The 225,455-nt window shown below is 55.8% G+C and carries 243 protein-coding genes, 8 tRNA genes and 3 pseudogenes (2 of these 254 only partly in view); 117 read left to right on the top strand and 137 right to left on the bottom strand.

Annotated features, from left to right (window positions below):
• The 3 genes in view from fdhF to GH975_RS07640 are tightly spaced (each overlapping or abutting the next) and all read left to right on the top strand, a layout consistent with a single transcriptional unit that may run on beyond the window.
• Positions 1-498, top strand: partial view of a formate dehydrogenase subunit alpha gene (gene fdhF, locus GH975_RS07630; RefSeq protein WP_153713954.1) — the final stretch only. 2,373 nt of this gene lie to the left of the window's left edge; 498 of the gene's 2,871 nt are visible here — the last part of the coding sequence; its start codon lies off the left edge, out of view; its stop codon occupies positions 496-498.
• On the top strand, positions 495-1,256 hold the full coding sequence (fdhD, locus tag GH975_RS07635) for a formate dehydrogenase accessory sulfurtransferase FdhD (RefSeq protein ID WP_153713955.1): 762 nt from the start codon (positions 495-497) through the stop codon (positions 1,254-1,256). The genes fdhF and fdhD overlap by 4 nt, the downstream gene beginning before the upstream one ends.
• Positions 1,253-1,465 (top strand): formate dehydrogenase subunit delta, encoded by a 213-nt coding sequence (locus tag GH975_RS07640; protein WP_153713956.1) that lies wholly within the window; start codon positions 1,253-1,255, stop codon positions 1,463-1,465. The genes fdhD and GH975_RS07640 overlap by 4 nt, the downstream gene beginning before the upstream one ends.
• On the opposite strand, the gene GH975_RS07645 is transcribed toward GH975_RS07640, so the two are convergent.
• Entirely contained in the window at positions 1,443-2,384 is a 942-nt protein-coding gene (locus tag GH975_RS07645) for a zinc transporter ZntB (RefSeq protein WP_153713957.1), read from the bottom strand. The genes GH975_RS07640 and GH975_RS07645 overlap by 23 nt on opposite strands.
• A gap of 86 nt (positions 2,385-2,470) precedes the next feature.
• Here GH975_RS07645 and GH975_RS07650 point away from each other — a divergent pair, with 86 nt between their 5' ends.
• Positions 2,471-3,769, top strand: coding sequence for an NAD(P)/FAD-dependent oxidoreductase (locus GH975_RS07650; RefSeq protein ID WP_153714806.1), 1,299 nt, complete (start codon positions 2,471-2,473; stop codon positions 3,767-3,769).
• Here GH975_RS07650 and GH975_RS07655 read toward each other — a convergent pair.
• The 3 genes from GH975_RS07655 to GH975_RS07665 all read right to left on the bottom strand — a co-directional run bounded on the left by GH975_RS07655 (position 3,766) and on the right by GH975_RS07665 (position 6,027).
• A complete protein-coding gene (locus GH975_RS07655; protein ID WP_153713958.1) occupies positions 3,766-3,966 on the bottom strand; it encodes a hypothetical protein in 201 nt (66 codons plus the stop codon). The two genes, GH975_RS07650 and GH975_RS07655, sit on opposite strands and share 4 nt — an antisense overlap.
• A 67-nt stretch (positions 3,967-4,033) precedes the next feature.
• Positions 4,034-4,450 (bottom strand): DUF779 domain-containing protein, encoded by a 417-nt coding sequence (locus GH975_RS07660; protein WP_153713959.1) that lies wholly within the window; start codon positions 4,448-4,450, stop codon positions 4,034-4,036.
• A 62-nt stretch (positions 4,451-4,512) separates the two neighbouring features.
• The gene (locus GH975_RS07665; RefSeq protein ID WP_153713960.1) at positions 4,513-6,027 is read right to left on the bottom strand and encodes an aldehyde dehydrogenase family protein; all 1,515 of its coding nucleotides are present in this window, start codon (positions 6,025-6,027) and stop codon (positions 4,513-4,515) included.
• A gap of 252 nt (positions 6,028-6,279) precedes the next feature.
• Between GH975_RS07665 and GH975_RS07670 the strand changes: the two genes are divergently transcribed.
• Positions 6,280-8,079, top strand: coding sequence for a sigma-54-dependent Fis family transcriptional regulator (locus tag GH975_RS07670; protein ID WP_153713961.1), 1,800 nt, complete (start codon positions 6,280-6,282; stop codon positions 8,077-8,079).
• Here GH975_RS07670 and GH975_RS07675 read toward each other — a convergent pair.
• From GH975_RS07675 to GH975_RS07690, 4 genes are read right to left on the bottom strand one after another with little or no spacing between them, the layout of a single operon-like run.
• Positions 8,033-9,034 carry an AbrB family transcriptional regulator gene (locus tag GH975_RS07675; protein WP_153713962.1) on the bottom strand — a complete coding sequence of 334 codons (1,002 nt, stop codon included), beginning with the start codon at positions 9,032-9,034 and terminating at the stop codon, positions 8,033-8,035. The two genes, GH975_RS07670 and GH975_RS07675, sit on opposite strands and share 47 nt — an antisense overlap.
• 23 nt (positions 9,035-9,057) lie before the next feature.
• Positions 9,058-10,554, bottom strand: a complete 1,497-nt coding sequence (locus GH975_RS07680) for a tripartite tricarboxylate transporter permease (RefSeq protein WP_153713963.1) — start codon at positions 10,552-10,554, stop codon at positions 9,058-9,060.
• A complete protein-coding gene (locus GH975_RS07685; protein ID WP_153713964.1) occupies positions 10,554-11,027 on the bottom strand; it encodes a tripartite tricarboxylate transporter TctB family protein in 474 nt (157 codons plus the stop codon). The genes GH975_RS07680 and GH975_RS07685 overlap by 1 nt, the downstream gene beginning before the upstream one ends.
• Positions 11,028-11,030: 3 nt before the next feature.
• A complete protein-coding gene (locus GH975_RS07690; RefSeq protein WP_153713965.1) occupies positions 11,031-12,002 on the bottom strand; it encodes a tripartite tricarboxylate transporter substrate binding protein in 972 nt (323 codons plus the stop codon).
• 88 nt (positions 12,003-12,090) lie between these two features.
• Here GH975_RS07690 and GH975_RS07695 point away from each other — a divergent pair, with 88 nt between their 5' ends.
• The 3 genes from GH975_RS07695 to GH975_RS07705 are packed head-to-tail and all read left to right on the top strand — an operon-like array spanning position 12,091 to position 15,066.
• Positions 12,091-12,759: a response regulator transcription factor gene (locus tag GH975_RS07695; RefSeq protein ID WP_153713966.1), complete on the top strand. Its 669-nt coding sequence runs from the start codon at positions 12,091-12,093 to the stop codon at positions 12,757-12,759.
• Positions 12,752-14,080: a sensor histidine kinase gene (locus GH975_RS07700; protein ID WP_153713967.1), complete on the top strand. Its 1,329-nt coding sequence runs from the start codon at positions 12,752-12,754 to the stop codon at positions 14,078-14,080. Before GH975_RS07695 ends, GH975_RS07700 begins: the two co-directional genes overlap by 8 nt.
• Complete coding sequence (locus tag GH975_RS07705) at positions 14,059-15,066, top strand: ABC transporter substrate-binding protein (RefSeq protein ID WP_153713968.1); 1,008 nt, start codon at positions 14,059-14,061, stop codon at positions 15,064-15,066. The genes GH975_RS07700 and GH975_RS07705 overlap by 22 nt, the downstream gene beginning before the upstream one ends.
• On the opposite strand, the gene GH975_RS07710 is transcribed toward GH975_RS07705, so the two are convergent.
• Together GH975_RS07710 and GH975_RS07715 are read right to left on the bottom strand one after the other, a co-directional pair.
• Positions 15,063-15,851, bottom strand: coding sequence for a citryl-CoA lyase (locus tag GH975_RS07710; RefSeq protein ID WP_153713969.1), 789 nt, complete (start codon positions 15,849-15,851; stop codon positions 15,063-15,065). The genes GH975_RS07705 and GH975_RS07710 overlap by 4 nt on opposite strands.
• Positions 15,844-16,944 (bottom strand): CaiB/BaiF CoA transferase family protein, encoded by a 1,101-nt coding sequence (locus tag GH975_RS07715; protein ID WP_153713970.1) that lies wholly within the window; start codon positions 16,942-16,944, stop codon positions 15,844-15,846. The genes GH975_RS07710 and GH975_RS07715 overlap by 8 nt, the downstream gene beginning before the upstream one ends.
• Positions 16,945-17,082: 138 nt before the next feature.
• Here GH975_RS07715 and GH975_RS07720 point away from each other — a divergent pair, with 138 nt between their 5' ends.
• Together GH975_RS07720 and GH975_RS07725 are read left to right on the top strand one after the other, a co-directional pair.
• Positions 17,083-17,367: a cytochrome c gene (locus GH975_RS07720; RefSeq protein ID WP_153713971.1), complete on the top strand. Its 285-nt coding sequence runs from the start codon at positions 17,083-17,085 to the stop codon at positions 17,365-17,367.
• Between the two features lie 91 nt (positions 17,368-17,458).
• Complete coding sequence (locus tag GH975_RS07725; protein WP_153713972.1) at positions 17,459-18,079, top strand: LysE family translocator; 621 nt, start codon at positions 17,459-17,461, stop codon at positions 18,077-18,079.
• On the opposite strand, the gene GH975_RS07730 is transcribed toward GH975_RS07725, so the two are convergent.
• Complete coding sequence (locus GH975_RS07730; protein ID WP_153713973.1) at positions 18,076-19,212, bottom strand: MFS transporter; 1,137 nt, start codon at positions 19,210-19,212, stop codon at positions 18,076-18,078. The two genes, GH975_RS07725 and GH975_RS07730, sit on opposite strands and share 4 nt — an antisense overlap.
• A 74-nt stretch (positions 19,213-19,286) precedes the next feature.
• Between GH975_RS07730 and GH975_RS07735 the strand changes: the two genes are divergently transcribed.
• The 4 genes from GH975_RS07735 (at position 19,287) to GH975_RS07750 (ending at position 23,173) form a co-directional block, all read left to right on the top strand.
• Positions 19,287-20,372, top strand: coding sequence for an alcohol dehydrogenase family protein (locus tag GH975_RS07735; RefSeq protein WP_153713974.1), 1,086 nt, complete (start codon positions 19,287-19,289; stop codon positions 20,370-20,372).
• Positions 20,365-21,033 carry a membrane protein YczE gene (yczE, locus tag GH975_RS07740; RefSeq protein WP_153713975.1) on the top strand — a complete coding sequence of 223 codons (669 nt, stop codon included), beginning with the start codon at positions 20,365-20,367 and terminating at the stop codon, positions 21,031-21,033. Before GH975_RS07735 ends, yczE begins: the two co-directional genes overlap by 8 nt.
• Complete coding sequence (locus tag GH975_RS07745; protein WP_153713976.1) at positions 21,030-21,479, top strand: methyltransferase family protein; 450 nt, start codon at positions 21,030-21,032, stop codon at positions 21,477-21,479. Before yczE ends, GH975_RS07745 begins: the two co-directional genes overlap by 4 nt.
• A 65-nt stretch (positions 21,480-21,544) precedes the next feature.
• Positions 21,545-23,173 carry an Hsp70 family protein gene (locus GH975_RS07750; RefSeq protein ID WP_153713977.1) on the top strand — a complete coding sequence of 543 codons (1,629 nt, stop codon included), beginning with the start codon at positions 21,545-21,547 and terminating at the stop codon, positions 23,171-23,173.
• Between the two features lie 13 nt (positions 23,174-23,186).
• On the opposite strand, the gene GH975_RS07755 is transcribed toward GH975_RS07750, so the two are convergent.
• The 5 genes from GH975_RS07755 to GH975_RS07775 all read right to left on the bottom strand — a co-directional run bounded on the left by GH975_RS07755 (position 23,187) and on the right by GH975_RS07775 (position 27,447).
• A complete protein-coding gene (locus tag GH975_RS07755; protein ID WP_153713978.1) occupies positions 23,187-23,948 on the bottom strand; it encodes a hypothetical protein in 762 nt (253 codons plus the stop codon).
• Positions 23,948-24,499, bottom strand: coding sequence for a YceI family protein (locus GH975_RS07760; RefSeq protein ID WP_153713979.1), 552 nt, complete (start codon positions 24,497-24,499; stop codon positions 23,948-23,950). Before GH975_RS07760 ends, GH975_RS07755 begins: the two co-directional genes overlap by 1 nt.
• Before the next feature lie 122 nt (positions 24,500-24,621).
• Positions 24,622-25,758, bottom strand: coding sequence for a mandelate racemase/muconate lactonizing enzyme family protein (locus GH975_RS07765; RefSeq protein WP_153713980.1), 1,137 nt, complete (start codon positions 25,756-25,758; stop codon positions 24,622-24,624).
• The gene (gene kdgD / locus GH975_RS07770) at positions 25,755-26,660 is read right to left on the bottom strand and encodes a 5-dehydro-4-deoxyglucarate dehydratase (protein ID WP_153713981.1); all 906 of its coding nucleotides are present in this window, start codon (positions 26,658-26,660) and stop codon (positions 25,755-25,757) included. Before kdgD ends, GH975_RS07765 begins: the two co-directional genes overlap by 4 nt.
• A gap of 79 nt (positions 26,661-26,739) precedes the next feature.
• Positions 26,740-27,447: a FadR/GntR family transcriptional regulator gene (locus GH975_RS07775; RefSeq protein WP_211365787.1), complete on the bottom strand. Its 708-nt coding sequence runs from the start codon at positions 27,445-27,447 to the stop codon at positions 26,740-26,742.
• A gap of 129 nt (positions 27,448-27,576) precedes the next feature.
• Between GH975_RS07775 and GH975_RS07780 the strand changes: the two genes are divergently transcribed.
• The 3 genes from GH975_RS07780 to GH975_RS07790 are packed head-to-tail and all read left to right on the top strand — an operon-like array spanning position 27,577 to position 30,386.
• On the top strand, positions 27,577-28,371 hold the full coding sequence (locus GH975_RS07780) for an NAD-dependent epimerase/dehydratase family protein (RefSeq protein WP_153713982.1): 795 nt from the start codon (positions 27,577-27,579) through the stop codon (positions 28,369-28,371).
• A 9-nt stretch (positions 28,372-28,380) separates the two neighbouring features.
• Positions 28,381-29,886 (top strand): aldehyde dehydrogenase (NADP(+)), encoded by a 1,506-nt coding sequence (locus tag GH975_RS07785; RefSeq protein WP_153713983.1) that lies wholly within the window; start codon positions 28,381-28,383, stop codon positions 29,884-29,886.
• Positions 29,887-29,891: 5 nt separating this feature from the next.
• Positions 29,892-30,386, top strand: a complete 495-nt coding sequence (locus tag GH975_RS07790; protein WP_153713984.1) for a gluconokinase — start codon at positions 29,892-29,894, stop codon at positions 30,384-30,386.
• Positions 30,387-30,481: 95 nt separating this feature from the next.
• On the opposite strand, the gene rhaI is transcribed toward GH975_RS07790, so the two are convergent.
• Both rhaI and GH975_RS07800 read right to left on the bottom strand, forming a co-directional pair.
• Positions 30,482-31,768 (bottom strand): L-rhamnose catabolism isomerase, encoded by a 1,287-nt coding sequence (gene rhaI, locus GH975_RS07795; RefSeq protein ID WP_246164701.1) that lies wholly within the window; start codon positions 31,766-31,768, stop codon positions 30,482-30,484.
• A 16-nt stretch (positions 31,769-31,784) separates the two neighbouring features.
• A complete protein-coding gene (locus GH975_RS07800; RefSeq protein ID WP_153713985.1) occupies positions 31,785-33,890 on the bottom strand; it encodes a bifunctional rhamnulose-1-phosphate aldolase/short-chain dehydrogenase in 2,106 nt (701 codons plus the stop codon).
• A gap of 192 nt (positions 33,891-34,082) precedes the next feature.
• Here GH975_RS07800 and GH975_RS07805 point away from each other — a divergent pair, with 192 nt between their 5' ends.
• The 9 genes and pseudogenes from GH975_RS07805 to GH975_RS07845 form a co-directional block, all read left to right on the top strand.
• Positions 34,083-34,901: a DeoR/GlpR family DNA-binding transcription regulator gene (locus tag GH975_RS07805; RefSeq protein ID WP_246164702.1), complete on the top strand. Its 819-nt coding sequence runs from the start codon at positions 34,083-34,085 to the stop codon at positions 34,899-34,901.
• 60 nt (positions 34,902-34,961) lie between these two features.
• On the top strand, positions 34,962-35,957 hold the full coding sequence (rhaS, locus tag GH975_RS07810; RefSeq protein WP_153713986.1) for a rhamnose ABC transporter substrate-binding protein: 996 nt from the start codon (positions 34,962-34,964) through the stop codon (positions 35,955-35,957).
• Between the two features lie 87 nt (positions 35,958-36,044).
• Positions 36,045-37,553, top strand: a complete 1,509-nt coding sequence (locus GH975_RS07815; RefSeq protein ID WP_153713987.1) for a sugar ABC transporter ATP-binding protein — start codon at positions 36,045-36,047, stop codon at positions 37,551-37,553.
• Positions 37,550-38,533: an ABC transporter permease gene (locus GH975_RS07820; RefSeq protein ID WP_153713988.1), complete on the top strand. Its 984-nt coding sequence runs from the start codon at positions 37,550-37,552 to the stop codon at positions 38,531-38,533. The genes GH975_RS07815 and GH975_RS07820 overlap by 4 nt, the downstream gene beginning before the upstream one ends.
• An 86-nt stretch (positions 38,534-38,619) precedes the next feature.
• Positions 38,620-39,531: an ABC transporter permease gene (locus tag GH975_RS07825; protein ID WP_246164703.1), complete on the top strand. Its 912-nt coding sequence runs from the start codon at positions 38,620-38,622 to the stop codon at positions 39,529-39,531.
• Complete coding sequence (locus tag GH975_RS07830) at positions 39,528-39,845, top strand: L-rhamnose mutarotase (RefSeq protein ID WP_153713990.1); 318 nt, start codon at positions 39,528-39,530, stop codon at positions 39,843-39,845. The genes GH975_RS07825 and GH975_RS07830 overlap by 4 nt, the downstream gene beginning before the upstream one ends.
• Positions 39,842-41,245: an FGGY-family carbohydrate kinase gene (locus tag GH975_RS07835; RefSeq protein ID WP_153713991.1), complete on the top strand. Its 1,404-nt coding sequence runs from the start codon at positions 39,842-39,844 to the stop codon at positions 41,243-41,245. The genes GH975_RS07830 and GH975_RS07835 overlap by 4 nt, the downstream gene beginning before the upstream one ends.
• Before the next feature lie 150 nt (positions 41,246-41,395).
• Entirely contained in the window at positions 41,396-41,965 is a 570-nt protein-coding gene (locus GH975_RS07840; RefSeq protein ID WP_211365788.1) for a hypothetical protein, read from the top strand.
• A 225-nt stretch (positions 41,966-42,190) separates the two neighbouring features.
• Positions 42,191-42,493: pseudogene (locus GH975_RS07845) on the top strand (transposase); the annotation flags it as partial.
• Between the two features lie 153 nt (positions 42,494-42,646).
• On the opposite strand, the gene GH975_RS07850 reads toward GH975_RS07845, so the two are convergent.
• Entirely contained in the window at positions 42,647-43,282 is a 636-nt protein-coding gene (locus GH975_RS07850) for a GntR family transcriptional regulator (protein ID WP_170272590.1), read from the bottom strand.
• 200 nt (positions 43,283-43,482) lie between these two features.
• Here GH975_RS07850 and GH975_RS07855 point away from each other — a divergent pair, with 200 nt between their 5' ends.
• The 5 genes from GH975_RS07855 to GH975_RS07875 are packed head-to-tail and all read left to right on the top strand — an operon-like array spanning position 43,483 to position 48,463.
• A complete protein-coding gene (locus GH975_RS07855; protein ID WP_170272591.1) occupies positions 43,483-44,481 on the top strand; it encodes a TRAP transporter substrate-binding protein in 999 nt (332 codons plus the stop codon).
• A 50-nt stretch (positions 44,482-44,531) separates the two neighbouring features.
• Positions 44,532-45,011 (top strand): TRAP transporter small permease, encoded by a 480-nt coding sequence (locus tag GH975_RS07860; RefSeq protein WP_153713995.1) that lies wholly within the window; start codon positions 44,532-44,534, stop codon positions 45,009-45,011.
• Positions 45,011-46,312: a TRAP transporter large permease gene (locus GH975_RS07865; RefSeq protein WP_153713996.1), complete on the top strand. Its 1,302-nt coding sequence runs from the start codon at positions 45,011-45,013 to the stop codon at positions 46,310-46,312. The genes GH975_RS07860 and GH975_RS07865 overlap by 1 nt, the downstream gene beginning before the upstream one ends.
• A gap of 9 nt (positions 46,313-46,321) precedes the next feature.
• The gene (locus GH975_RS07870; RefSeq protein ID WP_153713997.1) at positions 46,322-47,521 is read left to right on the top strand and encodes a CaiB/BaiF CoA transferase family protein; all 1,200 of its coding nucleotides are present in this window, start codon (positions 46,322-46,324) and stop codon (positions 47,519-47,521) included.
• A gap of 3 nt (positions 47,522-47,524) precedes the next feature.
• Entirely contained in the window at positions 47,525-48,463 is a 939-nt protein-coding gene (locus GH975_RS07875; protein ID WP_153713998.1) for a hydroxymethylglutaryl-CoA lyase, read from the top strand.
• Here GH975_RS07875 and GH975_RS12040 read toward each other — a convergent pair.
• Positions 48,453-48,845, bottom strand: a complete 393-nt coding sequence (locus GH975_RS12040; protein WP_153713999.1) for a phosphoheptose isomerase family protein — start codon at positions 48,843-48,845, stop codon at positions 48,453-48,455. The two genes, GH975_RS07875 and GH975_RS12040, sit on opposite strands and share 11 nt — an antisense overlap.
• 212 nt (positions 48,846-49,057) lie before the next feature.
• On the opposite strand from GH975_RS12040, the gene GH975_RS07885 reads away from it, so the two are divergent.
• The 3 genes from GH975_RS07885 (at position 49,058) to GH975_RS07895 (ending at position 50,261) form a co-directional block, all read left to right on the top strand.
• On the top strand, positions 49,058-49,258 hold the full coding sequence (locus GH975_RS07885; RefSeq protein ID WP_211365789.1) for a glycoside hydrolase family 38 C-terminal domain-containing protein: 201 nt from the start codon (positions 49,058-49,060) through the stop codon (positions 49,256-49,258).
• Entirely contained in the window at positions 49,255-49,476 is a 222-nt protein-coding gene (locus GH975_RS07890) for a glycosyl hydrolase-related protein (RefSeq protein ID WP_153714001.1), read from the top strand. Before GH975_RS07885 ends, GH975_RS07890 begins: the two co-directional genes overlap by 4 nt.
• A gap of 233 nt (positions 49,477-49,709) precedes the next feature.
• Positions 49,710-50,261 carry an alpha/beta fold hydrolase gene (locus GH975_RS07895; RefSeq protein ID WP_153714002.1) on the top strand — a complete coding sequence of 184 codons (552 nt, stop codon included), beginning with the start codon at positions 49,710-49,712 and terminating at the stop codon, positions 50,259-50,261.
• Between the two features lie 35 nt (positions 50,262-50,296).
• On the opposite strand, the gene GH975_RS07900 is transcribed toward GH975_RS07895, so the two are convergent.
• Positions 50,297-50,935 carry a hypothetical protein gene (locus GH975_RS07900; RefSeq protein WP_153714003.1) on the bottom strand — a complete coding sequence of 213 codons (639 nt, stop codon included), beginning with the start codon at positions 50,933-50,935 and terminating at the stop codon, positions 50,297-50,299.
• Positions 50,936-51,247: 312 nt separating this feature from the next.
• Here GH975_RS07900 and GH975_RS07905 point away from each other — a divergent pair, with 312 nt between their 5' ends.
• Positions 51,248-52,366 (top strand): serine hydrolase domain-containing protein, encoded by a 1,119-nt coding sequence (locus tag GH975_RS07905; protein ID WP_153714004.1) that lies wholly within the window; start codon positions 51,248-51,250, stop codon positions 52,364-52,366.
• A 501-nt stretch (positions 52,367-52,867) separates the two neighbouring features.
• Here GH975_RS07905 and GH975_RS07910 read toward each other — a convergent pair.
• A tRNA-Ser gene (locus tag GH975_RS07910) sits at positions 52,868-52,955 on the bottom strand.
• A gap of 582 nt (positions 52,956-53,537) precedes the next feature.
• A complete protein-coding gene (locus GH975_RS07915; protein ID WP_153714005.1) occupies positions 53,538-54,089 on the bottom strand; it encodes a nitroreductase family protein in 552 nt (183 codons plus the stop codon).
• 139 nt (positions 54,090-54,228) lie between these two features.
• Here GH975_RS07915 and GH975_RS07920 point away from each other — a divergent pair, with 139 nt between their 5' ends.
• On the top strand, positions 54,229-55,425 hold the full coding sequence (locus tag GH975_RS07920; protein ID WP_153714006.1) for an adenylate/guanylate cyclase domain-containing protein: 1,197 nt from the start codon (positions 54,229-54,231) through the stop codon (positions 55,423-55,425).
• Here GH975_RS07920 and GH975_RS07925 read toward each other — a convergent pair.
• From GH975_RS07925 to galU, 9 genes are all read right to left on the bottom strand, one after another.
• Complete coding sequence (locus GH975_RS07925) at positions 55,364-56,176, bottom strand: NADPH-dependent 7-cyano-7-deazaguanine reductase QueF (protein WP_153714007.1); 813 nt, start codon at positions 56,174-56,176, stop codon at positions 55,364-55,366. The genes GH975_RS07920 and GH975_RS07925 overlap by 62 nt on opposite strands.
• The gene (locus GH975_RS07930) at positions 56,173-56,943 is read right to left on the bottom strand and encodes an ABC transporter permease (protein ID WP_153714008.1); all 771 of its coding nucleotides are present in this window, start codon (positions 56,941-56,943) and stop codon (positions 56,173-56,175) included. Before GH975_RS07930 ends, GH975_RS07925 begins: the two co-directional genes overlap by 4 nt.
• A complete protein-coding gene (locus tag GH975_RS07935; RefSeq protein ID WP_153714009.1) occupies positions 56,940-57,887 on the bottom strand; it encodes an ABC transporter ATP-binding protein in 948 nt (315 codons plus the stop codon). Before GH975_RS07935 ends, GH975_RS07930 begins: the two co-directional genes overlap by 4 nt.
• Before the next feature lie 72 nt (positions 57,888-57,959).
• Positions 57,960-58,035, bottom strand: a tRNA-Gly gene (locus GH975_RS07940).
• An 18-nt stretch (positions 58,036-58,053) separates the two neighbouring features.
• Positions 58,054-58,129: transfer RNA gene (locus tag GH975_RS07945), tRNA-Glu, on the bottom strand.
• Between the two features lie 28 nt (positions 58,130-58,157).
• Positions 58,158-58,233, bottom strand: a tRNA-Gly gene (locus GH975_RS07950).
• Positions 58,234-58,246: 13 nt separating this feature from the next.
• Positions 58,247-58,322 (bottom strand) — tRNA-Glu (locus tag GH975_RS07955).
• A 24-nt stretch (positions 58,323-58,346) separates the two neighbouring features.
• Positions 58,347-59,282, bottom strand: a complete 936-nt coding sequence (locus tag GH975_RS07960; RefSeq protein ID WP_153714010.1) for a histone deacetylase family protein — start codon at positions 59,280-59,282, stop codon at positions 58,347-58,349.
• Between the two features lie 34 nt (positions 59,283-59,316).
• A complete protein-coding gene (gene galU, locus GH975_RS07965) occupies positions 59,317-60,147 on the bottom strand; it encodes a UTP--glucose-1-phosphate uridylyltransferase GalU (RefSeq protein WP_153714011.1) in 831 nt (276 codons plus the stop codon).
• Between the two features lie 281 nt (positions 60,148-60,428).
• Between galU and GH975_RS07970 the strand changes: the two genes are divergently transcribed.
• Positions 60,429-60,908: an MlaC/ttg2D family ABC transporter substrate-binding protein gene (locus GH975_RS07970; protein ID WP_170272592.1), complete on the top strand. Its 480-nt coding sequence runs from the start codon at positions 60,429-60,431 to the stop codon at positions 60,906-60,908.
• Here the strand turns inward: GH975_RS07970 and GH975_RS07975 are convergent.
• The 12 genes from GH975_RS07975 to GH975_RS08030 are packed head-to-tail and all read right to left on the bottom strand — an operon-like array spanning position 60,905 to position 67,794.
• Positions 60,905-61,147, bottom strand: coding sequence for a hypothetical protein (locus tag GH975_RS07975; RefSeq protein ID WP_153714013.1), 243 nt, complete (start codon positions 61,145-61,147; stop codon positions 60,905-60,907). The two genes, GH975_RS07970 and GH975_RS07975, sit on opposite strands and share 4 nt — an antisense overlap.
• Before the next feature lie 10 nt (positions 61,148-61,157).
• Entirely contained in the window at positions 61,158-61,616 is a 459-nt protein-coding gene (locus tag GH975_RS07980) for a tetratricopeptide repeat protein (RefSeq protein ID WP_153714014.1), read from the bottom strand.
• A complete protein-coding gene (locus GH975_RS07985; RefSeq protein WP_153714015.1) occupies positions 61,613-61,801 on the bottom strand; it encodes a hypothetical protein in 189 nt (62 codons plus the stop codon). The genes GH975_RS07980 and GH975_RS07985 overlap by 4 nt, the downstream gene beginning before the upstream one ends.
• Positions 61,798-62,409 (bottom strand): hypothetical protein, encoded by a 612-nt coding sequence (locus GH975_RS07990; protein WP_153714016.1) that lies wholly within the window; start codon positions 62,407-62,409, stop codon positions 61,798-61,800. The genes GH975_RS07985 and GH975_RS07990 overlap by 4 nt, the downstream gene beginning before the upstream one ends.
• On the bottom strand, positions 62,409-62,999 hold the full coding sequence (locus GH975_RS07995; protein WP_153714017.1) for a type II secretion system F family protein: 591 nt from the start codon (positions 62,997-62,999) through the stop codon (positions 62,409-62,411). Before GH975_RS07995 ends, GH975_RS07990 begins: the two co-directional genes overlap by 1 nt.
• Positions 62,992-64,452: an ATPase, T2SS/T4P/T4SS family gene (locus GH975_RS08000; protein WP_153714018.1), complete on the bottom strand. Its 1,461-nt coding sequence runs from the start codon at positions 64,450-64,452 to the stop codon at positions 62,992-62,994. The genes GH975_RS07995 and GH975_RS08000 overlap by 8 nt, the downstream gene beginning before the upstream one ends.
• Entirely contained in the window at positions 64,453-65,295 is an 843-nt protein-coding gene (locus tag GH975_RS08005) for a pilus assembly protein N-terminal domain-containing protein (protein WP_153714019.1), read from the bottom strand.
• Positions 65,292-65,993: an SAF domain-containing protein gene (locus tag GH975_RS08010; protein WP_153714020.1), complete on the bottom strand. Its 702-nt coding sequence runs from the start codon at positions 65,991-65,993 to the stop codon at positions 65,292-65,294. The genes GH975_RS08005 and GH975_RS08010 overlap by 4 nt, the downstream gene beginning before the upstream one ends.
• Positions 65,990-66,223, bottom strand: a complete 234-nt coding sequence (locus GH975_RS08015) for a hypothetical protein (RefSeq protein ID WP_153714021.1) — start codon at positions 66,221-66,223, stop codon at positions 65,990-65,992. Before GH975_RS08015 ends, GH975_RS08010 begins: the two co-directional genes overlap by 4 nt.
• The gene (locus GH975_RS08020) at positions 66,213-66,596 is read right to left on the bottom strand and encodes a hypothetical protein (protein WP_170272593.1); all 384 of its coding nucleotides are present in this window, start codon (positions 66,594-66,596) and stop codon (positions 66,213-66,215) included. Before GH975_RS08020 ends, GH975_RS08015 begins: the two co-directional genes overlap by 11 nt.
• Positions 66,566-67,537: a hypothetical protein gene (locus tag GH975_RS08025; RefSeq protein WP_153714023.1), complete on the bottom strand. Its 972-nt coding sequence runs from the start codon at positions 67,535-67,537 to the stop codon at positions 66,566-66,568. Before GH975_RS08025 ends, GH975_RS08020 begins: the two co-directional genes overlap by 31 nt.
• On the bottom strand, positions 67,537-67,794 hold the full coding sequence (locus tag GH975_RS08030; protein ID WP_153714024.1) for a Flp family type IVb pilin: 258 nt from the start codon (positions 67,792-67,794) through the stop codon (positions 67,537-67,539). Before GH975_RS08030 ends, GH975_RS08025 begins: the two co-directional genes overlap by 1 nt.
• Positions 67,795-67,902: 108 nt before the next feature.
• Here GH975_RS08030 and tpx point away from each other — a divergent pair, with 108 nt between their 5' ends.
• The 3 genes from tpx to GH975_RS08045 all read left to right on the top strand — a co-directional run bounded on the left by tpx (position 67,903) and on the right by GH975_RS08045 (position 69,727).
• Entirely contained in the window at positions 67,903-68,400 is a 498-nt protein-coding gene (gene tpx / locus GH975_RS08035; RefSeq protein ID WP_153714025.1) for a thiol peroxidase, read from the top strand.
• Positions 68,401-68,469: 69 nt separating this feature from the next.
• Positions 68,470-68,543: transfer RNA gene (locus GH975_RS08040), tRNA-Cys, on the top strand.
• Between the two features lie 182 nt (positions 68,544-68,725).
• Positions 68,726-69,727 (top strand): RimK family protein, encoded by a 1,002-nt coding sequence (locus tag GH975_RS08045; protein WP_153714026.1) that lies wholly within the window; start codon positions 68,726-68,728, stop codon positions 69,725-69,727.
• Here GH975_RS08045 and GH975_RS08050 read toward each other — a convergent pair.
• Positions 69,675-70,160 carry a GNAT family N-acetyltransferase gene (locus GH975_RS08050; RefSeq protein ID WP_153714027.1) on the bottom strand — a complete coding sequence of 162 codons (486 nt, stop codon included), beginning with the start codon at positions 70,158-70,160 and terminating at the stop codon, positions 69,675-69,677. The two genes, GH975_RS08045 and GH975_RS08050, sit on opposite strands and share 53 nt — an antisense overlap.
• 108 nt (positions 70,161-70,268) lie before the next feature.
• Between GH975_RS08050 and GH975_RS08055 the strand changes: the two genes are divergently transcribed.
• Complete coding sequence (locus GH975_RS08055) at positions 70,269-70,661, top strand: response regulator (RefSeq protein WP_153714028.1); 393 nt, start codon at positions 70,269-70,271, stop codon at positions 70,659-70,661.
• Between the two features lie 7 nt (positions 70,662-70,668).
• Positions 70,669-71,253, top strand: a complete 585-nt coding sequence (locus GH975_RS08060; RefSeq protein WP_153714029.1) for an FMN-binding negative transcriptional regulator — start codon at positions 70,669-70,671, stop codon at positions 71,251-71,253.
• A 56-nt stretch (positions 71,254-71,309) separates the two neighbouring features.
• On the opposite strand, the gene GH975_RS08065 is transcribed toward GH975_RS08060, so the two are convergent.
• The 6 genes from GH975_RS08065 to GH975_RS08090 all read right to left on the bottom strand — a co-directional run bounded on the left by GH975_RS08065 (position 71,310) and on the right by GH975_RS08090 (position 77,593).
• A complete protein-coding gene (locus GH975_RS08065) occupies positions 71,310-71,612 on the bottom strand; it encodes a hypothetical protein (protein ID WP_153714030.1) in 303 nt (100 codons plus the stop codon).
• 186 nt (positions 71,613-71,798) lie between these two features.
• Positions 71,799-72,818 carry an NAD(P)H-dependent glycerol-3-phosphate dehydrogenase gene (locus GH975_RS08070; RefSeq protein ID WP_153714031.1) on the bottom strand — a complete coding sequence of 340 codons (1,020 nt, stop codon included), beginning with the start codon at positions 72,816-72,818 and terminating at the stop codon, positions 71,799-71,801.
• Between the two features lie 2 nt (positions 72,819-72,820).
• Positions 72,821-74,215: a protein adenylyltransferase SelO gene (locus GH975_RS08075; protein WP_153714032.1), complete on the bottom strand. Its 1,395-nt coding sequence runs from the start codon at positions 74,213-74,215 to the stop codon at positions 72,821-72,823.
• Complete coding sequence (locus GH975_RS08080) at positions 74,215-75,420, bottom strand: DEAD/DEAH box helicase (protein ID WP_153714033.1); 1,206 nt, start codon at positions 75,418-75,420, stop codon at positions 74,215-74,217. Before GH975_RS08080 ends, GH975_RS08075 begins: the two co-directional genes overlap by 1 nt.
• A 138-nt stretch (positions 75,421-75,558) precedes the next feature.
• The gene (locus GH975_RS08085) at positions 75,559-76,740 is read right to left on the bottom strand and encodes an acetyl-CoA C-acetyltransferase (protein WP_153714034.1); all 1,182 of its coding nucleotides are present in this window, start codon (positions 76,738-76,740) and stop codon (positions 75,559-75,561) included.
• A 127-nt stretch (positions 76,741-76,867) separates the two neighbouring features.
• Entirely contained in the window at positions 76,868-77,593 is a 726-nt protein-coding gene (locus GH975_RS08090; protein WP_170272594.1) for an inositol monophosphatase family protein, read from the bottom strand.
• Positions 77,594-77,713: 120 nt separating this feature from the next.
• On the opposite strand from GH975_RS08090, the gene dinG reads away from it, so the two are divergent.
• Positions 77,714-79,822, top strand: coding sequence for an ATP-dependent DNA helicase DinG (dinG, locus tag GH975_RS08095; RefSeq protein WP_170272595.1), 2,109 nt, complete (start codon positions 77,714-77,716; stop codon positions 79,820-79,822).
• On the opposite strand, the gene GH975_RS08100 is transcribed toward dinG, so the two are convergent.
• The 11 genes from GH975_RS08100 to sdhC all read right to left on the bottom strand — a co-directional run bounded on the left by GH975_RS08100 (position 79,819) and on the right by sdhC (position 93,755).
• Entirely contained in the window at positions 79,819-81,153 is a 1,335-nt protein-coding gene (locus tag GH975_RS08100) for an HD-GYP domain-containing protein (RefSeq protein WP_153714037.1), read from the bottom strand. The two genes, dinG and GH975_RS08100, sit on opposite strands and share 4 nt — an antisense overlap.
• A 71-nt stretch (positions 81,154-81,224) precedes the next feature.
• Positions 81,225-82,520, bottom strand: a complete 1,296-nt coding sequence (locus GH975_RS08105) for an HD-GYP domain-containing protein (protein ID WP_170272596.1) — start codon at positions 82,518-82,520, stop codon at positions 81,225-81,227.
• 91 nt (positions 82,521-82,611) lie between these two features.
• Positions 82,612-83,481, bottom strand: coding sequence for a succinate--CoA ligase subunit alpha (gene sucD / locus GH975_RS08110; protein WP_153714039.1), 870 nt, complete (start codon positions 83,479-83,481; stop codon positions 82,612-82,614).
• Entirely contained in the window at positions 83,482-84,651 is a 1,170-nt protein-coding gene (gene sucC, locus GH975_RS08115) for an ADP-forming succinate--CoA ligase subunit beta (protein WP_153714040.1), read from the bottom strand.
• Between the two features lie 158 nt (positions 84,652-84,809).
• Positions 84,810-86,249: a dihydrolipoyl dehydrogenase gene (lpdA, locus tag GH975_RS08120; RefSeq protein WP_153714041.1), complete on the bottom strand. Its 1,440-nt coding sequence runs from the start codon at positions 86,247-86,249 to the stop codon at positions 84,810-84,812.
• 31 nt (positions 86,250-86,280) lie between these two features.
• Entirely contained in the window at positions 86,281-87,477 is a 1,197-nt protein-coding gene (odhB, locus tag GH975_RS08125; protein WP_153714042.1) for a 2-oxoglutarate dehydrogenase complex dihydrolipoyllysine-residue succinyltransferase, read from the bottom strand.
• Positions 87,478-87,505: 28 nt separating this feature from the next.
• Positions 87,506-90,337, bottom strand: coding sequence for a 2-oxoglutarate dehydrogenase E1 component (locus GH975_RS08130; protein WP_153714043.1), 2,832 nt, complete (start codon positions 90,335-90,337; stop codon positions 87,506-87,508).
• A gap of 198 nt (positions 90,338-90,535) precedes the next feature.
• Entirely contained in the window at positions 90,536-91,243 is a 708-nt protein-coding gene (locus GH975_RS08135; RefSeq protein WP_153714044.1) for a succinate dehydrogenase iron-sulfur subunit, read from the bottom strand.
• Positions 91,244-91,257: 14 nt separating this feature from the next.
• Positions 91,258-93,033: a succinate dehydrogenase flavoprotein subunit gene (gene sdhA, locus GH975_RS08140; RefSeq protein ID WP_153714045.1), complete on the bottom strand. Its 1,776-nt coding sequence runs from the start codon at positions 93,031-93,033 to the stop codon at positions 91,258-91,260.
• A gap of 3 nt (positions 93,034-93,036) precedes the next feature.
• The gene (gene sdhD, locus GH975_RS08145; RefSeq protein ID WP_153714046.1) at positions 93,037-93,381 is read right to left on the bottom strand and encodes a succinate dehydrogenase, hydrophobic membrane anchor protein; all 345 of its coding nucleotides are present in this window, start codon (positions 93,379-93,381) and stop codon (positions 93,037-93,039) included.
• Positions 93,375-93,755 carry a succinate dehydrogenase, cytochrome b556 subunit gene (sdhC, locus tag GH975_RS08150; RefSeq protein ID WP_153714047.1) on the bottom strand — a complete coding sequence of 127 codons (381 nt, stop codon included), beginning with the start codon at positions 93,753-93,755 and terminating at the stop codon, positions 93,375-93,377. The genes sdhD and sdhC overlap by 7 nt, the downstream gene beginning before the upstream one ends.
• Positions 93,756-94,150: 395 nt before the next feature.
• Here sdhC and gltA point away from each other — a divergent pair, with 395 nt between their 5' ends.
• Together gltA and GH975_RS08160 are read left to right on the top strand one after the other, a co-directional pair.
• Positions 94,151-95,437, top strand: coding sequence for a citrate synthase (gltA, locus tag GH975_RS08155; RefSeq protein WP_153714048.1), 1,287 nt, complete (start codon positions 94,151-94,153; stop codon positions 95,435-95,437).
• A gap of 78 nt (positions 95,438-95,515) precedes the next feature.
• Positions 95,516-96,694 carry an MFS transporter gene (locus tag GH975_RS08160; protein WP_153714049.1) on the top strand — a complete coding sequence of 393 codons (1,179 nt, stop codon included), beginning with the start codon at positions 95,516-95,518 and terminating at the stop codon, positions 96,692-96,694.
• Here GH975_RS08160 and GH975_RS08165 read toward each other — a convergent pair.
• The 4 genes from GH975_RS08165 to GH975_RS08180 form a co-directional block, all read right to left on the bottom strand.
• Entirely contained in the window at positions 96,691-97,104 is a 414-nt protein-coding gene (locus GH975_RS08165; protein WP_153714050.1) for an HIT family protein, read from the bottom strand. The genes GH975_RS08160 and GH975_RS08165 overlap by 4 nt on opposite strands.
• 70 nt (positions 97,105-97,174) lie before the next feature.
• Positions 97,175-97,250: transfer RNA gene (locus tag GH975_RS08170), tRNA-Ala, on the bottom strand.
• A 17-nt stretch (positions 97,251-97,267) separates the two neighbouring features.
• The gene (gene gltX, locus GH975_RS08175) at positions 97,268-98,764 is read right to left on the bottom strand and encodes a glutamate--tRNA ligase (RefSeq protein WP_153714051.1); all 1,497 of its coding nucleotides are present in this window, start codon (positions 98,762-98,764) and stop codon (positions 97,268-97,270) included.
• A 32-nt stretch (positions 98,765-98,796) separates the two neighbouring features.
• Positions 98,797-99,117 carry an H-NS histone family protein gene (locus GH975_RS08180; RefSeq protein WP_153714052.1) on the bottom strand — a complete coding sequence of 107 codons (321 nt, stop codon included), beginning with the start codon at positions 99,115-99,117 and terminating at the stop codon, positions 98,797-98,799.
• 69 nt (positions 99,118-99,186) lie between these two features.
• Between GH975_RS08180 and dusA the strand changes: the two genes are divergently transcribed.
• A complete protein-coding gene (dusA, locus tag GH975_RS08185; RefSeq protein ID WP_153714053.1) occupies positions 99,187-100,179 on the top strand; it encodes a tRNA dihydrouridine(20/20a) synthase DusA in 993 nt (330 codons plus the stop codon).
• Positions 100,176-101,123, top strand: coding sequence for a transaldolase (tal, locus tag GH975_RS08190; protein ID WP_153714054.1), 948 nt, complete (start codon positions 100,176-100,178; stop codon positions 101,121-101,123). The genes dusA and tal overlap by 4 nt, the downstream gene beginning before the upstream one ends.
• Here the strand turns inward: tal and GH975_RS08195 are convergent.
• Together GH975_RS08195 and GH975_RS08200 are read right to left on the bottom strand one after the other, a co-directional pair.
• Positions 101,120-101,602 carry an STAS domain-containing protein gene (locus GH975_RS08195; protein WP_153714055.1) on the bottom strand — a complete coding sequence of 161 codons (483 nt, stop codon included), beginning with the start codon at positions 101,600-101,602 and terminating at the stop codon, positions 101,120-101,122. The two genes, tal and GH975_RS08195, sit on opposite strands and share 4 nt — an antisense overlap.
• Positions 101,599-102,684: a PP2C family protein-serine/threonine phosphatase gene (locus tag GH975_RS08200; protein ID WP_153714056.1), complete on the bottom strand. Its 1,086-nt coding sequence runs from the start codon at positions 102,682-102,684 to the stop codon at positions 101,599-101,601. Before GH975_RS08200 ends, GH975_RS08195 begins: the two co-directional genes overlap by 4 nt.
• A gap of 41 nt (positions 102,685-102,725) precedes the next feature.
• Between GH975_RS08200 and GH975_RS08205 the strand changes: the two genes are divergently transcribed.
• Positions 102,726-103,013 carry a PilZ domain-containing protein gene (locus GH975_RS08205; RefSeq protein ID WP_170272597.1) on the top strand — a complete coding sequence of 96 codons (288 nt, stop codon included), beginning with the start codon at positions 102,726-102,728 and terminating at the stop codon, positions 103,011-103,013.
• Here GH975_RS08205 and GH975_RS08210 read toward each other — a convergent pair.
• From GH975_RS08210 to GH975_RS08230, 5 genes are all read right to left on the bottom strand, one after another.
• On the bottom strand, positions 103,010-103,684 hold the full coding sequence (locus GH975_RS08210) for an MlaA family lipoprotein (protein ID WP_170272598.1): 675 nt from the start codon (positions 103,682-103,684) through the stop codon (positions 103,010-103,012). The genes GH975_RS08205 and GH975_RS08210 overlap by 4 nt on opposite strands.
• A gap of 48 nt (positions 103,685-103,732) precedes the next feature.
• Positions 103,733-107,434: an ATP-dependent RNA helicase HrpA gene (gene hrpA / locus GH975_RS08215; protein WP_153714059.1), complete on the bottom strand. Its 3,702-nt coding sequence runs from the start codon at positions 107,432-107,434 to the stop codon at positions 103,733-103,735.
• A gap of 21 nt (positions 107,435-107,455) precedes the next feature.
• A complete protein-coding gene (locus GH975_RS08220; RefSeq protein ID WP_246164704.1) occupies positions 107,456-109,084 on the bottom strand; it encodes an AMP-binding protein in 1,629 nt (542 codons plus the stop codon).
• 68 nt (positions 109,085-109,152) lie between these two features.
• Positions 109,153-109,911 carry a class II glutamine amidotransferase gene (locus tag GH975_RS08225; RefSeq protein ID WP_153714061.1) on the bottom strand — a complete coding sequence of 253 codons (759 nt, stop codon included), beginning with the start codon at positions 109,909-109,911 and terminating at the stop codon, positions 109,153-109,155.
• 37 nt (positions 109,912-109,948) lie between these two features.
• On the bottom strand, positions 109,949-111,031 hold the full coding sequence (locus GH975_RS08230; protein ID WP_153714062.1) for a hypothetical protein: 1,083 nt from the start codon (positions 111,029-111,031) through the stop codon (positions 109,949-109,951).
• A gap of 147 nt (positions 111,032-111,178) precedes the next feature.
• Here GH975_RS08230 and GH975_RS08235 point away from each other — a divergent pair, with 147 nt between their 5' ends.
• Complete coding sequence (locus GH975_RS08235) at positions 111,179-112,138, top strand: tetratricopeptide repeat protein (RefSeq protein ID WP_153714063.1); 960 nt, start codon at positions 111,179-111,181, stop codon at positions 112,136-112,138.
• 4 nt (positions 112,139-112,142) lie between these two features.
• Positions 112,143-112,931, top strand: a complete 789-nt coding sequence (locus tag GH975_RS08240) for a protein kinase domain-containing protein (protein ID WP_153714064.1) — start codon at positions 112,143-112,145, stop codon at positions 112,929-112,931.
• On the opposite strand, the gene GH975_RS08245 is transcribed toward GH975_RS08240, so the two are convergent.
• Positions 112,858-113,097 carry a hypothetical protein gene (locus GH975_RS08245; protein WP_153714065.1) on the bottom strand — a complete coding sequence of 80 codons (240 nt, stop codon included), beginning with the start codon at positions 113,095-113,097 and terminating at the stop codon, positions 112,858-112,860. The two genes, GH975_RS08240 and GH975_RS08245, sit on opposite strands and share 74 nt — an antisense overlap.
• A gap of 61 nt (positions 113,098-113,158) precedes the next feature.
• Here GH975_RS08245 and ppnN point away from each other — a divergent pair, with 61 nt between their 5' ends.
• Both ppnN and ybaK read left to right on the top strand, forming a co-directional pair.
• Positions 113,159-114,514, top strand: coding sequence for a nucleotide 5'-monophosphate nucleosidase PpnN (gene ppnN, locus GH975_RS08250; RefSeq protein ID WP_153714066.1), 1,356 nt, complete (start codon positions 113,159-113,161; stop codon positions 114,512-114,514).
• Entirely contained in the window at positions 114,511-114,972 is a 462-nt protein-coding gene (ybaK, locus tag GH975_RS08255) for a Cys-tRNA(Pro) deacylase (protein ID WP_153714067.1), read from the top strand. The genes ppnN and ybaK overlap by 4 nt, the downstream gene beginning before the upstream one ends.
• On the opposite strand, the gene GH975_RS08260 is transcribed toward ybaK, so the two are convergent.
• Genes GH975_RS08260 through hisD form a run of 5 tightly spaced genes read right to left on the bottom strand, consistent with a single transcriptional unit; the run spans position 114,955 to position 119,848 of the window.
• Positions 114,955-115,731, bottom strand: coding sequence for an HpcH/HpaI aldolase family protein (locus tag GH975_RS08260; RefSeq protein ID WP_211365790.1), 777 nt, complete (start codon positions 115,729-115,731; stop codon positions 114,955-114,957). The genes ybaK and GH975_RS08260 overlap by 18 nt on opposite strands.
• Positions 115,728-116,882, bottom strand: coding sequence for a cobalamin-independent methionine synthase II family protein (locus GH975_RS08265; protein WP_153714068.1), 1,155 nt, complete (start codon positions 116,880-116,882; stop codon positions 115,728-115,730). The genes GH975_RS08260 and GH975_RS08265 overlap by 4 nt, the downstream gene beginning before the upstream one ends.
• Positions 116,883-116,903: 21 nt before the next feature.
• Positions 116,904-117,590 carry an alpha/beta fold hydrolase gene (locus tag GH975_RS08270; RefSeq protein WP_153714069.1) on the bottom strand — a complete coding sequence of 229 codons (687 nt, stop codon included), beginning with the start codon at positions 117,588-117,590 and terminating at the stop codon, positions 116,904-116,906.
• Positions 117,590-118,561, bottom strand: coding sequence for a LacI family DNA-binding transcriptional regulator (locus tag GH975_RS08275; protein ID WP_153714070.1), 972 nt, complete (start codon positions 118,559-118,561; stop codon positions 117,590-117,592). Before GH975_RS08275 ends, GH975_RS08270 begins: the two co-directional genes overlap by 1 nt.
• 3 nt (positions 118,562-118,564) lie before the next feature.
• Positions 118,565-119,848, bottom strand: coding sequence for a histidinol dehydrogenase (gene hisD, locus GH975_RS08280; protein WP_153714071.1), 1,284 nt, complete (start codon positions 119,846-119,848; stop codon positions 118,565-118,567).
• 85 nt (positions 119,849-119,933) lie between these two features.
• Between hisD and GH975_RS08285 the strand changes: the two genes are divergently transcribed.
• Positions 119,934-120,662 (top strand): SDR family NAD(P)-dependent oxidoreductase, encoded by a 729-nt coding sequence (locus GH975_RS08285; RefSeq protein ID WP_153714072.1) that lies wholly within the window; start codon positions 119,934-119,936, stop codon positions 120,660-120,662.
• Here the strand turns inward: GH975_RS08285 and fur are convergent.
• A complete protein-coding gene (gene fur, locus GH975_RS08290) occupies positions 120,659-121,072 on the bottom strand; it encodes a ferric iron uptake transcriptional regulator (RefSeq protein ID WP_153714073.1) in 414 nt (137 codons plus the stop codon). The two genes, GH975_RS08285 and fur, sit on opposite strands and share 4 nt — an antisense overlap.
• Before the next feature lie 51 nt (positions 121,073-121,123).
• On the opposite strand from fur, the gene GH975_RS08295 reads away from it, so the two are divergent.
• Complete coding sequence (locus GH975_RS08295) at positions 121,124-121,435, top strand: outer membrane protein assembly factor BamE (RefSeq protein ID WP_153714074.1); 312 nt, start codon at positions 121,124-121,126, stop codon at positions 121,433-121,435.
• Between the two features lies 1 nt (position 121,436).
• The gene (locus GH975_RS08300) at positions 121,437-123,173 is read left to right on the top strand and encodes an ABC transporter transmembrane domain-containing protein (RefSeq protein ID WP_246164705.1); all 1,737 of its coding nucleotides are present in this window, start codon (positions 121,437-121,439) and stop codon (positions 123,171-123,173) included.
• Positions 123,174-123,175: 2 nt separating this feature from the next.
• Here the strand turns inward: GH975_RS08300 and purU are convergent, their stop codons facing one another.
• The 4 genes from purU to GH975_RS08320 form a co-directional block, all read right to left on the bottom strand.
• A complete protein-coding gene (gene purU / locus GH975_RS08305) occupies positions 123,176-124,066 on the bottom strand; it encodes a formyltetrahydrofolate deformylase (protein ID WP_153714076.1) in 891 nt (296 codons plus the stop codon).
• A 66-nt stretch (positions 124,067-124,132) separates the two neighbouring features.
• A complete protein-coding gene (locus GH975_RS08310; RefSeq protein ID WP_153714077.1) occupies positions 124,133-125,167 on the bottom strand; it encodes a quaternary amine ABC transporter ATP-binding protein in 1,035 nt (344 codons plus the stop codon).
• Positions 125,167-126,027 carry an ABC transporter permease gene (locus tag GH975_RS08315; protein WP_407657221.1) on the bottom strand — a complete coding sequence of 287 codons (861 nt, stop codon included), beginning with the start codon at positions 126,025-126,027 and terminating at the stop codon, positions 125,167-125,169. The genes GH975_RS08310 and GH975_RS08315 overlap by 1 nt, the downstream gene beginning before the upstream one ends.
• Positions 126,028-126,156: 129 nt before the next feature.
• A complete protein-coding gene (locus tag GH975_RS08320) occupies positions 126,157-127,152 on the bottom strand; it encodes a glycine betaine ABC transporter substrate-binding protein (RefSeq protein WP_211365792.1) in 996 nt (331 codons plus the stop codon).
• Positions 127,153-127,317: 165 nt separating this feature from the next.
• Between GH975_RS08320 and GH975_RS08325 the strand changes: the two genes are divergently transcribed.
• Positions 127,318-127,782 (top strand): gamma-glutamylcyclotransferase family protein, encoded by a 465-nt coding sequence (locus tag GH975_RS08325; RefSeq protein ID WP_170272599.1) that lies wholly within the window; start codon positions 127,318-127,320, stop codon positions 127,780-127,782.
• On the opposite strand, the gene pdxA is transcribed toward GH975_RS08325, so the two are convergent.
• The 7 genes from pdxA to GH975_RS08360 form a co-directional block, all read right to left on the bottom strand.
• Positions 127,748-128,740: a 4-hydroxythreonine-4-phosphate dehydrogenase PdxA gene (pdxA, locus tag GH975_RS08330; RefSeq protein WP_153714079.1), complete on the bottom strand. Its 993-nt coding sequence runs from the start codon at positions 128,738-128,740 to the stop codon at positions 127,748-127,750. The two genes, GH975_RS08325 and pdxA, sit on opposite strands and share 35 nt — an antisense overlap.
• Complete coding sequence (locus GH975_RS08335) at positions 128,741-130,570, bottom strand: ABC transporter ATP-binding protein (protein WP_153714080.1); 1,830 nt, start codon at positions 130,568-130,570, stop codon at positions 128,741-128,743.
• A 224-nt stretch (positions 130,571-130,794) separates the two neighbouring features.
• Complete coding sequence (locus GH975_RS08340; protein WP_153714081.1) at positions 130,795-131,415, bottom strand: LysE family translocator; 621 nt, start codon at positions 131,413-131,415, stop codon at positions 130,795-130,797.
• On the bottom strand, positions 131,412-132,620 hold the full coding sequence (locus GH975_RS08345; protein WP_153714082.1) for an MFS transporter: 1,209 nt from the start codon (positions 132,618-132,620) through the stop codon (positions 131,412-131,414). The genes GH975_RS08340 and GH975_RS08345 overlap by 4 nt, the downstream gene beginning before the upstream one ends.
• On the bottom strand, positions 132,617-133,066 hold the full coding sequence (locus GH975_RS08350; RefSeq protein ID WP_153714083.1) for a YaiI/YqxD family protein: 450 nt from the start codon (positions 133,064-133,066) through the stop codon (positions 132,617-132,619). Before GH975_RS08350 ends, GH975_RS08345 begins: the two co-directional genes overlap by 4 nt.
• A 65-nt stretch (positions 133,067-133,131) precedes the next feature.
• Positions 133,132-133,350, bottom strand: a complete 219-nt coding sequence (locus GH975_RS08355; protein WP_153714084.1) for a DUF423 domain-containing protein — start codon at positions 133,348-133,350, stop codon at positions 133,132-133,134.
• 310 nt (positions 133,351-133,660) lie between these two features.
• Complete coding sequence (locus tag GH975_RS08360) at positions 133,661-135,097, bottom strand: recombinase family protein (protein WP_153714085.1); 1,437 nt, start codon at positions 135,095-135,097, stop codon at positions 133,661-133,663.
• Between the two features lie 188 nt (positions 135,098-135,285).
• Here GH975_RS08360 and GH975_RS08365 point away from each other — a divergent pair, with 188 nt between their 5' ends.
• Both GH975_RS08365 and GH975_RS08370 read left to right on the top strand, forming a co-directional pair.
• Positions 135,286-135,534, top strand: a complete 249-nt coding sequence (locus GH975_RS08365) for a type II toxin-antitoxin system ParD family antitoxin (RefSeq protein WP_153714086.1) — start codon at positions 135,286-135,288, stop codon at positions 135,532-135,534.
• A complete protein-coding gene (locus GH975_RS08370) occupies positions 135,534-135,848 on the top strand; it encodes a type II toxin-antitoxin system RelE/ParE family toxin (RefSeq protein ID WP_153714087.1) in 315 nt (104 codons plus the stop codon). The genes GH975_RS08365 and GH975_RS08370 overlap by 1 nt, the downstream gene beginning before the upstream one ends.
• 751 nt (positions 135,849-136,599) lie before the next feature.
• Here the strand turns inward: GH975_RS08370 and GH975_RS08375 are convergent.
• From GH975_RS08375 to GH975_RS08405, 7 genes are all read right to left on the bottom strand, one after another.
• Positions 136,600-137,286: a S1 family peptidase gene (locus tag GH975_RS08375; protein WP_153714088.1), complete on the bottom strand. Its 687-nt coding sequence runs from the start codon at positions 137,284-137,286 to the stop codon at positions 136,600-136,602.
• Between the two features lie 42 nt (positions 137,287-137,328).
• Positions 137,329-138,306, bottom strand: coding sequence for a PIN domain-containing protein (locus GH975_RS08380; protein WP_153714089.1), 978 nt, complete (start codon positions 138,304-138,306; stop codon positions 137,329-137,331).
• Between the two features lie 95 nt (positions 138,307-138,401).
• Positions 138,402-138,830 carry a LacI family transcriptional regulator gene (locus tag GH975_RS08385; protein WP_153714090.1) on the bottom strand — a complete coding sequence of 143 codons (429 nt, stop codon included), beginning with the start codon at positions 138,828-138,830 and terminating at the stop codon, positions 138,402-138,404.
• Complete coding sequence (locus tag GH975_RS08390) at positions 138,827-140,182, bottom strand: recombinase family protein (RefSeq protein ID WP_153714091.1); 1,356 nt, start codon at positions 140,180-140,182, stop codon at positions 138,827-138,829. Before GH975_RS08390 ends, GH975_RS08385 begins: the two co-directional genes overlap by 4 nt.
• Entirely contained in the window at positions 140,179-140,670 is a 492-nt protein-coding gene (locus tag GH975_RS08395) for a DUF2924 domain-containing protein (RefSeq protein ID WP_153714092.1), read from the bottom strand. Before GH975_RS08395 ends, GH975_RS08390 begins: the two co-directional genes overlap by 4 nt.
• A gap of 373 nt (positions 140,671-141,043) precedes the next feature.
• Positions 141,044-141,925, bottom strand: a complete 882-nt coding sequence (locus GH975_RS08400) for an ImmA/IrrE family metallo-endopeptidase (protein WP_153714093.1) — start codon at positions 141,923-141,925, stop codon at positions 141,044-141,046.
• Positions 141,925-142,239: a helix-turn-helix domain-containing protein gene (locus GH975_RS08405; RefSeq protein ID WP_153714094.1), complete on the bottom strand. Its 315-nt coding sequence runs from the start codon at positions 142,237-142,239 to the stop codon at positions 141,925-141,927. The genes GH975_RS08400 and GH975_RS08405 overlap by 1 nt, the downstream gene beginning before the upstream one ends.
• Before the next feature lie 198 nt (positions 142,240-142,437).
• Here GH975_RS08405 and GH975_RS08410 point away from each other — a divergent pair, with 198 nt between their 5' ends.
• Positions 142,438-143,667 (top strand): hypothetical protein, encoded by a 1,230-nt coding sequence (locus tag GH975_RS08410; RefSeq protein ID WP_153714095.1) that lies wholly within the window; start codon positions 142,438-142,440, stop codon positions 143,665-143,667.
• Positions 143,636-144,631, top strand: a complete 996-nt coding sequence (locus tag GH975_RS08415; RefSeq protein WP_153714096.1) for a hypothetical protein — start codon at positions 143,636-143,638, stop codon at positions 144,629-144,631. Before GH975_RS08410 ends, GH975_RS08415 begins: the two co-directional genes overlap by 32 nt.
• A 44-nt stretch (positions 144,632-144,675) precedes the next feature.
• Here the strand turns inward: GH975_RS08415 and GH975_RS08420 are convergent, their stop codons facing one another.
• Positions 144,676-144,879 (bottom strand): antitoxin, encoded by a 204-nt coding sequence (locus tag GH975_RS08420; protein WP_211365793.1) that lies wholly within the window; start codon positions 144,877-144,879, stop codon positions 144,676-144,678.
• A gap of 311 nt (positions 144,880-145,190) precedes the next feature.
• On the opposite strand from GH975_RS08420, the gene GH975_RS08425 reads away from it, so the two are divergent.
• The 13 genes from GH975_RS08425 to GH975_RS08480 all read left to right on the top strand — a co-directional run bounded on the left by GH975_RS08425 (position 145,191) and on the right by GH975_RS08480 (position 155,761).
• Positions 145,191-145,403, top strand: coding sequence for a helix-turn-helix transcriptional regulator (locus GH975_RS08425; RefSeq protein WP_153714097.1), 213 nt, complete (start codon positions 145,191-145,193; stop codon positions 145,401-145,403).
• A complete protein-coding gene (locus GH975_RS08430) occupies positions 145,400-145,879 on the top strand; it encodes a hypothetical protein (protein WP_153714098.1) in 480 nt (159 codons plus the stop codon). The genes GH975_RS08425 and GH975_RS08430 overlap by 4 nt, the downstream gene beginning before the upstream one ends.
• Positions 145,876-146,754: an ATP-binding protein gene (locus GH975_RS08435; protein ID WP_153714099.1), complete on the top strand. Its 879-nt coding sequence runs from the start codon at positions 145,876-145,878 to the stop codon at positions 146,752-146,754. The genes GH975_RS08430 and GH975_RS08435 overlap by 4 nt, the downstream gene beginning before the upstream one ends.
• Entirely contained in the window at positions 146,751-147,362 is a 612-nt protein-coding gene (locus tag GH975_RS08440; protein ID WP_153714100.1) for a hypothetical protein, read from the top strand. The genes GH975_RS08435 and GH975_RS08440 overlap by 4 nt, the downstream gene beginning before the upstream one ends.
• Before the next feature lie 12 nt (positions 147,363-147,374).
• Positions 147,375-149,048 (top strand): DEAD/DEAH box helicase, encoded by a 1,674-nt coding sequence (locus tag GH975_RS08445; protein WP_153714101.1) that lies wholly within the window; start codon positions 147,375-147,377, stop codon positions 149,046-149,048.
• A 140-nt stretch (positions 149,049-149,188) separates the two neighbouring features.
• Positions 149,189-149,386 (top strand): DUF6511 domain-containing protein, encoded by a 198-nt coding sequence (locus tag GH975_RS08450; RefSeq protein WP_153714102.1) that lies wholly within the window; start codon positions 149,189-149,191, stop codon positions 149,384-149,386.
• 9 nt (positions 149,387-149,395) lie between these two features.
• Positions 149,396-150,154 (top strand): hypothetical protein, encoded by a 759-nt coding sequence (locus GH975_RS08455; protein ID WP_153714103.1) that lies wholly within the window; start codon positions 149,396-149,398, stop codon positions 150,152-150,154.
• Complete coding sequence (locus GH975_RS08460) at positions 150,151-152,322, top strand: AAA family ATPase (RefSeq protein ID WP_153714104.1); 2,172 nt, start codon at positions 150,151-150,153, stop codon at positions 152,320-152,322. The genes GH975_RS08455 and GH975_RS08460 overlap by 4 nt, the downstream gene beginning before the upstream one ends.
• The gene (locus tag GH975_RS12160) at positions 152,319-153,089 is read left to right on the top strand and encodes a crossover junction endodeoxyribonuclease RuvC (RefSeq protein ID WP_246164706.1); all 771 of its coding nucleotides are present in this window, start codon (positions 152,319-152,321) and stop codon (positions 153,087-153,089) included. The genes GH975_RS08460 and GH975_RS12160 overlap by 4 nt, the downstream gene beginning before the upstream one ends.
• Entirely contained in the window at positions 153,086-153,298 is a 213-nt protein-coding gene (locus GH975_RS08470; RefSeq protein WP_153714105.1) for a hypothetical protein, read from the top strand. The genes GH975_RS12160 and GH975_RS08470 overlap by 4 nt, the downstream gene beginning before the upstream one ends.
• Positions 153,231-153,692, top strand: coding sequence for a DUF6362 family protein (locus GH975_RS12245; RefSeq protein ID WP_272482780.1), 462 nt, complete (start codon positions 153,231-153,233; stop codon positions 153,690-153,692). The genes GH975_RS08470 and GH975_RS12245 overlap by 68 nt, the downstream gene beginning before the upstream one ends.
• Positions 153,693-154,029: 337 nt before the next feature.
• The gene (locus GH975_RS08475) at positions 154,030-154,479 is read left to right on the top strand and encodes a D-Ala-D-Ala carboxypeptidase family metallohydrolase (protein ID WP_153714106.1); all 450 of its coding nucleotides are present in this window, start codon (positions 154,030-154,032) and stop codon (positions 154,477-154,479) included.
• Positions 154,472-155,761 carry a site-specific DNA-methyltransferase gene (locus GH975_RS08480; protein WP_153714107.1) on the top strand — a complete coding sequence of 430 codons (1,290 nt, stop codon included), beginning with the start codon at positions 154,472-154,474 and terminating at the stop codon, positions 155,759-155,761. Before GH975_RS08475 ends, GH975_RS08480 begins: the two co-directional genes overlap by 8 nt.
• On the opposite strand, the gene GH975_RS08485 is transcribed toward GH975_RS08480, so the two are convergent.
• Genes GH975_RS08485 through GH975_RS12170 form a run of 3 tightly spaced genes read right to left on the bottom strand, consistent with a single transcriptional unit; the run spans position 155,758 to position 156,811 of the window.
• On the bottom strand, positions 155,758-156,018 hold the full coding sequence (locus GH975_RS08485; RefSeq protein ID WP_153714108.1) for a hypothetical protein: 261 nt from the start codon (positions 156,016-156,018) through the stop codon (positions 155,758-155,760). The genes GH975_RS08480 and GH975_RS08485 overlap by 4 nt on opposite strands.
• Positions 156,015-156,524, bottom strand: a complete 510-nt coding sequence (locus GH975_RS08490; protein ID WP_153714109.1) for a DUF3489 domain-containing protein — start codon at positions 156,522-156,524, stop codon at positions 156,015-156,017. The genes GH975_RS08485 and GH975_RS08490 overlap by 4 nt, the downstream gene beginning before the upstream one ends.
• Positions 156,525-156,532: 8 nt before the next feature.
• Positions 156,533-156,811, bottom strand: a complete 279-nt coding sequence (locus tag GH975_RS12170) for a DUF6900 domain-containing protein (RefSeq protein ID WP_153714110.1) — start codon at positions 156,809-156,811, stop codon at positions 156,533-156,535.
• 139 nt (positions 156,812-156,950) lie between these two features.
• Between GH975_RS12170 and GH975_RS08500 the strand changes: the two genes are divergently transcribed.
• The 24 genes and pseudogenes from GH975_RS08500 to GH975_RS08610 all read left to right on the top strand — a co-directional run bounded on the left by GH975_RS08500 (position 156,951) and on the right by GH975_RS08610 (position 178,879).
• Complete coding sequence (locus GH975_RS08500; RefSeq protein WP_153714111.1) at positions 156,951-157,487, top strand: elements of external origin; 537 nt, start codon at positions 156,951-156,953, stop codon at positions 157,485-157,487.
• Between the two features lie 169 nt (positions 157,488-157,656).
• A pseudogene (locus GH975_RS12295) lies at positions 157,657-158,277 on the top strand (phage terminase large subunit family protein); the annotation flags it as partial.
• A 65-nt stretch (positions 158,278-158,342) separates the two neighbouring features.
• The gene (locus GH975_RS12300) at positions 158,343-159,464 is read left to right on the top strand and encodes a terminase gpA endonuclease subunit (RefSeq protein WP_322788877.1); all 1,122 of its coding nucleotides are present in this window, start codon (positions 158,343-158,345) and stop codon (positions 159,462-159,464) included.
• A gap of 14 nt (positions 159,465-159,478) precedes the next feature.
• Entirely contained in the window at positions 159,479-159,706 is a 228-nt protein-coding gene (gene gpW / locus GH975_RS08510; protein WP_153714112.1) for a gpW family head-tail joining protein, read from the top strand.
• A 2-nt stretch (positions 159,707-159,708) separates the two neighbouring features.
• Complete coding sequence (locus GH975_RS08515) at positions 159,709-161,256, top strand: phage portal protein (RefSeq protein WP_153714113.1); 1,548 nt, start codon at positions 159,709-159,711, stop codon at positions 161,254-161,256.
• An 18-nt stretch (positions 161,257-161,274) separates the two neighbouring features.
• Positions 161,275-162,615, top strand: a complete 1,341-nt coding sequence (locus tag GH975_RS08520; RefSeq protein WP_153714114.1) for a S49 family peptidase — start codon at positions 161,275-161,277, stop codon at positions 162,613-162,615.
• The gene (locus GH975_RS08525; RefSeq protein WP_153714115.1) at positions 162,612-162,992 is read left to right on the top strand and encodes a head decoration protein; all 381 of its coding nucleotides are present in this window, start codon (positions 162,612-162,614) and stop codon (positions 162,990-162,992) included. The genes GH975_RS08520 and GH975_RS08525 overlap by 4 nt, the downstream gene beginning before the upstream one ends.
• 15 nt (positions 162,993-163,007) lie before the next feature.
• A complete protein-coding gene (locus GH975_RS08530) occupies positions 163,008-164,039 on the top strand; it encodes a major capsid protein (RefSeq protein WP_153714116.1) in 1,032 nt (343 codons plus the stop codon).
• 11 nt (positions 164,040-164,050) lie between these two features.
• Complete coding sequence (locus GH975_RS08535) at positions 164,051-164,362, top strand: hypothetical protein (RefSeq protein WP_153714117.1); 312 nt, start codon at positions 164,051-164,053, stop codon at positions 164,360-164,362.
• The gene (locus GH975_RS08540) at positions 164,335-164,670 is read left to right on the top strand and encodes a head-tail joining protein (RefSeq protein ID WP_153714118.1); all 336 of its coding nucleotides are present in this window, start codon (positions 164,335-164,337) and stop codon (positions 164,668-164,670) included. The genes GH975_RS08535 and GH975_RS08540 overlap by 28 nt, the downstream gene beginning before the upstream one ends.
• Entirely contained in the window at positions 164,661-165,314 is a 654-nt protein-coding gene (locus GH975_RS08545) for a DUF6441 family protein (RefSeq protein ID WP_153714119.1), read from the top strand. Before GH975_RS08540 ends, GH975_RS08545 begins: the two co-directional genes overlap by 10 nt.
• Before the next feature lies 1 nt (position 165,315).
• Positions 165,316-165,750: an acyl-CoA transferase gene (locus GH975_RS08550; protein WP_153714120.1), complete on the top strand. Its 435-nt coding sequence runs from the start codon at positions 165,316-165,318 to the stop codon at positions 165,748-165,750.
• Between the two features lie 21 nt (positions 165,751-165,771).
• Complete coding sequence (locus GH975_RS08555; protein WP_153714121.1) at positions 165,772-166,716, top strand: phage tail tube protein; 945 nt, start codon at positions 165,772-165,774, stop codon at positions 166,714-166,716.
• Positions 166,716-167,273, top strand: coding sequence for a hypothetical protein (locus GH975_RS08560; RefSeq protein ID WP_211365795.1), 558 nt, complete (start codon positions 166,716-166,718; stop codon positions 167,271-167,273). The genes GH975_RS08555 and GH975_RS08560 overlap by 1 nt, the downstream gene beginning before the upstream one ends.
• A 203-nt stretch (positions 167,274-167,476) precedes the next feature.
• A complete protein-coding gene (locus GH975_RS08565; protein ID WP_153714122.1) occupies positions 167,477-170,374 on the top strand; it encodes a phage tail tape measure C-terminal domain-containing protein in 2,898 nt (965 codons plus the stop codon).
• The gene (locus tag GH975_RS08570) at positions 170,371-170,856 is read left to right on the top strand and encodes a hypothetical protein (protein ID WP_153714123.1); all 486 of its coding nucleotides are present in this window, start codon (positions 170,371-170,373) and stop codon (positions 170,854-170,856) included. Before GH975_RS08565 ends, GH975_RS08570 begins: the two co-directional genes overlap by 4 nt.
• 15 nt (positions 170,857-170,871) lie before the next feature.
• Entirely contained in the window at positions 170,872-171,507 is a 636-nt protein-coding gene (locus GH975_RS08575) for a hypothetical protein (protein WP_153714124.1), read from the top strand.
• Entirely contained in the window at positions 171,504-173,165 is a 1,662-nt protein-coding gene (locus tag GH975_RS08580; RefSeq protein WP_153714125.1) for an RCC1 domain-containing protein, read from the top strand. The genes GH975_RS08575 and GH975_RS08580 overlap by 4 nt, the downstream gene beginning before the upstream one ends.
• A 41-nt stretch (positions 173,166-173,206) precedes the next feature.
• A complete protein-coding gene (locus GH975_RS08585) occupies positions 173,207-174,871 on the top strand; it encodes an RCC1 domain-containing protein (protein ID WP_153714126.1) in 1,665 nt (554 codons plus the stop codon).
• Complete coding sequence (locus tag GH975_RS08590; protein ID WP_153714127.1) at positions 174,871-175,413, top strand: DUF1833 family protein; 543 nt, start codon at positions 174,871-174,873, stop codon at positions 175,411-175,413. The genes GH975_RS08585 and GH975_RS08590 overlap by 1 nt, the downstream gene beginning before the upstream one ends.
• 2 nt (positions 175,414-175,415) lie before the next feature.
• Positions 175,416-175,832 (top strand): NlpC/P60 family protein, encoded by a 417-nt coding sequence (locus tag GH975_RS08595; RefSeq protein ID WP_153714128.1) that lies wholly within the window; start codon positions 175,416-175,418, stop codon positions 175,830-175,832.
• The gene (locus tag GH975_RS08600) at positions 175,814-178,066 is read left to right on the top strand and encodes a host specificity factor TipJ family phage tail protein (RefSeq protein ID WP_153714129.1); all 2,253 of its coding nucleotides are present in this window, start codon (positions 175,814-175,816) and stop codon (positions 178,064-178,066) included. Before GH975_RS08595 ends, GH975_RS08600 begins: the two co-directional genes overlap by 19 nt.
• Positions 178,067-178,112: 46 nt before the next feature.
• Positions 178,113-178,409 carry a DUF6127 family protein gene (locus tag GH975_RS08605; protein ID WP_153714130.1) on the top strand — a complete coding sequence of 99 codons (297 nt, stop codon included), beginning with the start codon at positions 178,113-178,115 and terminating at the stop codon, positions 178,407-178,409.
• Complete coding sequence (locus GH975_RS08610) at positions 178,406-178,879, top strand: hypothetical protein (protein ID WP_153714131.1); 474 nt, start codon at positions 178,406-178,408, stop codon at positions 178,877-178,879. The genes GH975_RS08605 and GH975_RS08610 overlap by 4 nt, the downstream gene beginning before the upstream one ends.
• Position 178,880: 1 nt before the next feature.
• Here the strand turns inward: GH975_RS08610 and GH975_RS08615 are convergent, their stop codons facing one another.
• Both GH975_RS08615 and GH975_RS08620 read right to left on the bottom strand, forming a co-directional pair.
• On the bottom strand, positions 178,881-179,432 hold the full coding sequence (locus tag GH975_RS08615) for a sugar transferase (RefSeq protein WP_153714132.1): 552 nt from the start codon (positions 179,430-179,432) through the stop codon (positions 178,881-178,883).
• A gap of 13 nt (positions 179,433-179,445) precedes the next feature.
• Positions 179,446-180,381: a UDP-glucose 4-epimerase family protein gene (locus tag GH975_RS08620; protein WP_153714133.1), complete on the bottom strand. Its 936-nt coding sequence runs from the start codon at positions 180,379-180,381 to the stop codon at positions 179,446-179,448.
• A 100-nt stretch (positions 180,382-180,481) separates the two neighbouring features.
• On the opposite strand from GH975_RS08620, the gene GH975_RS08625 reads away from it, so the two are divergent.
• Positions 180,482-181,567, top strand: coding sequence for a DUF1972 domain-containing protein (locus tag GH975_RS08625; RefSeq protein ID WP_153714134.1), 1,086 nt, complete (start codon positions 180,482-180,484; stop codon positions 181,565-181,567).
• A 15-nt stretch (positions 181,568-181,582) separates the two neighbouring features.
• Positions 181,583-182,200, top strand: a complete 618-nt coding sequence (locus GH975_RS08630) for a DapH/DapD/GlmU-related protein (RefSeq protein ID WP_153714135.1) — start codon at positions 181,583-181,585, stop codon at positions 182,198-182,200.
• 182 nt (positions 182,201-182,382) lie between these two features.
• On the opposite strand, the gene GH975_RS08635 is transcribed toward GH975_RS08630, so the two are convergent.
• The 15 genes from GH975_RS08635 to rfaH form a co-directional block, all read right to left on the bottom strand.
• On the bottom strand, positions 182,383-183,411 hold the full coding sequence (locus GH975_RS08635; RefSeq protein WP_153714136.1) for a hypothetical protein: 1,029 nt from the start codon (positions 183,409-183,411) through the stop codon (positions 182,383-182,385).
• Positions 183,412-184,899 carry a glycosyltransferase gene (locus tag GH975_RS08640; RefSeq protein ID WP_153714137.1) on the bottom strand — a complete coding sequence of 496 codons (1,488 nt, stop codon included), beginning with the start codon at positions 184,897-184,899 and terminating at the stop codon, positions 183,412-183,414. It abuts the gene before it with no gap.
• 20 nt (positions 184,900-184,919) lie between these two features.
• Entirely contained in the window at positions 184,920-186,179 is a 1,260-nt protein-coding gene (locus GH975_RS08645) for an O-antigen translocase (RefSeq protein WP_153714138.1), read from the bottom strand.
• 2 nt (positions 186,180-186,181) lie between these two features.
• Positions 186,182-187,306, bottom strand: coding sequence for a DegT/DnrJ/EryC1/StrS family aminotransferase (locus GH975_RS08650; protein ID WP_153714139.1), 1,125 nt, complete (start codon positions 187,304-187,306; stop codon positions 186,182-186,184).
• Positions 187,303-188,508: a formyltransferase family protein gene (locus tag GH975_RS08655; protein WP_153714140.1), complete on the bottom strand. Its 1,206-nt coding sequence runs from the start codon at positions 188,506-188,508 to the stop codon at positions 187,303-187,305. Before GH975_RS08655 ends, GH975_RS08650 begins: the two co-directional genes overlap by 4 nt.
• Positions 188,505-188,930: a sugar 3,4-ketoisomerase gene (locus GH975_RS08660; protein ID WP_211365796.1), complete on the bottom strand. Its 426-nt coding sequence runs from the start codon at positions 188,928-188,930 to the stop codon at positions 188,505-188,507. The genes GH975_RS08655 and GH975_RS08660 overlap by 4 nt, the downstream gene beginning before the upstream one ends.
• Positions 188,931-189,402: 472 nt before the next feature.
• Positions 189,403-190,290, bottom strand: coding sequence for a dTDP-4-dehydrorhamnose reductase (gene rfbD, locus GH975_RS08665; RefSeq protein WP_153714141.1), 888 nt, complete (start codon positions 190,288-190,290; stop codon positions 189,403-189,405).
• A gap of 1 nt (position 190,291) precedes the next feature.
• Positions 190,292-190,834, bottom strand: a complete 543-nt coding sequence (gene rfbC, locus GH975_RS08670; RefSeq protein WP_153714142.1) for a dTDP-4-dehydrorhamnose 3,5-epimerase — start codon at positions 190,832-190,834, stop codon at positions 190,292-190,294.
• Entirely contained in the window at positions 190,831-191,709 is an 879-nt protein-coding gene (gene rfbA / locus GH975_RS08675; protein ID WP_153714143.1) for a glucose-1-phosphate thymidylyltransferase RfbA, read from the bottom strand. Before rfbA ends, rfbC begins: the two co-directional genes overlap by 4 nt.
• 14 nt (positions 191,710-191,723) lie before the next feature.
• The gene (gene rfbB / locus GH975_RS08680; protein WP_322788848.1) at positions 191,724-192,782 is read right to left on the bottom strand and encodes a dTDP-glucose 4,6-dehydratase; all 1,059 of its coding nucleotides are present in this window, start codon (positions 192,780-192,782) and stop codon (positions 191,724-191,726) included.
• On the bottom strand, positions 192,782-193,174 hold the full coding sequence (locus tag GH975_RS08685; protein WP_246164709.1) for a MarR family EPS-associated transcriptional regulator: 393 nt from the start codon (positions 193,172-193,174) through the stop codon (positions 192,782-192,784). The genes rfbB and GH975_RS08685 overlap by 1 nt, the downstream gene beginning before the upstream one ends.
• 171 nt (positions 193,175-193,345) lie before the next feature.
• Entirely contained in the window at positions 193,346-194,377 is a 1,032-nt protein-coding gene (locus tag GH975_RS08690) for a plasmid partitioning protein RepB C-terminal domain-containing protein (RefSeq protein WP_211365797.1), read from the bottom strand.
• Positions 194,374-195,339 (bottom strand): plasmid partitioning protein RepB C-terminal domain-containing protein, encoded by a 966-nt coding sequence (locus tag GH975_RS08695; RefSeq protein ID WP_153714145.1) that lies wholly within the window; start codon positions 195,337-195,339, stop codon positions 194,374-194,376. The genes GH975_RS08690 and GH975_RS08695 overlap by 4 nt, the downstream gene beginning before the upstream one ends.
• 92 nt (positions 195,340-195,431) lie before the next feature.
• A complete protein-coding gene (locus GH975_RS08700; protein ID WP_211365798.1) occupies positions 195,432-196,994 on the bottom strand; it encodes a recombinase family protein in 1,563 nt (520 codons plus the stop codon).
• A gap of 75 nt (positions 196,995-197,069) precedes the next feature.
• Entirely contained in the window at positions 197,070-197,987 is a 918-nt protein-coding gene (gene rfaH / locus GH975_RS08705; RefSeq protein WP_153714146.1) for a transcription/translation regulatory transformer protein RfaH, read from the bottom strand.
• A 169-nt stretch (positions 197,988-198,156) separates the two neighbouring features.
• Here rfaH and GH975_RS08710 point away from each other — a divergent pair, with 169 nt between their 5' ends.
• Entirely contained in the window at positions 198,157-199,440 is a 1,284-nt protein-coding gene (locus GH975_RS08710; protein ID WP_153714147.1) for an O-antigen ligase family protein, read from the top strand.
• 26 nt (positions 199,441-199,466) lie between these two features.
• Here the strand turns inward: GH975_RS08710 and GH975_RS08715 are convergent, their stop codons facing one another.
• From GH975_RS08715 to GH975_RS08745, 7 genes are all read right to left on the bottom strand, one after another.
• The gene (locus tag GH975_RS08715) at positions 199,467-200,099 is read right to left on the bottom strand and encodes a Wzz/FepE/Etk N-terminal domain-containing protein (RefSeq protein WP_153714148.1); all 633 of its coding nucleotides are present in this window, start codon (positions 200,097-200,099) and stop codon (positions 199,467-199,469) included.
• 55 nt (positions 200,100-200,154) lie between these two features.
• Positions 200,155-202,089 carry a polysaccharide biosynthesis protein gene (locus tag GH975_RS08720; RefSeq protein WP_211365799.1) on the bottom strand — a complete coding sequence of 645 codons (1,935 nt, stop codon included), beginning with the start codon at positions 202,087-202,089 and terminating at the stop codon, positions 200,155-200,157.
• 141 nt (positions 202,090-202,230) lie between these two features.
• Positions 202,231-202,455, bottom strand: coding sequence for a DNA-binding protein (locus GH975_RS08725; protein ID WP_153714149.1), 225 nt, complete (start codon positions 202,453-202,455; stop codon positions 202,231-202,233).
• Between the two features lie 252 nt (positions 202,456-202,707).
• A complete protein-coding gene (locus GH975_RS08730) occupies positions 202,708-203,379 on the bottom strand; it encodes a hypothetical protein (RefSeq protein ID WP_153714150.1) in 672 nt (223 codons plus the stop codon).
• Positions 203,380-203,511: 132 nt separating this feature from the next.
• Positions 203,512-203,799, bottom strand: a complete 288-nt coding sequence (locus GH975_RS08735) for a type II toxin-antitoxin system Phd/YefM family antitoxin (RefSeq protein ID WP_153714151.1) — start codon at positions 203,797-203,799, stop codon at positions 203,512-203,514.
• 193 nt (positions 203,800-203,992) lie between these two features.
• Complete coding sequence (locus GH975_RS08740) at positions 203,993-204,145, bottom strand: DUF423 domain-containing protein (protein WP_153714152.1); 153 nt, start codon at positions 204,143-204,145, stop codon at positions 203,993-203,995.
• A gap of 8 nt (positions 204,146-204,153) precedes the next feature.
• Positions 204,154-205,176, bottom strand: coding sequence for a zinc ABC transporter substrate-binding protein (locus GH975_RS08745; protein WP_170272600.1), 1,023 nt, complete (start codon positions 205,174-205,176; stop codon positions 204,154-204,156).
• Positions 205,177-205,266: 90 nt separating this feature from the next.
• Here GH975_RS08745 and GH975_RS08750 point away from each other — a divergent pair, with 90 nt between their 5' ends.
• From GH975_RS08750 to GH975_RS08790, 9 genes are all read left to right on the top strand, one after another.
• A complete protein-coding gene (locus GH975_RS08750) occupies positions 205,267-205,758 on the top strand; it encodes a transcriptional repressor (protein ID WP_211365800.1) in 492 nt (163 codons plus the stop codon).
• Complete coding sequence (locus GH975_RS08755; protein ID WP_153714154.1) at positions 205,755-206,489, top strand: ATP-binding cassette domain-containing protein; 735 nt, start codon at positions 205,755-205,757, stop codon at positions 206,487-206,489. Before GH975_RS08750 ends, GH975_RS08755 begins: the two co-directional genes overlap by 4 nt.
• On the top strand, positions 206,482-207,279 hold the full coding sequence (locus GH975_RS08760) for a metal ABC transporter permease (protein ID WP_153714155.1): 798 nt from the start codon (positions 206,482-206,484) through the stop codon (positions 207,277-207,279). The genes GH975_RS08755 and GH975_RS08760 overlap by 8 nt, the downstream gene beginning before the upstream one ends.
• 44 nt (positions 207,280-207,323) lie before the next feature.
• The gene (locus tag GH975_RS08765; protein ID WP_170272601.1) at positions 207,324-208,004 is read left to right on the top strand and encodes a phosphatase PAP2 family protein; all 681 of its coding nucleotides are present in this window, start codon (positions 207,324-207,326) and stop codon (positions 208,002-208,004) included.
• Positions 208,001-208,378, top strand: a complete 378-nt coding sequence (locus GH975_RS08770) for a diacylglycerol kinase (RefSeq protein WP_153714157.1) — start codon at positions 208,001-208,003, stop codon at positions 208,376-208,378. Before GH975_RS08765 ends, GH975_RS08770 begins: the two co-directional genes overlap by 4 nt.
• Complete coding sequence (locus GH975_RS08775; protein WP_153714158.1) at positions 208,375-209,955, top strand: phosphoethanolamine transferase; 1,581 nt, start codon at positions 208,375-208,377, stop codon at positions 209,953-209,955. Before GH975_RS08770 ends, GH975_RS08775 begins: the two co-directional genes overlap by 4 nt.
• A 61-nt stretch (positions 209,956-210,016) precedes the next feature.
• A complete protein-coding gene (locus GH975_RS08780) occupies positions 210,017-210,172 on the top strand; it encodes a hypothetical protein (RefSeq protein ID WP_153714159.1) in 156 nt (51 codons plus the stop codon).
• Positions 210,173-210,195: 23 nt separating this feature from the next.
• Complete coding sequence (locus tag GH975_RS08785; RefSeq protein ID WP_153714160.1) at positions 210,196-210,792, top strand: class I SAM-dependent methyltransferase; 597 nt, start codon at positions 210,196-210,198, stop codon at positions 210,790-210,792.
• 103 nt (positions 210,793-210,895) lie between these two features.
• Positions 210,896-211,579: a pirin family protein gene (locus tag GH975_RS08790; protein WP_153714161.1), complete on the top strand. Its 684-nt coding sequence runs from the start codon at positions 210,896-210,898 to the stop codon at positions 211,577-211,579.
• Here GH975_RS08790 and GH975_RS08795 read toward each other — a convergent pair.
• From GH975_RS08795 to GH975_RS08820, 6 genes are all read right to left on the bottom strand, one after another.
• On the bottom strand, positions 211,576-211,884 hold the full coding sequence (locus GH975_RS08795) for a hypothetical protein (RefSeq protein WP_153714162.1): 309 nt from the start codon (positions 211,882-211,884) through the stop codon (positions 211,576-211,578). The genes GH975_RS08790 and GH975_RS08795 overlap by 4 nt on opposite strands.
• 208 nt (positions 211,885-212,092) lie before the next feature.
• Positions 212,093-213,139 carry an MBL fold metallo-hydrolase gene (locus GH975_RS08800; protein ID WP_153714163.1) on the bottom strand — a complete coding sequence of 349 codons (1,047 nt, stop codon included), beginning with the start codon at positions 213,137-213,139 and terminating at the stop codon, positions 212,093-212,095.
• A complete protein-coding gene (locus GH975_RS08805) occupies positions 213,139-213,756 on the bottom strand; it encodes a YitT family protein (RefSeq protein ID WP_153714164.1) in 618 nt (205 codons plus the stop codon). Before GH975_RS08805 ends, GH975_RS08800 begins: the two co-directional genes overlap by 1 nt.
• A 32-nt stretch (positions 213,757-213,788) precedes the next feature.
• Positions 213,789-213,917, bottom strand: a complete 129-nt coding sequence (locus GH975_RS12250; protein WP_170272602.1) for a hypothetical protein — start codon at positions 213,915-213,917, stop codon at positions 213,789-213,791.
• A 96-nt stretch (positions 213,918-214,013) separates the two neighbouring features.
• The gene (locus GH975_RS08815) at positions 214,014-214,940 is read right to left on the bottom strand and encodes a 5-oxoprolinase subunit C family protein (protein ID WP_153714166.1); all 927 of its coding nucleotides are present in this window, start codon (positions 214,938-214,940) and stop codon (positions 214,014-214,016) included.
• Positions 214,924-215,607 carry a 5-oxoprolinase subunit B family protein gene (locus GH975_RS08820; protein ID WP_246164790.1) on the bottom strand — a complete coding sequence of 228 codons (684 nt, stop codon included), beginning with the start codon at positions 215,605-215,607 and terminating at the stop codon, positions 214,924-214,926. The genes GH975_RS08815 and GH975_RS08820 overlap by 17 nt, the downstream gene beginning before the upstream one ends.
• Before the next feature lie 266 nt (positions 215,608-215,873).
• On the opposite strand from GH975_RS08820, the gene GH975_RS08825 reads away from it, so the two are divergent.
• Together GH975_RS08825 and GH975_RS08830 are read left to right on the top strand one after the other, a co-directional pair.
• Positions 215,874-216,689 carry a metallophosphoesterase gene (locus GH975_RS08825; RefSeq protein ID WP_153714168.1) on the top strand — a complete coding sequence of 272 codons (816 nt, stop codon included), beginning with the start codon at positions 215,874-215,876 and terminating at the stop codon, positions 216,687-216,689.
• Positions 216,690-216,767: 78 nt separating this feature from the next.
• Positions 216,768-216,929: a hypothetical protein gene (locus GH975_RS08830; RefSeq protein WP_153714169.1), complete on the top strand. Its 162-nt coding sequence runs from the start codon at positions 216,768-216,770 to the stop codon at positions 216,927-216,929.
• 70 nt (positions 216,930-216,999) lie between these two features.
• Here GH975_RS08830 and GH975_RS08835 read toward each other — a convergent pair whose 3' ends face one another.
• Positions 217,000-217,158, bottom strand: coding sequence for a hypothetical protein (locus tag GH975_RS08835; protein WP_153714170.1), 159 nt, complete (start codon positions 217,156-217,158; stop codon positions 217,000-217,002).
• Positions 217,159-217,378: 220 nt separating this feature from the next.
• Between GH975_RS08835 and rbsD the strand changes: the two genes are divergently transcribed.
• From rbsD to GH975_RS08855, 5 genes and pseudogenes are all read left to right on the top strand, one after another.
• The gene (gene rbsD / locus GH975_RS08840) at positions 217,379-217,792 is read left to right on the top strand and encodes a D-ribose pyranase (protein ID WP_153714171.1); all 414 of its coding nucleotides are present in this window, start codon (positions 217,379-217,381) and stop codon (positions 217,790-217,792) included.
• Positions 217,793-218,362 carry a substrate-binding domain-containing protein gene (locus GH975_RS08845; protein ID WP_153714172.1) on the top strand — a complete coding sequence of 190 codons (570 nt, stop codon included), beginning with the start codon at positions 217,793-217,795 and terminating at the stop codon, positions 218,360-218,362.
• 65 nt (positions 218,363-218,427) lie between these two features.
• Positions 218,428-218,511: pseudogene (locus GH975_RS12340) on the top strand (LacI family DNA-binding transcriptional regulator); the annotation flags it as partial.
• 83 nt (positions 218,512-218,594) lie between these two features.
• Positions 218,595-218,717, top strand: coding sequence for a hypothetical protein (locus tag GH975_RS12255; RefSeq protein WP_272482781.1), 123 nt, complete (start codon positions 218,595-218,597; stop codon positions 218,715-218,717).
• A gap of 12 nt (positions 218,718-218,729) precedes the next feature.
• Positions 218,730-219,572 carry a ribokinase gene (locus tag GH975_RS08855; RefSeq protein WP_153714174.1) on the top strand — a complete coding sequence of 281 codons (843 nt, stop codon included), beginning with the start codon at positions 218,730-218,732 and terminating at the stop codon, positions 219,570-219,572.
• Positions 219,573-219,579: 7 nt separating this feature from the next.
• On the opposite strand, the gene GH975_RS08860 is transcribed toward GH975_RS08855, so the two are convergent.
• Positions 219,580-221,157 carry a hypothetical protein gene (locus GH975_RS08860; protein WP_153714175.1) on the bottom strand — a complete coding sequence of 526 codons (1,578 nt, stop codon included), beginning with the start codon at positions 221,155-221,157 and terminating at the stop codon, positions 219,580-219,582.
• A gap of 160 nt (positions 221,158-221,317) precedes the next feature.
• On the opposite strand from GH975_RS08860, the gene GH975_RS08865 reads away from it, so the two are divergent.
• Positions 221,318-222,064, top strand: a complete 747-nt coding sequence (locus GH975_RS08865) for a sulfite exporter TauE/SafE family protein (protein WP_153714176.1) — start codon at positions 221,318-221,320, stop codon at positions 222,062-222,064.
• Between the two features lie 278 nt (positions 222,065-222,342).
• Here the strand turns inward: GH975_RS08865 and GH975_RS08870 are convergent.
• The 3 genes from GH975_RS08870 to alaS form a co-directional block, all read right to left on the bottom strand.
• Positions 222,343-222,432 (bottom strand) — tRNA-Ser (locus GH975_RS08870).
• A 122-nt stretch (positions 222,433-222,554) separates the two neighbouring features.
• Positions 222,555-223,775 carry an aspartate kinase gene (locus GH975_RS08875; protein ID WP_153714177.1) on the bottom strand — a complete coding sequence of 407 codons (1,221 nt, stop codon included), beginning with the start codon at positions 223,773-223,775 and terminating at the stop codon, positions 222,555-222,557.
• Positions 223,776-223,796: 21 nt separating this feature from the next.
• A protein-coding gene (alaS, locus tag GH975_RS08880) for an alanine--tRNA ligase (RefSeq protein ID WP_153714178.1) crosses the window boundary here: on the bottom strand, positions 223,797-225,455 show its 3' portion. 933 nt of this gene lie beyond the right edge of the window; only the last 1,659 of its 2,592 coding nucleotides appear in the window; its start codon lies beyond the right edge, outside the window — the gene reads right to left on this strand; its stop codon occupies positions 223,797-223,799.

Raw genomic sequence — 225,455 nt, forward strand, 5'->3', positions numbered from 1 at the left:
CCGATTGGCAAGGGTCAGTTTGCGATCACCGAATACGTGCCAACGGACGAGCGCGCCACCGCGCGTTTCCCGCTGCTGTTAACGACCGGGCGGATTTTGAGCCAGTACAACGTCGGCGCCCAAACCCGGCGCACCGACAACCAGTCCTGGCACAGCGAGGACCTGCTGGAGCTGCACCCGGAGGACGCCCAATTGCGCGGCATCAAGGATAATGATTGGCTGGGCATCAGCAGCCGCGCGGGCACCACCGTGTTGCGCGCCCGCGTCAGCGATCGGATGTTGCCTGGCGTGGTCTACACCACCTTCCACCACCCTTTCAGCGGCGCCAACGTGATCACCACGGATGCCAGCGATTGGGCTACCAACTGCCCCGAGTACAAGGTCACCGCGGTCCAGGTCGAAAAGGTCAGCCAGCCCAGCGAGTGGCAGCAAAGCTTTGAAGCCAATGATCGCCGCCAACGCGAGCTGCGTGCGATGGCCAGCGCCGCCGGCAAATGACGACCCACGCCTGGGTCACCCAGGGTGATCAGACGCGCCCGGATGCCGTGGTTGACGAGTGCGCGGTGGCACTGGAATACAACGGCATCAGCCACGCGGTGATGATGGCGACCCCGCGCGACCTGGCGGACTTTGCGACCGGTTTTAGCCTGTCCGAGGGCATCGTTGATAACCGCGAGCAAATCTATCAGATCGATATCGACCGCTGCGACCGTGGCGTCACGGTTGCGATCGAGGTGGCCGGTGCGGCGTTTGACCGAATCAAGCGCCGGCGCCGGCAAATGACGGGGCGTTCGGGCTGTGGGTTGTGCGGCACCGAGTCCCTAGCCGAGGCCATTCGACCGATCCAAAAGGTGAGTCCGGTGTCCGTCAGCGCGGACGCCATTGAGGTGGCGATTAGCCACTTGCGCGAGCACCAAGTTGACGGCCAAGCCACCGGAGCCAGTCATGTCGCGGCCTGGGCTGAGGCCGACGGCCGGATTGTGCTGGCACGCGAGGATGTGGGTCGCCATAACGCGCTGGACAAACTGATTGGCGCAGGCGCCGGCGCCGGCGCCGGTTTTGCCCTCATCAGCAGCCGTGCCAGCTATGAAATGGTCCACAAAGCCTGTGCCGCGGGCATCGGTGCTCTGGTGGCGGTATCCGCTCCAACCTCACTGGCGATCGATATCGCCGCCGATGCCGGTTTAACCCTGATTGGCTTTGCGCGGCCGGGCCGCTACCAAACTTACGGCACACTGCTACGGAGTGCACAATGAAATCGCAACTTGAAAACCTGGTCCACATGGCCAACCAAATCGCCTCGAACAATGCCACCTGGGGCACGCCTGACGACGTCACCCTGCGCGTCGGCACGCACTTGAAAAAGTTTTGGGCACCGTCGATGTTGACGATGCTGGCGGCCTATGCGGGCGATGATTTGAACCCGATCGCCCGGGACGCGCTCAAAACCATTTCCAACGCTTAAACAGCCACACCTGCAGCGCCACCAAGGCCACCGAGAAGGCGCAAAATATCTCGAAGGCATAGGGGTTTTCGACGCCCGGCACACCGCCCACGTTGATGCCCAACAAGCCGGTTAAAAAACCCAGAGGCAAGAACACCGCCGCCACCACCGACAACACATACATGTTGCGGTTGAGTTTGTCCGCCAGCACGTTTTGCAGCTCGTCCTTGACGATTTGGGCGCGCTCACGCAGCGCATCCAGGTCCTCCACAAAGCGCATCATTTGCTGATAGCACTCCATCAACTGGCGACGGTTGTGCTCGTCCAGCCAGCTCACCTCCGCGGTCCGCAACGAAGCAATCGCGTCGCGTTGCGGTGCCAAATAGCGACGGAAAACGATGGCTTGTTTGCGCACCCCCACGATGGCTTCGCGCAGCGCGCCATCCGCGCCCTCCAGCAGCGCTTCCTCGAGGGTGTCAGTGGTTTCATCCAGCAGCGACAAGGTCGGCTCCATGCGGTCGAATAAACTGCCCAACAATTTCGCCACGAAGTCGCCAACGCTGACCGGCCCACGTCCATCTAGCAAACGCGCCTGCACATCCAGAACCCCTTTGAGCTGACGCTTGCGCAGGCTAATAATCCGGTTCGGGCTCAAAAACAGCCGAACCGACACCATGTCCTCCGGCGCGCTGTCGGCATTCAAATTGACGCCGCGCAAAAACAACAACGCGCTGTCGCGATGCTCGACTAGGCGGGGCCGGGTTTCATCCGCCAACAGCGCGTCAACGGTCAATTCATCCAAATCCGGCGCCTGCTCCCGAAACCAGTCGCGCACGCCAGGGTGGTCAACATTCAAATGGACCCATTCGATCAGGCCGTCCGGGCTAACACCGCCGCGGCCATCGAGGCGATGGTGGATCAATACTGGACTGTCTGTCATGCACACACTCATCAAGGGTTATCCGCCCACAGTTTAGCGCGAACATAGGGATTGAGCAGCAGCCGTTGGATGGTTACTCTCTGGCCATGCAAATACCCATCCAAGACCACACGTGCGGCTGGACCCAGCACGCGGAACCTGCGCCACCACGTGCGCACTTGAATGGCCACCTTAAAGCCGACTGGCTGATTATCGGCGGCGGCTACACGGGTCTAAGCGCGGCCCGCCAACTGGAACGCCACGACCCCAACGCCCGCATTGTGCTGATCGAAGGCGCCCGCATCGGTCAGGGCGCGAGCGCTCGCAACAGCGGCTACCTGGTCGACTCGACCTTGAATGACGGCCACCTCAGCGACAGCGGCTTAACAGCGTACCGCAGCAAGCTGGCCCTCAATCAGGCCGGCATCGCGGCGGTTGAACGCTTTGCCGACGACTGTGCCGAGCCCCTGACGCTGAATCGTTGCGGCAAGTACCACGGCGCTGCCAACGCACTGAACCACCGCAAACTGTTGCAGTTTGGCGCGACGCTGAACGAATGTGGGCTGGACTTTGAGCACCTCGGCGCGGCCGAATTGGCGGCCCGTTTGGGCACCGAGTACTACCATGAGGCCATCTACACCCCCGGGGCCATCATGGTCCAGCCGGCGCAGTTGGCCTTTGCCATGGCGCGCGCCTTGACCACGACCCAGTGCTACGAGCACACCCCCGCGCTGAAACTGGACGGGCACCGCGATTACGTCGAGTGCACCACCGCCGAGGGCAGCATCCGCGCGCAACGGGTACTGCTCTGTACCAACGGTTATTTGCGCAGCGCAGGCCACCGTCGCAGCTTCCCGCTGTGGCTGACGGCGAGTTTGACGCGGCCATTACGTGCGGACGAGTTGGCGGCGATCGGACACCCCAAACCCTGGGGGCTGTTGTCGGCCCAAGCCATGGGCGCCACTGTGCGGCTGACCGAAGACTACCGACTGATGATCCGTAACACCGTCGCGGTCAACGGCCAGTTAGCCGCCGACAACGACGCCATGGCACGCGCCCGGGCGCACCACCTAACGGGCTTGCAACGCCGTTTTGGTGGGTTGGGCCTGGACGATATCGAGCACACCTGGGGCGGTGTCACCGGCATCAGCGGCAACAGTGCCAACGTATTTGAGCAGGCGGACACGCGGATCTGGCGCGCCGGATGCTACAACGGCGGCGGCATTGGATTAGCCACGCTGTTTGGCGAGGCCGTGGTCGATTTGGCCCGTGACCAACTGACGCCCGCGGTGATGATGATTCGCCAGCGCCCGACCCCGTCGTGGCTGCCACCGGAACCGGCACTCAGTGTCGGCGTGCGTGCGCGCCTATGGCGAGATGCACGGCGCGCAAAATTCGAGCGTTAGCCGGCGTCGGGGTTCAAGGTGTCGCTGGGAAAATCGTAGTACAGCGGAGTCCCGGTAAATTCAGACGCCGCGCGGGCATAGCGAACGGCCTCGTGGAGCTGTTCGAAAACCGCCAAATCGTGCGGGTTTACCGCCACGTCTAGTGTGTGTGCGGTGACCCGCCATTGGTCTCGGTAGTGCACTCGGATTTCAGTCATACCTAACTGTCGGCCGCACTTGCCATTGTCGCCATACGTAGTTTCCTCAGTTAATACAGGTTCCGGGCTAATCTGTGGTACAGCTCACACCTTGAATGCCTGCGCTGCCCTGTAGCAGCGTGTCAGACAGCATGCTTTGTGACTCGGTGTCGGTAAACAATCGCGAGCGCGTCAGGAACCGTTGCCCCGTTGGTCCCTCGACCGAAAACATGCCGCCACGGCCCGCCACCACGTCAATAATCAGATGCGTGTGCGACCAATACTCCCACTGACTTTCACTGATATAAAATGGCTGGCCGGCCACATCCCCTAGGTAGACGTCGCGAGACCCCACCTTAAACTCGCCCCGCGGGTAACACATTGGGGCTGAGCCATCACAACAGCCGCCGCTTTGGTGGAACAGTAACGGTCCATGAATTGGCAGCAAGGATGCCACCAGTGTTTCGGTCGCATCAGTGCACGACACACGGGCTACTTGGTACATAGCGCAAACCTCCTGAACGCAAAAACGCTAGCGAGTGCTAGCGTTTCGGCTAGATGATGTGACTAGAAAAATCCGAGTGGGTTTTCGTCGTAGGATACCAACAGGTTCTTGGTTTGCTGGTAGTGCTCCAACATCATCTTGTGGTTCTCGCGGCCGATGCCTGACTGTTTGTACCCACCGAATGCGGCGTGCGCTGGGTATTGGTGATAACAGTTGGTCCACACTCGACCGGCCTGAATCGCGCGGCCAAATTTGTAGGCGGCGTTGGCCTCGGCAGTCCAGACGCCGGCCCCCAATCCATACAGGGTGTCATTGGCAATCTCGATGGCTTCCTCATCCGTCTTGAACGTCGTGACTGACACCACTGGGCCAAAAATTTCTTCTTGGAAGATGCGCATCTTGTTATGGCCTTTAAAGGCCGTCGGCTGGACGTAGTAACCGTCTTCGTGGCCGTCAGCCACATCACCACCGAAGATCACCTCGGCGCCCTCTTCTTTACCAATTTGCAGGTACGACTGAATTTTTTCGTACTGCTCAGCGCTGGCTTGGGCGCCGACCATTGTGGCCTCGTCAAAGGGATTGCCTTGGACGATCTGAGCGGCACGTTGTTGGACCAGCGCCATGAATTCGTCGTAGATATCTTCGTGAATCAGTGCGCGAGAAGGACAGGTGCAAACTTCCCCTTGGTTGAAATACGCCAACAAGAAGCCTTCGACACACTTGGAAATAAACTCAGGCGACTGGTCCATAATGTCCTTGCGGAAGACATTCGGGCTCTTACCCCCCAGTTCCAGGGTCACCGGAATCAGGTTTTCGGATGCGTACTGCATGATCAGGCGACCGGTCGTGGTTTCACCGGTAAAGCCAACTTTGGCAATCCGGTTGGACGAGGCTAGGGGCTTACCCGCCTCTAGGCCAAAACCATTGACCACGTTGATCACGCCCGGCGGCAGCAAATCACCAATCAGTTCCATCAAAACCATGATGCTAAACGGTGTTTGCTCCGCAGGCTTCAGGACCACCGCGTTACCCGCTGCCAATGCCGGCGCCAGCTTCCACGCCGCCATTAGAATTGGAAAGTTCCACGGAATAATTTGCGCCACCACGCCCAGCGGCTCGTGATGGTGATAGGCCAATGTGTCGGTGTCCATTTCGCCAATGGTGCCCTCTTGGGCCCGGATAACCCCGGCAAAATAGCGGAAGTGATCCGCCGTCAACGGGATGTCCGCGTTAACGGTTTCACGGATCGGTTTGCCGTTATCCAGCGTCTCAGCCAGCGCCAGCAACTCTATGTTCTCTTCGATCCGGGCGGCGATGTTGTTCAATACCCGTGAGCGCTCGGTCGTACTGGTTTTGCCCCAGGCCGGTGCGGCGGCGTGAGCGGCATCCAAGGCTGCATTGACATCATCTGCGTTGGAGCGGGCGATCTCGCAGACTTTCTTGCCCGTCGTCGGCGACAGATTGTCAAAGTACAGGCCGCTTTTGGGGGCCACGAAGGCACCGTTAATAAAGTTGCCATAACGCGCTTTCGGCTGCAGCGGCGAATCGGGCGTACCGGGATAAGCATGAACGGTCATAACTGAGAATCCTTTTGTTGTTATTTAGGACGAGTCACCTCGTAAGACGTTAATAGCCATATCCATGCCAACCGCTAGGTCATTGATTTTATTGGAATCGGACTGTCTCAAGCGACCCGGACGGCATGGGCAGTGTCGCAAGGATGAGACACTCGGCGCGTGGCGGGGATCGAAATGCGACCTAAGGGGTACTGCTATGGTGCGCCGCGTTACGTATTTTTAGGACACTAAAAACTCATAACAACGACCTTTATGTCCGCACCGATAGACCTGACCAGCAGCGCTGTCGTACCCAAATCATGGAGCCGCTGTGCGAACCAATACGGCATCAGCCCGACCCACCGCCGGCCGTTAGACGCGCGCCGCGATGACGCGGGCCACATGGCGCTGCGTGAACAACTGCTGCCGGTGTCCCGGCCCGAACTGGAACGGCTGGAGACTGTGGTCGGAAAAACCGGACACAGCATTATCCTGAGCGACAATCGCGGCACTATTTTGAGCGCCGCCAGCCACCGCCACTACCGCTCTGACTTCCAATCCGCGCGGTTGTCGACCGGCCAATGTTGGAACGAAGCCCTGCGCGGCACCAACGGCATTGGCACCTGCATTGCCGAGCACGCGCCGGTCTTGATTCACGGCGACCAACATTACGTCCGCGCCCATCACAACCTGTCCTGCGCTGCGGCCCCAATATTCGACGAAAACCACCAACTGCTAGCGGTCTTGGATACCTCGACCGTCAACCCGGACCGCGATCCGACCCGCGCGCTGCATACCCTGGCGATGGTCTCGGAGTCGGCCCGGCGAATTGAGCAGGATTGGTTTCGCCACCGGCATGCCGGCGACTGGTTGCTCGAATTGCAAACCACCGGCGCGGCGATCGCCTTGTATGCCCTGAGTGACGCGCTCAGCGTGATTGGATTGGATGCGAGCGCCCATCAAAACCTTAGCCTGGACGCTAGCTGGCTGGGGTTCGACTTGTCCGAGCATTTGGACAAACCCAGCTTTGAAAGCTTGTTGGACACCCTGGACAGCGGGCTTCAATACCACGTGCCGATCTTGGCCCAGGGCCAGTTCTTGGGGTTTGGTCATCTGCGAGCGCCCACCCAAACGGTCAGCCTGGAGGCCTACACGCCGCCACGCGCGCGCCCCAGTCAGCTTGATCAATTGCACGCCGGTGATGCCACCGTCCGCGAGTGCGCACGCAAAGCCAAGCGCTTGATTGAACACGATGTGGCGCTGCTGATTTGCGGTGAAACGGGCGTTGGTAAGGACCGCTTCGTCACGGCCTTGCATGCCGACAGCAGTCGCCGCGACGGCCCCTTGGTAACGGTCAACTGTGCGTCGATACCGACCGAGTTGATTGAATCGGAATTGTTTGGCCACGCCCCCGGGGCCTTCACCGGTGCCCGCCAGCAGGGCCACCGCGGCAAATTCGCCGAGGCCGATGGCGGCATTCTATTTTTAGACGAGATCGGTGACATGCCACTGGCGTTACAGTCGCGGCTGCTGCGCGCCGTCGAAACCGGGCGGGTGACACCGGTCGGCGGCAGCGGTGAGATACAGGTCGATGTGCGCATTATTAGCGCAACCCACCGCGACTTGGACGCACGCGTTCGTGACGGCCTGTTTCGGCAAGATTTACTCTACCGCCTGCGCGGCCTGGCGATTGAATTACCCAGCGTTCGTGCCCGATCGGACTTGCGCGCGCTGTTGCCGCGACTGCTGAGCCAACTCAGCCCCAACCATCACCTTAGCGCGGCGGCACTGGATGCCCTGTGCGCACCACCCTGGGTCGGTAATTTTCGCGAAATCAACCAATGCCTGAAAGCATCGGTTGCCCTTGCGGACCGCCTGACCTTGGAGGTAGCAGACCTAATCGGCATGCCAGACGGCGGCCATCACGACCTGTTGTCGCAGGTCCAATCAACCCATCACAGTGCCATCGATGACGCCATCGCAGCCTGCGACGGCAATGTCACCCACGCCGCCAAACGCCTAGGGATCAGCCGCGCGACGCTGTACCGAAAGCGTGCAGCGCCAACCGAATAAACAGCCCCGCGCCCACCACCACCAGAACCACCCGCAGCAGGTGCAAGATAACCACGTAGGAGGCATCGGCCCCAATCAACCAGGCCAGCAACGCCATCTCGGCTTGGCCACCGGGTGCCAGGCTTAACATCAAGGTCTTCCCATCCAGCGCCGTCAACCACAGCCCCAGCGCCACCGACGCCACCCAGACCGGTAAAATCAGCATCAACTGCCCGACCACGTGGCGCATGCTGATCCAGGTTTGGCGCGCGGTTGAGCCGGCGAAGCGGCGCGCCAAACTCCAACCAATCAGCGCCTGGGCCACCGTCAGGGCCCAAATCGGCGGTGTCATATGCCAGCCAAAACCGATCCCGGCGACCGCGGCCACGATCATGGGACCCAGCACCGACGGCGCCGGAATACGCGCGGCCCGGCCAAGCCACACCCCAGCCGGCACCAACAGCAAAAGCAAGCCAATGTCGCGCGGGCCCGCCGTGCCGAAGCTGGCCTGGTCAAGGTTGACGAACTGAGTGAGCACGATCAACAGCGAGACACCGCTGACTAACAAGAACACGCGCAAGGTGTGGGCCAGAGCCACCGGCCGCACATCAACGCCCTGCTGGCGCGCCGATTCAACCATCTCGCTGAGGCCGCCCGGCAACGCCGCGTAGATCGCCGCACGCGGCGACCAACCGCAGCCGCGGATAAACCAGACCGCACCGACACCACCGGCGACCGTCACATAGGCCACCACCAGCACAATCAGCTCCCATTCGCGCGCCAACACCACGAATTGTTGCACCTGCAAGGAGCCGCCGATGCCGGCGCCCAAAATGCCGCGGCCAATGTCACCTAAGCGGCCGTCACTGGGGACCGTTAAACCGCCAAAGGCCAGCAACAAGCCGACCAGCGCCGGGCCCAACATCCAAGCCAAGGGGTAATGGATCGCATGCGCCAGCCAACCGGCCAGCGCCATGCACGCCAAACACAGGGCGCCGCTTACGCGCGGCGTGATTGCAGACGATCCTTAATGATCGGGTAGATGAACAACAACACGGCGACCAGCAAAATAGTCAGGGTCATCGGCCGTTCCCACATAAATTCCATGCCACCGGACTTGCGAATGGCGCGGCCTAGGTTGTCCTCCAGCATGCCACCCAAAATGAAGCCAATGATCAAGGGTGGCAATGGATAGCCCCCAAAGCGCAGCAGCGCAGCAAACAGCCCGGTGCCAATCATAATCAGCAGCTCAGTCGGGTTGTTCTGGCCAATGTAGGCGCCGATCAAGGAAAAGAACACCACAAACGGAATCAGGTATTGGCGCGGCACGGTCAACAGTTTCGCGATGTAAGGAATCAACGGCAGGTTTAATACCAACAACACCAGATTGCCGATGTACATGGAAATGATCACCGCCCAGAACACCTCTGGCTGATCCTCGATTAAACGCGGGCCGGGGGTCACCGACAGTGCAACCAGTGCACCCAGCAAAATCGCGGTGGTACCGGACCCGGGAATACCCAGCGTCAGCATGGGCACGAACGAGCCGGTACAGGCGGCATTGTTGGCCGTTTCTGGGGCGGCCAGACCGCGCTGCGCACCTTTGCCGAACTGATCGCGCTGGTCCTTGGGCGCCAAGTTGCGTTCGACCGCGTAGCCCAAGAACGAGGCCATGGTCGCACCCGCCCCCGGCAACACCCCAACCAGGAACCCAAGCACGGACTGGCGCCCGACCACCGGCGCCAGGTTCTTGGCCTCGGCCATACTGATTCGCAGGTCTTTGATTTCGTTTTGGTTAGCCTGTTGCGCACCGCGCTTACGATCGAGTACCAAGAACAGTGCTTCGGGCAACGCAAACAGCCCCATCACCAAGGTCACAAAGTAAAACCCGGACTGCAGATCCATAATGCCCAAGGTGAAACGCGCGGCGTTGTGCAGCGCCGACTCGCCCACGGTCGCCAACATGATGCCAAACACCGACATCAGCAGCGCCTTGAGCTTTTTACCCGGTCCGGCAAAGGCCGCAATCGCGGTCAGGCCCAACACCATCAACGCGAAGTACTCGGCCGACCAAAACAGCTTGGCGACGCTGGACAGGATTGGGGCAAAGATCATCAACAGGATCGCGCTGATGGTACCGCCCAAAAACGACGCCAACGCGGCAATCGTCAAGGCCTTTCCGGCTTGTCCGGCGCGCGCCATTGGGTAGCCGTCAAATGACGACGCCACCGTGCCGGCGACACCCGGCGCATTGATCAGGATTGACGAGGTCGAGCCGCCGAAAATGGCACCGTAGTAGACGCCGGCCAACAAAATCAGCGCCGACGCCGGATCGCCCAGTTGGATCGCAACCGGGATCATAATGGCAATGATCGACATCGGGCCCAAGCCCGGCAACATGCCAATAAAGGTGCCCAGGAAACACCCCAGGAACACCATCAAAATATTAAACGGAGAAATCGCGGCATTTAAGCCGAGCATGAGACCTTCAAGCATCACGCACCTCCGAGGAATGCAGGTAGCGGCACCAGGTAAATACCCAAGCCGCGCTGAACAATTAACCAGGTCAACACCGACGTAATCAACGCAATCGTGATCAGCACGCCGTATTTGCGTTCACCCAGCAAAATCGCACCACCCACCAAGAAAGCGGTGGTCGCAAAAATATAACCCGCCGGTCGCAACAAGATGGTGTACCCAATCATCAGGGCGACTAAGAGCCCTGCGGTACGCCATTCGAAATTGCGCCAGCCGGTGGCGTCCTCGGGTAAATCGTCAGACGATTCGTAGACCAAGGTCGCCAGAGAAAGTGCCGCCGCAAGGACAGCAAGTCCCATTGGCAGCGTGTTTGGCTTGAACGGCTGTCGCGCCTCAAAGGGCAACAGCGGATGCGTCCAGGCCAGGTACCCGTAGCCGACCGAAAAGGCCAACATCAAAAGGGCTATCAATCGATCGGCATTCAGGTTCATGGCTTACAGGAATCCTAGTTCTTTCATCAGGCCGCCAATTTCAGCTTCCTGCTTTTCCAAGAATTTGGTGAAGTCAGCACCGGGGTTGTAAATGTTGACCCAACCGTTACGTGCGCGAACGTCTTCCCATTCCGGTGTGTCGTACATCGCACCCAAGGCTTTGACGTATTCAGCTTGCTTGGCTTCGCTCAAACCCGGCGCGCCAAAGAAACCACGCCAGTTGATGAACACAGCGTCGTAGCCCTGCTCGCTCAAGGTCGGAACGTCGGCCGCTGCGCTAACGCGCTTGTCGCCGGTTTGAACCAGGATGCGAATCTCGCCCTGCTCCGCCAGTGCAACCGCTTCACTCAAACCGGTCGACAGTGCGTCCGCTTCGCCAGACAGCAATGACGCCATCGCTTCCCCGCCCGCATCGAAGGGCAGGTAATTAACGCTCAACGGATCAGCGCCCGCCGCTTTCATCGCCATGGCCGCGACCAAATGGTCCATACCACCGGCCACCGAACCGCCGGCAATCGCCAGGTCGCTGGGGTTACTGTTGTAGATGTCGACCAGGTCTTTGAACGACTTGACCGGGCTGTCGGCTTTAACGACCAGCGCTGCGTAGTCACCGATGGTGCCGGCAATCGGGGTCAAATCACGGAAGCTTTGCGGGAACACTTTGGTCAGTGAACGAATAACGATGGGGGTCGAATTGACCATCAAGGTGCCTTCGCTGCTGGCTGCGTTTTCGATCAGGTAACCAATCGCTTTACCGCCGCCGCCGCCGGACATGTTTTCGTAGCTGGCGTTGCCCACCAGACCTGATTTGGTCAAGGCTTCACCGGTACCGCGTGCAGTGCCGTCCCAACCACCACCGGCGCCGCCGGGGATGACGAAGTGAATGCTGTCGACCTGGGCATATGCACCGGCCGAAAACGCGACTGCGCTGGCAACACCGAGTGCCGCCAATGACTTAGTAATCGTGGTTTTCATGGAAATCTCCGTTATTGTTATCGGGCCCGAGCTGGTGCTGGGCGCCCGCGCATCTAAACAAACCAACCTGACAACAAGCTGACAGCGGATGAATTTACTGATCGTCGAAGACACCCCTAGCCTGCTGATGAGCCTGGATCGGCACCTGCGCAGCCAAGGCCACACAGTCGATTTGGCCGCCGACTTGGGCACCGCACTGTCGCTGTGGCGCAGTGAGCCCGACCGTTTCGACGTTATTTTGCTGGACGAGAACTTGCCCGATGGACTGGGCAGCACGCTGTTGGCCGAAGTCCGCGCGGCCGGCAATGACACCGGCGTGTTGGTGTTGACGGCGCGTTCCCAGGTCCACGACAAAGTTCATTTGCTCGACGTCGGCGCCGACGATTACATGACCAAACCCTTCGAGTTCCCCGAACTGGACGCCCGCATTCGATCAATCCATCGGCGCAGGCAACAAAAGCCCAGCGGCCTGGAGACCTTCGGCCCGCTGGAATTTGATCGCAGCCAGTCGATTTTTTGGGCAGCCGGCGAACAGGTCCAGCTGCGCCACAAAGAAGCCCAATTACTCGAGGCCTTTGTCGATGCTAAGGGCGCCATCTGTACCAAAGCGCGGTTGATTCAAAAGCTCTACCGACTGGACGACGACGTCAGCGAAAACGCGGTCGAGGTGCACATCGGACGGCTGCGGCGGCGGCTGGCCGATCACAACATCCGCATCGAGACCATTCGCGGCGTCGGCTATCAGTGCCATGTCTAAGCCCAATCGCTCGATCAGTCGTGTGCTATTTATTCAGCTGGCCTGCCTAATTGGCTTGCTGGCGGCCGCGGCCTATTTAATCACCGGATTTGTCGCCTTTCAGAGTCTCCAAAACAACCAAGACAACCGCTTATCATCGGTCGCCCGTGTGATCGCCGACAGCGTGGTGCTGCGCGGATCGACCATTGATTTTGACCTGCCGTATGCCGCCTTTGATGTGTTGACCTACCAGGCACCGGAATCGATTTTCTACCGAGTTACCGACCCATCCGGCGCCACCCTCGCCGGTTACCCCAGCCTGCAAGCTCCGACCGCCGGTAGCCACACCGGCGAACACCTGGGGTTGGCGCTGCGCACCTTTACCATTTCCAAGGTACTCCAAGACGACATCGGTGCCGTTACTATTACCCTGGGCCAAACCCAAGACAGCTTGCGTGACGCGGTCGCGCGCTTGGCCCAGCGCTCGGCACTGGGTGCGATGACCGCGTTTGTGCTGGTGTCGATCGCTGTATTTGCGGCACTGCGTGCTGGACTAAGGCCGCTGCGCGCCATTGAGCGTGCGCTGTCGCGGCGCGTGGCCGACGACTTTTCGCCGTTGGCGGATGAGGTGCCGCGCGAAATTCATGCCCTGGTCGTGGCACTGAACGACTCCATGCGCCAGCACGGTGAACTGCTGGACCAGACGCGGCGATTTATTGCCGAATCTACCCACCAGATAAAGACCCCGATTGCGTCATTGAGTGCCGAGGCGGATTTGCTGGTGGCCCAAGCGCCGGCTGACCTGAAACCTGAAATCGGCGCGTTGGCGGTGCATGCGCGCCAAACCAGCCACCTGATCAACCAACTACTGACCCAAGCCTCAATCACCTACGGCTTGGGCGCACGCACCCCCATCGAAACTCAAATAACGCGCTTGATTGACAGCGTGATCGAGTCGTTTGGGGTCCAGGCCGAAGCCCGCGACATCGAGATCGTCAACGCCGCCGGTGGCCCCATTGCGCATGCGGTTGACCCGGTTGGGCTGCGCGAGGCGCTGGTCTGCTTGATCGACAATGCCCTAAAATTCGCGCCTCCCCTGTCCGACATTCGGGTCAGCGCATGGCTGGATCAAGGCCTGTGGATTCGGGTTCAAGATCAGGGCACCGGCTTTGCCGGCAACCCAGAACGCCTGAAACAGCCATTTGCCCGCGGTGACAACAACCTTGCCGGATCCGGGCTAGGTTTGAGCATCGCCGAGCGGGTCGCCCAAGCCGGCGGCGGCCATCTGACCTTACAAAACCACCCCCGCGGAGGCGCCCAATGCGAACTCTATTTGCCCTAGGCACCTGGCTATTGATGGGCGCCGTGCACGCCGCGCCATGGATTGAATCCAGCTACACCCTGCCCGGCCAGGGTAAAGCGCAACTGACGATATACGGCACCCATGACCTGGATGCGATCCAATCCGTACTGGACGCCTTTGTCGCTGCCAGCGGCATTGGCTTGACCTACCACACCGCCAATTCCCGGGCGCTGCATGAACAGGTGGCGCTACCGCGGCGCCCCGGCACTGATTTGGTGTTCTCGTCCGCCACCGGTTTACAGGTCAAAGCCGTCAATGACGGCTGGGCGACTGCGCTGGACGGCATCGCGCCCAGTCCAACCCAGTGGCGCAACCGACTGTTCCAGGTCAGCATCGAGCCAATCGTGGCGGTCTATGACCGCGCACGTTCGCCATGGATGGGGCGTACCAAAAGCCGCGCCCAGTTAACCGAGCAACTGAAATACGAGGCGGCCACCGGGCGCACCTCGGTGGCCGTCTATAACCCCGCGGTCAGTGGGCTGGGCTACTTACTGGCGACCCAAGACAGCGAACAAACTCCGACCTTTTGGCCGCTGATTGACCAGTTCCGGGCGCTGGGCATGCGCGAATTTTGTTGCTCCGCCGACATGCTCGATGCGGTCGAACAAGGCAGCAGCCTGTTAGCTTATAACGTGTTGGAGTCCTACGCCGCCAAACGCATGCTGGCCAATCCAAACTTGGCGGTGGTGACCTTTGAGGATTATCAGTTGGTCGTGCCGCGCACGCTGTGGGTGCCGAGTTGGAGCACACAGCCGCAGTTGGCCCGGCAATTCATTGAATTCATGCGCGCCGATGACGGCCAGGCCTTACTGCCAGCGCGCAACCGCCTGGAGCAGCTGAACAACACCCAAGCCGCGCCGCTTAAACCCATTCGGCTATCGCCCGCCTTGATCCTGTACCTGGACGACTTCAAGCGCCAACGCTTTATGCGCCGCTGGACCCCGGGCGCGGTCGACGAGGGTTAGTCCGGGCCGGTGTAGGTCCACAGGTATTCAGGTGGCAAGGGTCCTTTGTTGCGACCGCCCTGCTGCATTTGCTCCCAGGCATGGGCCAAAATGCCGACGCTACGGCTTAAGCAAAACATGCCGCGGGCCAATTCAGGCGCCAACCCCAATGCCCCGTACAGTGCCGCCGTAGCGCCATCGATGTTGATCGCAATGGGCGTGGCTTTATCGCGGGATACGAAGGCTTGAATGGCCAAGACAACCGGCCCGTAGCGGCGATCGATTGCGCCATCCGTGGTCGCCGCCAACACCGCCAACAGCGGCTGCGCGCGCGGGTCCAGTGGGCGGTGAAAGCGATGGCCAAAACCGGGTACGAACGCGTCGACCTGGTGTTGGTAGGCGCCAACTACCTCTGCCACGGCTTGTTCAATCGACGCACCCTGATCAACACAGCCCAGCACACTGCGCATCAACCCAACGCACTGTTGGCCGGCGCCGCCGTGGACGTCACCGAGCATATTGACCCCGGTCGCCAGCGCGTTATTCAGCCCAACCCCACAGGTCGCCGCCATACGTGCCGCCGATACCGACGGTGCCTGTGGCCCATGGTCAACCGCCGCCACCAACGCCGCCTCCAAGACCTGCGACTGCTCGGCGCTGGGCGTGCCGCCGACGACCATGCGCCAGATCATGTCGACAAACCCGATCTGGCCGATTAGCTGCTGGATCGGCTCGCCGCGAATATCGATTTCACCGGGCTGCATCCGGATTATCGCGGTCTGCCACCATTGGCTCGGGTCACTCATTGTGTTCTCCCAGTGTCGGCGCCGGGCCCTGCGGCGTCAGGCGCTGGCCGTTGTACAAAAATCCGTTGGTCGCGATTGGCTGGGCGCCCGCGTGGACAAAGCCACGTGCCTGCAATTGCGGCTGGGCCAGCGCCTCGGGTAATTCAAGCACTGGACCTGCCGGCACGTCGGCGGCGGCCAAGCGCGACAACCAGTGCGCCCGCGGCGCCGTCATCAACACCGACTCAATCAGTACGCCCAGGTGATCGCGATTGGCCTTGCGCGCCTCGCGATCGACAAAACGCGGGTCCGATGCCCACTCGGGTTGCTCCAGTGCATCACACAAGCGCTGCCAATGGACGTCTTGATTGGCGGCCACGTTGATCAGCCCGTCGCTCGTTCGAAAGGCACCGGAGGGCGCAGAGGTCATGTTCTCGTTGCCCAGCCGGGTCGCCGCGACGCCCGCCTGAAGCCAGTTCGATACCGCCCAACCCATCGTACTCATCAGGCTTTCGAGCATGGAAACATCAATCATTTGCGGCTGCTCGCGGCGATTCAAGGCGGCGCTAATCGCCATTGCCGCGACCAGACCACCGACGCTATCGGCGACCGGAAACCCGGCCCGGGTCGGCTCACCGTCGGGCTGTCCGGTGATCGCCATGACCCCGGACATGCCTTGAATGATTTGATCATACGCGGGGGTTTTCGCCAGTGGCCCGGTTTGGCCAAAGCCCGAAATTGCACAATAGATAAGGCGCGGATTGATCATCGACAGCGTCGCAAATCCAAGCCCCAAGCGATCCATCACGCCGGGACGAAAATTTTCTAAAACAACGTCAGTGTCGGCCACCAATGCCTTAAAGTCTGCGACCCCGACGCTGGACTTCAAATCCAGCACAATCGAGTGTTTACCGGCGTTTTGGGCTTGGAAACTGACGCCCATGCGGGCCTGGTTGGCGCGCGGGTCGGCGCCCAATTGGCGCGCCAAATCCCCGGACGGACTCTCGACCTTGGTCACTTCAGCACCCAACAGGTGCAGCTGATAACTGGCAAAGGGGCCGGCCAGCACGGCAGATAAATCGAGCACTCGCACGCCCGCTAACGGCAGCGTCATCACCAACCTCGGATTCACAAATAGGGCATCATAGTTAGCACTGCCGCCTGCGCGACGCAAACAGTTGCTAGGCGATAGTCGGATAGCACGCGCACCGTAACGCGCTACAGTAGGCGTACAACAGCCAAGGAGCTCAGGATGCGATCAGTTATGTTACTTGGATTGGCACTGTCACTCAGTGCCGCGGCCGAAGAGCCGGATTTAGACAACGGTGCGTTTTTACACGGCGACCACTGCATCGAGTGTCACATGATGGACGACCATGAAGCGCTGTACAGCCGCGAAAACCGACTGCCGTCGCGTTTTCGAATCAACGGCCAAGTCAGCGCCTGTGTTCAGGCGCTGGATTTGGGCTGGTTCCCCGAAGAAGAGTCGGACGTCGCGGCGTACTTGAACGCCACCTACTACCGCTACGAGGACTGACCCCGGCGGGACCGGCAACTCGCCACGGACTGCAAGACACCCATGCCCAAAGCACGCTAATGTCCGCACAATTTTTAGCCGAGGCGCCCCTGTGACTCTAGAACTCACGACCTTTTTGATCACCATCACCGCACTGACCGTGGTCCCTGGCGCCGACACTTTGGTCGTCATTCGCAACACCCTGCGCGGCGGGTTGATTGACGGCAATGTCACCAGCTTCGGCATCTGTTGCGGATTATTCGTGCATGCGGCGGTGTCCGCGGTGGGGCTGTCGGTGATAGTGATGGCCAGCCCGCTGCTATACGAGGCCCTGCAATGGGCCGGCGCGGGCTACTTGATTTGGCTGGGCATCAGTAACCTACGTCAAGCCGCGCGCGGTTATCAGTCGCACCAGCTAACCGCCAGCCAACCGGCCAGTCTGGGTCGAGCTTGGCGCCAGGGCTTTTTGTCCAACGTGTTGAACCCCAAAACCATCGCCTTTTACATGGCCTTGTTACCGCAGTTCGTTGACCCCGAGCACGCGCTGTCGCAATCCTTGGTGTTGGCCGGCATCCACTTTGTGATTGCCATGGCGTGGCAAGGACTGGTCGCCGGTGGCGTCAATCGCGCCCGGGTCTGGTTAACCCACCCGCGCGTTCGCCGCATCCTGGATGCCAGTGTCGGATCGATGCTGGTGGCCTTGGGTGGCGTGCTCGGTTTCAGCCGGGTTTAAGGCTTCACTGCGGGGCGCAGGCTGGTTGCGCCCAACCCAATCAGCGCGCAGCCCACCAGGACCACACCAAAGCCCGCCACCAAACTGAATTCGTGGGCCACAAAACCAATAATCGGCGGCCCCAATAACAAACCACCGTACCCCAGTGTCGCCACCCCGGCCAAGCCCTGGCCCGGCGTCAGCCGATCGTCATTAGCGGCGCGAATACACCCGAGTGGAAAAATTGGTGCCAAACCGACGCCGACCAGGGCAAAGCCGAGCATAACCCCGTAAAACCCAAGCGGCAGCACCACCAACAGCGTGCCGGTGGTGGCGATGGCACTGCATACGCGGGCCACGGCGACTGCACCCCAGCGTGCGACCCAGCCATCCGCCAGCATGCGCGCGCCGAACATGGTCAGTGAAAACAACGCAAAGCCCATCGCCGAGCGAGCCTCGTCGGTGCCGACCACATCACGCAGGTAAATCGCGCCCCAATCGGCAATCGCGCCCTCGCCCATGGCCGCGCACAGCATCAAGCCACCGACTAACCAAAGCGCCCCACTGGGCAGCGCAAAAACAGGACCGTCATCACCGGCGCGCCGGTGTTCGAAGGGCACGCGCGCCACCGCGATCCAACCCAGCGCCATCAGTCCACAAACCGAGGCAAAGTGGGTCAACACGTCCCAGCCTAACTTAATTGCCATAAATCCAACCAGCGCCCCGAATCCGGCGCCCAAGCTGAATACGCCGTGAAAGGCCGACATGACCGGTTTCGAGCGCCGGGCCTCGACCGCCGCGCCCCAGCCGTTCATGGCCACATCCAATGAACCAAAGAACGCGCCACAGATCGCCAGTATCAGCGCCAATGCCCAGGGGTTGGACGCCAGCGCCACACAGGGCAACAGCACCAAACACCCCAGTGCGGTGACCTTTGAGACCCGTGCCGAACCGACCTGATCCATCAAACGACCGGCCAGTGGAAACGCCACAATTGATCCCAAGGCGAAACACAACAAGACGCCGCCTAACTCCGCTTCGTTAAGCCCGTAACGGGTCTGAATCGCAGGGATCCGAGAGGCCCATCCACCAAACACGAAACCGGTCATGGCAAACAGGTAAGCAACCGCCATGAGCGGCGAAAAACGTGGCATTATTTGGGCCCTTTTTTAGCGTCACGCGATCACACCAGATGGGGGCCGCGGATGCAATCACAGCGAGACATTCAATGTCACTGCCCACGCACATGCATGCGGTTGAACTGATCGGTCACGGTGACCTGGATCAGTTGGTTTACCGCACCGATCGCCCGCTGCCAGCGCCGGCCACGGACCAGGTGCTGATCCAGGTCAGTGCCTGCGGCATCAACAACACCGACATCAATACCCGAATCGGCTGGTACTCCAAAAGCGTCAGCGCGGCCACCGATGCCGCGGTCGATGCGCTCGGCGATGACACCGATGCGACCTGGTCCGGCCAAGCCCTCAGCTTGCCACGTATTCAAGGGGCGGACGTGTGCGGTCGGATCGTTGCCACCGGCGCCCAGGTTAGCGACGATCGCATCGGCCAGCGCGTCATCGCACGCACCATGATGGCGGATCCGGACGGCGTCCCGAACGTTTGCTGGACGATGGGCAGCGAGTGCGACGGCGGTTTCGCCCAATTCGTGGTGGTTCGTGCCAGCGAAGTCTACGCCGTCGACAGCGCCTGGAGCGACGCCGAACTGGCCTCGATTCCGTGCGCCTATTCGACCGCTGAAAACATGCTTGAACGGGCCAATCTGGGCGCCGAACGCGTCTTAATTACCGGCGCATCCGGCGGCGTTGGCAGTGCCGCCGTACAATTGGCAAAACGCCGCGGCGCTAACGTCACAGCGATCGCGGGGCTTCCCAAACATGCGGACTTGCGGGCGCTCGGTGCCGACGCGGTGCACGACCGCCAGGCCGGATACACGGCGTTGCCCGAGTCTTCATTTGACCTGGTGGTTGACGTCGTCGGCGGCGATGACTTGTCTAATCTGTTACCGCTGATCAGGGTCGCCGGGCGCTATATTTGTGCCGGCGCCATTGCCGGACCGGTGGTCGATTTGGACCTGCGCACGCTGTACCTGAAAGACCTGACACTGATGGGATCGACCTTCCAACCATCCAAGGTATTTGAAAACCTGGTCGGTTACATCGAACGCGATGAAATCAAACCGCTGGTGGCGCGGACCTATCCGCTGGCCGACATTCACCAAGCCCAACGCGACTTCATGGCCAAAGGCTTTACCGGCAAGCTGGTATTGATCCCGCCGGGACTGGCCAATGTTTAGCTTCTTAAAAGTCAAAGCCGTGCCCACCTTGTTTTGGAGCTCGCCCACCGTATTCACCGTGCGCCCGCCGCTACTATCACTGGTGTTTTTAGTGATCGGCCTAACCCTGTTTGGGTTAGGTGAGGCGATGTTGGTCGCAGCCGGCATCGGCGTCAGCCCGTGGACCGTTTTTGCCCAGGGCGTCATGCTGCAAACCGGGTGGAGCCTTGGACTGGCCACGCTGGTGATTAGTTTCAGCGTGATTGCCTGCTGGTGGCCGCTGAAACAAGTACCCGGCATCGGCACCATCGCCAACGCGCTGATCATCGCAGCGGTATTGGAATTTGTGTTGCCCTGGTTGCCCCACGCGGACAGTTTCGCCAGTCAACTTGGCTACAGCATCGCCGGAATTTTGGTGACCGGTTTTGGTGGCGCGGTGTACTTGATTGCGAACCTGGGTCCGGGGCCGCGCGACGGTCTGATGACCGGGCTGCAACGGATTACGGCACGCCCCATCGCCCAGGTCCGTGGCGCACTCGAAATCGCCGTCGTCGTGATCGGCTTTGCCCTAGGCGGCACTGCCGGTTTGGGAACACTGTTGTTTGCCTTTGGCATCGGCCCGGCGGTTGCGCTGGGGTTATACGGGTGCGCACGTTTAACCGGATACCGAGGTGTTTTATGAAGTATGTCCCACCGCCGCTGCAAGCTTTGATCTGGGCCGGCATCGCCTGGTTATTGGTCGGCGCCTTTCCCGGCCAACGCCTGGAGTTGGCGTTCGGCCCCGCCTTGGTCGGCGTTTTATTGATCTTGGGTGTGGCGCTGGATGTGGTCGCCTTGAGCGCATTTTTCAAACGCAAAACCAGCATCAATCCAATTAACTTGGCCGGCACCGAGCAGCTAGTGACCGACGGCCCCTACCGCTACTCACGCAACCCCATGTACCTGGGGATGCTGTGCTATTTGTTGGCGCTGACGTACTGGCTGGACAATCCGCTGGCTGCGATCGCGCCGCTGGGGTTCATCATGGTCATGAACCGAACCCAAATCGCACGCGAGGAAGCCCTGTTGGCTGAAAAGTTCGGCGCCGCCTACCAGCGCTACTGCGAACAGGTTAGGCGGTGGATATAAACGCTTGAAACGCCGTACACCATCACTACACTACGCGGCCCCATTTTCAGCGGAACACCCTCGGCATGCACTGCGGCATTGACTACGGCACCAGCAACTCCTCCATTGGCCATGCCGATAACGACGACGGCATCACCCTTTACACCGTCGACGGCGACAGCACCCAACTGCCGTCCGTGATCTGGGCGCCGCGCCAATCCGCGCAGTTGGACCCTGCACAGCTAGAAGTCCAGATCGCGCGCGAAACAGCACGCGCCATCGAGGCACACCGGCGCCAGCAACCGAGCGCGCTGGACGCCGCCACCCGGGTCGAAATTGAGCAGCGCGCCCAGGCACTGAGCGAACAGCGACAACAGCTACGAACCCAAATCGCCGAGCAGGCGATTGACGACGTCGCAATCCGCGACGCCCAACGCGCCTGTGATCAAGAGGCAACCGCCATCGCCCAGCTTCGCGGGAGCCACGCGGAGGTATCGCCGGCCCAACGCCTGGACATCGAACAGCAGGTGCGCCGCCGCGTGATCCGGCGCATGGACAGCGCAGCACAGTCCGAGCAATCCTTCGCCGGCCTGCCCAACCTGGATCACGCCATCTACGGCGCCCAAGCCTTGGCCCAGCACCTCAACGATCCGTCGAACGGGCTGGTGCTGAAATCGCCAAAATCCTTGCTCGCCAGTGCCGGCCACTACCGGACCTTTTTCGTCGACCTGATCGGCGCCAGCTTGGAACGCCTAAAAAGCGTGGCCGAAACCCAAGCCGCCTCGACCCTCGACTCGGTCGTGCTGGGGCGACCGGTGCATTGGTCAACCACGCATGACCGCCAAAAGGATGCCGTCGCCAAATCGATCATGGCCGAAGCTGCCGAAACCGCCGGCTTCACCGCGGTCGAGTTTGAATTGGAGCCGATTGCCGCGGCGCGTAATTTCGAGCGCTCGTTGCGCCGCGAGGCGATCACGCTGGTGGTCGACATTGGCGGCGGCACGACCGACATTTCGATGCTACGTTTGGGCGGCACACAGCGGCGCCAGATCGGGCGCACGGATGACGTCCTGGGGTTCTCCGGAGTCCGCAAAGGCGGCAATGACCTGGATGCGATGATCGCGTTTTTCGGCGTTTGCCGGCGTTTTGGCAAGCAAACCCTGGGCGCTGGCGGCGTCATCGACAACCGCAACTCGCCGTTGTCTGCCAAGGTATTTGGCGATCTGTGCAACCTGTACGACGTTGCCATCGATCAGGACCTGGAACGACAGGCGGCCAAGCTCGACGAGCGGCTGAAAGGCTTGCCGGTCGAGTTGGTCAAACGCCTCGGACGCTTCCAAACGCTGATTCAACGGCAACTTAGGCCGCGTTTGCTGCTCGAATCCGAAGCGGTTAAAAAGGCTCTGACGGGCGCCGACTGCGTCGACTTTGATATGAGTTACATCGAACCGAGCCTGGCCCAAACGATCGACAGTGGCATGCTGCCCAGTGCTTGGCGGACCACCGTCGCATCCATTCGCACCGCTATTGACCGTTGCCAATCGGATGCCGGCGTCGACGCCGAACACATACTGATTACCGGCGGTTCGGCCCGCTCGACCCACCTGATCCAGTTGCTATTTGATCCCGCGACGCGCGCCCGCGTGGTCCATCAAGACCTCGCCGGTGACGTCGCCAAAGGCCTGTGTTTGAGCGCCCGCGAGACCTTTGGCTGAGCCTAGGCAGGGCCTAATAGCCGCCCGTTGACGCTGGGAATACCAGCCAGATGCTTAGGCCAAGGGCGATAACGCCCGTGGCCGCGCCGACCGCAAACACCCTCAAGCTGCGCGCGTTTGACCACAACAGCGCCACCAACGGCGTCAGCGACAACACAACCACTCGCCAGTCTAACTGGACCCAGTGCAAGGCCGACCACAGCACCGCCCACATCACAACCGCCACCGCCAACGGCTGAAAGCGCGCCGTGTTGAGCTGGACCAGCACGACACCGGCCACGCCAAAGCCGGCCGCCGAGGCCAACTGGAACAGCCGGATACTGCTGTCGGTCAACATCGCCAGTGCGACGATGAAAATCGGCGCCAACCACAGCAAACGATGCCATGCAACACCGTCCACAGACGGTCGCCGTGCCGCCACAATCGGCAGTGCCAACGTCAGCGCGGTAACGGCCCAGCCGGCGACGTCGATCTGGCTAATGAATTTGCCCGCGATCAACGCCAACAACGCCGCCGCCGAAACCGTTGCCACCGCGCGTGCCGCCCGCGCATGGGTGACCAGGCTCAACCCAGCAAACACCAACAATGCCACGGGCAAGGCATCGATAATCCCAAGTCCGCCGACCAGGGGCACACGGCCCTCGATTGAATACCACGCCGCCGCAAACGCGACCGGCGCCGCCACCGGCCAGGCCGGCGTATTGCGACCGGCATAGCCCAGCGCCACCGCGATTGCCAACGGCAACAGCAAGGACTGCCACACCAGCTCAATCATTACTGACGCACGCCTTCGATGTAGACGACCACGTCAAACTCGGCCGGGATACCCGGGACGCCGTAGTTCATGCCGTATTCAGTCCGATCCAGCGTTGTGCTGGCGGTCAATCCTTGGCGGTAGTTACCCCAGGGATCGTCGCCCTCGCCTTCGACCACCACGTCAAACGCCACGGTCTTGGTTACGCCCATCATCGTTAAATCGCCACTTAGCACGCCACCCGCCGCATCACCGGCATAGTTGGTCGACACAAAGGTGATCTCGGGGTACTGGCGTGAATCGAAAAAGTCGGGGCCGGCCAGGTGCTCGTCGCGTTTGCCATGATTGGTATCAACCGACGCGGCGTTGACCGTGACGGACAGCTCCACCGTCGAAAAGTCATCCGCATGACGGTAGGTGCCGGCCATTTCGTTGAAGCGACCCGGCAACTTGGCGAACCCCAAGTGGCTAATCAAAAAAGTCGCCACCGAGTGGGTCTCGTCAATTTTATAGTCGCCCGCAAAGGCAGTCGACGAGGCCAACAAGGCCGCGCTAATCAAAGTCATTTTCATGGTTCAGTCCCTAACAGTGAATGAGGGAACTAGTGTCTGCTCTATTTTTAGTGGCGAATACGTCCGATCAGTGCAGTGGATTCGTTCCAATAATTCACCAATCGAACGCAATATCAGCAGGATTAGGGCCGGCACACCGAAAATTCCGCCACGGCATCCCGGTTAATCTCGATGCCGAGGCCAGGACCGGATGGGATCGCGACCACACCCTTGACGTGCTCGATTGGCGTCGTCACCACGGCCTGACGAAAGGGATTTTCGGTCCGGTCGAATTCCAATATTGGCTCGATCGGGTTACGCCGCGGCGGACTGGGCACCATCGCCGCAATGAATTGCAAACTGGCAGCAATCTGAACCGCGGTCCCCCACACGTGTGGTACCAACCGAATACCATGTAGGCCGGCAAAATCCGCGATCCGACGGCACTCGCTAAAGCCACCCGCCCCACACAAATCCGGTTGCAAGATATCGATACAGCGCTGTTCGACCGGGGCTTGCATGCCCCAGCGCCCGTGCCAGGTTTCACCACCGGCGACGGGGATGGGCTGTCCAGCTTTGACTTCAGCATAGGCCGCCAATAATTCAGGCAGGACGGGCTCTTCAAACCAGTCAATCCGATGGGGCGCGGCGCGACGGCCGACCTCAATCGCCTCGATCACATCGTAGCCATGATTGCCGTCAATCATCAGCCGCATGTCCGGCCCGATGACGTCACGCACGGTGCGGATAATTTCTAGGTCCTGCTCGACGTCAAAGCCAATTTTAATTTTGACCGCATGGAAGCCTTGGTCGCGATAGCCGGCCACTTCCGCTGCGATGTCCGCGACCGGATCGACGCCGTCTTTGCGGAACGAGCCGGTTGCATAGGCCTTGACGGACTCACGAAACCGCCCGCCCAGCAAGGTCGATACCGGCACGTCGAAAAACTTGCCCTTGATGTCCCACAACGCGACGTCGATACCGGACAGTGCGGTCACGCTGATGCCGCGCTGGCCCTGGTCACGAAAGGTGTGGTAGAGCTGAGTCCACAGCTTTTCGGTCTCCAGCGGATCGCGCCCCAGCAGCAACGGCGCATAGGCCGCCACCATCGCCGCATTCGGCCCGGTCGGGCCCAAACATTCACCCCAGCCAATCAGGCCATTGTCGCATTCGATTTCGACCAGCATATGCTGGCGACGATCAAAACGCGCCGAGGCGCTTTCAAAGGCTTGCTCCAACCGATGGTCCAGCACATAGGTATCGACGCGAGTAATCTTCATGCGCGGTGCTGCTCAATCAGTTCCTTCAGCATCCCCGCCTCGTAGTCGGTCAAATCGGTCAAGGGCGCGCGCACCGGGCCGGCGTCAAACCCGACTGCGCGAACTCCGGACTTGATCGCCGACACCGCGTAGCCTTTTTTGCGGTTGCGAATTTGCATAAAAGGATAGAAAAACGATTGCAGGATCTGCTCGGTCCGGGGCCGGTTACCCGCGCGCAGTTCGCGGTAAAACTCGCACGCCAAGCCCGGTACGAAATTGAACACCGCCGACGAATAGGTGGTGAAACCGGCGCCTAAATAGGCCTCGGCAAACAGCTCCGCCGTCGGCATGCCACCGAGGTAAGTCAGCCGATCCCCCATTTCAACCGTGATCTGGCGGACCAAGCCAATATCGCCCGTGCCGTCCTTGAACCCGATCAGGTTCGGGCACACATCGCACAGGCGCTTTAAGGTGTCGGGCAACAACACGCTGTTGCCGCGGTTATAGACCATGACACCGACCGAGACCGCGTCACACACCGCCTTGATATGGGCATACAGGCCCTCTTGCGGGGCATCAATCAAGTAATGCGGCAGCAACAAAATGCCGTCGGCACCGGCCGCTTCGGCTTGCTGGGCAATACGCACCGCCATCGCGGTGCCGTAGCCACAGCCGGCGATGATTGGGGTGTCACCCGCGGCGGCTTTGGCGCTGCGGACAATCGTTGGAATTTCACTCGGATCCAGCGAGAAAAGCTCGCCAGTGCCGCCGGCGGCAAACAAAGCAGTCGCTTCAAATCCGGACAGCCAATTGACGTGGCGCTCGTAGACGTTGGCATTAAAGCGATCTTGGTCATCAAAGGGTGTGACCGGGAAAGACAACAGGCCTGCGCCTAATGCCGACTTTAATTGGGTGGGATCCATGTGCGTTACCCTTGGTTATTGTTTGTGAATTCGAGTCTAGCCGGGCGCGGCGAGCTGTCAACAACTTGTATTACAAGTTTCACTCAATCATGGCGCGGTAGCGCACACTGCTGCCCTCAAGGTGGGCGCGCATCGCTGCCCGCGCAGCGCCTGGATCGCTCTGGCTAATGGCCGATGCAATGGCCTCGTGCTCGCCCTGAATTTTACGCAAATAATCGGCCGAGACCTGGTCCTCGCCCTCGCCTGAAATTCGGCGGCGCGGGATGATGCTGCTGCCGATCATGTTCAAAAATTCGGCAAAGCGCGGATTGTTGGTCGCCAAGGCAATGCTCTGGTGAAAGGCAAAGTCGGCGTCCGCGGTGGGTTCGGCCCGGTCCAACGCGCTCTGAAAGGTAGCGCAGGCTTCCAGTACCCGCCCCTCTTGAGCCGGTGAGCGACGTTCGGCCGCCAGCCCCGCCGCCTCTATCTCGACCGCCGCACGCAACTCCAACAATTCGATCGCCGACGACACCCGGCTGGGATCCACTGGCTTCAACAACTCGTTGCCAAACCGGGTCTGGCGGATGACATACACACCCGCACCTTGACGCGATTGGACCAGCCCGCACGCACGCAAGACCGCGATCGCCTCGCGCACCACCGTTCGGCTGACGCCGTGGGTGGCAGCCAAACTGGATTCGCTCGGCAGTCGGTCGCCGACGGCGAGGGCGCCGCTGGCCAGCAGTTGCTCCAATCCGGCCGCGATGGCACGGGCTTTGGTTTGCGCGGGACTGGCGGCTGGCTTCACGGGGGTACCTCGGGTGTGGTGGGTGAACTGAACGCGCAGTCTCGAATATTCCAACGGCGACGACAAGTCGCTAAAATCTGTGATACAAATTAAAGGCTTTTTATTGAACCGATCCACTGCGAGATAACTTTGAAAAAACTGTTGATTACGGGCGCCGCCGGCGGGCTGGGACAGCTACTGCTGGAGCCACTTGGCCAGCTTGCCGACTCCCTTCGCCTGACCGATATTGTTGACGCCAGCGACCGCGCCCAGGGCCACGAATTCATCCGTGGGGATCTGGCGGACGCGGCGTTTGTCGATGCCGCAGTCGCCGGCTGCGATGGCATTTTGCACTTGGGCGGCATTTCGGTTGAAGACCAGTTTGAGAAAATTCTGAGCGCTAACATTGCCGGCCTGAACAACCTGTATGTTGCGGCACAGCGCCACGGCCAACCGCGCATTATTTTCGCCAGTTCCAACCACACCATCGGATTCCATCCCAGTGGCGCGCGCCTTGATGTGCACTCGCCGACCCGTCCCGACAGCTTTTATGGCGTATCCAAGTGCTTTGGTGAGTCGCTGGCGTCGATGTATTATGAGAAAACCGGCCAGCAAACGGCGCTGGTTCGGATCGGATCCTGCGTCCCCAAGCCGCTGGATATCCGGATGCTGTCGACTTGGCTGAGCCCGCGTGATTTTATAGATTTGATTGCGCGGATTTTTGCGGTCGACACGCTAGGGTGCCCGATTATTTACGGCGCCTCGGCGAACGGCCAAGGCTGGTGGGATAACCGCCATGTTGACTGGCTGGGATGGCACCCCCAAGACGACGGCGAAACCTTTCGCAGCGAAATTGAAGCGCGCACCAGCGCAGCCGATCGTGCCGAACTACTCATTCACCAGGGCGGCCGTTTCGTCACGGCGCCACTGCCCCACTTATCATAGGACTGAACAATGCTGACCGGAAAACACCTGATCGCGGGCCAATGGATGGACGCCGCCGACACCTTTGACTCATCACCCGCCAGCGGCCCCGCACACCGTTTTTATAGCGGTACGCCGGCGCTGGTCGATCAGGCTGTCAAGGCCGCCGAAGCTGCCTACGAAAGCTATGCGTTTTTGCCCGACGCGACCCGCGCTGCGTTTTTGAACCGCATTGCCGATGAAATCGAAGCCCGTGGCGATGAAATCACCGAAATTGGCGTCCAAGAAACCGGCCTGCCCGCGGCCCGACTGCAGGGCGAGCGCGGCCGCACCACGGGCCAATTACGGTTATTTGCCAGCCATATCTTAGCCGGCGACTACTTGGATGTGCGCCATGACGAAGCGCTGCCCGAGCGCGCGCCACTGCCGCGGCCGGATCTGTGGTTGATGCAGCGCCCGGTCGGCCCCGTGGCCGTGTTCGGCGCGTCAAACTTTCCCTTGGCATTTTCCACCGCCGGCGGCGACACCGCCTCGGCACTGGCCGCCGGTTGCCCGGTCGTGGTTAAGGGTCACTCGGCCCACCCCGGCACCGGCGAATTGGTGGCCCAGGCCATTGACGCCGCGATCAAGGCACTGGATCTGGATCCCGGTGTGTTCTCGTTGGTCCAGGGCGGCAACCGCAGCGTCGGCGAGGCACTGGTCCAGCATCCGCTGATTCAGGCCGTTGGGTTCACCGGCTCGCTGGGCGGCGGACGCGCCCTGTTCGATTTGTGTGCACAACGCCCGACCCCCATACCGTTCTTTGGCGAACTGGGATCGGTCAACCCAATGTTTGTGCTGGCGGATGCGCTCGATGCCCGCGGCGCCCAGATCGGGGCCGGCTGGGCCGCGTCATTGGCCATGGGTGCGGGCCAGTTCTGTACCAACCCCGGCGTTGCCGTGGTGGTCGCAGGCGACGGATTCGACGCCTTCCAGCAAGCGGTGTTGGACGGCTTACAGGCGACCCCCGATCAGACCATGCTGACCGACGGCATCGCCCAAGCCTACCGTGACGGCAGTGCCCACATTCAATCCATTGAAGGTGTGGAGCAATTGATCGGCGCCGAATGCGGCATCCGTGCGGCCGCGCCCTACCTGTTCAGCGTCGACGCCGCCACCTGGTTGGCGGCCGAGGCGTTATCGGAAGAGGTCTTCGGTCCGCTGGGCATCATTGTTCGCGCCGAATCAGCCGAGCAAATGCAGCAGATCGCCCGCGGGCTAAAAGGCCAGCTGACCTGTACCTTGCACCTGGACGATGGCGACCATGCGGTGGCGGCGGCGCTGTTGCCGGTGCTGGAACGCAAGGCCGGGCGACTGCTGGCGAATGGTTTCCCAACCGGCGTCGAAGTCAGCGACACCATGGTTCACGGCGGGCCCTACCCGGCCTCGACCAACTTCGGTGCGACCTCGGTCGGAACCATGGCGATCCGCCGCTTTATGCGCCCAGTGTGCTACCAAAACATGCCGGCTGACTTGCGTCACAGCCAGTTGCGGTAGGTCATATGTCCCGCTGCATTTTGGTCATGGGCGTTTCCGGCACCGGTAAATCGACGCTGGGAGGCGCCCTCGCCACACGGTTAGGTGGGCGCTTTGTTGACGCCGACGATCATCACTCGGCGGCTAATGTGGCCAAGATGAGTGCGGGTCAGGGACTGACGGATGATGATCGCTGGCCTTGGTTGGCGCAGGTCGCGGCGGTCTCCCAGCCGCGCGCGAATGAAACCGTGGTACTCGCATGTTCCGCGCTAAAAGCCAGCTACCGTGATCGTTTACGCGACACCATTCCCGGGTTAGCGGTGGTCTTTATTGACGGCGATGCCGACACCCTGCACGCGCGTTTATCGGCGCGCAGCGACCATTTCATGCCGCCCAGTCAAGTCGCCCTGCAATTGCAAACGTTGGAGGTTCCCACTCCGAACGAGCTGCTGTGCGCGGTGGGGCTGGATGACCCGACCTCACAGCAAGTTCGGACCATCGAGCGCGCACTGTCCCGATAGCGGCCGCAACCAATGCCGCCAGCTCTGAATCCGGCGGCATTAGCTGCGCGCATCCTCAGTGGCTAACGGTAAACCTCGGGGTCAGCGCCGCTCATTTAAACGATCCCGGACGACAAGGTCTTGGCAGCTGGGCGGTCGATTCCACACTGCGCACGGTAACCACTGGCGCGATAGGCGATAACCGGATCAATTGCACCACCACTTTGATAGCGCGCCATTTGTAAAATTGGCTCCACATCAAGGTTGTAGGCGGCCTTAAGGGTCGCCTGGGCCATCATCGGGTCATTGTCATCTTGAAAGGCTGCCAATGCCTCGCGGTCGATAAGTGAGGCCTTAACAAAAGCGCGCTGCACTTCGGCTGCGCTATAGATCAAGCTTTCTATCGGGTCCGTCACGTTGTGGGACTGATCGAGCATGTAAAACGGCGAAAATGGTCGCCCGCTCATTTCAAGGTTCACCAGCTCATTGAAAACCAGGAACAACTGATAAGGATTAATTGAACCACTGTCTAGGTCATCATCGCCGTACTTGCTGTCATTAAAGTGGAACCCCCCAAGCTTTCCAAACTGAGCTAAACGCGCCACGATCATTTCGATATTAACATTGGGCGCATGATGACCAAGATCCACCAAACACGCACAGCGTTGACCAATTTCGGTCGCCGCCAAGTACGAACTGCCCCAATCCTGAATCACCGTCGAGTAAAACGCCGGCTCAAAGATTTTGTGTTCAAGTAACATTTTCCAATCGTCCGGAAGTGCTTGATACACCGACTTAGTTGACTCCAGGTAGCGCTCAAATGTTCGCGTAAAATCTTGCTGCCCTGGAAAATTAGAGCCGTCGCCGACCCACACCGTCAACGCGCTCGATCCAAGTTTTTGACCGAGTTCAATGACCTCGATGTTATGCGCAATCGCTTGCTCTCGTGCGCCCTTGTCAGCACTGCTCAAACTGCCGTACTTATAGGAGTGCGGCTGATCTAGCTGATCCTGAAAGGTATTTGAGTTCATGGCATCGAATGCCATGTCGCGCTCGGTGGCAAAACCCAACAACTCGCTGGGGTCGGACGGCGTATCCCATGGGATATGTAAGGAGATAGTCGGCGTGGCTGCGCCTAACTGATGAACGACCGCGCAATCGCTAACCTTTTCAAAAATATTGCGTGGTTCACCTGGGCCGGGGAATCGGGCAAATCGCGTGCCCCCGGTCCCCAACCCCCATGACGGCAGCGCCACGGCAAAGCCCTTGGCACGTGCCACCATGGCATCGGCGTCAACGCCAACACGCGCTAGCTTCACGCTCAACGCAGCAAAGTCGTCCTCTACGCCAGTCACCAGGCGCTCGTTGTGCTCTTGCACCAACTGTTGGTCAATCATTTTCATAGCGTTGTGTCCTGGGTTAGCGAGTAAACGAAGGCGCATGGCCCGCGTCGACATTTAGAATGTTGCCGGTTGATTTAGCCGACTGATCAGAAACGAAGAAGTAAACGCCATTGGCGATGTCCTCAGGGAATACATTGCGTTTAAGCATGCTTCGGGCGCGGTAGTGCTCCTCAAGACTATCGGCGTCAAGGTTGTATGCACTCGCGCGTTCCTCTTTCCATTTACCGGACCAAATTTTGGATCCGCGTAACACCGCATCCGGGTTAACCACGTTTGAGCGAATACCGTGCACGGCACCTTCCAATGCGACGCATCGAGACAGCTGAATTTCAGCCGCTTTGGCGACACAATAAGCTGACGCATTGGCTGATGCGACCAAGCCATTTTTGCTAGCCACAAAAACGAACTCACCACCGATGCCCTGGCTCGTCATCGACCTAAATCCCTCTCGCGCGACTAAAAAATAGCCGGTCGATAAAATCGATTGATTGAACTCCCAGCTCTCTAAGGTGGTTTCTTCCAAGGGCGCCGACGAGGCGATACCGGCATTGGACACAACCACGTCAACACCACCGAATCGTTGCGCGCAGTATCCAAATGCGCCGATCACGTCATCCTCATCAGTTACGTTCATCGCAAAACCGTCTACTTGATCCGCGCCATACACATCCGACAACTCAGCCACAGTGGCCTCTAAGCTTGCTTGGTCGATATCCGTCAATAGCACACACGCGCCCTCACTCAACAACCGCACGGCGGACGCTTTACCGATACCACCCGCACCGCCCGTGATCACGGCGATACGACCGGCCAAGCTCTTGGGCTTGGGCATTCGCTGTAACTTCGCCTCTTCCAGCAACCAATACTCGATGTCAAAGGCTTCCTGTTCCGGCAGCCCCATGTACTCGTCAACACTGCTTGCGCCACGCATGACGTTGATGGCGTTAACATAAAACTCACCGGCAATTCGAGCCGTCGCTTTATCCTTGGCAAAGGTGAACATACCAACACCAGGCACTAGGTAGACAACTGGGTTGGCATCACGTATCGGCGGACTGTCAGCCCGCTTGCAGCGCGAATAGTAGGCGCTGTAGTCCGCTCGATAGTGCTCCAACGCCGCGTCTAGTTGTTCGATAACATCGTCGACATTCGGTTGATCAGGCTGAAACCCGAGCACCAGCGGCTTGATCTTAGTTCGCAAAAAATGGTCAGGGCATGAGGTGCCCAGTTCTGCCAGCTCTTTTAGTTGTGCGCTGTTAACAAACTCAAGCACCTCTGAGCTGTCATTAAAATGGCCGACCTGACGCTGGTCAGCACTGCTCTTGCCTCGAATTACCGGCATCAAACGCTCAGCAACCCGCAAACGCTGATCCGGCAGCAACGCGTGAGTCCGTGCGCCGCCAAAAACTAGTGCCGGATCGATTTTTCGATCCAACCAGGCCTGCGCTTTGTTAATCATGGCAAGCGACAGGGCATAGCAATCCTTGGACGAATCGGCCCAGGTGAACAGCCCATGAGCTTCAAGTACAACACCTTTAAGTGATGGATTTTCACGAGCAATCTGCTCCAGGTCCAACCCCAACTGGAACCCTGGACGGCGCCACGGCAACCAACCAATATCGTCACCAAAAACCTCAGCTGTAATCGCTTTGCTGTTACGGCTCGCAGCAATCGCAATCACCGAATCAGGGTGCAAGTGATCCACATGCTTAAATGGCACATACGAGTGCAAGGGCGTATCGATACTGGCGGCACGAGTGTTCAGGTTAAATGTGCAGTGAGGCAAGTAGCCGACCATCTCGTCTTCGTGTTCGACCCCGCGATATAACCCTTTTAGATGATTTAGCTTGTCAAGGTAAAGCGTCGCGAAACCGCCCAAATCCATACTGCCGATATCGCCACCAGAGCCCTTGACCCACAAAACAGCCGCCGTTTCACCCGTCACCGGATCGACACTGTCCACCTTCGCAGACGTGTTTCCGCCCCCGTAGTTGGTTACACGCTTATCGGATCCAAGTAGATTCGAGCGGTATTGAAGTAACTCAGGCTCGCTCATCGACTCGGCTACGTTGTCGTCCCACATGTTAGGGACCAGATTTACTGCGTGCTCATGACCGCTCATGTAGGTTGCTCCTGATTATAATCGTTGTATGAAAGCGAAGGCTGCGCGCTTGACTCCGGCATTTCGGCCCAGACCAGCACACGACATGCAATGAATGCTAATGACTGAGATTGATCGTTTCAACCATTATATTGATTAAGTTCAGTCAAAGGCGGTTATTTACGATCAAAAGTGCTTGTATTTTGAAATAACATGAAAGATATTGATTGGAGAGAGGCCCTGATGCACGAAATTGAACGACACAGAATCATAAAAGCCGAGACTACATCTCGACCTGTTGTCACCGTCGGCTACTTGGTCGAATTGCTCGGAGCCTCGGAGGCCACCATTCGGCGCGACATCGCCTACTTACATAAAGAAGGCTTGTTAAGGCGAGTACGCGGCGGGGCCGAAGCACTGCGGCCACCGACGACAACGAATCTTGCGGGCCGACCATTTTCGGTGACACAGGCCATAAACGCCAAGATTAAGCGCGGCATCGCCAAACAGGCCGCGACACTGTGTACCGAGGGCGATTCGATCATCATCGGCGGCGGCAGTACCGCTTTTATGATGGCGGAGCATATACGAGACAGGCGATTGCAAGTCATGACCAACTCCTTTGTCATCGCGGAGTACTTGGTCAAAAACAGCAATTGCACGGTGACCCTTCCGGCTGGAAAGGTATATCGAGATCAAAACCTGATCTTGAGTCCTTTTGACCAGGATGGCTCCTTCGGGTTTTACGCGTCGAAAATCTTCTTTGGCGCACAAGGTATTGGGCCTTTGGGCGTGGTCGAAACCGACCCCCAAATTGCCCAGGGAACGACTCGTTTGCTTCGTCAAGCTGAGCGAAGAGTCCTTCTGATAGACAGCTCCAAATTTAGCCAGCGAAGTAGTCTTATCGTGAGCCAGCTGGCGGACTTGGATGTTGTGATCACAGACGCCGGCGCAGATAAAAGCGCGCGCGCCTTGATCCAAGAGCACGGTTGCCAACTGATCATCACCGATGATCAGGCAACCGAAAACTAGAGACTCGGCTTCGCCAGAGGGTCTCGGACAACAAAAATAAGGTTGATGGAGATCACTACCATGGCATTAAAAAAAATACTGGCATCTGCAATTGTTGCTACCGGCCTAGCGACCGCTGGCGTTGCACAAGCTGATGACGTTCGCATTGGCCTCGTCGTCAAAGCATTGGGAATCGGCTTTTTCGAAGCCGCTGCAGAGGGTGCCGAAGAAGCCGCAAAGGAACTGGGCGGCGTCGAAGTCATCTACACAGGGCCAACCACCACGACAGCGGAAGGTCAAATTGAGGTAATCAATTCATTAATAGCACAGCGTGTAGACGCCATTGCAGTATCCGCTAACGACACGGACGCTCTGGTGCCGACGCTGAAAAAAGCACAGCAACGGGGCATCAAAGTTATCTCGTGGGATTCTGGAGTCGCTGTTGAAGGACGCAGTGTGCACTTGAACCCGTCTAGCAATGCTTTAATCGGCGAAATGAACATCAAACTTGCTGATGAAGCTGTGAAAGCAACGGGTTCATCGAATGGCCAGATCGCCATTTTGAGTGCAACCCCAACGTCTACAAACCAGAATATCTGGATTGAAGAGATGAAAAAAGTTCTGCCGAACTACAGCAATCTAGAACTGGTCACTACTGTCTACGGTGATGACTTAGCAGATAAGAGCTATCGCGAAACTCAAGGTCTACTCAAGTCCTACCCCAATCTGAAAGCCATTGTGGCACCGACCTCGGTGGGTATTGTTGCCGCCGCCCAAGCGGTCCAAGACGCGGGCAAGATTGGACAGGTCTTTGTAACTGGATTAGGACTACCCTCAGAACTTGCGGGCCACGTTGATTCTGGGGCGGTGAAAAGCTTCGCGATCTGGAATCCGATTGATCTCGGCTACGCCGCAACGATGATTTCTTACAACCTAGTCAAAGGCAATGCGACCGCAACCGAGGTCAGCATGGGGCGCATGGGTAGCGCCATGCTAGACAGCGACGGCAGCGCCGCGATGGCAGAACCCTTTATCTATAACGCGTCAAACGTCAAAGAGTTCGCCGAAATATTTTAAGCGTTTCTGCGCACTCGCGTTTAGCTGGAAGCAATCCTTGCTTTCAGCTAAATCTCATTTATTGAAGCGACAACAAAAGAATAATTTATGTCTGTGACTAAACCTTTGGTGTCCCTGCGCGGGATTTCAAAATTTTTCCCCGGTGTTAAAGCGTTGGATCGCGTTGAACTGGACCTTTACCCCGGTGAAGTGGTGGCACTGGTCGGCGAGAACGGGGCTGGAAAGTCCACGCTGGTCAAGATTCTTACGGGCATCTATCAACCCGATGCCGGCCATATTGAATATGACGGGGCGGCCGTCCGTTTGAGTACGCCCGACAAAGCTCGGGCACTCGGTATCACCGCGATCCATCAAGAAACCGTGTTGTTCGATGAACTTTCAGTCACCGAGAACATATTCGTCGGGCAATACATTAAGCACGGCGTATTCGGCAACCTCGATTGGCGATCCATGCACAGCAAAGCGGCCAAAATCTTAGCCGACATCGAAGCACCAATCAGCCCCGACACCTTGCTACGCGATTTAAGCATTGGGCAGCGCCACATGGTGGCTATTGCACGCGCACTCTCTTTTGACGCCCGAATAGTCGTATTGGACGAGCCTACAGCCGCACTTTCCCAACATGAGATTCAAGAGCTTTACGCGATCGTCGAACGACTGAAGAATCAGGGTTGCGCGATTATGTTTATTTCACACAAGTTTGATGAAATCTTCCGAATTTCCGATCGCTACACCGTATTCCGGGACGGCACGTTCGTTGAGCAGGGCTTAATACGAGACATCAACGAAAGCCGGCTCATCAAATTAATGGTCGGCCGCAATGTTGATCAGCTATTTCCAAAGAAAACCATCGATTTGGGCCCGCCTGTTTTATCAGTCGAGAACTACTCGCATCCGACCGAATTCGACTCAATTAGCTTCACCCTCCGCAAAGGGGAAATTCTGGGCTTTTACGGGTTGGTCGGTGCCGGTCGCACTGAACTGATGCAATCCATTTTTGGGGTAACCCAATTGGCATCCGGCACCATCCGCATTCATGGACAGGTGATCGACGTGACATCACCGCAGTCAGCCATTGCGCAAGGTATTGTGTATGTTCCTGAGGAGCGTCAAGCGCAAGGCGCTGTCATCGATTTACCGATCGTAGAAAACATCTCATTGCCGCAGCTGAAAACCGTCAGCCGCGCAGGATTCATCGACAACACCGCGGAGTACGAGTTGGCAGAGGTGTATGCCACGCGGTTGAGGGTCAAAGCGCCCAACTGGTATGAGACCGTCGAAAATTTATCGGGCGGAAACCAGCAAAAAGTCGTCATCGCAAAATGGCTAGCCACTAAACCCTCGGTCGTGATTCTAGACGAACCGACTAAAGGCATTGACATCGGTTCCAAGGCTGCCGTCCACGAGTTCATGAGCGAGCTGGTCGAGCAAGGGCTCTCGGTGATTATGGTGTCCTCGGAGCTACCAGAAGTTATGGGCATGTCGGACCGAATCGTGGTGATGCACGAGGGACTATGTGCATTGGAGCTGGAACGCGCTGATTTTTCAGCCGAACGTATTGTTGCCGCAGCGAGCGGTGGGAGTCACTCACTATGAATGCGCTGTTTAAACGCCGCGAAACGCTTCTAGCCATTGTTATCATCGCAATGGTCGCAGCAATCGCCACCGTCACCCCGGAATTTATCGCCCCCTCGAACTTGTTGGCGGCGTATACCGACACCTCGATTCTGATTATTTTGGCGATGGGCCAAATGTTGGTCATCGTGACGCGGGCCATCGACCTCTCCGTTGCCGCCACGGTCGCGCTGACCGGCATGGTGATGGCCATGGTCAACACGCAAATGCCAGAGCTTCCTCTGATTGCACTGTTACCGCTCGGAATCGCTCTCGGCCTTGTGCTGGGTCTCGTTAATGGCTTGCTGGTCTGGAAACTCGGTATCCCTGCCATCGTCGTGACCCTCGGCACCATGAGTATTTACCGCGGGCTTGTATTCTTGATAAGCGATGGAGCGTGGGTCAATGCACACGAAATGACCGCCAGCTTTATCGACCTGCCGCGATCGAGCTTTTTGGGCATCCAGGGCTTTGCTTGGGTATCTATACTGGTTATCGCCTTGACCTATGTATTCGTCAACAAGCGCCAGGTCGGACGTGAGCTGTTTGCAGCGGGCAACAACCCCACCGCTGCGTTTTACACAGGCATTGATGTTGGCCGCAGCCAATTTATAGCGTTTGCCGTGTCAGGCATGCTCGCCGGTGTCTGCGGCTACCTCTGGGTCGCGCGCTATGCCGTTGCCTACGTCGATGTTGCACTGGGTTTCGAACTTCAAGTAATCGCAGCCTGCGTGATTGGTGGCGTCAGCATTGCCGGCGGCATAGCGTCTGTGACGGGCTGTTTATTGGGCGCGCTCTTTTTGGGCGTGATCAACAACGCCCTTCCCGTCATTGACGTGTCCCCGTTTTGGCAAATGGCCATTTCCGGCGCGGTCATCGTAATCGCCGTTGTCGCTAACACTCATGCAGAACGGAAGTCGGGCCGAATTATTCTCCGATCGGCTGTAGTAGGTAACCACTAATGCACACGTCCAGCGACACACGAAAAAAGCTATCGCAGCACCCTATCTTCGCCAAGCTGAAGAGCTGGGAATCTTTTTTGATATTCATGACCGCGGGGGTTTTTATCGCGAACTCGCTCGCATCTCCCTACTTTTTAGACCCCTGGAACCTGTCAGACGCGACCTTCAATTTCACTGAAAAGGCCATCGTTGCCTTGCCCCTAGCGCTGCTAATTATTTGTCGAGAAATTGATCTTTCGATTGCATCAATTATTGCACTGGCGTCGGTAACGATGGGGTTTTGTGCCGAAGCTGGACTGGGCACACCATGGATTGTGCTGGCCGGACTAACCACGGGCGCGTTGTGTGGCGCATTTAATGGCTGGCTGGTTACACGCTTTGACATTCCGTCGATCGTCGTGACTATTGGCACCATGAGCCTATTTCGCGGCCTTACCTATGTTTTGCTGGGCGACACGGCGCTCAAAAACTACCCGGCCGAGTTTGATTTCTTTGGTCAGGGGTACGTCTATTCGGTACTCAGCTTTGAGTTTTCGTTGTTCATGCTGTTGGCGGTGGTTTTTTACCTGCTGCTGCATCGTTCAACCTTTGGTCGTCGAACTTATGCCATTGGCAATAACCCCACGGCCGCTTTTTATTCCGGCGTCAATGTCGCCAGGCACAAGATGACCCTCTTTATCTTGGTAGGTCTGTTCTGCGGTATTGCGTCCGTGATGCTGACATCGCGGCTGGGCAGTACCCGGCCGACCATCGCACTGGGCTGGGAGCTCAGCATTATTACCATGGTGGTACTGGGCGGGGTCAATATTCTTGGCGGTTCCGGCTCCATTAGTGGCGTCATTATTGCCGTATTCCTGATGGGGCTGGTGACCTTTGGCTTGGGTTTATTAAACGTACCCGGCATCGTGATGTCGATCATTATTGGGGCCATGCTGATTGGTGTAATCGCGGCGCCAATTCTTCTAAAACGAATGAGACTTGGGGCTGGACGAGCATGAAACGTGACGCATTCGTTATGTACCTGAACCCGGGCATGAGTGAAGAATACCAAGCCCGGCACGATGACATCTGGCCGGCGCTGGTGTCTGCACTGCATAAACACGGCGTTTCTGATTATTTCATTTTTATAGAACCGCAAACCCATCAACTATTCGCGACCTATTGCATCACCGACAATTTCGACGCTGATGCCCTGCGCGCAGAGCCAATCATGCAGACGTGGTGGCAAAGCATGGCGCCATTGATGGCAACCAAACCTAATTCCAATGAACCCAGCTCTGTCGCGCTGCTGCCTGTATTTCACATGCTATGAAGAACACTGACGCGATTATTGTGTTCGACATCGGAAAGACCAACGCCAAGCTCAGCGCCTTGAGCCTTGACGGTGGCGCATCCCTCTATTCACAGCGGACTCCCAACAAACCGACGCTAGGCGGTCTTTACCCGCATGCCAACGTTGATAGTCTGTGGGACTGGTTTTGTGAACAATGCTGTATCTGTGCGAAGCATTTCCATGTCCGTGCCATCAGCATTACTACCCATGGTGCGACGATCGCATGCGTCAACAACGATGGACTGACTCTGCCAATCATGGATTATGAGTGGGCCGGATGCGAATCAGTCAGCGAATCTTACAACCGGGTCCGGCCGAGCTACGACGAGACGCTGTCACCATCCCTGCCGGGAGGGTTGAATGTCGGAAAACAGCTGTTTTGGCTCCACCGACATCACCCCGACGCGTTCGCCGCGACCGAGATGGTCCTGACATACCCACAATATTGGGCATGGCGAATAACGGGCGTCGGCGTCAGTGAACGCACGTCACTGGGGTGTCACACGGACCTGTGGCGGCCCGTTGATGGACAGTTTTCTAGCTTGGTCAGCACAATGAACTGGGCCCCAAAATTCCCACCGATTCAACCGACCGGTCAGGTCTTGGGTCCCATCACCTCGGAATTCGCAAATACCACCGGACTTCCAGCTGACTGTGAAGTCGTCAACGGCATTCACGACAGTAATGCGTCGTTGGTTCCCTACCTTATGGACACAGACCCGCCATTTACCGTCGTTTCAACTGGAACATGGGTCGTCATGGCAAGCGTCGGCGCCAAACATTCGGACTTGGATGAAGATTTCGATATGTTGGCAAACGTTAACTACCAGGGACTGGCAACGCCAAGCGCGCGATTCATGGGAGGGCGTGAATGGGAGTTACTCAGTGGAACTGAGCCGGAGACCGCTGCGGACCTGGTAAAACTAATGCAGAACCGGGTCATGGCACTCCCCTGTTTTTCCGGCCAAGGCGGTCCATTTCGGCACCAGGCAGGAACAGTCGATACCGCCGAGCATGGCGAACTCACCGAATCGGAGAAAACAACGCTGGCCTCAATTTATGTTGCGCTAATGACTGACTATTGCCTGACACTGCTGGGTAGCGAGGGACCCATCACAATCGAGGGCAGCTTCGCTAAAAATTCGATATTTCTAACTGCGATCGCTACATTCCGTCCCACCCAACAAGTCTTTGCCAGTATCGATAGCGCGGGAACAACACCCGGTGCTGCAAGTCTTTACCCAGAGTTTATCCCTGCCACACCCGTCAATCATCCGCCAATTACCGCTCCAGACGACCCGGACTTCAAAGCAGCACTGACTGATTACAGGTCCCGTTGGTTAAAGCGCATCCTTAGTTTTGTGGCGGGCAGTTCGTAACTGGTGCACGTGCTGTTCGGCAACCAAAACCTTGCAAGGCTCGATACAGCCGCGGCCATCAAATTCGAGCGCGCACTGTCCCGATAGCCCGCACGCACCATTGCCCCGCGCTATACTGCGTTACACACTGAAATCTAAACAGGCTAGGTCATGCGCAAAACTCACCCGAAATTATTCGTCGGTTTATTCGCGTCGCTCGGCGTAATCGCGCTCGGTGCGATCGCACTTTGGTGGCTGGGACCGCATCACGGGGCTGCTAGGCTGCATCATTCAGGTGCCCACGACGAAGCCAACATGCCGGGGCTGAACGGTGTCGACATCAGCACCACCGAAATCGCCGACTTAAAAGCGCTGTTCCAACAGCACACCGCGCTTCGCCGCGAGGTCAAATTACTCCCCAACGGCGTCACCACGATCACTGAAACGGACGATGTACCCCTGCGGGCTGCGCTGGTCACGCATGTGATACAGATGGTGGAGCGCTTACAGCAGCAACGAAATCCCCAGGTGATCATCCAGTCACCGACCTTGGATCAACTGTTCAGTCAGGCCGACCAGATCACCACCCAGGTCACCCCGACCGCGACGGGTATTGCCGTAACCCAGACCTCGGACAACCCGTCCGTGGTCGCATTGCTGCACCAGCACGCCGGCGAGGTCAGTGATATGGCCGAGCGCGGCATGCAGGCGGTGCATGAACGCATGATGTCAACGAATTAGCCGACCTTGAAGGTCGAATAGCCGCGCGTTGTGCGGTACGAATACGAAAGCTCGATACAGATACAAAAAAGCCCCTGAAAATCAGAGGCTTAATCGTTATGTTTGGCGGAGAGAAAGTCCGCCTTATTTATATCTATGACTTTCCATAAACGTCCACAAAATTCCTCAAAGCCCAGTTAAATCGATACTCTTGAGGTACCACTAGTCTATCGCTGTCCACTACACGGCGACATCACTTACATTTGGGCGGGGCATTGCTGGAGCTATTTAGCCGTGGTCATGGACTTGCATACCCGCCGGGTGGTCGGGGCGGCACTATCGGACAAGCCAAGTGGCGCGCTGGTTGTTAGCGCGTTTGAGCATGCAGTGGCTGAGCGAAAACCAGGCCCTGGACTGATGTTTCATTCGGACCAAGGTAGCCAATATGCCTCGCGCCAGTTTCGGCGAATGTTATGGCGATACCGAACGGTTCAAAGCACGAGCCGGCGCGGCAACTGCTGGGATAACGCACCGATGGAGCGGCTGTTTTTCGCCGCGGTCGAAATTGGGCTGACGTTGGTGTCGTGCAAACTGATCTACGGTGCGTTGATCTAGGGCGTGGCGACGGGCTCTCATGCCCGGCAACGCAGCAACTCGCGGCACTGTGGCGGAGCAGGTATCACCCGCACAGGCCGCTGGCGCCTAGGTTAAACGAAGACGAGCAAGCCCGCCGCGAATATGACGATCCATAAGCAGGCCAGCCAGGTCAGGATCTTGATGGTTAAGTGCTCGCAAAATCATCGCGTGCTCGGCGCTGGACTCGCCTAAGTTGGCGGCGTCGACCAGACCTCGGCTTCGAAATAGCAGCGACTCCTTCATCACCGTTTCTATCATGGACACCAAGCGGGGCGATGCAGACGCGCGGTGAATCGCGCGGTGAAACTGAATATTTAACTGATAATACTCGCTGAACATCTGACGATCCGATGCAGCACACATTTGCTCATGCAATTCGGTCAAGCCCTGGAGCCCGTCAGCGGACAGTCTAGTGGCGGCCAAGTAAGCGGCGCGGCCTTCCAACATTGAACGTATTTCGTAAATTTCACCCACCTCGCTGAGCTGTAAGTCGCGCACCACAATACTGCGCGCGCTCAATCGTTGAAGCAGGCCATCGGCTAACAAGTCTTTAATCGCATCGCGAATAGGCGCCCGCGACATGCCCAAACGTTCAGCAAGGTCCCGCTCAGTGACTTTTTCACCTGTGGTAATCGCACCATCAATAATCAAGGCTTCAATCATATTTCGCGCTCGCAAGCCGAGCGACGCTAACCCACCCATTAACCCTCCTATGGAATACCAAAACAAAGCTTCAAAACACGCCGCTCTGCCGATCGCTAAAATATTTACGTATAAATTGCTAAATTTATTGCAAATAATCTGAATTTCGATTGATGGACCGCAACTCTCCATGCAACTATCGATTCGCTTGGTATACCAAGAATAAATCTAACAATCGAGCACACGACGGAGCATACCTAATGATTAAGCCCTTAAAATTTAGCGCCCTCGCTGGCGTTTTAGCCATAACGATGGCCGGTGGCGTTCATGCAGCACCCGACCACAAGCTAACATTTTCAACCTACTGGCCAACCTCGTACAACTATTTGATTGACCCGATTTTCACCTTCGCAGAAGTCGTCAAAGAGCGGACCGGCGGCCGTGTTGAAATCGAGATATTCCATTCCCAGCAATTATTTGGCGGCAAGGAAGAGTTCGCCGCGCTTGAACGCGGCGATATTGACATGTCCGCGCCGATGGACACCTACAACACTGGCGCAATACCGGAATTAGGTATCGCCAGCATGCCCTTCTTATGGCCAAGCCCCCGTGCCATGCAAACCAGTCTGGATGCTGGGTTATGGGATCTGGGTGTTTCACAAGCGATGGAAAAGCGTGGCGTCAAAGTACTCAATGTCGCCGCCGGCGGCCCATACCAAATCTACGGCAATGGGTTTGAAATCAAGCAGCCGTCTGACTTACAGGGCAAAAAAATTGCCGTCAGCGGGACTGCCGCAAGCCGTGCGATGGAACTGATCGGCGCAGCGCCAACGTCGATGAGCTCAGGGGACCTATACGTTGCCCTTCAACGTGGCACGATCGATGCAACTTCGCGCCCGCTGATCACCGGTATCGGTCGCAAACTCTACGAAGTGCTCGACAACATCACCGTCGTCAACATGTCGTATTTCGCCACCGCGCTGGCCATTAACATCGACAGCTGGAACAAGCTGCCGGCGGATATTCAAGCCATCATGGAAGAGGCCGCAAATGAGCGAGGACAGCAGCAACTAATGCTGTTGGAAGAATACATGGCCGACGCGAAAAGCCTGTTTGAGGAAAACAACGTCAACTATCACGTCGCAACGCCGGCAGAGCTAGCCTCGTTTAAGCAAGCTGTTGACCCTGTCTATGACTGGTGGCGCGCGCAGGTCCCAGAAGCCAACGCCTACATCGACTTCGCTCAAAACAACCAATAAGCCAACGCCACGCGGCCGGCACAGCTGTGCCGGCCGCTCGAGGTACCCACATGACCACTTTGTTTAACTTCGTCAACGTCGTCACATTGAGATTGGCCCAGGCTGCGATCATTGGCACGCTTGGCATCGTCAGTTTTGAAGTGATCGCCCGCTACGTATTCAACAGCCCAACCCAATCATCATTGGAAATCACTGAATACTTTTTGGTCGCCATGGGGTTCTTACCATTGGCCGCCATTGCCCAAACCAAAGGGCACGTCGCGGTCGACTTATTCACAACACGCTTGTCCCCCATTGGACAGCGGTTTTGCCACCTCAGCACTCTCGCCTTAACTGCCCTGTTCGCGGCCATCGTGTGCTGGTTTGGTGCCGAAATGGTGTGGCACGCGTATGCGTCAGAAACCGCCTCATCTTCGTTATTGGCCTTCCCGATGTGGTTGGCCTATTTAGCCATTCCGCTTGGATTTCTGGCCCTGATGTTTGATTGCTTGCGACAGATCGTCGCCACACTTCGTGACGAGGACACCTAATGGACTCCACCACAATCTCGATACTGGTTATCGCAACCCTGTTCAGCTTGATGGCGATTGGCGCGCCCGTGTTTGTATCGCTGGGCTTGGCTAGTGTTGTCGGTATCGTACTGCTCCAAGGGGTCGAGGCCCTGTCAGCGATACCCGGTGTCATGTACGACCGTATGGCCACTTTTACACTGGTCGCGGTTCCGCTGTTTATTTTGATGGGCGAAATTATCTTTGCTTCCGGACTGGGCTCTGATATCTACCGCGCCATTCGGATTAGTTTGTATCGGATACGCGGATCTCTAGCCGTGGCCAGTGTCTTCGCCTGTGCTGTTTTCGGCGCCATGTGCGGCGTCTCTATGGCCGGCGCGGCCACCATCGGAAAGTTCGCGATTCCTGAAATGTTAAAAGCCGGCTACAGCAAGTCCATTGCGACCGGAGTGGTCGCCTCGGCTGGCAGCTTGGCGCTATTGATACCACCGAGCGTCGGATTGATTCTGTATGGTTTGGTGGCTGGCGAGTCGGTTGGCTACCTGTTTATTGCCGGTGTGATCCCCGGCATCATCATTTCGGTGATGATGATGGCTTACCTGCTGATCCTGGGGTACGTGAAACCTGAGTTGATGCCCGCGGTGACGCGTGAAGAGCTGGAAACTGAGGAAGGTGACAATCCTTGGATTGTCACCATACCGGCACTGTTGCTGGTATTTGCCGTGCTCGGTTCAATCTACTTTGGCATCGCCACACCCAGTGAATCCGCGGCGGTGGGTTGCTTTGGCGCCATGCTGATTGCCATCTACAAAGGCAACTTGAACTGGGATACCTTGCAAACCATTGTCCGGGACACCACCCGAACAACCGGTATGATCCTCGCCATCCTGGCCAGTGCACTCGTGTTTGGCTACCTGCTGACGCGGCTGCGCCTTCCGCAAGACCTGGTGGCTTGGATTGTTGAGCAGGGCTTCAGCCAGTACAGCGTGTTGATCGCGATTTTTTGTCTGCTGATCATCATGGGCATGTTTATGGATGTGGTCTCGGTCATCCTGATTGCTACCCCACTGCTGTTACCGATCATCAAGGAATTCAGCTACGACCCAATCTGGTTCGGCATTGTCATGGCCATTGTCACTGAAATGGCGGTCATTACGCCGCCCGTCGGCCTCAACTTATTCGTCATCCAAGGCATATCACCCGGCAACACCTCCATCATGACCGTGGCCCGAGGCTCGTTTCCGTTCTTTTTGATACTGGTGGCCGCGGTCGTTCTTTTCACTGCATTCCCAGGCCTTGTGCTTTGGTTGCCCTTTGGATAGGAGCGCACCATGACCGACACTCATGCCCAGGGCCCACTGAATGGCGTCCGCGTGCTGGAGCTAGGCTCTCTCATTGCAGGCCCCTATGCCGGGGGACTGCTAGCGCAGTTCGGTGCGGAGGTCATCAAGATTGAGCCGCCAGGGATCGGCGATCCGCTGCGAAAGTGGCGCAAAATGGACGGTGACACATCGCTTTGGTGGTACGCGCAAAGCCGAAACAAAAAGTCCATTACCCTGAACCTAAAGGACCCCGACGCCCAAGCTACGGTGCGCGAACTGGCGAAAAGCGCCGATATTGTCGTTGAAAACTTTCGCCCCGGAACCTTAGAGCGCTGGTCAATCGGTTGGGAAGACCTATCCCAGGTCAATCGCAAACTGGTGATGCTACGAGTCTCAGGCTATGGACAGACTGGCCCGGCCGCACAAAAGCCTGGATTTGCAGCGATTGCCGAGGCCATTGGCGGACTCCGCTATCTGATTGGCTATCCCGACCGCGCGCCCGTCCGCACCGGTGTCAGCATTGGCGATACGCTGGCCTCACTTTATGGCGTGGTCGGCGTGCTGATCGCGCTGCGCCACGCCGAACAAAGTGGCGAAGGCCAGGTGGTAGACGTTTCCTTGGTAGAGTCGGTGCTGGCAGTGACCGAAAGCTTAGTGCCGGAATACGGTGCCGACCAAACCGTCCGCGAACGCACGGGTTCGCGGCTCCCTGGCATCGCCCCATCAAACACCTACCCAACCCGCGATCAGCGTTACCTCGTTATTGCGGCCAACGGTGACAGTATTTTCCAACGTCTGATGACCGCCATCGGTCGCAGCGACGTGGCCGCCGACCCGCGCTTTCAGCACAACGACGGTCGTGCTGCCGGCGCTGATGAACTGGATCAAGTGCTGGGCGCTTGGTCGGCATCGATCGATCTGGTGGATGCACTCTCGGTACTCGAATCGGCCTCGGTACCGGCCTCAGGTATTAACTCAGTGGCCGAGGTGTTCACCGACCCCCAGCTCAAAGCACGCGGCGCAATCGAACACCATCAACTGGCCTCCGGGCTGGATCTGTATGTTCCAGCGGTGGTCCCGCGCCTGACTAAAACGCCTGGATCGACACGCTGGCTTGGACCCAACTTGGGTGCGCACAACGCCGAGATCATGTCGGAAATGGGCATCGATGAACCGACCCGTCGCAAGATCAGCGGCCAAGGTGAATAACCCATGAGTTTCGTTCAACCGCCGCCCCACCCCATTCAGCTCCAGGAAGTCGGCATGCGCGATGGCCTGCAAAGTGCCGGCCAGTTTGTCAACACGGACGATAAAGTTCGCATCATTAACCAGCTTTCGGGTCTTGGTTTTGCGAAAATTGAGGTCACCTCATTTGTGTCGCCAACTGCCGTGCCGCTGTTAGCCGATGCCGAAGCTGTGCTGGCGCAAATAGACCGCGCCCACAACGTTGACTACGTGGCGCTGGTGCCAAACCGTCGCGGGCTCGAGCGGGCACTGGCGACCGACCTGGATGAAATCAATGTCGTGATGTCCGTTAGCGAGGCCCACAATCTCGCCAATCTGAGAATGACGCGGAAACAATCGTTTGAACAGTTCGGCTCAATCATGGCTGACGCCGGGCACCTGCGGGTTAACGCGACCCTCGCCACTGCATTTGGTTGCCCGTTCAACGGCGCAACCGAGGTCAAAGAGGTGATGGACTGGGTCCAGCGCTATCTGGATCGCGGAGTCAGCTCGATCACGATCGCGGACACGATTGGCGTGGCCACCCCCAATCAAGTCTACGAGTTATGTGCGCGGCTACGTGCGCTGGCCCCAGCACTTGAAATCACCCTGCACTTGCACAACACCCGAGGGCTGGGTGTGGCCAATGCTTATGCCGCAATTGCCGCCGGAATCCATCGCTTTGACGCCTCACTTGGGGGTATCGGTGGCTGCCCATATGCGCCGGGCGCAACAGGAAACATTTGCAGCGAGGACCTCGCACACGCTCTTCTGCGTGATGGCTTTTCCTGTCCGATCGACTTGGCGGGACTCATCAACACGACCAAAGCGCTCGAAGCCATCTTGGGGCAACGTTTTCCCGGGCTGGTCAAGGAATCGGGGCCGCGCGAAACCACACACCCGCTGGCCGACGCGCCTAATCAATAATGCCGGCCAGTCGCCCCTGCGCTAACCGCAGACGGCTATCCACCTCGCTCAGAGACAGCCCCGTGTTTAAGCAGGCGGCGACTTTGACTGACCCGCCGGACTGGGCCAACAGTGCGCGCGCACGATCAACCGCCAAGGTCGGCCACAGCTCGACACCGTCCTGAACCGCGATGCGCCCGGATGCGCCAGCACCGACATACACCAATCGACCATGGGTCCCGCGCAAGCGTGTGACTGCGGCGTCGATCACCGTCGCCAAGCCCTGTGTTTGCTTAGCAAGCCGAGATAGTGCGTCCGCTTGGGCGCGAATAATAATCGCCAGCCCCGCCTCCGTGCTCTGATCCTCCAGGGCCGGGAACGCTCCAAACTGTTCGGTTTTCATGGTTACTCCGTGGCTTGTTCATCGTGCGCGTCGACGCCAGCCATCGCTACGAATTTGAACAGACGGTGGTGTTAAGCGTCGCGCCGGAGCACTTACATGCCTTTCAAGCAGACGGCGCCCGAGCCTAAATCGTTGGCCGAGTGCGCCATGCGGATTTGATTGACGTAGACACTCGGTGTTGTGCCCAGATGCCGCTTCATGGAGCTATACACGTGTTCGTGTCCACGCCCACACAGCGCGACACTGCGGACGCCGCCGCCATGTTCGAGGTTCCGGCCCAGCGCTGGGTGAACCTGTCCGACGGCACCACTGGTTTTGCGCTGCTGAATGACTGCAAATATGGCTACGACGCCCGCGATAGGGTGCTGCGGCTAACGCTGATTAACATACCGGCGATCATCGCGGCGAGGTGATCGATCATGGCCACCGGTTGAGTGACTCGGCGGTTAGCCTGGATCGCGCGTTGCCGGACCTTGGCGAGCGGCCAAGCTGGACGACTAGCGCCGGCGTCACCGTGGCGACGGTGAAATGGGCGGAGGACGGTAACGGCCTAATAGTTCGGGCATTCGAGGCCTATGGACAGGCCGGCACCCTGACGCTGCGCCACTCAGCCGTTGCCTGTGACCTGTGACCTGTGACCTGTGACCTGTGACCTGTGACCTGTGACCTGTGACCTGTGACCTGTGACCTGTGACCTGTTAGAAAGAGACTTGGATGAATCCGGCACAACCTTTTCTTTGGCGCCGTTTCAAGTCTTGACGTTGCGGGTGCTACAGCTGACCTGAGGCATTCGAGCCGGGCTTCGATAGAACGGTGCAGAGATCCATTGATGGGCGGTGCCAGGATTCTTTAAAATGAGACTGAATGTTGAAACCTCTCTATTTTTTACCCGGCCGTGGCGCACGCCTAAACGGTCGACTTGGCGCCGAACTGACCGCTCGGGGATATCAGGTCGCAGGCCGCTCACTGCACGACGGTTTTGAAAGCTTAGACTTTCAAGCGCAGCTGAGCATGATCCGAGATGACCTCATCGCAGGGCACTTCGAGCCCAGTTCGATCGTCGTCGCACACTCTTATGGCTCCCACCTTTGCCTATCTAGTTTGATGGGACTGCCACCGTTTCCCGGAACCTTGGCGCTGGTCAGTCCAGCCTATCGACAAATCCAGGTCGGGTTCTCGACCTACCGCGTGCCCGGAGCACGTCAATTAGCCAAAGCAATCGATCAAAACAGCTTTCCCAAGCCGCTCGGTCGAGTTGGTGTGGTCAGTGGCAACGATGATTGGCAAGTGCCGGTTCAGGGTGTAATCGCTTTAGAGAGCGCACTAGGGGCTCAGATAACCTTCGTGAAAAGCCAACATGAGCTACCGGCTGCAGATGTTCAGCAACTTCTAAACGCACTAAACATAAAGGCGTAACGAGCGAGTTCCTTTTCTATGCTTTAAATGCCAATTTAAATACGGACCGACAATAATTCTGAAATTAGAAATGCCACGTAGCAGACCAGCGCAAGTTCGCCGCCTACATTCAATACCTGCCCAATCAGGCTCGAAATCTGAAACCGTGCCAACGACCAATGCACAAATGTAACCGAGCCTCCAGCCAACATAAGCGTTAGCTCAGGAACCCAATTCTGACCTCGGTAAATGACACTGGCAAGAAGAGCGACTGATGCGACACCGTACCCTGTCAGCATAACGAGCAACGTCATTCTCAGTGGAGACCGATTTGAGCTTCGGTAGGCCCAAGTCGAAACACGCGAAAAACAATTTGTTACCTGGGAATAAAGCCTGCCAACCTTGGTTTGCTCACTATAGTGAACATACGTGAACGACAAGGTGCTATTGAGGGTTGGAGGGCCCTGTCGAGTCAAGCGATCCTCACCAATCAAAAAGCTGAGCCTAGTAAACTCGGGGTCATCGAGCTCCAAGCGATACAGGCTGGTCTCCGCATCAAACCCCTCAAGGGCAAGTTTGAGCAACCCGATTTCCTTAATCACTTCCCGTCGGGATTCAAGATTACTGGCGACGTAAGAAGCGATGGCCTCGACGTCGGCGAATGCTATTGATACTGGCCGTACATAGGTCGTCAAAACGTTACCCCATTTTCCTTACTATTTTTGCTAAAACATCCTGACACCCATTTCTCTGTGTTTCTATCTGCTTTTACCTTGGTGCACACATAGTATAGTCTCTGAGCGTATTGACGGATGCCTAGTGGTTTTTTTTAGCATGCTGATATTCCTTAAGATCAGTAGTGACTGGTACTTTGGGGGATGCAACTACCACACGCTGGCAGCACCATTCTCCTTAAAAACATTAAATCACCCTATTGATCTTCAAGGATTATTTTGAACTGAGCGTGGGTGGAAGAGTTGCCCACACTATGATTGAGGTGAAACACATTGAGAAAAATTTTATTAGTGGTTATTGCTGTTACTTTTTATTCAAATCAAGTATTAGCTGACCACCCTCCTAAAAAGATGATGCGAAATATCAAGGCATTTTCTCAATTGAGTGTCACAGGAAAACTTGATTCTTTTGATGTGAATTATTTTGCATATGGAGAAACTCCTAACGGTGAAACGACCAGCATAGCCGATAAAAAATTTGATAAAATTCTCGCTGATAAGATGAATCTTGCTGCAATTATAATACGTGATGGCGACATTATTTATGAGCGTTACGCATCCAAACGAGAGATTGATAGCAATACCCCCCTGACGGGCATGTCAATGAGTAAGACTGCTATTTCAGCATCCATTGGTGCCTTGTTATGTGGCGGTAAAATCAGGACGCTAGACGACCCTGCTAGAGATTACTCACCTTTCTTGGCAAACACACCCTATTCAGATGTATCTATACGTAACATCCTTCAAATGAACAGTGGAGTTAGTATGTTAGGGCGTTCCGATGAGAAAAAATTCAACCAAAAAGCACGCGGCGTTCAAAAATTTTCAGGCAAAGCAGATGTAAGAGATGCGATTAAATTTTATACCTCTGCCGCAAGAGAAGCAGGAACAAAGATGAATTATCATTCATCGGACTCCTTGGCATTATCGGTCTTAGTAGAAGATATAGTAAAAAAACCACTAGCCCAGTATTTTCAGAAAACTCTCTACAGTCAATTTAGTGAAAGCGGCTTCATGCAATGGACTGCCGATAAATCTGGCACAACAGTCTCATATTCTGACCTTACAATGACAGCTAGAGACTGGGCAAATTTTGGACAATTTTTGCTGAAACAAAAGAAATCAGACACCTGCCTGGGAAAATTCTTTAATGAAGGCGTAAGCAAATCATTGAATACGGGCAAGAAAAATGGTTCAAGATATGGTTATCAATCTTGGGTTTTCGATGTACATAGCCAACCCACTATGGTTTTACAAGGACATGGGGGGCAATTCTTGGTTTTAGACGAAAAGACCAATACAGTTTTATTGACCATCTCTGTTAATGAAAATTACAAAGCTGGTAATTTATTCTCTAATATTGGGAAAATAGCAGAACTCTTGCCTCAGTGAAGCTAAAGCTGCCTCCGCCACATTCTATTTTCTCAATTAAAAACAACGGATTGCCGAAAGCGCTTGCTGCCCGTTGTGTCCAGTTTGTGTCTACAAATCACTCCTTATTGACCGCGTCTAACGAGTGTGCCGGGCGAACGGCCTTGTTCGTAAGAACTGTACTCATCATAAAACGCTCTAGTCAAAAGTCCCGTTAATTTCCGGGGGTATTACACTCAGCAAGTCCGCCCCGAAAGCTCATTTTCTTAAATTCGGCTTCTAATATGTATGCGCAGGTACTAACAGTACCAAAAGCCGGAAAAGCCCATCCCCGCCCCCTGTTTAGGTTGCTGTGGAAGAAGCCTGGCCGAACAAAGGTTTAGTGTCGTGCTCCGGGATCGAGTACCAAATTTGTTGAAGGGCCTATCGGCAAGTAGCGGTACAATTACTGGTACAAAAATTCAAAACACGACAGTCTAAAACTAAAAAAGCCTGCAGTAGCAGACTCCTCAGAGTATTGTTTGGCGGAGAGACAGGGATTTGAACCCTGGTGGCGTTTCCACCGCGTCGCTTTCCAGGCGAGCCCAATAGACCACTCTGGCACCTCTCCGTGTTGGGTCCCACCGTTTGCACGCTGGTCGGATATCTGCTCGACTCGCCTTCTCAGGCGATTCTTACAGAACGTGCCATAGACCACTCTGGCACCTCTCCGTGTTGGGTCCCACCGTTTGCACGCTGGTCGGATATCTGCTCGACTCGCCTTCTCAGGCGATTCTTACAGAACGTGCCATAGACCACTCTGGCACCTCTCCGTGTTGGGTCCCACCGTTTGCACGCTGGTCGGATATCTGCTCGACTCGCCTTCTCAGGCGATTCTTACAGAACGTGCCATAGACCACTCTGGCACCTCTCCGTGTTGGGTCCCACCGTTTGCACGCTGGTCGGATATCTGCTCGACTCGCCTTCTCAGGCGATTCTTACAGAACGTGCCATAGACCACTCTGGCACCTCTCCGTGTTTGAGGCCGCAAATTCGCACAAACTAGTGCATCTTTACGTCGCCGCTCTCGCGCATCGTGCGCTTCGCGGCACTCGGCCATCCTGGCCAACGCCTCTCAGTGTTGGGTCCCACCGTTTGCACGCTGGTCACTCAACGGCGCTGATGATAGGCACTTCGCGCCTACGGCGCAACGCTATCCGGTATAATAGGACACATAATTCGCGCTATCCAAGGGTTGCGGGCGCGGCGACTTGCCGGCGGCCGTGCCCAAATAAACCAGCCCTACCAACGACTCGGCGTCATTCAGGCCCAGTCCGCGCGCCATGGTTTCGGTGAACATCAAGCTACCGCTGCGCCACATAGCGCCCAACCCGATGGCGTGCGCTGCCGTGACCATTAACTGCGCGGCCGCCCCAGCACTGATGATTTGCTCGATCTCGGGCACCTTAGGGTGCTCCTTTGGCGAGCACACCACCGCTACAATCATCGGCGCGCGGTGGGGCTTCTTGGCTAATTTGGCCGCGAACTCATCATCGACCTCGTTGTTTTCGCGTTGGGAATCGACCATCAGCTGACCAAAACTGTCCAGCCCCAGCCCCTCAATGACGATGAACCGCCACGGCCGAAGGCGACCATGGTCGGCGGCACGCGCGGCGGCTTGAATAATCTGCTCTAACTGTTCAGGCGAGGGTGCAGGCGCCATCAGCTTGGGCACCGAAGTTCGACTTAGTAAGGTTTCAATCATTGGTAAGTACTCATTATCCCTGTGGCCTAGTTCTCATAGACGACGCGAAGTGCGTGGTTTCTTCGCACACTACTTATATAGCTTGCATGAGCAAAGAGGAAATCTGCTGGTGAACAAACACTATCGGCATGCCCCACTAATGGCACTGCTGACGACGATCGCGATTGCGGCCACTTGGCTGACGCCGGCTTTGCCCGCTATTTTGTGCCTTGTCGGGCTGGGTCTGGGCCACATCATTGCACGATTGGTAGCTCACACCGCGCTGCCCGTCGCCACGACAGCCCTCGCATTGGTCATCGCTGTGCTAACCGTCAGCGCCACACCGGCACTGTCATTGGCAAGCTACGCCGCAGCCGCTTTGTTGCTCAGCACCCTCACTCAACGCCCTTGGGCCTGGGCCTTATTGGGCGCCAGTCTATCCGCCATGCTGGCGGTGCTGATAGTGCGGCCGCCGCCCAGCGTCACCCTGGAATGGCACACCTGGATAGCACTGGGCATAACCGCCCTACTCACACTGGTTGGCCTTGCCCAACGCTACGATTCACGTGCCCGGTTGGCCCAAGCCATTGATCGAGAGCGCAGCAGCGGCGCCAAATCCAGCGCCATGATCCGCGAGTTTTCCGCTTACCTGCCCCTGCAGGCCACCCGCGCACTGAAATCCGGCAAAACCCGCACCCAAATCCTGCACCGCCGGCGCAACCTGGTGGTGTTTTTTTCTGACATCCATGAATTCACCGATCGCATCGAAGAAATGGAACCGGAAGACGCCGCTGACTTTTTAAACGAGTACCTCACGGACATGTGTCGCATCGCCCAGGAGCACGGCGGGCTGGTCGACAAATTCATTGGTGACGCACTGATGATTACCTTTGGCGACGACGCCGACAGCACGCCGCTGGACAACGCGCATAACTGCGTCCAAATGGCGCTGGCAATGCAGCGTCACATCCGAGTGCTATCCGAACACTGGTCCGATCGTTCGCGTCAATCTGTGCTGAAAGTGCGCATGGGCATCAGCGCCGGCTATTGCACCACCGGAAACTTCGGATCACCCGAGCGCATGGAATACACCGCGATTGGCAAACAGGTCAACCTGGCCGCCCGCCTGGAAGCGATGGCCGAGCCGGGCCAAATTCTGTGCAGCTACCCCGTCTGGAAGTTACTCCACGACCGGGTGTTTTTTGAGCCGGCTGGCGAAATTGACGTCAAGGGCTTCGCCCGCCCAGTTAGTGTCTATGCTGCCCAAGGCGCGGCTAGCGCACCGGCGGTCGGGATTACTGGCGCGACAAACGCCGCGCCGGGGCCTCGCAAAACGCCGTCGACCGGTACGGATTGATATCGATACCGCCGCGGCGCAGAAAGCACGCCTGGACACTCAATTTATCGGCACCGGTGACCGCTAACAACTCGCCAAGAATGCGCTCGCAACAGGCCTCGTGAAAGCCTTGGTGGTTACGAAACGACCCCAGATACGACGCCAGCTTGGCACGGTCCAGGCGCGGGCCTTGGTAATCGATAATGACCGTGGCCCAGTCCGGTTGCGCCGTCACCGGGCACAGACTGCGAAAGGCATCCGAATACAGCGTGACCGCCTCCGGCTCGACCTGGGCAATGTCCGGGCCCAAGCGATAGCCGTCAATCCACCCCGCCGGGTCAATGCATTCGCCGGCAATCGACGTTACACCGCCCAACACGCCCTGATCGACCGCCGTCAGCTCAACCCGCACGGGTGCACCCGCTTTTGCCGACAAGTCCGCCGCGATGCGAGCCTCGACCACCGACCAATCGCCGCCCAGACGGTGGTTGTTCATGCTATTGAAATATAGCTTGATCGACTTTGATTCGACCAAGTTTGGTGAACTGTGCGGGACGAAAAACTGCCCAGTTGCCTGGATCGGTTTGCCATCTAGGTCCAGCCACGACAGCTCCCACAGGTTCCAGACATCGACACCGTCCATCACCGCAGCATCGACACCCTCTTTTTGGCGCGCCCAATCGCGTGGCACCGGTGCCAGATGATCCGCGCTGTAGTCGTCCGGCTGAGCGACAATTTGGCCCAGCGGCAGCCCAAGTTCTTCAAGGTTCATTTACGCACCCCAGCACCACGCTTTAATAGGTAGTTGGCGTAAAAATACGCCGCCACGGTAAACACGGTCATCAATGACAGCGCCACGCCCAAGCCAATGTCCGACTGGCCCAGCATCCCGTAGCGAAACGCGTTAACCATGTACAAAATCGGGTTTGCCAGCGCCACGTGTTGCCAAAAACCCGGTAATAGGCTGACACTAAAAAACACGCCCCCCAGGTAGGTCAGCGGCGTCAGCACAAAAGTCGGCACGATACTGATGTCATCGAAACTGTTGGCAAACACCCCATTAATAAAGCCCATGATACTGAACAAAATCGCGGTCATCAGCCCGACCAGGATTACCACCGGGTAGCTGTGGATATTTAAATCGGTAAAGAACAGCGACACCACCACGACCACGCTGCCGACCAACAAGCCGCGCACCACGCCGGCGCAGATGTAGCCCCACAAGATGATCTGTTCAGGCACCGCCGCGACCAACATTTCTTCGATAAAGTTCTGAAACTTGGCGCTGAAAAAGCTCGATGACACGTTCGCGTAGCTGTTGGTGATCACACTCATCATGATCAGCCCCGGCACGATAAAGGTCATGTAATCCATCCCGCCCATATCGCCGATTCGACGGCCGATCAGGCTGCCAAAAATCACAAAGTACAGCGTCATCGTGATCGCAGGCGGCACCAAGGTTTGCACCCAAATGCGCGTAAATCGAACAATTTCCCGACGCAAAATCGTACGGAACGCGGTCAACCACATGGCATTCATGACGACACCTCCGTGGGCTGCCCGGTCAAACCGATGAACAGCTCTTCGAGGCGGTTCGACTTGTTGCGCATGGACTGGATGCCGATTCCCGCCGCGCTCAGTTCGGCAAACAACTGATTCAACTCTTGCCCTTTCTCCAGAACCACTTCCAAGGTCATTTCATCGACTAAATTAGTTTTAAATTCAGCTAGTTGAGGGGCTTTGTTAAGTCGGGATGTAAGATCCAAAACAAAGGTCACCGTGTTTAACTGAGACAGCAACGACTTGGTGTCAGTATCCTCGACGATCTCGCCTCGGTTAATGATCGCAACCTTACGGCACAGCGCTTCCGCCTCTTCGAGGTAGTGCGTCGTCAAGATAATCGTAGTTCCTTGGGTTTCGTTCAATTCAGCCAAGAAATCCATCATGCCGCGACGCAACTGAATGTCGACGCCAGCGGTTGGCTCGTCCAAAATCAATAGCTTTGGGTCGTGAACCAACGCCCGGGCGATCATCAGCCGACGCTTCATGCCGCCGGACAACCCGCGACTTTGTGTGTTGCGCTTGCTGTAAAGCCCCAATCGGTCCAGGAAATAATCAGCACGATCCGCAGCTTCACTGCGCGGGATGCCCTGGTAGCCTGCGCTGTTCAAAACGATGTCACGCACCTTTTCAAACAAACTAAAGTTAAATTCCTGGGGCACCACGCCGACGCTGCGCTTGGCCGCGGCAAAATCGATATCCACATCAATGCCGTTGATCCAAACCTTTCCGGCAGTCTTGCGGACCAACGAGCAGACAATGCCAATCATGGTCGACTTGCCTGCACCATTGGGCCCCAGCACCGCGTAAAACTCGCCCTGCGGCACCGTCAGGTCGATGCCCTTGAGGGCCTCAAAACCGTCGTCATAGACCTTGCGCAGTCCTTCGATCCGAAGGGCCGGCGTATTTAACACTTGTGTCATGGAGTCTCCTTGGCGGTCGCTAGGATATTAGTTCTGGACATAAAAAAACCACCTTTCGGTGGTTTTTGAATTTGGAGCGGGATATCGGGTTCGAACCGACGACCTGTACCTTGGCAAGGTACCGCTCTACCAACTGAGCTAATCCCGCCTTTTTCCGTTAGGAAATTGGCATCCCGTAGGGGACTCGAACCCCTGTTGCCGCCGTGAAAGGGCGGAGTCCTAGGCCACTAGACGAACGGGACATAGTACATAACAAAACGCGTTGAAAAATGGAGCGGGATATCGGGTTCGAACCGACGACCTGTACCTTGGCAAGGTACCGCTCTACCAACTGAGCTAATCCCGCATTTTTCAACGATTGGCATCCCGTAGGGGACTCGAACCCCTGTTGCCGCCGTGAAAGGGCGGAGTCCTAGGCCACTAGACGAACGGGACGTTGCGCTTCGTTGTGGGCGCGAATTATGCCACCGTTTTTTCAAGACGCAAGCCCAATTTTGAAGCGATTTCGAAAGCGACCTCAAAAGGGATTGCATGACGCTCCACCAAGGCCTCTCGATCCAAGTCATAGCCACCGCCTATAACACTCGCCACCGCCGCCCCGGCGTCATGACATCGCTCAAACACCAACCGGTCACGCTCTCGCATTCCGGCACTGCTCAACGAAAGCTTACCCAGTGCGTCGTCGGTGTGGACGTCGGCACCGGCGTCGTAGATCACTAAATCCGGCGCAAAGGTCAGCAACAAGCGATCCAGCGTACTGGACAGCACGTCAAGGTAACCGTCGTCGTCAGTGCCCGCTTGGATGGGCACATCCAAGTCCGATTGCGCTTTCGGGTGCGGGTAGTTTTGAGCGCAATGCAGGCTGCAGGTGAAGGTACCCGGTTGGTCCGCCAACATACGCGCCGTGCCGTCGCCTTGGTGCACGTCGGTGTCTAAAATCAATACCCGCTCGACCTCGCCCGAATCCAGCAAGGTGCAGGCGGTATAGGCCATGTCATTGAACACGCAAAAACCGGCGCCGCCGGCGGCGTGCGCGTGGTGCGTACCGCCGGCCATATGACAGGCCAGTCCGTATTGCAGGGCATTGCGTGCGGTTAACAGCGTGCCGTTCGCCGCAATGAATGAGCGATGGGCCAAGTGCGCGGACCACGGCAGTCGCAACGCTCGCAGCGCGCGCTTGTCCAGCGAGCCCTCGGCGATGGCGGTCACATAATCACGCGAATGGACCCGGCACAAATCGTCGATGGAGGCCTTTTCAGGCGCCACCAGCCGCACTCGGTCCAAAATACCCTTGCCGGCTAGATTGTCGTGCAAGCGGCGAAACTTGCTCATCGGAAAGCGGTGGTCGTCCGGGAAGTCGTAACTGTAATCAGGGTGGTAGGTAAAGGTCAGCATGGGTAGAGGCTAACCAGGCTGCGGGGACAAAGCACTAGGGCGTTTTTTTCTGGTAACGACCGTACACGTGGTTAGTGGCCGCAACGAAGCCATCCAGGCTGCCGCAGTCAAAGCGATTGCCCTTAAATTTCAGCGCCATCACACAGCCATCTTTTGCCTGTTGCAGCAACGCATCAGTGATCTGAACTTCGCCATTTTTTCCCGCGGGCGTGGTGCGCAGGATATCGAAAATGTCCGGAGTTAGTATGTAGCGCCCAATGATCGCCAGGTTACTGGGTGCGTCCTCAGGCTCGGGCTTTTCGACCATGTCCGTCACGCGGTACACACCAGCTTTGATTTCTTCGCCGCAAATAATGCCGTATTTGTTGGTGTCTTCGGCGGGGACTTCTTCGATCGCAACGATGCTGCAACGGAACTGCTTGTATAGCTTGGCCATTTGCGCCAACACGCCCTCGCCATCATTGACGCATAGGTCGTCCGCCAACACCACGCCGAACGCCTCGTCACCGATCAAGGTTTCACCGGTCAAAATCGCGTTACCCAACCCGGCCATTTCTTTTTGGCGGGTGTATGAAAACTCGCACTTATCAATGAGCTCGCGGATCGGCGCCAGCGCCTGTTCTTTGGCGGTGCCCTGAATTTGGTCTTCGAGTTCATAGTTTTTGTCAAAGTGATCTTCAATCGCGCGCTTGCCGCGACCGGTCACAAACGCCATACGGTCCATTCCAGCCGCCAGCGCTTCTTCGACGCCAAATTCAATCAGCGGCTTATTCACGATCGGCAGCATTTCTTTGGGCATTGATTTGGTAGCGGGCAAAAAACGCGTGCCGTAACCGGCAACAGGAAACAAACACTTCTTAATCAAAACGAACCTCGATACAGCGGGATGGCAAATATTGCCTTGATCCTAGTCAAGGGTGTGTGACGCGTCTACCAGTTGGGACTAATTACGCATGCGCTACCCAAATACGGCCGCTACCATGAGCAACGGTTGGGCATGGACTGGGCCCTGCGCTATGCTTGCGACACTGTTTATAGGGAATCCTTATGTTCCGCGCCCTCGCTTTTTTAAGCCTACTAGTCACCTTGACCGCGCACGGGTCCGACAGTCCTTCGACCTGGGTTGCCGACAATACTGCTGTCATATTGACAGAAATTCAGCGTGCGGACCTGGCTGTGGATGACGCCGCCGGCCAGCGCGCGCTGGCCGAGCGTGTAATCATTCCGCTGGTCGACGTCGACGGAATCGCCATGCGCGCGGTTGGGCGGCCGTGGCGCGACATTAGCCAACCCGATCAACGCCGCTTTATCGACGGCATGCAGATCCGGCTACTGGATCTGTACGGCGCCGCGTTCAGCCAATTCAAAGCGGCCGAACTCGAGGTGCTGCGCGAACGGCTGTCGACCCGCGGCGACCGTGCCATTGTGACCACGCGCCTGCGCCGCCCTGGCGAAGATTGGCTGGCCACGGAATTCCGGCTGATTGAGTCGGACACCGGTTGGCGCGTTCTGGACGTCGCCGTCGAAGGCGTCAGCCTGCTGTCCAGCTACAAAGCCCAGATTGACGACAAAATCGCTAAAATCGGCCTTCAAGCGACGGTCGAAGAGGTCGCCGCTGGTCGTTAATCCACGCCCGGTTTAGCGTACGACGCGGCCTCCGCCGAGAGCACTGGCGAGCCTCCCACTCGCGCCAACGAGCGAGCCAATAACCATGGCGTAATCGGGTAGCGCGCGGTTGCCGTAAACTGACTGCCCGTCTGGGCAGTCGACACCATCACCAGCCACGGACTCAATCCGAGCGCGTGAGCGCGCAGACGGCCTTGAACCTGGGCCTGTGAACCCTGAGCGGCGGCTCGTGCGGACACCAAAGCGACATCATTCAAGGCGCCATACTGGATCCACAACCGTGATCCCGCGATGACCCCGTACAACAGGCTCGCGACGATCGGCAGCAGCAACAGGCTCTCGGTCAGGGCGATACCCCGGCATTGTTTCATTTAAATAGTCCTCCAGTTGAAATACCGCGGCCCCCAGTGGCTCCAGGTCAACCTGGGTCGGGTCCAACGCCGCTTGCGTGGCCATCGCCTCGATACCCGCATGCCAATACGCCCGCCCCAGCACACGCCAGGCCAGCGCATCGTCTGGGTTTCGACGCACGGCCCCTTGCAAGACCTCGATGGCATGGCCGAAGTGACCCTGCGCCAGCCACACCTGCCCCTGGGCAACGCTTTTGTGACTGATGTCCGAATGGCTATCAACCGGCACCGGGGCCCAGGCCTGACAGCCCGACAACACCAGTGCTAGCGTCGACCACGCGGGCCCGAACCGGCTCATTTTTCACTCCGTACAGCAGCCGTTCGGTGCAGCACCTTGACGCCCTTGAGGATCAACCGCCGAGCAGCTTGAGCCGCCGGCTTTTGCGCCGGCTTATCAGCGCCACGCCAGTCGCTCCAGGCACTGCCCGGTTGCGCGATCACCGACGTGGCGACCCACAGCAAAACAACCCCGATCCACTTCATATGCCCTCCCCTTGGAGCGTTACAAAACCGATGATCAAAAAGGCCTGCGGCAACGCACCCAGCACCAGCGGCACCAGCAGCTTCGAACCGAGCGCCGCAGCCCGGGCTTGGATCTGTTCGGCCTGGGCCATGTCATGCTGGTCCTGAAGTTGTGCTAACCAGGCCTGGGTATCGACACCTTGATCGCGCATTCGATCAAGGCCGGCCGCAACCTGAGCCACCAAGGGCCCGTAAGTTTGAGCATCGTTTAGGGCGCGGCACCGATGATCCAGGTCCACCAACCCTGGGTGCCCTAGGGCCGACGCAAGATGCGGATAACGCTGTTGCCAGCGGGCCGAGGCCAACGTGGCTGCGGCCGCCAAGTTGCCCGCGATCGGTGCATACAGCGCCAACAGCGCAACCCAAACGGGTGCGGCCAATCGAACTTCGCGGGCGGCCCGGGCGCGCTGCAAAGCGCCAACCCAACGTCGAGCCATGAGGGTAACTGCCGCAAGCAATGGCCACACCGCGACAGGGCTGGCCGCCGCGATCATGAAGCCTGGCAAGCTCAACCAGTGCCAAGGGGCTGGCAGCAACCACCAGGCGATAGCCAACATCATCAAGGCCATCACCGGACCCTACCCAGGCGCTGAAATGCAACCCAGATCAGCGCATTAAGTGCGATGCAGACCGCCAATACGGCAATCCCAGCGTGGGTCGTAAATAGCGTCGCTGTTGCACGCGGCTCAAGTGCGAACACCATCAGCACCATGATCGGCATGACAAATAACACCAACCGCGCCTGCCCCTTGACCGGCGCCATGGCCACGACCGCCATGCTGCGGGCGCGCGTGCGCACTTGGATGCGCTGGGTTAGGGCATCGATGTGCGCCAATGGCGATCCGCCCTCCGACGCCAGCACATCGACTAGGGTCGCCAAGTCGTCCAAATCCGCGCTGGGCAGATCCCGTGCCAATGCCGTCAGCCATTGACTTGGGCTTAGACTGGGTGGCGTCGCCCCACCCATACTGGTAACCAAACCCGCTACCGCCTGGTTAAGACTTCCACCGGCTACGATTTGAGCGGATAAACGCCGAAGCAGGTCCGGCAAGTGTGCCAATTGGACCCGTTGTTGCTGGCGAAGCCGCGCGCCTGCGCGCCACACCAGGCCCGCACTGACCAAGTAATAACCGCCCAGCCCGATCAGCAACTCAAACATCGTGTCCGGCCCGATAGTGGTGCATCCACTGGTAATCGTCGCCGTCGAACCCCACCAATTCAGCGACCTCGACCACGCGGCGCTGGCCACTGGGGGCCTTCTCGATTGCCACGACCAAATCCAAGGCCTGGGCAATTTGCTCCCGCACGGCGACCAATGGCCAGTCGATGCCGGCCGACAACAGGAGCACCTCTAAGCGTCGCGCACAGGCCGTGGCTGAGTTGGCGTGCAGTGTGCTCATGCAGCCGCGGTGTCCGGTGTTCAGCGCTTGGATCAGTTCCAAGGCTTCGGCGCCTCGGACCTCGCCCAACAGCAACCGGTCCGGACGCATACGCAGCGCATTGATTAGCAAATCACGGGCGGCTAATCCCTGACGCCCATCCAGTCCGCCTGAGCGTGTCTCGAGGCGCGCCCAATGACGATGTTTGATGTCCAGTTCGGCGGCGTCTTCAATGCTGATCACGCGGGCCTGTTCGGGAATGAATCCGGCGAGTGCGTTCAATAGCGTCGTTTTACCCGCGCCGGTACCGCCGACAATCAGGATGTCCCGGCCCTGCTCGACACCTTGAGCCAGGGCCTGGGCGACGTCGCCGGGAATCGAGTCGGCAGCGATCCATTCAGACAGTTCATTAACCTGACGCTGAAAACGGCGGATCGTTAACGCCGGTCCCGACAGGGCCACCGGCGGCAACACCACGTTGACGCGCGACCCGTCGGCCAAACGACCGTCGGCTAAGGGCGACGAACGATCCGCACGTCGCCCCAACGGCGCCAGCATGCGATCAATCACACGCTGCAATAATTCAACCGACGGAAATACATGGAGGGTTTGTTCAAGGCAGCCGGCGCGTTCAACCCAGATCGGCTGAGTGCCCAACACCATGATTTCGGTGATGCTGGGGTCATCCATCAATGCTTGAATAGGCCCATATCCGTTTAGCCATGCGTCCAGTTCAGGCAGATCAGCGTCGAGCAGCCCAGGCGCATCCGGGTGGTCAAGCGCACGCCACCACGGCAAGTCACTGACCGACGACGGCACCTGAATCATGCGCGTGAACGCAGCCTCAACGAGTCCGAGCACATCGAGTGTGATGCGCGGCTGTATGGCCGGTTCGCGCGGCGCTGACTCGAGCACGCGCAATCGCAGGGTCACATTGGCGACACTAAAACCCGCCCCAAGGCTTAGTTTGACCCACTGATCCGGCTGCAAACGACGCCCCGCCACGCGCGTACCGTTGGTGCTGCCCAGGTCCCGCACCTGACAGCCTTGGTCGGTCAGCCGAATTTCCGCATGCCGTTCAGACACAAAGGTCGAACCCGGGTCCAGGGCCTGGCCGCGGCCGATAACGACGGTGCGATTAAGTACAAGCGCCACACTGGCCGTCCCACCGTGAACTTCAATGCAACCATCCAGGTCGGACCACTGGGTGTCGACGACGTCTAAGGATTCCATTCAATAGCCCTCAACCGGTTCAAGCCAGCCCAACACACGCCAGCGCACGCGCGACTGATCGTGGCGCTTACCGCCCAACGGGATACCTTGGTGCACGGTACCTCGGCTTGATTCAGCGCCCTCGAAACGTGCCAGCTCCGCGACTTGGGATACGCCGAGGGTCAGCGTCTGCTCCAGAGTTTGGCGACGAAACTCACCGTCGCCGGCCGGCGAACGCAAGGCTATTGAATGGGACAGGCGCACGGTCATCGCATCGATCCACAAAAATTCAGCGGTTAACTCCAGACCATAGGCTTTGTCTTCGGTGGCGCCCTCCGCGCCCGCCCGCTCGATCTCGCCGCCAACATTGAGGCTGGCAGGATGTCCAGGCTCGATTTGAATACGCGGTTTCGCCACCACACGAAGCCCGGTTGCCTCGGCGCTGGGCAACCAACTCAGCAAGCCGTTGATCGAGCTTTGCGTGCCCGCGCTACCAAATTCGGTGCGGGCATTGAGGCTGCCTGAAAATGCGCCCTGGGACGCTTCGCTGGTGGATTCTTCGATCACAATTAGGCGCAATTGCAGCGGCCCCAGTAGCGTGCCGACGCCGACCACAGTTAGGGTCGCGTTTTTGACGCCGCCGAGACGATCAATAAAATACATTTCAGTCACTCCTGGTGTGATGCCGACGACCAATGCTGTCGATTCGTTGACCGGACGAACAGTCGCTACCGTCCCATTTCCCAGTAGGATTTCGCTGACACCGACACGATCGACCAACCGCGTTTGGCCCGCCTCAATGCGCAACTCCGCCGCCCACACCGGCCACGCCATCAGCCACACCATCAGCCAGCGCGCCCTCATGGTTGCTCCGATGGGAACAGGCCGTAGCTGACACGCAACGGTGGTGGCAACGGCGCCGAACGGATGACTGGCGGCGCAACCTCGGGTGCCGGAGTGGGTGAGGGACGGCAACTAGGTGCCGCACATTCGACCGCCAACGAGCCTTGACGGGCAATTTGCGCAAGTGTCGGGGCGTGCTCAGCGGCCACGCTGATTCGATAGTCCCCGTCCAGCGCCTCGATCCAGGCGCCGTATAGGGTAATGCCTGGACCGTACAGGTCACGCTGGACCGGGACCTGGATTCGTTCGATCCCCTGAACCTGTGTGCTTGGGACACGGACATGCGCGCCCAACCGTTGGCGCGGCGTCGGTTTAGGCGCGATTACCGCGTCGCCCAACGTCAGCACCTGGCCTGCGCGCAGCGCAGTCCGAGCCACGCGCCCAGCCAGACCTGTAAAGTCCGCTGGGGTGACGCTATCCGCCGGCAGCACCTCGGCTACCAAGGCCCGGACACGGAATTTGTCGGCACTCAGTGGCGCGTGCCGAGGAAGATCCTGGGCCAGCACGACCACCTCAACCGTCGCCTGCGTTGGGGCCGGGATCGCCGCCCCCTCAAGCCCCTGAATGTAGACCCCCAGGGCAACAAACACCCCAGCACCGAGCACCCTCAGGGTCTGGGCCCGAAGCGCCGAGAGCGGTAGTCGCCAACGCACGGTCATAGCCCCTCCAAGGTCGAGATCAACCAAAACCAGCCACCATCGACTGCCTGCTGAGTTAGCCAGCAATGGGCATGCGCCCACCCGTTGTCGACACTGAGCCAAGCCGGCGGCGGCAAGCTATGCTGAGTGGCCGCCCAGGCCGCGGCAACGCCAGCGTCAGGTTGGGTCCACGTCAGGCCATTCAGGCCGTTCGGCAATGCGGCGACGCACCGGGCTAATTCAGCGCGCATGCGAACTCCCCACCGGCAAACCCAAACCTGAGCGGTCAAAGGTGCCAAGCTCCTTAAACCCGGTCGGACTGAGTCCATACGGCAGCGGCTGAAGCGCACCCCAGCCGACGCCGGAATTGGGCAGACCGCGCATGGCCCGTGATTCGGCCTCGTTGTCGCTAAGCGCCCCTTCGGCTACCCAGATAGCGCGGTCCGGTTGACGACGATCGCCGGCGTGTCCGCCTTGCCATAATTGTTGGTGATGGAGCGAGGCACGCTGACGCCAGTCGTCGCCGGCCTCGGCAAGACTACGAGCGCCCGAGATCAAGGCCACCATGACCCCCATCATCAGCAGCAATTCGATCAGCGCGCCACCTGCCGCGTCGCGTCCCACACCGGCCACAGCAACACCGCGTCCAAGGCATGGGGCTGTGACGGCCGCGTCCAGGCTACCGACACATCGGGTTGCGCGTAGGTCGACAGCCACAGCGACTGTGGCTGAAAGGCGATCAAATCGGCCGCCCCAAGGTATCCGTGCTGGGCCGAGCTTTCGTCGCCACCGGCCAGTCGTATCCGCTTGGTGCGAAACCAGCGTTTGACCGTCATCGACAGTTCGTCCCGTGCGCGCCACTGACCGTTCTCGGCTTCGGTCACGCCGTGTTTTTCCAGCCCGGCAATCCAGATCACGGAGCTGCGCCATGAGCGCGTCTGGATCCAGCGCCGATCGTCTATCGCCGCGTCCAAAACCGGACCTTGCATAGCTACCGCTCGAAAGCCAGCCAGCGCCTGTGGATCCACCAGCCAACGGCTGACGAGGCCGGCGCCCGTGTCCTCGATGGTCGCCGGTAACTGGGACGCTAGCGAGGCGATACGCCCCCACGCCAACCACTGATGAGTTTGACCGGCCGCCCCTAATAATTGAGTCCATACCGGCATCTGTTGGCGCTGCACCGACAACGCATGTGACGCCGTTCGCATGATCGCCGCCCCGATGCCCGGCAACGCCAGCGCCATCACGGCGCCTCCACGGCGCGCCAGTTGCGCGGCATATTCGGTCCACGCCATCTGAGTGACTAGATGACCCTGCAATAAGTGGGCGCCGACGGCGCCCTGATTGTGAAGCGCGATCGCATTTAAGGTATCGGCTATTTTCGCCGCACCGGAGTATGCCGCCCGGTCCAGACCGCGTTGGCGTTCGTGGGAGCCCTGAACGGCTCGGGTGACCTGCCACCCGCCGTAAACCGAAAACCACAGCACCGGCATGGCCACCAACAGCGTGACCAAAACAAAACCGGCACCCTGGGACGACCGGGCGGACCACGAGCGCCGCCACACTAGTTGCCCTCGCCCGCGCGCAGACGATCCAAGCCGAGCTGTTCGGTGGCATCGATCAGCGCCTTACCGGCATGGGCGTTGGCCAAACCCGTCGCCGCCGCCGAGTCCTGACCGGCCAGCTCCTGAGTCATTGCCGCGACCTGGGCGCGAATAGTTGAACCGAGTGTTCCGACCACGGCGATTGAAGTTACGGCGATCAGCCCCAGAATGAGTAGGTACTCACTGAGTGACTGGCCTTTTTGCTGTCGTATCTGCATTGCATCGCTCCTTTTGTGAATGCACGAACGACACTAGGTAATCGCTTGAATGGGCGAATCCCCTTGGGGCGTTGAGCCCTGAACTTCAGACCAATAAGGATTTTTTTAATGGCGACCATTTCACTGCGCGGCACGCCCGCAACCACATCCGGCGAGCTACCCACGGTCGGGACCCCTGCGCCGGACTTTTCGGTGACCAAGGCGGACCTAAGCGAGGCCACGCTGGCCACCTACGCGGGCAAAAACTTGATTTTGAATATTTACCCCAGCATCGACACCCCGACCTGTGCCCAAAGCACACGTCGTTTCAACGAAGACGTCGCGGCGATGGACAATACCGTGGTGCTTTGCGTCAGCGCCGACCTGCCCTTTGCCCAGTCCCGCTTTTGTGGTGCTGAAGGACTTGACCAGGTTGAAACCGGCAGCACATTCCGCAGTGGATTTGCGCTGGATTACGGCGTCCAGATGGTCGACGGCCCGCTACAAGGACTGACGGCCCGCGCCGTGGTCGTGGTCAGCCCCGAGGGCATCGTCACCCACGCTGAGTTGGTGCCGGAAATCGCCCAGGAACCGGACTACGCAGCCGCCAAGGCAGCGATTCAATAATCGTTAATTGAATGCCGCAGGGTGTGGACTTTTGAGACGGAGTCCTTATACTGCGGCGCTCTCTCTATCGGCGCTATGGCAGAGTGGTGATGTAACGGACTGCAACTCCGTGTACCCCGGTTCGATTCCGGGTGGCGCCTCCAATAGACCTCCCCAAGAAAAACTTTACACAACATTCCCGATGCGGCGGCACCCGCTGTGGGCCCAAACTCCAGCCCTAGTGTGGGGTGATTGGCCGCAAGTACCACCCGCGCTCGGACTCCCCACACAAATTGCTCGACAGGCAGGCTCAAAACTTCAATTATCCAATTTTTGAAGCGTCCGCATGTACAAGACCCTGATCGTTGTCGACCACGCCGTCTCCGGCGCCCCGAACACGCTAACGTTTGAGCAATACTTGGCCGAATACCCCAAAAAGGGCGAGCCCAAGACACGCGTCATTAACCTGTGTGACACCGAGCACTATCTAAGTCGCGGCTATTACTGCTCACTACTGGCCGAAGCACGCCAGCACCGGGTGCTGCCCACGGTTGAAGTGATCAATGATTTACGCGCCCGCGAATGCCCCGCCGACATTGACGTCATCGCCACCACGCATGTGTTTTTTGGCCGCGCCCATGACCCGCGTTGGAGCAGCATCGGGCGCAAGGCCTTTGATGCCTTCCCCGCCCCCATTCTTAAGCTGACGCTTTATAAACGCGATCAAGGGTCGGATTACTGGGCGGAACGGGTCGGTTTCAACGATTTGACAGCGCCGCTGCAGCGCCAATGCGCCGATGCGTTAACGGACTTCACCACCCGAGTCTGGCGAACACCCCGAAAACCCATGGCCTACCGCTGGGACATGGCGATTTTGATCGACCCAAACGAGCCGCACCCACCGAGCGACAAATTAGCCTTGGCGCGCTGTGTAAAAGCCGCCGCAAAGCTCGGCATACATGCGGAGCTGCTGACTGCAGATCAGCTCGGATCGATATCCCAGTACGACGCGCTATTTATCCGCCAGACCACCGCAATCGACCACCTAACCTATCGTCTGGCCCGCCAAGCCGAGCAGGACGGCCTAGTTGTGATTGATGACGCCACCTCGATCTTACGCTGCTGCAACAAGGTGTACCTGCACGATGCCTTCAGCTACAACGGCATCCCTGCACCTAAGACTCTGATGGCGCTGACCGACTCGGCGGTGCAAATCGCCCAGCTCGAACAGACCTTCGATTACCCGATGGTGATGAAACTACCGGAAGGCTCGTTCAGCACCGGCGTGTTCAAGGTTAATAACCAATCTGAACTGCAGGCGCGGGGGCGCCGAGGGAACAACACATAAGGCAGGCGTCGTCGCCGTTTTCGTAATAGCCCGCACGGTGTCCAATTAGCCGATATCCACAGCGCTGATACAGCGCCTGCGCCGGCGCGTTTGATTGCGCCACTTCCAACCGCACATCCTTGCAGCCGCGCCGCTTGGCGCATTGCTGCAGCACCTGTAAAAGCCCTCGACCCAAGCCCTGCCCACGCCCCGCCGGCGCCAGCGCGATCGAATACAGGCGTCCGGAGCGGGATCCGCGGCGAAAAATAATCAGCCCATAGCCGACCACCTGCCCCGCCAGCACGGCGACATAAAAGTCCCCGGTCGGGGCGTCGATCCAACGCCGAAGGCTTCGTGGCGACAAGCGATCGCCATTAAAACTGGCGAGCTCAATGGCCTGTAACTGGGCCCAATCTGGGCGCGAGGCACGCCGAAAAACCACTCCTGGCCCCATGCTTCATACCCTCAATCAAAACGATAATTTTAGTGCACACCGATGCCGACAAATTCACAAACGCGCCTTCGAATAACGCTACTATACTGAGGTATATTTGCGGGCCCGATGATGTACCAAATTCTGCTGATCGACGACAACCATGACGACTTGGTACAAAGCGAACGTGCGTTAACACGCGAGCTGAATTGTCGCGTGCATACCGCCAGCACAGTGCTCGACGCCATTACCGCGTGCGAGGCCCAAAGTTACGACATTATTTTAATCGATGTGCACATGCCTGAACTCAGCGGGCCACGCCTAAAAGCGCTACTGGATCACCTGCAAACGATGGCCAGCGCCTGTGTTATGTACCTGACCGGCATTCCACCGGATCATCGGCTGCATCAACTGGTCGCCAACAACATCGGCGCCGTACTGGTCAAACCGTTGGATCACGCGCGCATCCAAGAAATGCTGTTTCACCACGAATTATGGGCCGACGGCCTACAGGACTGCTAACACACCCATGCTGATTCCAAGCGCGTTCGAACAACACGACCCGACTCTGCAACGTGCATTGATTGCCGCATATCCGGTAGCGACACTGGTGGTCGCATTGCCCGAGCTGGACATCCACCACATTCCGATGGTGCTGGATGGGGACCGCTTAATTGGCCATGTGGCGCGCGCCAACGCGATCGCCAGCATCCAGGGCCCGATCGACACGACCTCCGTGTTTGCCGCGCCCCCGGCGTACGTAACGCCCAGCTGGTATGCGCAAAAGCCCATCGACGGCAAAGTCGTGCCCACGACCAACTACGCCAGCGTGCATGTACGCGGCCAGCTGACCTTGGTCGATGACGAACGAACCCACCAAATTTTGACCCGTCTGACCGAGCATTTTGAGGCCGGTCGCGACCAGCCTTGGGCGATTACCGATGCGCCGGCGGACTACATCACCCGAATGCTGAACGGGGTTCGCGGCTTTCACATCGACATCAGCGACATTCAGGCCAAATGGAAACTCAGCCAAAACCGCCCGCCCCAAGACCAACGCCAGGTCAAAGCCGGCCTCGGCGAGCACCCCTTGGCGCAGTGGATGCTTACGTAACCGCCAGCCACAAAAAAGCCGGCGACTGCCGGCTTTTTTATCCGCGCTGAAGCGCCTTAGGCGTTCGCGAACAAGTACTTAACGCGGCGATCAACCGTGTCGGTTTCCTGGTAAATGTGGTCGCCGTTTTTCAGCTGCTTCAAGGCCCGAAAGATCGACGCACGCGACACTTCTTTAAAAATTGGCTGGTCTTCCAACTCCGAAGAAACCACTTTTTGTTCGTTCTTTTGACAAAACGCAATGTACTCCAAAATCGAGCGTTCCAGCTCCGACAAGTCAGAGAGGCCCATGGCCGTTTCCATTTCATGAAGCGTCGCACGCAGCGAATACAAAAGTGTGAGTTCAGATTTTTGTGTCATTTTTTCCATCACTAGTTACCCTCGGGCCTCCGCCGAGACAAAAGCACCCTAACATTGGTCCGACCACTTGACCAGTGCATGCGTACCCACTCGGCGGCAATGATTAACCTATAGTCACCGTAGCTCTCAACAAGACACAAAGATATGTCCCATTGTTCTAAGTAACGACTGGTTATCAAATCTAGCTTACGGACCTGGTTTACGCGGCAATACGAACTCGACGTCCGATGTATGGGCCGCTTGCATCAACTTTACCGCCACCTGACGCGCTGGGCGCTGGCCAAAAATCACCTCATGCAGACCTTCAACGATTGGCATAACGACATCTAAGGCTTGTGCTTTGGCGTGCACCAGCTCCAACGTGTTGATGCCCTCTGCCACTTGACCAATTTCGGCTTCGGCCTCGACCAGGGTCTTGCCCTGGCCCAGTAACCAGCCCACTCGGTAGTTGCGACTGAGCGGACTAGTGCAGGTCACCATCAAATCGCCGACACCCGCCAAACCCAAAAAGGTCATCGGATTTCCACCTAAATAGGATGCCAACCGGCTCATTTCGGCCAGTGCGCGGGTAATTAATGCGGCTTGGGTATTGGACCCCACCTGCAACGCAGCAGCCAGACCGCTGGCGATTGCGTAGATGTTTTTCAACGAACCGCCGAGCTCGACACTGATCCGATCCGTCGCACTGTATAGGCGCAGGTACTTATTCGACAGAGCCGCCCGCGCCAGATCACGCAGGCTACCGTCGGGGCTGGCAATGACCGAGGCCGTCAGGTGACGCTGGGCAATTTCGGCGGCCAAGTTCGGGCCACTCAAGACCCCCACCGGGTAGCCTGGGCAGGCCGCCTCAATGACCTCACTCATCAACAAAAATCCATCCGCCTGGATGCCCTTGGTGGTACTGATTAAACCAACACCGGCTGGCAAATACGGTGCGACCTGGCGGCAGACCGCGGCCATGGCTTTGCTCGGCACACTCAAAATCACCAAGTCCGCTTCAGCCACACACGCGGCCAGGTCATGCGTCGCCAGTATCCCGGCGCCGAGGGTCAGCTCGGGGTGATAACGCGGATTGCAGCCTTGTGTGTTAATGGTCCGGGCTTGCTCCGCCGTGTGACACCACAGGCTAACGCGGTGCTGATTGGCCGCCGCCACGCTAGCCAAAACCGTTCCAAAACTACCGGCGCCAATAACAGATACGTGCATAGTCAACTCGAGCAACTAACGGCAAGGTGCCGCATGGATTCAGGGGGCGGCGAATCCCAACGCGGGTCCGCCTCATCAAAGGGATTAAACAGTGCATCGCAAGCACGTTGGGCGGCGGCCCAATCGCCGCCCTCGCCGAACTCGATGATCTGCTGACAGATCCAGTTGCGCGGTACCCGGCGTGGGTTGGTCAGGCACAGGGCACGGGCGCGCGCGTCAAAGTCATCAACGCAGTCATGCAGCGTCGCCAACCATGCGTCCAGCGCCGGTCGCTGGGCGTCACTGAACAGCCCCGCCAAACGCGCATAGTGGCCGTCGCTGCGCCCTCGATACTCGGCCTGATATCGATACGCGAGCGTGTGATCGACGCCTAGCTCCAACAGGCCAAGCCACTGAAACAAAGCCTCCTCCGAAACCGGGCCCAAGCGCGCATGCAAACAATCGCGGAACGCGCTGCGGTAACAGTCGTCAAACGCACCAATCGCGGCGCGTAGCGGCTCGACCCCGGCCAACGGAATCAGTGCTTCGGCCAGACACGCCAGATTCCACTTCATCACCCCCGGTTGATTCTCGAAGCGGTAACGCCCCTGATGGTCACTGTGATTGCACACATGCGTCGGGTCGTGCTGGTCGAGGAACCCAAATGGGCCGTAATCCAGAGTATCGCCGATGATCGAGGTATTGTCGGTGTTCATGACACCGTGACAAAAACCGAGCGTCTGCCACTGCGCCACCAAACCTGCATTGCGGCTCAGCGACTCGTTGAACAAGGCCAATGCGGGATTAGCCCCACCTTCGATGCCGAAACGGGTCAGCACGTGATCGACTAGTTGCGCCAGCGGATCGAGCTGGCCCTGGGTCTGAAAATACTCGAAGTGGCCCAATCGCACGTGGGTACGCGCCAACCGCAACAAACTGGCGGCACGCTCGATGCGTTCTCGCTGAACCGGGGTGTCGGACACGGCCAACAGCGCCGCCCGCGACGTTGGCACCGACACAGCGGCCATGAACTCAGACCCGATAAACTCTCGTACGCTGGAGCGAACCACCGCGCGCCCGTCACCAAAACGACTGTAGGGGGTTTGGCCGGCGCCCTTGAGGTGCAAATCCCAGCCATTGACCTCGCCAATCAGCAGGCCGCGACCATCGCCCAGGCGTGGGCTAAAGCCACCAAACTGATGCCCGGCGTAGACTTGGGCAACCGGATCAGCGCCTTGGGGTAAGGCGTGTGCGCCCATCAGGGCGAGGGTTTCGTCGGATCCCGAGTCGAGTCCGATCAGCGCGCACGCACGGGCGCTGGTTAGGCCAAACGAAGGGTTTAACAGTGGGGTCGGTGTGACCCGGGTAAAGAAGCCCTCGCCCAGACGGGCGAAGGCGTTGTCGAATGCCAGCGGCATTAGCCGAGTAGGTCTTCGCTCGGGCGTTCCGACGGCAGCTTGCGATTGATATAGCCTTCGATCGCAGGGATCAGGTGACCGTCATCTTCGTCGGCAAAGCTGATGCTAGTGCCCTCACTACCGGCACGACCAGTACGACCGATGCGGTGCACGTAGTCCTCGGCTTCCTCGGGCAGCGTGAAATTGACTACATGGCCGACCCCGTCAATGTGAATGCCTCGGCCGGCAACGTCGGTCGCTACGAGTACGCGAACCCGCCCTTCTTTGAAGTTTTCCAGCGTCGAGATACGTTTTTTCTGGGGCACGTCGCCGGACAGCTCAGCCGCCTCGATACCGTCTTTTTGCAGCCGCGTCGCCAACCGATTAACGATCGTGCGGCGGTTCGCAAACACCATCACTTTATGCAGGTCGCCCTTCAAAATCAGGTTTTTGAGCAGGTTGTACTTATCGTCCGCGGTGGTGATATAGACAATCTGTTCGACGGTGTCGGTGGCGACACTGTCCGGCTCGATGATCACGCTCTTGGGGTCGACCGTCCAACGCTCCACCAAGTCCATGATGGCCTGGCTGAAGGTCGCGCTGTACAAAATGGTTTGACGTTTTTCGCGATGCGGGCACGCACGCACGATACGGCGCACGTCCGGGATAAAGCCCATGTCCAGCATGCGGTCAGCTTCGTCCAACACCAATATTTCAACATTGCGCAGGTTGACTTCATTTTGGCGCAGAAAATCAATCAACCGCCCCGGTGTCGCCACCATGATGTCGCAGGGTGCCGCTCGCAGGTCTTCGCGCTGTTTCTGGTAATCAATGCCGCCGACGATTTCTTGGACGTTAAGGTCGGTGTACTTGCAAAGCCCCTCCGCGTCTTTCGCAATTTGCATGACCAACTCGCGGGTCGGCGCCAACACCAGCGCGCGCGGTGATCCGGGCTTGCGGTTAGGGCGCGGGTCACGCAAGAAGGTGTCAATCAGGTTGACCAAAAAGGCGGCGGTTTTACCGGTACCGGTCTGGGCTTTGCCGATCATGTCGTAACCGTCCAAACACAACGGCAATGATTCAGCCTGAATCGGTGAGCAATACTCGAAACCCAGATCCTGAATGGCGCGCAACAGTGCGTGTGGCAAATCCAAGTCATGGAAACGCGTTTTATCGTCAGCCACGGCGACTTCGAATTGTTCAGGGGTCCAGGCGGTGTCGCTCACAGATGCTTCCTTAAATTAATAGGCCGATAGGTTACCAAAAATGCGGCCGTGGCGCGCGTTTAGACGCGACAAAACCGAGGGCGAAAAAAAGGCGCCCCTAAGGACGCCCATTCAAGCCGTTAACTGGGGCGGCGAGCGCTAGCGCTCAACGCATAGCGCGACGCCTTGGCCACCACCGATACACAGCGTCGCCAAACCTTTTTTGGCGTCCTGCCGCTGCATCTCGTGCAACAGCGAGACCAAAATACGCGCCCCCGATGCACCGATCGGGTGACCCAGCGCGATCGCGCCACCGTTAACGTTGACCTTGCTGGTGTCCCAGCCCATGCCGATATTGACACCCATGGCCTGCGCGGCAAAGGCTTCGTTGGCTTCGATGACGTCCAGCTGCTGATGTGTCCAGCCGGCTTTCTCGAGCGCGCGCGTCGACGCCGGAATCGGGCCGGTGCCCATGATGCTGGGATCAACACCGCTGGACGCGTGGCTGGCGATTTTTGCCAGCACCGGTAACCCAAGCTCGGCCGCTTTGGCCGCACTGCACACCAACAATACGGCGGCGCCGTCATTCAGACCCGACGCATTGCCGGCGGTCACGCTGCCGTCTTTCTTAAAGGCCGGGCGCAGTCCACCGAGTTTCTCGGCGGTGGTACCTTCTTTGATGTATTCGTCCTGATCAAACACGATCGGGTCTTTTTTGCGCTGCGGAATCAGCACCGGGACGATTTCGTCGGCAAATTTGCCAGCCGCACGAGCGGCCGTAGCCTTGGCCTGTGATGCCGCTGCAAACGCGTCTTGATCGACGCGGCTGATGCCGTACTTTTCGGCCACGTTTTCCGCAGTGATGCCCATGTGGTACCCGTTAAAGGCGTCCCACAAACCGTCAGCAATCATGGTATCGACGGCTTTCCAGTCACCCATCCGAACGCCGTCACGGCTGCCGGGCAGCACGTGCGCCGAGTTACTCATGGACTCTTGGCCGCCGGCGATAATAACGTCGGCGTCGCCATTGGCGATCGCCTGGGCCGCCAGGTGCACCGCTTTCAGGCCGCTGCCACAGACTTTGTTAATCGTCATCGCCGGCACCGACGCGGGCAAGCCGGCGTGGATGCTGGTTTGACGGGCGGGGTTTTGACCCACACCGGCGGTCAGGACCTGACCCAAAATGACTTCGTCGACTTGGCTGGGGTCAATGCCAGTTTTTTCCAGCAAACCTTTAACGACTTGCGTGCCGATTTGAACTGCGCTCAACGGCGCCAAACTACCTGCAAAACTACCAATGCCGCTGCGAACTGCACCGGCGATGACGACTTCAACTGACATACCTAAAACTCCCAAGGCGATCCATGCTACCACCGCAACGCACTTCGATTGTGCGCTGCATCATAGGGAAACTATACAAGGTTCAGGCCCACTCGAGCAAACGCTAGAAGTACACAATCGACCAAAGTTAAAGCGGTACCGCCTGCTCCAAGTCCGGCCAGATTGCCATTAGGGGGTCAATCAAATGACGTTGGGCGACCAGGCATGGCATCGGGTTATTCCACGGCAGGCGCAGGTGCGCATTACTGGCGGTAGCCCCTGCGGCCTGCGCAATCGCCTGACCGGCCAGAAAATCGGCGACCTTCAGACCCGGATCAAAGTAGCCATCTGATTGACCGGCGGCGACATCACACAAACTCAAGTTGCAGCAGCCGCGCTGGCGAAATTGCACGCCTTGGTTGGTGGCGATACGTAACCGGTACCAGTCCGCTTCTTGGGCACCAGGGCGAACGCAATCAATGTCCAGGCAAGCACCATTTAACGCATGCCGGGTCGAAGCCGTCATCGGCAACCCATTCATCGAGACCTGACCGTCATCCATTTCGAACAAGCGATGGTGAAGCGGGTCAAACACCCACGCCGATGTCACGTGCTGGGACGAGGTGTAAGCGATTGAGATGCAAAAATAAGGGTTTTGTTGGTAAAAATTGTCGCGGCCATCGATCGCGCGCACGACCCAACGCTCGGTGTCGCCCATGTAAAAGAAGCAATCACCCTGGATGCTCGCCGCGGGCGTCATTTCACGCAGCGCGTCAAACAGCAGCTGTTCGATACTGAAATCCAAGTCCGACACGTGCTGACCGCGAATGGTTTGGTCACGCCGGTGCGCTTTGCCACGCATAAAACCCAGCACCAACTGATCCCCCGCCAACTTTAAAACGGACCTAACACCCTGCGCACGTTCACTTCGACTTTGCATACGGGCAAACTAACCTGCATTCACCCTCAGCACCACGGACGATGGAAACCAAGTTTGATCACTGACACCCTAAAGAACGACATTCGGACCGCGTACTCGGCGTTTAATGACGCCGCTGGCGGCGAATCCCGGCCCGGCCAACGCCACATGCTGGCCTGGGTCACACAGGGGCTGATGCGCGACGGTGGCGGCAAGGTCGTCATCGAGGCCGGTACCGGTACCGGCAAGACCGTGGGTTACCTGATTCCATCGTTACTGTGTGCACGTGAACTGGGCAAACAGGTGGTCATCAGCACCGCCACGGTGGCGCTGCAAAACCAACTACTGCAAAAAGACATCCCGCAGCTGATCAGCAGCGGCGCCCTAAAAACCGACGCCAAACTGGCTAAGGGGCGCCGCCGTTACCTGTGCCCGATTCGCCTCGAACAAGCCATTGCCGACACCCAGGGTCAGCACGAGGACGAAATCCTCTTTCGCCCTACCACGCACCAACTCGGCAGCCTAAAGGGCTTTTACGAGCAATTCGCCGACGGCAGCTGGGACGGTGACCTGGACGGATGGGACGAATCCATCGATGGCGACCTGATCCCCATGGTCACCACCGACCACGCCGGCTGCCGCGGACGCCAATGCGAAGCGATCAATGACTGTCCATTTTTTGCCGCGCGCGATGCGCTAGATGACGCTGAGGTTATTATTACCAATCATGACCTGGTGTTGTCCGACCTGTCGTTGGGCGGCGGTGTGGTACTGCCGGCACCGGAGGACGCGATTTATGTGTTCGACGAAGGCCACCAACTGGCCGAAAAAGCGATCAACCATCAAACCGGCAGCCTGCAACTGCAAAGCAGTATTAATTGGGCCGCCGGCCTGCCAAAACGGCTTGACGCCTTGGTTGGTGTGATCGGCAAAACCAGTGAACTGGCGTCGACCATTCGTCGCATCCAAAAAACGCTAACCGATTGTGTCGCCGCGCTCGGCGCCGTGGATGACTCGGTGCGCGCGCTGATCGATCGCGAAATCGATACCAACCGATGGAGCGAAAGTGGCGCCGGTGCGCCCTTGCTAAGGCTGTCGCTGGACCCGATCGAGGCGGCATTGCAACGCCAGCTGGCCGACGCCGGCTCCCCATTCCGGGCCGTCGCCAGTGATCTGGGCAGCGTGGTTGACTGGCTAAAGCACGAAGCAGAGAAACCCAATGGCGAATTGGATCGCGAGGTCGCCCGATCCAACCAAGGCTTTTTCAACAAGGCCAAAATACGCGCCGAAGACGCGGTGTCGCTGCTAACCAAATGGGGCGCCGGCAACTCGAGCGGGCCCGAGGCCCGTTGGATCCTGCTAAACGGGATTGAACGAAAATCTCAGTGGCAAGACGCCGATCCCGAGCTTTGGTTCAGCCCGGCCAGCGCCGGCCCGGGTCTAAGCAGCAGCCTCTGGGACGCCTGCGCCGGTGCCGTGGTGTGCAGCGCAACCCTGGCCGTCGGGCGCTCATTCGACCGACTCTACCAAGCCATCGGCCTCAGCCCAGACGTGCCCTGTCACATGGTCGGCGGCGCCTTTGACTACCCCAACCAGGGCCAAATCGTGGTCCCGGACATCGCCGTTGACCCGACCCAAGCCGACGCTCACGACCAAGCCATTTTGGCCCATGCCCAAACCTTAATCGGCCAAAACAAAGGCACGCTGATACTATTTTCTAGCCGCGCCCAGCTGCGCCGCGTGACCGAATTGCTGTCGACCGGGCTGTCGGCCCAGGTCCTATCCCAGCTCGAACTCGGTCGCTACGAGTTGCTTAAGCATCACCGACTGCGCCGCGAGCGTGGTCAGCCCTCGATCATTTTCGGCATGCAGAGCTACGGTGAGGGCATCGACTTACCCGGTGATTTGCTGGAGGAAGTGGTCATTACGCGGCTGCCGTTCTCGCAGCCGGACGACCCAATCCACGCGACCTATGCTGAATGGGTCGAGCGCCAAGGGCTGCGTTCGTTCAGCGCGATCACACTACCAATGGCATCGATTCGACTGCGCCAAGCGGTCGGTCGCCTGATTCGCAGTGCCAGTGACACCGGCACCGTGACGTTTTTGGACAACCGGGTCAAAACCAAAGGGTATGGCCGTCAGCTGCTGGATGACCTGCCACCCTTTCGCAGGGTTGGCGTTTAGTCGATGAGAGCGGTTTTAGCCGCCGCTTTGGTCTGTCCGAATCCCTGGCTGACGATCATGCCGGCTTGCAATATTTCCTCCTCAACCGACGCGGTCAAAAAGTAACTGGTCTGCGAACTTAAGACCAGGTAACCGGTGATTGCTTTGGGCAGCTCGTCGAGCAAGAACGAACGGGCAATGGTTAGCTCGTGATGCTCGTTCAAATCGATCGGCACCGCTTGGGTGCGCTCAACGGTTGGGTCATAGACCACTACCGAGGGTCGTAATGGCGCGTTCGGATTGGCCTCGACGACTAAGGCCGTGCGGTCATCGGACAAGGCCACCAACGACCCCGGCGGGTAAACACCCAGCGCGCGAATAAACCGATCCAGCAAGTTCGGTGCAAACCACGCGCGTTCCTTGCCAAACATTTGTTTGACCGCCGCGCTCGGTGACAATGGAGTACCGCCATTGCGTGGATTACACAGGTTGTCATAACGATTCGCAATCGCCACTACTTTGGCTTCTACCGGGATGTCCGCGGCCATTAACTTATGGGGGTAGCCGGTGCCGTCACAGCGCTCGTGGTGATAGCGAATGATATTGATCGCGATCAACGACGCGTTTTCAGTGCCTTCAACCATCTGTGCGCCCTTGCGCACGTGTTCGTGATACAGCGCCTGTTCGGGCCCGGACAGCTCGTTGGGCTTAAGCGACAGTTGTTTGGGTAGCCGCATAATGCCCAGGTCATGCAAAAAGGCCCCGACCCCGATATCGCGCACCCATTCGTCATCCATATCAGTGGCCCGCGCCAACATGACCGACAAGGCCGTCACGTTTATCGCGTGCCCCGAGAAAAAATAGTCATTGCCGGTCGGCACATTGATCAGCTGCATGACGGCGTTCGGGTCGCGCGTCAGCTCTTCCGTAACCTCGTTAGCAATGGTGCTGGCTGCGGACAATGCGACCTCGTTGGCACTGATCAAATTCGGCATCAGGTCACGCACGCGTTGGCTCAGCTCCGAGACCTTTTTTTCAGCCAAGTTGAGGCGCGAGCGCGAGGCTTTCAGTTGGTTACGGGCGGCCACCTTGGCCACTTCAACCGCTTCCATTGCGTCAATGTCCTCGCGGCTTAACTCGACCACGTCCTCAGCCATGGTCTCGCGCACGTCGCTGCGTTCGGGGTCCCATTCAGCATTGCGTAGTTTGCGTAACGCCTTGACCTTAGCGAGCATACCGGCGTCGGTAATTTTAAACTTGGCCGACGCAAACGGATGCTCGAACCAGGACAGGTTCAAGTGCACATACATGCCCTCTTTCAGGTCCGCCTTATCAATAAACTGGAGCGCCATAGTTACCTCGGTCGTTAGGCAGTCAGCCTAGGCGGGATAAGGGAATTCGGCGAGGACGATGGTACTAGCCCTTAGGGTTTGGCGGTCTGATCGCGCAGTCGTTCACCGGCCGCTAGGATCTCGCTGTCGACCGCACTGACCAAGTAATAATGGGTCCGCGCACTCAGCGCCAGGTAGCTTGAAATCACGTCCGGCAATTGATCGACTACATACGAGCGCTCAACCGACAGCGCGCCGTGCGCTGACAGGTCCAGTGGCACCGCGTCCGTGCGTTTAACCACCGGGTCATACACGACCACCAGGGGCTTCAGCGGCGCCGCTGGATTGGACTGTACGACGATGCCAATCTGGTCATTATTAAGCCCAACCAAGGTGCCGGGCGGGTATACGCCCAGACACTTCACAAACAAGTCCAGCAAGCGCTTATCAAAGTGGGCACGTTCTTTTGCGAACAGGTACTTAATCGCATCCGACGGCGCCAAGGGTGCACGCCCGTGGCTAGGGTTGCAAAGGTGATCATAGCGATTGGCCAGCGCGACGATTTTGGCAGCGACTGGGATCTTGTCGGCGCCAAGGCCACGTGGACTGCCTTTGCCATCACAGCGTTCATGGTGGCAGGCGATGATTTGGCGGACGATGGCGGCGGCGTTGTCGCCCATGATTTCCAAACCGATTCGACAGTGCTCTTGGTATAGCCGCGACTCGGGTGCGTTCAACTCAGATTTTTTCAGGGTCAATGATTTGGGCAACCGTGTGGTGCCGATGTCATGTAAAAACGCACCCAGCCCTATGCTGTGGACCTGTGCATCGTCCAGCTCTGCGGCGCGTGCCAGCATTACTGACATCGCAGTCACGTTGATGGCATGGCGACCAAAACTCGAATCATCACCCGCGGACAGGTTAATCAGCTGCATCACCGCGTTGGGGTCCGACACCAGGTCATCGGTGACTTCGCCGGCGATGTCACCGGCCGCCGCAATCGCGATCTCGCTGCCACTGGTTAGGTTACCCATCAAATTACGTACACGCTGGTTTAACAGGCGCACTTTTGACTCGGTTTTGTTGAGCGCGCTGCGCTGGGACTTAAGGGCGTCGCGGGCGTCGGCGTCGGCGTCGGCGTTGCTGATGACCGCTGCGGCTTCCTGGACGTCGTCCGCAGGCCCGGACTCCGCGGCCTTATCAAGGTCGCTCTTGTCCGGATCCCAGGTCACAGTGGACAGCTTTCGCAGGGCCTGTATTTGGGCCAGAGTGGCGGCGTCAGTGATCTTAAAGCGCGCCGACGCAAAGGGGTGATCAAACCACGACAGCCCCAAGTCGACATACATGCCGACCTTGAGTTCACCCTTTGCAATCTTCGGTAGCGACATGCCGACTCCCATCCACAGGAGCAGTATAAAACACCGGCCAAAAAAAACGGGGCCAAGGCCCCGTTTCTATTCATCCATTGCATGCAATGAACTAGCCCAAGGCTTTAACCATGGTTTCGCCAATGGCCGCCAAGTTCTTGGTGGTGTGCACACCTGCCGCTTCCAGCGCTGCAAACTTTTCAGCTGCAGTGCCTTTACCGCCGGCGATGATGGCGCCTGCGTGGCCCATGCGCTTACCTGCCGGTGCCGTGACACCTGCGATGTACGACACGACCGGCTTAGTCACGTGGGCTTTGATGTACTCGGCTGCTTCTTCTTCAGCCGTGCCACCGATTTCGCCGATCATGACGATGCCTTCGGTCTGCGGATCTTCCTGGAACCACTTCAATACGTCGATGAAGTTGGTACCGGGAATCGGGTCACCGCCAATGCCGACACAGGTCGACTGGCCAAGACCCAGGTCCGTGGTTTGCTTAACCGCTTCGTAGGTCAGGGTGCCTGAACGCGAAACGATACCGATCTTGCCCGGCAAGTGAATGTGACCGGGCATGATGCCGATCTTGCACTCGCCCGGTGTGATTACACCCGGGCAGTTCGGTCCGATCAAGGTCACGCTTTCCTGGTCTGCTTTGACTTTAATGTCCAGCATATCCAGCGTCGGCACGCCTTCGGTGATAACAACAATGATCTTCAAACCTGCGTTGATCGCTTCGAACACAGAGTCCTTAACGAAAGGTGCAGGCACGTAAATCACAGTCGCGTCGGCATCGGTTGCCGCAACGGCCTCGGACACGGTGTTGAACACGGGCAAACCCAAGTGTTCAGTGCCGCCCTTACCCGGCGTCACGCCACCGACCATTTTAGTGCCGTAGGCAATCGCTTGCTCGGAGTGGAAGGTCCCGTTCTTACCGGTAAAACCCTGGCAGATGACCTTGGTGTCTTTGTTGATCAAAACACTCATTTATAGCGCTCCTGCTGCAGCTTTTACGGCTTTTTGCGCGGCGTCAGTCAGACTTTCACCGGCAATGATGTTGACGTCTGATGCTTTCAAGACCGCCTTGCCCTGTTCGGCATTGGTGCCTTCCAAACGGACGATCACAGGCACTTCAACGCCGACTTCTTTGACCGCGGCAATGATGCCCTCGGCAATCATGTCGCAACGAACGATGCCGCCGAAGATGTTGACCAACACGGCTTTAACCTTGGTGTCGGACAAAATGATCTTGAAGGCTTCGGCCACACGCTCTTTCGTCGCGCCGCCGCCCACGTCCAAGAAGTTAGCTGGGCTGCCGCCGTGCAACTGAACCGTGTCCATGGTGCCCATGGCCAATCCAGCGCCGTTGACCATGCAACCGATGCTGCCGTCCAGCGCTACGTAGTTCAGTTCGAACTGAGCCGCGTGCGCTTCACGTGCATCTTCCTGTGACGGATCGTGCATTTCCTGAAGTGCTTTCTGGCGATACATGGCGTTCGAATCGATCACGCACTTAGCATCCAAGCAATGCAAGTTGCCTTCGTCGGTGATAACCAAGGGGTTAACTTCCAACAACGCCAAGTCTTTGTCGTGAACCAGCTTCGACAGGCCCATGAAGATGTGCACGAACTGCTTTTGCTGAGTCGGGTTCAAACCCAACTTGAACGCGATTTCGCGCGCTTGGTAGGGCTGTGCGCCAACCAAGGGATCGATCTCAGCTTTCAAGATCTTTTCAGGTGTTTCTTCGGCCACCTTCTCGATCTCAACGCCACCTTCGGTCGACGCCATGAAGACAACGCGGCGCGTGCCACGGTCCACGACTGCGCCCAAATACAGCTCATTGGCAATATCCGTGCATGACTCGATCAGGATTTTTGAAACCGGCTGACCGTTTGCATCGGTCTGGTAGGTCACCAGGTTAGTGCCAATCATCGCCTCGCAGAACTCGCGGATTTCCGCTTCGCTCTTGACCAGCTTTACGCCGCCCGCTTTACCGCGGCCACCGGCGTGGACCTGGGCTTTGACAACAAACATGTCGCCGCCGATTTTTTTGGCGCCTTCCAGCACTTCTTCGACTGTGTCACAGGCGTAGCCTGTAGAAACGGGCAGTCCGTACTCTCGAAAGAGTTGCTTACCTTGATATTCGTGAAGGTTCATTTTCCTAATCTCTTTGATCGGATCAATTTCGCTCGACGGATCGAGCCCCAGACACCTCGGGATCACCTTGGCGTCGGTTCACAGCGGGGAGTTACGCCCGTCCATGGGTGCCTAAACAAAAGCCCCCGAGGGGGCCAATGCTGCATTAGGCGCGTTCGTTATTTCTTTTTGCGGTTGGCGATGTGCAGTGCGTGCCCGTCCACTGCCAAGGCAGCTTCGTGCAACGCTTCGGACACCGTCGGGTGCGCAAACATAATGGTGCCCAGGTCTTCGGCGGATGAGCCGAATTCCATCGCGATCACCGCCTGCGCGATCATGTCACCTGAATTGGGTCCGACAATGTGAACACCCAACACGCGGTCCGTGTCGGCATGTGCGATGACCTTAACCGAGCCGGCCGAGTCGTTGCTGGCCAAGGCGCGTCCGTTGGCTGCGAACGGGAAGCTGCCGGTTTTGTAAGGCACGCCGTCCTGTTTGCATTCCTCTTCGGTCTTACCCACCCAGCTGACTTCGGGGTGTGTGTAGATCACCGAAGGCACGGTGTCGTAGTTGACCTGGGCTGGCTTGCCGGCGATACGCTCGGCGACCATAACGCCTTCTTCGCTGCCTTTGTGGGCCAGCATCGGGCCGCGAACCAAGTCACCGACCGCGTATACGCCCGGCACCGAGGTTTGGCAGAAGTCGTCGACGTGAACAAAACCACGATCCGCCATGGTCACGCCCGAGTCACTGGCGATACAGCCATCCGTGTAAGGGCGGCGACCGACCGCGACGATCAGCTTGTCAAAGATTTCCGACTTTTCGCCGTCGCCGTCTTTAAAGGTCACGTGAATATCATCACCCTTAATTTCGGTGCCCGACACCAGCGTACTGGTGCGAATGTCCAAGCCCTGTTTCTTAAAGATCTTGGCGCTTTCTTTGGCGATCTGTTGATCGGCCACCGCCAGGAACTTGTCCATCGCTTCAAAGACCACTACGTCGGCGCCCAAACGGCTCCAAACGCTGCCCAACTCCAAGCCAATCACGCCACCGCCGATGACACCCAAACGCTTGGGGACTTCGGTAAATTCGAGAGCGCCGGTCGAGTCAACAATCTTGCCGGGTGTCAGCGGTGCAGGCGGAATTTCGACCGGCACTGAACCGGTCGCCAAAATCACATTGCCCGCATCCAAAATCTGAACCGCGCCGCCGTCTTGGGGGGCGAATTCGACTTTCTTGCCGGCCAACAGCTTGCCTTTACCAAACAGGTGCTTGACGCCGTTATGCTTAAACAAGCCTGCGATGCCGCCGGTCAGCTGTTCGACCACTTGGTCTTTGCGCGTCATCATTTTAGACACGTCAAAGCTAACGTCGCCCAATGCGATGCCGTGTTCAGCCATTTCGTGCTGGGTCGACTCGTATTTGTGCGAGCTTTCCAACAGCGCCTTGGAGGGAATGCAGCCCACGTTCAAGCAGGTGCCACCCAATGACGGACGACCGTCTTTTTTGGTCCACTTTTCGATACACGCCACGCTGAAACCCAGCTGCGCCGCTTTGATGGCAGCCACGTAGCCCGCAGGGCCCGCGCCGATCACAATCACATCGTACTTATCGCTCATAGTCGTCTCTTTAATCTGGTTACAGGCAGGCTTATACGTTCAACAGCATACGGGCAGGGTCTTCGATCAGTTCCTTGATCGTGACCAAGAACTGAACCGCGTCCTTACCGTCAATCATCCGGTGATCATACGACAAAGCGAGGTACATCATCGGCAAAATTACGACCTCACCGTTGACCGCCATCGGGCGCTCGTAGGTTTTGTGCATGCCCAAAATCGCCGTTTGCGGCGGGTTCAGAATCGGTGTCGACATCATCGAACCGAACACACCACCGTTGGTGATGGTAAAGGTGCCGCCGGTCATGTCTTCGATGCCGAGTTTGCCGCCCTGGGCCGAAACGGCGTAATCCTTGATGCCCTGTTCGACTTCGGCGATGGTCATGCGATCGGTATCACGCAGCACCGGCACCACCAACCCTTTAGGGGTCGAAACCGCCACACCGACGTCGTAGAAACCGTGGTACACCATGTCGTTGCCGTCGATCGACGCATTCACCGCCGGGAAGCGTTTCAGCGCTTCGGTGGCCGCTTTGACAAAGAAGCCCATAAAGCCCAAACGCGTGCCGTTATGGGTCTTTTCGAACTGGTCCTTGTACTGCTTACGCAGCTCCATCAACGGCTTCATGTTGACTTCGTTGAAGGTCGTCAGCATGGCGGTTTCGTGCTGGGCTGCCAGCAAACGCTTGGCGATGGTCGCGCGCAGACGGGTCATCGGGACGCGTTTTTCTTCGCGCGCACCCAAGGCCACCGGTGCCGGCGCTGCGACCGGCGCTGACGCAGCAACGGGTGCCGCTGCCGGCTTGTTTTTCAGGAAGTTGACGACGTCTTCTTTGGTGATTCGGCCGCCCTTGCCTGTGCCCGGCACGGACTGCGGGTTCAAGCCGTTTTCCTCAGCCATTTTACGCGCGGCCGGGTTCACAAAGGCTTCGTCGTCGCTATTGCTGTCCGCCGCAGCCGGTGCTGCGGCCGCCGCTGCCTTGGGTGCGGCGGTGGCGCCGGCGTCCATGCGGCCAATCAGCTCGCCAGACAACACGATGTCGCCTTCATTCTTGACGATATCGCCCATCACGCCGTCGGCGGTGGCCAATACTTCCAACACAGTTTTGTCGGTTTCAATGTCAACGATCAGCTCGTCGCGGGCGATCGCGTCACCGGGCTGCTTGTGCCAGGTGGCAACTGAACCTTCCTCAACCGATTCGGGGAACTGAGGCGAATTAATATCTGTCATGTGATTTCCTTAAATTCCTAAGCGGCGATTAGCCTTCAATTGCATCTTTGACCAAGCGGGTTTGCTGCTCGGCGTGCGCTGACATGTAACCTGCTGCGGGTGACGCCGACGCATCGCGACCGGCATAACGCAAAAACAGGTTGGGCTTGTGTTCCCACAAGGCTTTCAGCATATGGTGCTGGCTTGAATACCAAGCGCCTTGGTTCATGGGCTCTTCCTGGCACCAAATCACCTCTTCCACTTCGGTGTAGGGCGCCAACACATCACGCAAATCGTCATGCGGGAAGGGATAGAGCTGTTCAATACGAATGATCGCACGATCTTTCAGCCCCAACTCGTTGCGCCGTGCCAACAGGTCGTAATAAACCTTGCCCGAACACATCACCACTTTGGTGACCTCTTTGGGGTTCAGCGTATCGACTTCCTTCAACACCGGATGGAACTGGCCGCTGGCCAATTCTTCGAGGGTGCTGACGGCTTCTTTTTTACGCAGCAGTGACTTCGGCGACATTACAATCAGCGGCTTGCGCAGCGGACGGATGGCCTGGCGACGCAGCATATGGAAGACCTGAGCCGGTGTTGATGGCACGCAGACCTGAATGTTGTGCTCGGCACTCAATTGCAGGAAGCGTTCCAAACGAGCACTGGAGTGCTCCGGGCCCTGGCCTTCGTAGCCGTGCGGCAACAGCATCGTCAAACCACACAAGCGGCCCCACTTCACTTCGCCCGAGGTGATGAACTGGTCAATCACGACCTGAGCGCCGTTGGCGAAATCACCAAACTGCGCTTCCCAGATCACCAACGACTTGGGATCGGTGGTGGCGTAGCCGTACTCGAATGCCAACACGGCTTCTTCGGACAAGAACGAGTCGTACAGCTGAAATGACGGCTGGTCGTCGCGAATGTGCTGGAGCGACGTATAGGCTTCGCCAGTTTTTTGGTCATGCACGGTCGCGTGGCGGTGGCTAAAGGTGCCCCGCCCGACGTCCTGACCGGTAAAGCGGATGCTGTGGTCGCTGTCCAACAAGGTCGCGTAGGCCAGGGTTTCGGCGAAGCCCCAGTTACACGGCATGGCGCCGGCGGCCATCTTTTTGCGGTCCTCGTACAGCTTGCCAACTTGACGCTGCAGAGCGAAGCCCTCGGGTACCTGTGCAATCTGGGTGCCCAAACGGCGCAAGCTGTCGATGTCACAGCTGGTGTCGTGGTGCGCGGTCCACTCGTGGCCCAGGTACGGCGTCCAATCAACAAACAACCCTTCGTTGGGCTCCAACACCAAGGCGTTAGCGACGTGCCCGCCTTTGTCCAAGGCATCACGATAGTCCATCGCCATTTTGTCAGTCTGAGCTTGGGACAGCACGCCTTCGGCAACCAGCGCGTCAGCGTATTGCTTGCGCGTGGTCGGATGCTTGCGAATGACTTCGTACATCAACGGCTGGGTGGCGGCCGGTTCGTCCGCTTCGTTGTGACCGCGGCGGCGGTAGCACACCAAATCGATGACCACGTCGCGCTTGAAGCGATAACGGTAATCGGTCGCCAGCTGCGAGACGAACAACACCGCTTCCGAATCATCACCGTTGACGTGGAAAATCGGCGCATCGATCATTTTAGCAACGTCGGTGCAGTACTCGGTCGAGCGGGTATCGGCCGGATTGGACGTGGTAAATCCAACCTGGTTGTTGACCACGATGTGGACCGTGCCACCGGTGCGGTAGGCGCGGGTCTGGCTGGCTTGGAAGGTTTCCAACACCACGCCCTGGCCGCTGAATGCGCTGTCACCGTGCAGTGAAATCGGCAACACCATGTCGCCGCTGCTGTCACCACGGCGGTCTTGGCGAGCGCGCACGCTGCCTTCCACCACCGGTGATACGATTTCCAGGTGCGACGGGTTAAACGCCATCGCCAGGTGGCATTCGCCGCCCGGGGTCATCACGTTCGAGCTGAAGCCCTGATGGTATTTAACGTCGCCTTGGCCGGTGTACTGGGCCTTGCCGTCAAACTCGTCGAACAGGTCACTGGGGTTTTTGCCCAGAATGTTGACCAGCATGTTCAAACGACCACGGTGGGGCATGCCAATGACGACTTCTTTGGCGCCTTTGCTGCCCGAGCGCTGGATGATTTCATCCATCATCGGAATCATGCCTTCACCGCCTTCAAGGCCAAAGCGTTTGACCCCGGGGTAACGCGATGCCAAGTAGTTTTCCATACCCTCGGCTGCGGTCAGGCGCTCGAGCACGTGTTTTTTGGTCTCGCCACTGAACTCAGGACGACCACGCACGCTTTCCATACGCTCTTGAATCCACAAGCGTTCTTCGGTGTTGACGATGTGCATGAACTCGGCGCCGACGGTGTTGCAATAGGTCGCCTCTAAGGTGGTGATCAAATCACCCAGCTTGATCTCGTTCACACCCATGGTGTTCGAAGACACGCTGAATACCGTGTCCAGGTCCGACTTGGTCAGCTCAAAAAATCCGAGCTCTAAGTCCGGAACGTTCTGACGCGCCATCAGCCCAAGCGGATCGAGTTTGGCTTTTTGATGGCCGCGGGTACGGTAGGCCTGCATCAAACGTTGGACGCGGACCTGTTTGCGGTCGAATTCGGAAGAAACAGACCCCTGCGATTGGGCAACCGCACGGTGTGAGTTTTTGGCCGCCAATTCGAACTGTTCGCGCACCGTACGGTGCGAGTAATCGGCGCCAATATGGCCGTCAACACTGGGCAGGCCATCAAAAAACTGGCGCCAGGTCTCAGACACTGAAGAAGGATTAGATAGGTAGCTCTCGTATAGGTCATCTACGAAGGCCAAATTGCCACCAGCCAAATGGCCGGTCGCCCAGAGTTGCTCTAACGAGCTGTTAGACATGAGGGTTTCTCCCGCTTGCCCGGGAAAAGCGCTCCATATCGCGGTCCTGATTTGACACGCTGGTTCGTCCCCGAACAAGGCCGGCATTGCCGACTTCCTTTATAAAAAAACTGCACCGAAATGCTTGCCCATTGCTGACCTGTTTGGCTGCGGGTCGCGCAGCAAAGCCCCGTTACCGGGGCTTTGATCACAAGCCGCTTACGAGGCCTGTGTTAACAACATGTCACGAATGTGGCCAATTGCACGGGTCGGGTTCAGTCCCTTCGGGCAAACGGTCACACAGTTCATGATACCGCGGCAGCGAAATACGCTGAACGGATCGTCCAAGTTGGCCAGACGCTCTTCGGTTGCGGTATCACGACTATCGGCCAAAAAGCGGTAGGCCTGAAGCAGACCGGCTGGGCCGATAAACTTGTCGGGGTTCCACCAGAACGACGGACAGGACGTCGAGCAACACGCGCACAAAATGCACTCGTACAAGCCGTCCAGCTTGGCACGTTCTTCTGGCGACTGCAGGCGCTCTTGGCTACCGGTCGGCGTCGCGTTTTGCAAAAACGGCTTGATCTTCTGGTACTGGCTGTAGAACAAGCTCATATCGACCACCAGATCACGCACCACCGGCAGACCCGGCAGCGGACGGATGATCAGAGTGTCGCCGCCATTGACCGCTTCACTAACCGGTGTGATACACGCCAGTCCGTTTTTACCGTTCATGTTCATGCCGTCAGAACCACACACACCTTCACGGCATGAACGGCGATACACCACTGACGGGTCTTGATCCTTAATCAGGTTGAGCACGTCCAACACCATCAAGTCCTTGCCTTCGGGCAACTGGACGTCGATGTCTTGCATGAACGGCTCACGGTCCGTTTCGGGGTTGTAACGATAAACGCTAACTAACATCTTTAATTCCCCTCTTAGTAAGTACGAACGGCAGGTTGGAATGCATCCATGCCCTTGGGCTGGAAGTTGACCTGTCGCTTACGCAGTTCTTTGGTGGCCGGATCGTAGATCGAGTGAACCAACCAGTTTTCATCGTCACGCTCGGGGAAGTCGCGGCGGCTGTGTGCGCCACGGCTTTCCGTGCGCAGATCCGCCGCAACGGCAGTGGCTTCGGCCACTTCCAGCAGGTTCTGCAATTCCAGCGATTCAATACGCGCCGTGTTGAACGCGTTTGATTTGTCCGACAAAAAGACGTTCTCGATCCGAGGGCGCAATGCTTCGAGTTCAGCGCGACCTTTTTTCATGAACTCGCCGTCACGGAACACGCCGAAGTAGTTCTGCATGATGCTTTGCAGTTCTTTGCGCAAGACCGAGGCGTCGTCACCAGACGTCGACGCGTTGAGCTTGTTCAAGCGGCCCATGGCGCGCTCGATATCAGCATCAACCACCGGCTGCTCTTCGAGGCCCTGGCTCAGCTGCTCTTCGATGTAAATACCCGCGGCGCGACCAAACACGACCAAGTCCAGCAGGCTGTTGCCGCCCAAACGGTTGGCACCGTGCACGGACACACAGGCGACTTCGCCACAAGCAAACAAGCCGGGGACCAGTGAATCGTCGCCGTTGGCGTCGTGAATCATGGCCTGGCCGTGAATATTCGTCGGCACACCGCCCATCATGTAGTGGCAGGTCGGCACGACGGGGATCGGCGCGACGGCTGGGTCAACGTGGGCGAAAGTCTTTGACAGCTCCGAGATGCCGGGCAGGCGCTCGTCCAGCAGGTCTTTGCCTAAGTGATCCAGCTTCAGGAACACGTGATCACCGTCCGGTCCAGCACCACGGCCTTCAAGGATTTCAGTCATCATCGAACGCGCCACTACGTCACGTCCCGCCAAGTCTTTGGCGTTCGGCGCGTAACGCTCCATGAAGCGTTCGCCGTCTTTGTTGATTAAGTAGCCGCCTTCGCCCCGGCACCCTTCGGTGACCAAGGTGCCCGCGCCGTGAATACCGGTCGGGTGGAACTGCCACATTTCAATATCTTGGACAGGAACGCCCGCACGCAGCGCCATGCCGATACCGTCGCCGGTATTGATGTGGGCGTTGGTGGTCGAGGCATAGATACGCCCTGCACCGCCGGTCGCCAACACCGTTGCTTTGGTCTTAACAAACACGGTCTCGCCGGTTTCAATTTCCATGGCAATCAAGCCAACCACGGCGCCCGCTTCGTTCTTAACCAGATCAACCGCAAACCATTCGTTCAAGAAGGTGGTGTTGTTCTTGACGTTGTTTTGATAAAGCGTATGCAGCAAGGCGTGACCGGTACGGTCGGCCGCAGCACAGGTACGAGCGGCCTGACCACCCTTACCGAAATCTTTTGACTGGCCGCCGAACGGACGCTGATAGATACGTCCATTTTCGGTGCGGCTAAACGGCAGCCCCATGTGCTCAAGCTCGAACACCGCTTCCGGGCCGACCGAACACATGTACTCGATCGCGTCCTGGTCGCCGATGTAGTCCGACCCCTTGACGGTGTCGTACATATGCCAGCGCCAATCGTCGTTCGGATCCGAACTGGCGATCGCACAGGTAATACCGCCCTGGGCCGACACGGTGTGTGAACGGGTCGGAAATACCTTGGTAATACAAGCGGTCTTGTAACCGGACTGAGCCAACTGCAACGAAGCCCGCAGTCCCGCACCGCCGCCACCAACAATGACGGCGTCAAATTTCATTTCGCGTAGTTTTGAAGTCATGGATCAGTTCCCAAACACAACAGCCACACCCCAAACGAGGTAGGCAAACAAAATCAATGCGATCGCCATAATAGCGGCATAACGCACACGGATGGGTTTGACGTAATCCGTTACCACCGTCCACATGCCAATCCATGCATGGGCTACAAAAGCCAGCACCGCTAGCATACTGAAAATCTGCATCGGCAGGCTCGAGAACAAGCCCTGCCACATCGCAGCATCGACATCGTTTAGCAGCAAGTAGCCGACCACGAAAACCGTGTAGGCGGCCAAAATAACCGCAGATGCGCGCTGCATGATCCAGTCCGACACACCATTGCGCCCTAAGTTAGTTGCTTTGGTTACCATACCCAAACCCCCGACAATACGACAACGACCGCGCCTGCGATCAAGGTAAAGCGAGCCGCTACGGGCGCGCTTTCGAGCGTTTCAAAGTGCCCAAGGTCCATCGCCAAGTGCTTGATACCGGCAATAAAGTGATACCCCAACACGCTAACAAAACCCCATAAGCAAAACGCCACCAACGGGTTCGACTTGGCATCCAATGCCGCTTGAAATCCTTGCTCGCCCTGTAGCGACATCCCCAATAGCGCCATAACAACGAAAGCGCCGAGAAACATGATGACGCCCGTCACCCGGTGAATGATTGAAGAAATTGCCATGATCGGAAATCGAATCGTTTTCAGATCCAGATTGACCTGCCGGTCTTGCGTCATCGCCATGGATGCACTCCTGCGGAATTTGTGATGAACAAACAAAAGAATTTGCCGGCGCAGTATAGGTACCGCTTATTCCATATTCAAACCTTTAGGCCCGGTTCTTATACCCAAATAGTCGAATATCTTCATATTTGGGTAGTACCGTAACAAACTGCGTGAATGCTACTGGGTACAGCGCCGGGCCTTTGGCGACAACGCTTTGCGCGCCCCACCGACACGACTAAAGGAGCGGACTGCTTCCGTTGGTAACAATAGGGAGAATTGACAAGCGCGCGCACCCCCCTATTCTTGCACAGCTTGAATTCGCTTCACGAAGCGGGTCTGTGAGCGCTCGACACGAGCACAATTGCCCGCCAGAAACCTGCAACATCAATAGTTAAGGATAGGAGCCGCACCACATGGCCGAAAAATTCGGAACACTGTCATTGCCCGACGGAACGACCGTTGAGCTGCCCATTTATTCGGGAACCGTAGGCCCAGACGTACTTGACGTCGCGCCCTTAGCTAAGGCTGGCATGTTTACCTTCGATCCGGGCTTCGTCGCCACGGCATCAACAGAGTCTAAAATCACCTACATCGACGGCACCGCCGGTGTGCTGCTGCACCGCGGATACACCATCCAAGACCTCGCCAGCAAAAGCGACTATCTGGAAGTGTGTTTCTTGCTGTATTACGGCTACTTGCCCAACGCACAGCAAAAAGCCGAGTTCACCAACACCATTAAGCACCACACTATGGTTCACGAGTCGCTGACCAGCTTCTTTGATGGTTTCCACCACAACGCACACCCCATGGCCATGCTGTGTGGTGCGGTTGGGGCTTTGTCAGCGTTCTACCACGACGTCATGGACATTCGTGACGAGCGCGACCGTGAAATTGCAGCCCACCGCCTGGTCGCGAAAATGCCGACCCTAGCGGCCATGTGCTACAAGCATTCGCTGGGCCAGCCCTTCATGTACCCGCGTAACGACTTGAATTACGCCTCAAACTTTCTGTACATGATGTTCGGCACGCCGTGCGAACAGTACGAGCCGAACCCCGCCGTTGCGCGCGCGATGGACCGTATCTTCACCTTGCACGCGGACCACGAGCAAAACGCATCAACCTCGACCGTGCGCTTGGCTGGTTCATCAGGCGCCAACCCCTTTGCCTGCATTTCAGCCGGTATTGCTACGCTGTGGGGGCCCGCACACGGCGGCGCCAACGAAGCGGTGCTCGAAATGCTGAATGAAATTGGTGACGAAAGCCGCATCGACGAGTTTGTCGCGCGCGCCAAAGATCCGAACGACCCCTTCCGCCTGATGGGCTTTGGCCACCGCGTCTATCGCAACATGGATCCGCGCGCTGCGGTCTTGAAAGAGTCGTGCGACGAAGTGCTGAAAGAGCTGGGCGTCGAAGACGAACCGCTGTTGCGCATTGCCCGCCGTCTCGAAGAAATCGCCCTGAGCGACGAATACTTTGTGTCACGCAAACTGTTCCCGAACGTCGATTTCTACAGCGGCATTATCTTGAAGGCGATTGGCATCCCGACCAGCATGTTCACGGTTATCTTTGCCCTCGCACGCACCGTCGGCTGGATCAGCCATTGGCATGAAATGATCTCGAGCCCGCACAAGATCGGCCGTCCTCGCCAGCTCTACACCGGCGAAGACCAGCGCGATTTCCAACCGGTTGAAAAGCGCTAAGCGCGGATCAACAATGCAGGGACGGCCAAGGCCGTCCCTTTTTTTGCCCGCCATCCGGGCATTGCACTTGGAACCTGAATGACACGCCAAATCTGGGGCATCGTTGCTCTGATCACCGCGGTGCAGTTTTTCAACATCATCGACTTTATGATCGTGATGCCGCTGGGGCCTGATTTTGCACTGGCCTTTGGCGCCCCAGTCGACCAGGTACCCTGGGTCGCAACTGCGTACATTTTATCCGCCTCGATCACGGCGTTCGCCAGCGCCCGCTACCTTGATCGGTTTCGGCGCCGCCCACTGATGGTCTCAATTCTATTGGGTTTGGCAATGGCCGAAGGCCTGGCCGCACAGGCTCCAAGCTTTCACGCGCTGCTCGGCTTTCGGGCCTTGGCCGGCGTTTTTGGTGGCCTCGCCACCAGCATCAGCATGGCCATCATCAGCGAATCCGTGCCGCCCGCCTTTCGCGGCCGCGCCATGGGCTTCAGCGGCAGCGCATTCGCCCTGTCGTCGATCATTGGCGTACCGCTGGGACTGGAGTTGTCCCTGATTGGCGGCTGGCAACTGCCGTTCTACGCCCTGAGCGCGGTCATGCTATTGATGGCTCTGGCGACACGCTTTGCGCTGCCGGATAACCCGGCTCCGCCGCGCCGCCCGTGGCCGGGCACCTGGCGCTTTATACGGCGCAAAAAAACGTTATACGCCTATGCCTTACTGGCGACCGTGTCCGGCGGGTCATTCTTGCTGATTCCCAGTTTCGCCACCTACATGCAATTCAACCTTGGCTTTCCGCGCGAACGCATGAGCGAGATCTACTTTGTCGCCGGCGTCGCCACGCTGATCGCGCAACAAATCACCGGCTGGGCGTTGGATCGGTACCGCATGACCTACGTTGCCTGGGTTGGTTTTGGGTGCATTGCAATGTCCCTGATCGGTGGCTTTATGAGCGACCCGCCGTGGCTATCAATCTGGGTATTTTTCCCGCTGTTCATGGTCAGCGGCGCCGCCCGCATCGTCGCCGCCAATACCGCAAGCTCGCTGGTTCCCGAGGCCCACGAACGGGCTGCGCACATGGCCCTACAGGGCAGCATTCGTCACGGCTGCAGTGGCCTCGCGGCGTTTGCCAGCTCGATCATCTTGACCGTCAATATCGACGGCAGCCTGAACAACGTCGCCGCATTGGCCACCGTGACGCTAGTGGTCGCACTGGCGCAGCCGCTAATTATGGCGCGCCTTGAACCGATGCTGGATCGGCGCTAGAACTGCGCCCGCAGCAGTGCCAGGCGCGCTTCATATTCGACCTCGGTGTAGGGCTGCGCAGGGGTCTGACCCCAAATTGGCTTAGGCCACAGCGCATCGTCGGCAAACCGGCATACATGATGGATGTGCAGCTGCGAAACGACATTGCCGATCTGCGCGACATTGATTTGATCCGGGCTGAATGCCCCCTGCAGGATTGTAACCACCCGGTCCGATTCCTGGCGCACCTCGGCGCGCATGTCCGGGGCCAAGTCGACCAGCAACTTTGCGCCAGAACTGCGCGGCACCTGGGCCAACCAGACAAAGCGTGCATCGTTCATCAGCAACCAATCCGAGGTGCCCAGCGACACCAGCAATCGGCTGTCCGCTGCCAGCTGAGGGTGCAGACTAAAGATAGGATCTTGCATCATCGTGACTCCAGGCCTTGGGGCCGAAATTCGGGACGAAAAAAAACCGCCACACGTGACGGTTTTTTAAATTTGGTGGAGCTAGGCGGGATCGAACCGCCGACCTCTACAATGCCATTGTAGCGCTCTCCCAGCTGAGCTATAGCCCCTTAAGGTGGCGCGCATATTATTGCGCATCGCCCCCCTCGTCAAGGGTTTCGAGTGCCTTATATTGTTTTTCTAAGCGCTTGGCTGCTTTCTTGCTGACACCGCCTAACACGTCGATCGCATGACGCAGACGATTTCGGGTCAAGTCCGGTCCAATCACGGCCATGGTATCCATCACACTGACCGCATTTTTGCTGCCACAGACCGCAATAAACAGTGGCGGCATAAAGGCGCGCATCTTAATGCCCATCTGCCCGGCCAAGGTCTTAATCTCGACCTCGACACGCGCTTTGTCCCAGCCACCAGGCTGTTCCAAGCGCCATAGCAAGAACTGCAGTTGCGCCAAGGTCTGCTCGTCGACCTCGCCAAAGTCCCCTGCCTCGACGTCCGGGTAGCCACTAAACAGCGGCAACGCGGTCTTGAACAGATCACTGAAGGCGCGCATGCGCGGCAGCACCAAGGGTGCGACCTGGGCAAAAAAGTCTGCGTTCAAAGCCCAGGTGCGCATCGCATCAGCCAGCTCGGCTTGGGACGACGAACGCATCCATTCACCGTTCAGCCACAGCAACTTGTCCACATCAAACACCGGCCCGCCCAACGACACCCGGTCGATATTGAACTCGGCAATCATCTGATCCAGCGAGAACTGCTCACGCTCGTCCTCAAAGCTGTACCCCATACGCCCCAAATAATTCAGCAGCGCCGGCGCCATCACACCAAAGCGCTGATAAAACAGCACCGATGTCGGGTTCTTACGCTTGGATAGCTTCGACTTGTCGGGGTTGCGTAGCAGCGGCATGTGCACAAGCTCGGGCATATCCCAACCGAAATACCGGTAAAGCAGCTGGTGCTTGGGTGCCGAAGAGATCCACTCTTCGCCACGAATGACGTGGCTAATTTGCATCAGGTGATCGTCGACGACATTGGCCAGGTGATAGGTCGGCATGCCGTCGGACTTGAGCAAGATTTGCATGTCGACCTGATCCCACGGGATCTCGACGTCACCACGCAAACGGTCATTAAAAACACACACGCCGTCACTGGGAATCTTCATCCGGATAACATGCGATTCACCGTCCGCCAACCGTGCAGCAATCTCGTCAGCCGATAACGCAAGGCCAGCACCGGCATAACGCGGGGCCTCGCCCGCCGCCAACTGCGCTTCGCGTTCTGCGTTGAGCTGGTCGGCGCTCATGAAGCAATAAAAGGCGTCGCCTTGGGCGACCAGTTGCTCGGCATAGCCTTTGTAGATGTCCATGCGCTCGCTTTGGCGGTACGGACCGTGCGGGCCGCCGACGTCAGGACCTTCGTCCCAGTCCAAGCCGACCCAACGCAGGGCATCCAAAATGGCTTGTTCGGATTCAGGTGTGGAGCGAGATTGGTCGGTGTCTTCGATGCGCAGTACGAACTGACCGCCTTGCTGTTTGGCAAATGCGTAGTTAAATAGCGCGATGTAGGCAGTACCTACATGGGGATCACCCGTTGGAGAGGGTGCAATTCGAACTCTGACGGTCATGCCGGCTCCTTTAATGAGCCGGCATTATGCCGTTAGACTGCGAGGGATTCCATGCTGTGGCCCTGATCTAAATACGCCACAACCCATAGCGGCTTACGGCCACGGCCACTCCATGTGTTGTCCGCATTGGCAGGATCGCGGAATTTAATCGGTGCTTTGCGGCCGGTTGCGCCTTTACTGCGACCGGTTAAAGCCTTGATAATGTCTTCGCGTGAAATATCAGCGTCGTTGGCGGCGGCCAAGATAGAATCGATGGCCAGTTTGCGCTTTTGTTCAACACGGCCTTCTAATTCAGACTCAATTTGATGCTTTAATTGCGCGAGTTGGTCTTCGCTGTATTGACTGAGATCCATGGTTTTACTTCCAGTTAATTAATTTTCATTGCTGATAGTAATGCCGATTAGTAATTTATCAAGGAATCAATGACTAAAATTGCCCCCCATATAATCAGTCAAGCACCGATGATGGACTGGAGTACACGTCACCAACGTGTATTTCTACGTGCGATAACTCGTCATGCCTTGTTATATACCGAAATGGTGACGGCGCCAGCTTTAGTATTCGGCGACGCCGATCGGTTATTACAGCACCACCCAATTGAATACCCCCTGGCATTACAGTTAGGCGGCAGTGATCCGGAACAATTAGCCAAGGCCACGGCCATCGCCGCCCAGCACCCCTATTATGAAATAAATCTGAATTTAGGCTGTCCGTCCGACCGCGTTCAGTCCGGTCAATTCGGCGCCAGCCTAATGGCCGATCCAGGCCGCGTGCATGAATGCCTACAGGCGATGAAGTCTGCTAGCGGCGATATTCCTATTTCCGCTAAAATACGTATCGGCATTGACGATCAAGACCCCGACATAACCCTATTACCCTTTGTCGAAAAAATATCAAATTTAGATTTAAATACCCTGACGGTGCACGCACGAAAAGCCATATTAAAAGGCCTATCACCCAAACAGAACCGTGAAATACCCCCACTTCAGCCGCACCGCGCCGTCGACATCAAACGCGCGTTTCCGCATTTACGCGTGGTCTTGAATGGCGAGTTGAAGGACCCGGCGGCGGATGCTCACTGGCTGCAGGAGCTCGACGGCCTAATGTACGGCCGCGCGGCGTACCACACACCTTGGTGCCTAGCCGGCGTCGACACTGACTTTTTTAATACCGCTGCGCGCACCACAACCAGCGCCGAAGCACTGCGCAGTTGTTATGCCTATATTAACCACGAGTTAACCCAAGGAATGCCCCTTTCTCACTTTACTCGTCACATTCTGGGACTATTTAAAGATCAACCGGGCGCCCGATTATATCGTCGGACATTGACCGAAGACGCCCATAAACCGGGCGCTGGAATTGAAGTTATTGAACGCGCACTGAACCATTTAAATCTAGGAGATAATGTCGAATGAACAAATTAGACCAGTTACGTCAATTCACGACCGTAGTCGCCGACACTGGCGACTTAGCGGCGATCGAGCGCTGGAAACCCGAAGACGCGACCACTAATCCCTCGTTGATTTTGAACGCCGCACAACAAGCCGATGGCGCCGCTCGCATCGATGCCGCTATTGCCAAGGCTAAAATAAGCCAGCCGAATAACTGGGTCGCCGAAGCCAGCGATGACTTAGCGGTCAGCATCGGTCACGACATTCAAAACATCGTGCCGGGTTACGTCAGTACCGAAGTCGACGCGCGACTGTCATTTGACACCCAAGCTACCCTAAAACAAGCCTATTCACTGATTGAACGTTATGCCGCGGCAGGCGCTGACATTAGTCGCGTATTGATTAAGGTCGCATCGACCTGGGAAGGAATTCAGGCCGCTCGAGAATTAGAAAAGAATAATATTAAATGCAACCTGACATTATTGTTCGGCTTTGAACAGGCCCAAGCCTGTGCCGACGCCGGCGCCTTTTTAATCAGCCCCTTTGTTGGCCGCATTTTGGATTGGCACAAAGCCAACGCCCCCGAACAAAACTTCGACGGCGCAGCCGACCCAGGCGTCGAATCGGTCCGAGCGATCTGGACCCACTACAAACGACACGGCTATGACACCGTGGTCATGGGCGCCAGCTTTCGCAACACCGGCGAGATTGAACACCTGGCCGGCTGTGACCGCCTGACTATTGGACCTGGGCTTTTGGAAGCGCTAGCAGCCGACCAGGGCGACTTGGCGTTGGCGCTGGATCAAAATGGGATCGAAGCTGGCTCGGCCGTCGCTGCGGTCAACCAAAGCGAATTCCGCTGGGGCCACAACGAGAACGCCATGGCGACCGAAAAACTGTCCGAAGGTATCCGCAAGTTCGCGATCGACCAGGTCAAACTGGAACAGCTCATCGCCAGCCGCGGCTAGTCGCGATCCAAGGCCCGCACTAGGTCTTGGAATCTGCCCTGGTTGCTAGGCTGTAAGTCCATCAGAATCCGGTGGGCTTCCAGCACCACCGGCTGCGCGTCCACAGGCGCGCAGGGCGACAACGACACTGGAACATCGATCGCATCAGGCGCGGCCGCACAGGGCTCGAACAGCGGCATCAGCCCAAGGCTGTCGAGCTGGGACTGAACGTCAGCGTTAGTGCAATACAGTCGAGGTTGGCGATTCAATCGCCGCTCCGACTCGATTCCCAGCTTTGCAATCAGGCCCAAACAGGTCGAATCAACATTGGTCGCCGGACCTAGGTCAAGCACAAGATGGGTCGGTTGGCTGTCGGCAAACAAGCGCTCGATCAAATCGTCCAAGGTCGTACACAGCGACAACCGCACGTCCCCCTGAAATCGAATCATGACCTCGCCGTTTTCGCCCGCCAGGCCGATGCTGCCTGCCGGAGGCGTCATATCGCCGCCCCCCGCACCATCACCAAGGTCACATCGTCCGGTGTCGCTTGACCCCGATCCAGCCCAAGCGTCTCGGCCAGCGACTGGACACTGCCCCCACAGGACGCAATGGCGGCGGTCAGGCCGTCGGTCTGGGCAGCCAAGCCGGTCGCATCGACCAAATCCAAGGCACCGTCAGACGCCAGCACCAGGTAAAACTCGCTGTCGGGCAGGTCAATACTGAGTTCACGATAGTCCACGTCTGCGAACAGTCCGACTGGGCGACCTTGGCCGGGCAAAACCTGCGCTTGGCCATCAACGACTAGGACCGGCATCGGTGTGTGGCCGGCGACAGCGTAGTTTAGGCGACGCTGTTCGGCATCAAACAGGCCGACAAAAACGGTCGCGTGCTTACCCAGCCCAGTCGACATCAGCTCACTGTTGATGCGTTCAAGCATGCGCGCGGGGCTCAATAAATCAAAGCTACTGGCGCGTTCGAGGTTGCGCCGCAACCGATTGATCAGGCTTTTGATAATGACCGTGACCATGGCGCTACTGACCCCGTGCCCGGCCACATCGGCCAACAAGGTGACCACCCGTGACGGCCGATCGGCTTGGAAATAGTCGGCAAAATCACCACTCAGCAGCAACGACGGGAAGAACCCAAGCTCGCAGCGCAGCCCAGCACTGTCCAGCGGCTCGTTCGGCAACAACCGTGCTTGGATCGCGCGGCCGGCACGCTGGTCGGCATGCAGAACCCGCAACACTTCGGTTTCCAGCGACCAGGCTTGCTGATCGCTGCAGGCACTGAGCGCTAGGCAGCTGGCGACAAATGCCGTCGATTCAAGCAGCGGCCAGTGCCACTGAATCGGCGCACCGTCATGCGCGGTCGATACCACCAGCGCGCGCTGCCCATCATCCAACGGGTTCAGGCGCAACGTCAGGTCAGCGTCATCCAGCGAGTCAGAATCGGGCCATTGGTCGCTTTGAACCCATTCGAGCTGGGCGCGCCCGGCGAATAGTTGTGACAGACTTTGCAAAACGTCTCCATCGGTCGTGATCACGCGCACCCGCGGACCACCAAAGGCGCGCACATCATTCATTTGCTGGCTACGCTTGGGCTAACACAACCGACGAGATGCTTATGCCAATCAGTGATCAACGCGCCCACAACCGACTGAACGTCGACGTTCCCGTGACCATCGTCACGGCCAACCAAGACCGTGTGATCGGCCGCTGCCATGATTTGTCCAGTCATGGCATTCATTTGGTGTCCCCACGTCCGGCACAGATTGGCGAACAATGGGTGGTCAGCCTGGAGGCGACCAAACGCGGCATTGTCGACTTTGTCGTCACCGCCGAAGTGTCACGCTGCGACAACGCGGCGGATGGCGGGTACGTCATTGGTGCACAGGTGTTGGACATCGCTTAAAAATCTTCCAAAAACGCGTCGGCCGAGGCATCGGCGCCGTCATTGACTTGGTAACGACGGTTTTGCAGCCACAAATTACGCAGCGCCACGTAGCGGTCGCCATTGACCAGCGCATCAGCGCCTAGCAGCTGCGCGCGGCGATTGATCAAACTCAGTGCCGTCACCCCAAGCCGGTGCTCGCTGGGCGATAGGTAATTGACCGGATTGGTGGTGGCGTCGACGCTAAATCGGCCAAGTCCATCGCGGACCGTCGACGGACCGAAAAAGGGCAACACCACATAGGCGCCCTCGCCGACCCCCCAAACGCCCAGCGTCTGGCCGAAGTCTTCCGAGGTTTTGGGCGCACCGAACTCGGTCATGACATCCAAAATGCCGCCCAACCCCAGGGTGCTATTGAACACAAACCGACCCAAGGCATTGGCCGCTTCGTCCGGTTTGCCCTGCAGCGCGGCATTTAAAAACGTTGAAACCTCGCCGAGGTTGGAAAAGAAGTTACCGATGCCGCTGCGTATCGGACGCGGCAGCAACGACTGGTAAGCCGACGCCGCCGGGCGCAAAGCCACGCGATCAACCGCATCGTTAAAAGCAAACACGGCACGGTTAACCGGTTCCAATGGGTCCACGGGGGTCGCCATCGCGCCCAGGCTGGCAGTCAGCAAGACTACGGTCATCAAAGGTTTCATTCGCCGCACTATAACGCCACCACCAAAAAATTAAAGCTAACCCGCACGGGTTCGACGTGTCCTGATGTCGGACAGCAAACCGTCCAAGCGCTTGCCCGATACTTTGCCCTGGGTGCCAAGCTGCTGCGCGAACAGGCTGACCCGGTATTCCTCTAGCAACCAGCGGAAGCTGGCAACGCTGGGCTCAACCGGATTCAACGGGTATTCGCTCCAATAGGGTTTGATGGCGTCGAGCCAGGCATCCAATTCCCGGCGCGCGCCGCGGTCAAACTCAAAACGCCCGCCCAATCGCTCAAGGCGCATCTCGATGGCGTTCAGGTACACCTCGTAGCGCGCCAAATTGTCCGCCGGGGTATCCCAAATGAAGCTTGCATTGAGCAAACCCGCCAGCTGCTGGTTGACGTCTTTGCCAACGTCCAGCCATGCCAGCGGCAAACCCTTTAATTGCTTACCCACTCGCTGGGCACATTCCAGCACCCGGATCATGATCGCCGCCTGGCCCTCGGCGACCGCGACCAGGTCGCCACGACCGCGCTTAACGCCGCGCTCAAACCCCGCCTCATCGCGCGGAATGCCGTCGCCAAAACAGGCCATTTCGACCGACCGCTCGATCCACTGCAATGACGCCTTGGGGTCCAGCCCGCGCGGAGTCGCCAACAGGTCCAAGCGTTTGGCCAATTTCGATTCACGCAGCAACTTAGTCTGGGTCGCCATACGCGCCTGGGCCAAACGAATAACACCGCGGCGATGAACATGCGCGGCCGCATCCGGGTCGTCCATATGCTGCAGCTGAACACCGCCATCGACCGCGCTGATGACGGGGATCAATGACAGGCTGAGGCCATCCTGTTCAAGCGTCTGACGTGCTGGCAGGTCGCCCATGTTCCACTGCGTCAGGACCGGGGATTTTGGCGCCGGCGTCGAGACCTGAGCCGGCGTGCGCAGATCTTTTTGCAGGGATGCCAAATCCCGTGACTGCGCAATGATCTGGCCGTGCGGGTCCATCACGCGAATGTTCATGCGGTAATAGTGATCCAGTGCCGCCAGCTCGAACTGACGCACATCGAAAGGTTTGCCCAGACGCCGGGTGACCGCTTTGCCCAGCTGTTCGACCAAATCACCCTGGCGCCAGCGCAGCGTCGGCAAGGTTTGACGAGCAAAGTCGGGCAGCGGCACCAACTGACGCCGGATTGCCTTGGGCAGGGTCCGCACCAGCGCCTCGACTTTTTCTTCGAGCATACCCGGCACCAGCCAGTCGGTGACCGCTGCGGTGACGCTGTGCAGCGCAGCCTGTGGCACCTCCAGGGTGACCCCATCATGGTCGGTGCCGGGGTTGAATTCGTAGGACAGCGTGAAACGGTTACCCGACACTTCCAGGTGGTCGGGGTAGGCCTGCTGGTCCAGCGCCGCCGAGGCGCTCAGCAAGTCATCCTGGGCCATGTACAACACCCGTGGTTGGTCGCGCTCGACTCGGCGGCGCCAGCGCTCAAACGAGCGCGCATCAATAATGTCGCTGGGCAATTTGCTTTCATAGAATTCAAACAAACGCTGGTCATCCAGCAGATCACGCCGCCGCTCGCGCGCTTCCAAATCGAGAATGCGCGCCACCTGATCCAGGTTATTTTGCATGAACGTGCCTTGGGTCTTAATTTCACCCTGGGCCAGTCCATCGCGAATCAACAGTTCGCGGGCCTTGATCGGTGAGCGCTTGGCAAACGAGACGGCGCGTTTGGCCACCGCCGGCAACCCAAACAGCGTGCCGCGCTCGTGGGCCATGATCTGGCCGTGGCGCTTGCTCCAATAGGGGTCGCCGTGGGTCAGCTTGATCAGCTGAGGGGCCACCGTTTCGAGCCATTCGGGCTCGATTTTGGCCACCGTGCGCGCAAATAGGCGCGTGGTTTCGACCAATTCCGCCGCCACCACCCATTTCGGTCGTCCTTTGGCTTGGCGCCCGGGGTGCAAGTTAAACCGCGTGTCACGGCCCCCGCGGTATTCGTTCTCGTCCTTCATGCCGATATTGCCGACCAAGCCGGTCAGCACGGCCAAGTGAACCGAGCGGTAATCCGCCGGCTCATCGTTCAGGCGCGTCGTCGGTTTGATCGCAAGCCACAGCTGACGGTGGATTTCGCGCCATTCGCGCACACGCATGTAGTGCAGAAACTGTTTTTGACAGTACTTGCGAAAGGCGCTCGACGTCAGGGCCTGGCGCTGGCCTTCGATGCGATTCCACAGCGCAACGATACTCAAAAAGTCAGACTGCTCGTGGGCATCGGTGCCGTGGGCAAAATCAGCAGCGTCCTGCGCCGCGCGCGGTCGTTCGCGAGGGTCTTGCACGGTCAGGAAGCTGGCGATGGCCAGGGCCTCGTGGACACAGCCATAGTCGCGTGCCGCCAATACCATGCGCCCCAGCTTTGGATCGATCGGCAAGCGCGCCAACTCACGCCCCAGCGGCGTAATGATCCGCCGGTCATCAATCGCACCGATTTCTTCGAGCAACTTGTAGCCATCGGTGACGTAGCGCCGATCCGGGGCATCAATAAACGGGAAACGTTCAATGTCGCCCAGCTTCAAGTCCAGCATCTGAAGAATGACGCTGGCCAAATTGGTGCGCTGCAGTTCCGGTTCGGTAAATTCGCGGCGGCCTTCGAAGTCCTCTTGTTCGTATAGACGGATGCAAACACCCGGCTCCAAACGACCACAACGGCCCTTGCGTTGGTTGGCACTGGCTTGGGAGACCGCCTCGATCGGCAAGCGCTGTACCTTGGAGCGATACGAATAGCGCGACATACGCGCGACACCCGAGTCGATCACATAGCGAATACCCGGCACCGTCAGCGAGGTTTCAGCGACGTTGGTCGCCAACACAATGCGCTGGTCACCGCCGGTCGGGTGGAAAATACGCTGTTGCTCGGACGCCGACAGCCGCGCGTACAAGGGCAAAACATCGAGCTGGCTAAGGTGACTGCGGCGCAGCGCCTCCGCCGCTCCACGGATCTCACGCTCGCCGGGTAAAAACACCAGCACGTCACCGCGCCGTTTCTTGTTGTCCTGATCAAGCCCGCGTAACTCGTCGACGGCGCTGACAATGCCGCGGTACAGCGGTGCATCATCGCTGTCACTGGACAGCGGGCGATAGCGCACCTCGACTGGAAAAGTCCGGCCCTCGACCATCACCACGGGGGCATCCATGAAATGGGCACTGAAGCGCTGGTAGTTAATGGTGGCCGACGTGATGATGACTTTTAGGTCGCGCCGCTTGGGCAGCAGGCGTTTCAGGTAACCCAGCAAAAAATCGATGTTCAGGCCACGCTCGTGGGCCTCGTCGATAATCAGCGTGTCGTAACCTTTGAGCAGCTTGTCGCCGCGGGTTTCGGCCAGCAACATACCGTCCGTTAGCAGTTTGACCCGCGTGTCCTGGCTGACGGAATCTTGAAAGCGAACTTTGTAGCCGATCAACTGGCCCAATTCGGTCTGGGTTTCCTCGGCAATCCGTGCCGCCACCGAGCGCGCCGCCAAACGCCGCGGCTGGGTGTGCCCAATTTTACCTTGGGTGCCGCGACCCAGCGCCAAACACAATTTCGGCAACTGGGTGGTCTTGCCCGACCCGGTGTCGCCAACCACAATCACGACCTGATGGTTGCGCACCGCCTCGGCAATTTCTTCGATCCGCTGGGAGACCGGAAGGTCCGGCGGGAAAGTCAGATTCGCCGCCGGCGCAGCAGTATCGTCCGGGGTCATACGCGCCCCCGGGCATCAACATTAACGCAGGGCGCGTCGCAGCACTTTGCCGACGTTGGTTTTGGGCAGTTCATCACGGAATTCAAAGGCTCGGGGCACCTTGTAGGCTGTCAGTCGCTCGCGGCACCAGTCGTTCAAGGCTTCGACATCGACGTCTTTCTCGGAGACCAAGAAGGCTTTGACGGATTCGCCTTGGGCATCATCGGGGACACCGACCACGGCCGCTTCAATAATATCGGGGTGCGAGGCTAGCACATCTTCGACTTCGTTCGGGTAAACGTTAAAGCCGCTGACCAAGATCATGTCTTTCTTGCGGTCAACGATTTTGAAGTAGCCGTCGTCCATCAACATGCCCATGTCGCCGCTCTTAAAATGACCGCTCGGGCTCATCACGTCCGCGGTCGCCTCGGGGCGTTTCCAGTAGCCGCGCATGACCTGGGGTCCCTTGACCGCCAATTCACCGACCGCGCCTGCGGGCAGCAACTGGCCGTCCTCGTCCAAAATCACACATTCGGTATCCGCCAGCGGTAGTCCAATCGTGCCAATCTGGATGCCTTCCAGCGGGTTCACGGTGACCACCGGGCTGGTTTCGGTCAGGCCGTAGCCCTCGCAGATATCGCAGTCCGTGACCGCCTTCCATTCGGCCGCCGCGGCCGAGGTCAGTGCCATGCCACCGGACACCGTCAACATCAGGCGCGAAAAATCGAGCTGACGAAAGCGCGGCTGTTTCAGCAAACCGACAAACAGGGTGTTCAAACCGATAAAGATGTCGAATGGGGTGCGTTCCAACACTTTTAAAAAGGTCGGCATGTCGCGCGGGTTGGTCACTAAAACCGAGGTGCAACCACACTTGAACAGCCACATCATGTGACCGACAAACGAGAACACGTGATACAGCGGCAAGGGTGCAATCGCAGTCATGCCAGCGCGCACGTAGCCATCGAACAGCAAGTCGATCTGCATCATGTTGGCCAAGATATTGCGGTTAGTCAGCACCGCACCCTTGCTGACCCCGGTGGTGCCGCCGGTGTATTGCAGGGCCAAGACGTCGTCGTGATGGCCCTGGTGGCGGATCGCGGGTGCCAGATCCTGTCGCTTCAGGATGTCAATCAAGCGGTGGTGCCCACTCAAGGTGTAAGCCGGCACCATCTTTTTGATGTGCTTGACCGCAAAGTTCATGAACAGCCGTTTCGGAGTCGGCATGATATCCGCCAGCTCAGTCACGACGACCGTGCGCACCGCGGTTTCAGCGACACAGGCTTCGACGGTATTGGCCATATTAGCCAGCACCAGAATACCGACCGCTTCGCTGTCGTTGAGCTGGTGGGTTAATTCACGCGGGGTGTATAGGGGGTTGACGTTGACCAAGACCGCACCGAGGCGCATCAGTGCCACCGCGAATACGGGGTACTGCAGGCAATTGGGCAACATCAAGGCAAACTTATCACCGGCCTTGATGCCGGCTTCATGCTGCAGCCACGCCGCGACACGATCCGCTTTATCGCTAAGGGCGCGATACGTCAGGTCGACGCCAAAATTGGAAAACGCGACTTGGTCTGAAAAGCGGTCGATGGATTCTTCGAACAGATCAGCGACGCTGGCGTAACGGTCAAGGTCGATGGCATTGGCGGGAGCGTTGGAAAATTCCACGTGATTCGGCCCTTTTGTTATCGTTATGTTGTACTGGCGACTTTAGTCTAAGCGCGGTTTTGGCACAACTAGTGCCACTCTCCTGCGCGCAGTACACAGGCGCGTTTGAGCGGCAGTTCCGTCCAGCATTCGTTGTCCGTCAGTGGCGCGGTCGCCACCACAGTGACCACATCCTTGGGCGTGGTGACCTGAGCAAAATCAACGGTCATATCCGCGTCTTCCAGGCGGGCCGCGCCAAAGGGCGCACGCCGAGTGATGCTGACCAACTTGCTGGTACGCCAGCAATACAGTGCCCTGCCGTCACTGAGCAGTAGATTACAGACGCCGTAACCGGATAGGACCTTGGCCGCGCGACCAAAGGCCGCTTTGACCTGGGCCACGGTGGGCAATCGGTCGAATCGTTCCAACTCGGCCATTAAATAGCAAAACGCGTGTTCCGAGTCGGTCGTGCCGATCGGTCGGAAACGACCCAGCCTAAGTTTCTTAACCCCTGGCAACTGGCCGTTGTGGGCAAAGGTGAAGTGACGGCCCATGAATTCGCGGTGAAAAGGATGGGTGTTTTCTAGGTTAACGGCACCGGCATTGGCTTGGCGCACGTGGGCGATGACCGCGGTCGAGCGGATCGGCAAGGCCTGGACCAAATCCGCTACCGGGGACTGGCAGCTGGCGGCATCGTCGCGAAACTCTTGGATGCCCTTGCCACGATAAAAGACCACCCCGAAGCCGTCACGATGCGGCCCGGACTGGCCTCCGCGCACGGCCAAACCGCTGAAACTAAATCGAATGTCCGTTGGGACGTTGGCACTCATGCCCAGCAGTTCACACACGCAAATTCCTTTTTAATAGGCTTTGAGCATAGCAAAGCTACCAACCCAGCGTGAGTCCGAGTGAGGCCCGATCACCCTCCAGTTGCAGGGCGGCGCTGAGTTGATTGCGGGGACCTTGGGCCCGAAATGACACCTGCACAAACCCATCCTGACTGCGCTGACTTATGTTGAGCGCTTGACTGGCGCCGGCATACACTGTTCCGGCCACGCGCCAATCGTTACTGACGACGCCGGCGCCCAGCTCAACCACACCGGCGCCCCACCAGGTAGCGACGCCCCACTGGGTTCGATACCCCAGGCGCGCCTGTAGCGCGCTGGATTGCCAGTCGGACAAGGCGACCGCGCCCCAAGGCCCGGCATCCTCAGCACCTTGATGGTGCTGCAGCCCGACAAAGGGACCGCTAAAACCGCCCCCGCGCAACCAAGCCTCGCTCGCCACCGCCACCCACCTCGATGCGACACCGGCGCGCTGACCGCCGCCAACCGACGCCAACCCGGTCACTACCCAAGGCCCGTTGACCGCGCTGAACCCGGACAACAGATCAAACCGCTCGCGCCCGCCGGTCTCCTGGGTGTAGGTCAAGGACACCGGTAACGCAGGCAATTTCACACCAACCGAGTTGGCATCGGTCTGGGAGATCAAACTCCACCCCAAACGCTGTTGACGTATCGCAGCCATGGCATACCCGACCCGCTCGCTTTGGGCAGTTAACTCATCGCGGCGAGCGGCAATCACCTCGTCCATAATGTCGGGCGCCACGGCGCCGGCACTGGACGGCCCCGCCAGACCGCCGGTATTGGAATCAATCCCCTGGCTGTCGGCGTAGTTTTCAACAAAGGTGAATTGCTCTGGGTTGTCGACGCTGAGTACATCGCCCACCGACGCCGGATGCCAGCAGGCATTGGTGCGCGTGCAATCAATGGTCACGGACCCGGCGGCGACGCCGGAGATCTGGACCTGGTAATCACTCAGTACCGGGCCGGTATCGGCCACCAGATTAAAGTAATAGAAATACTCGTTGCCGTCATAGACCGCCGGCGACACCACCAAGGTATCGGCCGCGGCGGCCTGGGCCTGGGCCAAGCCCACTGCCAGCACGGCAAAGGGGTAATATTTCATCGCGTCCTCCGGGTTATGTTGCGCGGAGGGTCACTCTCAAGCTGATTTGAATCGTCAGATTCGTACCCCGGTGCGTTGGACCGGTTACGACCCCGTACCGGACCCCCGTCCATGGTATGGCCGCCAGCCCGCCCATAGCCTTGGCGTATGAATTTAACGCCGTACCTATGGGTAGTTTTTGCGCTGTCTGGCTGCCAAAACCACACCGAAACACCACCTGGCCCCTGCCAGCTGCCGCCAACCACGCATTTCATTGGGCCTCAGCAGTTTCAGTCCCCCGGCGCCCGAACCTATGACCGCCAGGACCAATGTTTGGCTAAGGGTGGCACTTATCATGCCAGCGGGCGCGGCATCCTAGCCGACCAAATGCGACTGGCTGCACAGCACGGTGATACCGATGCCTGGTTGCAACTGGGACGCTGGGCCGAGCACGACCAGCCGCCGCGATTTGACGACGCACGCGACGCTTACCGGACCGCTTATCGGCTGGGTCATGCCAGCGGCGCGTGGTACCTAGGGCGCATGGCCGAGCATGGCATGGGCCAGACCATCGACCCGGTCGCGGCGCTGGGGTGGTACCAAAAAGCCGCCGGTGGCGTGCGCTTGGTCGAGGCCAGCGAGTTAGCCCAAGCGCGGCGACAGCAGACCCAACTGCAACAGCAACTGAACGACCAACAACTGGCCCTACTGCAGGGTCAAGCGCAACTGGATGCCCACAAGACACTGTTGGATGCCAGCACCAGCCCACTCTATCGCTTTGACATCGGTGCGCCGCCGACACGCTGTGGGCAGGCCATGAACTGGCGCGACCTGGGTGACTCACTGTCCGGCTTCGCGCTGGCCTTAAAGCAATTCGACCAGCACTACGCCGACCAAGGCTGGCTGTGGTTGCGCGGTGACCAGGCGCCGGATTGGGCCCGCGATCCGCTACTGCCCAGTGTGCTCGCCGATTTTATACAAACGCGCCGCACGGCAGTTGCGCTGGGCGGTTACTGGGCCGACCTCATGCCCGACGACATGGGCGTGCAGCCCTGGCTACTGATGGACGACCCCGGCGGTGTTCACCGCGCCGGCCATCTGCGGGTGCGGTTTGACTGCGCGCTATGAGCCCATGCGTCTGCTGGGGCGCGGCAATCACGGCGAGGTCTGGTTGGCGCATGACCGTGCTCTAAAGCGTTGGGTGGCGATCAAGTCAGGCCTGGCGCTGGAGCACGAAGCCCGTGACTACCCCCGTTGCAGCGCCGTGGTCGTGCTGCACGATCGGTTGGACGATGGCCGTTTGGTGTTCGAATACTGTGCCTGGCCAACCCTGGCCGCGGCGCTGACGCGGCATTGGTCGGCGACCCAGTGCGAACAGGCCTGCTTGTCGGCGTGGCGCGGTTTGGCCAGTCTGTTAGCCAGTGGCTGGGCGCATGGGGATCTGGCACCGGACAACCTGCTGGTGTCGCCGCGCGGTGCGATACGATTCATTGACCTAGGGTCGCGAGTTCGACTGGGTCAGCCGGCCCGCCACACACGGCGCGACTACAGCGCCCCGGAAGTTCAGGCCGGCGGCGCGGTCACCGAGGCGGCCGAAGTCTATGCCATGGCGGCGGTGTTAATGCGCCTGGTCCGGCGTACCGCAGGCACCACTCGCCTGCGCCGGCAACTCAACCGATGCCTTGATCCGAGCCCGCGCGCGCGGCCCTCACTGGTGCAACTGACCCGCCCATTGGCGCGCCCATCACCCGGGGCCCGTGCGGCTCGACTTTCTCTATTAATAGTTGGGCTGGTCACGGCGGCGACGCTGAGCCATGTGCCTGCCCCGGCCGACGAGTTCGAACGCCTTAGCCAGGACGCCGCGGCAACGCGGTTACCCGGCGCACCCGTGCGTCTAGTGCCCGTGCCGACGACGCGCTGAGCCAGCTGCGAATCCAGTCATTCAACGCCGCCGGGTCGACATCACCGTCAATCCGCGGCAGTGCCAACAGCTGATCCGCCGCTTGTACCGCGCACGCGCGATGCTCCGGCGCCAGCCAGTCACGCAGCGGATCGGCCGATAACAACAGTGCAAAACGCGTATTCATAGGCCTCCCGATTGGCGCCCACCCGCCAAGCGGGTAGTCTCTAGCAATCTAAGGAGACTGCATGACACACACCGTTAACGCCACCATTAGTCCACGCTCCCACCTCAGCCTGCTCAGCCAAGACGAAGTTGCCCAATTAACCGATGCCGGCGTCCGCGGCTTGCACCAACTGATGCGCAACTGTGCGCTGGCCGTGTTGAACGTCGGCAGCAAAGACGATTCCGGCTATGGCCTGATGGATCAGTTCCCGGACTTCACCATCGAAGTGGTCGGCTACGAGCGCGGCATCCGCCTGGAAATCGCCAACGCCCCGTCCAACGCCTTTGTCGATGACACCATCATCACCGGTATACGCGAGCACCTGTTTGCCGTGGTCCGCGACATTTTGTACACCGGCACGACGCTGGATCGCTTCAACCTGGACGACCCCCAAGAAACCACCAACGCGGTGTTTCATTTGCTGCGCCACGCGGATGTATTGGTCGCCGGTCGCAACCCCTCGATGGTGGTGTGCTGGGGCGGCCACAGCATCGGCCGCGCCGAATACGACTACACCAAAGAGGTCGGCCACCAATTAGGCCTGCGCGGACTGGATATCTGTACCGGGTGCGGCCCGGGGGCGATGAAAGGCCCGATGAAAGGTGCCGCCATTGCCCACGCCAAACAGCGCATCCAAGACGGCCGCTATTTGGGCATCACCGAACCCGGCATTATCGCCGCCGAGGCGCCCAATCCAATCGTCAATGAGTTGGTGATTTTGCCGGACATCGAAAAGCGCTTAGAGGCTTTTGTGCGTGTCGGCCATGGGATCGTCATTTTCCCCGGCGGCCCCGGCACCGCCGAGGAGCTGCTGTATTTGCTGGGCATTTTGATGCACCCGGACAACGCCGACCAACCCATGCCACTGGTTATTTCCGGGCCGTCGGAGTCCGAGGCGTTCCTGCGCCAGGTCGATCAATTTGTCCGCAACACCCTCGGCCCGGCCGCCGCCGACCGATACCAATTGATCATCAATGACCCCGAAGCGGTCGCCCGCGCCATGTTTGCCGGCATGAAAAGCGTGCGCGAATTCCGCTACGACACCCAGGACGCCTTTACCTTCAACTGGCGGTTGATGATTGATCGCGAGTTCCAAACCCCGTTCCCGCCAACCCACGAAAACATGGCCGGGCTGAACCTGTCACTGGATCAGCCGGTGCACCTGTTAGCGGCGGACTTGCGCCGCGCCTTCAGCGGCATCGTCGCCGGCAACGTCAAGGCACCGGGCGTTGCCGCCGTGCGCGCCCATGGCCCGTACCAGCTGCGCGGTGAACCGGCATTGATGGCGGAAATGGACGCTTTGCTGACGTCCTTCGTCGAACAGGGGCGGATGAAAATCGACGGCAATTACACCCCCTGCTACGAGATCAGCGGTTGACCCCAGCCATTGTCGAATTGGAGCGGGCGCGGCTTGAATTTCGCGTTCACCGCTTCAAGGGCGATCCTAATCAGGGCTACGCCGTGGCCGCGGCAGAGGCCCTGGGCGTCAGCCCACGGCAGGTGTTTAAAACATTGATGGTGACCAATGGCCGTGATCACGCGGTCGGCATCGTGCCGGCCTCGGGCAGCTTGAACTTGAAGCACATGGCCAAGTCCTGCGGCTGGAAAAAAGCCCAGATGGCCGCGCCCGCCGACGCCGAACGCCTGACCGGATACCTGGTCGGTGGGATCAGCCCGCTGGGGCAAAAGAAACGCTTAGCGCGCTGGCTGGACACCAGCGCCGGCGACTGGCCGACGGTGTTTATCAGCGGCGGTCAGCGCGGGTTGGATATCGAACTGGCACCACAGGCGCTGCTGGCCTGTGGCGTCAAACTGGCGTCAATCGCCGACGCGTGAGCGCAGCCCACGCGCGCCATCCATCATCAACGCATGGTCACTGGCCAACAAAAACAAACTGGCGCCGCGTTCCCGCCAGTGAGGGATCTCATCCAAGTCCGCCACGAACATGCCGACGGCCCGCTTCGCACGCAAACAGGCATCAATGATCCGCTCCACCGCTTCGATCACGACCGGGTCTTTAGGGGTTGCCGCGCCCAAGGCCACGGTCAAGTCCGCGCGCCCAATGAACAAACAGTCAATGCCGGGCACCGCCGCGATGGCGTCAATCTCTAGCAGCGCCTCGGGGTCCTCGATTTGTGCGATCACGCTGACCTCATTGGGCGTGCCGGCCAAGTGACCCGGCATGCCTCGGCTACCGTAGCCTGCGGCGCGGGTGGACCCCGCGAATCCGCGCCCGCCTTCGCCATAGGCACAGGCTTTCGCCACTGACTGTGCTTCGGCGGCGCTGCGTACGTGCGGCACCACCACGCCCAGTGCACCCCGATCCAAACAGTCCAGAATCGCAGCCGGGGTGTTGCTGACGATACGTTCAACCGCCGGCAGGTCATTGGCGCGCGCAATCGCGCAGCACTGATCCAAGGTTTCGCGGTTAAACGGCGCATGTTCCGCATCCAGACAGATCAGGTCCAATGGCGCCATCGACAGCACTTCGGTGACGTGAAAATGTGGCGTTTTCTGAAAGGTACCGAGCAAAAAGTCGCCGCGGGCTAAACGCGCTTTAAAGCTTTGCGCGCGCTCGCCCAGGCGCAGGCTCACGCACCACCCCACAGGGTTTCACTGGCGATTGCGGCGCCATCCGCGAGCGTCTTTAACTTGGCCCAGACGACATCGGTTTGGACGCTGCCGAACCCGGCAAAGGTGCTGAAACCGCAGTCTGTGCCGGCGATCACACGCTCACGGCCAACGATGTCAGCAAAGCGCAAGATGCGTTCGGCGACCAAGGACGGGTGTTCAACAAAGTTAGAGGTCGAATCAATCACGCCGGGGACTAAAATTTTGTCTTCGGGGATGAAGTCGCTGTGGTCGCGAATCACTTGCCATTCATGGCCGTGGCGGGGATTCGCCGTTTCGAACAACAGCGCTGCCGGTCGCGCTTTTAGGACGGTCGGCAAAATCACTTCTAGGCCAACGTCACAAATATGCGGCCCCTCGTAGTTACCCCAGCAAATGTGCATGCGCATCTGTTGCGGGTCGATGTTGCGAGTGGCGTGATTGAGCACCTCAACGTGACGCTCAATGCTCGCCAGGTATTCCTCGTCCGACGCCTCTTTAAACATCATGTGACGACCCAAGCCCAGGTCGGGCGAATCGAGCTGGAGTTGGAATCCAGCATTAACAATGCCTTCGTACTCGACCCGCATGGCCTCGGCCAGGGCTTCCAAGTAGGCATCCTGGGTCGGGTAAAACTCGTTCGGCTGAAACAGTGCGATGACGCCCGGACTGGCCGCATTCATAAAGCCGCCGGCGACTTCGGCGCCACTCAAGGCCGCGCCCAGGTTGGCCAAGTCTTCATTCAACGGGTCCATCGACTTCACGCCAATCGGTCCGACGCACTTGGGGCGCTTGTAGTCCGGAACCCCGCCCGAGCGGGAGGCCCATTTAGAGTAGTTCGGGAAGGCTTCCAGATCTTTGGGGGTGCGCCGCGGGCTGTCGCCTTCAAAGCCGGTAATCCGGTCTTTGATATAGGTTGCGTACGAGATCTTGCTTTGCTCGCCATCACTGACCAAATCAACGCCGCTTTCGATCTGTTTGCGAACGACATCAGCGACCGAATCGGCGATGGTTTTGTCCAGCGCGGCACCATCAAACGGCTGACCGTTTTCACGTGCAAACACGCCCTCGGTGACGGCTTCCGAGCGCGGCAGGCTGCCAACATGGGTGGTCAAAATTCGATCGCTGCTGTACATCACATCTCCAAATGTCTGTGTTTAGTGTGCCAATAATTCGGTCAGGGCGTGATTGACCTGTGTGGGTGCTTCCAGTGTAGCCAAATGCCCGCACCCCGGCACCAAGCAAAGCGTAGACTGGGGAATTAAGGCGGCCATTTCATGCTGCACGGCCGGTGGGCACAGGGCGTCTTCGGCCCCCGCCAAAATTAAGGTCGGGCAGGTAATACTGGGTAAAAACGGCCGCTGGTCGGGGCGGTCACGAACGGCTTTGACTTGACGGGCCAGCACCGCCGGCCCTTGCTCAACGGCCATGTCGCGCACCGTCGCCAAAATGCCCTCGTCATCGCGGCATCGACTGCCCAGATACAGCGGTTTCAGTTGCTCTAACACCAGCGCTTCGAAATTGCCCCCCATCACCCGCGTGATCAGCTGGTTGCGCTGGCGTTGGCGCTCGCCACTGTCATGCCCCGCATTGCAATCCAGCAGCGCTAAGTGACTGACGCGCTCGGGGTATTGACGAATCATCTCGATCGCTAAAATACCGCCGTAGCTGAGGCCGACCAGGGCGACCCGCGCCGCCTGGGTGTGCTGCCAAATCGAATGAGCTTGGGCGGTGACGGAGTCAAAGCGCGTGATATTCGGCGTTCGATGCGAACCAAACTGGGCCTGCTGGGGCGCAAACAGACGCCCGTCGCACAGCGTGCCAGGCAGCCACAAGATGTCCATTACAGCGGCGCACTGCGACCGATGTGCATCGACCCCTGCAACACTTGACTGTGGCCCTCGTTGCCGGCCATCAAAGCGTCCAGCAAGGCACAGGTCTGGGCGACCATTTGGTCAAGTGGCTGGACCCAGGTGGTCAGGTCATAGCGTTTTAGGCGACCCGCCGCGGTGCCATCGAAACCGGTGACCCATACATCCGCTGGCACGCCGACACCTAAGTCAGCCAAGCCGTCCATCACGCCCATCGCCATCGAATCGTTCATGCACATGATCGCGTCAGGTTTCAGGGCCCAAAGGGCCGAGGCTTGGGTGATGCCGCACTCGTACGAAAAGTCGCCGTCGACGGTGCCGACGTGGGCACTGCCCAGGGCATCGATCGTGCCGAACAGCCGGTGGCGGGCGACGTAGTTGTCGGCCGAGCCGGCCAAAATCGCTATCCGCCGACGCCCGCCCGCCAACAGCGCACTGGCGATGCACGCGGCGCCTTGATTTTGGTCACAAATGACCGAGCGAAATTCGTCCAACGGATCTTGGCGGTTAAACAGCACCATCGGCGTATTCAAGCCACGGATGAGCTCGCGCCGGTCCGGCGCAAATTGTGTCGACGTGATGATGCCGTCGACTTGGAAGCAACTGACTTCGTTAAGCACGTCTTCGACCCGTTCAATGCGGCCATCGGTGTAGAACAGCAGCATTTTCTTGCCGGCCTCGCCCAGGGCATCCGCCAGGTACTGGACCACCTCGGGGTAGTAACGTCCCGTGGTTTGGCTGGCTAACACCGCGACCATGTTCGTGCGCCCGGTGATCAGGCTGCGCGCTAGCAGGTTCGGTTTGTAGCCCAATTCACGGGCCGCATCCAAGACCCGCTGACGGGTTGCTGAGCTAACCTTGCCATTGGCCGAGAAGGCGCGCGACACCGCGGACTGGGATACGCCAGCCCGGGTGGCAACGTCATACGACGTTACTTGCGCCATGGATTAGGCGTTCTTTTTGTAACGACGAACACGGATGTCCGCCTGTTCTTTGTGGCCCATAAAACCTTCGATGGCGCACAAGCGCGAACAGTATTCGCCGACATGGACACTGGCTTCCTCAGTCAAGACGCGCTGGTAGGTGCACGTCTTAATGAACTTACCAACCCACAGGCCGCCTGTATAGCGAGCGGCCTTGCGTGTCGGCAAGGTGTGGTTGGTGCCGATGACCTTGTCGCCGTAGCTGACATTGGTTTTTTCACCCAAGAACAGTGCGCCGTAATTGGTCATGTTATGCAAAAAGTAATCCGGGTCCTGGGTCATGACCTGGACGTGCTCCGAGGCAATCTCGTCGGCCACTTCGACCATTTCTTGATAGCTGTCACAGACGATGACCTGGCCGTATTCAGCCCAGGCCGCCCCGGCAATGTCCGCGGTCGGCAAGATCGTCAGTTGACGCTCGACTTCGGCCAGGGTGTCGTGCGCCAGCTTTTCTGAATTGGTCAACAAAATGGCCGGGCTGTTGGTGCCGTGTTCGGCTTGGCCCAACAAATCCGCAGCACACAACTCGCCGTCAACAGTGTCATCGGCGATCACCAAGGTTTCAGTCGGCCCGGCAAACAGGTCGATACCGACGCGGCCGAACAACTGACGCTTAGCCTCGGCAACGAAGGCGTTGCCCGGCCCCACGATCATGTCGACACCGGCGATGGTTTCGGTACCGACCGCCATCGCCGCAATCGCCTGGATTCCGCCCATGCAATAGATCTCATCGGCGCCGGCCATGTCCATGGCAACCACCACGGCTGGGCTGGGACGGCCATTGAACGGCGGCGAACAAGCAATCACGCGCTTGACCCCGGCGACCTTGGCGGTGACCACCGACATATGGGCCGATGCCACCAGCGGATACTTGCCACCGGGTACATAGCAACCGACGGCATTCATCGGCAGGTGTTTGTGGCCTAGGATTACGCCGGGCAGGGTTTCTTGTTCAACATCCAACATCGAATCGCGTTGGATTTGCGCAAAGTTACGAACCTGGGCCTGGGCAAACGCGATGTCGTCCAGGTTTTCTTGGGTCAGCTCTTGATAGCAGGCATCGATGTCGGCCTGGGTTAGGCGCAGCGTGTTGCCCTCGTACTTATCAAACTTGGCCGTGTATTCACGCACGGCAGCGTCACCCCGATCTTCAATATCACGAATAATATCAGCGACGATGGTTTGAACTTTGGCGTCATCCTCGCGACGCAATGACTCTTCTCGTCCGTGTTTTAGAACCTTGACCATGGGGGTGCTCCGTGGATTATGTTGTTATTGCGATCGCTGATATCCTAAAACCGAGTGCATTCGAATGCAACCAAGGAGACCCCGAATGAATTTACAGGCCGATCTAAGCGCCAAAACCGCCCTTGTCACCGGCGCCGGCAAAGGCCTGGGGCGGGCCATTGCCAAAACCTTGGCGGCCAACGGCGCGCGTGTTTACGCGGTCGCCCGAACCGAAGCTGACCTGCTGGCTCTGGCCGATGAACAGCCCGGTATTGTGCCCCTGGTCGGCGACGTGTTGACGGACGATTTTATCGCCGCAGTGGCAGCTTTGGGCCCGATCGACCTGCTGGTCAATAACGCCGGCTCAAACCAGCCCGAACCCATGTCTGTGGTGTCTGACGAAACACTGGATCGGCTGATTGACCTGAACATTCGCAGCGTTTATCGGCTGTCGCGAACCGTCAGTCGCACGATGCCCGACGGCGGTTCGATCATTCACATGTCCAGCCAAATGGCCCAGGTCGGTGCCGCCAACCGCACGGTCTACTGCATGACCAAAGCGGCCTTGGAAGGCTTGTGCAAAGCGATGGCGGTGGAGCTGGGAGCGCGCGGTATTCGCGTCAACACGCTGTGCCCGACCTTTGTGCTGACGGAATTAACCCGTGGCTTCTTTGATAATCCGGAATTCGCAGCGACTGTGGATCGGATGATCGCGGTGCCGGGTCTGCCGACGCCCGAGCATGTTGCCGCCGGGGCCTTGTATTTGTGCAGTGATGCCGCCGCCTACGTCACCGGTACCGCGCTAAAAATTGACGGCGGCTGGACCGCAGCCTAATGACACTGGCGGCATAGGCCGTAGATCACATGCACGTGGTCGCTGACTTCAAAACCATGGGCGTCGGCGATCTCGTGTTGTCGGCGCTCGATGATTTCGTCGACGTATTCGGTCACCGACCCGCATTTGGTGCAGACCATGTGGTCATGGTGCTCCTCGTCGGCCAGCTCAAACACCGAGGTGTTGCCCTCAAAGGTGTGGCGCTGGACCAAGCCGGCGGCCTCGAACTGGGTCAACACGCGATAGACCGTCGCCAGCGAGGCTTCGTCGCCGTGCTCTTTTAACGCCGACCAAATGTCCTCGGCGCTCAGATGGCGATCCCGCGTGGTCTCCAAGTGCTCCAGCACCCGCACTCGCGGTCCGGTGACCTTGAGGCCGGCATTCTTTAGTTCGCTGTGGGCACCTGACAAGGCCTTGCTCTCCGTGGTAAAACGGCCCCCACCATAGCAGAGGACCACCCCGTGCCAAAAATTTTTGCCGCCCTAGCCGCCACCCTCATTTTAAGCGGTTGCTCTCAATTTCCTGGGGTCTATCAAATCCCTGTCGAGCAAGGCAATCAGGTCGAGGCCTCGCAGCTCGAACAGCTCCAAATCGGTATGACCCGCGCCCAGGTGCGTTTTTTATTGGGCACGCCGGCCTTCATTAACCGCCTCCAGAACGATCGTTGGATTTACCTACGCACGGTCAAGGTTGGCGAAAAAACCACCGAATCAAGCAAGCTGAGCATCCGTTTTGATGGCGATGTCGTCAGTGCCATCGAGACTGACCGCTAGGGTGAGCGCACACCCGATGCCGGTGATGCGGACCCTGTGGGGCCTGCTCGGGCGTCACAAAAAAGTGCTGGCGATTGCCGCCGCCGCCCTGCTCACCACCTCGGGCTTAACGCTGCTGCTGGGCCAAGGCATCCGCTGGATGGTCGACGAAGGCCTGGTCGCCGCTGACGTCGGTCAACTCAAACTGGCTCTGTCTGGGCTGATGACCCTGGCGGTGCTGATGGCCGTCGGCACCTACCTGCGCTTTTACGCCGTCTCGTGGCTGGGCGAACGCGTCAGCGCTGACCTTCGCCGCCAAGCCTTTGACAACCTGATCGGCCTGCATCCGCACTATTTCGAGCGCAACCTGTCCGGCGAAATTATGAGCCGCATCACCGCCGACACTACGGTGCTGCAAAGCCTGATCGGATCGTCCGTGTCGATGGCGCTGCGCAACAGTCTGATGATGACCGGCGGACTGGTCATGATGTTGGCGACCAGCCCGCGCCTGACCCTGATCATATTGATTACCGTGCCGGCGGTGCTGGCGCCAATTATGATCCTGGGCCGGCGCGTTCGTAGCCTGTCACGTCAAAGCCAAGATCGACTGGCAGACGTCGGCCAAAACGCAATCGAATCGATCCAGGAAATCAAAACGGTACAGGCATTCAACCAGGTCGCGCGCACCAAAGTTCGATTTGCCAACGAAGTCGAGTCGGCGTTTGACGTCGCCCGTCGGCGCATTGCCCAGCGCAGTTTCTTAATCGCCACGGTCATTATTTTGGTGTTCGGGGGCCTCAGCTTGATGCTCTGGGTCGGCGGCCAAGACGTCATCAGTGGCGTCTTGAGCGCCGGTGAAATGTCGGCCTTTGTGTTCTACGCCCTGCTGGTGGCGATGGGCGCCGGCACCCTGGCCGAGGTCATCAGTGAGGTGCAGCGCGCCGGCGGCGCGCTTGAGCGCTTAATTGAATTGATCAACCTGGACAGTTTGATCGACGACCCGGCCGGCCCCGCGCACTTCAGCGCCGCCGGGCAGCTGACATTTGACGGCGTGTCATTCGCCTACCCCTCCCGCCCCGACGAGCCGGTGCTAACCGACTTGAGTTTTCACGTGCAACCGGGACAAACGCTGGCGCTGGTCGGTCCCTCGGGCGCCGGCAAATCAACGGTATTTGAGCTGATTCAGCGCTTTCACGAGCCCAGCCACGGCCACATACAACTCGACGGCGTTGCCATCAACAGCCTGTCGCTGTCGCAACTGCGTGCTGCGATCGCCGTGGTGCCCCAGCAACCCTCGCTGTTCAGCGCCAGTATCGCCGACAACATTCGATTTGGCCGTCCCGATGCATCCGATCGCGAGGTCTACGATGCGGCCGAACAAGCCGGTGCGGATGCCTTCATTCGCGCCATTCCCGAGGGCTACGACGCCTTTGTGGGTGAGCGCGGCGTGCGCCTATCCGGCGGTCAGCGCCAGCGCATTGCGATCGCCCGTGCCTTGTTAACCCAGCCCAAGTTATTGCTGCTGGACGAGGCCACCAGCGCGTTGGACAGCAACAGCGAGCGCCACATTCAGCGAGCGCTGCGCCGCCTGAAAGGACAGATGAGTTGTTTGATCATTGCGCACCGGCTGTCGACCATCGAACACGCGGATCAGATTTTGGTCATCCAGCATGGCCGCGTCCAAGCCGCCGGCACCCACACCGCGCTATTGACCAGCAGCGAGCTTTACCGCCAGCTGCACGCCCAGTCAGCGGGCTGAGGTTACTGGCGACCGCCTTTGAACACGACGGTGCGCTGGCCGTCCAAAAAGACCCGGTGTTCAATGTGGTATTTAACCGCACGACTTAGGGCCTTGGATTCATTATCCCGGCCGACACGCGTCAGATTTTGTGGCGTGTAGTTGTGATCCACGCGCTCGACCACCTGTTCAATGATCGGGCCCTCATCCAGATCCCGGGTCACGTAGTGCGCGGTCGCACCAATTTGTTTGACGCCACGTTCGTAGGCTTGGTAATACGGACGCGCGCCTTTAAAGCCAGGCAGAAAACTGTGATGGATGTTGATGCAACGCCCGCTTAATTCCTGGGTCAGCTCGTCCGATAGAATTTGCATATAGCGCGCCAGCACCACCAAATCAGCCTGGGTTTCATCCACCAACTCAATCAATCGACGTTCTTGGTGGCTCTTGTTATCGCCATCGATCGGGAGGTGCACGAAACGAATGCCGTCACGTTCCACCATCGGGCGCAAGTCTTTGTGGTTCGAGACCACCGCCACGATGTCCATGTGCAGGTCTTGGTTATTGACCCGGTAAAGCAGGTCGGCCAAGCAGTGGTCGGTTTTTGACACCATCACCAACACGCGGGCGCGCTTGGACGGATCGTGAATGGCGTAATCCATCGCGTGGCGTTGCGCGACCGTACTAAAGCCGTCACGCAGCGCCACAATGGAATCAACGCTTTCGTCCGGCCGGAACACCGCACGCATGAAAAAGTTGCCCGTGCTTTCGTTATCGTATTGCTCGAGCGAGGCGATAAACGCGCCCTGCTCGGCCAAGAACCCAGTAACGTCCGCCACAATGCCTTTGCCGCACGGGCAGGCGGCGGTCAAAATGTATTCGTCGTTATCGGCGTGGGTCTGGTTCGGGCTCATCGTGCTCTGTCGCTCCAAGGCTGTATCAATTGAGGCGACAGAGTATGCGCGAATCAGGCGGCACTGTTAAATGTCAAATGACGCCACGTTTGGGCGCGCTTGCGCCCGAATCAGGTCATGTAACTCAACATAGCCTTTGAAGTTGCCGCCCTCATCGATGACTCGAGCCTGGCCGGTCGGTTCATCACACAAGGCCAAACAGGCGTCTTCCAAGGTCGTCGCCACCGGCAGTTCCAGTACCGCATCCCCGTCCGGACGCACCATCGAAGCCAGCGTCAAAACCCGGGCCCGGTTGATGTCCTTCATGAAATCGGCGACGTAGTCATCGGCCGGTTTCAGCACGATGTCCTCCGGTGCGCCCGTCTGGACGATCGCTCCGTCGCGCAAAATCGCAATGTTGTCGCCCAATTTTAAGGCTTCGTCCAGATCGTGGGTAATGAAGACAATGGTTTTGTGCAGCTCGCGCTGCAGCTCCAGCAAGATGTTCTGCATTTCCGTGCGAATCAAGGGGTCCAAGGCGCTGAAGGCCTCGTCCATCAGCAGAATATCGGCATCCGTCGCCAGCGCCCGCGCCAGTCCAACGCGTTGCTGCATACCGCCGGACAACTGGCCGGGGTACTGATCTTCTTGCCCGGCCAAGCCGACCCGTTCGATCCAGTGAATCGCACGAGCTTTGGCGTCGTCGTCCGACACCCCCTGAATATCGAGGCCGTAACGCACGTTTTCGATAATCGTGCGGTGCGGCAACAGGGCAAAGCGCTGAAACACCATCGACATTTTTTCGCGTCGAAACTGCATCAACTCGGGTTTGTTAAGTGCCAATACGTTCTGACCATCGACCCACACTTCACCGGCGGTCGGCTCGATCAGGCGGTTAAAGTGGCGAATAAGAGTCGACTTACCCGACCCCGACAACCCCATGATGACTTGGATTTTTTTGCGCGGAATTTCCAGGTTAATGTCCTGCAGACCCAACACATGACCGTGATCATTTAACAGAGCATCTTTTTCAACGCCCGCGTGGACCTTGGTCAAAGCACTGGCCGGCCGCTTTCCGAAAATTTTATACAGCCCTCGGATGCTGATGTGTGAATCGCTCATCAATGACTCCGACTGCTGTTGTGTTTCTGAAGACGCTGACCGAAGGACTGCGACACGCGATCAAAAATAATCGCTAAGGCGACAATTGCCAGCCCGTTCATCACGCCCAGCGCCAAGTATTGGTTGCTAATGGCTTTGAGTACCGGTTGGCCCAAGCCGCCAACACCGATCATGCTGGCTACCACGACCATCGCCAGCGACATCATAATGGTCTGGTTAACACCGGCAAAAATATTCGGCAGCGCCAACGGTATTTGAACCTGGGTCAAGCGTTGCCAGTAGTTCGAACCAAAGGCATCGGCGGCTTCTAGGACCTCACGGTCAACCAAACGAATGCCCAAGTTGGTCAATCGCACGATCGGCGGTAGCGCATAGATCACCACGGCCAGCAAACCCGGCACGCGGCCAATACCCAACAGCATCACCACCGGAATCAGATAAACAAAGCTGGGAATGGTCTGCATGATGTCTAAAACTGGCGTAATGATGCGTTGCGCACGGTCCGAGCGCGCCATGATCACCCCCATGGGCAGTCCCACGACCAAACACAGCAGTGTCGACACGGCGATCATGCTGACGGTCGCCATGGTGTCTTCCCACATGCCCATGAAACCAATCGCCAAAAACGCCAACACGGTGCCAATGACAATTTTCAAACTGCGCGCCCCCCAGTAGGCCAGGGCGGCGGCTAAAGCAATAAACAACGGCCAGGGCGTCGCAATCAGGACGTCTTCCAACCAAATCAAAAAACGCAGCAGCGGATCAAACAATGTTTCTAAATCGTCACCGTAAGCGCGCGAAAATTCTCGAAACGAATCATCAATACTACGGCGGAAAGCGGACAGGTCACGACGACCCATGGAGGGAAATTCTTTAAAGAATTCCAGCATATAACTATTAAACCTGTGTGGCGGGCAACACGCCCAAAATGTGCAGTTTGGTAAAGCAAAAAGGGAGCACAAGGGCTCCCTCACATCGAACGTAACGGATTAAAGCGCTTTTTCGACTTTCGCGGCGACGTCCGCCGGGACCCATGATTTCCATGCGTCACTGGTGGCCAAGAATTCCATCGCGGTGTCTTCACCGGTGGCTTGGTTATCGGCTTTCCATGACAGGATCTGACCGATTTCAGCGTCCTTCAACACGCGCTTTTTCAAGTAGGTCGCAAGTTCCGGATGCTCAGTTGAAAAGTCAGTGGTGGCCAGTGAAACCACACGCGACTCGGTCCAACGGGTCGGCTTGGGGTCGGTACATTCGGCATTCACGATGCACGCATCCCAATGTTCGCCGTCAAAGCCGGTTTCCCAGTCCAACAACACCATGTCGTACTGACCGATCAAGGTGGTGGGCGTCCAGTAGTAACCAAACCAAGGCTCGTCGCGCTGGCCTGCTTTGGCGATCGTGCCGTCCAAGCCTGCGCCCGAACCGGTCATGACCAAGTCCCAACCTTTGGATTCCATGTCAAACGCGCGGAACAGGTTGCCGGTGTTGATTTCACAACCCCAACCCGCCGGGCAAGTGTGAATGCCGCCACGGGCGTCGTCTTCGGGATGCGGAAACAAGTCAGGGCGCGACAGAACCGCTTCGACTGTGGTCAGCTCAGGGTTGGCTTCTTGTAACCAACGCGGGATGAAATAGCCTTCACCTGCGGTCGCGAAAGGTGCTTCGTTCAGCACTTCCATACGGCCTTCGCTGACACCCTGGTCGATTAACAGCGCAGCGGCATTAGCCCACATTTCAGGCAATACCTGAGGACGGCCTTTTTCGTTTAAAGAAGTGAACGACGGCAAGGTCGCTCCGGGGATCAGCTCGACGTTACAACCGTAACCTTCGGTCATAATGAAACTGTCGATATTTGCGATAACTTCGGCTGATGCCCAGTTCATTTCTGCAACGCTAACGTCGCCGCATTCGGCCATGGCAACAGGGGCCGCGAACGCGCTTACAAGCGCAAGTGATGAAAAGCGTTTGCACAATTCATGCATGGTTTACTCCGGTAGTTTAAGAATTTCAGTGAGGTCGTCTTGACCTTTTTTAACCCTAACCAATCCAGCGACGACTATCAAACCCGTCGCCTAACACGGCGTTTGCGCCATTTTTTGCCTAAATCCGGTATGCTATGTGCCGACTTACGACACCCGAGACCTTCTTTGATTCATTATTTCGCATTCGGCTCGAACATGAACGTCGAGCGATTGCTGACCGATCGGCTGGCGCCCAAAGGCGTCGCGCTTGAGGCCATATTACCCGCCCGACTTGAAGGTTACCGGCTGACCTTTGATAAGCGCGCCGACCAGTTTGGCGGTGCCGGCGTGGCGAACATCGTGCGCTCGCCCGGTGACGTCGTCCACGGCACCCTCAACGCCATGAGTGACGCCGGCCTGGACGTCCTCGATCACTACGAGGGTGTCGCCAGCAACATGTACCAGCGCATCCGCATTGGCGTGATCACGCCGGACGGCACGGCGATTGACGCCATTGCCTATCAGGCCCAGCCACCGTTCAGCCAAGATGCCAAACCGGCCCAGCGCTATCTGGCGCATTTGTTGGCCGGACAGGTTCATCTGCCCGTCGACTATTTTAACCAGCTGCGGTGCTGGCCGACCCACGACTGAGCACGCGACGCGCATGCCGATAGGCGTAGATAAACGCCGATTCGTCCGCGACGCCCTGCCAGGCTTTGTCAAACGCGGTGCCATGATCCGGACTGGTGCGCACGAAGGGCAACCCGACGGTCATGTTGACGCCGGCATCAACGCCTAAATATTTGACCGGTATTAGGCCCTGATCGTGGTACATCGCGACCACCAGATCGAATTCACCTTGGCGCGCGCGCATGAACACGGTATCGCCGGCCAAGGGCCCCGTTACGTCCATGCCGCCGGCGCGGGCCTGGGCGATCGCCGGCTCAATGAAGCGCTGTTCTTCGTCCCCAAATAACCCACCCTCACCGGCGTGCGGATTAACGCCCGCCACCGCAATGCGGGGTTGATCGAAACCGAGGTCACGACCGGCAATCGCCGCCAGCCGCAGAGTATGCCCGACCGCGCCCTGCGCAATGCGATCAAGGGCCTCGCGCATCGAGCAGTGCGTGGTCGCTAAAATCACTGCCAACTCATCGTTCGCCAGCACCATGCCGACTTCGGGCACGCCGGTCAGATCCTGTAACATTTCCGTGTGGCCGGGGTAGTCAACGCCGGCCAAATGCAACGCTTGCTTGTGAATCGGCGCGGTAACCATGCCGTCGATCAAGCCATCACGCGCATCAGAAATGGCATTGGTGATGGCGGCATATGCGGCCTCCCCGCAGGCCGCGGTGACTTTGCCCGGCTCCGGCGTGGCGGCAAAGGCGGATGACTCAATCAGCGCTAGCGTGGCGTCTTGATGGCCAAGCGTTGCCAATTCGGTATGGCGAACACGGCGCAGTGTCAAATGCGGGGCAAACTGCTCGATCGCCTGCATCATCACGCAGGCATCGCCGTATACCACTCGCGGTCCATCCAGCGATGACCAGGCCTTGCATATAATTTCCGGTCCGATCCCCGCGGGATCGCCCATCGTAAGTCCTAGCATTTAATCGAGTCCTAAAAAGCCGCCCGTTTGATGTTCCCACAGCTTGGCATAGATACCGCCCATGGCAATCAACTCAGCGTGGGTGCCCTGTTCAACGATGGTTCCTTTGTCCAACACCACCAACCGGTCCAGCGCTGCGATCGTCGACAGGCGGTGGGCAATCGCAATCACGGTTTTGCCGCCCATCAAGGTGGTCAACGAACGCTGAATCGCCGCTTCCACTTCCGAGTCCAACGCGCTGGTGGCTTCGTCCAAGACCAAGATCGGTGCGTTCTTTAACATCACCCGGGCAATCGCGATGCGTTGACGTTGGCCACCGGACAGCTTAACCCCGCGCTCACCGACCTGGGCGTCGTAACCCGTGTTACCGAAGGGGTCTGAGAGCTCGAGGATGAACTCGTGCGCCTCGGCCATTTTGGCCGCCGCAATCATGTCCTCGTCGCTGGCGTCCGGGCTGCCGTACAGCAAGTTCTCACGAATCGAGCGGTGCAACAGCGAGGTGTCCTGGGTGACCATTCCGATATTGGCGCGCAGGCTGTCTTGAGTGACCCGGTCGATGGCTTGGCCGTCAATACGCAGCGCACCGCCTTCGATGTCATAAAACCGCAACAACAGATTCACCAGGGTCGACTTACCGGCGCCGGAGCGCCCCACCAAGCCAACTTTTTCACCCGGCTTAATCGACAATTTAAAGCCGTCGAGCACGCCCTCGGTTTTGCCATAATGAAAGCGCACGTCATCGAATTCGATCGCGCCATTGGGCACATGCAAGGTCTTAGCGTTCGGGGCGTCTTCGATGCCCTGAGGCCGGGCCAGGGTGTTCATGCCATCGGCGACCATGCCGATGTTCTCGAACAGCATGCTGACCTCCCACATGATCCACTGGGCCAAGCCGTTCATGCGCAGCGCCATGCTGATTGCCACGGCTATCGCGCCGACCGTGATCAGGCTTTGGCTCCACAGCGAAATACTGAGCACCGCGACCATGAAGATCAGCACATAGATCAACGCGTTGACGCTGACGTTGATGCCGGTGGCGTAGCGCATTTGACGATGTACGGTGACCAGGAACTGGTTCATAGCATCGCGCGCATAGGTTGATTCACGCTTGGAGTGGCTAAACAGCTTGACCGTGGCAATGTTGGTGTAGCTGTCGACCACACGTCCGGTCATCAAGGAACGCGCGTCCGCTTGGTCCATCGCCGATTGTTTCAGGCGCGGCAGAAAATAGCGCAGGACCAGTAAATAACCGGCCAGCCACAACAGCATAGGCACCATCAAAATTGGATCGCTTTGACCGACCAAAACGACCATTGAGATGAAGTAAACGACCACATACACCATCACGTCCAGCAGCTTCATCACGGTTTCGCGCACGCTGAGCGCGGTCTGCATCATTTTGGTGGCGACCCGCCCGGCAAACTCATCCTGGTAGAAGGTCATCGATTGCCCCAATAAATAGCGGTGGGCATTCCAGCGGATCGACATCGGGTAATTGCCCAACAAGGTTTGGTGCATCACCATGCTGCGCAGGGCGATCAACCCGGGCAGCACCAGCACCACCAGCACACCAAAACCGATTAACTCGCGACGTTTGTTGTCCCATAGCGTCGCCGGGTCTTGCTCGACCAGCCAATCGACTAGCTGGCCCATCATGTAAAACAAGCCGGCTTCGAGCATCGCCACCATCGACGTCAGGACCGACAACGTCAGCAAATAGCCTTCCATGCCGTAGGTGTAGTGTCGACAAAAAGCGACCAAACCGCGCGGAGGTTGGCTGGGTTCGGACGGCGGGAAGGGGCGAGTTAAGGACTCAAAAAAGCGAAACATGGGTTCTCCAGACAGGCTCGCATTGTAGCGCCTTGGAATAAAAAAAAGGCCCGACAAGTCGGACCTTTTTCAACACCTTGTTTCCCCTTCCCGGGGTCTCGCACGTCAAGGTACGCGCGTTCTGTTCTAAGTCCGCGTAGCGGCCTTGTTAAAACCCACACTAGGGGTTTGAATGCCCTGCCTCAAGCCCGGAATGGTCGAACACCTTTTCGCACTCGCAGCACTCAACCGAGCCACAGCCAGACACCGACGCCCATCATCAGGGTTCCGGCGATACGGTTCATTAAACGAACATTACCGGCCTGGCGCAAAAAACCTGAGAGCATGCGCCCGCCGCTGGCGTACAGCACCAAACTGGCGAATTCCAAGGTCAGAATAATTGCCAGCAACACCACCATTTGCGGTGCCAGGGGTTGGCTGGCGTTCAAGAATGGCGGCAGCAAGGCCATAAAGAAGGCCCAGCCCTTAGGATTGGCCACCGCTGTGACGAAGCCCTGAATAGCCAGCGCCTTGGCTGGCGCAGGCGGCCCCTGAGTGGCTTCAGTCGGCACCGACAGCTTGCCTTTGGATTGCCACATCTGGATACCGAGCCACAGCAGATAGGCGCCGCCAAGGCCTTTGAATACCCAGAAAAATTCCGGGGTTGCCAGCATGATCGCCGCCACGCCCATGACCGATAGACTGGCGACCAGACCGACCCCCACCAGCTCGCCCGCCATCATAAATAGCGTGCGGCGAACCCCAATGGTCATCCCCAGTGTCAACGACAACATCATGCACATACCTGGCGTGACCGAGACAAACGCAAAGGTCGAAATAAACACCACCAGCGTCGCCGTGTTCATGCGCCCGACTCGATATCTTTAGGCCGATCCAGGGTGAACAGAGTCGGAAATTTCCACAGCCCCCACAGCGTAATGGCGATACCCGCCACCGCACCGAATCCGGCCGTGGCGACCGGGCCGGCGGCCGCCGCCAGGGTGCCGCCGCGCACATCGCCGGCTTCGTTGGACGATGCGATGAATAGGCTGTTGACGGCACTGACGCGCCCACGCAGTGCATCCGGCGTTGCGATCTGGACCAAAGTCATACGGATGTTGACGCTGATCATGTCCGAGGCGCCGTATACAAACAGCGCCATCAAACTGAGCCACAGCAATTCCGACACCGCGAACACACCGACCGCAGCGCTGAACACCAACAACGCCCACTTCAATTTACGTCCGGCATCGCGCAGGTCGGCTTTTTTACGCGCCATGTATAGCCCCATCAGGACCGCGCCAAAGGCTGGCATTGCCCGAAGCAAACCTAATCCCTCGGGCCCAACCTGCAAGATGTCGGTAGCGAAAATGGGTAACAACACGATCACCGACCCCAAGCCGACGATCAGCAAGTCCAGGCTAAGGCTGCCCAAAATAACCGGGTTCGCAAACACGTATTTCAAGCCGGCCATGACCTGATCAACACCGCGGCCGGAGGTCTTTTCTAACCGCATGCTGGGGAAGGCTTGGTAGGCCATCACCGCAATCAGCATGGCGACCACCAACGCCCAATAAACGTCGCGATCCAACCACCCGATCAACAGCCCAGCAATCACCGGTCCGGCAGTCATCGCCAAGTTCCAGGTGGTCGAGGCCATGGCGACCGCGCGATCCAAAAATGCCTTGGGCACCAAGTTCGGCAGCACGGCCTGCAGCGCTGGCGATGAAAACGCGCGCACGCTGCCTTGCGCAAACACCAACGCAAACAGGGTGTGGGTGTTTAATTCCGGTCGCGTCATGACCCAGGCAATACCCGAATAAATGACCATATCGGCGACCGCACACCAGCGCACCAATCGATCGCGCGGCACGCGGTCGACGACCCAGCCGGAGGCAAAAAAGAACAGGTAGATTGGCAGGATCTGCATTAAGCCGACAAAGGCCAAGTCCAATGCATCACCGGTGGCTTGGTAGAGATGCCACCCCAGCGCAACCGTCAACATGGTGCTGGCCAAGCTGACCAACCCACGGGCGACTAAGTAAGGCACAAAGGCCGGTGCATCCGTCATCCGTGTTGCGCCAAAAAGCGATCCAGTGCGTTGGCGAATGCCTGCACGTCTTTTTTATCAAAGGGCTTGGCGCGATTGGTGTGTTCGCCTTGATCGCGCATCGCCTCGGCGCCGTCGCGGCGGGCCAAATAGTCTTTGACGTTTTCGCGGGTGTACAGCGTGCCGCGCGGATTCAATGCAAAACCACCGGCCTCGACAACCTCGGCCGCCAAGGGCACATCTTGGGTAATTACCAAGTCGCCGGTGACCATGCGCTTGAGAATTTCGTTGTCGGCGACATCGAACCCAGCGGGCACCTGAATGGCCTTAATCACCGCCGATGGCGGCGGTTTAATGTATTGATTGGCGACCAGCGTAGTGGCCAGTTGACGCCGCTCGGCGGCTTTGAAAATCACTGTTTTAATAGCGTTAGGACAGGCGTCGGCGTCCACCCAGAGGCTGGTCATTGGTCGTTCCAAATCAAATTCGATACGCTAGCCTAGGCCATGGCGGGCCACTTGCCTACGCCAAATTAGCGTCGCGCCAGAAGGCCAGGCGTATTCGCCAATGTCCAGGCTGACCATAACCAGGCCGCGATCATTATGATGCCGCCCACGGGCGCAAAAAAGGTGACCGCCACTACGCCGGATGCAAGGTAGATCAATAGTGAACCACTGAACAACACCAGCCCGGCCAACAACAGCGTTGACTGACGCCGAAGGCCCCATTGCAGCGCTACCAACCCCGCCACCACTTCATTATCCAACAGAGTTATCTGCTGGAAACACAGAAAACGCCGGATCCCAGTAACTGCGGGCTTCCGGCGTTTTTCTTTGTGGACTTCTGCCCTACAAAAACCAGATCAAAAGCTTAAACCTTATACCGGCCAGTTCTCCCCATATACCGATTTCTCTCCCTCTAACTTTTACGTCCTGAAGCCGACAATAAAATACCTTTTATAAACAAACAGTTATTTCCGGACTAATATACAAGTTTTATTCGACTATCGACTGGCAAAGGGGAATGAGAGTTGTAGCGAAAATAAAATAATATGAAAAAAGTTATCCCGGTCCGCTGGCAGCGCGAAATAATCTACGATATTTCAACTTAAGCTCAGGTAAACCGCTCATCATTTCACATATCAATTCCAACAGCCCCTCGGGTCTGATGATCAGCTCAATCCGATCGGTGCCAACTATCACTCGCTCAACAACCTGTAACATCATGTCTCTTCTGAGAAGTGGAGAGTAAAGCTCAGTTGATCGCGAAATATTCTTGAGCAAACCAGCAACCAAAGTTTTGTCGAATGAGATATCTTCGGTGAGTGTTTTGGGCAGCCGTGCCAACAAAGAATCAGAGCTCTCTATCTGTTCCACCAGCGCTAACCACACTTGATGATCAAGATCATGGGCCGACAGCCTCGGCAAGCCGGATGCGCCAGCCCCTTCTGCAATATCTCTTTGAGGCACATAGTATGTGTAGTACCTACCCTTATAGGCAGATGAGCGCCAAGGAGACATTGCACGACCATCAGTACCGAAAACCCGTCCCTTCAACATGAAGCTACTACTGAGCGGATCGTAAGCTTTACTTGGCCCACGCCGGCTTCGCTTTTCCAACAGTGACTGTGTTCGATCCCAAAGATCGGTATCTATGATGGGCTGATGCCCAGCCACCTGCCACTCATTATCAAAGAAGGCTTCTCCAATATAGGCGCGGTTATTCAATACCACGTAAACGGCATTTCGGTCGTATGGACGCGCGCCTCTGGGCTTGCCGGTTCTTGTGTACCATTGCTTGGTACGGATGCCCCGATCATTTAAATTTTTGTAAAGCTCGGAAACAGACTCGTGATTCGCATAGCGAGTAAAGATCTCTCGAACGATTTGAGACTCTTTAGGATACTCAACCAACTGGCCGTCACGGATAACATAACCCAAAGGACACGAAGAACCCTGCCAGCGACCCTGGCGCAAAGTTTCAGCACGCTTATCTTTAACCCGGGAGCCAACTAATTGCCGTTCAAATTCAGAAAAGGAGGTAAGCATGTTTTCCGCGAGACGACCGAACTCACTGGTAACATCAACCTTGTGGGTAACAGAAATAAGTTCTACATCATGCGCTTTAAAGAGGGCCATAATTTCTTGCAGGTCGCGAATACTGCGGGTCAACCTATCAAGTCGATGCACGACTACTACATCCACCAAACCATGTTTGATATCACGAAGTAGCGCGGAAACACCCGGTCGATCCAAGGAACTACCTGAATAGCCACGGTCCTCATATAGCGCATCCACCATTATCCAGTTATGCATAAACTGGGAGCCGATATATTCAGCACACGCCATAAACTGAGCATTCACTGAATCAAAGTCATCGCCCTGACCCGCATCAACAGAGATTCGCGTGTAAATCGCGCAATTTTTGGGTTTTGATTGTTCCTGCATGAGCGTGCAATATTTGGCTTTAGTTATCGCCAAGCCTAACGCTTTTGCCATCAATGTCTATCTTTGGAGCCTGTAATGCAGAAATCACTGACGCCAGAACTGGATTCCCGAGTTAGCCCAAATACCGTCTGTGACGCAGAAGAGGCTATCCACACAAATCTCAATTTAGTCTCGGCTTGATTTACACCCGCCTTCGAAATATATTCAAAATTATTAAATATGAATATTCGAGGTGATTTATGGCTACTACTAGTCTCAGCCTAGGTGAACATTGGGAGGTGTTCATCAAAAACGAAATATCCAGTGGCCGTTACGGGTCAGCAAGTGAGGTAGTGCGTGATGCCTTACGCGCAATGGAAGAACGCAAGAGCAAGTTAGAGGCTCTTCGCGCCCATCTCTCTGAGGGGGCTTCACAGGCTAAAAATGGAAATTTCGTCGATGACTTTTCCATGGATTCGTTGATAGCCGACCTGGATGCCGAGTCCTGATGTCGAAAAAAACGGTTCGACGAGTTCGCGTCACGCCCCGAGCACAGGACGACCTCAAAAATATTGGTCGTTACACGGAGCGTACTTGGGGTAAGGCTCAACGCAATCTTTACCTGAAGAGTTTAGAGACCCGCTTCAAATGGCTGGCCGATAATCCGTTACTGGGTAGGCACAGGACCGACATCTGTGAGGGTTACTACAGCTTCCCTGAAGGTCAGCATGTTGTTTTCTATCTAATCGGTAGTGAAACACTCGATATCATCGGTATACCGCACAAAGACATGGATACGATCAGCTATTTTTCAGAGAGTTGAAGGCGATCAATTTACCTTCAGACACCCTCAAAAACACTCTATTACCGGCAGAAACTTGCTGGTTCGCGGACGACTTCTCATATTCGGAATTCCCACCAATACACTAAGGTCAACCGATATCGGTTGGCCTTTTTTATTGCGTATCTCTTTGTATTCTTTGGGGTTATTGAGGGTTCCTGATGAACTCGCTAGTGACCAATTTCCCAGAAAATCTCGCTACTTTCTCTCTCTGGGCGGTATATTCTCCGTCGCTCTCCCAACAGCCATAAGTCGAAGTCCGGCAACACGAAATTTTTTAATCTATATTTTTCAATATGTTAATTCCGGACTGATCAATGTGTTTTGTTGTAGTATTAGGTGGCGGAGGCGAATAGTTACAAACTCGACGACTAAGAGGGAAATCGAGACTGATGCAAATGTATTGCGATCAATGAGTATCAATACTAGGTGATACCTTCGTGTGTGCTAGCTCAAAATTGAACTGACATATTATATCGTCAGATTCGTATCTGGGTGTACAAATACTAATTCCGCTAATGGTGTCACCGGCCCGGCTCTTCGCTGTTAGAACCAAATTTACCCGAGATCCCAACAGCAGTCGTTCGCTATGAAGCAATTCCCACAGCTGGAGAACTTTACTGATTTAAACGCTTGAGTTTACCAGCATTTGAGGCGATGCCTATTTTTGCAGCAGCAAAAACGAGTAGCGGGTCAAGTGTCCGGTGCGACGATTTGTTAGGCCCCAAACCCCTCATGGTATGGACGCACCTAACGCAGCGTGTAATTGCTTGATGGATGCGCTAGGAACCGCATAACCAATTCCCAGATTCAAATTCTTTTGCATCTCAGCAATGAGGGCCTGGATGGTGTGGACAGGGTCGATACCATCCACGACTACTTGTGCTCCAGGCCTTGCGTTCATTACCTGCGTCAGGAAGGCAGACAATGAACCGTGCTTTGCGTTAACAACACCAATTTGCTCACCTGCCAGGTTAAATAATGGACCACCGCTATTGCCATGATTTACTGAAGCGTCGATGCGTAGATGAGTTGGCGTGACGCTGGCTATGTGGGCAGACAACAGAACCTGTTCATTGATGCCCATTGGGTAGCCCACCACAAACGCACCGTTTCCCGTGGCGCATGTAGTGCTGTCGCCAAATGCAACCGCAGGCCCGACAGGGTTTGGAAACTCTATAAGCGCGATATCCAGATTATGATCGGAGAATACTGGGGCACCATATAAAGCTCGACCTGCTTGGTTCGGGTCTGCAATAGACATCCGGGCGCCTGCAACAATGCAATGTGCACATGTAAGGACATGGCGGCCATCTCCGATTATCGTGCCTGAGCCAAAGCTAACGGGATTTGCGCCGTTCAGTGCCAAGACCTGCACAACGGAATTTTTTACTTTTTGATACGACTGGGTGAGTGGCACTGATGGTCTCCCTTGGGGTCAAACGTCCGCTGCAACGATTTGTTATGCATCACCGCGCTCACGCTTCTCTTCGATGACTATTTCAAGCGTTTCTCGATGCTCTTCCGAGGTGACATTGCCAATGTGCGGTACAGCAATGCGGTTCAAAAAGTCAGAGACGTCGTAATCTCTAATGATTCCACCGAATTGGTTGTTTGCATCCACCGCATCAAGAATTCTGCCCACCTCTTTGAAAGAGAAGTAGCGGTAGTTTTCAAGCTTTGCGACGATACTATGCGTCTGGGCGAACGACCCTGAGTCAAACAGCTCCTCAATCAGAGCCTCTTTATCTTTGTCGAAGGAAAAGGCAACCCCGTCAAAATGTTCAGACATGAAGCCGGAGAGCGTTCGGTAGACGAACAATCGTGCACCTTTAACTCGTTCCCATTCCTCCACCAGAAACGGGTGCGCCTTTTGATCATCCAAGGTCGAATAGAAGTCGCCGTCCTCGCTAATGACATGTACGTCATCGTTACCTGGCACCGATTCCAGGAGGAGGGTCCAATTGACGGCATCACCTATCGAGTCGTTCTTGCCGGGAGGATTCCCAAGCGCTGAGCGCATTGATGCCTTCTCGTAGATCTGACTTGTAACGGGAACGATTTCAGATGATTCGAAGATTTGCTCGATGAGACGATCTGCCACCAAATCCTTAGCTGATATATCAGCCTCAACTTTCTCCAGAATTGATTTCTGCAATTCACGCAAGTTGTTGCTGAGTTTCCTAATTTGCCCGTACTCGTCGTAGCCTTTCATGAATGATGGGAACTGGGGTGCAGACTTCGTTTCTTTGAACTTTTTCAGCGCATCCTTAATCCGAGCCTCCCGATTTCGACGAAACTCATTACAGACTTGTTCTGTGAGATGCACTGTCGCCGATCCGTACTCGTGCGAAGCGAACACATCATTCAGTGAATCGAGCTCATCCTTCGTGAAGTGGAAGAAGTTGAGCAAGATATTGGTATCGATGAAAACGTGCATTGTGATGCCTAACCTTTGTATATCGCGCATGCGCGTTTGACGAATCAAGCTCTCAAGCAAGAGCCTGTGGCAGATCATTATTTATTAATGGTCGATCAAACCTCGAAAAAGACGGTCTGATCTTGCCACAAATTTGGTGGATCTACAGCCAGATCGAACAGCGTTATATGATCCGGCACATTATCATCCAAAATCGCCTCAACTATTTCAGGTGCAAGCGTTGTGAGGTTAATCATGCGGCTGACGTAGCTCGCATCGATGCCTTCCAGCTTAGCAATTCCCTTCAGACTGCCAACCCTCCCTGACTCGAACATTCTTAGCCATCGGTGGCCTCTGGCTAATGCTAATTGTAGAACAGTAGACTTCTGATCCCAAGGGCGGCCGATCAGCTCACCCGAAGGGCGCTTAACCAGCTTGCGCCCTCCCCGTCGGGTTATCTTGATAGGAACACGAATACTCATAACTCCATCGGATGACTCGTAGCTTTCTCGCTGCCCGTTGGACTTGATTTCAATCTCATTCATGCCGGAGCTCCCACCCTTTGTTGCTGTGTTGCTGTCAGTAATTCCCTGGCTACTGATTCCAAGCCGTTTAGCCTGAGGCGCACTTCAATATCCTCAGGTGATACCACCACTTTCTCGATCAGTAGCTTGGTGATCCTCTCCTGCTCCGCGGGGAACAGAAATTCCCAAATATCATCGAGTTTGCGCAGCGCGATGGTAATTTTTGCTTCATCAAGCTCCTGATCAATCGCTACGGCTGAGGGAAGGATCTTTTCGATCATCTGTTGTGAACGCAGTATTTCACGCAGTTGCGTCTGTACAGTTGCTTCTAGCTGCACAGCTGGATATCGCGCCAGCCCAGACGCGCCAGCGTATTCTTTAGCGTCGCGTTGCGGGATGTAGTAGCGATAGCGTTTGCCATTCTTCTTTTTGGTCGTCCAGGGCGTTAACGTTCTGCCATCGTTTCCAAACACGATCCCTTTCAGCAGGAATGGAACTTTGGCTCGAGTACGATTTGCTCGAACTTTCCCGTTTGTCACCAAAATTGAGTGGACTGCATCCCACTCTTCTTGAGTGATGATTGGCGTATGGCGTCCGTCATACCACTTATCTTTGTGATGGATCTTGCCGATGTAGGTCTGGTTATGGAGGTACTTGTAGATCATCCCCTTGTCGATCGGTTTTCCAGCTCGGTAGTTTCCATCCTGTGTCGTCCAGGACTTGCTCGTTGCGCCTTCAAGCTGAAGTTCTCGTACCAACAGCGTCGCCGATCCCAGCTCTAGGAAGCGAGTAAATATTTGCTGTATCAATTTCGCCTCTTTTGGGTTTGGAACTAGGTGACGGTCTTTAACGTCATATCCCAGCGGTGGGATACCTCCCATCCACATCCCTTTCTTCTTACTAGCAGCGATCTTGTCACGGATGCGCTCACCGGTAACCTCTCGCTCGAACTGCGCAAAGGAGAGCAAGATATTCAGCGTCAGCCGTCCCATAGAAGAGGTGGTATTGAACTGTTGAGTTACGGATACAAAGGAGACCTTGTGGCGATCGAATATCTCAACCATCTGCGAGAAGTCCGCCAGACTACGAGTCAAACGGTCTATCTTGTAGACCACGACAATATCGATTTTTCCGGCCTCAATGTCTCTCAGTAGCCGCTGCAATGCCGGACGTTCCATTGAACCGCCGGAGTAGGCAGGGTCGTCATAATCGTCTGCTACAGGTATCCAACCTTCGTGACGCTGACTATTAATGTAATTATGCCCCGCATCAGTCTGTGCATGGATCGAGTTGTACTCCTGATCAAGCCCTTCTTCCGTAGACTTTCGCGTATACACAGCGCAGCGTTTTCTCTGCCTAGTCGACTCGCTCATTTAGCGCCTCCTTTTTTACTTGGCTTAGATGCTGAACGCAGGCCAAAGAAGACAGGGCCAGACCAACGCGTGCCAGTAATCAACCGGGCTATTTCAGAAAGGCTGCTGTACAGCGTACCCTTGTAATCGAACGCACCTTCTAAGGTGACGGTGACCTCATGACGCTCCTCCTGGTACTCACGAATAAGGACCGTACCGGGCTCCGGCACAATCTTTCCGGCCGCTCGAGGGTTGCCGGTATCCTTTAGTAACTGCTCGATTCGTTTTTGGTTTCTCTCTAAAAGTGCGGGGTTCTGTTGTCTGTAAACATTCTCCTGCAACTTGTAGGCGAGACGACGTTCAAGATAAGGCCTGCGGTTGGTAGGCGGTTCAGTTTGATAGACTTCAAGCCAGAACGATTTGAGATCTTCGAATGGCATCTCCTTTAGACCAACAATCTGTTCTATCACTGATGAAGGTATCGCGACGGGATTATGTTTTCTGTTCATACCGACTCCTTAGGGTTGTGTAGGGTGTCGTTTGCATGAACGCTCTTCTCCTGGCAGAAGCCAAGCTCAACTTCGCTATACTCCGAAGGTTTCTGCGGACTAGCGCATCCACTTTCACGTAGACGCACCAAGCCATTCACCAGCAGTTGCGCGACTTCGTGGAGTCGCTGGCTTGCATCCATCTTGTCGGGTGGAATCTGTTTGATTTGATACATTGGTAGGTACTCCTGAATAACTAACGACTGTTGACGATAATTTTCAGGGTGGATGGTCTATCTGGCCATCACGTAGTTTCGAGCCGATATGTGCTCGTGAGGGTTAATGCAAAAAGTGATCGAAATATTTTTGATTAGAGATAGGCAGTTAAGCCGTTTTAGATGAAATGGCTAACGGTATCTTCGAGCAACTCATCCTCTCGATCTTCATCGTATCCATCATCAATATCCGGCAGAAGCAGAAGGGTGAGGGTGTAATCGTATTGTTCAGTCGCTACCATGGTTTCGACCAGCTCAAGCTCAGGATGCTCATTCTCAAACCAGTGGTGTGCAGGAACCCTTTGCTTTGCGCCATAGGCTGGAGAGTCCTCACGCACGGCCAACGCAGACTCAGGTAACTCGATTGTATTTTTGCGCGTTGCAAAGACAGCACCGGAGTTATATGCCGCCTCATTAGAGGAAGCCCACAACATAAAGCCATCTCGGCTAGCAACAAGAACTGCACGTTTAGGTGCGACTTTAATCCAACGAAGAGCCGCAGCGGTTAGTGATACGCCATAACGTTCTGCAAGGTGGCTGAACAGCTCAAAGCCCGGCTCTTCGTTGTAAATCTGTTGGCGAAAATCATCGACCGGCATCAGGAGCGCCGCAGCAAACTCATCAGCTTCTTTCTCGATCTTGGGATCTAAGTCGCCCTTCACCGAAGCGCGGGAGTTAACGCATTCGAACAGCTGCTTGTCCTTCCGATGCAGGATGTAATGACCAAACTCGTGAGCGATGGTGAATCGCTGTCGCCCCTCCGTCCAGTTAGTGTTGTAGATAATCATCCATTTCGATTGATCAGGTGAAGCCGTGAGCATTCCATCAAATTCATCAAACGACTCTCCAACGACCTTTGTGATGGGGTCGGCGCTCGTAGCCTGCGAATAATCTTGCGCCAGTCGCACCACATCAACCGGAAAACGATCAGGACCTAACACCTGATTGAGCATTAATGAGATCTGGTTAGCCGCACGCACGGGGCGTTTGATCTGGCTCATCAATCAAAGGCGTCCAAGATCTTCTGGAGTTTGACCTTGTCGGTATCTGACAGCGACTGGTATTTCCGGAAAAATGCCATGTCCTTTACCTCTTGGTCTGGCGTCATATCCGTTGCGGTCATTAAGAATTCGCTGGTCACTTCCAAAGCCTTCGCTAATTTTGCCAGTTTGTCGGCAGAGGGGTTGGGATCATCCTTATTCTCCAGCTCCCATAGGTAGCCTTTACTCGAATCGGTCATCTCAGCCAGCTTATCTAGGCTTAACTTCTTCTCTTTTCTCAGGGCTTTAATTTTATTTCCCAGTGGCGAAGGCACTTTTTTCTCCGAGTATTAATGACTTGTAGACTTACTCACAGGATACCACCAGAAAGAACACTTTTGTATTGGCTTGACAAACTTACTATCGGTTATCAGAATCAGTTTTGTTCGGTATAACGAACTTTTTAAAAACAGCGTCGCTCCTTACTCGGGTGGTAGCTGATAACAACTCACCGCCCGATGAAGGAGCAATACATGACCGATTATGAATATATTTCGAAGTTAATTAGACACCTACCACCGGTTGCTTTCCGCACTTTTCTTGCAGAACAAACAGCTGTAGCAATCCCTGAACTCAATAGCAAAGACACACTAACCGCCCAACGTGCTGTACTCACCACCCACATGTCAGAGCTGAGTATTCACACACTTCAAAAGCTGGAGGAGATTTGCGAGAGCATCGCGCTGCTTTCTGATGGGCCAGGGCAAGACGTGATCGAAGGAATCAAGCAAGAGATCAAGACAGATAAAGGGCTAGAGGATTTTTCTGCTTTACGAAACCCTTATCAGAAATCGCTCTGGTTCTTCGAGCATGAGCCCCGTTTATTTGATGAGGCTCTCAACTCGCGTCAAGCCGATCTCTTTCGTCAGAGCCAATCTTGCTACTCAGGTTTCCTAGCCGACATGGATCTGATCCTCCATGAAGACGCGCAATCACAGGAGCGGTTTCATGAAGCGGCCGCGGCATATTTCGGTTGCCCGAAGGATGAGATAGCTATTCAGGTGTTTCGTCGTTTACGGACTGACACAACAGCAGAGCCAACCATCGCATTGTATCAGGTCAGCATCCACTACAATCGCCCACCCGAAATCGTAGAATGTGTTCAGCATAGCGAACTTGTAGCTAACGAAGTGGTGCGGGCTATTTCGTCTCACATCACCTACGAACCCGATAAAGGTTACGTTGAAGTACTATCGAAGGATACGCAGGGGCGTGACACACTGGCAGCCATCGTTGCCGAAACACTGCTTGCTTCTCCCATCACAGGCGAGTCGGTCCCTATCAAGCAATACGATTACCAAAGTCTGGCCGCACCGAGGAACTTTGATATTTCAAACGAACCTGTCACCGGCGTTAAAGTCCTTGAGCTTGGGTATGCCGGACCGGTTTGCGGATCCTCGATTGCCAAGGTATCCATCCGAGACCCTCAAGATATCCACAGCGCAGCAAAGACTCTGTACAACAATCCCGCATTCGAATTCCGCGACTACACACTGAACTATGCCAAGATCTCTATCAAGCTTCGCAAAGAGGGTCGCGGTCGCGCCAGAACGATCACCATTGAACTGCGCGGCGATAACCGCTGTAACATCAAAACCAAACGCGAGAAGGATCGAGCCTTATGTGATCATCTGCTTCACAAATGGAATCTGGTCAAGGAGGTCTCAAAGGATGCGCGCCCTATCGATCCACTCGCTGCTTGATCTCATAAAGCTCTTCGAACAGTCCGTTCAAAGGGTGGTTTGTGATGACGGGCAAATACTGACCGGCATACCTGGATGGAAGCTTCACCAATATGAAGCACTGGATTCAGAGCGCATCTCTGAATGGTGCGATTGTATCGGATATGCCGGCTACTACCCGGCGTCCTATGGTAATGATCACTCTGATGTTGATGTTTTTCCGGATGATGAATCAGACCGCTATCTATACCGGTGCCCAGAATCCTTTGAGTTCAGATCGATAGAGGCGGCAGAGATTGCCATATACCACCCTCGGGAAGAGCAGTTTTTAAACGCTATGGCTGACCTCTTAGATATCCCACTGGCTCTTCGAAGTGGAATATCACAAGCCGACATTCAGGGAACACTCTGGCGAATCGGAAAAGTGCGGTTGGGTCATACACTCACCGATGTCTGGGTAGCACGAGGCTTGGCATTGTCAGTTGATGCTGTTTTTCATCGCCTACAGCAAACCGACTTGTCCGATCTCGGGATAATTCTCACGACGGGTAATTCTCTACCCGCCATTATTACAGTGCCACGTCACTATCGAGTCATACCTATTAAAGAGGTAATCGATTCGACGCAGAACGTAGCGAGAATCGATATGGAGAGGCTCAGGCTGTTGATGACTGGAGCGAACTTCACAGACGAAAGCTCAATGTCTCCGGTCCATTTCGATGAGTACACCAACACGCTGACCATTAGCACAAATCCGACTCCGTGGATGATCAGAGGGCCGAAGCAAGCGGCCGCCATCAAATATATGGCCGAGCAAGCTTATAAAGGAAGATGGGAGCTATCTGCTGCTGAAATTCTAAAAGCGGTAAACGGCAATAAAACCCATGGAATATGCCGACGAATACCGAGTCTTTTCAATGGCAATGATGATTGGCATGGTTACATAATGAACATACGAAGAGGGGTGTGGGGGTTTATCACTTAATGTGAGTTATCAGTGACGCCTAATGCCCCGCGTCCGGAGAAGAATTATTCCGGCTCTCGAGAGTCAGGAAAGTCATCAGGCATCTCTGCGAGTAACTCGAACGCGTCTGATAGATTTTCTGGCTTAGGCCTCAAAATAACTTCATTCATCCGTTTCAAGATAATCAGCTCATCAACTTGAAACCGGAAGTCATTGGGAAATACAACAATCTGACCCTCGTCAGTATCAACTACTTTTGCCTTCATCATGGCGCTTCAATCATCCTCCAAAAATAACAAAGGCCCCAACTAGGGAGCCTCCGCCAAGATAAAATCTTGGATTCAGAACATCATCACCGGACGCAGCCTCGACCTCATAGGGTTATGTGGTGTCATGCTTTGATCAGCATGTCTGGTGCACCAATAACAACTATAAACGACTTCAATACCAAAGCAACGCTTCGACTGCTCGCTAAATCCGCTTGCCCGTACATCAGCCCGTACATGACGTCGGGTGACCCCCGTACATCCTCCCCACCAAACTGACCTCACGTTTTCGCAATAACCAACAGGAGTGCAACGTGAGTATCAAACACATCAACCAGACACTACTAGCCGAGCGCTGGTGTGTCAGCGAGACCACCCTCGAACGGTGGCGTTCGCAGGGCATTGGCCCGGTCTTTCTCAAACTACATGGCCGCATCGTTTATCGCGAAGAGGATATCCAGGCTTATGAGGAGGAGTGTCTTCGCAAAAGCACCTCGCAAAGCGTACATGCAGGAGGTGTGGCATGAACCTTCAACAGATCAACGAGATTATCTGCACGCCAGTCAGTACCCTCGCTGAGCTCTCCAGCGACTCGCTGTTTCGTCTGAAAAATGATGCAGCCGATCAACTCGCTATGGCTAAAGCGCTGTGCGAGCAAGTGGATCGTGTGCTTGAGCAGCGTTACAACACCCAGGCTCAACAGCAGCGTCTTTCTGCCGGCAAAGACACGGGCGTCGTGCATTTCGACGATGGCGAAGTGCATATCTCGGCTGACCTACCCAAGCGTGTCACTTGGGATCAGAAGAAGCTTGATGAGATCGCAAAGCGTATCGCTGCCAGCGGTGAAGATCCGGGTCAGTACATCGACATCAGCTACAAAGTATCCGAACGCAAATACGAAGCTTGGCCAGACAATCTAAAGTCTTCTTTTTCTGGCGCTCGCACCCTTAAGACCGGTAAGCCAAGCTTCCGCCTGTCTCTACTCGAGGAGACACAGTCATGAGCCTTCCAATCATTTCGGCGGATCAACGCCTTGCTGAAAAGCGTGGCATCAAAGGCTGCATCTTCGGCAAAAGCGGTATCGGTAAAACCTCACTGCTCTGGACGCTGGATGCACCCAGCACTCTCTTCTTTGATCTCGAGGCCGGTGATCTGGCTATAGAAGGCTGGAGTGGTGACAGCATTCGCCCGAAGACCTGGCCAGAGTGTCGCGACTTTGCCGTTTTTATTGGCGGTCCTAACCCTGCTCTGCGTGATGATCAGGTCTACAGCCAGAGTCACTATGACGCAGTCTGTGAACGCTTCGGTGATCCCGCAGAGCTAGAGCGCTACGAGACCATATTCATCGACTCAATCACCGTTGCAGGTCGTCTCTGTTTTCAGTGGTGTAAAGGACAGCCTCAGGCTTTCAGCGAGCGCAGCGGTAAGCCCGATATGCGCGGTGCCTATGGTCTGCACGGCCAGGAGATGATTGCCTGGCTCACGCACCTTCAACACACTCGAAATAAAAACATTTGGTTCGTTGGCATCCTCGATGAGCGCATCGACGACTACAACCGCAAGCTGTTCACCCCACAGATCGACGGCTCCAAAACAGGTCTAGAGCTCCCCGGCATAGTCGATCAAGTCATCGCTATGGCTGAACTCAAAGACGAAGACGGCAACCCATTCCGTGCCTTCATCAATCACACGCTGAACCAGTGGGGCTACCCCGCCAAAGATCGCAGCGGCCGCCTGGATACCATCGAGGAGCCACACCTAGGCCGACTGATGGACAAGATCAAAAGCCCCGCTGCGCCAGCGCCGGAGCGACTTCGCTTCGAAAGCCCGAAACCACTTCAAGAGCCGATCAACCCAGAAACAGGAGATGCCTTATGAGCCTCTGGAACGACTTTAACAACGCTGATGATCAGCAATCCTACGACGTCATCCCCAAAGGAACGGTCGCACGTGTTCGCATGACGATTAAACCCGGCGGGCTTGATGACCCAAGCCAAGGCTGGACAGGAGGCTTTGCCACGCAAAGCACGATGACCGGGTCGGTCTATCTCAACTGTGAGTTTGTGGTCACAGAAGGTCCTTTTGCTAAGCGCAAAATCTGGAGTCTTATCGGACTGGAAAGTCCTAAAGGGCCTGAGTGGGCCAACATGGGTCGCAGCTTTATCAAAGGGATCCTGAATTCATCGCGTGGTCTGCACCCTGGCGATCAATCCCCCAAGGCTCAGCAAATGCGTCGCATCTCTGGCTTTGCCGATCTTGAAGGCGTCGAGTTTGTTGCAAAGATCGATGTCGACAAAGACCAGAACGGTGAGCTGAAAAACATCATCAAATCAGCTGTCACGCCCGATCAGAAGGGATATGCCGAAGCGATGAGCGCTGCTCCTGTCGCCCCTGTACCTGCTTCATACACAGCGCCAGCAACGCAAGCCACTCCAACTCAAGAGCAACCGGCTGTACCCAGCGCTCGTCCGGCCTGGGCTCAGTAAGGGGGTGCTCTGATGATTCTTCGTCCCCGTCAAAAAATGTTTGTTAAGCGCTGTCTCTCGGCGCTCGAGAAACATGACAACACTCTGGGAGTGGCACCAACCGGTGCTGGCAAAACCATCATGCTCTCGGGTGTTGCGGGACGATGGATCCAGGGTACTCAGGCCAAAGTGTGTGTCCTAGCTCACCGTGACGAACTCACCGAGCAGAATGCCTCCAAGTTCAAGCGAGTAAACCCGAATATCGAGACATCTGTCTTTGATGCGAAAGGGAAGTCCTGGAAGGGGCAAACCACCTTTGCAATGGTGCAAACACTCTCTCGCGAGTCCAATCTGGCGCAGATGCCAACCTTGGATCTGCTCGTCATCGATGAAGCTCACCACGTGGCAGCACCCAGTTACCGCGCCATCATTGAACAGGCCCAAAAACTCAATCCAAGCCTGAAGCTCTTCGGGGTAACCGCAACACCCAATCGAGGAGACGGCAAAGGACTACGTCCTGTATTCAGCAACGTTGCTGATCAAATTAGTCTTGCTGAGCTTATTCAATCCGGTCACTTGGTACCTCCTCGTACCTTTGTGGTGGATGTTGGCACTCAACTCGCACTCTCAGAGGTGAAGTGCTCAGCTGACGATTTCGACATGCATGAGGTCGACGCCATTATGAATCGCAAGGTCATTACCGAAGCGGTCGTAAAGCATTGGCAGACACATGCTGGCAAACGCAAAACGGTGGTGTTCTGCTCTACGGTTGATCACGCCAATAACGTTGCGAACGCCTTTCGACAAGTCGATGTAAACAGCGTGGTTGTTCACGGCGCCCTGACCAAGGCTGAGCGAGAGTCTGCGCTTGCGCAGTTTGCCACGGGCCAAGCACAGGTCATTGTTAACGTCGCAGTACTCACCGAGGGCTGGGATCACCCACCGGTAGATTGCGTGGTATTGCTACGCCCGAGTTCATACAAGTCGACTCTGATTCAGATGATTGGCCGAGGGCTTCGCACTATCGATCCTGAAGAGTATCCCGGAGTCAGTAAGACCGACTGCATTGTGTTGGACTTCGGCACCAGCACCCTCATGCACGGATCGCTAGAACAAGAGGCCCTGCTCGACGGTCATCAGGGCTCTGGCAAAGCTCCAACCAAAACCTGTCCAGACTGCGATGCTGAGGTGCCGCTCTCTTCTATGGAGTGCGCACTGTGCGGCCATGTTTGGGAGCGCACAACCGATAGTGAGAAAACCGAACTCACCGAGTTTGTCATGTCTGAAGTCGATCTACTCAAGCGTTCCTCATTCCGCTGGAGTGATCTCTTTGGCGATGACACAGCCCTTATGGCGACAGGCTTTTCGGCATGGGCAGGTGTGTTTTATCTAAACGGTCAATGGTTCGCTGTCGGTGGCGGAAAAGGGCTGGGAACGCACTTGCTCTCGATCGGCGAACGCTCACTTGGCATCGCTGCAGCCGACGATTGGCTCAACGAGCATGAAAACGAGGCGGCGGCTCGCAAGTCCCGCACCTGGCTGAGCCAAAGTGTCACTCAACAACAACTCAAATACCTGCCTGCAGGATACCAACAGGACTTCGGACTGACACGGTATCAGGCATCGTGCCTGATCACTTTCCGCTTTAACAAACGAGCCATTCAAACACGCATTTTCGCGGCAGTCAAAACACAGGAGGCTGCCTGATGTTGTGCGCAGTTTGCGGGCGTGAAGGACGCGGGTTCTGTTGGGTTTCACCCAGACGCTCTGACATACAAAGGACATTCAAACGCTTCTGCTCAATGGCCTGCCAAGAGATTCATCAACAACGATTTAAAGGAGGTCATGTGATTGACCCTACTCATAACGAAAACGCGGCCGTGGTCGCTGTTCTGCAGGTGCTAGGTGACTACGTCGCCAAGATTGGTATGGACAAACCTCTCACTGACTACAGTCGCGAACAGATACTGCAACTGATTGAAACCGTCCTCGATGGTTACTTTGCGCATCTGCGTGCCACTACACCTGACGATGTGCCGTTTTAGGAGGTTGCGATGTTGGACTTTAATTCATCTAACAACCTGAGCGAGCGCATCACCGCCTTCATCGATGAGGGGTTGGCGAAGGATCGCAATGCTCAAACCCCGCGAGACTACCTTGGTGCTTCGCGCTTGGGCGTCGCGTGCGATCGAGCGCTGCAGTACGAATACCTAAATGCACCCGTCGATACCGGACGTGAGTTCTCAGGTAAAACCCTGCGCATCTTCGAGGCCGGTCACGTCTTTGAGGAACTGGCGATTAAATGGCTGCGTGATGCGGGCTTTACGCTTCTCACAGAGACTGCGACGAGAGGCCAATTCGGATTCACAGCAGCCGGCGGTCAGCTGAAAGGCCATATCGACGGCGTAATTACAGCCGCGCCAGCAGAGCTGAGTCTGACTTTTCCGATGCTATGGGAGTGCAAAAGCCTCAACAACAAATCCTGGAACGATACCGTCAAGAAAGGAGTCACGATTTCCAAGCCTGTCTACGCCACCCAAATGGCGATCTATCAGGCATACATGGAGACCGATATCCCGGGCATCTCAGAACACCCTGCACTCTTCACAGCCATCAACAAAGACACCGCCGAACTCTACTTTGAGTTGGTGCCGTTCAACGCGGAGCTGGCCCAGAAAGCATCAGATCGCGCAGTGCGCATCTTGAATGCCTGCGGGGCTCATGAGCTGTTGCCCAGAGCCGCCGCCGATCCCTGTCACTTCACCTGCAAATTCTGCGCATGGCAGGAGCGTTGCTGGGGAGGCCGGGCATGAGCAATATCGTTTGGCTCGATTTCAACGATGCGGCCGATCAGCCATCTGAGCACCAGCCAGCCAAGCCAACCACACAGGAGATCAAACAGCGTCTGCTTGAACGACTACCTGATGTGCTCGGCTCTCTGCTCCCGCGAGGCGTGACGCGCGGCAGCCAGTTCCTCGTGGGCGATTTGGACGGCAACAGAGGCAAGAGTCTTGTAGTCGAATTAACCGGCACAAAGGCCGGCATGTGGATCGACTTTGCGACAAACGATCACGGTGATGTTCTGGATCTATGGGGACAGGTGCGCGGTTTCAATCGCCACTCCCAATTTCCAGAGTTGATCGCTGATATCACTCAGTGGTTAGGAGACCCTGCGATTGCTTCTTATACAGCACCCACACAGCCCACGGTGCCAACCGACGAGTTGGGTCAGTACAGCCATAAGTGGGACTACACAGATGCCAACGGCAAACTGATCGCCTGCGTCTACCGCTATGACACACCTGAGGGTAAGGAGTTTCGGCCCTGGGATGTCCAGGCTCGGAAGATGGCAGCGCCCAATCCTCGTCCGCTCTACAACCAGCTAGGTCTGAAAACCTCGCACTCGGTTGTATTAGTGGAAGGCGAGAAAGCGGCCGATGCTCTGAACTCAGCCGGAATTACCGCCACCACTGCGATGAATGGCGCCAGCGCTCCGACCGACAAAACCGACTGGTCCCCACTCACAGGAAAAGATGTGCTGATTTGGCCGGACAATGATCCTTCGGGAATTGAGTATGCGAATGCCGCAGCTCAAGCCTGTGTCGCAGCTAAAGCCAGCAGTGTGGCCATTCTTCAAATTCCAGCGGGACACCCTGCGAAGTGGGATGCAGCTGATGCTGTGGCGCTAGGCCTGGACTGCGGTGAGTTTATTGCTCAAGCCGATAAACAGATCATTAAGGCCGAAGCGGGAACCATCCCAACCTTTAAGTTGGGCGAGCTTCTGGATGATGACTCACCCATCCCTGCAGATTTAATCGCACCGCGCGTCCTGACGCCCTCTGGCATGTTGGTATTTGGTGGAGCGCCAAAGGTAGGAAAAAGTGATTTTCTGCTCTCGTGGCTAACCCACATGGCCGCTGGCGCTGAGTTTTTGGGCATGGCACCGCCACGCCCTTTGCGAGTCTTCTATCTTCAGGCCGAGGTGCAGTACCACTACCTGCGAGAACGTGTGAAGGAGATCCAGCTCCCCGCCTCCCGACTTTTGCTTGCCCGTGAGAACTTTGTCGCAACGCCACAGCTTCGTCTGATCCTGGATGAGGACGGCATCAACCAAGTCATTCCAGCAATTAACCAAGCGTTTAGTGATGGTCTACCCGACATCATTGCGATCGATCCGATTCGCAACGTCTTTGATGGCGGAGACGGTGGCGGTGAGAACGATAACGGTGCCATGCTGTTCTTCTTGTCCCAGCGGGTCGAACGGTTGCGTCATGCGATCAACCCAGAGGCCGGCATCATTCTCGCCCACCACACTCGCAAGCTGGGCAAGAAACAGTTTGAGGAGGACCCGTTTCAAGCGCTCGCCGGTGCGGGTAGTCTGCGAGGTTACTACACCACTGGCATGTTGCTGTTTCGTCCCGACGAGACACGCAGCACGCGCCAGCTCATCTTTGAACTACGTAACGGTCCTGGCCTGCCTCAGTTCAATCTGGATAAAGTCGATGGCGAGTGGCGCCCGGTCGAAACCAGCGATCGGCTAGTAAACCAGAGCCATGGTGAAAAGCTCGATGCCGAACGTCGTCGTAAGCAAGACATCATCCTGCAACTGATCTTTGAAGAGGCGGCCCAAGGTCGTGTCTACACCGCGAACCAGTTCGCAGAAGCGTTCGAGGGTAAAGCCGGTCTTGGTGCGAACCGCACCATCAATGAACGTCTCGCTGTCTTGGCAACCAAGGGCTATCTCAAATTCTTTCGCGATACCGACCACTACAACCTGCCACCACTGGTGCGCAGCAAGTACGGCTATCTATGTGTGGAACAGATGACCATTCCTGGTAGTAACGCGCTCAATCACGAAACCGGTGAGTTTATCCCATCTCAAATTCCCGTGCTTCCCACTCACTACAAATGCCCCCAAACCGGCGCGGCCCTGCCCGTCGAAAACCCGAACATATGGATCTATCAAGAGGATAATATATGATGAATTGCCTACCAATTTACCCCGAAAAACCTATCGCTGGAGTTCTGCAATCTGGAGCAGTTTGCTGCAATCTGCAATCTGCCTGCAAACTTAACCTCAATAAAATCAGCAACTTATTCCAGTTTGCAGATTGCAGAGACCAGATTGCGGAGAGCGTCTGCAATCTGCTTAATATTCCATATAAATCAATAGGTTACGGACCAATTCCAGATTGCACGCAGACCCCCTCTCCCTACGGGAGAGGAGAGCCCCAGAGGGGAGCTCTCCATCCCAACGGTAGGGATCTGCACTCGGTCAAGCGGTTCACACTTCTGGCACTCGACCTTGGCACTCAAACCGGTTGGGCGCTTTCATCTGGCGATAGAGACATCATCAGCGGCAGTGAATCGTTCAAGCCCTCACGCTTTGAGGGCGGTGGTATGCGTTACCTAAGATTCAAACGCTGGCTCACTGAACTGAAGAGCCATACCGACGGAATTGATGCCGTCTATTTCGAAGAGGTTCGCCGTCACGCCGGTGTGGATGCAGCACATGCCTACGGTGGCTTCATGGCCCACCTCACCGCTTGGTGTGAGCACCACAGTATTCCGTATCAAGGAGTCCCCGTCGGTACCATCAAGAAACACGCCACGGGCAAAGGCAACGCTAGCAAGGAACTCATGATCCAAGCAGTTCAACAGCGAGGCCATCAGCCTGTCGACGACAACGAAGCGGATGCAATCGCCCTGCTCTACTGGGCGCTGGATACACAGGAGGTATCAGCATGAAAACACCACAACCTCGCTACCGCTGCCCACTGGGACGGTTACAAGCCAACCAGAAACCTGATCCTGAGGCCGTCAAAAAACAGGGCTGGAAAGAACAACACATCTTGGTGATATCACCCGAGGATGAGCGGCTCGATTGGTATGAGCAGCAACTGCTTCGCAATATCGGTGATCGCCTCTACGGCGAGGAAGGAGGTCAACGTGGCTAGGCTGACTGAAGAGCAAATTGCAGAGCGACTGCATGAGGCAGCACGTACCGCACACCGGCTTCCACCGGTGAAAGTACAGGGATACTTCAACGCCTGGCCTGCCATCAAACGCATGCCCTGGGAGAACCTTGGCGCGGAGCCTGAGCCCATTCGTATCCCACCCTCACCAGAAGCGGTTGAACGTATGCTAGAGGTGATGTCCTGGATGGTGTGGCTGGAAGAAGAGCAACGTCATCTCCTCTGGATGCGAGCCGAGCGCTATCCGTGGCGGGAGATATGCGCGCGAATGGGGTGCGACCGAACAACGGCTTGGCGTCGATGGAAGATGGCAATCGCCTCATTGGCAGAGACAATCTCATCAAATCAAAAAGAATGTAGGGGTATTTGCAAGTAAGTGGTTTGGGTTGCAGATTACTGCGGGTTAATTCCAAAACCACCACCCCTCTGACCCTGCAACACTTTCGCCAATCTGGTGTATGATTTGCTCTAACCTCGAGAAAAATCTATTTGAAGGCTGCGCTAACACCGCGGCCTTTGTTGTTTTGGGCTCCTGCGGGTTCGCGCCAAAAGCGCCTGCGGGCTAATGCGAAAACTTAATGGGTCCTTCCTGGGCCTGTGTGCTATGCGGGGGGCAAGACCCCGGCATTTCGCTAGCGACAGCCTAAAAAATTAGGTTACCACCCCAGCAAGTTACCAGCGGTGGTTACCACTTCAACCCACTGAGATTATTCATGCTGCTTTCCAAACATTTTGAGCTGGCAGAGTTTGTCGTGTCTGAAACGGCGGCTCGTCAGGGAATTGATAACCAACCGAGCGATCAGGTTATTGCGAACCTCAGTGGTCTTTGCGAAAAGATCCTTGAACCGCTGCGTGTTCATCTGGCTCGCCCTGTGATTATCACCTCTGGCTATCGCTCTGTTGAACTTAACCAAGCAATCGGCGGTAGTAACACCAGTCAGCATATGACTGGCAAGGCAGCAGACATCATCGTGCCGGGGATCACTCCCTTTGATCTTTGCACACTCATCGAATCGATGAATTTGCCCTACGGCCAGTTGATCAATGAGTTTGGTCGCTGGACACACATCAGCCTTAAAACAAGCGGCAAGCCACAGCAAACCCTCACGGCCTACCGTGACAACAACCAAACGATTTACGAAGCGGGATTGATCAATGTCTGAACCTTGGATCTCCACACAAATCGAGTCCTGGTCGACAGAAACATTACTGCCCTACGTGCGTAACGCTCGCACCCATTCACCTGAGCAGATCAGTCAAATTGCCGCTTCGATTGTTGAGTTTGGCTTTACCAATCCGATCCTAGCAGGCTCTGACAAGATCATCGTTGCTGGCCATGGTCGGTTGCTCGCCGCACAGAAACTCGGGCTCACTGAAGTACCCGTGGTTGTGCTTGATCATCTCACAGCCGCTCAGCGCAAAGCGCTCATCATCGCTGACAACAAAATCGCTGAGAATGCAGGATGGGATGAGGAGCTACTGCGCACCGAACTTCAGGCACTGATCGATGAAGGCTTTAACCTAGATCTGACCGGTTTTGATCCGGATGAACTGGATGAAATCTTTGTGGCTGAAGAGTCCACCGTTGAGGGAATCACCGATGAAGATGAAACACCGGACCTGGGTGATGAGCTTATCTCTCGCTCTGGCGATTTGTGGATTATGGGTAATCACCGACTGCTCTGTGGTGACTCAACCGAGGCTGACAGTTTTGCGACCGTCATGGCTGGCGACACCGCAGATATGGTCTTCACCGATCCGCCCTACAACGTCGACTACGCCAACACCGCCAAAGATAAACAGCGCGGTACGCACCGTCCAATTCTGAACGACAATCTTGGCGAAGGTTTCTATGCCTTCTTGCTAGCCGCCTTTCAGCCGATGCTTCACCACTGCAAAGGCGCTGTATACATCGCTATGTCATCAAGCGAGTTGGATACCCTCCAAGGCGCATTCAGAGAAGCCGGTGGCAAGTGGTCAACATTCATCATCTGGGCGAAGAATACCTTTACCCTGGGCCGAGCAGATTACCAGCGCCAGTACGAGCCGATCTTGTATGGCTGGCCAGAAGGCCAGAATCGCCATTGGTGTGGCGCACGAGATCAAGGCGATGTTTGGAACATCAAAAAGCCTGCGAAGAACGACCTCCATCCCACCATGAAACCGGTGGAGTTGGTTGAGCGAGCACTGCGCAATTCAAGCCGCCCAGGCGATATCGTTCTAGACCCATTCGGTGGTTCAGGAACAACGCTGATCGCAGCCGAGAAAACAGGCCGCAGAGCGCGACTGATCGAGCTCGATCCCAAATATGTCGATGTCATCGTTCGTCGCTGGCAGAGCTACACAGGGGATCAGGCAATTCGCGAAGGCGATGGGTTACGGTTCAATGATCTCGAACCCGCTTCAGTAGACGCTGAGACTGAAATAAACGAGACAGTGGATTAATTCAACAACTCTCGCATCCCGGCCAATGCCAACCTAAGAACCGCATTGTGCCAACCGGCCAGATAGACACATTCACCTATCCGGCGATCTTGATCCAACGAACATTGAACAGAATCCAACTCGGCTTGCATCGCATTGCAGACTCGCTGTTTTAACTTGAGATCTGCACGAGCATAGCTGGGGACGAGATCAGTCAACGCAGCGAGTGCTGCGCATAACAATGGATCTGCAACGACAGGCTTGCTTAACGCATTCATGAAGATTCATCCGAGGTTTTAAGTATCCGATAGGTACGGTCAGATCCAGACGTCTTAATCGACTCGATCTCAAGTCCCAATCGCTTTTTCAGAGTACCCGACAAGGCGCCACGAACCGTATGTTGCTGCCAACCGGTGGCGTCCATCAGTTCAGGGATGCTTGCACCTTCGTCTCGCGAGAGAAGATCGATCATGATTTGCTGTTTAGTTTGTCGTGCAGGCTTGTTACCAGACTCTGACTTAGTGGGTTTCACAAAAACGGGAATATCCGCAATCTCGGCATCGAATAAAGTCGGAGCAGGTAGTCTTAGCACTTGGTAACAGAGATCAGTTAAGCGCCAATTATCACCCATCTGAGCAATCAACTTCCTTGACGCGAGGCTTTGCAAAATCTTCTGCTGCGCCCCGCCGTGGATATGCTCTGGAAACCAACGGATCTCACCGTTGGTTTCATTAACCGCGTGCAGAACGATTCGTTTTTGGTTATCGGTAAGAAGATCAGACATCTAACACCTCACATCATGACCGAAGGCACAAACACCGCTCGCGCTGCTGGCGTTACAGGACCAAAGTTGGTTCGGCGTCGGGTTACTTGACGGCGGTCGGCGCGGCGGCCCGCATCAAACGCGGCTAGCAATGCAGATTTGAGACTGGCGACACCGACTTCATGAAAGTCGAGTCCATCACGATGACGTACTTCAAGCGTATCAATCATCAAGTGGTCGCGAGCGATAAATTCCAGTAGCAGGTCGATTTCATCAGGTGACAGGGTAGGTACTTTTTGGATTGGCATGGCTCATTCTCCTTAGGTTTCGAGCATTTATATTGTCTTGGCGACGGTGTCATTCATTGCTCTGTTCCAACGAGAAGCCAAGTCAATTCTGCTCTCAATTGATCTCGGGGAGGTCAACCAACGCACGAGTTAAACATCCATGGGGCTATCTATTCGCGCGTATGCGCGCCACCGAGGCGTATCCCACGTCGCCGTTAAAAAAGCGATTGATACAGGGCGCATCACACCCTTGGCCGATGGCACTTTGGATCCGGAGAAAGCCGACCTTGAGTGGGCCCAAAACACCCTGATCAGTCGCAAGAAAACACCCGAATCACCGAAAGCGAATACCCCTAAACCTTCGCAGGAACCCGCAGAGACCTTCAGTGCCCCGCCTCCGAGCAGCAATACATCGCTGCTACAGGCTAGAACCGCCAACGAAGTGGTCAAAGCGCAAACCAATAAAGTACGCCTCGCCCAACTCAAGGGGGAGTTGGTCGATCGCTCACAGGCGATCGCTCATGTGTTCAAACTAGCGCGCGCTGAACGCGATGCCTGGATGAGCTGGCCATCACGCATATCGAGTCAGATGGCCGCCGATCTAGACATCGATGCGCATGCGCTTCACGTGGCGCTTGAGGAACAAGTGCGCCAACACCTTAAAGAACTTGCCGAGATCCAACCCCGTGTCGACTGAATACTACGAAGGTGCGTTGGATATCGAGAAAGCTTGGCGCGATGGGCTAATGCCGGACCCGTTTCTAGGTGTCGCCGAGTGGTCTGATCGTTATCGTGTGCTTTCTGCCAAATCTGCAGCCGAACCCGGTCGTTGGCGTACCGAGCGCACACCCTATTTGCGCGAGATTATGGATTGCTTATCCGTCGCCTCGCCGGTGCAGCGTGTGGTCTTTATGAAGGGCGCACAGGTTGGCGGCACAGAGGCCGGCAATAACTTCATTGGTTATGTGATTCATGTGGCACCTGGCCCCATGATGGCGGTTTCACCCACGGTTGAGATGGCCAAACGTAACTCACGACAGCGTATCGATCCACAGATACAGGAAGTCGCAGAGCTGCGCGAACGAGTGGCTCCAGCGCGCAGTCGTGATTCAGGTAACACAGTTCTTTCTAAAGAGTTTCCCGGAGGGGTGTTGGTCATGACCGGTGCGAACAGCGCCGTTGGTCTTCGCTCCATGCCTGCACGTTACCTCTTTATGGATGAAATTGATGGCTATCCCGGTGATGTTGAGGGTGAAGGCGATCCTATCCTGTTGGCTGAACGACGCAGCGCCACCTTTCAGCGCCGTCGCAAGATACTGCTCGTGAGCACACCCACAATTAAAGGACTCTCACGTATTCAACGCGAGTTTGATGCCTCTGACAGGCGCTACTATCAAGTGCCCTGCCCAGAATGCGGCCATAAACAGGCACTCAAATTCACCCAATTGCGCTGGCCCGAAGGCCAACCACGTGCCGCCAAATACTGCTGTGAATATTGTGAGCACCTCATAGAGGAGCACCATAAAACCCAGATGCTGGCGCAGGGGAATGGATCGCCACCAATGAGGGAGATGGCCGAACTCAAGGCTATCACCTCTCATCACTTTACAGCCCAGTCGGCTGGTTTGCTTGGGCAGACGCCGCTGAAATGTTTGAAGCAGCTCAGAATAGTCCTGACTTGATGAAGGGCTTTGTGAATACCGTACTGGGCGAGCCCTTTGAAGAGGAGTTCGAAGCACCCGAGTGGGAACGCCTATACGAACGGCGCGAATCCTATCCGATTGGACGAGTACCCGCCGAAGGTCTGTTCCTTACGGCCGGTGCCGATGTGCAGCGCGATCGTATTGAAATTGAGATTGTCGCCTGGGGTGAGGATAAACGCTCTTGGTCAGTGGATTACCGCGTATTGGATGGCGATACCGCTCAACCGGAGGTGTGGCTAAAGCTCGACCGACTTTTAGCCGAGGATTGGCCACATCAACGGGGAGGCTCTCTTCCCATTAGAGTGCTCTGTATCGACTCAGGCTACGCCACCCAAGAGGTGTACAGCTGGGTCAGGAATCATCCACAAGCGGTATGGGGTGGAGCCGGAGCGCGTGCATCGCAACCGTGCACTGTGGTGGCCATTAAAGGCCGTGATACCGACACATCCCTGATTTTGAGCGTTTCAAAAGCCGATACCGGTGGCAAACGCCGCGGATTGCGGGTGTGGAATGTCAGTGGCCCTGTCGCTAAAACCGAACTCTATCGCTGGCTAAAATTACCCAGACTGACCGATGAAGAGCGCGAACGAGGCGAGACAGAAGCGCCGGGCAGTTGCCACTTCCCCGAGTATGGCGAGCAGTATTTTAAACAGCTAACTGCCGAGCGACGCGTTATTCGCATCCACAAGGGTTTTCCGCGCGCAACCTGGGAAAAGGACCCAACACGAAACAACGAAGCGTTGGACTGCCGAGTTTATGCCCGTGCTGCAGCCAGCATTTATGGCCTCGATCGTTTTACCGATCGCCAGTGGCAAAAGATGCGAGAAACAATTGAGTCTCTCCCTGTCGAACAGCATGAGCAGATTGCAGTGACTACCACGCACCCAGCCGTTGAAGCGCCGCAACCCAGCAAAACAAAACCAATTTTTAAACAACGCGCTACCGCGGTGGCCGATGATCCTTATCTATAAACCCCGAGGAGCGCATGACCGACCTGACTGTTTTAAAACAACGCCTGAGCGAAGCCGAAGAGGCTCTACATCAGTTGCTGACAGGCCAGAAAGAGGCCAGCGTTAACGTCGGTGGATTTGGCAGTATTACCTACTCAGCAGCCAATCAGTCTGAGTTAGTGCGCTATATCGCGCAGTTAAAACTCGATATTCGTCGCCAAGAGCGAGGCATTGGCCGACGTGCACTGTTTGTGGAGTTTTAACCGTGGCACATCGTGATACAAGAGACACGGCCCACAGAGCCGCCTCATTAACGGCCCGCGAATTAGCCAGTTGGCAGCCTCAAACGGGCTCCGCTGATAGTGATCTGGTCGACGAACTTGGAACACTCGTTTCACGATCAAGGGATCTGGCGCGTAACCATGGCGTGGCCTCCGGTGCTATTCAAACCATCACCGATAACGTTGTCGGTACCGGTCTTCGATTAGCCGCTACGCCCGATTATCGAGCACTTGGCTTTGATAAAAGCTGGGCCGACGAGTGGACCCGAAAAACAGAAGCCTTATGGCGCAGTTGGGCGGAAACAACGGACTGCGACGCAACCAAAAGTCTCAACTTTCATGGGCTCACCACACAGGTATTTCGGGCAGGCCTATTAAATGGTGAAGCCCTGGCATTGCCACTTTGGCTGCCTGATCGCGGTGGCGTATTTGCAACCACCTTGCAGTTGATTGAGAGCGACAGGCTGGATACCCCGCCCGGAAAGCTCAACGATAAGCGGCTGCGCGGCGGTGTAGAAGTCGACCTTTACGGCGCTCCGCTCGCCTACTGGATCTCGAAACAGCATCCGGGTGATATGCGTTGGGGTGTTGATCGACTCAATCTAACCTACGAGCGCATTCCTGCACAGACTCGCTTTGGCCGGCGCCGTGTAATTCATGTCCACGATAAAGAGCGCACCGGACAAAGTCGCGGTAAGCCATTGCTGGCCAGTGTCATGCCTCTGTTCAAGATGCTCGATCACTACGAACACAGTGAGCTTCAGGCCGCTGTTGTGAACGCCATGATCGCCGCCTTCGTTGAAACGCCACTCGACAGCGAGTCCATCAGTGAGATGTTTGGTGGTAGCATCGAGGATTACATTGCCGCTCGTAGCGACTGGAAAGTTCGCCTGCAAGGCGGTGCGATCATTCCGGTATTCCCAGGAGATAAGGTCTCAGCCTTTACACCAAGCCGCCCCAACAGCGGCTACGGGCAGTTTGTTGAGAACGTACTTCGGCATATCGGCACCGGTTTAAACATTCCGTTTGAGCTGTTGATGAAAGACTTCTCCAAAACCAACTACTCCTCAGCCCGCGCGGCACTGATGGAAGCTTGGCGCTACTTCATGGGCCGCCGTCAGTGGTTATCCACCTATTGGGCGCGCCCCGTGTATGAGCTCTGGTTAGAGGAAGCGATCAATAAAGGGCTGATTGAAGCACCCAATTTCTACGAAAACAGAGCGCTCTGGACCCGTTGTAAATGGATCGGACCAGGACGTGGTTGGATCGACCCAGTCAAAGAGGCCAAAGCCTCGCAGCTTCGGCTGGAGACGGGGCTCTCCACGCTGGAAGATGAGTGTGCAACTCAGGGATTGGACTGGGAAGAGGTGCTTGAGCAGCGCGCTCGCGAACAAACCAAGATGCGTGAGTTAGGGCTCGCTATCCAACCGATCATGCCTGAGCAAGTAGCTGACCCTAGCAATAGCCAGCCAGATACCGAACCAGATCACTCACCCGATGAAGCCAATACACAAACCAACACCCCTGTTTAACTTAAACGAGATTCACTGATGCGATTTTGGAACTACGCCACCGGCACACCCTGGGCGATGACAGAGCCCTCACTCGATACGGTGCTCACCATTGCCAAGCGCGAGCAGGACTCGATCGAAGCCATCACCGAGCGACTGGGCCGCCCCTTAGAGCACAGTCATCAAATCACGATGTATGGACAAACGGCTGTCCTACCGGTTACCGGTCCGTTGTTTCGTTACGCCAATCTTTTCACCGCCATCAGTGGTGCCACAAGCTATGAAGTGCTTGCCCGCGAACTGGGCCAAGCGCTGGATAACCCAGCGGTTCAATCAATCATATTAGACATCGACTCACCCGGCGGTGAAGTCAATGGCTGCGCCGAACTGGCGAACCTGATTTACCAGGCCCGTGAGCGTAAACCGATCATTGCCTACTGCTCAGGCGATGCCGCTTCCGGTGCCTACTGGATCGCCTCAAGTTGCGAACGGATCGTGATTTCCGAGACCGCTTCCCTTGGCTCTATCGGAGTGGTTGGGATTTATAAACGTTCAAACGATGCCGAGCAGTTCGAGATCGTTTCATCGCAAAGCCCTTTTAAACGACTCGATCCTCAAGACGAAGGAGACCGCGCTCGACTGCAATCTCGCATCGATGCGCTGGCAGAGATCTTTATCGGCGCGGTTGCCAAACACCGGGGACTGGATCCTCCAATCGTCAAAGCACAATTCGGGCAGGGTGACCTGCTGATCGGGGCACAAGCCGTTGCACAGGGCTTAGCCGACAGCATCAGTACGCTCGATCAAACCCTTCAAGAACTCAACAACCAGCAAACTTATGAATCCAGCCCTGCCACTGCGCAGGGCTTTTTGTCATCAAACAAGGAGGCCGACATGCCTGACCAACACAACCGACAGCCCCAATCGGGCACAACCCCGGAGGCGAGCGGTTCAGTCGATCCGAAGGCCTCGCTTTCACTGAGCACATTAAAAGCCGATCACCCACAACTAATTCAGGCGCTTCACGAGGAGTGGACACAGGCCAATGCAGGTGCCGTCCATACCCAATCAATTGAAGCGGGTCGTCAGCAAGAGCGTGAGCGCATTGCGGCCATTCTGGACTCTGACACGGCCGAGGGTCGTGAATCTCTAGCCCGCCATCTAGCCTTTGCTACCGATATGAGCGTCGATATGGCAACCGCTGCAATGTCAGCGGCTCCCAAACAATCAACCTCACCTGTAAGCCATACCAGCGGGTTTGAATCTGCCATGGCGCAGATGAACAATCCAGCGATAGAACCGGCAGATGAGAGTGCATCGGATGATGCGGACAACATCGCTCAGCGCATCGCGCGTTACTCTCGCGGAGGTACACTATGAGTTTGCAAGGCATTGCCAGTGGCGTAACCACTCAAGGGGTATTAACACCCGAAAATCTAATTACCGGTGAGTTTCCGCGCATCATGCGTATTGCGACCATCACCGGTGGGCAGGCGCTCCCTCAGGGGGCCGTGCTGGGTCAAATCACAGCGACCGGAGCCTATGTGCTCAGCACCACCACCGCAACTGATGGCTCGGAAATACCGGTCGCGATTCTTGCGCAGCCGATCGATGCCACATTGGATGTTGAAGGGCACCTGTTTCTGACCGGTGAATTCAACGCTCATGCTTTAACGCTTGGCAGCGGCCATACCCTCGCGAGCGTGACTGAAAGCTTCCGCACTCGCTCCCTTTTCATTCGAACCAACCAACCTTAATCCGGAGTCCCCACCATGGATATTTTTTCAACGCACGTGCTCAACCGGGTGGTGGAGCATCTGGAGCGTCCAGCCTCGTTTTTGCTGGACACCTTCTTCCCCTCGATCCAAACCGAGGAGAGTGAAGAGATTCACTTTGATATCGATAAATCAAAACCGCGCTTGGTGCCGTTTGTCTCGCCACTGGTAGAAGGCAAAGTGGTATCAGCAGAAGGGTTTGAGACTCGTAGCTTCAAACCGGCTTACGTCAAAGATAAACGCCGCTTCGACCCCAACGCACCACTGAAGCGCCTAATCGGTGAGACCATTGGTGGTTCACTCGCACCGATGAACCGTCGTGAGGCCGCGCTCAATCGCGCGCTGACCAATCAGGTCGAGAACCTCACTCGTCGTGAAGAGGTTATGGCAGCCGAGGCATTGCGCACCGGTAAGATCACTGTCGCAGGTGAAGACTACCCGACACAAGTGATCGACTTTCAGCGCGATACTGAACTGACCGTTGCACTGACCGGTGGCCAACGCTGGGGCGAAACAGGCGTCAACGTTCTGGATGATATCGAGGACTGGGCGGGTCTGGTGCAGATCAAATCAGGTGCAGCAGCGCGCACGGTGGTGATGGATCCACTCGCTTGGCGTGTCTTTAAGAATGACGCCAAGGTTGAGCGCTTGTTGGAACTGCGTCGCGGCACTGGCAACACGCTGAACATCGATCCGATGATTCGTGGTCAGGGCAACGATAAAGCGCGTTATGTCGGCTCCGTCGGTGACTTCGACTTCTGGGTCTATAACGATGCCTATGTGGATGATGCCGGAGTCTCGCGCAATATGCTGCCGGACTATACGGTCATTCTCTCAAGCCAAGGCCTGCTTGAAGGCACCCGCTGTTACGGCGTGATTCAGGACGAGAAAGCCGGCTACCGAGCGAGCCGATACTTTACCAAATCTTGGTTGGAGGAAGATCCAGCGCTACGTTGGTTGCTGATGCAGTCCGCACCGCTGCTGGTGCCTTACCGTCCGAACGCGTCGTTCTGTGCAACCGTTGCCTGAGGGGTGAAATAATGCAGATACGCACACTCATCACCTTGCATACCGACAAAGGGAAGGTGCCACCGCAATCGGTGGTGGCCTTGCCGGATACCGAGGCAAAAGCACTGATTGCGAAAGGCTTTGCACTGGCGACAGACGCTTCAAGTAATGAAGATGCGCCTATAACCGAATCTGAACTGCACGATGCCATCGCGGTATTGAGCGAGGAAGGTTTTGGTAAAGACGGTAAGCCCCTGATTAAAGCGCTGGAAGAGGTGCTTGATCGGGATATCACTCAAGCCGAGCGTGATATCGCTTGGAAAAGCTATCAGGCACTGCAGTGATAAAGGCGTTTGAAAAGGCGATCGGGCAGATGTTCCAGGGATTGGGACAATCTGCCCTCTTTCGGCCGTTGGGTTCTGAAGAACAAGAGATCCTGGTCATCCCCAAAGCACCGGATGTAATCCTCGATTACCGAGACACCCGCATCCACAGCGAAACACTCGAGCTTCAAATCCAAAAATCTCAGGTACCCAGCCCCAAATCTGGAGATGAAATTCTTTTGGACGATCGGTGTTACCGCTTACAGGGGGAACCTTCACTGGATCTGCACCGCATGGTCTTTACTGTGGAGGCGGTCCCTTGCGACTAACCGCCGCGTTTGAAGGCAACCTAAAAAAGTTTCTGGAAGCTGAGATTGATCAAGCCGAAATAGCCGTTACCGCGGCAGTGAAAGAGGCAACTACGGGGCTTAAAAACCGGATGCGCGCACAAGTCACAGCGGCAGGTTTAGGGACACGTCTCGCCAGAACCTGGCGCGGTGATGTCTATCCACAACGCGGCCGAAGTCTTCATGCGGCCGGCGAGGTCTACACCAAAGCGGAAAAGATCCTGTCCGGCTTTGAAGAGGGCACGGTGATTCGCTCGAAAGACGGATTCTGGCTCGCCATACCAACGCCCAATGCCCCCAAGCGGGTCATGGGCCAGAAAGCAACGCCCGGGAATCTCGAGCGTGCTCGAGGAATACGGTTGCAGTTTGTCTACCGAAAGCATGGACCATCCCTGATGGTAGCCAACCAAATGCGCGCCTCTTACTCACGTAAAACGGGAGAACTACGCGGCTTTCGAAAAGCCAGCCAACGTGCCCGTGATACCGGCCGTGGTCTCACCTCCGTAGTGATGTTCTGGCTGGTACCCCAAGTCAAAATGCCAAAACGCATCCGCTTTGATGCGGAAGCAGAGAATTGGCACAGACGCTTACCAAGGCTGATTTTGAATCACTGGCGGGAGGCTTAATATGCCCAGCCAACGTGAAGCCGCCATCAGTGCACTGCATGTTCACCTAAGCTCCGCGCTAACGCCGATTCTAGTCAAACGTAACGAAGTACTCAGCACCGCAATTCCGAATGAAGGTTTACTCATCCTTCGTGATGGCGATGCTGGCGAGCCTGAAGTACTGCTCTCACCACTTCGTTACCTTTACCAACACCGCGTTGAACTGGAAGTTTGGGTACAACAGGCCCAATCAAGCGAACGTGATCAACAATTTGATCAACTGCTGCAAAGACTCGGGGTCGCACTAGATAGTGCCGGCAACTTGAACGATGCAGTGGATCTACTGCATACCGGCAGCCCCGAGTTTTCAACCGAATCAATCGAAGGTGGAGCAACAGTAAAGGTTGCAACCATCCCTATTTTTCTTGAATTCAACACACGCCATCCACTGGCGTAAAACAGCCTAAAGGAGAACGCCATGGCACGTGCCTATGGATGGAACAGCCGTCTATTGCTCGGCTTTGAGTCGCAATATGGCCAATCACCCGCCAGTGGTGATTACTATCAGATCCCCTTTGTCTCCTCGTCTCTCGACTCCGAGCAAGGGTTGATCGAATCCAGTGTGCTGGGGCAAGGGCGAGACCCTTCAGCACCGTTTCAGGACGTAATCAATGTCGATGGCGATATCGTGGTACCCATGGATCTGCGTCATATCGGCCTCTGGCTACAGGCGCTACTGGGAGACTCAACCACTTCAGGAACAGGACCCTACACCCATGAATTTACCTCTGGAAAAACCACTCTCCCAAGCATGACACTGGAGATGGGTCTACCAGAAGTTCCCGAGTACCTGCGCTTTAGTGGTGTGCGCGCCAATACCCTGGCACTTAACTTTCAGCGCTCCGGCGAAGCACAAGCCACCCTCGGATTGATGGGCCAAAGCGAAACCGTCGCAGCCACCTCCATCGATAGCGCACCCGCTGAACTGATCTACTCACGTTTTTCTCAGTTTCAAGGCTCCGTTACGCGCGGCGGTCAACCGCTGGCCGATGTCACCTCAGCATCAATCACCTACTCAAACAATCTAGAGCGCATCGAAACGATTCGTAATGATGGCAAGATCGAAGCAATTGATCCGGGCATGGGCTCACTTACGGGGTCTATCTCTGTGCGCTACGGCAACTCAGAACTTATGGAGTTGGCTCGCAGCGGCACACCGATTGACCTGGAGCTGGCTTACACCATTGATGCCGATAAACAGCTACGCATCACTGCGCATGAGGTTTATCTGCCTAAACCCAAGCGCAGTATCAGCGGGCCGGGGGGTATTGAGGCCTCATATGATTTTCAGGGGGCTCGCGAACAGACTCTGGGACGCATGCTAACCATCACACTGGTTAATGATCTGGAGGGTTGGGCCTAATGATTAAACTCACACTCCCCAAAGAGCCCTACTGGCTAGACCTGGGTCTGGATGTTCGAATTAAAGTTCGGCCCTGCACCAGCGCCATCTTTTATCAAGCTCGTGCGCGTATGAATCAGCGCTTGCAGGCGCTAGGCGAACAGTGGCGTAACTGTAAAGAAGCTGGCCTCAGCACGGATAACCTACCCAACCTGGACGATGAGCCGACCCGTGAAGCCCTAGCCGAACAGTACCTAACACAAGGGCTGGCTGAAGCCGCCATCCTCGAATGGGAGGGCGTTCTCGATGCTGAGGGTGATGCAGCCGCCAAGGTTGAAGCACAGGGCATCCGCGATCTCTTTGATTTCTACTGGATGATCGCTGAGCGCTTTCGCCAACAGTACACCGGCATGCGTGAGTTATTGGATGCGGAAAAAAACGCATTCGGGCCCGAATCCAATGGCACTTCGGCGACGGGCCTGACTACTGCGGACGATGCAAAGAGCAAAACCTCTCCTGTGCCCGAGGCGAAACCAACGAACAAGGCGAGCGCTGCCCCTACATCCAAAACCAGCTAACCACCGATGTCGGCTGGCAAGCCTGGGATCTGGCCAACAAACTGGTCACCCAATCCGCCGATCAATTTCCAATTTCACTGGCCCTGTCACTGGGTGACGCCTTGGGTTACGAGCCCCGAGCGATGGCCGAACTCTTACCTGAAGTAGCTCTGGGCGTTGCGCTGGCCAAGCGTGATGCTGAACCCCATTAACCGCGAGGCGTTATGGCACAAGAGAAAAAGCTCTCCATACGCCTGCAGGCAACCGGAGGTGACAAACTCAAACGCGAGTTTGGGCAACTGGGTAAAGAGGGCTCCCAAGCCTTCGATCGTATTACCCGATCTACTCAACCTGCATCAGTAGGTCTCAAAGCCGTTGATGCCTCAGCTCGCGCGCTTAATGGCGTACTCAAACAGGCAGCGGGATTAGTTGGGGCGTATGCTGGTATCCAGGGTGCGAGTCGTGCGCTGGGTTTTATCGTATCGAGCAACCGAGAGTTCGAACGACTGCACGCCAGTCTAAAAACCGTCACGGGATCTGCCCAAGCAGCCGATCAGGCGTTTGCCATGATCGAAGATTTTGCTTCAGAAACGCCGTTCAATGTTGAGCGCATCACCGAGGCATTTATCCGTCTTCAGTCACTGGGGCTAGAACCTTCAGACGCGGCCCTGCGCTCGTATGGCAACACCGCTTCAGCGATGGGCAAAGGCTTGATGCAGTTTGTGGAAGCGATTGCTGATGCTGCTACTGGAGAGTTTGAACGCTTAAAAGAGTTCGGCATCAAAGCCCGCACTCAGGGCGAGCAGGTCACCTTCACCTTTCAGGGTGTCAGTACCACCGTTGCCAAAGAGAGTCAGGCAATTGAGTCTTACTTGCGACGTATTGGTCAGGTGCAATTTGCCGGCGCGATGTCCGAGCAGATGGCCACCCTCAACGGCATCATCAGCAACATTCAAGACAATCTGTCACGCCTCGCGCGTGAAGTCGGTGCCGGCGGTCTGAACGATGCGCTCAAAGATATTGCAGTCGATCTTCGTGAAACCACTGTACGTGGCAATGAAGCTGCGCGTGCGCTAGGAGAGTCGCTTGGCGATGTCGTTCGCACCAGTGCCGATGCATTGGGCTTTATGGCACGTCATGCCGATGTTGCGGTTAAAGGGTTAGGCGCGCTGCTCATTGCTCGCACTGTTGCCGGCGCGCTCACCCTGATGAATGCCACAATCATCGGTAATGCTGGTGCCATTATCGGCCTTCGAATGATGGCACAAGTATCCCTAATCGCCGCTACACGACTGGCTGTCGTTGAAGGCGCAGCCCGTTTAGCATCCGTAGCGATGGTGGGTCTGCGTAGTGCAATGGCGCTGGTCGGAGGCCCCGCCGGTATCGCGGTTCTGACCGGCTTTGCTCTCTGGGAGTTGGCACGCAGCCAAGATGCAGCCCGTCAAGCCGCTTCAGATCATGCAGCGGAGTTGGATGAAATACGCGCACAGGCCAAACGCGCTGCCGAGAGTATTGAGGATCTTTCAGCCGCAACGCGCGATGAAGCCCTAGCGCGTTGGACTGAAAAACTGATCACCGCCGAGCACAACGTCGCGGATGTGATGGAGCAGCTCAAAACCGAATGGTGGGCCGGCTCCATCTGGGATCGATTGGGGCGAGTAGGTTCCGACCTACAAGAGAAGCTTGAATGGACTCGCCGCTGGTTTCAGATGGGTGTCACCTCGGTTGATGAGTACCGAGCGTCCATCTGGAGGTTGGCACAAGACAATCCCGAATTTACTGCGACTGCGCGAGCGATATCCGATCAAATCGACGCCCTCAAAGCAGCCGAATTAGCTGCCTCAAGAGCACGCGAACAAATTGACCGCATCAGAAACGGCACAAACAGCACCTCTACCGAGACAGGACAACCTGATGATCCGTTGGCGCCAGTTTCGCCGCCCTCAGCGCCTATAGATACCAAACGCTCTGAACGTATTCAGGCCGCTATTGCTGATCTGCAAGCCGAAGAGACAGCGCTGCGACGACTCATCGTCGCCCGCGCAGATAGTGAAACGGCCGTTAATCAGGCCATGTTGCAAACCGAACAGGAACAAGCGCTTCGTCGCCTAGGGCTGGATCAAACTCAAAACCTCACCTCTGCCGAAGCCGCATTAGCTCAACAAATTCGAGGGCTCATCGCCTCAAAAGCGATACTCGAACAGCAGGATCAATCGGCCATTGAGCGGGACAAAAACCATCGAGAAGCGATAGAGGAAATCACGCGTGCTTACCTGGGTCTTGGTTCTGAGACTGACCAGGCACGAGCTAAAGCCAACCAATGGCGCGCTGAAGCGCTGGCAGGATTGGATGCAACGCGCGAAGGCTATGCCAGTTTTGCCGCTCAGATAGAGGCTATTCACCAAAATATGCTGGCAGAGGCGCGCGCCAAAGATCTGGAAAGCTCGCGTCTTTGGGAGGATGGCTTAACCCGCGGATTCAAAGCCGTACTGGATGAAGCCGAGGATATGGCCTCCCAAACCGAACGACTAGTGCGTAACGCCTTCAAAGGGATGGAAGATGCGCTGGTCTCATTTGTAACCACCGGCAAACTGGATTTTAAATCACTCGCGGACTCAATCATTGCTGATCTGGTGCGTATTCAAATCCGTCAAAGCATCACGCAGCCCCTTTCTAATGCGCTGAGCACCATCGATTTTGGGGCGCTGTTTGGTGCGGCGCACGCTGGCGGTGTCATTGGCACCGACACTCTACAAACTCGACAGGTGAGCCCTTCGGTCTTTGCCGGAGCGCCAAAATTTCATACGGGAGGTGTGATTGGGCAGGAAGTCCCCATTATCGCCAAACGTGGAGAGACAGTCTTTACACCGGGGCAGATGCGCGCGCTGGGCGAGCGACAAGGAAACAATCCCGTCAATGTTGAAGTGAATGTCATCAACAACGCTTCGGGCGTGGAAGCTACCACTCAGACAACGCCATTGGCGAACGGTGGTATGCGACTGGATGTAATGATCGAACGCATCGAAGGCCAGATGGCTCGTAATGTCAGCCGAGGTGAAGGGTTGGCGACAACACTGGAGCGCCGATACGGCCTTAACCCGGCCGCAGGCAGTTACCGATGAGTGTGCTTTGGCCTAACAACCTGCCACTGCCCACCATACAGGGATACAGCGTCCAACCCGGTGATGCCATTTTACGCACCGAGATGGAAGCGGGTCCTGCTCGCCAGCGCCGTCGTTTTACGCAGGTGCCCACGCGTGTCAATGTGCGCTGGGTCATGCGAGGTGATCAGTTTGCGCTGTTCGAAGCCTGGTATCGCTGGCAAGCCAAAGAGGGCGGCGCCTGGTTTCAGGTGTCACTGCTGGGTGGTTTAGGCCTTATGCAGCAGGAGGCGCGTTTCACCCGCCCCTTTCAGGCACAACTGATCAAAGGCACTCTCTGGGATATTCGCTCAGAGCTTGAGATTCGTGAACGGCCCACTCTGGATGAAGGGGCTCTGGCACTGCTGCTGGAGTATGACGCTCAAATCATCGCATCCATGGCGAACCGTCTGCACACCCTAGTGCATACGACCTTGACCAATACCCAAAACGCCAAGCTTTAACCCAAGGACATTTTTATGAGTCTGCAAACAGAACTGGAGTCGGCCGTTGCGCTGACTACCAGCGATGCGCAACTACTGCATCAAGTGGTACACGGTGGCACCACTGAAACCGTAACCACCGAAAGCGGTAGTCTAGACAGTGTTGCTAAACTATTGAACGATGCCAATACCCGCATCAATACCGAAGCCGATGGCATTCTGGAACAATCAATCGAGGCGGCAGCACTCTCAGAGCAGTTCGCCAATCAAGCCGGTAGCGAAGCCGATCGTGCTGAACAAGCCGCTCTTAATGGTGTGACTGAAACCCAGACCATACTCGAACAAGTCCAAACCAGTGGCGCACAAACCCTGCAACAGGCAGATACCGCCCTACAAACCATACTCGCCAAGTTACTAGCCGTAGGATTACCCGACTCACTCATTGGTGCCGCCGGCCAGCTTCTAAAAGTTAAAAACGACGAGAGCGGCTACACACTGGTGAACTCAGCAGCCTCTCCTCGCTTTTTTGGGTTAGCACACTCTACAGACGGTACTGAGCTTTTACTCACCGAAGGTCGAGAAGATTATGACACCCGCCTTTTCCAAGCTTGGATGATCTCTGAGGGCATCAACTTCTCCATTCAACGTAATGAACTGGTGATGCAGCTATGAGCCTGGATATCTCAACGCTAGGCTATCGTTGGCGAGGATTATACAGCGCACACCTGAACTACCAAAAAGGTGATGTGGTCCGCAAAGGTGATCATGCTGAAGTATTTACTGGAACCGCTTTTGTTCCCTTCGCTTTGGGCCAACAACAGCTTACTCAACGCGGGCAGCTCCTAGCTGGGCATCCAATCCTTCCCGGCGCACCGGATATGCAGTTACATATGAGTGCATCTGGCGAGTTAGAGTACCGTTTCACTCAAGATCGTAACGCCACCCGTGCCGTTGCACTTATGAATCTGGATAATCGCGGAGATACCGGCGGGGGTAAAACTCAGTACCACGGCATGGCGATCATGACCGATGGATCAGTCCGCGCCTGGGGTGATGAGCGTCAGGGGCATTTGGGCAACGGTGTAAACAGCGATCGAGCCCGAACCAAGCCAGTACCTGTAGGCTTTCCACCCGACACACCACCAATCGTCTCGCTCTATAAAGGCTACAAAAGCACCTATGCCATCGATGCCGGTGGCATGCTCTGGAGCTGGGGACAAAACAACCACGGACAGCTAGGCTTAGGCCACACCACAGACACCACCGTGCCCAACAAAGTTAATGGACGCGGCGATCTGCCAGCTGATCGCAAAATTGTAAAAGTGGCGGTCGGCGATTGTGGTTATTACGGCTACAAGGCAGCTATCTTAATTGATGAGCTAGGCATCTGTTACTGGGTTGGCCACCAACGCTATTACGCTGCTGGCGTTGGTGATAACAACCAACAAAACACACCTAGGCTCATTACCCGCTCACTGGAAACACCCATGGTCGATGCTTGGGTGCTCGGCCACTACCACATGGGATCGTTCCTGTTAGACGCCAACGGCGTGCTCTATATGGCGGGCGAGCAGAACACCATCAGCCGTCTACAGAACAACGACAACCCCAATGTGATGCACGAACCCTGGCCACCCTCTTTCTCCAACCCGGTTAAAGCAGTACGAGGCGAGGAGTCGGACTACCACGTCGATGCCGGAAGTCAGTACTACCGCAACTACATGATCATCCATCAAAACGGATCGATCAGCACCTGGGGCCATAACAACTACAGTTCTCACGTGCCCGGTGCCGAATCTTGGGTTGCCACCTTAGATCCCCGCATCAGCAATGTGGTGGATGGGTACTGTTCAGCTGGTCATTACGACCAATGTGTAGTTTTACGAAGTGATGGCTCTGTCTGGGGTATAGGCTACAACGGGTATAACAGTTTAATCGCTCCGGGGGATCGAAACAGTTGGCACAACCTAGCCAGCGGATCGTCTCTAATTAGCAATATCACCAAGATTCAAGGCGGTGGTTGGGTGCACGCCAAAATGGGTGCAGGCCTTCGTACCGATGGCACCATCGTTAAGTGGGGCCGTAATCAATCGGGCGCAGCAGGTCATGGCTTTGCCGACAACAACTACCCCTCCAACGTGGCGCTGGTGAACAAACGCATCGTTGATTTTCAGCTTTACGGCCAATGGGGACACGACTACGACAATGCTAGCTTATTGCTTTTAGCCGATGACGGAACGGTCTATAGCTGCGGCTATAACGGCTATGCCGCACTCGGTAATGACGATGACCACGAAGCGATGTTTACCCCATCCCCCGTTCTGTTCTGACCCGTTTCTAAACTCTCTTTTTCAATTTTTCGAGGCTTACTATGGCGACTGTCACTCTAGGCAAAATTGCATTTGCATGGCGGGGTCTATTTGACCCAAATTTCAGTTACGCAGCACAGGATGTGGTGCACTACAACGGCTCAGCCTACGTCTGCACGGTGGATGACACTCAAGGGGTATTACCGACTGTCACGGCCGCTTGGGATCTGTTTGCGCAAGGCGCACGCGATATCGCCTCGGGTGCGGGTGAGTTGGTGTTTCATGACGGTAGCACACTTGCGGCACTGACACCGGGTGAAACCGGTCAGGTGCTAACCATCAGTGCGCAAGGGCTGCCTGAGTGGAGTATACTGACGGTACGATCCGGCACCAAGGCACTTGCGATTCAAGACGCCGAGCAACCTTTCATGTATCGCCGTGGTGCGGCTGTGATGACGGATGGTTCCGTGCGCTGGTGGGGGCGTGGTGAAAACTGGATGCACGGCACCGGTAACCAAACCGCCGACCGCTCATACCCTGTAAGTGTTGCCTTCCCACCCAATACGCCAGCCATTAAATACATCTGTGGTGCCCACGATTTTGCATCCGTTGCGATTGATGCCAACGGCCAGTTCTGGGTATGGGGCCAAAACGATTACGGGGATGTTGGCCGCGGCGATACCGCAGATCAGCGAGTGCCCTATAACGCTTCGGGCAATAGCAGTAACTCGATTTATGGCAAGGTCGTTATTGCCTATGCGCCCATGGCCTCACCTCAAAACTACATCTCGCATATGGTGCTCTGCTCAGATGGCACGGTGCATACCTGTGGCTATAACGGCTATGGCCAGTTGGGTCAAGGCGATACCACCAACCGCTACAACTTTGTTCAGGTACCCATGCTCTCGAACATCGTTCAGATAGCGCGTGGCGGCGAACGCTACACCTCCTGCTATGCCATAAAAGCCGATGGCACGCTCTACAGTTGGGGCTACAACGCCGAGGGGCAGTTAGGCTCGGGGGATACCACGCAGCGTAATATCCCGATGACTCTGCCTTACTTTGCCAACAACAGTATTGAAATCAAGCGAGTCGGAGGATCCCGCCAGTATGCCTGGGCCATCGATACGAACAACAAACTCTATACCTGGGGCTACAATGGCTACGGCAATCTTGGACACAGTGGCACCAGTAACAACTACTCGCCCACACAAGCTCTTACCAACGTTGCGGACTGTAATAGCCGGTGTGAAAGCTATCACCGAACCTATGTACTTCGCACCGATGGCACCGTCTGGGCGACAGGCGACAACTCATACGGCTGTTTAGGTGTTGCCGCCGATACAACCGATCGTTCCAGCTTCACTCAATGCCGCATTAATGCCAGCACACCACTGACCAATATCACCAAAATCATTCAGGGCGGGACGGGTTCGTATAACTATGCCGTAGCACTAGATGATGAAGGTATTTGCTGGTCTGTAGGCTACAGCGGAAACGGCCAGCTTGGCAGAGGCACTTACGATGGCACAAACTACTACTTTGCACCGGTTCTGATTCATCGCCGCCGAGTAGTTGATATAGCGCCCTTGGGCACAGGATCAGAAGGTGGCGTGCTCTTTTTGCTGGATGACGGTCAGGTCTATCAGACAGGCTATGCCGGTGAAGCGCAGCTGCCGGAAGATGATAGCGAGAATATCTCTGTACCTATGCAGGTGATCTTCTAATGCCAAACCCAGCCCTTAGCGAAGCGATCCGCGAAGCTTATGCCAGTGCGCCGTCCGATGTGGTGATTTTGCATACCCTGGAGCTGCGCCACCCCGGCTTCGTGGATAAGTACAACCAACCCATGGCGATTCGTATTGTGCGCGATCACCAAGACTTAACCGCGAGGCTGGAACCAACCGCACCGATCAATGGCGGTGAGATGGTGCAGTTCATTGCTCTCGGGTTTGAGCTGGAGCTACCGCCAGTCAACACTGCCCCAGTACCAGAGATCAGTGTCACCATCGATAACGTCAGTCGTGAACTAATACGTCATCTCGATGCCGCCGTGGAATCTTCAGAGAAGTTCGAGATCACCTACCGTCCTTACCTCTCAACTGACTTGGAAGGGCCTCAAATGGACCCGCCTATCACCCTGACATTAACTGAGGTAGAAGCAGATATCTCAAGAGTCACAGGGCGTGCACGTATGCTAGATATTGGAAACAAAAGCTTTCCGTCAGAAGTGTACACAGCAAGTCGTTTCCCTGGGCTGACACGTTAACTATGAAAAACCAACACTGGGCAGTGCCCTTAATTGGTAAACCCTGGGAAGCAGGCCAACAAGGGCCGGATGCCTTTGACTGTTGGGGGCTTCTGGCCTGGGTTTATCAACAACAGTTCAACATCAACTTACCACGCATCAGCGTTGCTGAAGGGGACTTACGTTCCCAAATCAAAGCTTTCAGAACCCATCCAGAGCATAGATATTGGCAGCCAGTAGACACACCCAAAGAGGGGGATGCGCTGCTACTGCGCCAATCGCGTCATCCTATTCATGTAGGGCTATGGATCGATACCGAGGGTGAATCCGGTGTTTTACATGCACTTCAAGGTGCCGGGGTCGTGTTTCAAACACTGAACAGCTTGAAGCTAAGTAGCTGGAGTATTGAGGGGGTCTATCGATGTCAACGGCAACAGTAATTTGCTTGACCAACCCTTTCCAACCGGAGCGCAACAGGCAATATTACGAAGTCCCAATCAACACAACCATCGCCGACTGGCTAAACAATCAACAGATTGAGTTCGTACTACCAACCATCTGCCTGAGAAACGGTGAACCATTACTGCGTGCTTATTGGGCTGCATATCCACTCACAGAAGATGACACCGTTGTGTTCATACCACTGCCACAAGGTGGTGGCGGAGGCGGAAATAAAATTCTGCGTTCGGTACTGACAATTGCCGTCATGGTTGCTGCGCCCTATGCAGGCTCAGCGCTTGCCGGCTCTTTAGGCATTACTAGCACAGTTGGTACTGCACTAGTCACAGCTGGTGTAGCGCTGGCCGGCAGTGCTCTGGTGAATGTACTAGTGCCACCACCTATGCCTTCGCTAGGTGGTAGTTTTGGCAGCGCCGCCGCACCCAGCCCAACCTACTCATTACAAGCCCAAGGCAACCAGGCACGATTGGGGCAACCTATACCGGTGCTCTATGGTCGCCATATTATCTACCCCGATTTAGCGGCAACGCCCTATACCCGTTATGAGAATAACGACCAGATACTCTATCAGTTGCACTGCATCGGTCAGGGTGAATATGACTTAGAGTCAATCCGAATCGAAGACACTCCGATTAGCTCGTTTGAAGAGATCGACTACGAAGTAATTGCCCCTGGCCAAACCATCACCTTGTTTGATGCTGATGTCGTTACCGCACCTGAGGTGGCAGGTCAGGAGCTTCTTTCAACAGCGAATAATGGTGACTGGATAGGCCCATTCACAGCCAACCCAGCCGACACCCAAGCTGAACGACTGTCGATTGATATTTTACTGCCCCGCGGTCTCTACTATGCCAACGACACGGGTGGGCTCGAAACCCGTTCACTCAGTTGGCGTATTGAAGCACAAGCCATGGATGATAGCGGTGAACCCTTGGGGGATTGGTTTGTGCTGGGCGAAGAGAGCCATAGCGCTGCAACCAACACCGCACTTAGGTTCACCTTTGACTACCCCGTGACACCTGGACGATACGCGGTTCGAGCGATTCGCTTAGATAGCAAAGACTCCTCTGCACGTGCCGGTCATGAACTGCGCTGGGGTGCACTCAAATCTCACTTGGTGGGTCAACCTGATTTTGGCGATGTGACACTCTTAGCGCTTCGCATGAAAGCGACAGATAACCTGTCGCAACGCTCTTCAAGGCTGGTGAACTGTATTGTCACAAGGCGGTTGCCGATTTGGGATGCAGAAGTACAAGAATGGACATTACCACAGGGAACACGCTCAATAGCCTGGGCTTTGGCGGACCAATGTCGTGCAGCTTATGGTGGAGCTCTTGCGGAATCTCGGCTCGATCTTCAGGCACTTACAGAACTTAATCAAACCTGGAATGCCCGAGGTGATTACTTTGATGCAGTGTTTGATCAAAGCGTTACCGTGTGGGAATCACTTAGTCGAACCGCACGCTGCGGTCGCGCAGTCGCCTATATGCAAGGTGGTACGGTGCGCTTTGTGCGTGATGCGCCTAAAAGCATTCCAGTAGCACTCTTTTCGCCGCGTAACATCGTCAAAGGCAGCCTACGCATTGAGTACTTAATGGCATCTGACGATACGGCTGATAGTGTGACCGTGGAGTACTTCTCCGCCAAAACCTGGACGCGTGATGAGATTACGGCTTCTCTTAGCGATAACACCACTGCTCAACCTGCAAGGGTTCAATTGTTTGGCTGTACTGAGCATACGCAAGCGGAACGCGAAGGCCGATATATGGCCGCTGCAAATCGCTATCGACGCAAACTGATCACCTTCCAGACAGAGCTAGAAGGGCTAATTCCAAGCTACGGCGACCTGATCGCCATCAGCCACGACATGCCAAGCTGGGGCCAAAGCGCTGAAGTTACAGATTTCAGAGACCAGATACTTACCCTCTCGGAATCGATGATCTGGTCTGACGGAAATCACTATATCGCGCTTCGCAAAACCAACGGTGAAGTAAGCGGCCCTTGGCCCGTAGCGCCGGGTGAAACGACCAATCAGGTAAAACTACTCGAAACAACCGATATCACCCCTTACAACGGCGAGCAGCAGGAGCGCACGCACGTAGCATTTGGATTAGGAGAGCAATGGGCAACTCTAGCACGAGTTACCGAAGTACGCCCAAGGGGCGAACTGGTAGAGATTCGGTGTGTGGCAGAACACCCAGACGTTCATGACTAGAACTAAATACAACACTTATTAGCTATATCAATTTGAGGGATTGTTCATGGAGCCCAAACAAACCGATCAACAAGAAGCGACCATTCAGCTACGAATGGAAGATTTTGATGACCTACTCGAACAAGCGGCTGAGCGCGGTGCCGAACGCTGCCTTGCCCACCTTGGGTTAGAAAATGGCCATGCGGCAAGGGATATTCGAGAGCTTCGTGATTTGCTGGATGCTTGGCGTGATGCACGTCACACCGTATGGCAAACCGCTATCAAGGTACTCACTACTGGGCTACTGGCCGCATTCATTGTAGGCATTGCGATGAAACTGAAACTCATGGGAGGTTCCCAATGATCGAAACACTATTAGGCGGCTTGTTAGGCGGCGCCTTTCGCCTCACCCCTGAAATCCTAAAATGGATCGATCGCAAAGGCGAGCGAACACACGAACTGGCGATTCAAGATAATACGATTCAACTTGGGCAACTGCGAGCGCAAAATGAGCGAATTACTGCGGCAGAAAAATCAGACGCAGAAATTAAAACCGCTGAACTGAATACCTTTCAGAGAGCAATAGATTCACAAGGTACACTGACTCAAATAGGCTGGGCCGATGCACTTTCAAAAAGCGTGAGGCCCATAATCACCTACTGGTTCATGGCACTGTACTGCACATCCAAGACAGCGGCCTTTATGGTATATCTCAATGCAGACGGTCATTTCACCTCAGCCATCCAGCACATTTGGACGGAATCAGATCAAGCGTTATGGGCAGGAGTATTGAATTTCTGGTTCTTGGGAAGGGTGTTTGAAAAGCAAAAGTGATTCAACCTTTAACCCTATCACCAGAACCCTTTCCAACGACCGTCTGAAAGATGTATTTGAAATAGTTCGAGACGGACATCTCCGCAATCATCTTAGCATCTGACTCAGCCAACAGTTCTGGCGTAGACATGTCGATCTCATTAACCTGCGATAACCCAGTAATTCCGGGGCGAACAGCAAAGACGCCCAGTTTTCCACGAGCCTCTGTCAACTCTTCTTGATTGAACAACCCTGGTCGCGGACCCACCAAGCTCATATCACCTATCAATACATTCCAGAGCTGGGGCAACTCATCAAGCTTGGTCCGACGAAGAAAATGACCAAAAGGCGTAATTGAGGAGGAGCTAGCGAGGTGACTTGCAACTGATGCAGTATCAACCTTCATTGTCCGAAACTTGACCAAAGTGAATGGCCTTTTGTCACGTCCCACCCTCTCCTGGCGAAAAATAGGCGACCCCGTATCAAACAAACCAATGACCGTCAGCACGACGAAAACCGGCGCACCAAAAACTAGTCCCATAAGAGCAAATACAAAATCAAACAGACGGATCAACTGAAAACCTCAATCACTTATCTTGATACTCAAAACACCGACGCAAGCCCTCTTCGACTGTAATCGGAGGCTCCCACCCCAACAGATGACGAGCCTTGGAAATATCCACCTGTAAAGAACCCAGCAACCGTTGCGCCACCGACTTTTTACCCAACAAAGTTGCAGCAAGCATCAACAAGGATGCAGGCACGGGAATCAACCGTGAAGGCTTACCCATCGCCCGAGCAACGCCCCGTAGTAACTCAGTAGTTGACAGGTCCTGCCCATCCCCAGCCAAAAACACCTGATTGGCAGCTGCAGAATGGCTAATACAGGTAATAATAAGATCAACCAGGTTATCTATAGCCACCAGCGAGCGCTGATTATTAATGGCACCTAGTGGCAAAGGCAGCCCTTTAGCCACCAGCTTGATCATACTGGAAAAATTACCTTTTACACCCGGTCCATACACCAGCGGCGGTCGGATAATCACGACCTCCATTCCGGTTTCACAAGCCAGTTGATGCAAGCCCTGCTCCGCTTCCCATTTAGAAATACCGTATGCATCCTCGGGAGCAGGTGTATCCTCAGCAGTGAACGGCTGACCTAAAGGTGTTTGTTCACCGTTAACCTTAATCGAGCTGATAAAAATGAAGCGCTTAACACCTGCTTCTGCGGCCTGACGGGCAAGATTAAGTGTACCGTCCACATTCACGCGACGGTATTTGGCTAGTGGATCGCTACTTAACTCGTCCATAATGTGAGTACGCGCTGCCGTATGAACAACAGCATCGACCTCAGCCAGTGCGCCGCTCCAGTCTGTACTTCCATCGATATCACCGACCGCAAACATCCCGTCACCTACGGCGACACTATTACGCACCGAGCAGCGTAATTTAAAATGTTCAGATAGATCGTTGCACAAATAACGACCTACAAAACCATTGGCGCCAGTGATTAAAACGTTCAGCGGCTTCTCCTTTTATCTGCATAAGTGGTAGCTTTGTCATCTCTAGCAGAATAGACTACCCAGCTAAATTAGTGCGGGACACATTATACGGAGTTATAACTTGAAAAAGCGAGTAGCAATTGTTGGAGCAAACGGAGTTCCAGCCAGTTACGGTGGCTGGGACCAGCTAGTGGAACACTTTACCCGCCTCAAAGACCCTAACTTCGAGTTTGTTGTTTACTGCACCTATTTAACTAACGACAGCGACAACTCCAGCCATAACAACGCGCACGTGCGAGTCATCAGGCTAGATGCAAACGGCTGGCAAAGCATTCCTTATGATATAGTCTCTTTGTATCACGCGTGGCGCGAGTGCGATGCCGCCATCATGTTAGGAACCTCAGGAGCATTAGCACTGCCAATATTTCGCCTAGCTGGCCTACCAGTGATCCTCAATATCGACGGTGCTGAGTGGAAACGGGGCAAATGGAACAGAATTATAAAGGTATTTCTCTGGCTTTCTGAATTTGTGGGTATCCTGAGTGCAAAGGTTATTGTGAGCGATAACGAGGTTCTGTCTGAGTATGTTCGTTCGAAGTACAACAAAGAGCCAATAACTATTGCTTATGGTGGTAATCACGTAAAGCGGCAACCAGTGGGGACAAAATTGGCGGAGTTAGGGCTAAACACCAAAACATACGCCATTAAAGTTTGTCGTATTGTTCCAGAAAACAATGTTGATCTTATTTTGAGCGCGTTCGCTGAGACTTCCATTCCGTTTGTATTGGTCGGCAACTTCAACTCAAGCGACTTTGGACGCGAACTCCGCAGCACGTATTCAAGCTACACCAACCTCAAGTTACTTGACCCCATCTATGAGCCAGCGCTGATTGATGAACTACGCAGTAATGCTGGGCTTTACGTACATGGCCACTCTGTAGGCGGTACCAACCCGTCGCTGGTCGAAGCGATGTGCCTGGGACTAAACATTCTAGCTTTCGATGTCGATTACAACCGCGCAACAACAGCTGATCACGCCCACTATTTTGCGACCAAGACAGAACTTCTTGGCCTGCTGAAAGAGCACGAAAATGGAACCTTGAAAGACAACTCAGTAAACCTAAATAGCATTGGCCTACGCAAATATAGTTGGAGTGCGATCATGGCCAGATATACTGATGCGCTCAAATCAACACTAAAACTATAAAAAGAGTTATTCATCATGCTAAGACAACTAAAAGCCCTTGGCATTACCGGCCTTATAGTTCTCGCCCGTGATCTACTATTAACTAAACTTTTTTTTCGTAACGCTCGCCTCGTCCGCTGGCCATTTTTGATACGACGGGAGGGAGAGATCTTCATAGGTCCGGGACTCAACACTGGGCCGCGTTTGCTTCTGGAAACGCGATCAGTGGAGGCCAAACTCGTTATCGGGAAAAACTTCGTAGCCAATACAGACTTGCATATCGGTGTAATTGAGAGCGTGACGATTGGGAACAACGTTCTAGTCGCTTCAGGTGTATTCATTTCTGACCATAGTCACGGCTCTTACAACCCGCAGAATAGTTCCAGTCCAGAGACACCTCCAAACACCCGCCAGCTTGTGTCATCGCCGGTGAGAATCGGTGATAACTGTTGGATAGGTGAGAAAGTTGCAATTCTGCCGGGTGTAACGATTGGAAAGGGAACAATAATTGGGGCGGGCAGCGTGGTAACAAACCCAATTCCAGAATATGTAATTGCAGTTGGTAACCCTGCCCGAGTAATAAAAAAGTACGATCCAAATAAGAAATCGTGGAAGACGAGTCATGACTCATCCGAGCATGATATTGAAGTTTAATCTGATGACCGAGCACACTTGCGCTTATTTTGATAATTACTACTCCCTCGATTGAGAAGGAGAGGTCTCTTCGCAGCCTGGTTCCAGCACAGCAACTCAGCCAAAGATCAGACAGTGTTGAGCGTTGCTCGTCAGCAAGACGTGATATTTTAACCTGTCTGTTGTGTCCGTTGAAGCATGTATCAATACGCACCTCCTCTCAAAAACGCTTGCACGATCGCTCTTGTAGATCTCTTGACGCGTTTGAAATAGTAGTCATACGATGTCTCAAAATGATAACTTCCTAAAGCGAGTAAGGGCATTATCGTCAACAGAGGATAAACATAGCGAATGAACGTCGTAAAACCTGGAGTGAAAAGGGCGTAGATCGACATAGACACATATATACCCAACGAGAAACAAAATCTCCGATACCTAAGAAAAAAAACAACCTGAAGGGCGGCGGCGGAAACCGCCATCGGAACAAACATAACAGTTGGAGATAACATGATATATCCTCCACTGATTGTCAAAAAAGGCCATACAAAAGCCCTCAGTACATCCCCTAATATACCGAGTTCATTGAACGTAGGTACGGCGTCGTAACTCTGAAACACCATAGTTTCATTCCCACCTCTCAACAAATAACTCAAAGTGCCGGGAACAAATATCTCAATAGAAGCAAATAAAAATATAATCGCAACCAACAAAACCACTGGGGATCTAATCAACCCGATTATGTAAAGAGGAGAGGCCAGTCGCAGAAAACAAACACCTAAAAAACTAAGTATGCTAACCACACGATTACTGGTAAAGACGATTACAATAAGAAAAATTACTAGAGTATCTTTCAAGACATGCAAGGCCAAATGCATTCGATAAAGATCAAGAATCACGACTAGCGCAATAAAAACCTGAAAGTAACTCCTACAAAAGTGACGACGAAGTAATCCATACAACTTAACATTTGTGTACAGGTAGACTAAAACATTAATACCAACCAAATAAAATAAATTCCCGCCAAAAGCCCAAGACAGAAAAAAATAGCCTGAACCAAAAATTAAATTGAAGTTTTCTGACGACTTCAAATAGGTCTGCTCATCCACATGAGCTTGACCCGGCCCGATACCAACAAAATCCTCGAATACTAATAACAGACATAGACAAGCGAAATTGATACAAAGAAAGACAAGCGACGAAAGAGAATCTTTCGATATCTGTCTGATAAGCATTTATGCGACTCGTCCTTTAGAAATCCGATAAAATAGGATTCGTGCCAACTTCCAAGCTGATTTAGTGAAGAAAAGTACAGCCCAAAATGGATTTTTCAATATGAAACTCCAACCGAGTTCGCTTACAATAATCATATCTGAATAACCCATCCACTTACTTTCTATCTCGCTGTACAGACTCTTAACTGCTAGAATATTGATCGAAGTAGCAGTTAGCGGAGCATTGGCAACGAAGCCTGAAGCTTTGATTTCACCAAAATCCCTGTGAAAGTCGTCATGATCCCTTATGTACTTTTTGCAACTGTTTGCGTGCTCCTTTCTCTTAACATCACTCCTAATGAGGGCGTTCATGAAGCTAACAAACTCGCTCTGATCAGCTATTGAGATTTGAGCATCACATGTTTCATGAATAACATCTTCAGCAAAATTGTGCGCATAAACGCCTCTGAAACCAACTACAGGCTTGCCAAGCGATACTGCGTAATGTGTCATTAGTCCACCGAAGTGGGGGTATGTATTTACAAAAACATCACACCTGTTGAAAAGCCCAGCAATGTTATTAGTTGGACCTAGCAGTAGTACACGATTCTTGTTCTGAGATCTACTCCAAAAACTCTTAAATTTAATCGGATTGCCGGATCCGGCAAAAACAAAGTAGGCGTCAGAATTTTCGGTTAAAATCTCATCTATTAGGTTAAAAAAACGGCCATCATCGCCGTAGATTTTGAAGAAATTTGAACCCGAAAATAATACTACAGCAGTTGACGGAACATTAAGATCAAACTTGACTACTTTGCTTGGTAATATCGGATAATACCTTAATACCATATATTTATCGGGACTAATACCCCGTTCCTGAACAGCCAAAACTCTTCCGTAGTCTCGAAAGCCTATAAAATCGTCAAAGATTGACGCACCGAGCCAAAAATTATGATCTGTGATATCAATAAGTGTCTTTTTTAGACCGGACATAGTACTAAGGGCTATTGTAGCCTCGACGGACCAAGGGCTCAAATGACAGAAAACTCGCGCTGCGTTTGTGGATTGTAGCAAGCTGCAAATACTTTTTATTTTTTCATCAACATTTAATCCTGCAACAAACTTAACCTCAACGTTACAATATTCAGCAATGATTTTAGATATACTTGAACCTCTATGGATTGGGGGTGGTCGATTAACGATATAAAAAACCTTATCGTACGACCGGCACAGTTCGATCAAATATTGTTCAGATAGCCCCCGATTATCTAGAGCAAAATCGTCTAAAAAGGCAACAACCAGTTCATCATTTGAAGAAACATAATTTACTCCGATTAGATTTTTACCATAATCAATAAGTCCACGCTCGAGTTCTGGCAGGTAATAGGCACTGCAGAGTTGATAAGTCAGTCGCGCTGCGCATCTTGCATAGTCGACACCAGTTACATCTCTGCTTTTGAGTAATCCAACAGCCCGCTCTAATATTTTATGCTCGTTTCTACCTAACAATTACCAGACCCCATAAAAATTCATTTATTATATTCTTTTTTCAAGTGTTTTCGCACAAAAACAACCATAACCAGAAAATAAACAAAACAGCTTACAGCATGTGCCACTGCGACCCCTTGAAGACCCAAATAATCACAGAGAAAAACCGTTAGACCGTAAAACAATATAGAATTTAATATCTCAGTTGACACATAAAGAGCAACCATAGCTTTAGCCAGCATTATAAAGGAAAGAATCCAACTGGCGACCCTTAAAACATCACCTACTAACTGCCACGGCAACAAATCGACTATTTTCAAGAATTCCACGGAAAATAGATTAGATATCAAGTCAATTCTGAATAAATATATAAAAAGACAAACAACACACGCAGCTGGAAAAATAAAAACATACCCTCTTTTTACTTCACGATAAATATCACTATAGGTATGCAATCTTGCTAATTGTGGTACATAATACACCGCTAGAGAACTACTAAATATCAATAAATATGCAGAACTCAATCTCCACATAGCCTCCCAATATCCAGCATCACTAGAAGTAAAAATTTCAGTCAGATAATTCCTTATTGCTATGTGTGTTATTGGGATAACAAGTGCGGTTACACTTGCCATAACTGTAAAACCAAACAACTCTCGAATAATTGAACGATCAATTCGCCCTATCAAGTGTTCGACCCTAAACCAACTCCGCTTTGTGAGTAGATAGCCATTCACCAATACCGCTAAAATTTGATAAGTAGCCAACCCTATTAGCGACCCCAAAACTCCATATCTGTAAACTAGGAAGCAAGTCACTATTACCGAGGATATACTGGTCCAAACATGTGCGGCAACGTAGTTATTAATATCCCGCTTTCCATTCACTATAGATAACAGCATATTATTTAATATAAAAAATGGCACGCCGATTGCTACCCACCGAAAAACTATAGAGAGGGCGCCATCATCGAATATCCAATTTGCAAATTCTTCTGCTGCAACCCAAAAGATGACAGAAGAGGAAATCCCTCCTATGACACTGAGGTTAACACTAGTTTTCCACAGTGCTTGTTGCTTTAATAAATCATTATCATACTCAGAAGTATATTTGGTCACACCGGTATTAATTGCAAAACTTCCAATAACACTCGCTATTTGGAGCACATTTTGTAATTGACCTACTAAGAGATATCCTGAAGGACCCACAGTAATTGCTAGGACCTTATTGATTCCAAGTAAACAAAGCAGACGTACTGCTACCGCGAATCCATTCAGGATTGCTGCTTTTGCAAAGCCCATTATTAGTTATTTGATCTGTACTGATTACAAACGTCTATAATATGGTCAACGTCTGAATCTGACATTACTGGACTAATAGGCAAACTTACCACTTCTCTGTGCATCTTTTCTGTTACGGGATAATTATCGAAATTAAACTCTTCGTAAGCGGCTTGTTTGTGTGGAGCGATTGGATAATGAATTAATGGCGCGATGTCGTTTTCTTCGAGAAAGTGGATAAACTCACTACGATTTTTACAACGAACAACAAAAAGATGAAACGCATGGAATGTTAGGCTTCCTTGCATCTCAGATTTTTTAAGTGGAAGTAAAAGCTCCCTGTTGCGTATCCGTTCACAATATAGTTTTGCAATTTCTCTGCGACGGCGAAGCTCTTCGTCTAAATACTTCAGTTTCACCGACAGCATTGCTGCTTGTATCTCATCTAACCTACTATTTACGCCTTTATAAACATGTTCGTATTTCTTGTAACTCCCATAATTGCCGAGCGCTGCGATTACGTCTCTCAGCTCTTCGTCGTTTGTAGTTACGCACCCCGCATCTCCGAGAGCCCCGAGGTTTTTGCCTGGATAGAAGCTGAACGCAGCTGCATCACCGATGCTACCGGCCCGCGCCTTCCCTCGTGTTGCACCATGAGCTTGTGCGCTATCTTCAAGTATAAGAAGCCCGTGTGCGTTGGCGAAAGAAACTATATCGTCAAAGTCTGCGAGCCTACCGTATAAATGAACCATTAGAATCACACGAACTCGCGGAGTAATACTCTGCGTTACTGCATCTGCCGTTATGTTAAATGTGAACCAATCGGGCTCTACCAACACGGGCTTAAGTCCAGCGGACGATATAGCAAGTATGCTAGCAATATAAGTATTTGCAGGAACTAAAACTTCATCACCTGCTTCGATTTTTCCCATTTCCATCCAAGCTTTTAGTGTGAGCGTAAGAGCATCAAGACCATTTGCTACCCCAACGCAATAATCTGTTCCGATATAACTAGCAAATCTTTCTTCAAACTTTTCTGTTTCACTTCCACGTAAGTACCAACCAGAATCAATGACTCTACCAACTGCTTCTTTTAACTCTGTACTATATTGGTAATTTATTTTATCTAAAGCCAAAAATGGGATCACAACTTTACTCCTAACATTATCTGATCGAAGGTATGAGAATCTATATAGTCAGCTAACGCCAATCCATTGAAATCTCGCTGATGGATATTTGCGCCGCTAGATAGGCAACGATCGATAACCTTACGGTTACCCGTTCTCAAGAAACCATCTTTTGCGTACATTAAAACTGTTGTCCCATTCCGGTTACATGCGTTTACATCAGCGCCTTCCGATAATAAGAAATTGAAAATATCGCCGTGCGCATGGTAAGCAGCCACCATTAAAGGCGTCCAACCAGTTGAACCTCGATCTTCGATTGAGGTAATATTTTTCAACAACGAAACAACTGAGTCAAAATCCCCGATCTCTAGGCAAGCGATGAAATCAGTGTATCTATCTTTGAATAACTTGATATTGTAGTCTATTGTAGATATCAAAACGTAAGAGTCGCATTCGTATAAGAGAGTACCAGGCGTATGCTGGCTTCTTTCCCCTACGATCTCATAGTTCACAATAGGCACGCCGTTAAACTCGGGTAACTGATACTCTCTGAAAGCTAGAGCTTTAACTTTCCTACCTATCTTCCATGCAGTGTTTTTTAAGTTGAGTGTTCGGTCAGAGAAATCAAACGAGTCAATCGAGTAGTAACTGGATCCAATTGGATGCTGCGGCCGAGAAATGAAACTTCCTGTGAGCAATGGCTTAACTGTTCTTTTAAATAAATCCAACCCCTTCCTTAAATACAACCAGTACAGTTCGCTTGACGTGGTAAATTCATTAATTAAAAACTCTTCGCAATCAATAACTTCACCAGTGTCGACCCCACGATCTATTCTATGAAGTGTACATCCAACCTTTGACTTACCGTCTAATATTGGCCAGATCGATGTATACATCCCTTTGTATTCAGGCAACAATGAAAAATGGATATTATATAGACAACTGCTCTTAAAACTATTAGGTTTAATAATCTGATCAAATTCTAACGAAAAAAAGACTTCAGCACTTGATTCAGCTTCCTGCAAAGTTAGCGCCCTAACACTTCTTCTTTCAGCATATTTTTTTAAAGACAACTGCCAGCCGTTGTTACCGTTGTCTGTTTTATTTATTACAACTGCAATTTTCGAGGGCGGATACTTAATCTCAGTCAAGAGATAATCCAATGCACCAATAGCTATGCTGTTTTTTCCAGCAATGACGATGTTCTTTGTATCAGCGCTCATTTACCTTTCCCTGCGCAATGCTCAATAAATCTCTGGTAATCCCTTATATAATCGCCTTCATCATAATGCTCGCTAGCCAAAACAAGGAGGACACAATCACTAGAAAAGTTATGCATCTCTCTCCAAACCATATTTTCGATCAGAATTCCTTTAGTCGGATCATCAAGCCTTACTGTTTGGCGATTTATTCCATCATCTAAGACCATGTCGCAATTACCATGAATTGCAAATGCTATTTGCTTTAAGTTTTTGTGTGCATGATAACCGCGGCTTACACCCTCTTCAGTTCGATATATGTAATACAATCGTTTAACTTCGAACGGTACTTGTTTTTGATTCCCAACTTCAATAGATACTAGACTTCCACGACTATCACCCAGTTCTTGAAACTCTATCCAATTAAAATCAACTATTTGCGACACCGTGTTTCTCCAATGTGACGACCCCAAGAGGATATCGCCAGTATTCTGTTTTTATCACCTCTGGTGATTGACTTTAAAGTTCGTCTAACCCAATCCAGTTACTCTGAATACAATCTCTTCCAAACAATCTACTTTCAGACCCTGTCTGCGCTCTATTGTCTGAACGAATTGGCCAGCCCTCAGTGAGTCGCGTGCACAGTAGCTAATCACGCAGAACCACAACCCCTCAAACTAACAATGATCTCATCTATATCAAGAAAATCACTGTTGACTCAGGTGATTTTTATCTCACTTAGCTTGACGTTCCCAGATATCTCTCCAGAGATAATTGCACCCTGTCTTTTTAAATAGTTATAAACGATAAACATTCGTATCTCGCTTTGGCAAAAATTGTATTCGGAATCTTGTTTCCAATTTCTTCTGGATGTTGAACTGGGACTGATACATAGATGAAGAGAGAATATTCGCTCGTTTAGCCGACTCCTTTTATAGACTCTAAGACCATTTCTAAATCGAGGCTCCATTGCCCCCCGGACACGTTAAAGCAACGTTCAAGTTTATCTGTCTTTAAACTTGAATTTTCTGGACGCTTTACTGATGTCAAAAACTGTGAACTGGGGATTGGCGCAATCTCGACAGGATGATCCACTAGCCCCATCTTTGTAGCACGCTCAATAATCTCTTGAGCAAACTGATGCCAACTTACGTATGGCTTCTGGCAATAGTGGTATATCCCCCAAGAAATCGCATTCGTTTGCTCAAGCTGAGCGGCGATCTTTAGCAGAGCTGCAGCGACACCATGGGCACTAGATGGTCCTCCGAACTGATCCGACACCACATCAAGTCGATCCCGTTCCCGAGCCATACGCACCATAGTTTTTACAAAATTTCCGCCATGTTCAGAAAACACCCAACTAGTTCTAAGAATAATGAACTTAGACAGCGTGTTGCGTACAGCTAACTCACCCATAAGCTTACTTCGTCCATATATACTAGTTGGGTTTACGCTATCTGTTTCCTTGTAAGGAATATCAGACTCGCCATCAAAGACATAATCCGTTGATATATGAAACAGCGGGATATCCAGTTTTTTACATGCAGCAGCTAGAATTTTTGGTCCGGTTTCATTAACTGCATACGCTGATTTCTTATCAGTCTCAGCCTTATCAACAGCCGTATAGGCAGCTGCGTTAATCACCAAATCTGGTTTAATCTGAGAAATAACCGAATCTACATTCCTTATATTGGTGATATCTAATTCTGCGCTGGACATCCCAAACATAGCGAATCCATAGCTTTCGCCCTGATCCATCAAGCATCGACCTACCTGCCCATTTTTACCAGTAACGAGAACTCTCATATCATCGCACTGCTTTTCTGATTTGAGATAAATTAGGTAGTTTTAAATCCTTTTCCGAAAGCTGTGGACTTTCGATTGGCCACGGAATTCCAACTTCAGGATCATTCCATATGAGACCACCCTCATCTTCTGGAAAATAAAGGTCTGTGCATTTGTATTGAAAATCAGCAGTATCAGTTAATACGCAGAAGCCATGTGCATACCCAGGTGGAATCCATAATTGGAGGTGATTTTCTGCACTCAATTCAACACCAACAAATTCACCAAACGTGTCTGAGTTTGGATCAACATCCACAGCAACATCATAAACTGTGCCTGAACTACAGCTTACAAGTTTGCCTTGGGGACGGGTTTTCTGGAGGTGCAAGCCACGCAGAACGCCCTTTTGAGAACGCGAATGATTATCCTGCACAAATGGCAGCGTTAAACCAGCTTCTTTATATCTTTCAGCCTGAAAGGTTTCTTTAAAAAAACCTCGGTGATCGCCAAAGACTTTAGGCTCAATGATAAAAACACCAGGTAACTTTGTGTTAGTCACTTTCATCGAAATGAAGCCTCTTCAGCAATCTGTAAAAGATACTGACCATACCCAGTTTTAGCTAAGGCTTCGCCCTGAGCAATTAATTGCCCTTTACTCAACCAACCATTTCTAAAACCAATCTCTTCAAGGCAAGCAACTTTCAAGCCCTGTCGATGCTCAATGGTTTGCACGTATTGGCCAGCTTCCATTAAGGAATCATGTGTACCAGTGTCTAGCCATGCGAAACCACGCCCCATTAGGCTTACATTTAGCTCACCCAACTGAAGGTAGGCATTATTTACATCTGTAATCTCAAGTTCACCTCGATGACTTGGTTTCACCGCTTTAGCAATTTTCACAACACGGTTGTCGTAAAAATAGAGACCTGTTACTGCGTAGTTGGATTTTGGTTCTGAGGGCTTCTCCTCGATTGAAATTGCTTTACCCGATTGGTCAAACTCGACCACACCGAAACGTTCAGGATCAGAAACGTGGTAGCCAAACACAGTGGCACCGGAAGAGCGTTGAGCCGCCTCTTTTAGCATTCCGCTAAAGCCGTAACCATAAAAGATGTTGTCACCCAATATCAGACAGACACTATCATCACCGATAAACTCTTCACCAATGATAAAAGCTTGTGCTAGTCCATCAGGAGATGGCTGCTCTGCATACGATAAATTAATACCGAAATAACTACCGTCGCCCAGCAACTCTTGGAAACCAGGAAGATCATGGGGTGTTGATATAACAAGAATGTCTTTAATACCTGCTAGCATCAAAACTGAAAGCGGGTAATAGATCATAGGCTTGTCGTAAATAGGAAGCATCTGCTTTGAAACGCCGCGTGTTATAGGGTGTAAACGTGTACCCGAACCACCTGCTAAGACTATACCTTTCATATTAAACCTCTCCGTTACTCACCGATGCGATCCAAACGATATTCACCGTCTAAAACCCGCTGCCACCAGATCTGGTTATCCAAATACCATTGAACTGTCTTACGAAGACCCGATTCAAATGTTTCAACGGGCTTCCATCCTAGCTCTTGTGCAATCTTCGAAGCATCAATGGCATAACGCAGATCATGACCGGGACGGTCTTTGACATACGTAATCAAATCTTTATATGAACCCACACCGGCAGGTTTTTCTGGATGCAGTTCCTCTAATAACTCACAAAGAGTATTCACCACTTCAATGTTCTGCTTCTCATTGTGTCCACCGATATTGTAGGTAGAACCAATTTCTGCTGTTGTTGCAACGAGCACTAAAGCACGAGCATGGTCTTCAACATAGAGCCAATCACGTATTTGATTACCTTTACCGTAAACAGGCAATGGTTTACCTGCTAGGGCATTCAAAATCATGTGTGGAATGAGTTTTTCAGGAAAATGATAAGGTCCATAGTTATTAGAACAGTTCGTCAAAACAACCGGCAAACCAAATGTTCGGTGCCATGCACGCACTAGGTGATCTGAACTTGCCTTTGATGCCGAGTATGGAGAGCTCGGCGCGTACGGAGTTGTCTCTGTAAACAGATCGTCAGTCCCTTCAAGATCGCCATACACCTCATCGGTTGAGATATGATGGAAACGGAATCCTGCCTTTTTGTCAGTCGAAAGCTGTAACCAGTATGCGCGAGCGGCTTCCAGCAAATGGTAAGTGCCCACAATATTGGTCTCAATAAAGTCCGCGGGACCCTCTATTGAGCGGTCCACATGGCTCTCGGCCGCCAGGTGCATAATGATATCAGGCTGAAACTCAGCCAACACTCTGTCGAGCTCGGTACGATCACAGATATCAGTCTGACTGAACTGATAGCGATCAGAATGTGCAACCGTTAAAAGGGACTCGATGTTGCCAGCATAGGTCAACTTGTCAAGATTGAGCACTTGGTGTTCAGTATCGTTAATCAGATGGCGCACAACAGCAGAGCCGATAAAACCGGCCCCACCTGTTACTAAGACATTCACTATTGATTCTCCAGTGTCGCTGTATCGGTACTTTTCATTTCAGACTCAAGCTGTTCAATCTCTTTCAGCAGCTGCTCATACTCAGCCATTTTTCTTTTCAGAAATCGCGCTGTGATTTTTGCCTTTTCAGCCACTCCTTCTGCTGTAAGGAAGTAGGCATAGCCAATCTTGCGATCCGATTTGGCAAAGTTACCCAGCTTTACTAGCCCTCTATCCACCAGCGCTTTAAGGCAGTAATTCACTCCGCCAAGGCTGACATTTAGCTCGCTGGCGATTTGACGTTGGCTTGCTTCAGGGTTCTCTTCCAGTACTCGCATTACACGAAGCCGGAGCTCATCTTGAAACTTAATATCTTCTGAATTTTTTGGCTGTGGCATTTTTCTTTCAGGCACGCTACCGCACGGTGCGTCATTGCACCGGTACGAAAAGTTCATCTTGTGAACATTCTATCCTGATATTTATCCAGCGTCACCTCATTTATATTCTTTTTGAGACTTAAATGCATTTTGCTCTTTTGAGTTCGACGTTGATCAATCTCGGTTTGTCTCTAATATGGGATGCCATTATTCACTCTGGGTCGGCTCGTCCGAGTTTTCATTCAGCGCTTCTTCCATGCTCACTGTATTTACCACCAATTCGAAATGGCTCAATATTTCTGGCTCATGCTTATCAACAAATGTTTTTACTGCCTCGTTCTCAAGCAGCTTGGTTAAGTAGCCTTTTGCCACCATCAGGTTGAGCAAGTCAGAGCCATAGTTGGATTCAGCCTCTTTGTATTGGTCTTGCACCTGGTTCATCTCTTTTTCGAGCTTAACCATCTGTTCGATGGGGGCTGTTTTCTTCTCTTTGTCTTCGGGCTTTAAGTCGGCTCTTTGTTCTGGGGGTGTTGCCTTGAGCAGAGCTTCTGCATGTGCGACGGTTATGGAGCTACTTGCAAGCATCAGCTCTACTGCCTCGACTTGCCGGGCAGACTTCATACACCTGAGGATGCGGGTGACATCAGGTGTAAATTGATGGTCTTGCAGCAAGTTGATGGCATCGGGGCAGATGCCTTGCAGAAGGTTAACGCGCCGGTTGATTGAGCTCAGGTTAACGTTGAATGCTCTGGCGAGGCGCTCCTTACTTACCCCGCGATCAATAGCACGCCTTAGCATGTAGTGCTCTTGCACCGTTGAGAGTCGGTTAATGCGATGGTTATAGGTGTAGGTTTCGTCGTCTCGGGCAAATAGACAGGGGGCTTCATTGAGTCCGAGCTCTTTGAGTGCCAGGACACGGAGATGACCATCGAGCAGAAGATACTCCTTTTTCTGCTTATCAGTCTGCAATACTGAGAGGGGCTCAATCAGTCCAATCTCGTTAATGGATGAGACCACCTGCTTGTATTTGCGCGTGCTCATGAGGCCGTCGGGCAGTTTTTTGCTGGGTAACAGGCTCTCCAGGGGGATTTGGTAGGTCTCCATCTCAAATCCCAGTAGCGTGTTGAGCGGTGCTGTGCGCAGATCGTGCTGACCTGAGGTATCGTTTTGGAAAATACCTGGGTACATCTCAGAGAGCTTTTGGCTTTGGTTGTTTTGTGGTTGTGGAAGCGTATTCATGCTGTCACTCCTTCTGTTGATTCAGAGTTGTCGCTGTTGGGATTTTCATCAGTTGTTGGAGCGATGTAGGTTTCGATTCGGTCAGCCAAGTACTTGGGCAAGGTATCTAGCCCCTCAGCCCTGAGCAGGTTAACGAAGTGCTCGTCTGCAAAGAGTTTCTTTAAGCCCTGCACTACCAGCAGCAAGCGCTGATGCGCATGTTCGGCTTTAAGTACCATCTTGCGTTGGCGCTCTACTTCTCGCTGATAGGTGCGTACCAGGCTGTAGCTGGATTTGGGCGGGCGCATTTGGTCCGAGTTAGGGGAGCCGGAGCCATGTGTGGTTCGCTTTTCGATAAGGCGTTTGGCTTCGATGATCTGGCGCCCTTTCAGGTGCCCGTTTTCATAGGCCTCCTGGAGCATATCCCCGAGATTGGCCTCTTCACTCTCTGAGTTCTCATTGGCTCGGGCTATTTCGAGGGCGGTGGTGAGGGGGATAGCACCGCGCTGTACGCCTTCGATGAGCCGCTCTTCGCCCTTCTCCAACAGGAAGACGATGTCTTTAACATATTTGGATGAAAGGCCCGTTTTCTCAATAATGATGTCGGCGCTGTAGCCGCGGTTTCTGAGCACTTCGATATCCGCCAGTATCTCAAGCGGTCTGTAGCCCCTTCGGGCTATATTTTCCGCTAGGCTCATGATGAAGGCGTCTTCATCGTTAACGTCGATTACCAGTGCGGGGATATGGGTTTCGCCCAGTATTCGAAAGGCATTCATACGCCCTTCGCCGCAGACTAACAGGTAGCTGGGCTCTTCCTCTCCTTCTGTGTGTCTCTCGGTAACGGTGATTGGTTTTTTCAGGCCAATGGTTCGGATGTTATCGACGATCTCTTCAAATACTTTCATGTTCCGATCGCGGGAGTTAAGGATCTCGATCTTATCGATCGGGACCAGTGTGACGGAGTCGGGTGTGCCGGTCATCATAAGACCTCCTCGAGTTGTGTTTGGGTTGTCTGTTGGTGGTTAAACATGTGGTTCTCCTTCTGCTTAGCTCTTTAGGGTTGGTTGGTGCTGTTCTAGGTTTGTAGCCTTTGAAGGCGCTGGCGTTCTGACATGCCGTAAAAGAAGCTGAGGTCATCAAACCGAAAGCACTCAAAGTCGGCGCTGTTGCGGTTGCTGACTCTTATTTCGTGATTAGGTAGATCGAGTTTGGGGAGCAGGTAGTAATCGAGCTCGTTTGTGTTTTCTGCATCCAGTCGCACCGCCACGGTGAGGTCTGGATTATGGGTGGCACTATCAAAGCGGATACGCCAGCGTTGCATACCTGCATTGGTGGTTTGGCAACGGGCTAATACCAGGCTGATGATCAGTTCATCATTCAGCATCAATAGATCGGTTTTAGGATCCCGTGTGACTTTGCCACCGAGCTCTGCGATGGTGGATTCGGTGCGTTCGATGATCTCTGGGTGAAGTTGGCGCAGGCGCCGGTTGATCTCTATATGTTCGGTGCTGCGCTGGGTATGGAAGCCGACAAGTTCATAAGCCCTAGTAAGACTGCCAAAGCGAGAAACGAGTGTTGATGTATTGGGAAGGTTTTCCGCCTGGTTAATAACCATACCGTTGAGGTAGCCACACTCCTCATAGAGTGCTTTGAGATGTTCCAGGATCTCGTCGTTGGTGTATTTGCGGCTACGCTCAGCCAGGCGCTCTTGTGCCTGCATAAAGGTATCAAGCGGCACGATGCCATCGAAGGCGCCCTCTTTTCGTATCCACATGGCAGGCGGATTGTTAACGTGTTTTCGTTTGAGTTTAAATGAGCGGCGGTTGTAGACATTGTTGCCGATGTATTTTTCATTGGTCAGCACTTGCCTGACAGTGCAGTAGGTCCATTCACGGTCTTTATCGGTTGGGATGGCTTGAGCATTCAGCCGCTTTGCGATTTCTCCTATTTGGAGGTCTTCATCAATTAGCCAGCTGTACATCTGGTTAACAACTTTGATTTCGTAATCGGGGCCGGGCATTAGAACAACGCGGTCGGTTTGCAGGCTTTTATGTTCACCGGCCTTGAGCACCCCTTTGGTTTCACCGCTTTGATCCACCAATACTCGACGTAGGCCATAACCCGCAGGGCCGCCTTGCCTGTAGCCTAGTTCGATCAGTCGGCATTGGCCGGCAAATACCTTGGCCGAGAGCTCTCGGCTGTACTCCCCCGCCATCGCACGTTTAACGCCCTTAACGATAGTGGATACGGGTGAGCCGTCGTTCTCAAACTGTTCGGCCACGTAGGCCACGGCGATGCCCTTGCGCTTACAGATATATTCGTAATAAGCGGATTCATCTGCATCTTGGAAACGCCCCCAGCGACTGACGTCGTAGACCAAGATTAGATTGAAGTCAGTATTGTCAGTTTCAACATCGTTGATGAGTCGCTGGAGCGATGCACGCCCTCCAATGGACAGACCACTTTTACCTTCATCGGCATAGGTTCGCACGATCTCGATATTGCGCCGCTCGGCGTACTCTTTGATTTTGTCAGCCTGGTTGTGGGTGGAGTATTGCTGATGCTCCGTTGACATACGAACGTACTGAGCGGCTCTGAAAGCGGGTTGTTCTGTTTGAGTTTCCTTTTCTGTTGTCATGGTAGATAAGCTCTTTCTAGCGGTTCTGCATGTTTGCTTCAAAGCCAAGGGACTAGCAAGTTAATAAGGCGAGGCCTACGCACGTTTGCGCACCTTGTCGCGATCGACTTTGACCGGCAGTTGCCGCAGCAGAAAATTGATTAAAATGATGACGCGATGCTCTGAGTCATCGGTGTAGAAAATGGCATCGAGGTCTTGGAAGGGGCCATCCAGAATCTGCACCCCATCGCCTTTTTTAAGAATGGGTTGTATTGGAGTGTCGCGCTCACGCTCCCTGAGCGAGTGGATCAACTGATCTTCTACGCGAGGATAGGTTTCGCCAAATTGCACCAACTTATCGACACCCCGAGTAGAGCGGATCGGCATCCAGTTGTTACCGCTCTCGCCTGTTTCCAAATGGATAAACAAGTAACGCGGGAACATCGCCTCAGTCTTAGTTCGCTTCCCGCTGCCTTTAGCTTCTATGGTGATTTTGGGGAGGTAGCAGGTGTAGCCCTGACGCTCGAGATTGGTGAGGGCAGTGGTTTCTTGCCGTGCTTTGGTGTGGATGAGGTACCAGGCTTTTGAACGAGATGGATTCGATTGGGCGTTCTGTGGCTCTTCTTGTTTCGCAGGCGTTTGCTGGGGAACTGGACGATTGAGCTGGGACTCTTCTGGCTTCCCGGCTTCCATTTGGAACTGAAGGCCTTCCACCTCTTTGAGTATCGGCGATTGCCTCAGGTCAAATTGATCACAGAGCGTTTTGAGTGCCGTCAGTGGTGAAGGCAGTTGCATCACCTGACTTATCACCACCGTCACTTCATGCTCCTCGATATGTGCGATCTCAGAAAGTGAATAGTGAATATCAAGCCCTTTCTGAACAATAGGCGGCCCGATTCCGCGCAGACGTAGAGCCTGAAGCTGACGGGTACTCATACCCATTCGCGCAGCGGCCTGGCTGGCTGTTAGTCGATCTGGGTTAGGATCTTTAGGTGGCTGCGATGCGGTTTCCATAAACGCTCCAAGCTGGTTGGCTTGGAGCTCATGGACGCTTCAGTGGGGGAGTTAAGTCAAGCTGAAAGAAGCTAATTATAATTTCGAAGATTAATGCGCAGAAAATACACAAGACTCGCAAGACAAAATCGATGATAATTATATTTTTCAATACTTTGATTTCAAAACAATGCTGTCAGCAATAAGAAAACACGACTTCACCATCTTACTTACTCTTTACTTCTTTTTATTGCCCATCGGAAAAACCTTATGGTACCCCTTGTTGGTGATGGCGATAATTGGCGGAGTGTTGTTTTATCAAGAGGTTAGAGTTTCCAGATCTTTTGAAGCGGGTACACGCTGGCTTCTGCTCGGTGGTTCTTTTGTATTTATTCCGGCACTTACTTCCCTTATAACCTCTGTCGATTTAGCCCGAACGAGTATATTTTTAATCAGCTACCCGCTTTTCTACTTATCAGGTTATTTTCTTTACAAACGCCTAAGTCAGGGAGTCTCTATTACTCCTGCAGTAACGGGTATAACCCTCATTGTGATTGCGTGGGGCATATTATCAATATGGCAATATTTGGACCCAAACAATCCATTTGGCCCTGGCGGAATCCATAATCAGGGCATTCATACAAGAGATAACCAATTTGTTGATGGCGGGCTAATGCTGGGAGTCATATTAGGCTCTCTACTGGGGTTTCTCTGCTTTGCTATCTGGCAGAATGGCCACCGCGCAATTTCGATTATGTTGGGCGTGTTCATTATCGGGCTAATCTTTATAAGCGGTACTCGTTCAGCTTGGTTATCTGCAATAGTTACGATATTTGCGATACCGGTTATTGCTCAAATAAAAGGACTAAAGCCATCTAAGAAAGCATTTTTCGGCCTAGTAGTTATCTGTTTATCAGTCATAGCTTCAGGCTACGCTCTTGTTCAGCTACCTGGGTTGAACGTTAAACTGAATCAAACATTTGTCTTCCTGAGCAACCCTACTCGTGCTGGCTTTAATGAGGCTTTAAGTGGCAGATTGAATATCTGGGAAGATGCCATTTCACTGGGAATGGAGCAACCAATTACGGGCTTCGGGGTTAATAACTATCGTTACGCCGTCCCTGAGCTGAGCATTATCAAAGGAAGGCAGTTTCTCTCTACAGAACAAAAAGATGACGGGGCTGTCCGTGCAAGAGGTGCTTCACATACCCACCAAATATTTATGGAAGCATTTTCAGGTGCTGGAACACTTGGAGTATTAGGGCTTGTTGGACTATTCATATTCTTAGGTAGAACCAGCATTAAAGTCGCTAAAGCTGGTTCCATTATTGCCGCGGGTGCTCTGGTCGCGCTTTGGGCCGGATTCTTCCCGCTCAACGCACATAACAATTTGTACGGAGGCTGGATGAGCGCGTGGTTTTGGGTGTGGATGGGTATTTCGGCAGGTTTAATCTTTCCAAAAGCCAAAAACTGAATACGTGCAAATGAAGCAATTATTCACTACTTAACATTTCTTCGATTGCGTACGGCCGAGCGAATTAAGACAAACATCACGCCAATCATTCCACCAAGAACGATTGATAGCGCCATAATTAATGGTTTTTTCGGTGCCACCTGCGTGATTCCAGGCGTACCAAAATCTACAGCGTACGAACCACCAATCAGAGCTCTAACTGTCTTTTTCGCATTCAGCATTTGAACAGCTACCGCTTCAGTGGATTGAAGCGTGGTTGGAAGTTCGTTGAGAATTATCTCAACATCTGACTGCGCTTGAGCTAACAGATCGTTAGAGACGGCTGTTGAAATATCTCGGAACTTGGTTTCGTATGTGTCAACTGACTCTGGAGAGATTATTTCCAACGTCAGACGATTCTGCTGATTTAACTTTACCCAACCGCTAGACAACGAACTAATCACTCTATTAACCACTTCGCCTGTGGGCATAGCGGCATTAATCGTGTAATCAAGAGAGACTGAATACTTTGGCGTGGCTAAAAAGGCATAACTTGTACCACCAATGGCCGTGAGGATGGTGAACAGTAGTATCCAGAGTTTCTCTTTCCACAGCGTCTCGATGAGCTCAAACAGATCAATCTCATCATTCTGGTAAACCGGTTTTAACTCTTCAGACATACTCTGGATAATCCTTTACTTTAAATCTAAATCTCTAGCTAAATTGGGAGCGAGTTCAACGAATATTTATGACATTGCCACGTGCATTACGAGCCTTATAAAGCAGATCAACATTACTGCTGGATGGCTTAAAATCTGTGACGATTTCAATCAACAGATTGCGTGCCGCTGAGCTATCACTTTTGTCGATTGCTTGGCGCATACCACGAAGGATTGCATCTAGTCGGTCACGCGGAGCAAACTCCTCATCAGCGGTTAGAATTCGAGGGTGTAGTGTGCCACTCGCGTTATCTCCAATTAGCAGCTCTTCATAGAGCTTTTCGCCAGGGCGAAGGCCTGAGTATACAACCTCGATATCGCCCTCTGGATTATCTCCGTCTTTAACCGTGCGGCCGCTTAAGCGAATCATCTGCCTTGCCAAGTCAGCAATTTTTACCGGTTCACCCATATCCAGCACAAAAACGTCGCCGCCCTTAGCCATACTCCCAGCCTGAATCACCAAAGAGGCAGCTTCAGGGATTGTCATGAAGTAGCGATTAATCTCTGGATGCGTAACAGTAACCGGACCACCAGCGGCAATTTGCTTCTTGAATAGTGGTACCACCGATCCAGAGGACCCAAGCACATTCCCAAAACGCACCATCGAGAAAATGGTTTCTGTGTTATTTTCTGATGCGAGTAGTTGCACCACCATCTCAGCCAAGCGCTTGGTTGCGCCCATAACATTGGTTGGGCGCACTGCCTTGTCGGTAGAGATCAATACAAAACGTTCAACACCTGCGGCTTTTGCGGCAAGCGCAACCGTCTCTGTACCAATTGAGTTATTCAATACTCCCTGGAGTACGTTGTGCTCAACAATCGGCACATGCTTGTAGGCAGCAGCATGGTAGACCGTCTGAATTTCGAACTGCTCAAACACCTGCACAACACGATCGTAATCCAGTACGGAGCCTAGGATTGGGTAGATGGAGCAATCGGGGTTGGCGTCGATCGCTAGTTTAGATAACTCCGATTCAATGTCGTATAGCGCAAACTCGCTTTGTTCTAGCAATACAACGGACTTAGCACCATTGGTAACAGCTTGGCGCGCTAACTCCGAACCAATGGAACCACCTGCGCCGGTGATACAGACGGACTTGTTGGCAATACTGCGCTCTATAAGCCCCATCTCGGGTGCTACTTGATCACGACCGAGAAGATCTTCTACTTCAACTTCACGCAGATCATCTAGCGACTCACCTGCAATGATCTCCGGCATAGATGGCATGGTTTTAACATGCACAGGCAACTGTGAAACCTGACGAAGAATAGCACTGCGTCGCGCCTCACTGGTGTGCGGTAGCGCCAAAAGCAGAACATCAATCTGCTTATCTTTAATGATCTCTGCCAGTGTCGATGGATCGAACACTGGAAGGCCTTGCACCTGCCCACGCCACAGCGCCTTCTCATCATCCACAAACGCCACTGGGGTGTATTCCGCACCACCTTGAAGTAGTAACGCTAGTTGAGAGCCTGCGCCACCGGCGCCGTAAATAACCACGCGCTCGCGTTTTGTGTAATGGGAGATCAACCAGTGATAGTAACTACGGATGATTAATCGGCTACCGCCCAAGTAGAGCCAAGCACCTAAACCGAAGATGATTGGAATTGAACGGGGCACACCGGTGAGGCCGATTAACTGCGCAAACACATATGCGCCAGCGATGATCAGCGCGACACCCAACGCAATCGACTGAAGCACTTTTACATTCATAAAGCGTATCACGGCACGATACAGGCCCAACTTTATGAAGATAGCAACACCAAACAGAGGAATGAATATAAACAGCGGCCAAGCGGGCTCAATGTATTGTGCTGGCCACCAGTCAGAGAAACGAAGCGCAAAGGCAGACCAAAGTGAAAAGACAAGCGCAACTATGTCTGCGAACAGAAGAATCGCACGTTTGGCATTGCGCGAGAGGCGCATCAAAATAGAGTGAGAATCAAGCACTACGCGTATTCCAGACTTCCGTTTCAGTGAGCGGAAGTATAGCAGAAACCGTAAGTTTAGGGATAGAGATTAAACGAACATGCGCGTAGTAAGATATAAGGCCGCGCCCAGGTTTTTGATGGTTCGCGACCCAGGTTGGAGTTAGTGCATCGAGTCTTGAATTGGATCGGCACTTACCCGAGTTGATGTGCTCGTACGCAGACACTGGTTCTCATAGTCTTCAAGATCCTGTTCTCGGTAAACAATCCGCCCATGTAGCTTCAGGAAGACAGGCCCAACCCCAATCGAGCGCCAGCGCTCAAGTGTTGCTTCACTGACTTGCCAGCGTTCCGACAGGGTCTGTTGGTTGATGTGTTGAATTGCCATGTGCACCTCCTTCTTGGTTTTTGTTGGCAGGAGGCATGTACGCTCCGAAGGGGTTGGATAGCAAGTGGAAGTGGCTGATAAAAATGGGTGTAATTGGGTGTATTAATGGGTTTTATATTTACCGCCAACTGTAAAGATGGCGCGCCCAATCTTAATTGCGACAAGCGATGTCACAATAAGTGGCACAATTAACTTAATTGCGCCATAAATGCGACAAATCAGAATTATCTTCATCTTTGAATTTTACTTTGATCAGGAATGCACTGGAATGTAAACAAAGTGCTCTCCGCCAAGAGGGGTATTTGCCTCCTCTCTAAGTTCAAACAAAATGAGTACCCTGTAATCGTTCTTGTACGGACGCGTTATAAAGCCAGATATATAATCCTTAGATGCGCTTATTCTAGATATATCAGCAACATCAAAAAGCGGATAAGCATCGATCGATATTATCGGTCTAATATCACTTCCGATAGGTATAAAATGAAACCATGTCCCTCGTTTCCTTTGTTTCTCACTCAGATTTTGATAAATATCCGGAACGCCCAAGTGGTGAGATGCCAGCCTGACTCCATCTTTTGCGGTTTTAATCGATGACTTGAGCCTGTTATATGAATGGCCGAACTGTCTTTGATACTTGTCAGGCCCAACGACCACTCCAGATTGATGGATGGTAATGCGCGGGTGGAATTTTTCAGCGGCTTTAGATATTGTGCTTTCAACTCCAGCCTCTGATCTCATGCTTGCCTCATAGTCTGAGACCACCGGATAGAAAAAGAAGTCAGCGTGTTTGTTATACCAACACTTTATTAAAGATTTAATTACTCCCTCATGCTCGTAGCAGACATAAAAACTGGTATCTTTTTTAAGCTCACAGATAGGGATTTGACCGCGCGGAAAGGAATGACCCGAGTTAGATGTTTCCATTAAATCCTCGCCCTAACATCGGGCAAAATAGCTTTGAAAGCTTATCAGCAAAATTTCACCTGCAATCAGACTATGGACGCCAATAATCTCTTTACCCGTGACGCACATGCAGGACATAGACCGTATAATGTTTCATTTTAACGTCGCAAAAAAGTCACTCGCTTCTTGCCCTTCACCGGCCAGCGCTTGCGATAGCCCTTTTCGAATCCCAGTCCCTGTCTGAGCGAACTCCAACTGGTCCTGAGCTTCCTGCGGTAAATTCGCATCCATCACCACATCGACAGGTTTTTCATTCACGGCAATTATGGAGCGACAGCCGCTGTCTTTTAGGTGGCTCATAAACTGATAAGTATCTCTAAAGAATTCTGTGGGCGACTGATTATATAGATTACCAATGTAATCCCCATCAGATAAGAACATCAAGTAACTTTAAGACTCCGGTTCGATTCCTGATTTTGGATTCGAATTAGATGAGTTGCTGGATAGTGCTTTGGGACGCTAGAGCCTGACCATCTGTCTCAAGCTATAGAGGCTTAAACCAACGAAATTAGAAGGAGCACTCACCAATATTCAGAGGTGCTTAAACCCTGATATAACGCGGTTTGGTCCAGGGTTACACCACCTCCACGGATTGAACCAACAGGTAATCAGTTGCGGTGCCAAAGGTCGCCATCTGCTTGGCCGCTAGGTGTGCTGCCAAAGCATGCTGGCCGAATGCCCCTAAGCCAATGGCTAGGGCAATCAGCAGACAAAATGTGGCCGCCAAACAGCGGCTCACCCGAGGCATGCGCGCAGGGATTTCGACGCGTTTAACATTAACTGCCGGTAAAGCTCTGGGCCCGGCTCCAATAATTCACCGGCCGGGTCCAATTCGCCGATCTTGATGTCTCCATCGCGCGTCACCGCGTTAATCAAGCCAGTGTTCGCCTGTGGCTCAGTCATGACACAGACCACACCGGCATCTTCCATAGCGTGGATTAACTGCTGCAAACGCGCCGGGCTGGGCGCCTGATTGTCGCTGGCTGAAATTGCGCCCATATTCGCAAGTTGGTAGCGCGCTTCCAAATACTGAAATGCGTCGTGCAACACCACAAACGGCGACGCCTTAACCGGCGCCAGCATCGACGACAGTTGCTGGTCCAGCGAGGTCAAATCGGCCAGCGTGGCATCCAGGTTACGTCGGTACTGATCCGCATGGTCGCCGTCGATAGCGATGAGCTGGGCCGCCATCGCACGCACCCAGGCTTGGGCATTGGCGGGGTCCAACCAGGCGTGGGGATCAACCCCCTCGTGCGCATGGTCGTCATGGTCGTCATGGTCGGCATGGTCGGCATGGTCGGCATGGTCGGCATGGTCGGCATGGTCGGCATGGTCGGCATGGTCGGCATGGTCGGCATGGTCGGCATGGTCGGCATGGTCGGCATGGTCGGCATGGTCGGCATGGTCGGCATGGTCGGCATGGTCGGCATCAAACACCGCATCCATGCGCACATCCAAACGCGCAGTCGATGGCAGGTCCAGCAACTCCAGCGACTCGACATCCGCAGCCAAGGTCTGCATCGCACGCTCCAGCGCCGGCATTAACTGCGGCCCCATCCAAACTACCAAATCCGCATCGCTCAACAACGCGGCCTGTGACGGACGCAAGGCAAAGGCGTGTGCCGAGCCACCCCGAGGCAAAAGCAGTGCAGGTTCAGTGACGCCGAGGGTCAACGACGACAACAGTGAATGGACCGGTGGAATATCCGCGACCAAACGCGGCGCCGAGGCGGATGCCACCAGGGAATTTGCAGCCATTAAGCCGACTGCGGCTGTTATAATATAACGTTGTGATTTCATAGGGACGGTATAATATATCGTTCCATTCAATTTACCAGAGTTATTTGCGTGCCCCAGTCCGAGTCCCCAAGTTTCGAGCGCCACGACCACAATCACTGCATTGCCTCAACCGTGGGCATGGTGGCGACAGCCTGTGCCGACCAGGGCCTGCAACTGACACCCGTGCGCAAACGCGTACTCGAGCTGTTGCTGGACCAGCACCGTGCACTCGGCGCCTACGAGCTGCTGGACGGTCTGCGTGCTGACGGGTTGGGCTCACAACCACCGGCAGTTTACCGGGCTCTCGAGTTTCTGGTTAGCCACGGCTTCGCCCACAAAATCGAACGCTTAAACGCCTTTATAGCCTGCGGATTCGCAGCCACACGCCATTCGCCGGCCTTTTTAATTTGCCGCGGCTGCCATGCCATCGCCGAAGCCGACTCGGACGGCATCAGCGCCGCTATTGAAAAGACCGCGCGTGACTGTGGCTTTGTGACCGAACAACGGGTGGTCGAAATCGAAGGTCTGTGTCCACGCTGCGTTACTGAGCAGCCCGCATGAGCGGCTTGATTGAACTGGCGCACGTGGGCGTGCAACTGGGTAAAAAAACCGTGCTGCAAAGCATTGATGTGTCCATCCAACCGGGCGAGATTATTACCATCGTGGGGCCCAATGGTTCGGGTAAATCGACGCTACTGCGCACCATTATTGGCGCCATTCGGCCCAACAAAGGTCGCGTGACTCGGGCCGCTGACCTGCGTATTGGCTACGTTCCACAAAAGCTGCACATTGACCCAACATTGCCGATTACTGCACGCCGCTTCTTGTCCCTGCCGACCGCAGTCAGCGATAACGTTGCCAAACAGGCCTTGGAGCGCGCTGGCGTCGGCGCCCAGGCCCAGCAACAAATGAGCGACCTGTCCGGCGGTCAATTTCAGCGCGTACTGTTGGCGCGCGCGCTGCTGAACGAGCCCAACTTACTAATATTGGATGAGGCCACCCAGGGCCTGGACCAACCCGGCTCCGCCGACTTTTACCAACAAATTGAACAGCTCCGCGACAGCCTGGGTTGCGCTGTGCTGATGGTCAGCCACGAATTGCACGTAGTCATGAGCGCGTCGGACCGGGTGATTTGCCTGAACGGCCATATTTGCTGCGAAGGCGAACCGGAGCACGTGGCCTCGGCCCCGGAGTACCGCGCCCTGTTTGGTTCAGGCACGCACGGCTCGCTGGCACTGTATCGCCACGACCACAATCACAGCCACGACCACAGCGATCACGATCATGTTTGATGATTTTTTCACCCGCGCCACCCTCGCCGGCCTCGGCGCATCATTGGCCGCCGCACCGCTAGGCTGCTTTGTGGTGTGGCGGCGCATGGCGTATTTCGGCGATGCCACCGCGCACGCCTCGATTTTGGGCGTGGCATTGGCGCTGGCGCTGCAAACATCAATCTTTTTGGGCGTTCTCAGCGTCGCCCTGCTAATGGCCATCACCGTGTCCGGATTAAGCGGCCGTGGTGTGGCCACCGATACCTTGCTGGGCGTGATGGCGCACTCGGCGTTAGCGATCGCCATGGTCGCGGTGTCCTTCCTATCCGGCGTCCGGATTGACTTGATGGCCTATCTATTCGGCGACATTTTAGCCGTCGGCAAAACTGATTTGGCGGTCATTTGGGGCGGCGCGGTGGTTGTGTTAGGTCTGCTGAGTTGGCGTTGGTCGGCCCTGCTAACCGCGACCCTGAACCCCGACCTGGCCTACGCCAGTGGCATCGACCCCAAGCGCGAACAGCGCATACTGACCATCACACTGGCGCTGGTGGTCGCGGTTGCCATCAAAGTGGTGGGTGTATTGTTAATTGCGGCCATGTTGTTGATCCCGGCCGCCGCCGCCCGTGCCGTCGCACGGACCCCCGAGCAAATGGCAGTGATCGCGGCGATCATTGGCGCCACATCCGCCGTGGTCGGGTTGCGCGCCGCGCTGGTGTTCGACACCCCCGCCGGCCCCAGCATCGTTTGTGTCGCCACCGCGGCCTTTATTGTCGCCAGCATCAGCAAAAAAGTGGCTGCGCAATGGAACTAATGGTCGCAAGGCTGGACTAAGCCGGCAATAGATCAAGGATGATGATGCCCGCAACCCCATTTCGCCCACTGATTGGGCTACTGACCCTCGTTATCGCCGTGGCGGTCGCTATCGAATGGGCCCAAGCGGACCTGTGGCTTGCCGACCGCATTTTTGAGGTTCAGGGCGGCCGCTGGGTACTGCGTGAGCACTGGCTGTTGGAAGACCTTCTGCACAGTGCCGGGCGCACGCTGAGTGCCCTGTGCGCGCTGGTGGTGTTGCTCGTGGCCGGCTACCGCGGCTGGCGCTATTCATTCAAGGCCGCGCTACCCGAGGCGGTCCTATTCGCCAGCCTAATCACCAGCACTGCCCTGGTGTCCGCATTGAAGCGGGTGACTCAGGTCGGCTGCCCGTGGGATTACCAACGGTATGGCGGCAGCCACAGCTACCACCCGATTTTCAGCCCACGAGCGGCCACCGACCTGGCGCTAAATTGCTTTCCAGGCGGCCATGCGAGCGCCGGCTACGCCTGGGTCGCGTTGTATGCGTATGCACTCTACCGCCAGCCCAGGTGGGCCATGGCCGGCCTTGGCGTCGGCTTGGGCATGGGTATCATTTTTGATGTCACCCAACAGCTGCGCGGCGCGCACTTTATTTCGCATGGCCTATGGTCACTGATCATCGCCCTGTCGGTGACACTGTTCGCGGTCCACCGACTGGATCGCACGCACGGAGCGCTAACATGAAACCAACATCACCGGTGCCAATTCCAAGCGGTGCCCGCCGCTGGACATTTGCCTTTAAAAACTCGCTCAAAGGTCTTCGTTACGCCGTCAAACATCAGGCCGCGGTGCGCGAGGAGCTGATCGCCTTAGCCGCCTCGGTACCGCTGGCCCTGTGGTTGATCGACTCGATCGCAGCGCGTTTGGCAGCGGTCCTGAGCGTGGTGTTCGTGCTGATCGTAGAGATCATCAATTCGGCCATCGAAACCACCTTGGACCGGGTCTCGACCGAATTCAATCAACTGACCGGTGCCGCTAAAGACATGGGCTCCCTTGCGGTGCTGCTCGCCATGGCGGTCTCGGCGGCAATTTGGACCTATGGAATCGCCTTAACATGACCCCACAATACCGACTGATCGCGCTGTTTAGTCTGGCATTTGCCGGCCTCTACAACGCAGTATTTTTTAACCAGTTCGCTCGGGTTTACCCATTCAGCGTGGACGCTTTGTCGTTTTACATCGCGATCTTTGGGCTGATATGGGCAGCGCACGCGCTGATCTTGGGCCTACTCAGCTCACGCTACAGCCTGAAACCCTTGCTGGTGCTTTTTGCCTTAACCGGTGGCGCGTGCGCCTACTTTATGGCGACCTATGGCGTGGTCATTGATGCAGCCATGATCGACAGCCTGGCGGCAACGGACGGTGCCGAAGCGGCCGGACTGATGAGCGTAAAAATGCTCGCATATAACCTAGGATTAGGCGCCCTGCCGGCTTGGCTTATTGTCACTCGCACCGTTCGCTTTCGAACGACGCTGGTCGAGTTACGCGCCAAATTCTTGTTTACGGCGCTGACGCTGGCTGTCGCCGGGCTGAGCATTGGCTCCCACAGCGCCGACTTCGCGTCGTTCTTTCGCGAACACAAAACCGTGCGCTATTACACCAATCCGATTGGTCCCCTGTACGCCGCGATCGCCTGGGCACGCGACCAATCCACACGCCCCCGCGGCAACATGATCGCCAGCGCGGTCAGCACCGACGCCATCATCGACGAGCACGCCGAGCACGGTGCGGACCGCGAGCTAATCGTCATGATCGTTGGCGAGACCGCGCGTGCGGATCACTTCGAGCTGAATGGATACGCCCGCGCCACCAACCCACGATTGAGCGGGCGCGACGACCTGGTGTCGTTCCACCAAATTAGCTCATGTGGCACGTCCACCGCGGTCTCGGTGCCGTGCATGTTTTCGCCGGATACCCGCAGCGAGTTCGACGGCGACTCGATATACCTGCGCGAGAACGCATTGGATGTATTGACTCGGCTGGGGGTTAACGTGCTCTGGCGTGATAACAACTCGTCCTCGAAAGGCGTCGCCAAACGCGTCCGCTACGAAGACTTTCGATCGCCCGAGCGCAATCCTGTGTGCGACCCCGAGTGCCGCGACGTCGGCATGCTGGACGGCTTGGACCGCTACGTTGAAGAACACCCCACCGGCGACATCCTGATCGTGCTGCACCAGATGGGCAATCACGGCCCGGAGTACTTCAAACGCTACCCAGCCGCCTTTGAACACTTCACCCCGACCTGCCAAACCAACCAATTGGGTGATTGCAGCCGCGAAGCAATCATCAATGCTTACGACAATGCCCTGCGCTACACGGATCACTTCATTGCCGAGAGCATCGATTGGCTGGAAGGCTATCCGAGCTTTGAAACAGCGCTGTTGTATGTCAGCGACCACGGCGAATCACTGGGTGAAAACGGCTTGTACCTGCACGGCATGCCATACACGTTTGCGCCCGAGTCCCAGACCCAGGTGCCGGCCATCTTGTGGACCGGTGCACGCTATGACCTGCAAGCAGGCGATCTGGTCGCCGCAGCCGATGCGGCGCACTCCCACGATCAGGTGTATTGCACCTTGTTGACCCTGTTTGAAGTGGCCACTCACGAGTGTGGCCGCGGCTTGCTGTCGCCCTAATACGATAAACAGCGCTCGCGGCGCGTGTTAATATCTATTCAAATTTGAGAGGAGATCCACCATGACCGAACCCAAAGAACGCTCCAAGTCACTCAACGAAAAACTGCCAGGCGGCCTGTCCGGCGTCAAAGATCCCAAGCGTCAAATCGATGGTTGGGTCGGACTGGGCATCGGTTTGGCCGTGGTTGTGCTGTTGTTGGTTTATTCACAAAGCTAGGTTCTCACCGCAGTAAGGAATCGATGCTTATGTGGAATGAAAAGTTCGCCGGTGACGCCTACTTTTACGGTGTCGCGCCCTGCGAGTGGCTGGTTATGAATCGCCACCGCTACCCAACCGGCGGCCGCGCCTTGGCGATTGGGGATGGCGAGGGTCGCAACGGCGTCTACCTGGCATCGCTGGGCCTGGACACGACCAGCCTGGATCAGTCCGAGGTCGGACTGGCCAAGGCCGAAAAACTCGCGGCGGCGCGCGCGGTTGAATTATCCACTTGGCATGCCGACCTGGCCGACATTGAGCTGGCGACGGATCACTATGACGTGATCGTCGCGATCTACGCGCATTTGCCGCAGCCGCTGCGCGCGCACACCCATGCCGCCTGCGCCCGGGCGCTCAAACCCGGCGGTTTATTCGTGCTCGAAGCCTTTCATCCCAAGCAACTCAATTACCGTTCCGGTGGCCCTAAAATTGTCGATCTGTTGTACCGCGCGGAAGACGTTTGTTCCGAGCTGCATGGGTTGACGGTGCTGGACGCCCAGGAAGGCCTGACACAGTTGGCCGAAGGCACGGGGCACCGCGGCCCGGGCTACGTGACGCGCGTGGTGGCACGCCGGGACTGATCCCATTCGTGCCAACTCCGATTGAATGCCATGCCATCGGGTGCCCTAGCGGCGTGTATTCGAGCCCCTTACAGTCAGCGCATTGACCAATTAGGAGCTCACCATGTATCTACGCCCAGCGAACGAACGTGGCCATGCCAACCACGGCTGGCTCGACAGCCACCACAGCTTTTCGTTTGCCAACTACCATGATCCCAAACACATGGGCTTTTCCGTGTTGCGCGTTATCAATGACGACCAGGTTCAGCCGAGCATGGGCTTTGGCACCCACGGCCATCAGGACATGGAAATCATCTCGTACGTCATGCAAGGCCGTTTGGCGCACAAAGACAGCGAGGGCAACGTTGAAACAATTCCCGCCGGCGACGTCCAAATCATGAGCGCCGGCACCGGAATACAGCATTCCGAATTCAACGGCTCCGATCAGGAGGCGGTCAAGTTTTTGCAAATTTGGGTGCTGCCGTCGACCGCGGGTGGCGCGCCTCGCTACGAGCAAAAAACGATTGCCCAAACTGACCGAATGACAGCCATCGTGTCACCCAGCGGCGGTGACAGCGCGGTTGCCATCAAGCAAGACATGACGCTGTATCGACTGATGTTAAATGCAGGCGACACACAAACACTGGAGGTTGGCTCGCGCCGCGGCTATCTGCATGTGATTGAAGGGCAGGCTCGCGCCGGCGGCCAGCAGTTCGGTCCCGGCGACGGCGTTGGGCTTGAAAACGCTGAAGCGTTGACGCTGGACGCGGATGAAGCGTTCACCGCGCTGTGGTTTGACCTGCCCTAGTCGGCCAGCGACAACCGATGGACACGGCCATCGTCCGGATCGATGGTCGATTTGATCGCGCCGCGGACTTTCAAACCATCCAAGGCGCGATAAATCGTAGCCCGGGAAAAGTCGCCGAGCAACACATGACTTTCAACCTCCGCAACACTCAGCAACGCCCCTTCATGCTGGGCGTGACCGACAATGGCATAGACCACTTTTTCAGCCAACGGCCAGTCCGACATGCCGCTATTTTGCTCGGCTTGACGCAATGTTTCCCGTAACCGGTACAAACTGGCAATACGGCTGTGCTCTGATTTACCCACGTTTCGCAGCCTCCTACTCGCGGACATGAAATCCACCAACCACAAACAATACCAAAATCAATTTGCGAATCAATTGGGGAGTGACTTCGAATGCGAAACTGCTTTTTATTCTGACAAAACATTGATTTTTCGCCGGAACCCGCGCGCAAAAGAAACTCGAATTGCTACTTAACAGTTACCCGAGTTGCGAGCCGCGGTGGTGCTGAAACTAGGGATTCCAACGCCACTGGGCCCCATGCGGCAGGACCACAAATTCATCCGGGTCGACACCTTTTTCAATCAGCGCCGCGGACAGGTCCTTAACGGGCTGATCGAAGGGTTCATCGGTCAGCTGAAAGGTGCCCCAATGCATGCCGATCGAGAATCGACTGTTGACTGCACGGTGAATATCCACCGCCTCGCTGGGGTTGACGTGCTGTTCCTTCATGAACCAGCGCGGCTCATAGGCACCGATCGGAATCGCGCTTAGGTCAAACGGCCCCAAGCGACGACCGATTTCGGCAAAGTCGTCGGACCAGCCGGTGTCACCGGCAAAGAAAAAGTTAAAGCCATCGGCCTTGAGGGTCCAGCCGCCCCATAGGGTCTGGTTACGATCATCCAGGCCGCGCGCGCTCCAGTGGTGGACCGGCACCATCGACACCGTCGCGCCCTTGACCGCACGCGACTGCCACCAATCCATTTCAACCGCGTTATCGACGCCCTTGGCCGCCATCCAATCGGCTAAGCCCAGTGGCACCAAAAACAGCGGACTGCCTTGCGGGTGCTTGGCAAGCTGGCGCACGGACTGGGTGTCCAAGTGGTCGTAATGGTTGTGCGAGATCACCACCACATCAATACGCGGCAACTCGGGCACCGGCACCGGCGGCGCCACAAAACGTTTGGGGCCGGCAAAACTAAAGGGCGACGCGCGCCCTGAAAAATGCGGGTCGGTCAGCAAATTCAAACTCGGGGTTTGGACCAAAAACGTCGCATGCCCCAGCCAGGTCACCCGGGCGCCGTGCGCCGGCGTCGAAAAGTCCAACGGTGGGTTTGACTGATAGCCCAGTGGGTCCAGGGTCGCGGCGATTCGGGCCTCCGAATAGTAGTCATCCAGCGGCAACTCAGAGCGCGCGCGGCGCCACTTCAGAAAACTGGAAAACGGTTTGTTGGCCTGGCTGCCATCGCTGTTCGCAAACCCATTGTCAGTGTGGTGCGCCGGCCGTTCAGCCAACGCCAGGGTCGACCACAACGCCCCGATTAAAAAACGTAACAACACTAGGTCACCCCGACATAGCGGGCGCGGTTGTGATTGACCGCGACCAGACCGTTCAAAATCAGCGCCGACACCACCGAATACGCCAGTGCCGAGGGTTCCAGCATCAAAAAAGCCACCAACAGCACGACCGAGTCAAAGGCCAACTGGACGTAGCCCGCTTTGATGCCGAAATGGTCCTGTAAAAATGCCGCCAGAATGCCCGAACCACCAAAGCTGGAGCCGTGACGAAACACCGACAACAAGCCCATGCCAACCAACACCCCAGCGACCCAGGTGCCCAACAGCGGATCAAGGCGCGAGAACTGAATCATGCTGGCCGCCCACTCCACACCGACCGACAATAGCGTCACCGTGATCAGCGTACGCAAGGTAAAGGCCCAACCCATCTTGACCCAGGCAAAGGCATAAAAAGGCAGGTTAATGAGTGAGTAACTTAACCCCAAACTTAAACCGGTGCCGTAGTGCACCAGCAATGCCAGGCCTGCGGTGCCGCCAACGGTCAGTCCAAGGTCTCGAAAAATAAGCAGCCCAAGGCCGCACAAGGTGACGCCAATGGCGATGCCAAATAGGTCTTCCCAGACGCGGTGGTCCGTGGGGTTCCGTTTAATAGGTTCCATGGCGGCATAGTCGGCGATTTACACCGTGCTGACTAGGGCTTCGCTCGGTCGTCGCCCGTGTCCAAGTCGAACACCAGCAGGTCCGTGTCTGGGTTGATCAGGGCAGCTAGCAACTGGCGACCCTGTGTCTGGTGCTGCGGATGGTCTTGGTAACGGGCCAATGCCGCCCAATCATCAAAGCGGGCAACGGCGGCACTGGAGTCCGCTCGATTGGGCGAGGAAATCGAGGTCGACTACGGACCCTATTCGCCCTTTAACTAGGGCGCGCGGACGCCGAAAAATTCCGACACCCGGTTCATCCGCGCCTGCATCGCCGCGACCTCGACGCGGGTGAACCCGACCGCGGTGCCGGCCGGCCGCTGGATCAGCGCACCGATGCTTTCGCGGCACACACAACCCAACTTGGCGTAGCCGCCGAGCGACTGGCGGTCGCGCATCAGCACAATCGGGTTGCCATCTGCCGGCACCTGGACCGCACCCAGAGGAATCGGTGACGAGTATTCGATGCCTGGCGGACGCAACACCGGGCCATCCTGAAGCCGTGCGCCCATGCGGTCGACTTGGCGGGACAACTGAAAAGGCTGAGCCGTCAGGGCAGAGCGGTCCGCCGCCGAAAACTGCTCAAACTCAAACCCGGGCATCAAGTTCAGCAGCACGGGTCGACGATAGTCTGGAACAAAGCGTCGCGGCACCGCTTTCTGCGCCACCTGGCGTGGCAGCACTGGCAGCACCTGGTCGCGCTGCAGTGACGTGCCCTGACCGTCCCACCCGCCCAGACCGTCACGCCGGGCAACGGACAAACTGCCCAGGGCAGGCGCGCAATCAAAACCGCCAGCCACCGATAAATAAGCAATTCGCCCAGCCCTAGGCGAGCCCAGCCGCAACAAATCACCCGCTTTAATCGCCAGGCTGACCCAGGGTTCCACCGGTAAGCCGTTTAGGGTGGCGCCGCAATGAGCGCCGGTAAGCGCGATTGTCAGGTTGTCGGTAAAGGTGCAGGCAAACCCGCCACCCACCAATTCTAGCGTCGCCGTAGCGGCGGGGTTATCGAGCAACCAGTTGGCCCAATAAAAGCTCATCAGGTCCGCCGCACCGGCGTTGGAAATGCCAAATCGAGAATAGCCAAAGCGCCCCGCGTCTTGAAGCGAGTGCAACGGGCTGGTGGCCTCAACAATCAGCGACATCAGGCGTCCATGCGTGGTATTCGGCGAGCGAAATGGGATAAAACTGAACGGCCTGTCCGATCTGGAACAGCGAACAAGGCGCGGATTGGTACTGCATCAGCGTCACCGGCGAGCGTCCAATGAGATGCCAGCCACCCGGCGTCTCGGTCGGGTAAATCACGCTCTGGCGTTCAGCAATGGCGACGCTGCCGGCCGGTACATTGGCACGCGGTGTGGCCTTGCGTGGCAACCGCAAGTGCGCCGGCAAGCCGCCGAGGTAGCCAAAACCTGGGGCAAACCCCATTGCCATGACCGTCAGTTCACAACTCGCGTGCGCCGTCACCAGCGCCTGGACTGACAACCCCAAGGCCTCGGCGGCGCTTGCCTGGTCCGGGGCGACATCGGGGTGATAACAGACCGGCACCCGCAACAGCGGGTGCGGCGCCGGCGGCACCGACAACTGGTGCGCCATGCAGGTTTCAAGAGCGGTCAAATCGAACGGCGGCGACAGCGTCACCATAGCCTGACCAAAACCCGAGTAGGCATCCAACACGTCGTCCAGTTGCAGCACCGCATCGACAAACAGACCCGCCCGCGTTGCCGCGGCCGGGTCATCCGGCGCCCCGAATCGAATCGAGACGGTGTCTTCGTTGACCCAGGTAAAGGGTTCCGGGTTACTCGGCGGCATGTCGCTCACAATCACATCAAACTGGCGGGTATGGTTGCAGTCGGCGGCGCCGTTGGCCAGTTGTTTTGATCGTGCTAGCGACTAAACCAATACGCCGCTATCGCGGTCGTCATTGTTCATCTGGGCTCTGCGCCATTGCGTGGATCAACAGCCTAAATAAGGCGTGCTGACGTCGGCAAGCGGCCTGTACTAGCGTCAGTACGCGTGCGCCGACGCAAGTGCTACCGTTGTGACGTGATCGGCCCGCGCCTGAATGGAGTCAACACGTGCCCCCCAGTTTCAAATGGTCCGCCGGCATCGCCGGGGTAATTACGCTTGCCGTTGTTTTTCTGATCGGCTGGCACCCGCCTGAACGCATCCACCGCGTTGACACCACCCTGATCGACCCGAACTACACAGGATCACTGACCCGCGTTGCGGTCATTGGGGATCTGCACTTTAACTCCCAAGACGACGTCGCCGCGGCCGCGTCCTTGTTTGACGCGGTCGCGGCAGCGGCGCCACAGGCGATCTTTTTTGTCGGTGACTACATCGGCCGCCTGCGCGGGTTCGAAATCCCGCACGCCGAGGTGGTCGCGGCGCTGGGTCGGTACCTTGAAATCGCGCCCGTGTACGCGGTGCTTGGGAATCATGAAAACGTCACCGGACCATTTTGGTGGCGCCAAGCCTTCGACGACTCACACGTAGAGCTGGTCGACAATCGGGTAATCGCAAACGACCAATTTTGCGTGCGCGGCTACGGCGACTTTCATACCCAGCAATGGCAGCGCACGCCACTGCCGGCGGGTTGTGCGGGCAAAACCCTGACCATTACCCACGACCCCATGGGGCTGGTGTTTCAAACCGGCGAACTGGAAACGCCGAGTTTCGCCGGCCACACCCATTGTGGGCAACTGCGGCTGCCGCTGATCGGCGCGCTTTACGTGCCGACCGATGCGCCGCGACCCATGCACTGCGGCGCCTATGAACTGGGCAAACCGGGGCTGACGACGGGCGGCATCGGGACCACGGCCATCCCGCTGCGCTGGGGGCCGGGGGCGGCACCGCGGTGGGAGCTGGTAACCCTGGTAAATCAGTCGTGACGGCACGCCAAAATCAAGGCGCCGCGCCATCAATAGCGTTTCGGCTTGGGCCTTGGCGCGAGTCACCGCGGCCAGTTGTTGCTGACTGATGTCCGGCGAATGCTCGGCCAGGGCCAACTGTTGATCATGAATACGATCCAGGCCAATGAAATTACCCAGCGTGGCACCGGCCACGGCGCCGACCGGGCCACCCAGTGCAGTGCCGGCGGCGATATGGGTTTGACGTGTGCTCATGGTTGACGCCTTTTGGGTGTGGCGTCACTAAAGCGCCCCTTCGGCGCTCAGAATTTGAGACAAAACGGGAAGCCCGCTAGCGACTAGACACGTACGCCCCAATCGCCGCCACCGCGACCAGGATCGCCACTAACACTGATGGGCGTAAAAAGGGTTTTTGGCGTTCGCGCTCATCAGCCAATGCCTGTTCGCACTCCAGTGGCAAGGACACAAAGTCACGGTCGTTATTGTTCATCGCGGGTTCTCCGTCGTGGCATGAACCCACAGCCTATGAAAGGCGTGCCGACGTCGGCAAGCGACCTAAGCCATGTTCCATCGGACGTCCATTATTGGCCGGAAAATACCCACGCACCCGTCAAACCGGCACGCCCCCACGACCAATAAAAACCTTTGCGCAAAGGTTTTTATTGCGCCAACTTCGAAATCAGGATCAAAAAGACAAACAAGCAGGGTCCATGAAAAAGACGTTATTACTCAACAGCGCACTGTCCAGAATCGTCGCCGAAGCGGGTCACGGCGACCTCATCTGCGTGGCCGATACTGGCCTGCCGATTCCAGCTGGCCCCGAACGGATTGACCTGAGTGTGTCGCCCAGTTTGCCCAGCACGCTTCAACTCCTCAATGCCCTGTCGAGCGAGTTGTGCGTCGAGTCGATCACCTACGCGCACGAACTGGACCTTGATTCAGGTCAGCAAACGCGGTTGCTGTCCGCGATCAGCCAAGGCTGGTCCCACGCGCTGGCGGCCGATGCCGACACGTTGCCGCACGAGCAGTTCAAACAACTGACGCGGCAATGCAAAGCGATTATCCGAACCGGCGATTTCACGCCCTACTACAACGTTATTTTGCGCTGCGGAGTGCCGTTTTAGATGACTGCGCTGTTGTCGCTGGAGCGCGGCGCGACCTCGGGCACGGTGGCGTCACACGTCGCATCGGACAACGTTCAGGGCGGCCAGATGGCGGATGACCTGATCTTGCAAAAGCTGGGTAAATCCGGCTCGGTCGTTGAACTTGAAGGCGTGCCGGGCACGTCGGCCGCGCGCGACCGTGGCATGGGCTTTAACCAAGCCGTGGACTCAGCATCCGGCGTCAAGGTAGTTGCCCGCCAGGCGGCTGACTTTGACCGCACCAAGGGCCTCAACGTGATGGAAAACATCCGGCAAGCGCAATCCGATGTCCAGGCCGTGTTCGCCCACAACGACGAAATGGCGTTGGGCGCCATCAAAGCCATTCAGGCATCCGGCCGTGACATTTTAGTGGTGGGATTTGACGGCACCGGTGATGCGGTGAAAGCCGTCCAAGACGGCAGCATGCTGGCGACGGTGGCACAACAAGCTGGCATGATCGGTTCGTTAGGGATCGAGACCGCTGACAAAATCATCAAAGGCCAAAGCGTCGCCGACTACACACCGGTACCGCTGCAGCTGATCGCGCAGTAGTCTGTCCCACCCCTTGCGGGTCAGCCCCAGCGGCTGGCTCGCAACATGCTTGGAACACACTATTTATGGCCAGTATCAAAGACGTCGCACGGGTTGCTAATGTATCCGTATCCACCGTGTCACACGTCATCAACAAAACCCGTTTTGTATCCGACGGCACCGCCCAGCGTGTCGCCGCCGCGATCGACCAACTCGATTTCCAGCCCAGCCACGTCGCCAAGGCGGCTTCGACATGGGGCTGCAAGCCGCCAGCATCATCATTAATCACCTTCAAAATGGCGCCGACATTCCCCCGCAACTGAAGCTGGAACCGGAACCGGAACCGGAACTGATCGTGCGCGAATCAACCGCCTGAGGTAATCCAAACATGGCCATTCACAACCTGGGGTCGATCAACATTGATCACCTGTTTACGGTGGCGGCGCTGCCGGCACCCGGCGAGACCGTTATCAGCCAACAACTGCGCACCGAAGCCGGCGGCAAGGGTCTGAATATGAGCATCGCCATGGCGCGCGCCGGCGCCGGCGTTTACCACTACGGCTGCGTTGGCAGTGATGGCCAATGGCTGGTCGATGCGCTGACCCATGAAGGCGTCAACACCGACGCGATTGCCCACGTCAGCGCTCCCACCGGCAGTGCGATCGTGTGCGTTGACGCCAATGGCGAGAATCAAATCATCGTCAACCCTGGGGCCAACCATGCGGTTGATGGGTCGACGCTGAAAACTGGAAAGCCCGGCGATTGGGCGCTCTTTCAAAATGAAACGTCCGGCCAAACCCCGTTCGTGAAAGCGGCGAAAGCCCAGGGCATGACGGTGGCCTATGCCGCCGCGCCCTTTGATTTGGACGTGGCGTTGGCCGTGTTGCCGATGATTGATTGCTTGATTGTGAACCAAATCGAAGCGGCGCAATTGTGCCACGCGACCGCCAAAACCATCGACCAATTAGGCCCGGCCATCGCCGTCGTCACCCAAGGCGGCGCCGGGTCCACCGGCTATGCCCGCACCGGCGCGGTGATTAATTGTCCCGCCTTGCCCGCCCAGGTGGTCGACACCACCGCCGCCGGCGACACCTACACGGGGTACCTATTGAGCGCACTGAGTACGGGGCAATCGTTGGGCGCGGCCATGAAGTTGGCATCGCGCGCCGCCAGCATCGCGGTGTCACGCTCCGGCGCGGCGGCATCGATCCCGTTTGCACGGGAACTTTAGCGATGTGTTAGGGGGTGTTGGGCGCCAGGTGGCCGGGATCGACTAACCCAAGCTGCCCGGCACTGGGCACCCACACCAGGTTGCGATCACCGGCTTCGAGCAAGTACACATCGGTGCCCAGGGCCAAGGGTTCGTCCCAGCGCGCGCCAAATTCAGGCACCACTTCCAAGCTCAAGTCGGGCACTGCCACCTGCAACGCCGGCACCCTACCCTGATAGTAGTCCGTCAGCATCTGCGCGGACGTCACGCCATTTTGCAGCGACCGAATCGCCCAAAACAGTGCCCACTGAGCGTCGGCCGACACGCCGCCTACCCCAAACTCGTAAAACTCCGCCAGTGCGGACTGGGCCGCGCCCACTCCATCGCCCGCCAGCACCTCAAACAACGCCCGAGACATGGCCAAATCGCGCGCCACCGGCTGGCCCAGTGCATAGGCGTACGCCACTTGGTACGCGCTGTCCGAATCGCCATTTCGGGCCTGGGTTTGAAGCGCATCAAAGACCGCTGGGGCCAGCGGCGCCAAATCGGCATCAATAAAAGTAAAATCGTCGGCGGTGGGAATCGGCCACTCGGTGATCAGTTGCTCACGTAGCAACCAATCGTTGCTGGGGTAAAGCATTTCAGCGGGCGAGGTCGCAACAATACTGGCGACAAAATCGTCCGACAGCCGCGGGTAAACCGCCCGGGTCGCCGCAACCTGTTCGTCCACGGTGTCCGTGTTGTTGCTGACTCGGTGAAAGCCAAGCCGCGCGTACGGCCGGATCGTGCGTGCCTGACCGTCCAAAAAAACCAGGGTACAGGCCGAGCTGCACTCCTCAATGACGTGGGTGTCCAGGCCCCGGCGCGCGACCACCTTGGCCATGTGCTCGGCTTCTACGATGCGACCGCCATCGCTGCGTAATACCAGCCGTTTTAAACCCGGGTAGCGCTCGACTTGTTGGCGAAAGGTATAGCCAGTGCCGACCGTAATGTCACCCTCAAAAATCAAGGTGGTGGGGTCGTCCGGATCCGGAAAAATTGACGGGCGCTGGGCCATTTCCAAGAACCCGTCGCGCAGCATTTCTTCCAGTTCGCTGGCCGACTCGATCAGCGCTGGCGTCTGGGAAATTAAGCCAAGCAGCGTCATCACGCGCGCCGCATAGGCCCAAAAGTTGGTTCGACGGGTTCGCCGGTTGATTGCGATTGACCACCCGGCCGAGCGCCACACACCGACCGCCTGCCAGACCGTTAGCCCGCACAGGCTGATGACCGGTGCCAACAGCATCAGCAACTGAATCGTCACCGACCAGGGTTCCATCCAATACAGCTCGGTGATGAACCATGCGAATAGTGAGCTGAGTAGGCCAACACAGATACCAATCAGCCAATACGAAACACCAAGCCCATAGCCACCGCGCCAATGCTTGACGATCAGCGAGGGCGAATGCGGGCGCGCGTCAACCGGGCCTTTTTCCAGCAACTGCGCCAACACCTCCGCCGGCACTGCGGTGCGGCCTAAACTGCGCAACGTGGATTCAAACTCGTCTCGGCGGCCGATCCCGTCGGCCAATTTGGCCAGGGCCTCGATTTCGGATGGCTCATTCATTGCTTGGTTGATCGCTCTGTTAGTCCGCTTCCATGCGCCGGCTAGAGTACCACGCAGAATGACACACAGTGCAGAGTCGGGTGTGCCGCTGTGCCGAGGTCCGATCATTGTAATGTCGTGATCGGGCGACCAAACTAGTCGAATTCAAGAGACCCCCGCCATGCCACTCGACAGCACCACGCTACTCATCGCCAGCATTGCCGCACTGTTCGTCGGCCTGTCAAAAGGTGGACTGCCGACCGTTGCGATGCTGTCGGTGCCGGTGTTGTCGCTGGTGGTTTCCCCCTTAAAGGGTGCCGCGCTGTTGTTGCCGATCTACATCGCGACGGATTGCGTGGGTGTCTGGCTGTACCGCCGTCGATTTTCGACCACCAACTTGAAAATACTGATTCCATCGGGATTTTTTGGCATTGCGATTGGCTATTCGACCGCGCATTGGGTGTCCGACGCGGTGGTGTCGTTGTTGATTGGGGTGATGGGACTGACGTTCGTTGCGTACAACTGGGCCAAACGCAGTCAGGTACCGATGGCGAAACCGGCGAATCGCCGTGCCGGGGTGGGATGGGGAACGGTGATGGGGTTTACCAGCTTCATTTCGCACACCGGCGGGCCGCCCTTTCAAATGTATGTGCTGCCGCAAAAGCTCGACAAACTGACCTTTGCCGGCACTTCGACACTGACGTTTGCCGCCATCAACCTGGCCAAATTACCGCCCTATATGGCGCTTCAACCGTATTCCGCGGATGACCTGTGGCTGGCGGTGTGGCTATTGCCCACGGGGCTGGCGGGAACGTTTTTGGGCGCCTACCTGACCCGGAAAATCAACGAGCAGGTATTTTTTGCCGCGGTTGAAATTGGGCTGGGGTTGGTGTCGTGCAAGCTGATTTATGATGTGTTGAGTGCTTGATTTTGGGGGGATTACAATCCCACTTCTTTTCCGCCATAAAAAAAGCCCCGATGCATGCATCGAGGCCATCTCGAACGCCGACCGCGTCGGGATTACTCGGCCGCATCCTGCGCCCTCGCCCCTTCGGGGCCGCTCCGCCTCGCGCGTTGCGCACGCAGGCTTCGCGTTCAAAATCGCCATCCGGGCGATTTTGTCGAACCCTCTGCTCGGGTTCTAATCCCACTTCTTTTCCGCCATAAAAAAAGCCCCGATGCATGCATCGAGGCTTTTATTGAATATGGCGGAGAAGGAGGGATTCGAACCCTCGATACCTTTTACAGTATGCACCCTTAGCAGGGGTGTGGTTTCAGCCACTCACCCACTTCTCCGTGATTTAACTGGCGCGCAGTATAACCAGTGTTTACGTAACTTGAAACCGCTTTGTTAGCCTTTTACCGCGCCATCGATCACGCGGCAAAACCGGCGGCTAATCACGCGGAAACCAAGCCGCTTAGACCGCGGCCAAATCGAACGCGCTGTGCAATGCGCGCGTCGCCAACTCCAGGTACTTCTCTTCGATCACGACCGAAATCTTGATCTCGGACGTCGAAATCATCTGGATGTTGATGCTCTCGCTCGCCAAGGTCTTGAACATGGTGCTGGCGACACCTGCGTGCGAGCGCATGCCAACCCCGACCACCGACACCTTGCAGATGGCGTTGTCGCCACGCAATTCGCGGGCATTCAACGACACACGCACGGATTCCAGTAACTCCATGGCACGCTCGTAATCGTTTTTGTGCACGGTGAAGGTGAAATCCGTGGTGTTATTTTCACCGACGTTTTGCACGACCATGTCCACTTCGATATTGGCATCACCGACCGGCGCCAAAATCGCCGCGGCCACGCCCGGCACGTCCGGCACACCCAGCAAGGTCACCTTGGCTTCATCTCGGTTAAACGCGATTCCAGAAATAACGGGGCTTTCCATCTGATTGTGGTCCTCTACGGTAATCAATGTGCCGGGGCCGTCTTCAAACGCATGAAGGACCCGCAGCGGAACTTTGTATTTGCCGGCAAACTCGACACTACGAATTTGCAGCACCTTTGAGCCCAATGACGCCAGCTCAAGCATTTCCTCGAAGGTGATGGTTTCCATCCGGCGCGCGCTGTCGACCACGCGCGGATCGGTAGTGTAAACGCCATCAACATCGGTATAGATCTGGCATTCGTCAGCCTTCAACGCCGCCGCAATCGCCACCGCCGTGGTGTCCGAACCACCCCTGCCCAGTGTGCTGATGCGATTGTCATCGGTGATACCCTGAAATCCGGCGACGACGGCGACTTGGCCGGCGTCCAACGCGGTCCGAATCGGGGTTTCATCAATCCGCTTAATGCGTGCTTTGGCATGCGAATGGTCGGTGTGCATGCCCAACTGCCATCCGGTGAAACTGCGCGCATCACAGCCGCGCTCTTTCAGCGCCATGCTCAACAGCGCCATCGTCACCTGCTCGCCGGTACTGACAATAGTGTCGTACTCGGCGGCATCAGGACGCGCCTGCATTTCGTCAGCCAACGCGACCAACCGGTTGGTCTCGCCGCTCATGGCACTGACCACCACGACGATTTGGTGGCCGGCGCTGCGGAACTTTTGGACCTTCTCGGCGATGGCCTTGATCTTGTCGACCGTGCCCACCGAGGTGCCGCCAAACTTCTGAACTATAAGTGCCAAACTTGTTTCCTCTAAATTCTGTTAAGCCTGGGCCTTAACCCACTCGACAACACCCGCCAGCGCCGCATCCAATCCACTCGGATCGGTGCCGCCCGCCATCGCCATGTCCGGACGTCCGCCGCCTTTGCCGCCGACCTGGGCTGCGACCACACCGACCAAATCGCCGGCCTTGTAGGTCGCGCTTTCGGCTTTGGTAACGCCCGCCACCAAACTGACTTTGTCGCCCGACACCGTCGCCAACACCACAATCGCCCGTCCCAGCTTGTTCTTCATCTGGTCTGCGGTTTCACGCAATGTTTTCGGATCAATGTCGTCAATCCGCGCCGCCAACACCTTGATGCCGTTGATCTCAACCGCGTCCGCGGTCAAATCGCCACCGGCGCCGGATGCCAACTTACGCTTCAGCTGGCTGACTTCCTTTTCCAATTCTTTAACGCGCTCGACGGCCTTTTGGACCCGATGTGCGGCATCATCAACCGAACCCTTAACCAAGCCCGCCACGCGCTGCAACTGCTCGCTTTGGCCGCGAACGAAGGCTTCGGCATTGACGCCGCTGACGCCTTCGATCCGGCGCACGCCGGCGCTGATTCCGCCTTCGGACACGATCTTGAATAAGCCAATGTCGCCGGTCCGTTCAACGTGGGTGCCGCCGCACAGCTCGACACTGAATTGACCCATTGACAACAACCGCACGCTTTCACCGTATTTCTCGCCAAACAGCGCCATCGCGCCCTTTTCGACCGCGGTGTCCATGTCGGTAATCAGCGTCTCGACCGCATGGTTGGCGCGAATTTCGGCATTGACCATGCCTTCGATGGTCACCAGCTGCGCGGCACTGACCGCCTCAGGGTGACTGAAGTCAAAGCGCAGGCGATCGGGATCGTTCAACGACCCTTTCTGTTCAACATGGGTGCCCAACACGCGGCGCAACGCTTCGTGCAGCAAGTGCGTGGCCGAGTGGTTCAGCGCAGTCGCCGTGCGGCGCTCGCCCAGCACACTGGCCTTGACCGTCATGCCCGGCGTCAAGGTACCCGCTTCAACCGTGCCGACGTGCAGGAAGTGACGGCCGTTCTTTTTGCAATCCGTGACCCGAACGATCAAACCGTCGTCCGACGTCAAGGTGCCAAAGTCGCCGACCTGGCCGCCACTTTCGGCATAAAATGGGGTTTGGTTCAGCACCACACCGACCGCCGCGCCGACACCGGCCGACGCCACCAAGGCTTGGTCGACTGACACGCCCAACACCTCGGCTTTGGCATCCAGCATGCTGTAGCCCAAAAATTCGGTATCGCCGTCGACGTCCAACACCACGTCCGTGCCGAAACCACCTTTGGCGCGTGACTGTTCGCGCTGGCGTTGCATGCACACCTCGAAGCCGTCCATGTCCAGCGCCAATTCGCGCTCGCGCGCAATGTCGCCGGTCAAATCGACCGGGAAACCGTGGGTGTCATACAAGCGAAAGATCACGTCGCCCGGCAGTGTCGCGCTGTCCAACGCCGCAATGGCGTCATCCAACACTTTCATGCCCGCATCCAAGGTCCGAATGAACTGCTCTTCTTCGCTTTTCAGAATCCGCGTGACCTCGGCTTGTTTGGCCACTAACTCGGGGTAGGCTTCGCCCATCTGGTGGACTAATTCCGCCACCATCTTGTGGAAAAACGTGCCCTGGGCGCCCAACTT

This window comes from Litorivicinus lipolyticus, assembly GCF_009650135.1.
GTDB classification, from domain to species: Bacteria; Pseudomonadota; Gammaproteobacteria; order Pseudomonadales; family Litorivicinaceae; genus Litorivicinus; species Litorivicinus lipolyticus.

What these genes read in the sequence shown, in the direction of transcription:
- fdhD (WP_153713955.1), top strand. Translation starts at nt 495, where the DNA reads ATGACGACCCACGCCTGGGTCACCCAGGGTGATCAGACGCGCCCGGAT.
- GH975_RS07640 (WP_153713956.1), top strand. Translation starts at nt 1,253, where the DNA reads ATGAAATCGCAACTTGAAAACCTGGTCCACATGGCCAACCAAATCGCC.
- GH975_RS07645 (WP_153713957.1), bottom strand. Translation starts at nt 2,384, where the DNA reads ATGACAGACAGTCCAGTATTGATCCACCATCGCCTCGATGGCCGCGGC.
- GH975_RS07650 (WP_153714806.1), top strand. Translation starts at nt 2,471, where the DNA reads ATGCAAATACCCATCCAAGACCACACGTGCGGCTGGACCCAGCACGCG.
- GH975_RS07655 (WP_153713958.1), bottom strand. Translation starts at nt 3,966, where the DNA reads ATGACTGAAATCCGAGTGCACTACCGAGACCAATGGCGGGTCACCGCA.
- GH975_RS07660 (WP_153713959.1), bottom strand. Translation starts at nt 4,450, where the DNA reads ATGTACCAAGTAGCCCGTGTGTCGTGCACTGATGCGACCGAAACACTG.
- GH975_RS07665 (WP_153713960.1), bottom strand. Translation starts at nt 6,027, where the DNA reads ATGACCGTTCATGCTTATCCCGGTACGCCCGATTCGCCGCTGCAGCCG.
- GH975_RS07670 (WP_153713961.1), top strand. Translation starts at nt 6,280, where the DNA reads ATGTCCGCACCGATAGACCTGACCAGCAGCGCTGTCGTACCCAAATCA.
- GH975_RS07675 (WP_153713962.1), bottom strand. Translation starts at nt 9,034, where the DNA reads ATGGCGCTGGCCGGTTGGCTGGCGCATGCGATCCATTACCCCTTGGCT.
- GH975_RS07680 (WP_153713963.1), bottom strand. Translation starts at nt 10,554, where the DNA reads ATGCTTGAAGGTCTCATGCTCGGCTTAAATGCCGCGATTTCTCCGTTT.
- GH975_RS07685 (WP_153713964.1), bottom strand. Translation starts at nt 11,027, where the DNA reads ATGAACCTGAATGCCGATCGATTGATAGCCCTTTTGATGTTGGCCTTT.
- GH975_RS07690 (WP_153713965.1), bottom strand. Translation starts at nt 12,002, where the DNA reads ATGAAAACCACGATTACTAAGTCATTGGCGGCACTCGGTGTTGCCAGC.
- GH975_RS07695 (WP_153713966.1), top strand. Translation starts at nt 12,091, where the DNA reads ATGAATTTACTGATCGTCGAAGACACCCCTAGCCTGCTGATGAGCCTG.
- GH975_RS07700 (WP_153713967.1), top strand. Translation starts at nt 12,752, where the DNA reads ATGTCTAAGCCCAATCGCTCGATCAGTCGTGTGCTATTTATTCAGCTG.
- GH975_RS07705 (WP_153713968.1), top strand. Translation starts at nt 14,059, where the DNA reads ATGCGAACTCTATTTGCCCTAGGCACCTGGCTATTGATGGGCGCCGTG.
- GH975_RS07710 (WP_153713969.1), bottom strand. Translation starts at nt 15,851, where the DNA reads ATGAGTGACCCGAGCCAATGGTGGCAGACCGCGATAATCCGGATGCAG.
- GH975_RS07715 (WP_153713970.1), bottom strand. Translation starts at nt 16,944, where the DNA reads ATGACGCTGCCGTTAGCGGGCGTGCGAGTGCTCGATTTATCTGCCGTG.
- GH975_RS07720 (WP_153713971.1), top strand. Translation starts at nt 17,083, where the DNA reads ATGCGATCAGTTATGTTACTTGGATTGGCACTGTCACTCAGTGCCGCG.
- GH975_RS07730 (WP_153713973.1), bottom strand. Translation starts at nt 19,212, where the DNA reads ATGCCACGTTTTTCGCCGCTCATGGCGGTTGCTTACCTGTTTGCCATG.
- GH975_RS07735 (WP_153713974.1), top strand. Translation starts at nt 19,287, where the DNA reads ATGTCACTGCCCACGCACATGCATGCGGTTGAACTGATCGGTCACGGT.
- yczE (WP_153713975.1), top strand. Translation starts at nt 20,365, where the DNA reads ATGTTTAGCTTCTTAAAAGTCAAAGCCGTGCCCACCTTGTTTTGGAGC.
- GH975_RS07745 (WP_153713976.1), top strand. Translation starts at nt 21,030, where the DNA reads ATGAAGTATGTCCCACCGCCGCTGCAAGCTTTGATCTGGGCCGGCATC.
- GH975_RS07750 (WP_153713977.1), top strand. Translation starts at nt 21,545, where the DNA reads ATGCACTGCGGCATTGACTACGGCACCAGCAACTCCTCCATTGGCCAT.
- GH975_RS07755 (WP_153713978.1), bottom strand. Translation starts at nt 23,948, where the DNA reads ATGATTGAGCTGGTGTGGCAGTCCTTGCTGTTGCCGTTGGCAATCGCG.
- GH975_RS07760 (WP_153713979.1), bottom strand. Translation starts at nt 24,499, where the DNA reads ATGAAAATGACTTTGATTAGCGCGGCCTTGTTGGCCTCGTCGACTGCC.
- GH975_RS07765 (WP_153713980.1), bottom strand. Translation starts at nt 25,758, where the DNA reads ATGAAGATTACTCGCGTCGATACCTATGTGCTGGACCATCGGTTGGAG.
- kdgD (WP_153713981.1), bottom strand. Translation starts at nt 26,660, where the DNA reads ATGGATCCCACCCAATTAAAGTCGGCATTAGGCGCAGGCCTGTTGTCT.
- GH975_RS07785 (WP_153713983.1), top strand. Translation starts at nt 28,381, where the DNA reads ATGCTGACCGGAAAACACCTGATCGCGGGCCAATGGATGGACGCCGCC.
- GH975_RS07790 (WP_153713984.1), top strand. Translation starts at nt 29,892, where the DNA reads ATGTCCCGCTGCATTTTGGTCATGGGCGTTTCCGGCACCGGTAAATCG.
- rhaI (WP_246164701.1), bottom strand. Translation starts at nt 31,768, where the DNA reads ATGAAAATGATTGACCAACAGTTGGTGCAAGAGCACAACGAGCGCCTG.
- GH975_RS07800 (WP_153713985.1), bottom strand. Translation starts at nt 33,890, where the DNA reads ATGAGCGGTCATGAGCACGCAGTAAATCTGGTCCCTAACATGTGGGAC.
- GH975_RS07805 (WP_246164702.1), top strand. Translation starts at nt 34,083, where the DNA reads ATGAAAGATATTGATTGGAGAGAGGCCCTGATGCACGAAATTGAACGA.
- rhaS (WP_153713986.1), top strand. Translation starts at nt 34,962, where the DNA reads ATGGCATTAAAAAAAATACTGGCATCTGCAATTGTTGCTACCGGCCTA.
- GH975_RS07815 (WP_153713987.1), top strand. Translation starts at nt 36,045, where the DNA reads ATGTCTGTGACTAAACCTTTGGTGTCCCTGCGCGGGATTTCAAAATTT.
- GH975_RS07820 (WP_153713988.1), top strand. Translation starts at nt 37,550, where the DNA reads ATGAATGCGCTGTTTAAACGCCGCGAAACGCTTCTAGCCATTGTTATC.
- GH975_RS07825 (WP_246164703.1), top strand. Translation starts at nt 38,620, where the DNA reads ATGACCGCGGGGGTTTTTATCGCGAACTCGCTCGCATCTCCCTACTTT.
- GH975_RS07830 (WP_153713990.1), top strand. Translation starts at nt 39,528, where the DNA reads ATGAAACGTGACGCATTCGTTATGTACCTGAACCCGGGCATGAGTGAA.
- GH975_RS07835 (WP_153713991.1), top strand. Translation starts at nt 39,842, where the DNA reads ATGAAGAACACTGACGCGATTATTGTGTTCGACATCGGAAAGACCAAC.
- GH975_RS07840 (WP_211365788.1), top strand. Translation starts at nt 41,396, where the DNA reads ATGCGCAAAACTCACCCGAAATTATTCGTCGGTTTATTCGCGTCGCTC.
- GH975_RS07850 (WP_170272590.1), bottom strand. Translation starts at nt 43,282, where the DNA reads ATGGGTGGGTTAGCGTCGCTCGGCTTGCGAGCGCGAAATATGATTGAA.
- GH975_RS07855 (WP_170272591.1), top strand. Translation starts at nt 43,483, where the DNA reads ATGATTAAGCCCTTAAAATTTAGCGCCCTCGCTGGCGTTTTAGCCATA.
- GH975_RS07860 (WP_153713995.1), top strand. Translation starts at nt 44,532, where the DNA reads ATGACCACTTTGTTTAACTTCGTCAACGTCGTCACATTGAGATTGGCC.
- GH975_RS07865 (WP_153713996.1), top strand. Translation starts at nt 45,011, where the DNA reads ATGGACTCCACCACAATCTCGATACTGGTTATCGCAACCCTGTTCAGC.
- GH975_RS07870 (WP_153713997.1), top strand. Translation starts at nt 46,322, where the DNA reads ATGACCGACACTCATGCCCAGGGCCCACTGAATGGCGTCCGCGTGCTG.
- GH975_RS07875 (WP_153713998.1), top strand. Translation starts at nt 47,525, where the DNA reads ATGAGTTTCGTTCAACCGCCGCCCCACCCCATTCAGCTCCAGGAAGTC.
- GH975_RS12040 (WP_153713999.1), bottom strand. Translation starts at nt 48,845, where the DNA reads ATGAAAACCGAACAGTTTGGAGCGTTCCCGGCCCTGGAGGATCAGAGC.
- GH975_RS07895 (WP_153714002.1), top strand. Translation starts at nt 49,710, where the DNA reads ATGTTGAAACCTCTCTATTTTTTACCCGGCCGTGGCGCACGCCTAAAC.
- GH975_RS07915 (WP_153714005.1), bottom strand. Translation starts at nt 54,089, where the DNA reads ATGATTGAAACCTTACTAAGTCGAACTTCGGTGCCCAAGCTGATGGCG.
- GH975_RS07920 (WP_153714006.1), top strand. Translation starts at nt 54,229, where the DNA reads ATGGCACTGCTGACGACGATCGCGATTGCGGCCACTTGGCTGACGCCG.
- GH975_RS07925 (WP_153714007.1), bottom strand. Translation starts at nt 56,176, where the DNA reads ATGAACCTTGAAGAACTTGGGCTGCCGCTGGGCCAAATTGTCGCTCAG.
- GH975_RS07930 (WP_153714008.1), bottom strand. Translation starts at nt 56,943, where the DNA reads ATGAATGCCATGTGGTTGACCGCGTTCCGTACGATTTTGCGTCGGGAA.
- GH975_RS07935 (WP_153714009.1), bottom strand. Translation starts at nt 57,887, where the DNA reads ATGACACAAGTGTTAAATACGCCGGCCCTTCGGATCGAAGGACTGCGC.
- GH975_RS07960 (WP_153714010.1), bottom strand. Translation starts at nt 59,282, where the DNA reads ATGCTGACCTTTACCTACCACCCTGATTACAGTTACGACTTCCCGGAC.
- GH975_RS07980 (WP_153714014.1), bottom strand. Translation starts at nt 61,616, where the DNA reads ATGAGCCGGTTCGGGCCCGCGTGGTCGACGCTAGCACTGGTGTTGTCG.
- GH975_RS07985 (WP_153714015.1), bottom strand. Translation starts at nt 61,801, where the DNA reads ATGAAGTGGATCGGGGTTGTTTTGCTGTGGGTCGCCACGTCGGTGATC.
- GH975_RS07990 (WP_153714016.1), bottom strand. Translation starts at nt 62,409, where the DNA reads ATGGCCTTGATGATGTTGGCTATCGCCTGGTGGTTGCTGCCAGCCCCT.
- GH975_RS07995 (WP_153714017.1), bottom strand. Translation starts at nt 62,999, where the DNA reads ATGTTTGAGTTGCTGATCGGGCTGGGCGGTTATTACTTGGTCAGTGCG.
- GH975_RS08000 (WP_153714018.1), bottom strand. Translation starts at nt 64,452, where the DNA reads ATGGAATCCTTAGACGTCGTCGACACCCAGTGGTCCGACCTGGATGGT.
- GH975_RS08005 (WP_153714019.1), bottom strand. Translation starts at nt 65,295, where the DNA reads ATGAGGGCGCGCTGGCTGATGGTGTGGCTGATGGCGTGGCCGGTGTGG.
- GH975_RS08010 (WP_153714020.1), bottom strand. Translation starts at nt 65,993, where the DNA reads ATGACCGTGCGTTGGCGACTACCGCTCTCGGCGCTTCGGGCCCAGACC.
- GH975_RS08015 (WP_153714021.1), bottom strand. Translation starts at nt 66,223, where the DNA reads ATGCGCGCTGAATTAGCCCGGTGCGTCGCCGCATTGCCGAACGGCCTG.
- GH975_RS08030 (WP_153714024.1), bottom strand. Translation starts at nt 67,794, where the DNA reads ATGCAGATACGACAGCAAAAAGGCCAGTCACTCAGTGAGTACCTACTC.
- tpx (WP_153714025.1), top strand. Translation starts at nt 67,903, where the DNA reads ATGGCGACCATTTCACTGCGCGGCACGCCCGCAACCACATCCGGCGAG.
- GH975_RS08045 (WP_153714026.1), top strand. Translation starts at nt 68,726, where the DNA reads ATGTACAAGACCCTGATCGTTGTCGACCACGCCGTCTCCGGCGCCCCG.
- GH975_RS08050 (WP_153714027.1), bottom strand. Translation starts at nt 70,160, where the DNA reads ATGGGGCCAGGAGTGGTTTTTCGGCGTGCCTCGCGCCCAGATTGGGCC.
- GH975_RS08055 (WP_153714028.1), top strand. Translation starts at nt 70,269, where the DNA reads ATGATGTACCAAATTCTGCTGATCGACGACAACCATGACGACTTGGTA.
- GH975_RS08060 (WP_153714029.1), top strand. Translation starts at nt 70,669, where the DNA reads ATGCTGATTCCAAGCGCGTTCGAACAACACGACCCGACTCTGCAACGT.
- GH975_RS08065 (WP_153714030.1), bottom strand. Translation starts at nt 71,612, where the DNA reads ATGACACAAAAATCTGAACTCACACTTTTGTATTCGCTGCGTGCGACG.
- GH975_RS08070 (WP_153714031.1), bottom strand. Translation starts at nt 72,818, where the DNA reads ATGCACGTATCTGTTATTGGCGCCGGTAGTTTTGGAACGGTTTTGGCT.
- GH975_RS08075 (WP_153714032.1), bottom strand. Translation starts at nt 74,215, where the DNA reads ATGCCGCTGGCATTCGACAACGCCTTCGCCCGTCTGGGCGAGGGCTTC.
- GH975_RS08085 (WP_153714034.1), bottom strand. Translation starts at nt 76,740, where the DNA reads ATGTCAGTTGAAGTCGTCATCGCCGGTGCAGTTCGCAGCGGCATTGGT.
- GH975_RS08100 (WP_153714037.1), bottom strand. Translation starts at nt 81,153, where the DNA reads ATGGCGCTCCAGTTTATTGATAAGGCGGACCTGAAAGAGGGCATGTAT.
- GH975_RS08105 (WP_170272596.1), bottom strand. Translation starts at nt 82,520, where the DNA reads ATGTCGCTACCGAAGATTGCAAAGGGTGAACTCAAGGTCGGCATGTAT.
- sucD (WP_153714039.1), bottom strand. Translation starts at nt 83,481, where the DNA reads ATGAGTGTTTTGATCAACAAAGACACCAAGGTCATCTGCCAGGGTTTT.
- sucC (WP_153714040.1), bottom strand. Translation starts at nt 84,651, where the DNA reads ATGAACCTTCACGAATATCAAGGTAAGCAACTCTTTCGAGAGTACGGA.
- lpdA (WP_153714041.1), bottom strand. Translation starts at nt 86,249, where the DNA reads ATGAGCGATAAGTACGATGTGATTGTGATCGGCGCGGGCCCTGCGGGC.
- odhB (WP_153714042.1), bottom strand. Translation starts at nt 87,477, where the DNA reads ATGACAGATATTAATTCGCCTCAGTTCCCCGAATCGGTTGAGGAAGGT.
- GH975_RS08130 (WP_153714043.1), bottom strand. Translation starts at nt 90,337, where the DNA reads ATGTCTAACAGCTCGTTAGAGCAACTCTGGGCGACCGGCCATTTGGCT.
- GH975_RS08135 (WP_153714044.1), bottom strand. Translation starts at nt 91,243, where the DNA reads ATGTTAGTTAGCGTTTATCGTTACAACCCCGAAACGGACCGTGAGCCG.
- sdhA (WP_153714045.1), bottom strand. Translation starts at nt 93,033, where the DNA reads ATGACTTCAAAACTACGCGAAATGAAATTTGACGCCGTCATTGTTGGT.
- sdhD (WP_153714046.1), bottom strand. Translation starts at nt 93,381, where the DNA reads ATGGTAACCAAAGCAACTAACTTAGGGCGCAATGGTGTGTCGGACTGG.
- sdhC (WP_153714047.1), bottom strand. Translation starts at nt 93,755, where the DNA reads ATGGCGATGACGCAAGACCGGCAGGTCAATCTGGATCTGAAAACGATT.
- gltA (WP_153714048.1), top strand. Translation starts at nt 94,151, where the DNA reads ATGGCCGAAAAATTCGGAACACTGTCATTGCCCGACGGAACGACCGTT.
- GH975_RS08160 (WP_153714049.1), top strand. Translation starts at nt 95,516, where the DNA reads ATGACACGCCAAATCTGGGGCATCGTTGCTCTGATCACCGCGGTGCAG.
- GH975_RS08165 (WP_153714050.1), bottom strand. Translation starts at nt 97,104, where the DNA reads ATGATGCAAGATCCTATCTTTAGTCTGCACCCTCAGCTGGCAGCGGAC.
- gltX (WP_153714051.1), bottom strand. Translation starts at nt 98,764, where the DNA reads ATGACCGTCAGAGTTCGAATTGCACCCTCTCCAACGGGTGATCCCCAT.
- GH975_RS08180 (WP_153714052.1), bottom strand. Translation starts at nt 99,117, where the DNA reads ATGGATCTCAGTCAATACAGCGAAGACCAACTCGCGCAATTAAAGCAT.
- dusA (WP_153714053.1), top strand. Translation starts at nt 99,187, where the DNA reads ATGACTAAAATTGCCCCCCATATAATCAGTCAAGCACCGATGATGGAC.
- tal (WP_153714054.1), top strand. Translation starts at nt 100,176, where the DNA reads ATGAACAAATTAGACCAGTTACGTCAATTCACGACCGTAGTCGCCGAC.
- GH975_RS08195 (WP_153714055.1), bottom strand. Translation starts at nt 101,602, where the DNA reads ATGACGCCTCCGGCAGGCAGCATCGGCCTGGCGGGCGAAAACGGCGAG.
- GH975_RS08200 (WP_153714056.1), bottom strand. Translation starts at nt 102,684, where the DNA reads ATGAATGATGTGCGCGCCTTTGGTGGTCCGCGGGTGCGCGTGATCACG.
- GH975_RS08205 (WP_170272597.1), top strand. Translation starts at nt 102,726, where the DNA reads ATGCCAATCAGTGATCAACGCGCCCACAACCGACTGAACGTCGACGTT.
- GH975_RS08210 (WP_170272598.1), bottom strand. Translation starts at nt 103,684, where the DNA reads ATGACCGTAGTCTTGCTGACTGCCAGCCTGGGCGCGATGGCGACCCCC.
- hrpA (WP_153714059.1), bottom strand. Translation starts at nt 107,434, where the DNA reads ATGACCCCGGACGATACTGCTGCGCCGGCGGCGAATCTGACTTTCCCG.
- GH975_RS08230 (WP_153714062.1), bottom strand. Translation starts at nt 111,031, where the DNA reads ATGAAATATTACCCCTTTGCCGTGCTGGCAGTGGGCTTGGCCCAGGCC.
- GH975_RS08235 (WP_153714063.1), top strand. Translation starts at nt 111,179, where the DNA reads ATGAATTTAACGCCGTACCTATGGGTAGTTTTTGCGCTGTCTGGCTGC.
- GH975_RS08240 (WP_153714064.1), top strand. Translation starts at nt 112,143, where the DNA reads ATGCGTCTGCTGGGGCGCGGCAATCACGGCGAGGTCTGGTTGGCGCAT.
- GH975_RS08245 (WP_153714065.1), bottom strand. Translation starts at nt 113,097, where the DNA reads ATGAATACGCGTTTTGCACTGTTGTTATCGGCCGATCCGCTGCGTGAC.
- ppnN (WP_153714066.1), top strand. Translation starts at nt 113,159, where the DNA reads ATGACACACACCGTTAACGCCACCATTAGTCCACGCTCCCACCTCAGC.
- GH975_RS08265 (WP_153714068.1), bottom strand. Translation starts at nt 116,882, where the DNA reads ATGTACAGCAGCGATCGAATTTTGACCACCCATGTTGGCAGCCTGCCG.
- GH975_RS08270 (WP_153714069.1), bottom strand. Translation starts at nt 117,590, where the DNA reads ATGGACATCTTGTGGCTGCCTGGCACGCTGTGCGACGGGCGTCTGTTT.
- GH975_RS08275 (WP_153714070.1), bottom strand. Translation starts at nt 118,561, where the DNA reads ATGGCGCAAGTAACGTCGTATGACGTTGCCACCCGGGCTGGCGTATCC.
- hisD (WP_153714071.1), bottom strand. Translation starts at nt 119,848, where the DNA reads ATGGTCAAGGTTCTAAAACACGGACGAGAAGAGTCATTGCGTCGCGAG.
- GH975_RS08285 (WP_153714072.1), top strand. Translation starts at nt 119,934, where the DNA reads ATGAATTTACAGGCCGATCTAAGCGCCAAAACCGCCCTTGTCACCGGC.
- purU (WP_153714076.1), bottom strand. Translation starts at nt 124,066, where the DNA reads ATGAGCCCGAACCAGACCCACGCCGATAACGACGAATACATTTTGACC.
- GH975_RS08310 (WP_153714077.1), bottom strand. Translation starts at nt 125,167, where the DNA reads ATGAGCGATTCACACATCAGCATCCGAGGGCTGTATAAAATTTTCGGA.
- GH975_RS08315 (WP_407657221.1), bottom strand. Translation starts at nt 126,027, where the DNA reads ATGGGTCGTCGTGACCTGTCCGCTTTCCGCCGTAGTATTGATGATTCG.
- GH975_RS08320 (WP_211365792.1), bottom strand. Translation starts at nt 127,152, where the DNA reads ATGCATGAATTGTGCAAACGCTTTTCATCACTTGCGCTTGTAAGCGCG.
- pdxA (WP_153714079.1), bottom strand. Translation starts at nt 128,740, where the DNA reads ATGCTAGGACTTACGATGGGCGATCCCGCGGGGATCGGACCGGAAATT.
- GH975_RS08335 (WP_153714080.1), bottom strand. Translation starts at nt 130,570, where the DNA reads ATGTTTCGCTTTTTTGAGTCCTTAACTCGCCCCTTCCCGCCGTCCGAA.
- GH975_RS08340 (WP_153714081.1), bottom strand. Translation starts at nt 131,415, where the DNA reads ATGAACACGGCGACGCTGGTGGTGTTTATTTCGACCTTTGCGTTTGTC.
- GH975_RS08345 (WP_153714082.1), bottom strand. Translation starts at nt 132,620, where the DNA reads ATGACGGATGCACCGGCCTTTGTGCCTTACTTAGTCGCCCGTGGGTTG.
- GH975_RS08350 (WP_153714083.1), bottom strand. Translation starts at nt 133,066, where the DNA reads ATGACCAGCCTCTGGGTGGACGCCGACGCCTGTCCTAACGCTATTAAA.
- GH975_RS08360 (WP_153714085.1), bottom strand. Translation starts at nt 135,097, where the DNA reads ATGGCAAAAGCGTTAGGCTTGGCGATAACTAAAGCCAAATATTGCACG.
- GH975_RS08365 (WP_153714086.1), top strand. Translation starts at nt 135,286, where the DNA reads ATGGCTACTACTAGTCTCAGCCTAGGTGAACATTGGGAGGTGTTCATC.
- GH975_RS08370 (WP_153714087.1), top strand. Translation starts at nt 135,534, where the DNA reads ATGTCGAAAAAAACGGTTCGACGAGTTCGCGTCACGCCCCGAGCACAG.
- GH975_RS08380 (WP_153714089.1), bottom strand. Translation starts at nt 138,306, where the DNA reads ATGCACGTTTTCATCGATACCAATATCTTGCTCAACTTCTTCCACTTC.
- GH975_RS08385 (WP_153714090.1), bottom strand. Translation starts at nt 138,830, where the DNA reads ATGAATGAGATTGAAATCAAGTCCAACGGGCAGCGAGAAAGCTACGAG.
- GH975_RS08390 (WP_153714091.1), bottom strand. Translation starts at nt 140,182, where the DNA reads ATGAGCGAGTCGACTAGGCAGAGAAAACGCTGCGCTGTGTATACGCGA.
- GH975_RS08395 (WP_153714092.1), bottom strand. Translation starts at nt 140,670, where the DNA reads ATGAACAGAAAACATAATCCCGTCGCGATACCTTCATCAGTGATAGAA.
- GH975_RS08400 (WP_153714093.1), bottom strand. Translation starts at nt 141,925, where the DNA reads ATGAGCCAGATCAAACGCCCCGTGCGTGCGGCTAACCAGATCTCATTA.
- GH975_RS08410 (WP_153714095.1), top strand. Translation starts at nt 142,438, where the DNA reads ATGACCGATTATGAATATATTTCGAAGTTAATTAGACACCTACCACCG.
- GH975_RS08415 (WP_153714096.1), top strand. Translation starts at nt 143,636, where the DNA reads ATGCGCGCCCTATCGATCCACTCGCTGCTTGATCTCATAAAGCTCTTC.
- GH975_RS08420 (WP_211365793.1), bottom strand. Translation starts at nt 144,879, where the DNA reads ATGATGAAGGCAAAAGTAGTTGATACTGACGAGGGTCAGATTGTTGTA.
- GH975_RS08430 (WP_153714098.1), top strand. Translation starts at nt 145,400, where the DNA reads ATGAACCTTCAACAGATCAACGAGATTATCTGCACGCCAGTCAGTACC.
- GH975_RS08435 (WP_153714099.1), top strand. Translation starts at nt 145,876, where the DNA reads ATGAGCCTTCCAATCATTTCGGCGGATCAACGCCTTGCTGAAAAGCGT.
- GH975_RS08440 (WP_153714100.1), top strand. Translation starts at nt 146,751, where the DNA reads ATGAGCCTCTGGAACGACTTTAACAACGCTGATGATCAGCAATCCTAC.
- GH975_RS08445 (WP_153714101.1), top strand. Translation starts at nt 147,375, where the DNA reads ATGATTCTTCGTCCCCGTCAAAAAATGTTTGTTAAGCGCTGTCTCTCG.
- GH975_RS08455 (WP_153714103.1), top strand. Translation starts at nt 149,396, where the DNA reads ATGTTGGACTTTAATTCATCTAACAACCTGAGCGAGCGCATCACCGCC.
- GH975_RS08460 (WP_153714104.1), top strand. Translation starts at nt 150,151, where the DNA reads ATGAGCAATATCGTTTGGCTCGATTTCAACGATGCGGCCGATCAGCCA.
- GH975_RS12160 (WP_246164706.1), top strand. Translation starts at nt 152,319, where the DNA reads ATGATGAATTGCCTACCAATTTACCCCGAAAAACCTATCGCTGGAGTT.
- GH975_RS08470 (WP_153714105.1), top strand. Translation starts at nt 153,086, where the DNA reads ATGAAAACACCACAACCTCGCTACCGCTGCCCACTGGGACGGTTACAA.
- GH975_RS12245 (WP_272482780.1), top strand. Translation starts at nt 153,231, where the DNA reads ATGAGCAGCAACTGCTTCGCAATATCGGTGATCGCCTCTACGGCGAGG.
- GH975_RS08475 (WP_153714106.1), top strand. Translation starts at nt 154,030, where the DNA reads ATGCTGCTTTCCAAACATTTTGAGCTGGCAGAGTTTGTCGTGTCTGAA.
- GH975_RS08480 (WP_153714107.1), top strand. Translation starts at nt 154,472, where the DNA reads ATGTCTGAACCTTGGATCTCCACACAAATCGAGTCCTGGTCGACAGAA.
- GH975_RS08485 (WP_153714108.1), bottom strand. Translation starts at nt 156,018, where the DNA reads ATGAATGCGTTAAGCAAGCCTGTCGTTGCAGATCCATTGTTATGCGCA.
- GH975_RS08490 (WP_153714109.1), bottom strand. Translation starts at nt 156,524, where the DNA reads ATGTCTGATCTTCTTACCGATAACCAAAAACGAATCGTTCTGCACGCG.
- GH975_RS12170 (WP_153714110.1), bottom strand. Translation starts at nt 156,811, where the DNA reads ATGCCAATCCAAAAAGTACCTACCCTGTCACCTGATGAAATCGACCTG.
- GH975_RS08500 (WP_153714111.1), top strand. Translation starts at nt 156,951, where the DNA reads ATGGGGCTATCTATTCGCGCGTATGCGCGCCACCGAGGCGTATCCCAC.
- gpW (WP_153714112.1), top strand. Translation starts at nt 159,479, where the DNA reads ATGACCGACCTGACTGTTTTAAAACAACGCCTGAGCGAAGCCGAAGAG.
- GH975_RS08520 (WP_153714114.1), top strand. Translation starts at nt 161,275, where the DNA reads ATGCGATTTTGGAACTACGCCACCGGCACACCCTGGGCGATGACAGAG.
- GH975_RS08525 (WP_153714115.1), top strand. Translation starts at nt 162,612, where the DNA reads ATGAGTTTGCAAGGCATTGCCAGTGGCGTAACCACTCAAGGGGTATTA.
- GH975_RS08530 (WP_153714116.1), top strand. Translation starts at nt 163,008, where the DNA reads ATGGATATTTTTTCAACGCACGTGCTCAACCGGGTGGTGGAGCATCTG.
- GH975_RS08535 (WP_153714117.1), top strand. Translation starts at nt 164,051, where the DNA reads ATGCAGATACGCACACTCATCACCTTGCATACCGACAAAGGGAAGGTG.
- GH975_RS08550 (WP_153714120.1), top strand. Translation starts at nt 165,316, where the DNA reads ATGCCCAGCCAACGTGAAGCCGCCATCAGTGCACTGCATGTTCACCTA.
- GH975_RS08555 (WP_153714121.1), top strand. Translation starts at nt 165,772, where the DNA reads ATGGCACGTGCCTATGGATGGAACAGCCGTCTATTGCTCGGCTTTGAG.
- GH975_RS08560 (WP_211365795.1), top strand. Translation starts at nt 166,716, where the DNA reads ATGATTAAACTCACACTCCCCAAAGAGCCCTACTGGCTAGACCTGGGT.
- GH975_RS08565 (WP_153714122.1), top strand. Translation starts at nt 167,477, where the DNA reads ATGGCACAAGAGAAAAAGCTCTCCATACGCCTGCAGGCAACCGGAGGT.
- GH975_RS08570 (WP_153714123.1), top strand. Translation starts at nt 170,371, where the DNA reads ATGAGTGTGCTTTGGCCTAACAACCTGCCACTGCCCACCATACAGGGA.
- GH975_RS08575 (WP_153714124.1), top strand. Translation starts at nt 170,872, where the DNA reads ATGAGTCTGCAAACAGAACTGGAGTCGGCCGTTGCGCTGACTACCAGC.
- GH975_RS08580 (WP_153714125.1), top strand. Translation starts at nt 171,504, where the DNA reads ATGAGCCTGGATATCTCAACGCTAGGCTATCGTTGGCGAGGATTATAC.
- GH975_RS08585 (WP_153714126.1), top strand. Translation starts at nt 173,207, where the DNA reads ATGGCGACTGTCACTCTAGGCAAAATTGCATTTGCATGGCGGGGTCTA.
- GH975_RS08590 (WP_153714127.1), top strand. Translation starts at nt 174,871, where the DNA reads ATGCCAAACCCAGCCCTTAGCGAAGCGATCCGCGAAGCTTATGCCAGT.
- GH975_RS08595 (WP_153714128.1), top strand. Translation starts at nt 175,416, where the DNA reads ATGAAAAACCAACACTGGGCAGTGCCCTTAATTGGTAAACCCTGGGAA.
- GH975_RS08600 (WP_153714129.1), top strand. Translation starts at nt 175,814, where the DNA reads ATGTCAACGGCAACAGTAATTTGCTTGACCAACCCTTTCCAACCGGAG.
- GH975_RS08605 (WP_153714130.1), top strand. Translation starts at nt 178,113, where the DNA reads ATGGAGCCCAAACAAACCGATCAACAAGAAGCGACCATTCAGCTACGA.
- GH975_RS08610 (WP_153714131.1), top strand. Translation starts at nt 178,406, where the DNA reads ATGATCGAAACACTATTAGGCGGCTTGTTAGGCGGCGCCTTTCGCCTC.
- GH975_RS08630 (WP_153714135.1), top strand. Translation starts at nt 181,583, where the DNA reads ATGCTAAGACAACTAAAAGCCCTTGGCATTACCGGCCTTATAGTTCTC.
- GH975_RS08635 (WP_153714136.1), bottom strand. Translation starts at nt 183,411, where the DNA reads ATGCTTATCAGACAGATATCGAAAGATTCTCTTTCGTCGCTTGTCTTT.
- GH975_RS08645 (WP_153714138.1), bottom strand. Translation starts at nt 186,179, where the DNA reads ATGGGCTTTGCAAAAGCAGCAATCCTGAATGGATTCGCGGTAGCAGTA.
- GH975_RS08655 (WP_153714140.1), bottom strand. Translation starts at nt 188,508, where the DNA reads ATGAGCGCTGATACAAAGAACATCGTCATTGCTGGAAAAAACAGCATA.
- rfbD (WP_153714141.1), bottom strand. Translation starts at nt 190,290, where the DNA reads ATGAGAGTTCTCGTTACTGGTAAAAATGGGCAGGTAGGTCGATGCTTG.
- rfbC (WP_153714142.1), bottom strand. Translation starts at nt 190,834, where the DNA reads ATGAAAGTGACTAACACAAAGTTACCTGGTGTTTTTATCATTGAGCCT.
- rfbA (WP_153714143.1), bottom strand. Translation starts at nt 191,709, where the DNA reads ATGAAAGGTATAGTCTTAGCAGGTGGTTCGGGTACACGTTTACACCCT.
- GH975_RS08690 (WP_211365797.1), bottom strand. Translation starts at nt 194,377, where the DNA reads ATGAATACGCTTCCACAACCACAAAACAACCAAAGCCAAAAGCTCTCT.
- GH975_RS08695 (WP_153714145.1), bottom strand. Translation starts at nt 195,339, where the DNA reads ATGATGACCGGCACACCCGACTCCGTCACACTGGTCCCGATCGATAAG.
- GH975_RS08700 (WP_211365798.1), bottom strand. Translation starts at nt 196,994, where the DNA reads ATGACAACAGAAAAGGAAACTCAAACAGAACAACCCGCTTTCAGAGCC.
- rfaH (WP_153714146.1), bottom strand. Translation starts at nt 197,987, where the DNA reads ATGGAAACCGCATCGCAGCCACCTAAAGATCCTAACCCAGATCGACTA.
- GH975_RS08710 (WP_153714147.1), top strand. Translation starts at nt 198,157, where the DNA reads ATGCTGTCAGCAATAAGAAAACACGACTTCACCATCTTACTTACTCTT.
- GH975_RS08715 (WP_153714148.1), bottom strand. Translation starts at nt 200,099, where the DNA reads ATGTCTGAAGAGTTAAAACCGGTTTACCAGAATGATGAGATTGATCTG.
- GH975_RS08725 (WP_153714149.1), bottom strand. Translation starts at nt 202,455, where the DNA reads ATGGCAATTCAACACATCAACCAACAGACCCTGTCGGAACGCTGGCAA.
- GH975_RS08730 (WP_153714150.1), bottom strand. Translation starts at nt 203,379, where the DNA reads ATGGAAACATCTAACTCGGGTCATTCCTTTCCGCGCGGTCAAATCCCT.
- GH975_RS08735 (WP_153714151.1), bottom strand. Translation starts at nt 203,799, where the DNA reads ATGTTCTTATCTGATGGGGATTACATTGGTAATCTATATAATCAGTCG.
- GH975_RS08745 (WP_170272600.1), bottom strand. Translation starts at nt 205,176, where the DNA reads ATGGCTGCAAATTCCCTGGTGGCATCCGCCTCGGCGCCGCGTTTGGTC.
- GH975_RS08755 (WP_153714154.1), top strand. Translation starts at nt 205,755, where the DNA reads ATGAGCGGCTTGATTGAACTGGCGCACGTGGGCGTGCAACTGGGTAAA.
- GH975_RS08760 (WP_153714155.1), top strand. Translation starts at nt 206,482, where the DNA reads ATGTTTGATGATTTTTTCACCCGCGCCACCCTCGCCGGCCTCGGCGCA.
- GH975_RS08765 (WP_170272601.1), top strand. Translation starts at nt 207,324, where the DNA reads ATGCCCGCAACCCCATTTCGCCCACTGATTGGGCTACTGACCCTCGTT.
- GH975_RS08770 (WP_153714157.1), top strand. Translation starts at nt 208,001, where the DNA reads ATGAAACCAACATCACCGGTGCCAATTCCAAGCGGTGCCCGCCGCTGG.
- GH975_RS08775 (WP_153714158.1), top strand. Translation starts at nt 208,375, where the DNA reads ATGACCCCACAATACCGACTGATCGCGCTGTTTAGTCTGGCATTTGCC.
- GH975_RS08780 (WP_153714159.1), top strand. Translation starts at nt 210,017, where the DNA reads ATGACCGAACCCAAAGAACGCTCCAAGTCACTCAACGAAAAACTGCCA.
- GH975_RS08785 (WP_153714160.1), top strand. Translation starts at nt 210,196, where the DNA reads ATGCTTATGTGGAATGAAAAGTTCGCCGGTGACGCCTACTTTTACGGT.
- GH975_RS08790 (WP_153714161.1), top strand. Translation starts at nt 210,896, where the DNA reads ATGTATCTACGCCCAGCGAACGAACGTGGCCATGCCAACCACGGCTGG.
- GH975_RS08805 (WP_153714164.1), bottom strand. Translation starts at nt 213,756, where the DNA reads ATGGAACCTATTAAACGGAACCCCACGGACCACCGCGTCTGGGAAGAC.
- GH975_RS08815 (WP_153714166.1), bottom strand. Translation starts at nt 214,940, where the DNA reads ATGTCGCTGATTGTTGAGGCCACCAGCCCGTTGCACTCGCTTCAAGAC.
- GH975_RS08820 (WP_246164790.1), bottom strand. Translation starts at nt 215,607, where the DNA reads ATGCCGCCGAGTAACCCGGAACCCTTTACCTGGGTCAACGAAGACACC.
- GH975_RS08835 (WP_153714170.1), bottom strand. Translation starts at nt 217,158, where the DNA reads ATGAACAATAACGACCGTGACTTTGTGTCCTTGCCACTGGAGTGCGAA.
- rbsD (WP_153714171.1), top strand. Translation starts at nt 217,379, where the DNA reads ATGAAAAAGACGTTATTACTCAACAGCGCACTGTCCAGAATCGTCGCC.
- GH975_RS08845 (WP_153714172.1), top strand. Translation starts at nt 217,793, where the DNA reads ATGACTGCGCTGTTGTCGCTGGAGCGCGGCGCGACCTCGGGCACGGTG.
- GH975_RS12255 (WP_272482781.1), top strand. Translation starts at nt 218,595, where the DNA reads ATGGGGCTGCAAGCCGCCAGCATCATCATTAATCACCTTCAAAATGGC.
- GH975_RS08855 (WP_153714174.1), top strand. Translation starts at nt 218,730, where the DNA reads ATGGCCATTCACAACCTGGGGTCGATCAACATTGATCACCTGTTTACG.
- GH975_RS08860 (WP_153714175.1), bottom strand. Translation starts at nt 221,157, where the DNA reads ATGAATGAGCCATCCGAAATCGAGGCCCTGGCCAAATTGGCCGACGGG.
- GH975_RS08865 (WP_153714176.1), top strand. Translation starts at nt 221,318, where the DNA reads ATGCCACTCGACAGCACCACGCTACTCATCGCCAGCATTGCCGCACTG.